The organism is Streptomyces acidiscabies (assembly GCF_020010905.1).
Taxonomy (GTDB): Bacteria; Actinomycetota; Actinomycetes; order Streptomycetales; family Streptomycetaceae; genus Streptomyces; species Streptomyces acidiscabies.
Genome location: NZ_JAGJBY010000002.1, coordinates 2,533,130 through 2,763,815 on the forward strand (window position 1 = coordinate 2,533,130; position 230,686 = coordinate 2,763,815).

The following is a 230,686-nucleotide window of genomic DNA, read 5'->3' on the forward strand; positions in this document are numbered from 1 at the left end:
CCTTCACCCTCACCGGCGAACCCCCCTTCCGGGCCGCCCTGCTGCGCCTCGGCCCCACCGAGCACGTGCTGACGCTGACCGCCCACCACATCGCGGGCGACGGCTGGTCCACCGCCCCCCTGCTCACCGACCTCGCCCACGCCTTCGACGCCCGCCGGACCGGCGCCGCCCCCGTATGGGACGCCCCCGCGCCGCAGTACGCGGACCACACCCTCGCCCAGAGCGCGCTGCTCGGCAGCGAGGACGACCCCGACAGCGTCGCCTCCCGCCAACTCGCGCACTGGCGCGAGGCCCTGGCCGGGCTGCCCGAGGAGATCCCGCTGCCCCTGGACCGGCCGCGCGGCTCCACGGTGTCCGACCGGGGCGGCAAGGTGACCTTCGCCGTACCCGAGGACTCCTACCGGCGGCTCGGCGCGCTGGCGACCGCCGCCGGCACCACCCCGTTCGTCGCCCTCCAGACGGCGGTCGCCGTCCTGCTGTCCCGGCTCGGCGGCGGCACCGACATCCCCGTGGGCGCCCCCGTCGCGGGCCGCACCGACGAGACGTACCACGGCGCGGTCGGCGCCTTCGTCAACACCGTCGTCCTGCGCACCGACCTCTCCGGCGGCCCCTCCTTCCGCGACCTGCTCGCCGCCGGCCGCGAGCGGGGCCTGCGGGCCCTCGCCCACCAGGACCTCCCCTTCGAACGGCTCGTGGAGGTGCTCAGCCCCACCCGGTCCCTCTCCCGGCACCCCCTGTTCCAGGTGATGTTCACCTTCGACGACGCGCCCACCCAGGCCGTCGTGGACGCGCTCACCGGGTTCGGGGACCTCCACGTCACCGTGCGGGACGTGGAGACCGGGCTCGCCAAGTTCGACCTCGGCTTCACCCTCGCCGAACAGGGCGGCGACACCGGCGGCCTGCACGGCGAACTCGACTACCGCGCCGACCTGTTCGACGAGGTCACCGCCCGCTCCCTCGCCGACCGCCTCGTCCGGGTCACCGCCGCGCTGGCCGCCGACCCCGACGCCCCCGTCGACCGCATCGACGTCCTCGGCGAACAGGAACGCGCCACCGTCCTGGAGCAGTGGGGCGCGGGCTGCCCCGGACCCGAACCGCTCACCCTGCCCGCGCTGTTCGAGGCCCGGGTGTCCGAGGCACCCGACGCCCCCGCCGTCGTCCAGGGCCTGCACGGCGAGACGCTCACCTACCGCGAACTCGACGAGCGCGCCAACCGGCTGGCCCGCCACCTCGTCGCCCAGGGCGCCGGACCCGACCGGTTCGTCGGCGTCTGCCTGCCCCGCTCGATCGAGTGGGTCGTGTCCTGGCTCGCCGTGGCGAAGGCCGGGGCCGCGTTCCTGCCCATCGACCCCGCCTACCCGGCCGAACGCATCCGCTTCATGCTCGCCGACTCCGCGCCCCACCCCGTCCTCACCCTGGACAAACTCGCCCCGCCGCTGCGCGAGGCCGGAGCCGACTGCCTCCTCGTCGACGGCCCCGCCCTCGCCGCCACCCTGCGCGACCTCCCCGCGCACCCCCTCACCGACGCCGACCGGACGGCGCCCCTGCGCCACGACCACGCCGCCTACGTCATCTACACCTCCGGCTCCACCGGCGTCCCCAAGGGCGTCATCACCCCGCACACCGGCATCGCGGCGCTCTCCGCGCTCCAGCGGTCGGCGCTCGGACTCGACGGCACGAGCCGCGTCCTGCAACTCGTGTCCACCAGCTTCGACACCTCGCTGTGGGACGCGTTCTGCGCCCTGCTCTCCGGCGCCACCCTGGTCCTCGCCCCCGAGGACACCCCCCTCGGCCAGGACCTCGCCGACTTCGTCCGCGACGCCTCGGTGACCCACGTCGCCGTCCAGCCCGCCGTCGTCGCGAACCTGCCCGACGACAGCCTCCCGGCCGGCGTCACCCTCACCCTCAACGGCGACGTCCTGCCGCCCGGCCTGGTCCACCGCTGGCTGCCCGGACGACGGATACTCAACGGCTACGGGCCCACCGAAGCCACCGTCGGCGCCACCCTCTGGGACTGCGACCGGCACGACGCAGCCGCCACCGCCGTCCCCATCGGCCGGCCCTTCGACGGCAAACGCCTGTACGTCCTGGACGAGGCGCTGCGCCCGGTACCGCCCGGCGTCCCCGGCGAGCTGTACATCGTCGGCGGACTCGCCCGCGGCTACCACGACCGGCCCGCGCTCACCGCCGAACGCTTCGTCGCCTGCCCCTTCCCGGCACCCGGCGACGCCCGTCCCTCGGGCGAGCGCATGTACCGGACCGGCGACCGCGTCCGCTGGAACCGGCAGGGCGCCATCGAGTTCCTCGGCCGCACCGACGACCTGGTCAAACTCCGCGGCTTCCGCATCGAACTCGGCGAGGTCGAGGCGGCCCTCGCCGCCCACCCCGACATCGCGCAGAGCGTCGCCGTCGTCCGCGAGGACGTGCCCGGCGACCGGCGCCTGGTGGCGTACGCGGTCCCCGAACCCGGCCGGAGCGCCGACCCCGCCGTACTCCAGAGCTGGCTGGCGCAGCGGCTGCCCGCCTACCTGCTGCCCTCCGCCTGCGTGCTCCTGGACGCCCTGCCGCTCAACGTCAACGACAAGGTCGACCGGCGCGCACTGCCCCGCCCGGAGACGGCCACCACCCCGGGCCGGGCCCCCCGGGGCGCCCGCGAGCAGCTGCTGTGCGACCTGTTCGCCCAGGTGCTGTCCACCGGCCCGGTCGGCGCCGACGACGGCTTCTTCGACCTCGGCGGCGACAGCATCCTCTCCATCCAGCTCGTCAACGCCGCCCGCCGCGCCGGCCTCGCCCTCAGCACCCGGGACCTGTTCGAGCACCCCACCCCGGCCGCCCTCGCCGCGCTCGTCCCGGCACCCGCCGCGACCGGCGGCGGCCCCGACACCGGCGACGTACCGCTCACCCCCGTCGTACACCGCTGGCGGGAACTCGGCGGCCCCACCGGCACCTTCCACCAGTCCGTCGCCGTCCCCGTACCGGCCGGCCTCGGCCTCGCCGAACTCACCGGCGCCGTGACGGCGCTCCTCGACCGGCACGACGCCCTGCGCCTGGCCCTGACGACCGACCCCGACTGGCGGCTGCGGGTCCTGGCACCCGGCTCCCTCGACGCGACGCGCCAGGTGCGCCGGGTCGACGCCACCGGCGCCCACGGCACCGCCCTGCGCGACCTCATCACCCGCGAGGCGGCCGAGGCCCGCACCCGGCTCGCCCCCGAACGCGCCGAGGTCTTCCAGGCCGTCTGGCTCGACCGGGGCGACGAACCCGGCCGGCTGCTGCTCGTGGCCCACCACATCGCCGTCGACGCAGTGTCGTGGCGCATCCTGCTGCCCGACCTCGCCGAGGCGTGGCAAGCCGTCAGCGACGGACGCGAACCACAGCTCGCCCCCGTACCGACGTCCCTGCGCGCCTGGGCGACCGGCCTGCACCGGCTCGCCGCCGAGCCGGGCCGGGACGCCGAACTCGGCCCCTGGCTGCGACGGGCCGACGCGGACCTCACCCCCGTCGGAGGCCGCCCCCTCGACCCCGCCCGGGACGTCCTCGGCAGCGCCGGACGGCTCGAACTGACCCTGCCGCCCGAGGTCACCGCACGCGTCCTGGACGCCACGAACCGGCTGCGCTGCGACGCCGCCGAACTGCTGCTCACCGGCCTGGTCCTCGCGGTTTCCGGCTGGGACCGCGACCGGCCCGGCGTCCTCGTCGAGATCGAGGGCCACGGCCGCGCCGAATCCCTCCTGCCCGGCGCCGACCTCTCCCGGACCGTCGGCTGGTTCACCTCCCTGCACCCGCTGCTGCTGCCCGCCGGACGCGACCTGGACGAGGTCCTGACCGCCGTCAAGGAACGCGTCCGCGACATCCCCGACCAGGGCATCGGCCACGGACTGCTGCGCCACCTCACCCCGGCCACCGGCGCCCGGCTGGCCCGGCTCGCCCGCCCCGACTTCGCGTTCAACTACCTCGGCCGGGTGAGCGCCGCCCCGGGCGGCCTGTGGACGTCCACCGCCGACGAGGGCGCCACCCTCGACACGCAGGACCCGGCCACGCCGCTGTCCCACGCCGTCGCGCTGGACGCGGTCGTCCTCGACGGCACCGACGGCCCCCGCCTGACGGCCACCTGGACCTGGGCGGCCGACCTGCTGACGCCGGAGTCCGCACGCGCCCTGGCCCAGGGCTGGTTCACCGCCCTGACCGACCTGTCCGGCCACGAAGGCGTCCTGACACCCCCGGACGTGTCCGCCCCCGGCATCACCGCCGACGACCTCGCCACCCTGCGCGACCTGCACCCCGGCCTCGTCGACGTCCTGCCGCTCTCCCCGCTCCAGCAAGGGCTGTACTTCCACCACGTGCACCACGGCACCCTCGACGAGGACTACGTCGTGCAGTGCGCGGCCGACCTCGACGGACCGCTGGACGCCGACCGGTTCGAGGCAGCCGCCCAGGCCCTCCTGGACCGGCACACCAACCTGCGGGCCGGCTTCCGGCACGAGGGCCTCGACCGGCCCGTCCAGATCCTGCCCGGACAGGTGCCCGTGCCCTGGACGTACACCGACCTGACCGCACTGACCCCGGCCGACCGGGAAGGCGTTCTGGAGAAGACCGCCCGCCGCGAACGGGAACAGGGCTTCTCCCTCACCCGGCCGCCCCTGCTGCGGTTCGCGCTGCTGCGCTGCGGACCGAACCGGCACCGGCTCCTGCTGACGCTGCACCACATCCTGCTCGACGGCTGGTCGACGCCGGTCCTCTTCCACGACCTGCTCCACCTGTACCGGGCCGACGACCCCGAACCGCTGCCCCCGGTACGCCCGTTCCGCGACCACCTGCGCTGGCTCGCCGGCCAGGACCGGGACGGCGCCGCCGAGGCGTGGCGCACCGCCCTGGACGGGCTGCCGGGCCCCACCCTCCTGGTGCCCGGACACACCTCCGCCGACCCCGCGCAGGCCGTCGCCGAACTGTCCGAGGAGGACACCGCCGCACTGACGGGGTTCGCACGCGAACGTGGCGTCACCGTCGGCGCGGTCGTGCAGGCCGCGTGGGCGGTGCTGCTCAGCAGCCTGGTGGGCCGCGGTGACGTCGTGTTCGGAGTGACGGTCTCGGGGCGGCCCGCCGAGCTGGACGGCGCCGAGTCGATGGTCGGGCTGTTCATCAACACGGTGCCCCTGCGCGTGCGGGTGGACCCGGCCGAGGCGCTGGGCGACCTGGCCGTACGGGTGCAGGCCGAGCGGTCCGCGCTGCTGGCGCACGAACACCTCGGGCTCGCCGAGATCCAGCGGATCGCCGGACACGGCGAACTCTTCGACACCACCACCGTCTTCGAGAACTACCCGGTGGACGCGGACGCGCTCGCCGGGACGGCCGCCCTGAGCGGCCTGACCCTGGGCCCGGCGGACATCACCAACGCCGGCCACTACCCCGTGACCCTGACCGTGGCCCCCGGAACCCGGCTGCGCCTCCAGCTCCGCCACCCGTCCGGCGCGTACGACACCGGCGAGGCCGAGGCCATCGCCGGGCGGCTCGCCGGACTCGTCCGGCTCACCGCGGCGGCGCCCCGGACCCCCGTAGCACAGGCGGGACTTCCCGCGACGAACGAGAGGCAGCAGAACGTGGAGTGGAACGGCACGGCGGGCGAGGCTCCGGGCGGCACCGCCACCGACCTCTTCGAGGCCGCAGCGACCCGCGCGCCCCGCTCCGTCGCCCTGGTCACCGGCCGGGGAGAGCTGACCTTCGCCGAGCTGAACGAGCGCGCCAACCGCCTCGCCCACCTCCTCATCGCGGCCGGCGCCGCCCCCGAGCGCCACGTCGCCGTGCTCCTGCCGCGCACCGAGGACTGGATCGTCACCCTCCTCGCGGTCCTCAAGTCCGGCGCCGCGTACGTCCCGGTCGACCCCGCCCAGCCCGCCGCCCGCACGGCACACGTCCTGCGCGAGACGGCCCCCGTCGCCGTCGTCACCACCCGCGCCGCAGCGGCCGACGGGCACACCGAGGGCGCCGAGCCGATCGTGCTCGACGACCCCCGCACCGCGCGCGCCCTCGCCGACGCGAGCACCGGGAACCCGGCCGGGCGCGGCCTGCGGCCCGGACACCCGGCGTACGTCATCCACACGTCCGGCTCCACCGGCACCCCCAAGGGCGTCGTCGTCCCGCACTCCGCCCTCGTCAACCTGTACACCGCACACGGCGAAGCCCTCTTCACACCGGGACGGGAACGGACCCTGAGGGTCGGTCACCTCAGCCCCGCCACGTTCGACGCCTCGTGGAACCCGCTGCTGTGGATGGCCGCCGGACACGAACTGCACGTCCTGGACGAGGCCACGAGGACCGACCCCTACGCCGTCGTCGCCCACGTCGACGCACACCGCCTCGACTACGTACAGGTCACGCCGACCTACTTCGACCGCCTCCGGGACGCCGGCTTCCTCGGCACCGGCCACCACCCCGCCGTGATCGCCCTCGGCGGCGAGGCGATCACACCCCCCGCCTGGGAGGCGCTCGCCGCGTCCCGCTCGACCGCCTGGAACCTGTACGGGCCCACCGAGTGCACCGTCGACACCACCGGCACCACCATCGAGACCGGCACCGCCCCGCACCTCGGCCGGCCCCTGCTCAACACCCGCGTCCACCTCCTCGACGCCGCCCTCAAGCCGGTCGCCCCCGGCACCGTGGGAGAGCTCTGCCTCGCCGGCCCGCAACTGGCCCGCGGCTACCTGAACCGGCCCGACCTCACCGCCGAACGCTTCGTCGCCGACCCCTTCGGCGCCCCCGGGGACCGGCTGTACCGCACCGGCGACCTGGCCAGACGGCGCCCCGACGGGCGCCTGGAGTTCGCCGGCCGGTCCGACCAGCAGGTCAAGCTCCGGGGCTTCCGCATCGAGCCCCGCGAGGTCGAGGCCGCCCTGGAGACCCACCCGGCGGTCACGGCCGCCGCGGTCGTGGTGCGCGAGGACCGGCCGGGGGACCGGCGCCTCGTCGGCTACGCCGCCTTGTCGGGACCGGACGAGCCCGACCTGCGCGCGCACCTCGCGCAGCTCCTGCCCGAACACCTCGTGCCCTCCGCGGTCGTCGTCCTGCCCGAACTCCCGCTGACCGCCAGCGGCAAGCTCGACCGCACGGCGCTGCCCGCCCCGGAGCAGTCCGCGCCGGGCGCCGCCCGCGCGCCCCGCACCGAACAGGAGACCCTGCTGCGCGCGCTGTTCGCCGAGGTGCTCGGCGTACCGGACGCCGGCGTCGAGGACGACTTCTTCGGCCTGGGCGGCGACAGCATCCTGTCCATGCAGCTCGTGGGCCGGGCACGCCGCGCCGGACTGACCCTGACCACCCGGGACGTCTTCGACCACCGCACCGTGGCCGCGCTCGCCACCCACGCCGCCTTCACCGGTGAGGCCGCCGAGCCCGATCCCGAGCCGGACGACGACGGCATCGGCGAGGTCCCGCTCACCCCGATCATGGTCAGGCTCGCCGAGTCCGGCGTCCCCCTCGACGGCCACGCCCAGACGGTCGCCGTCCACCTGCCCGCCGGCCTCGACCCGCGCCACCTGACCGAAGCGCTCCAGGACCTGATCGACCACCACGACGCGCTGCGGATGACCCTGGAGACCGACGAGGCCGGCTGGGTCCCCGAGATCCGCCCGCGCGGCACGGTCACCGCGCACTCCGTCCTGGAACACGTCGACGCCACCGCGCCGGACACCGAGGACGTGACGTCCCTGGCCGCCCGCGTCACCGCCCGCCTCGCCCCGGCGGACGGAGCCGTCGTCCGGGCCGCCCTCCTCGACCGGGGCCCCACCGATCAAGGGCTCCTCGTCCTGGCCGTGCACCACCTCGCCGTCGACGGCGTCTCCTGGCGCATCCTCCTCTCCGACCTCGCCACCGCCTGCCTGGCCCGCGCCAAGGGCGAACGGCCCCGGCTGCCCCGGGTGGCCACCTCCCTGCGGACCTGGGCACAGGGACTGACCGGACAGGCGGCGGCCCGGCGCACCGAACTCCCGCTGTGGAAGGCCGTCCTCGAAGGCCCCGACCCGCTCCTCGGCGCCCGGCCCCTGGACCCCGACACGGACCTCGCCGCCACCGTCCGCCGCACCGAGGTCACCCTCCCCGCCGACCTGTCCCGCGCGGTCCTCGCCGCCGACAGCCCCGACCACCTGATGCTCGCCGCCCTGGCGGTCGCCGTCGGACGCCGCCGTGCCGAACGCGGCCACCACCACACCTCCGGCCTCCTCGTGGACGTCGAGGGACACGGACGGGCCGAGCACCTCGTCGAGGGCGCCGACCTCTCCCGGACCGTCGGCTGGTTCACCAGCGTCCACCCGCTGCGCATCACGGCCGGCGACAGCCCGGACGCGGCGCTGCGCGGCGTCCGCGACGCCGTGTCCGCCGTCCCCGACGGGGGCGTGGGCTACGGGCTGCTGCGCCACCTCAACCCGCGCACCGCACCGGTCCTGGCCCGCGCGGCGGCCCCGCAGATCATGTTCAACTACCTCGGCCGGGTCGGCGCCCCCGCCGCAGCCGACGGCTTCGTCCCCGAGGTGCTCGGCGTCGGCGACGACGCACCCGACGCGCCGCTCAGCCACGTCCTCGTCCTCGACGCGGTGGCCACGGAGCACGGCGACGGCCCCCGCCTCACCGCCACCTGGTCGCGCGCCGGCGAACTGCTCACCGAACAGGACGTCACCGAACTCGCCCGGGTGTGGACCGAGACGCTGCGCACCCTGACCGGCGGCACCGGCGACGAGCCGGACGACGGCCACCAGGGCCCCGGCGGCGGAGGCGGCGCCGGTACCCCGCCGCGCCCCGGCCCGGTGGACCTCTCCGACGTCACGCTCACTCCGCAGGAGCTGGACCACCTGACGGCCACCGGCCCCGCCCCGGAAGCCGTCCTGCCGCTCGCGCCGCTCCAGGAAGGGCTGCTGTTCCACCACGTCCTCGACCAGGACGTACCCGACGTCTACAACGCCCAGGCCACACTCGACCTGCACGGAACCCTGGACCGCGCCCGCCTGCGCGAGGCCATGGCCGCGGTCCTGCGCCGCCACCCCAACCTGCGGGCGAGCTTCCGCTTCGACGGCGTCCGCACCCCCGTCCAGGTCATCCCGCGCGAGATCGACGTGCCGTGGACCGAGACCGACCTCCGCGACCGGCAGGACCCGCACGCGGAGGCGGCCCGCCGCGCCGACGAGGACCGGATCCGCCGCTTCGACCCCGCGCACGGCCCGCTGCTGCGCTGCCTGCTGATGCGCCTGGACGACACCACCTTCCGGTTCGTCATCACCAACCACCACGTCCTGTGGGACGGCTGGTCCCAGCCGATCCTCCTCAAGGAACTCATCGAGCTGTACCGGACGGGCGACCCCGGCGCGCTGCCCCCGGTACGGCCGTTCCGCGACCACCTGCGCTGGCTCGCCGGCCGGGACCGGGACGCCGCCGCACACGCCTGGCGCGACGCGCTCGACGGCCTCCCGGGGCCGACCCTGCTCGCCGCGCACACGGGCGCCCCGACCGAGGCGCCCCGCCGGCTGGAGCACGCGGTCGACCCGGAGACCTCGGCCTCGGTGACGGCGTTCGCGCGGAAGCGGGGGGTGACGGTCGGCGCGGTCGTGCAGGCCGCGTGGGCGGTGCTGCTGGGCGGTCTGGTGGGCCGTGGCGACGTCGTGTTCGGGGTGACGGTCTCGGGCCGGCCGGCCGAGCTGGACGGCGCCGAGTCGATGGTCGGGCTGTTCATCAACACGGTGCCGCAACGGGTCCGGGTGGACCCGGCCGAGTCGCTGGGCGACCTCGTGGTGCGGGTGCAGGCAGAGCGTTCCGCGCTGCTGGCGCACGAACACCTCGGGCTCGCCGAGATCCAGCGGATCGCCGGACACGGCGAACTCTTCGACACCGCCATGGTCGTCGAGAACTACCCGGCGGGCGACGAGGTCACCGAGGTCGTCCCCGGCCTCGACGTCGTCGGCACCGACGGCTACGACTCCACCCACTTCCCGCTCGCCCTCGCGGTACTCCCCGACGACGTCCTGCGGCTACGGCTCGACTGCGCCCCCACCCTCTTCGACGACCGGGCCCTGGCCGCCGTCGCCGAGCGGTTCACCGGCATCCTGCGCGCCATCGGCGACGCACCGACGCTGCCCGTGGCCCGCGCCGGACTGCTCACCGCCGAGGAGACGGCCCTCGCCGACGGCGTGGGCACCCGTGGCCAGGACGCCGAACCCGGCGCCCTGTGGCACAACCTGTTCGAACGCCGGGCCGCCCAGGCGCCCGCCCACCCCGCCGTGGAGTTCGGGGACGGCACCCTGACCGCGTCCGAACTGAACGAGCGCGCCAACCGGCTGGCCCGGCTGCTGATCGCGCGCGGCGCGGGACCCGAGCGGTTCGTCGCCGTGGCCCTGCCCCGCTCCCTGGAGCTGCCCGTCGTGATGCTCGCCGTCGCCAAGGCGGGCGCCGCCCTCGTGCCGCTCGACCTCGCCCACCCGGCCGAGCGCGTCCGGCTCGTCCTCGACGACACCGGCCCGCTGCTCGTCGTCACCACCCTCGACGCGGGCTTCACGGGCGACGTACCGCGCGTCGCGCTCGACGACCCGGCCACCGCCGCCGCCCTGGCGGCCCTGTCCGCCGACGACGTACGCGACGAGGAGCGCACCGCCCCGCTGCGGGCGGCCCACCCCGCCTACGCGGTGCACACCTCCGGGTCGACCGGCCGCCCCAAGGCCGTCGTCGTCACCCACGCGGGGCTGCCCGCACTCGCCGCGGGCCAGCTCGACCGGTTCGCGGTGGCCGGGGACAGCAAGGTGCTCCAGTTCGCGTCACCCACGTTCGACGCCTCGGTCTCCGAACTGATGATCGCGCTGCTCTCCGGTGGTACGGCCGTCCTCGCCCCCGCCGACCGACTGCTCCCGGGCCCCGGGCTGGCCGCCCTGCTCGCGGAGCACAGGATCACCCACGTCACCCTGCCGCCGGCCGTCCTCGCCGTCCTGCCGGACGACGCCGTCCCGGCGGGCACCATGATCACCACGGCCGGTGACGCCTGCACCGCCGAGGTCGTGCGCCGCTGGGCTCCCGGCCGCCGCCTGGTGAACGCCTACGGGCCCACCGAGTGCACCGTCTGCGCGACCATGTCCGAACCGCTCGCCCCCGACGCGGGCGTGCCCCCGATCGGCGGCCCGATCGACGGGGCCGTCGTCCACGTGCTGGACTTCGCGCTGCGCGCCGTACCGGACGGGGTCGCGGGCGACCTGTACGTGTCCGGGCCCGGCCTGGCCCGCGGCTACCTCGGCCGCCCCGACCTGACCGCCGAGCGGTTCGTCGCCGCCCCGTCGGGCGCCCGCATGTACCGCACCGGAGACCTGGTGCGCCGACGCCCCGACGGCGAACTGGAGTTCGTCGGCCGCGCCGACGACCAGGTGAAAGTACGCGGGTTCCGGATCGAACCGGCCGAGGTCGAGGCGTACCTCGGCCAGGAACCCGGCGTGGCCCGCTGCGCGGTGACCACCGACGACCAGCGGCTCGTCGCCCTGGTGGTGCCCGAGGACGGCGCCGCCCTCGACCCGGTACGGCTGCGGGACGCCCTCGCCGAGCGGGTACCGGCACACCTGCTGCCCTCCGCCGTGGTCCTCGTGGACGACCTGCCGCTGACCCGCAACGGCAAGCTGGACCGGGCCGCCCTGACGGTCCCGCGCACCGCCCGGACCGGTACCGGACGCGGTCCGCGCACCCCCCGGGAGGAGATCCTGTGCGGGCTGTTCGCCGATGTGCTCGGCGTGGACGCGGTGGGAACCGACGACGACTTCTTCGGCCTCGGCGGACACTCCCTGACCGCCACCCGGCTGGTGAGCCGCGTCCGCAGTGTCCTGGGTACGGAGTTGTCGGTCCGCGACGTGTTCCAGGCCCCGACCGTCGCCGGGCTCGCCGCGCTGCTGGAGTCCAGCGGTCCTTCGGATGTTTCCGGCGGTGCGGTGCTGGGGGGTGGGGTGCGGCCCGAGCGGGTTCCGTTGTCTTTCGCTCAGCGCCGGTTGTGGTTCCTGGACCGGTTGGACGGTTCGGGTGCCGCTTATAACGTGCCGATGGCCTTGAGGTTTTCGGGGCAGTTGGACCGTGCGGCGTTGTTCGGGGCATTGAGTGATGTGGTGGAGCGTCATGAGGCGCTGCGGACGGTGATTGCGGAGGATGGCGAGGGCCCGTATCAGGTGATATTGGATGCGGAATCTGTTTCTCCTGAGTGGGTGACGCAGGCAGTCGGTGAGGGTGAGTTGGACAGTCAATTGTCGGCTGCTGCTCAGCGGGGTTTTGATCTGTCGGGTGAGTTGCCGGTGCGGGGGTTTTTGTTCGAGGTGGGGGTGGATGAGCATGTGGTGTTGTTGGTGATGCATCACATTGCGGGTGATGGTTGGTCGGTGGGGCCTTTGGCTGCTGATTTCGCCGAGGCTTTTGTGGCGCGGTGTGGTGGTGGGGTTCCCGAGTGGGAGCCGTTGCCGGTGCAGTACGCGGATTATGCGGTGTGGCAGCGGGAATTGTTGGGGTCGGAGAATGATCCTGACAGTGCTTTGTCGCGTCAGGTGGAGTTCTGGCGTGAGGGTTTGGCGGGTTTGCCGGTGGAGTTGTTGTTGCCGGTGGATCGGGTGCGTCCGGTGGTGGGTTCGCAGCGTGGTGGGCGGGTGGAGTTCGAGGTGCCGGCTGCTTTGCATGCGGGTGTGGCGGGGGTGGCGCGGGAATGTGGCGCGACGGTGTTCATGGTGGTGCAGGCGGCGTTGGGGGTGTTGTTGTCGCGGTTGGGCGGTGGGGTGGATGTGCCGATCGGGGTTCCGGTGGCGGGGCGTGGTGATGTGAAGGTGGAGAGGCTGGTGGGCTTCTTCGTGAACACGTTGGTGTTGCGGACGGACGTGTCGGGTGATCCGTCGTTCCGTGAGCTGGTGGGTCGGGTGCGTGCGGCTGATCTGGCGGCTTTCGCTCATCAGGACGTGCCGTTCGAGCGGATCGTGGAGATCGTCAACCCCGAGCGTTCCGCCGCCCGCCACCCCCTCTTCCAGACCGCCCTCACCTGCAACACCGCCGACGAGATCTCCGCGCTCGACGTGACGACCCGGCTGCCGGGACTGACGAGCCGGCCGCTCTCGGTGGACACCGGGGCAGCCAAGTTCGACCTCGACTTCGAGTTCGGCGAGTCCCGGACGGACGACGGCGCGCCCGCCGGCATGACCGGGACCCTCGACTACAGCGCCGACCTGTTCGACCCCGGGACCGCCGAGTCCCTCGTCACCCGGCTCCTCAAGCTGCTCGAAGCGGTCACCGCCGACCAGGACCTGAAGGTCCACGACATCGACCTCCTGGACGCGGCCGAACGCGACCTGGTGCTCCGGGAGTGGGGCGGCGGCGAGGTCTACGTCCTCGCCCCCGGCCTGCGCCCCGTCCCGCCCGGCGTGTACGCGGACGTGTACGAGGCGCTGGACGTCCCCGGCGAGGGCATGGTGGCCGACCCCTTCGGACGGCCCGGCCGCTGGCTCAGGCCGACCGGTGAACGGGGCCGCTGGAGCCGCGCCGGTGACCTGGTCCGCACGCGGGCCCAGGAAAGCGACACCGCTCCGGGCCCCGGCAGGGCGGCGCGCACCCCGCAGGAGGAGATCCTGTGCGGGCTGTTCGCCGATGTGCTCGGCGTGGACGCGGTGGGGGTCGACGAGTCGTTCTTCGAGCAGGGCGGTCACTCCCTCGCCGCGATCCGCCTCATGAACCACATCCGCGCCTCCCTGGACACCCCGGTGTCGCTCAAGGACTTCTTCGAGGACCCCACACCCGGCGGCGTGGCCAAGCTGCTCGGCGCCTCCGGTTCTTCGGGGGGTGTGGTGCTGGGGAGTGGGGTGCGGCCCGAGCGGGTTCCGTTGTCTTTCGCTCAGCGCCGGTTGTGGTTCCTGGATCGCTTGGACGGTTCGGGTGCGGTTTATAACGTGCCGATCGCTCTGCGGTTTTCGGGGCGGTTGGACCGTGGGGCTTTGTTCGGGGCTTTGGGTGATGTGGTGGGGCGTCATGAGGTGTTGCGGACGGTGATTGCTGAGGACGGCGATGGTCCGTATCAGGTGGTGCTGGATGAGGGTGCGGTTTCTGTCGATTGGGTGGTTCGGTCGGTGGGGGAGGGGGAGTTGGACAGGGAATTGTCGGCTGCTGCTCAGCGGGGTTTTGATCTGTCGGGTGAGTTGCCGGTGCGGGGGTTTTTGTTTGAGTTGGGGGTGGATGAGCATGTGGTGTTGTTGGTGATGCATCACATTGCGGGTGATGGTTGGTCGGTGGGGCCTTTGGCGGCTGATTTCGCCGAGGCTTTCGTGGCGCGGTGTGGTGGTGGGGTTCCGGAGTGGGAGCCGTTGCCGGTGCAGTATGCGGATTTCGCGGTGTGGCAGCGGGAGTTGTTGGGGTCGGAGGGTGATGAGGGGAGTCTGCTGTCGCGTCAGGTGGAGTTCTGGCGTGCGGGTTTGGCGGGTCTGCCGGTGGAGTTGTCGTTGCCGGTGGACCGGGTGCGTCCGGTGGTGGGTTCGCAGCGTGGTGGCCGGGTGGAGTTTGATGTTTCGGCTGCTTTGCACGCGGGTGCGGCGGGGGTGGCGCGGGAGTGCGGTGCGACGGTGTTCATGGTGGTGCAGGCGGCGTTGGGGGTGCTGCTGTCGCGGTTGGGTGGTGGGGTGGATGTGCCGATCGGGGTTCCGGTGGCGGGGCGTGGTGATGTGAAGGTGGAGAGGCTGGTGGGCTTCTTCGTGAACACGTTGGTGTTGCGGACGGATGTGTCGGGTGATCCGTCGTTCCGTGAGTTGGTGGGGCGGGTGCGTGCGGCTGATTTGGCGGCTTTCGCTCATCAGGACGTGCCGTTCGAGCGGATCGTGGAGATCGTCAACCCCGAGCGCTCCGCCGCCCGCCACCCCCTCTTCCAGATCTCCCTGTCGATGGAGAACACCGACGCGCAGATCGCACCGCCGCTGCCCGACGTGCCGGGCCTCACCGCCGGTTCCTATCCGGTGGACACCGGGGCGGCCAAGTTCGACCTCGCCTTCGGCTTCGAGGAGCGCGCGGGGGGCGGCTTCACCGGCTCGCTCCAGTACAGCCACGACCTGTTCGACAGGGAGACGGCCGAGTCCTTCGCCGCCCGCCTGGTCCGGCTGCTGGAGTCCGCGACGGACGACCCGGGCCGCGCGGTCGGCTCGCTCGACCTTCTCCCGGACGACGAACGGGCGCGCCTGCTGGAGGAGTGGAACGACACCGCCTCCGACGCGGGCACCCCCACCTTCCCCCGGCTCTTCGAGGACCAGGTCCGCCGTACGCCCGACGCCCCCGCCCTGATCGGCGACGGGTTCGAGCTCAGCTACGCGGACCTCGACGCCCGCGCCAACGCGCTCGCCCACGAGCTGATCGCCGCCGGCGCCGGGCCCGAGGACATCGTCGCCCTGCTGCTGCCCCGGTCCGCCGACCTGATCGTCTCCCTCCTCGCCGTGGTCAAGGCCGGCGCCGCCTACACCCCGATCGACCCCGCGCACCCCGACGCCCGGATCGGCGTCGTCCTCGAAGGGAGCCGAGCCGTCCTGGTCCTCACCGACCGGGCCGGCGCCGCCCGCGTCGGGGACGTCCCGGCCGTCCTGGTCGGCGAGTTCGACCTGTCCCGCCCGCGCCAGGCGCCGACCGACGCCGACCGGATCCGCCCGCTGCGTCCCGGCAACCCCGCCTACCTCATCTACACCTCCGGCTCGACCGGGACGCCCAAGGGCGTCGTCGTCCCGCACACCGGGCTCGCCTCGCTGGCCGCCGAGGAGGGGCGGCGGTTCGCCGTGGGGCACGACAGCCGGGTCCTCCAGCTGTCCGCCCCGGGGTTCGACGCGATGGTCCTGGAGGTGACCTCCGCGTTCGGCGCGGGCGCAGCCCTCGTCGTCCCGCAGCCCGGCCCGCTCGCCGGTGAACTCCTCGCCGAGACCGTCGCCGCCCACCGGGTGACCCACGCCCTCGTCCCCCCGGCCGCCCTGGCGACCGTCCCCGAGGGCGCCCTGTCCTCCATGACGACCCTCGTCGTGGGCGGCGAGGCGTGCGGACCGGAGCTGGTGGCCCGCTGGGCTCCCGGCCGCCGCATGGTGAACGCCTACGGCCCCACCGAGTCCACGGTCGTCACCTCGACCTCCGACCCGGTCGCCGCGGCCGGTGACGTCCCGATCGGGCGCCCCGTCCAGAACACCCGGGTCCACGTCCTGGACGAGGCGCTGCGCCCGGTCCCGGTCGGCGTGCCCGGCGAGCTGTACGTCAGCGGCGCCGGGCTGGCCCGCGGCTACCTCGGCCGCCCCGACCTGACCGCCGAACGGTTCGTCGCCGCCCCGTCGGGCGCCCGCATGTACCGCACCGGAGACCTGGTCCGCTGGCGCCGGGACGGACAGCTGGTCTTCCTCGGTCGCGCCGACGGCCAGGTCAAACTGCGCGGTGTACGCATCGAGACCGGCGAGGTCGCCGCGGCCGTGTCCGCCGCGCCGGGGGTCCTCACCGCCGTCGCCGGTCTGCACACCGCCGACGGTGTCCCGCGCCTGGTCGCCCACGTGGTCGCCGAGCCGGGCACCGACCTCGACCCGGCGGCGGTGCGCGAGTACGCCGCCGCCGTCCTGCCCCGCCACCTGGTGCCCGCCGCCGTGGTGGTCGTACCGCGCATCCCCGTCACCGCGAACGGGAAGACCGACCGGTCCGCGCTGCCCGCGCCCGACTTCACCTCGGCCGGCGGGACGCGGGCGGCCTCCGGCGCGCGGGAGGAGACCCTCGTCCGGCTCTTCGCCGAGGTGCTCCGGCTGCCCGAGGTGGGGGTCGACGACGGGTTCTTCGACGTCGGCGGGGACAGCATCCTCGCGATCGAGCTGGTGAGCCGGGCCCGCCGGGCCGGTCTCGTGCTCTCCCCGCGCCAGGTGTTCGAGCACGCGACCCCCGCCCGGCTCGCCGCCGCGGCCACCCCGGCGGGCGGCGCCGGCTCCGAACTCGAGGGCGCCGGCACGGGCCCGGTCCCGCTGACGCCCGTCGTCGCCTGGCTGCGGGACACCGCGGGCCCGGTCACCCGGTTCAGCCAGTCCACCCTCGTCCGCACCCCCGTCGGCCTCGACGCCGGCCAGGTGCGCGACGCCCTCGCCGCGCTGACCGACCGGCACGACGCCCTGCGCCTGACCCTGGAGACCGACGGGGGACGGTGGGAACAGCGCGTACGGGAGCCCGGCACGGTCGACGCGTCCGCGTGCCTGCACCGGGTGGACGCCTCAGGGCTCGACGACGACGCGCTGCGGGCCGTGCTGCTGGAGGAGGGCGAGGCGGTCAGGTCGCGGATCGACCCGCGGCGCGGCGCCGTCCTGCGCGCGGCCTTCTTCGACCGCGGCCCCGGACAGGACGGCATGCTGCTGCTGGTCGTCCACCACCTCGCCGTGGACGCCGTCTCGTGGCGGGTGCTGCTGCCCGACCTCGCCGAGGCGTGCGCGTCCCTCCTGGCGGGCGAACCCGTGCGGCTCCAGCCGGTGGGCACCTCCCTGCGCTCCTGGGCCACCCGGCTCACCGAACTCGCCCACGAACCGGCGCTCGCCGCCGACGCCCCCCGCTGGGCACAGACCCTGCGGGAGCCCCGCGCCGCCCTCGCCGGCCGGCCGCTCGACCGGGCCACCGACCTCGCGGCGTCCTCGGGGCACCTGATGACCCGGCTGTCCCCGGAGACGACCGCCGCGCTGCTGGCCGACGTACCCGCCGCCTACCGGTGCGAGCTGCGCGAGATCCTGCTCGCCGCCCTGGGCTGGGCCGTCGCCGACTGGTCCGCCGACGGCGGATCCGCCGTGGTCGCCGAGATCGAGGGACACGGCCGGGACGAGGACCTCGTGCCGGGCGCCGACCTGTCCCGGACGGTCGGCTGGTTCACCCAGACCCACCCGGTCCGCCTCGACCTGGCCGCCCCCGACCGGGCCGAGGCATGGTCCGGCGGCCCCGCGACCGGGCGCCTCCTGAACAGCGTCAAGGAGCAGCTGCGCGCCCTGCCGCTGCGGCGGGCCGGGTACGGGCTGCTGCGCCACCTCGCCCCGGACACCGGCGCCGCACTCGCCGAACTGCCCGCGCCCGACCTGGCGTTCAACTACCTCGGCCGGTTCACCGGCTCTGCGGACGACGACGGCGAGCCCGGGCCGTTCACCGCCCTGGCCGGCTACGAGACCGGCGCCGACCAGGACCCGGACGCCCCCCTCAGCCACCTGCTGGACCTGTCCGCGCTGGTGGCGGACCAGGACGGCGCCCCCGTCCTGATGGCGAACTGGACCTGGGCCTCGGACGCCATGGCGCGCGAGCGCGTCGAGGCACTCGCCGGGCTGTGGAACCGGGCGCTGGAGACCTTCGTCCGCCACGCCTTTACGGACCACGGCCTCACTCCGTCCGACGTGACGGTCCCGCACCTCAGCCAGGACGAGATCGACGAGTTCGAACTCGACCTCGAATTCGACGTCGACGCGGACGAGGAGACGGCGTGGTGACCGTCGCGCCACTCACGTCTTTTCACACCGCCTGAACGAGATTGTCCGCCCGCCACCACCCGGGAGAGCCCCATGCCTACCGCCACCGACCTGCTCCGGACAGCGAAACGCCGGCTGAGACGCGCCAACGTGTGGACCATGGCCCGCCGGGGCGACCTCGTCGGCCAACTGATGCTGCACGAACGGCTCGACGACCCCTATCCGCTGTACGAGCAGATACGCGCCCGCGGCCCCCTCTACCGCAGCGGCCTCGGACTGCACGCCGTCACCTCCCACGACCTGTGCACCCGCGTGCTGCGCGACCCCGCCTTCGCCCGGCGCAACGAGGAACCCGAGCGCATGACCCCGCCCGGCGAACAAGGCCCGTCCGGGGACACCAACTTCCTCCAGGAGGAACTCTCCGATCACATGCGGTGGCGGCGGCTGGTCGCACCCGCCTTCCGGCCCCGCAAGATCGGCGAGTACCGGCGCCGCACCGAGGAGGTCGCCCACCGGCTCCTGGACGAGGCGCTCGCCAAGGACGAGTTCGACCTGGTCACCGACTTCGCCTCGCCCCTGCCCATCACCGTCATCAGCGAACTGCTGGGCCTGGCCGACGTGGACGTCGAACTCTTCGCCCACTACGGGCTGATCACCGGCAAGGCCATCGACGGCATCCGCTCCAACCGCCAGGCCAGGGAGTTCCGTACCGCCGTGCGCGAACTCGACGAACTGTTCGCCGCGCTGGTCCGCAGGCGCCGCGCCGAACCGGGCGACGACCTGGTCAGCGAACTCCTCAAGCCCGAGGGCGACCAGGCCCTCCCCGAGCGCGAGATCGTCGGCACCTGCCAGCTCCTGCTCACCGCGGGCTTCGAGACCACCACGAACCTGGTCTCCAACGCCGCCCTGCGGCTCATGGCCGACCCCGTCCAGTGGGAGAAGCTCGTCGCCGACCCCGCGCTGGCCCCGGCCGTCGCCGAGGAGTCGCTGCGCTACGACCCGCCGGTGCAGTACTCGATCCGCGTCGCCCGCGAGGAGTTCGAGGCCGCCGGCCGCACCCTGCCCCCGGACACGGTCCTGATGCTGGTCCTGGGCGGCGCCAACCGCGACCCCGACGTCTTCACCGACCCCCACCGCTTCGACATCACCCGGCCCGACGCCACCTCGCACCTGGCGTTCCTGAGCGGCGCCCACTACTGCGTGGGAGCCCCGCTCGCCCGCATGGAAGCCGACGTGGCGCTGAAGGTGCTGGCCGAACGCGCACCGGGCCTGCGCCCGGCCGGCCGGCCCGTACGCCGGCCCACCGCCGCCCTGCGCGGCCTGCTGCACCTGCCCGCCGCCGCCTGACGAAGGAACCATCACCATGCCGACCGAACTCGCCCCGAACCGGATACCCGTCCGACGGATACCGCAGAACCTGTCCCTGGAACGGTCGGCCGACTGGCTCTCCGAACACCTCGACGACCTGCGCGACCTGCGCACCGAGCACGGCTCGGTCCTCCTGCGGGGCCTGCCCTTCGCCACCGCCGCCGAGTTCGCCCTGCTGCGCGACCGGATCATCGGCAGGCCCGCCGACTACGTGGAGAAGGCGACCCCGCGCAGCGCGTACGGACGCGGGGTGTTCACCGCCACCGACGTGCCCGCCCGCCGCCGTATCCGGCTGCACAACGAGAACAGCTACGCGCTCAGCTACCCCGGCCTGCTCGTCTTCGCGTGCCTGACCGCGCCCGCCGTCGGCGGCGAGACCTTCCTCGGCGACGTACGCGCCATGGCCGGCCTGCTGCCCGAGGACCTGGTGGCACGCTTCCGCGAGCAGGGCTGGAAGCTGGTGCGCAACTACTGGGGCCACTTCGGGCTCACCTGGCAGGAGGCGTTCGGCACCGAGGACCGCGCCGAGGTGGAGCGGTACGCGCGCACGCAGCAGCTCACCACCGAGTGGCACGGCGACCGGCTCACCACCACGCAGGCCCGCTCCGCACTGATCCGGCACCCGCAGACCGGGGACACCTCCTGGTTCAACCACGTCGCGTTCTGGAGCGAGTGGAGCCTGGAGGAGTCCGTCCGCGAGTTCCTGCGCGGGGAATGCGGCGAGGACCTGCCCTTCCGCACGTTCTACGGCGACGGGGAGCCCGTCGGCCGACGGGAGATCGAGCTGATCAACGCCGCCTACGAACAGGTCAGGATGGCCGAACGCTGGCAGCGCGGCGACATCATGCTCGTCGACAACCTCCGCGTCGCGCACGGCCGCGAACCCTTCCAGGGCGACCGCGAGGTCCTGGTCGCCATGGGCGACCCGGTGGAGCGCAAGGACTGCGAGCTGTGACGGCCGGGCACCTGTCGCGCAGGACGGCCGGCCTCCCCCCGCTGGGCCTCGCCGCCCTCCTGCCCGCCGCCCGCGCGGGCGGCGCCACCGACCTCGCGCTCGGCATCCCCACCGGCGACCCGCCCCGCGCCGCCGTCGAGGCCGCCGCCGCCGCGCTCGCCTCCGGCGCCAACCAGTACACCGACCCGGCCGGACTCCTCGACCTGCGGGTGGTGGTGGCCGACCGGCTCGCCGCCGAACGCGGGGTGGACGTGGACCCCGAGCGGGAACTCGTCATCAGCGCGGGCGCCACCGAAGGGCTGCTGGTCGCGCTCCTCGCGACGACGGACCCCGGCGACGAGGTGCTGATCCCGCAGCCGTTCTTCGAGAACCACCCCGGGGTCGTCGAACTCGCCGGCGCCGTACCGCGGTTCGTCACCCTCACCGGCCCCGACTGGCGCCTCACCGAGGAGGCGCTGGCCGCCGCCGTGACGCCCCGCACCCGCGCCGTCCTGCTCAACAACCCCCACAACCCCACCGGCCGGGTCTTCGACGCGGCGGAGTTCGCGGCGCTCACCGCGGTCTGCGAACGCCACGGCCTGACCCTGATCACCGACGAGGTGTACGACCGCTTCACCTACGACGGCCGGCCCCACCACTCGCCGCTGGGTTCCGTACCCGCCCTGCGGGAACGCTCCGTCGTCGTGGGCAGCTTCTCCAAGACCCGCAGGATGAGCGGCTGGCGGCTCGGCTACTGCGTCGCACCGCCGGAGATCACCGCCGGGCTGCGCAGCGTCCACGAGCGCACCACCCTCGGCACCCCGCACCCCCTCCAGCGGGGCGCGGTCGCGCTCGGCGCGCTGGACGACCGCGATGTGGACGCGGCCCGCGCCGAGTTCCAGGAGCGCCGCGACCTGGTGTGCGCCGCACTGCGCCGGGCCGGGTTCACCGTGCACACCCCCGAGGGGGGCTGGTTCCTCCTCGCCGAAACGGCCGGCCTCGGCCGGGCGTCGTCCGACCTCGCCCGCGAACTCGTCACCCACGCGAAGGTGCTCGTCGCCCCGGGCGGGTCCTTCTTCGCCGACCCGGCCGCCGGTGACGACTGGGTCAGGATCGCGCTCGTCCGCGACCGCGCGCAGCTCGCCGCGGCACTCGACCGGGTGGCCGGGTACCTCTCGGGTGCGCCGCTCGCCGTGAGCAGCCCCGTCGTGAGCACATGAGGAGAACCGTGGACGGCAAGCCGGTGCGGCGCAGTACGTCGCTGATAGGCACCGACAACTTCCAGACGCCGACCTGGGCGACCCCCGGGGAGAGCATCGCCGAGCGGGGCGTCGCCGCCACCCTGCGGGCCGTACCGTCGGCGGTCGCGGTCATCGTCGCCCTCGCCTGGCGCGCCTCGCGCCCCCTCACCCTGGTGGTCGCGCTCACCCAGCTCCTGGCCGGCGGCGCGGCGGCGTTCGGCCTGATCGCCACCGCCAATGTGCTGACGGTCCTGCTGGCCGAAGGGCCCACACCGGACCGGGTGATGGACTCGCTGCCCGCGGTCCTCGCCGTGGTGGGCTCCTACGCCCTGCGCGGTCTGATGGAGAGCGTCGCGACGGTCCTCCAGGGGCGGCTGCGGCCCCGGATCATGGCAGCCGCGCAGGACGCCATGGACAGCGCCGTCGTCGCCGTCGAGCTGAAGGCGTTCGACGACCCCAGCTTCCGCGAGCTGGTCCGCCAGGGCGTCCAGCGCGGCATGCCCTCGATCGACCAGAGCATCCGCCTCCTCGCGGAAGTGCTGCGCTCCCTGGTGTCGATGCTCGCCGCACTCGTCGCCACCGCCCTGCTGAGCGTGTGGCTGCTGCCCGTCATGCTCCTCGCCGCGCTGGCGGAGATCTGGACCGCGACGCAGATCGGCAAGCTCGACTTCCTCAGCTTCCTCGACAACGCCACCCGCCAGCTGCGCATCGGCGTCGTCCAGGACCTGATCGTGAAACGGGAGGTGGCCGCCGAGGTCCGCGCCTACCGCCTCCAGGAGCCGCTGATGGCCGAGCACCGGCGCGTCGCGCACGTCCTGACGGGCGAGGCCGTGGCGCTGGAGACGAAGAAGGGCGCCGTCCAGCTGATCGGTCGCACCATGACCGGCTTCAGCACCGGCCTCGCCTACGTCCTGCTGGGCTACCTGCTCTACGACGGCATCATGCCGCTGGCCCTGGCCGGTACGGCGGTCGTCGCGATGCGCAACGCGAACCTGGGACTCGCGGTCACGATGAGGTCCGTCAACCGGATCTACGAGCTGTCGCACTACCTCCAGCTCTACCGCGAACTCCTCACCGACGCGGCGTCCCGCCGCCGCCCGCCCGCCGTCGCCGAGGCCCCCCACGACCCCGCCCGTATCCACCTGGACGACGTGGAGTTCAGCTACCCCGGCAGCCCCGCGCCCGCGCTGCACGGCATCGAGCTGACCATCGGCCGGGGCGAGGTGGTGGCCCTGGTCGGCGAGAACGGGTCCGGGAAGACCACCCTCAGCAAGGTCATCACCGGCCTGTACCGGCCCACCTCGGGCACCGTGCGCTGGGACGGCGTCGACATCGCGGTGGCGACCGAGGAGTCGCTCTTCGGCCAGGTCGCCCTGATCTCCCAGGAGCCGGCCCGCTGGCCCATGACCGCCGAGACGAACGTCCGCATCGGCCGCCTGGAGGACGCGGACGAGTCGGATGAGCGCTGGCGGGAGGCGGCGGCGTCCTCGGGCATCGGCGAGGTGCTGGGCTCCCTGCCCGACGGCCCGCAGACCGTCCTGTCCAAGGAGTTCGTCGGCGGACGCGACCTGTCCGGCGGACAGTGGCAGCGCGTCGGGGTCGCCCGCGGCGTCTACCGCGACGCCGCCGTCCTCGTCGCCGACGAACCCACCGCCGCCCTCGACGCCAAGGCCGAGGCCGTCGTCTTCGAGGGGCTGCGCCGGGCCAGCGCCCTGCGCGAGGGCGGCTCCCGCACCACGATCCTGGTCACCCACCGGCTGGTGAACGTCCGCCGCGCGGACCGCATCATCGTGATGCACCAGGGGCGGATCGAGGAGCAGGGCACGCACGCCGAACTCATGGACCTGGGCGGCCGGTACGCCGAGATGTACGCGCTCCAGGCCGAGGCGTACGCGGAGGTGTGAGGGCCTTCGCCCGGTGGAGGCGGCCCGCGCGCTACTTGCGCCTGACCACGCCCGCCTCGTGCGCGGCGATGGCCGCCTCCACCCGGTTGCGCACCCCGAGCTTGCTGAGGATGGCGCTCACATGCGCCTTGACCGTGCCCTCCACCAGATACAGCCGCGCGCCGATCTCGGCGTTGGACAGCCCGGCCCCCAGGAGCGCCAGCACGTCGCGCTCCCGCTCCGTGAGCCGCTCCACGGCGCGGCTCGGCGGCGCCTCGTTCGCCATCCGGCCGGCCCGCAGCCCGCTGATCACCCGGGCGGCCACGTTCGGGGAGAGGTAGGCGCCCCCCGCGGCCACCGCCAGCACGCCGTTGAGCAGCTCGCGCGGGTCGTCCGCCTTCAGCAGGAACCCGCTGGCGCCGTCGTGCAGCGCGCGGGCGATGAACTCGTCCTCCCCGAACGTCGTCAGCATGATCACCGCCGCGCCGGGGCGGTCGGCGTACATCTGCGCGGCGGCGGCCAGGCCGTCGAGCCGGGGCATCTGGATGTCCAGCAGGGCCACGTCGGGGCGGTGCTCGCGGGCCAGTTCGACGGCCGTCTGCCCGTCGGCCGCCTCGGCGACCACCTCCATCCCCGGGTGTCTCGCCAGGATCGCGCGTACTCCTGAACGGATCATCGCTTCGTCGTCGGCGAGGAGGATCCGCACCGGAGGTTTGTCTTGAGGCGTCTCGTGCACGGTTCGACCCTAGTACCGAGGACGCGCGCCAACCCCTGACGAAAGTAGGGGTGTTGGCCCTGGCGAACGATCGATGTGCGGGATCCCCCGGCTTCCTAGTGTTGAAGCAGTTCGCACCAGCCGAAGGGACAACCTGTGATCACCCTGCGAGGTCTGACCAAGCGTTATGGCGAGACCGTCGCCGTGGACGGCCTGACCCTGGACATCAAGGAAGGCCAGGTGACCGGCTTCCTGGGGCCCAACGGCGCCGGTAAGTCGACCACGATGCGCATGATCCTCGGCCTGGACCACCCGTCCGAGGGCGAGGCGCTCATCGACGGCAAGCCGTACTCCTCGATGCGCCACCCGATCCGCGAGGTCGGCGCGCTCCTCGACGCCAAGGCGCTGCACCCGGCCCGCTCCGCGCGCAGCCACCTGGTGGCCCAGGCCCGCAGCAACGGCATTCCGCTGCGCCGGGTGGACGAGGTGCTGGAGACGGTCGGCCTGACGAAGGTGGCGCGGCGCAGGGCCGGGGCGTTCTCCCTCGGCATGTACCAGCGGCTGGGTGTGGCGGGCGCGCTGCTCGGCGACCCGAAGGTGCTCATCTTCGACGAGCCGGTCAACGGCCTCGACCCCGACGGGGTGCGCTGGGTGCGCGAACTCGTGCGGTCGCTGGCCGCGGAGGGCCGGACGGTCTTCCTGTCCAGCCACCTGATGAGCGAGATGCAGCTGACCGCCGACCAACTGGTCATCATCGGACGGGGCAAGCTCCTGGCCGACACCCCGATGGCCGACCTGCTGGCCAACAGCTCGCTGGCGTCGGTGCGGGTGCGCGTGCCGGACCCGCAGGACCTGCGGACCCTGGTCGACCACCTCCTCAAGGACGGCGACACGGACGTGCAGTCGCCCGAGGCCGACGAGATCGTGGTCAAGGGCCGCAGCGTCGAGCAGGTCGGCGACCTGGCCCACGGGCTGGGGGTGCGCCTGCACGAACTGCGGGCCGTCTCCGCCTCGCTGGAGCAGGCGTACATGGAACTGACCGCGCAGAGCGTGGAGTACGGAACGGGCAACACCGTGTTCGAGGGCACGGAGCCCCGGGAGATGCAGGGAGCGGGAGCATGAGCGCCGTAACGACCAGGGCCGGCGAGGACCGCCGCGACCGTATGGACTCCGGGCACACCGGGGGCGGATTCCCCGGCGCGTTCGCCTCGGAGTGGACCAAGCTGTGGTCCATCCGCACGCCGTACGTCTGCCTGCTGATCGGCCTGATCGTGACGGGGATCTTCACCTTCTACTACGGGTCGATCGCCCGGATCAACGACAAGCCGATCCAGCCCGTCGGCAACGCCTCGGTGTCGTCGGCCATCCTCACCCAGTTCGCCCTGGTGGTGCTGGCGATGACGATGGTGACGAGCGAGTACTCGACGAGCAGCGTGCGCACCTCGCTGCTGTGGGTGCCGGTCAGGCACCGCGTGCAGCTGGCCAAGGCGCTGCTGGGCGCCCTGGTGGGCTTCGTCACCGGAGTCCTGTTCGCCCTGCTGGGCGACGCCCTGGCCTGGTGGTCCTTCCGCGGGTACGCCACCTTCGACCTGTCGAAGGTGCTGTACCAGGCCGTCGCCATGGGCATCTACTTCGCCCTGATCTGTGTGATGACGGTGGGGGCGTCGTTCGCCCTGCGGACCGCGGCCGGCGCCGTCTCCGTGATCTTCTTCGTGGTCTCCGCCCTGCCCAGCATGCTCGTCGGACTGGGCGGCCCGGTGCTGCTGGCCATCAACGACTACATGCCGCAGTCCGCGGGCGGTCACTTCATGCTGAACGACGGCGACGCTCCCTACCCGAACGCGGTGAGCCTGCTGGTCGTCCTGGCGTGGGCCGTCGCCGCCCATGTGGCCGGCGTCTACGTCCTGCGCCGCCGGGACGCCTGACCGGCGGCCCCCCTCAAGCCCCGGTGCCCGGCACGCCTGAATCCCCCGCAGGCGTGACCGGGCACCGGCCTGTGTGCGCTGTTTCGGGTGCTGACGAAGTAGTTGATGGTCTGAAGACTTCTACGTCAACCTGTGTATAGAGTGCTTAGCTGATGCGTAGGGGGCACGTCGGAGGGTGCCCCGCGGCAACGGGGGAACTGCTACCGGCGTCATCCCTCTGTTGGCCGGCACAGTGCATTGTTCGCAGCGGCTTGTGCCCGTATCGGCTGTCCAGCGGAGCGGGCTCGAACAGGGGGAGCCACATGCAAAGTGTGCATTTCACGATGGACGACTTAGTACAGCTCAAGGTCCTGCCCACGGTGGGGCCCGTCGCCGAGGCCGTGTTCGCCGTCGATCTCTTGCGGCGCGGCGGCGGCGGAGCCGCCTTCTCCCGCTGGCGGGAGGCGGTGAGCCTGCGGATGCGCCGCACGCCACCGGCTCCGGTCGTCCCGCGGCAGGCCGGACCACCGGCCGCGGGTCAGGGCAACGGCGGCACCTGGCTGTTCGACCTGCTGGCGCAGGAGACGGCACAGCGCGAGGCGGCGGAAGGCCCACCACCTGACCCAGTGGTGCGCCGGATGCTCGACCTGGGCGTCAGCCCCTACTGGGGCAAGGCGCGGGCCTACCTCCAGATGGACCGCGAAGCCCGGTGCCGCATGATGGCGAGCGGCGGCATCGAGACCATGTTCAGCAACCTGCACACGTGGGTCGGCTGGCTGCCACCGGTCCTGACGATCGCCTCAGGACGCGGCGAGGAGATCCACCTCAACGGCAGGGGCCTGAACGTCGTGCCGTCCCTGTTCATCGACCGGCCGAGGATCTTCACCGGCCGCCGCGACGAACAGCGCACGCCCGTCCTGGTCTATCCGACGTCCCTGGACACCACCGGGGCCAACGCGCTGTGGGACGCGGCCGGGGCCGACGCCCGCGCTCTCGCCGCGCTGGTCGGCCGTACGAGGGCCCGGGTGCTGGAGGCGCTGGCGGAGACCTGCAACACCAGCGAACTGGGCCGAAGACTCGGCATCTCGCCCGCTGCGGCGAGCCAGCACGCCACGGTGCTGCGCAGTGCGGGACTGGTCACCAGCCGCAGGCGCTTCAACACGATGGTGCACTCGCTCACTCCACTGGGCTCCGCCCTGGTGACCGTGGGCAGCCCCGTACCGAAGCCGTTCCAGGACCAGGCCCTGGCCCTGAGCGCAGCTCAGTGACGGCTCGGTGACAACTCAGTGACCGGGTGGCCGCCTCATCACCGAGGCGGCCACCCCGTGTACCGGCGCAGCCCGTAGACCAGCGGCCTGGGCGGCGCGGACGTCAGGGCACGCACCCGCCGTACACCACCGAACACGACCGTGTGATCGCCCACGGTCTCGCTGCTCCGGATCTCGCAGTCCGCGACCGTGTGGGCCTGGTCGACCAGATGCGGCAGACCACTGGCCGGGGCGGGCCGCCACGCGACACGGTCGAACCGGTCGGGTGCGCCGGAGCTGAACAGCTCGGACGTCGCGCGGGCGTTCTCGTGCAGCAGGTTCACGGCGAAGCCCCCGAACCGCAGGATCGCGTCCAGGGTGGGACTCGCGCTGCGGACACACGCCAGCAGCACCGGCGGATCCACCGAGACGCTGCACAGCGACGAACAGGTGAGGCCGACCGGCGTACCGTCCGGCCCGACACTGGTCAGTACGGCCACCCCGGAGGGAAAGCCCGACATCAGCGCGCGGAATTCGCCGCTCGTCGCCATGGTGTGCTGCGTAGTTCCCACGCCGCATATGCTCGCGAGCGCCGGTCCGGCTTGTCACCGGCTTTCAACGACCCGTGAATAACGCACTCGGCCGGACCGCCTTCGGACGCCGTCCTTCACCCGCTCCTTAATCACGCCCCCATATTCCCTTCGGCCGCTCCCGAGTTCGGCCGGGATTCATATACTCCGGTCCTGTGCGCCGGACAATGCCGTGCGCCGACGAAACTCAAGGAGTCCTGACGATGAGCGTGAACCCCTTCGAGGATCCCGATGGCGTCTACCTCGTCCTGATCAACGACGAGGGCCAGTACTCCCTGTGGCCCTCGTTCGCCGAGGTGCCCGAAGGCTGGACGGTCGAACTCACGGAGACCGACCGCCAGTCGGCGCTGGACCACATCAACACCCACTGGACCGACATGCGGCCCAAGAGCCTCATCGCGGCCATGGAAGGCGCATCGAGTCAGTGACGAGCGAACGGGGGTTGAAAGTGTCCGGAACACCACATCCGGCGTCGCTGTCGACGGCGCGACCGGTCATGGTGCCGACGAAGGTTCCGCGATGGGCCGCGTGGGACGCCGACGAGGACGCGGTCGGCGAGGTGGTGGTGCGGCTGTCACCCGGCCCGCTCGCAGCCCTGCGCCGGCTGTCCGGCGCCGAGTCCGTCGCATCCGTCGAGTCTGTCGAGACACAGGCGCTGCTCCTGGCACCGCTGGTGAAGGTGCTCGCGGAGATCACGGCGGAGCGCCACGTCACCGTCGGCCACCTCGCACCCGGGACCACGGACCGGGGCGCACCCCACGCGCTGCGGACGGAGATCCCCGACGGCAGCTGGCGCGACCTCGTGACCGCGGTGACGACGAGCCTCGCCCGCCGCAGCGCCGCCGCCCAGCCGTTCGACATCGTCCTGGACCTCTCCCGGACCGGCGACGCCGAGAGCCCCGCCGGACCGGTGACCCTCGCGCCGGACACCGCGCTCCACGTGGCCCTGGTGACCGGGGACCACCCCGCGCTCCACCTCCACCACCGGACCCGCGTCATCGACACCGCCTACGCGGACCGGCTCGGCGGCTACTTCCGCACCGCGCTGGACCACCTGACGGCAGCCCCCGACGCCGGCCACGGCGCACTGGACCTGCCCTCCGAGCAGGAGCGCGAACACCACCTGCACAAACTGGCGGGCCCCGCGGTGCCGCTGCCCGACACGATGTTCCCCGCACTCTTCGAAGAGCGGGCCCGCGCCCACCCGGACGCCGTCGCCGTCTCCCGAGGCGACGTCAGCTGGGACTACCGCACCCTCGACGCCGCCGCCAACCGCGTCGCCGCCGCCCTCCTGCGGCACGGACTGCGCCCCGAGGACGTCGTCGCCGTCGTCATGGACCGCACCCTCGACTGGGCGGCCACCCTCCTCGGCGTCCTCAAGGCCGGCGGCACCTACCTCCCGGTCCGCCCCGACTTCCCCGCCCAGCGCGTCGCCACCCAGCTCCGGCGCAGCGACTGCCGCCTCGTCGTCGCCGAGGAGTCGGCCCGCGACCTCGTCCGGGACACCGGCACCGCCCTCGAAGGGCAGGACACGACCACGCTCTTCGCCGAGGACCTGCTGCGCGGCGACGACGACCCCGGCAGCCCGCACACGCGGATCGAGCCCGGACAGTCCGCCTACGTCTACTTCACCTCCGGCTCCACCGGAGCCCCCAAGGGCGCCCAGTGCGAACACGCCGGGATGATCAACCACCTCTACGCGAAGATCGACTCCGTCGGCCTGTGCGCCGGAGACGTGGTCACCCAGACCGCCTCCCAGTGCTTCGACATCTCCCTGTGGCAGCTCGTCGCCCCCTGGCTGGTCGGCGCCGCCGCACGCATCGTGGACACCGACACCCAGCTCGACCCCGAGCGGTTCCTCGACGAACTCGCCGACCACCGGGTGTCCGTCGCCCAGCTCGTCCCCTCGTACTTCGAGATCCTGCTCGGCCTCCTGGAACGCACCCCGCGCGACCTCGGCGTCCTCCGCTCGATCTCGGTCACGGGCGAGGCCCTCAAACTCGACCCGGTGCGCCGCTGGTTCGGCGTGCAGCCCGGCGTCCAGCTCGTCAACGCCTACGGCGCCACCGAGGTCAGCGACGACACCATGCACGAGGTGCTCACCGCGCCGCCCGTGCGCGACTTCGTCTCCGTCGGCAGCTCCCTGCGCAACGTCCGCACGTACATACTCGACGCGCGCGGCCGGCTCGCCCCCCTGGGCTCACCCGGAGAGATCGTCTTCGCCGGAGTGTCCGTCGGACGCGGATACATCAACGACCCGGAACGCACCGCGGAGGCGTTCGTCCAGGACCCCTTCGTACCGGGCGACCGCATGTACCGCACCGGCGACTTCGGCCGCTGGCTGCCCGAAGGCACCATCGAATACCTCGGCCGGCGCGACCAGCAGGTCAAGGTCCGGGGCTTCCGTATCGAGATCGGCGAGATCGAGAACAAACTCCGCACCGCCCCCGGCGTCCTCGACTGCGCCGTCGTCGTCGACCCCGGCGCGGGCACGGGCGCCGACAAGAGCCTCGCGGCCTTCTACGTCGCCTCCGGCCCGGCCGAGGAACCCGAGCTGCGCGCCCACCTGTCCGCGCTGCTCCCCGACTACATGGTCCCCGCGCACATCCACCGCCTGGACGCCATGCCGCTCAACGAGAACGGCAAGACCGACAAGCGGACGCTCACGGAACTCGCCGAGACCCTCGGCCACGCCCTGGGATCACGCACCGCCCCCGCCACCCCCACCGAGCGATGGCTCGCCACGGAATGGGCCGAGGCCCTGGGCGTCCCCCTGGAACGCATCGGCCGCGACGACCACTTCTTCCACCTCGGCGGCACCTCCCTCACCGCCGTACGGTTCGTCGTCGAACTCGACCGGGCCATCTCCCTGAAACAGCTCATCGGGACACCCGTCCTGGCCGACCTCGCGGCCCTCCTCGACGCGGACGCGGACTCCCGGCCGGCCGACCACGCCCTGCTCCAGCCGCTGGCCGACCCCGTCCCCGAACCGCTGTCCACCCTGGTCTGCTTCCCCTACGCGGGCGGCAACGCCGTCAACTTCCGGCTGCTCGCCGAGCGGCTGGCGGAACACGGGATCGCCGTCCTCGGCGTGGAACTGCCCGCGCACGACGTCACCGTCACCCCCGAACAGCCCCAGGACGTCGAGGAGATCGCCCGCCGCGTCCGCGACGAACTGCTCCAGCGCGCGACCGGACCCCTGATGCTGTGGGGCCACTGCGCCGGCAGCTCCCACGCCCTGGCCACTGCCCGGCTGCTGGAGGCGAGCGGCGTGGGCCCGACCGAGGTCTTCCTCGGCGCGCTCCTCCTCGACCCGGTCGCCGACCTGCGCGCCGAGATCGACGAGGTCAGCGCCCTCACCCCGCGTCAGATCACCGAACGGCTCATGGTGGACAGCTCCTACGTCGAACTGGACCGGCTCAAGCCGGAACGGGCCACGCTCGTCGGCTCGGCCTACCAGCACGACGTCCGCTCCACCAACACCCACCTCATGAAGCTGCACGCCGACCCGGCGCCGCACCGGGTCGGCGTCCCGGTCCACGTGGTGCTCGCGGCGGACGACTCCACCACCAAGGGCGGCGCCGAGCGCTACCGCGACTGGTCCGCCATCGCCGACGACGTGGTCCTGCACGAACTCCCCGACGGCGGCCACTACTTCATCAGCACCCGGGCGGCGGACATCGCGGCCCTCGTCGCCGGGGTGCGACGGCCCGCGCACTGATCCGGGAACCCCCGGGAGGGCCGTCCGACACCCCTGGACGGCCCTCCTCCCTTTTCTTCCTCAGGTAATTGACCGCCGCCCTCATTCGGCCGTTCCTGAAATTCTTGACGCCTTCTTCCAGGGCCAACTAGCTTCGGCACGGCCCAGAGGCGAAAAAACATCCCAGCGGAACCGAGAATGCGGGACGACGTTTCCCTTTCCGCGCATCTGGCATTCCGTGCAGCTGGCATTCCGTGTCGAAGGAGTGAAGGGACACCCGTGGTGAACGCGCGCCCGCAGTCGATCGAGGACATCCTGCCTGTGACCCCCTTGCAGGAGGGAATGATCTTCCACCACGTCTACGACGAGAGCGCGCCCGACGTCTACGTGGCCCAGATCGTCTTCCACCTCGACGGCGACCTCGACCGCGACGCCCTGCGCACCGCCGCCCGGGAACTCCTGCACCGCCACCCCGGCCTGCGCTCCGGCCTGCGCCAGCGCCGCTCCGGCGAATGGGTCAGGATCGTCCGCCGCACGGTACGCCTCCCCTGGCGCGAGAGCGACCTCGGCCACCTCCCCGCCGACGGCCTCGACCAGGCGGTCACCGCCGAGGCGACCGCCGACCGGACCCGGCGCTTCAAGCTCGGCGACGCCCCCCTCGTCCGGTTCACCCTCCTCGACCTCGGCCAGGACCGCTACCGCTTCGTCCTCACCGCCCACCACGTCATCGTCGACGGCTGGTCGATGGCGGTCCTGCTGCGCGAACTCATCACCCTCTACCGCAACGGCGGCGACCCGCGCTCCCTCCCGCCCGTCCGCTCCCAGCGCGAACACCCCGAATGGCTGCGCAACCGCGACGAGAACGCCTCCCGGGCCGCCTGGAAGGAGGCGCTCGCCGGCCTCACCGAACCGTGCCTGCTCGTCCCCGGCGCCGACCGCACCCCCGTGGTACCCGAACGCCTCGACTTCACCCTGGACGACGAAGCAGGCACCGCGCTCACCGAACTCGCCCGCTCCCGGGGCGTCTCCATGAACACGGTCCTCCAGTGCGCCTGGGCCCTCGTTCTCGCCCACCTCACCGGCCGCCAGGACATCGTCTTCGGCGTGACGGTCTCCGGACGCCCGCCGGAGCTGGAGGGCGTAGAGAACATGGTCGGCCTGTTCATCAACACCGTGCCCATGCGGGTGCGCCTGCGGCCGGACGAGTCCCTCGCCGACCTCCTCGTCCGCGCGCAGCAAGAACAGGTCCAGCTCATGGACCACCACCACCTCGGCCTGAAGGAGATCCAGCGGGCCGCCGGCGTCGACGAACTCTTCGACGCGGCCATGGTCTTCGAGAACTTCCCCCGCACCCGGGACGACGCCGACGCCGGAGCCCTGCGCGTCGGCGACGTGGAGTCGCGCAACGCCACCCACTACCCCCTGACCCTCATCTCGGGCGTGGGGGAGAAGGTCGGCGGCCGTCTCGTGCACCGCCCCGACCTCTTCGACACCGCCCGCATGGACGCCGTCTCCGCCACCCTCCTGCGCGTCCTGCGGACCATCGCCACCACGCCGGACCTCCTCGTCGGACGCCTCGACGTGCTGGCCGAGGGCGAACGTCGCCGGGTGCTGGAGGAGTGGAACGACACGGCGGCCGAGGTGCCGGGTGTGTCGCTGCCGGTGCTGTTCGAGGAGCAGGTGCGTGCGGTTCCGGATGCGGTCGCGCTCGCCTGCGGTGATGTGTCGCTGACGTACGCGGAGCTGGACGCGCGGGTGAACCGTCTGGCCCGGCTGCTGGTGTCGCGTGGTGTGGGGGTGGAGTCGCGCGTGGCGGTGGCACTGCCGCGCTCGATCGACGTGGTGGTGGCCCTGCTCGCGGTGTTGAAGGCCGGCGGCGCGTACGTCGCGGTGGACCCGGAGTATCCGGCGGAGCGCGTGCGGTACATGGTGGCGGACTCGGCGCCGGTGCTCGTGCTGTCGGTGTCGGGCGCCCTGGAGGCGGCTTCCGGCGTGCCGGTGCTGCTCCTCGACGACGCGGATGTGCGGGCGGAGTTGGAGACGCTGTCGGGTGTTTCGCCGGGCGTGGTACCGGAGTTGTCGTCGGCGGCGTACGTGATCTACACGTCGGGTTCGACGGGGCGTCCGAAGGGCGTGGTCGTCCAACACCGTTCGTTCGGCGCGTACTTGCAGCACAGCCGGGAGACGTACGGCGGCGCCGACGGCAGCTCCCTGCTGCACACGTCGGTGTCGTTCGACCTCACGGCGACCGCACTGTTCGCGCCCCTCGTCTCGGGCGGCTGCGTACGGGTTGGTGAACTCGCCGAGGCCGAAGGCGCGTCGCTGCTGAAGATGACGCCCAGCCACCTGGCGCTGCTGGAGGGGACGGAGACGTCGGTGGCCCCTTCCCAGACGCTGTTGGTGGGGGGCGAGGCACTGTCGGGTGAACTGCTCGGGCGGTGGCGTGAGCGCCATCCGGACGTGGTGGTGTTCAACGCGTACGGCCCGTCCGAGGCGACGGTCACTTGCTGCGAGTGGCGGCTGGAACCGGGAGACGCGACGCCCGTGGGCGCGGTGCCGGTCGGGCGGCCGTTCCCCAATACGCGGGTGTTCGTGCTGGACGAGGCGTTGCGGCCGGTGCCGGTGGGTGTTCCGGGTGAGTTGTACGTGGCGGGGGCGCCGTTGGCGCGTGGGTATCTGGACCGGCCGGGGCTCACTGCTGAGCGGTTCGTGGCGTGTCCGTGGGGTGGCGGGCGGATGTATCGCACGGGTGATGTGGTGCGTTGGCGTGCGGAGGGCCTGCTGGAGTTCGTCGGGCGTGCCGACGACCAGGTGAAGGTTCGTGGCTACCGCATCGAACTCGGCGAGATCGAGACCGCGTTGGGCCAGTGCACCGGTGTGTCCAAGAGCGTCGCCATGGTCCGCGAGGACACGGCCGGAGACCGCCGGCTCGTCGGCTACGTCCGGCCGGAACCCGGCGCCCACCTGGACCCGGCCGCACTGCGCGCCGAACTCGCGGACCGGATGCCGGAGTACATGGTCCCGGCGGTGGTCGTCGTCCTCGACGAGATCCCCCTGATGCCGAACGGAAAGGCGGACCGCAGAAGCCTGCCGGCCCCCGAGTACGTGGCTGTCGGCGTTCGGGGGCCGCGTTCTCCTCGTGAGGAGATCTTGTGCGGTCTGTTCGCTGATGTGCTGGGTGTGGGGCGGGTGGGGATCGATGACGGGTTCTTCGAGTTGGGTGGGCATTCGTTGTTGGCGACTCGGTTGGTGGGTCGGGTGCGTTCGGTGTTGGGGGTGGAGTTGTCGATCCGGCAGTTGTTCGAGACGCCGACGGTTGCGGGGTTGAGTCGTGTGCTGGACGGGGCTGTTGCGGGGCGGCCTGCGGTGTGTGCGGGGGTGCGTCCGGGGCGGGTTCCGTTGTCGTTCGGGCAGGAGCGGTTGTGGTTCCTGCACGGGTTGGAGGGGCCGTCGGCGACTTATAACGTGCCGATGGCGGTGCGGTTGGGGGGCGCGCTGGACCGGGGGGCGTTGCGGGCTGCGCTGAACGATGTGGTGGAGCGGCACGAGAGTCTGCGGACGGTCTTCGCCTCGGACGCCGAGGGTGCCTACCAGGTCGTCCGCTCGGGTGTCGAGGTGCCGTGGCGTGAGGAGAAGGTTGCGGAGCACGACCTCGCGGGGCGGTTGTCGGCGGAGGCTGCGATTGCGGTTGATCTGTCTCGTGAACTGCCGTTGCGGGCAGTGCTGTTCGAGGTGTCGGCCGAGGTGCATGTGTTGTCGTTGGTGTGTCATCACATTGCGACGGACGGTTGGTCGTTGCGTCCGTTGGTGCGTGATCTGACGGTGGCGTACGAGGCGCGGTTGCGGGGTGAGGCGCCGGTGTGGCCGGTGTTGCCGGTGCAGTACGCCGACTACGCGTTGTGGCAGCGGGAGTTTCTGGGCACTGAGCATGACGCGGACAGTGTGATTTCACAGCAGTTGGGTTACTGGTCGGAGCGGTTGGCTGATCTTCCGGTGGAGTTGGTGTTGCCGGTGGACCGGGTGCGTCCGGTGACGGCTTCGTATCGTGGTGCTCGGGTGGATTTCGAGGTGCCGGCCGGGTTGGCGGCACGGGTTTCGGGGTTCGCTCGTGAGTCGCGGTCCAGTGTGTTCATGGTGTTGCAGGCCGCGTTGGCGTTGCTGCTGTCGCGCTCCGGGGCCGGTGACGACGTGCCGATCGGGACGCCGGTGGCGGGGCGTGGTGACGACGCGGTTGATGATCTGGTGGGGTTGTTCATCAATACGTTGGTGTTGCGGACGGATGTGTCGGGTGAGCCGACGTTCCGTGAGCTGGTGGACCGGGTCCGGGAGACGGATCTGGGGGCGTACGCGAACCAGGACGTGCCCTTCGAGCGGCTGGTCGAGGTGCTGAACCCCGAACGCTCCCTGTCCCGCCATCCCCTCTTCCAGGTCATGTTGTCCCTCAACAACCACATCTCCACGGACATCGGCCCGACCTCCACCGACCTTGCCGTCACCCCTGTCCACCCCGACCACGACGTCGCCCGCTTCGACCTGACCTTCGACTTCGCCGAACGTGGCGCGGACGCTCCGATGTACGGCTCGTTGACGTATGCGGTGGATCTGTTCGACGAGGTGTCCGCCGAGGCGATGGTGGAGCGTCTGCTTCGGCTGCTGGACGTGGTGTTGGGGTCGCCGGATGTGTCGACGCGGCGGGTTGACGTGTTGGTCGAGGGTGAGCGGCGTCGGGTGTTGGAGGAGTGGAACGAGACGGCGGTTGAGGTGCCGGGTGTGTCGTTGCCGGTGTTGTTCGAGGAGCGGGTGCGGGCGGTTCCGGATGCGGTGGCTGTTGTCTGTGGTGATGTGTCGTTGACGTACGCGGAACTCGATGTCCGGGTGAATCGGCTGGCTCGGTTGTTGGTGTCGCGTGGGGTGGGGGTTGAGTCGCGTGTGGTGGTGGGGTTGCCGCGTTCGGTGGATGCGGTGGTGGCGTTGCTGGCGGTGTTGAAGGCCGGTGGTGCTTATGTGCCGGTGGATCCGGGGTATCCGGCGGAGCGGATTGCGCATGTGGTGGAGGATTCGGCGCCGGTGCTCGTGCTGTCGGTGTCGGGGGCGTTGGAGGGGGTTTCCGGTGTGCCGGTGGTGCTGCTGAACGACCCTGCGGTGATGGGGGAGTTGGAGGCGCTGTCGTCTGCCTCGTTGGGTGTGGTGCCGGAGTTGTCGTCGGCTGCGTACACGATTTATACGTCGGGGTCGACGGGGCGTCCGAAGGGTGTGGTGGTTCCGCACGGTGGTGTGGTGAATGTGTTGGCTGGTCTGCGCGGTGTGGTGGGTGCTGATCGGGTGTTGGCGGTGACGACGTTCGCGTTTGATATCGCGGTGGTGGAGTTGTTCGCGCCGTTGGTGGCGGGCGGGTGTGTGGTGGTGGCTCCTTCTGAAGTTGTCGCCGATGCGGAGTTGTTGGTGGGTCTGGCGGTGGGGGCTGGGGTGTCGGTGATGCAGGCGACGCCGAGTCTGTGGCGTGAGATCGTCGCGGTCGCACAGGGTCGGTTGAGCGGTGTGCGGGCGTTGGTGGGTGGTGAGGCGCTGCCGGGTGAAGTGGCGGCGCAGATGCTGAATGAACTGGCGTCGGCGGTGAACGTGTACGGGCCCACCGAGACCACGGTGTGGTCCACAAGTGCCCCGGTGGCGGCCGGTGTCCCGGTCTCGGTCGGTGGCCCCTTGGCGAACCAGCAGGTGTATGTGCTGGACGAGCGGCTGCGGCCGGTCCCGGTCGGCGTGCGTGGCGAGTTGTACATCGCCGGTGCCGGGGTGGTGCGCGGATATCACGGCCGGGCGGATCTGACCGCTGAGCGGTTCGTCGCGTGCCCGTGGGGCGCTGGGCGGATGTACCGCACCGGCGATGTGGTGTGCTGGCGGTCGGACGGCACGCTGGAGTTCGTCGGCCGTGCCGATGCCCAGGTCAAGGTGCGTGGGTTCCGTATCGAACTCGGCGAGGTCGAGTCGGGTCTCCTGACCGTGGAGGGTGTGGCCCAGGCGGTCGCGGTGGTGAACGACGGCATCCTCGTCGGCTACGTCGTACCCGAACCGGATACCGCCGTCGACGGCAACGCGGTGCGGGAGAGCGTGCGTTCGCGGTTGCCGGAGTACATGGTCCCCACGGTGGTGATGGTCCTCGAAGCCATCCCTCTGACCCCGAACGGCAAGGTCGACCGGCGAGCCCTCCCGGCACCGGAGTATGTGGCCATCGGTGCCCGTGGCCCGCGTTCACCGAGGGAAGAGATTCTGTGCGGTCTGTTCGGGGAGGTGCTGGGCTGTCCGGTGGCCGGGATCGACGACAGCTTCTTCGAGCTGGGCGGTCATTCGCTGTTGGCGACGCGGTTGGTGTCGCGTCTGCGGTCGGTGCTGGAGGTTGAGGTCTCGATCCGGGAGCTGTTCGAGAACCCGACGGTCGCCGGTCTCGCCCGTGTGCTGGACGGTGCGGGCGGATCGCGTCCGGCGTTGCGTGCCGGGGTGCGTCCTGGCCGGGTGCCGTTGTCGTTCGGCCAGCAGCGGTTGTGGTTCCTGCACCGGTTGGACGGCCCGAACGCGGCCTACAACATCCCTCTCGCGCTGAGCCTGACCGGCAAGCTCGACGCGGAGGCGCTGCGGTTGGCGCTGGCTGATGTCGTGGACCGGCACGAAAGTCTGCGGACCGTCTTCGCGGAGGACGCCGAGGGCGCCCACCAGATCATCCGCGATGACGCCGAAGTCCCGTGGCACACCGAGCAGGTGACCGAGTCCGACCTCCCCGCCCACCTCGCCGCCGCCGCACGCCACGGCTTCGACCTGGCGACCGAGATCCCGGTCCGCGCAACCCTTTTCCAGACCGCCCCCGACCACCACACCCTCCTCCTCCTGGTCCACCACATCGCCGGCGACGGCGAATCGATCGACCCGTTGCGTCGCGACTTCGTCCAGGCTTACGCCGCTCGGGCGGCCGGCGAGGCCCCGCATTGGTCCCCGCTGCCGGTGCAGTACGCCGACTACGCCCTCTGGCAGCGCGAGTTGCTCGGTTCCGAGGACGATGCCGAGAGCCTGATCGCCCAGCAGATCGCGTACTGGAAGAGCCAACTGGCCGACCTCCCCGACGAGATCGCGCTGCCCACGGACCGCCCCCGCACGGCTACCCCGTCCCACACCGGAGGCCGACTGGAGTTCGACCTCTCCGTGGAGGCCCATGCCAAGGCGCAGGAACTCGCGCGGCAGAGCGGCGCGACGGTGTTCATGGTGCTCCAGGCCGCGTTGGCGCTGCTGCTGTCCCGCTCCGGCGCGGGTGACGACGTACCCGTCGGAACGCCGATCGCCGGGCGCAACGACGACGCGGTGGACGACCTGGTCGGTCTGTTCATCAACACCCTGGTCCTGCGGACCGACCTGTCCGGGAACCCCACCTTCCGCGAGCTGGTGAACCGGGTCCGGGAGACGAACCTGGGCGCCTACGCGAACCAGGACCTGCCCTTCGAACGCCTCGTCGACATCATCAACCCCGAACGCTCCCTGGCCCGCCACCCCCTCTTCCAAGTCATGCTCACGTTCAACAACGTGGCTCTCGCCTCCGACGCCGTACAGACCGACGAACTGACGGTGGCCGAGCGGCAGATCGACATCGGGTCCGTACGCCATGACCTGTCGTTCGTCCTGGGCGAGCGGCGCGACGAGACCGGGGCGCCCGCCGGTATTCACGCCGTGCTCGACTACCGGGCGGACCTCTTCGACGCCGTGTCGGCGCAGGCGCTGGCGGAGCGCTTGGCGCACGTGCTGGATGCGGTGCTGGCCTCGCCCGACGTGCCGACAGGCCGTGTCGACGTGCTGGCCGAGGGCGAGCGTCGCCGGGTGCTGGAGGAGTGGAACGACACGGCGGTCGAGGTGCCGGGTGTGTCGCTGCCGGTGCTGTTCGAGGAGCAGGTGCGTGCGGTTCCGGATGCGGTCGCGCTCGTCTGCGGTGATGTGTCGTTGTCGTATGGGGAGTTGGACGGGCGGGTGAACCGTCTGGCCCGGCTGCTGGTGTCGCGTGGTGTGGGGGTGGAGTCGCGTGTGGTGGTGGCGTTGCCGCGTTCGATCGATGTGGTGGTGGCGCTGCTCGCGGTGTTGAAGGCCGGTGGTGCGTACGTTCCGGTGGATCCGGAGTATCCGGCGGAGCGCGTGCGGTTCATGGTGGCGGACTCGGCGCCGGTGCTCGTGCTGTCGGTGTCGGGGGCGCTGGAGGAGGCGCCGGGTGACGTACCCGTGGTGCTGCTGAACGAACCTGCGGTAATAGGGGAGTTGGAGACGCTGTCGGGTGTTTCGCCGGGCGTGGTACCGGAGTTGTCGTCGGCGGCGTATGTGATCTACACGTCGGGTTCGACGGGACGTCCGAAGGGCGTGGTCGTCCAACACCGGTCGGTGGGTGCGTACTTGCTGCACAACCGGGAGACGTACGGGGGTGCCGGGGGGAGTTCTCTCGTCCATACGTCGGTGTCGTTCGACTTGACGGTGACGGCCTTGTTCACGCCCTTGGTGTCGGGCGGGTTCGTGCGGCTGGGTGAGTTGGCCGAGGCCGAAGGCGCGTCGCTGCTGAAGATGACGCCCAGTCACCTGGTGCTGCTGGAGGGGATGGACGCTTCGGCGGCGCCTTCGGAGACGCTGTTGGTGGGGGGCGAGGCGCTGTCGGGCGAGCTGCTCGGGCGGTGGCGCGAGCGGCATCCGGACGTGGTGGTGTTCAACGCGTACGGCCCCTCGGAAGCGACCGTCAACTGCTGCGAGTGGCGGTTGGAGCCGGGTGCGGTGACTCCGGTGGGCGCGGTGCCGATCGGGCGGCCGTTCCCCAATACGCGGGTGTTCGTGCTGGACGCCGCGTTGCGTCCGGTGCCGGTGGGTGTCCCGGGTGAGTTGTACGTGGCCGGGGCGCCGTTGGCGCGTGGGTATCTGGATCGTCCCGGGCTGACGGCGACGCGGTTCGTGGCGTGTCCGTGGGGTGGCGGGCGGATGTATCGCACGGGTGACGTGGTGCGTTGGCGTGCGGAGGGCTTGTTGGAGTTCGTCGGGCGTGCGGACGACCAGGTGAAGGTCCGCGGTTACCGCATCGAACTCGGCGAGGTCGAGGCCGCTCTCAACGCCTGCGAGGGCGTGGCTGCCGCTGCCGCCACGGTGCGGGAGGAAACCGCCGGCGACCGGCGCCTCATCGCCTGCGTCGTCCCCGAGACCGGCGCCTTGCTTACCCCGTCGGCTCTGAGGACCGAACTAGGGCGTCGTCTCCCCGACCACATGGTGCCCGCCGTCTCCGTGGTGGAGGCGCTTCCCCTCACACCGAACGGCAAGGTCGACCGGGCTGCCCTCCCCGCTCCGGATTCCGGAGACATGACGGAACTCGCTCGGGGGCCGCGTTCGCCGCGGGAGGAGATCTTGTGCGGTCTGTTCGCTGATGTGTTGGGTGTGGGGCGGGTGGGGATCGATGACGGGTTCTTCGATCTGGGGGGTCATTCGCTGCTGGCGACTCGGTTGGTGGGTCGGGTGCGTTCGGTGTTGGGGGTGGAGTTGTCGATCCGGCAACTGTTCGAGACGCCGACGGTTGCGGGGTTGAGCCGTGTGCTGGACGGGGCCGTTGCGGGTCGTCCAGCGGTGTGTGCGGTGGAGCGCCCGGGTCGGGTGCCGTTGTCGTTCGGGCAGGAGCGGTTGTGGTTCCTGCACGGTCTGGAGGGTCCGTCGGCGACGTACAACGTGCCGATGGCGGTGCGGTTGGGGGGTGTGCTGGACCGGGGGGCGTTGCGGGCGGCACTGAACGATGTGGTCGAGCGGCACGAGAGTCTGCGGACCGTTTTCGCGGAGGACGCCGAGGGTGCCTACCAGGTCGTCCGCTCGGGTGTCGAGGTGCCGTGGCGTGAGGAGCGGGTTGCGGAGCATGACCTCGCGGGGCGGTTGTCGGTGGAGGCGGGGGTTGCGGTTGATCTGTCGCGTGAACTGCCGTTGCGGGCAGTGCTGTTCGAGGTGTCGGCCGAGGAGCACGTCCTGTCGTTGGTGTGTCATCACATTGCGACGGACGGTTGGTCGTTGCGGCCGTTGGTGCGTGATCTGACGGCGGCGTACGAGGCGCGGTTGCGGGGGGAGGTTCCTCAATGGTCCGCGCTGCCGGTGCAGTACGCGGATTACGCGTTGTGGCAGCGCGAGTACTTGGGCACCGAGCGGGACGCGGAGAGCGTGGTCTCGCGGCAGTTGGGTTACTGGTCGGAGCGGTTGGCCGGTGTTCCGGTGGAGTTGGTGTTGCCGGTGGACCGGGTGCGTCCGGTGGCGGCTTCGTATCGTGGTGCGCGGGTGGACTTCGAGGTGCCGGCGGGGTTGTCGGTGCGGTTGTCGGGGTTCGCTCGTGAGTCGCGGTCCAGTGTGTTCATGGTGTTGCAGGCGGCGTTGGCGTTGCTGCTGTCGCGCTCCGGGGCCGGTGACGACGTGCCGATCGGGACGCCGATCGCCGGGCGCGGTGACGATGCGGTGGACGACCTGGTCGGTCTGTTCATCAACACCCTGGTTCTGCGCACCGACTTGTCCGGGGACCCCACCTTCCGTGACCTGGTGGACCGGGTCCGGGAGACGAACCTCGGTGCGTACGCGAACCAGGACGTGCCCTTCGAGCGGCTGGTCGAGGTCCTGAACCCCGAACGCTCCCTGGCCCGCCACCCCCTCTTCCAAGTCATGCTCACTCTGCACGGCGAGCAGGACAACCAGGAGATTCCGCCGCTCGCGGGACTGGACACCTCCGCCCTCCGGCTGGAATCGAGCGCGGCCAAGGTCGACTTGGCGTTCGCTTTCTCCGGCGACGCCAGCGACGGTCTGCACGGCGCGCTGACGTATGCGGTGGACCTCTTCGACGCGGCGTCCGCCGAGGCGATGGTGGAACGTCTGATCCACCTGCTGGACCAGGTACTTGTCTCGCCGGACGTGTCGACGCGGCGGGTTGATGTGTTGGTCGAGGGTGAGCGGCGTCGGGTGCTGGAGGAGTGGAACGACACGGCGGTTGGGGTGCCTCATGCCTCGCTGCCGGTGTTGTTCGAGGAGCAGGTGCGTGCGGTTCCCGACGCGGTTGCTCTCGTCTGTGGCGATGTGTCGTTGACGTACGCGGAACTCGATGTCCGGGTGAATCGTCTGGCTCGGTTGTTGGTGTCGCGTGGTGTGGGGGTTGAGTCGCGTGTGGTGGTGGGGTTGCCGCGTTCGGTGGATGCGGTGGTGGCGTTGTTGGCGGTGTTGAAGACCGGTGGTGCGTACGTTCCGGTGGATCCGGGGTATCCGGCGGAGCGGATCGCGCATGTGGTGGAGGATTCGGCGCCGGTGTTGGTGTTGGGGGCGTTGGAGGGGGTTTCCGGTGTGCCGGTGGTGCTGCTGGACGACCCTGCGGTGATGGGGGAGTTGGAGGCGTTGTCGTCTGCCTCGTTGGGTGTGGTGCCGGAGTTGTCGTCGGCTGCGTACACGATCTACACGTCGGGATCGACCGGCCGTCCGAAGGGGGTGGTGGTTCCGCACTGGGGTGTTGCCAATGTGCTGGCCGGTCTGCGGCATGTGGTGGGCGAGGACCGGGTGTTGGCGGTGACGACGTTCGCGTTCGATATCGCGGTGGTGGAGTTGTTCGCGCCGCTGGTGTCGGGCGGGTGTGTGGTCGTTGCTCCGTCGGAAGTCGTCGCCGATGCCGAGTTGTTGGTGGGTCTGGCGGTGCGGGCTGGAGTGTCGGTGATGCAGGCGACGCCGAGTCTGTGGCGCGAGATCGTCGCTGTCGCACAGGGGAGGCTGGCTGGTGTGCGGGCGTTGGTGGGCGGTGAGGCGCTGCCGGGTGAGGTGGCGGCTCAGATGGTGAGCGAACTGGCGTCGGTGGTGAATGTGTACGGGCCGACGGAGACCACGGTGTGGTCGACAAGTGCCCCGGTGGCGGCCGGTGTTCCGGTCTCGGTCGGTGGACCCTTGGCGAACCAGCAGGTGTATGTGCTGGACGAGTGGCTGAGGCCGGTCCCGGTCGGCGTGCGTGGAGAGTTGTACATCGCCGGTGCCGGGGTGGTGCGCGGATATCACGGCAGGGCGGATCTGACCGCTGAGCGGTTCGTCGCGTGCCCGTGGGGTGACGGGCGGATGTACCGCACCGGCGATGTGGTGTGCTGGCGGTCGGACGGCACGCTGGAGTTCGTCGGCCGTGCGGACGCGCAGGTGAAGGTGCGGGGTTTCCGTATCGAACTCGGCGAGGTCGAGTCCGGCCTCCTGACCGTGGAGGGTGTGGCCCAGGCAGTCGCGGTCGTGAACGACGGCATCCTCGTCGGCTACGTCGTATCCGAACCGGATACCGCCGTCGACGGCAACGCGGTGCGGGAGAGCGTGCGTTCGCGGTTGCCGGAGTACATGGTCCCCACGGTGGTGATGGTCCTCGAAGCCATCCCGCTGACCCCGAACGGCAAGGTCGACCGGCGAGCCCTCCCGGCGCCCGAGTATGTGGCCGTCGGTGCCCGTGGCCCGCGTTCACCGAGGGAAGAGATTCTGTGTGGTCTGTTCGGGGAGGTGCTCGGCCGTCCGGTGGCGGGGATCGACGACAGTTTCTTTGAGCTGGGTGGTCATTCGCTGTTGGCGACGCGGTTGGTGTCGCGTCTGCGGTCGGTGCTGGAGGTTGAGGTCTCGATCCGGGAGCTGTTCGAGAACCCGACGGTCGCCGGTCTCGCCCGTGCACTGGACGGGGCGGGCGGATCGCGTCCGGCGTTGCGTGCCGGGGTACGTCCCGAGCGGGTGCCGTTGTCGTTCGGTCAGCAGCGGTTGTGGTTCCTGCACCGGTTGGACGGCCCGAACGCGGCCTACAACATCCCCTTGGCGTTGAGTCTGACCGGCAAACTCGACCCCCAAGCACTGCGGTTGGCGCTGAACGATGTCGTGGACCGGCACGAGAGCCTGCGGACGGTCTTCGCGGAGGACACCGAGGGCGCTCACCAGATCGTCCGCGATGACGTCGAAGTCCCGTGGCACACCGAGCAGGTCACCGAGGCCGACCTCCCCGCCCGCCTCGCCGCCGCCGCCCGTCACGGCTTCGACCTGGCGACCGAGATCCCGATCCGTGCCGCCCTCTTCCAGACCGCCCCCGACCACCACACCCTCCTCCTCCTGGTCCACCACATCGCCGGCGACGGATCCTCCACCCGCCCCCTGGTGGGTGACCTGGCCGCCGCCTACGAGGCACGTACGGCCGGCGAGGCCCCGCAGTGGTCCCCGCTGCCGGTGCAGTACGCCGACTACGCGCTCTGGCAGCGCGAGTTGCTCGGCTCCGAGGCGGACCAGGACAGCCTGATCGCCCAGCAGATCGCCTACTGGAAGAGCCAACTCGCCGATCTCCCGGCCGAGATCGCCCTGCCCGCCGACCGCCCCCGTCCCGCCGCCCCCACCCACACCGGAGACCGGCACGAGTTCGTGGTGCCGGCCGATGTCCACGAGGCCGTCGTGGACCTGGCCCGGCAGAGTGGCGCGACGGTGTTCATGGTGCTCCAGGCCGCGCTGGCGCTGCTGCTGTCGCGCTCCGGCGCGGGGGACGACGTACCCGTCGGCACGCCGATCGCCGGGCGCAGCGACGACGCGGTGGACGACCTGGTCGGCCTGTTCATCAACACCCTGGTCCTGCGGACCGACCTGTCCGGGAACCCCACCTTCCGTCAACTCCTCGCCCGCGTAAGGGAAACCGACCTCGGTGCGTACGCGAACCAGGACCTGCCCTTCGAGCGCCTCGTCGACATCGTCAACCCCGAACGCTCCCTCGCCCGCCACCCCCTCTTCCAGGTCATGCTCACCCTTGACAACGAGCGTGAGCACAGCGCGAACGCCGTGCCCGACGAGTTGGGCGGGCTCACCGTGACACCGGAGGCCGTGGGGGTCGGCACGGCCAAGTCGGACCTGGTCCTCGGGTTCGCGGAGCTGCGGGGGGACGACGGAGGCAGCCGGGGTCTGCGGGGTCTGCTGGAGTTCAGCACCGACCTGTTCGAGCCCGGCACGGCCGCCGCCCTCGCCCGGCGTTTCGCGCACCTGCTGGAGACGGTCGCCGCAGCGCCCGACGAGAACCTGTCGTCGTACGACGCGCTGACGCCCGCCGAACGGGACCAGGTCCTCGGGGCCTGGAACGACACCGCGCGCGAGGTGCCCGGCACCACGGTGACCGGCATGTTCCGGGCCGTGGTGGACGAGGCCCCCGATGACGCGGCCGTCGTCTTCGACGGAAGGGCCCTGACGTACGCCGACCTGGACCGGCGGTCGGACCGGCTGGCCCTCCTGCTGGCCGAGCGGGGCGTCGGACCCGAGAAGATCGTCGCCGTCGCCCTGGAGCGCTCCGAGTCCTGGGTCGTGGCCATGCTCGCCACCCTCAAGGCCGGGGGAGTGTTCATGGCGCTCGACCCCGACTACCCGGCCGAGCGCATCGCCCTCATGCTGGAGGACAGCCGCCCGGAACTCATCGTCACGCAGACCGGTCTGCGCGAACTGGTCGCCCAGGACAGTACGCCGGTCCTCCTGATGGACGACCCCGGGATCACGGCGACGCTGCTCCACGGCGCCGCGACCGCACCCCAGGACGTACGGATCTCCCCGCTCAGCCCGGCGTTCATGGTCTACACCTCGGGGTCGACCGGCCGCCCCAAGGGCGTACTGCTCCTGCACGAGGGCCTGCCGAGCCTGGTGTACAGCACCGTCGCGCGCCTGCGCGTCGGCCGGGGGAGCCGGCTCCTCCAGATGGTGTCGACGAGCTTCGACGCCGCGGTCTGGGACGTCCTCGCCTCGCTGCTGACCGGCGCCACGCTCGTCCTGGCCCCCGGCGGCCAGCCCCTCGGCGGCGAGATCGCCCGGCTCGTCGGCGAGACCGGCGTGACGCACCTCTTCCTGCCGCCCGCGGTCGTCTCCAGCCTCCCTGAGGAGGAGTTCCCCCCGGGCCTCACGATCACCATGGGCGGCGACGTCTGCCCGCCGGCCACCGCACTGCGCTGGGCCGCACGGCACCGGGTCATCAACCTGTACGGGCCCTCCGAGATCACGGTCGCGGCCACCTCCTGCGACTACGAGGCCGACGAGGTGCTCACCGCCGTATCGATCGGCACCCCGTGGGACAACAAGCGGGTCTACGTCCTGGACGACCGGCTGCGCCCCGTGCCGCCGGGTGTCGTCGGTGAGCTGTGGATCGCCGGCGCCGGAGTCGCCCGGGGCTACCACCGGGCGCCCGAGCGGACCGCCGAACGGTTCGTCGCCACGCCGTACGGCGCTCCGGGCGAGCGGATGTACCGCTCCGGGGACCTCGCCCGCTGGAAGGCGGACGGCACGCTGGAGTTCGTCGGACGCGACGACGGCCAGGTCAAGTTCGGCGGCTTCCGGGTCGAGCTGGGCGAGGTGGAAGCCGCGCTGGAGCGCTGCCCGGGCGTCGCCCAGGCGGCGGCCACCGTCCGCGAGGACCGGCCGGGCCACCGCAGGCTCGTCGGGTACGCCGTACCCGCGTCCGGCACCGTGCTCGACCCGCAGGAGCTGCGGCGCTTCGTCGCGGCGACCCTGCCGGGCTACATGGTGCCCTCCGCGTACGTCGTGCTGGACGCACTGCCCCTGTCGCCGAACGGCAAGATCGACCGCCGTGCGCTGCCCGAGCCGCGCCACGAGGTGGCGTCCGCTCCCCGGGGCCCCCGCGAGGAACTGCTCTGCCGGCTGTTCGCTGAGGTGCTGGGCCTCGACGCCGTCGGACCGGACGACCGGTTCTTCGACCTCGGCGGCGACAGCATCTCGTCGATCCAGCTCGTCGGCCGCGCCCGCGCGGAAGGACTCGGCCTCAACCCGCGCGACGTGTTCACGCACCAGACCCCGGCGACCCTCGCCGCCGCCGCACAGTCCGCCGAGGCACCGGCCCCGGCGCCCGGCGCCGACGAGGCAGGGCCGCTGCCGGTCACGCCCGTGCTCAGCTGGTTCACCGAACGCGGCGGCAGCGGCGAACGGTTCGCCCAGTCACGGTTCATGGAACTGCCGGCCGGCAGCGACCTCGACACCCTGCGCGCCACCGTCGAGACGATCGTCCGACGGCACGACGCACTGCGCCTGAAGCTCGTCGGCGAGGGCGCCGGGCAGTCACTGGAGATCCAGGACCCCGACTCGGTGGACCTGACCGGCGCCGTACGCCGCGTCGACCTCGGCACGGACCCCGACGGGGGAGCCGCCCGCATGGCGCGGGAGACCGACGCGGCCCGCGACCGGCTCGACCCGCGCGAGGGACGCAACGTCGAGGTCGTCCGGTTCGACCGGGGCCCCGACACCACCGGGCTCGCCCTCGTCGCCATCCACCACTTCGCCGTCGACGAGGTGTCCTGGCGCATCCTGCTGCCCGAGCTGATCGAGTGCTGGAACGCGCTGCACGAGAACCGGGAACCGGACCTGCGCCCCATCGGCACGTCACTGAGCCAGTGGACGCGCGCGCTGCACACCGCCGCCCGCAGCCCCGAACGGACCGCCGAGGCGACGGTGTGGAAACACCTCCTCGCCGGCCCCGACCAGCCGTTGGGCAAACGGCCGTTCGACCGGGACCGTGATGTCCTCGGCGCCTCGGCCCGGCTGTCCGTGACCCTGGCGACCGACGTCACCGAACGGATCCTGACCACCGTCCCGGCCGCCTTCCACGCCGCCGTCGACGATGTCCTCCTCACCGGCCTCGCCCTCGCGGTGACCCGCTGGCGCGGCGACGGCCCGGCCCTGCTGGTCGACGTGGAGGGCCACGGGCGGGACGAGACCCTGCTGCCCGGAGCCGACCTGACGACGACCGTCGGCTGGTTCACCAGCGTCCACCCGGTACGGCTGGACCTGACCGGAGTGGACACCGGCGACGCCCTGCGCGCGGGCCCCGGCGCGGGCCAGGCCGTGAAGACGGTCAAGGAACAGCTCCGGGCCGTACCGGGGGAGGGGACGGGCTACGGACTGCTCCGCTACCTCAACCCCGACACCTCGGACGACCTCGCGGCGCTCCCCGCCCCACAGATCTCCTACAACTACCTGGGCCGCACCAAGGGCCGGACGGCTGAGCCCGCGGCCTGCGGCACCGGCGCCGCACAGGAGTCGCACGGCCCGCTGCTGCACCCGCTGGAACTGAACGTGGTGGTCCGCGAGTACGACGACGGCCCGTCGCTCACCGCCACCTGGACCTGGGCCACCGGCCTGTTCGACCAGGACCGGATCGACACACTCGCCCGCACCTGGGCCGAGGCGCTGGAGGCCCTGGCCGACCACGCCGACAACCCCGACGCGGGCGGCCACACCCCCTCGGACCTGCTGGGCGCCGGGCTCAGCCAGAACGAGATCGACGCCATCGAGGCCGAGTGGAGGACTTCATGAGCACCTCAGGTCTACAGGACATCCTGCCGCTCTCCCCGATGCAGGAGGGCATGCTCTTCCACCGGCTCTACGACGCGGACGCCCCCGACGTCTACGCCGTACAGCTCACCGTCGACCTCGAAGGCGAGCTGTCCGTACCGGCCCTGCGGGCGGCGGCACAGGCGCTGCTCGCCCGGCACCCCGGCCTGCGGGCCGCGTTCCGCCACGAGGGGCTGAGCCGCCCGGTCCAGCTCATCCCGAAGGCCGTACCCCTGCCCTGGTACGACCACGACCTGACCCACTTCCCGGAAGACGAACGCGAGACGCGCCTCACCGAACTGCTGAAGGCCGACCGGTACGCACCCTTCGACCTCATGAAGCCGCCCCTGGTGCGGTTCCTGTGCGTACGCTTCGCCGAGGACAAGTACGTCTTCGTGATGTCCAACCACCACCTCCTCTTCGACGGCTGGTCCCAGCCGATCGTCCTGAGAGACCTCGTCACCCTGTACGCCACCGGCGGCGACGCCTCCGGACTGCCGCCGGTACGCCCGCCGCGCGCCCACCTCGAATGGCTCTCCCGCCGGGACCGCGCCGCCGACCGCGCGGCCTGGGCCGAGGTCATGGACGGATTCGACGAACCCACACTGCTCGTCCCCTCGTCCGCCGGAGCGCCCCCCGCTCTGCCGGAACTGCTCGAACTCGCCCTGGACACCGGCACCACCGCCGCACTGACCCGACGCGCCCGGAGCCTCGGCGTCACCGCGAGCACCATGGTGCAGACGGCCTGGGCACTGGTCCTCGCGCAGCACACCGGCCGCGACGACGTGGTGTTCGGCGCCACGGTCTCCGGCCGCCCCGTCGAGGTCGCGGGCGCCGAGACGATGGTCGGCCTGTTCATCAACACACTCCCCGTACGGGTCCGGCTGCGCCCGGCGGAGACCCTCGCCGGCCTGGTGACCCGGGTCCAGCGGGAACAGGTCGGACTCATGCCGCACCACCACTACGACCTGCCCTCCATCAAGCAGCTCAGCGGAGTACGGGGCGACGCCCCGCTGTTCGACTCGCTGCTCATCTACGAGAACTACCCCTCCGCACCCACCGGAGCGGTCGCGGCGGCCCCGGGCGGCGGCGGACTCCGTATCGCCGGGCTCCGGGGGCGCGACGCGACGCACTACCCGCTGACCCTGGTGGTGAACCCCGGAGACGAACTGACCCTGCGCCTCTCCTACCGCCAGGACCTCCTCGACCCGGCCACGGTGAACACCCTGGGCGAACGCCTGACACGGGCCCTGCGCACGCTGGCGGGCGAGACCGCCACGCCGGTCGGCCGACTCGACGTGCTGGAGCGCGCGGAGCGCGCGCTTCCTGGCGCTCATCAGGGGCCTGTGATGCCTGTGCCGGGTGTGTCGTTGCCGGTGTTGTTCGAGGAGCGGGTGCGGGCGGTTCCGGATGCGGTGGCTGTTGTCTGTGGTGATGTGTCGTTGTCGTATGGGGAGTTGGACGGGCGGGTGAATCGGCTGGCTCGGTTGTTGGTGTCGCGTGGTGTGGGGGTGGAGTCGCGTGTGGTGGTGGGGTTGCCGCGTTCGGTGGATGCGGTGGTGGCGTTGTTGGCGGTGTTGAAGACCGGTGGTGCTTATGTGCCGGTGGATCCGGGGTATCCGGCGGAGCGGATTGCGCATGTGGTGGAGGATTCGGCGCCGGTGTTGGTGGTGGGGGTGTTGGAGGGGGTTTCCGGTGTGCCGGTGGTGTTGCTCGATGACGCAGGTGTGATGGCGGAGTTGGAGACGCTGTCGTCTGCCTCTCTCGGTGTGGTGCCGGAGTTGTCGTCGGCTGCGTACACGATCTACACCTCGGGGTCGACGGGGCGTCCGAAGGGGGTAGTCGTACCGCACCAGGGTGTTGCCAATGTGCTGGCTGGTCTGCGGCATGTCGTAAGTGCTGATCGGGTGTTGGCGGTGACGACGTTTGCGTTCGATATCGCGGTGGTGGAGTTGTTCGCGCCGTTGGTATCGGGCGGGTGTGTGGTGGTGGCTCCGTCGGAAGTCGTCGCCGATGCCGAGTTGTTGGTGGGTCTGGCGGTGGGGGCTGGGGTGTCGGTGATGCAGGCGACGCCGAGTCTGTGGCGCGAGATCGTCGCGGTCGCACAGGGTCGGTTGGCTGGTGTGCGGGCGTTGGTGGGGGGTGAGGCGTTGCCGGGTGAGGTGGCGGCACAGATGGTGAGCGAGTTGGCGTCGGTGGTGAATGTGTACGGGCCCACCGAGACGACGGTGTGGTCGACAAGTGCCCCGGTGGCGGCCGGTGTTTCGGTTTCTGTGGGTGGGCCCTTGGCGAATCAGCAGGTGTATGTGCTGGACGGGTGGCTGCGGCCGGTCCCGGTGGGTGTGCGTGGCGAGTTGTACATCGCTGGCGCGGGTGTGGTGCGCGGGTATCACGGGCGGGCGGATCTGACCGCTGAGCGGTTCGTGGCGTGCCCGTGGGGCGGTGGGCGGATGTATCGCACGGGTGATGTGGTGCGGTGGCGGTCGGGCGGCGCGTTGGAGTTCGTCGGCCGTGCCGATGCCCAGGTCAAGGTACGTGGGTTCCGTATCGAACTCGGTGAGGTCGAGTCGGGTCTCCTGGCCATCGAAGATGTGGCCCAGGCGGTCGCAGTCGTGAACGACGGGGTGTTGGTCGGTTACGTCGTATCCGAACCCGGCACAGCTGTTGAGGGCAACGCGGTGCGTGAGGGCGTGCGTTCGCGGTTGCCGGAGTACATGGTCCCGACCGTTGTGGTCGTTCTCGACGCTGTGCCTCTGACCCCGAACGGCAAGGTCGACCGGCGGGCTCTGCCTGCGCCCGAGTATGTGAGCGTGGATGTGCGTGGTCCGCGTTCTCCTCGTGAGGAGATCTTGTGCGGTCTGTTCGGGGAGGTGCTCGGCCGTCCGGTGGCGGGGATCGACGACAGTTTCTTCGAGCTGGGCGGTCATTCGTTGCTGGCGACGCGGTTGGTGTCGCGTCTGCGGTCGGTGCTGGAGGTCGAGGTCTCGATCCGGGAGCTGTTCGAGAACCCGACGGTCGCCGGTCTTGCCCGTGCACTGGACGGGGCGGGCGGATCGCGTCCCGCGTTGCGTGCCGGGGCGCGTCCTGGCCGGGTGCCGTTGTCGTTCGGTCAGCAGCGGTTGTGGTTCCTGCACCGGCTGGACGGCCCGAACGCGGCCTACAACATCCCCCTCGCTCTGCGCCTGACCGGCAAGCTCGACGCTGAGGCACTGCGGTCGGCGCTGGCTGATGTCGTGGACCGGCACGAGAGCCTGAGAACGGTCTTCGCGGAGGACGCCGAGGGCGCCCACCAGGTCATCCGCGAGGACGCCGAAGTCCCGTGGCACACGGAGCAGGTGACCGAGGCCGACCTCCCCGCCCGCCTCGCCGCCACCGCACGCCACGGCTTCGACCTGGCGGCCGAGATCCCGGTCCGCGCAGCCCTCTTCCAGACCGCCCCCGACCACCACGTCCTGCACTTCTCGTTCCACCACATAGCCGTCGACGCCTGGTCCGTGCGCCCCTTCATCGGTGACCTGGCCGCCGCCTACGGGGCGCGTACGGCGGGCGAGGTCCCGCAGTGGCCGGCGCTGCCGGTGCAGTACGCCGACTACGCCCTCTGGCAGCGCGAGTTGCTCGGTTCCGAGGACGATGCCGAGAGCCTGATCGCCCAGCAGATCGCGTACTGGAGGGACCAACTCGCCGATCTGCCGCCCGAGATCGCCCTGCCCGCCGACCGCCCCCGCCCCGCCGTCCCCACCCACCGTGGCGGCAGGGTGGAGTTCGAGGTGCCGGGCGCCGTTCACCGGGCGGTGACCGGGCTGGCCCGGCAGAGTGGCGCGACGGTGTTCATGGTGCTCCAGGCCGCGTTGGCGCTGCTGCTGTCCCGCTCCGGCGCGGGTGACGACGTACCCGTGGGAACCCCCGTTGCCGGGCGCAGTGATGATGCGGTGGACGACCTGGTCGGCCTGTTCATCAACACTCTGGTCCTCCGCACCGACCTGTCCGGGAACCCCACCTTCCGCGAACTCCTCGCCCGAGTAAGGGAAACCGACCTCGGTGCGTACGCGAACCAGGACCTGCCCTTCGAACGCCTCGTCGACATCGTCAACCCCGAACGCTCCCTCGCCCGCCACCCCCTCTTCCAGGTCATGCTCACCCTCAACAACACGGGCGGCCTGGGCGACACCGGATCGCACCCGGCCGGTGGGGACCTGGTCATCGGGGCGCAGGAGTCCGCCACCGCCACCGCCAAGTTCGACCTGCTGCTGTCGGTCGCCGAACTGCACTCCGCGCAGGGCGAGCCCGACGGGCTGACGGGAAGCCTGGAGTACGACGCCGACCGGTTCGACGAGGCGACCGTACGGCGGCTGGGGCAGCGGCTGGCCGGGCTGCTCGATCAGGTCACGCGTGATCCGGAGTCGAGGGTGGGCGCGGTCGGTGTCGTGCTGCCCGACGAGCAGGCCGTGATCAGCGCGTGGAACTCCGCCCCCGTGGACACCCCGGCCGCCGGGCTGCCCGACCTCTTCGCCGAGCAGGCCCGCAGGCGCGGGGACGCCCCCGCCGTCGTGCACGAGGGCAGGACGCTCAGCTACGCGGAACTCGACGACAGGTCGACCCGGCTGGCGAGGCTCCTGATGGGACGCGGGGCCCGCCCGGACACCGTGGTCGCCCTGGCGCTGCCGCGCGGCGTCGACTTCGTCGTCGGGCTCGTCGCCACGCTCAAGGCCGGCGCCGCGTACCTCCCCGCCGACCCTCAACTCCCGGACGAACGCCTCCAGTTCGTCCTGAAGGGCGTACGTCCCGTCGTCGTGCTGACCACCGGCGACCTGGCCGGGCGGTTCCCCGGCCCCGTGCTCGTGCCCGACGAGCCGGCGCTCGACGCCGCGTCACCGGCCCCCCTGCGCGACAGCGAGCGGGGCGGCCCCCTGCTTCCCGGTCACCCGGTCTACATCCTGCACACCTCGGGCTCGACGGGTGAGCCGAAGGCCGTCGAGATGACCGTGGGCGCCCTGCGCAACCTCCTGGACTGGCACCACCGGGTGATCCCGGCGGCCGAGGGCACGGTCACCGCCCAGTTCACCTCCACCGGGTTCGACGTCTCCGCGCAGGAAATCCTCTCCGCCCTGCTGTCCGGCAAGACCCTCGCGATCTGCCCGGAGGACGTACGCCGCGACCCGGCCCGGCTCGTCGGCTGGCTGCGCGAGGCCCGGGTGGGCGAGCTGTACGCGCCCACGCTCGTCCTGGACGCCGTGTGCTCCGCCGCGCTGGAGGCCGGGGAGGACCTTCCCGACCTGCGGCACGTCGCCCAGGCCGGGGAGGCGCTGGTGACCGGCGGGGCCGTACAGCGCTTCTTCTCCCGGGCGGGCGGCCGGATCGCCCTGCACAACCACTACGGGCCCACCGAGACGCACGTGGTGACGGCGACGTCCCTGCCCGCCGACCCGGCCGCGTGGCCGGACCGGCCCCCCATCGGCGTCCCGCTGCCCAACGTCGACGCCCATGTGCTGGACGCGTGGCTGCGGCCGGTGCCCCCCGGCATGCCGGGCGAGCTGTACGTCTCGGGCACCGCGCTGGCGCGCGGCTACCGGGGCCGCCCCGGGATGACCGCGGAGCGGTTCGTGGCCAGTCCCTTCGGGGGGCCGGGGGAGCGGATGTACCGGACCGGCGACCTCGTACGCCGTACGCCGGACGGGCAGGTGCACCACCTGGGCAGGGCCGACGACCAGGTGAAGCTGCGCGGGTTCCGGATCGAGCCCGGCGAGATCGCGGCGGCGCTGCGCACCGACCCGGCGGTGGCCTCGGCCGCCGTACTCGTCCGCGACGGCGGCTCGCTCGCCGCGTTCGTCACCCCGGCGCGGGGCCGTACGCCGGTCGCGGCCGAACTGCGCGCCCGGCTGCTGCGTACCGTGCCGGAGTACATGGTCCCGGCGGAGTACGTCGTGGTCGACGCGCTTCCCCTGACGCGCAACGGGAAACTCGACCGGCGCGCGCTGCTGGCCGTCGAGGTGGACCGGCCCGTCCCCCGCTCGGCCGCCACCGAGGCGGAGAAGCTGATCTGCGCGGTCTTCGCCGAGGTACTGGGCGTCGAGGACGTCGGCGCGGACGACGACTTCTTCGCCCTCGGCGGGCACTCCTTCCTCGCCACCCGGGCCGTCGCGCTGCTGCGCGAGCGGCTGGGGGCCGACCTGGGCGTACGCGACCTGTTCGAGGCCCCGACGCCGGCCGCGCTCGCCCGGGAGGCGGAGCGCAGCGGCACCCGGGACTCCTTCGCCCCCCTGCTGCCGCTGCGGACCACCGGCGACGACCGGCCGCTGTTCTGCGTGCACCCGGGCGGCGGGATGTCCTGGTGCTACGCGGGCCTGCTGACCCACCTGGACCCGGCCGTACCGGTCTACGGCCTCCAGGCCAGGGCGCTCAGCCGGCCGGGCGCGATGCCCGCCACTGTCGACGAGATGGCCGCGGACTACCTCCGGCAGATCCTGGACATCCAGCCGGAGGGCCCCTACCGGCTCCTCGGCTGGTCCTTCGGCGGCGTCATGAGCCACGCGCTCGCCGTGGAACTCCAGGCGCGCGGGCAGGAGGTGGAGCTGCTCGCCCTCGTGGACGCGTACCCGTCGCTCGCCGGCGAGGCGGACGAGGCCGACGAGGCGTCCGAGGCCGGGGCCCTGGAACAGGCCCTGCGGGAGCTGGAGGACCGGCTGATCGTCGACAACCTCACGGCCTCCCGGTTCGCCTTCGACACGGCCGAACTCACCACCGGCCGGGACGCCCTGATCGCGCGGTACCTGCGCTTCCTGGAGGAGAACCAGCATCCGCTCGCGGCGGTCGGCGAGCAGACCCTGCTGGCCATGAAGGACGTGTGGATCGGCAACAGCCGTCTGCTGGCGGCGCACCGGCCCGGCCGGTACGAGGGCGACATGCTGCTGTTCACCGCGACCCGGGTGCCGGAGCGGATCGCCGGCCGGGTCGGGGCGGACTCGTGGGCGCCGCATGTGACCGGCGCCGTCGAGGACCACCCCGTGGACGCCGAGCACGAGCAGATGCTGACCGTGCCGGCGCACATCGCGGCCATCGGGGGAGTGCTCGCGGCGAAGCTGAAGGGAAGCTCGCCGTCCTGAGGCGGTGACCGTCAGCGGTCCCTGGGGCCGTCCGGCAGAACGTCCTTCGCGGTCAGGCGGTCGCCCGAGAAGCAGAGCCGGTACATGTCCACCTGGTCGAGGAGGTTGCCGTTCGACCGGTAGAACTCGCACCGGGTGCCGCGCGGCCGGGGGGCCGCCAGCAGGGCGTCGGACGGGTAGCGGTAGCTCTGGAGAGGGAGCAGGCGGGCGAACTCCGCCCGTTTCTGGCCCACTTGGATGGCCGAGTAGTCCGTCGGGTGCAGCACGCACGTCGCGAGCTGGTAGGCGAGGTACCCGGCGGACGGCAGGACCGTGAGGGCGAGCGCGGCCGGTGCGACGAACGCCACCACGAAGCGCAGCCGGACCTTGCGCCGCGCGTCGCCCATCCGGCGCGTCGACTCGGCCCCGGCCTCGGGCGGGGACTGCCGCGCGAGGTCCGTCCGCGCGCTGCTCACCCGGTCGGGCATCACGGCGGTCACCCGGAACCCCCGCTCGAACGGTCCGGTGCTCAGGTCGCCGCCGAGCGCGCTCACCCGCTCCCGCAGCCCGGCGAGCCCCCGGTTCCCCGGCACCAGTCCGGGCAGCGGGCCCGCCGGCGGGGCCGAGTTGATGACCTCGACCTCGGTACGGCCGTCCTCGTGGGCGATCCGGACGTGGACGGCGCTGCCGGGGGCGTGTTTGGTCGCGTTCGTCAGCGACTCCTGCACGACCCGGTACACGGCGTGCTCGACGAGGGGCGAGAAGGAGGGGCTGCCGCCCTCCCGGACCAGGTCGACGGCGATGCCGGACGCGGTCGCCCGGGCGAGGAGTGCCTCCACGGACTCGACGGAGGAGTCCTTGACGCCGGTGTCGTCCGGGCCGTCGCGCAGCACCGTCACGGTCTCCCGGAGGTGGTCGACGGCCTCCGAGACGGCCTTGCGCAGCTCGGCCACGTCGTCGCGGTCCTGGTCGTTGAGGGTCGGCGACAGTTCGAGCGCGCCCGCCCGCAGCGCGATGAGGCTCAGGACGTGCCCGAGGGAGTCGTGCATGTCGGCGGCTATCCGGGTCCGCTCGCGGAGCCTGGCCTGCTCGGCGACGAACCGCTGCTGCTCCTCCAGGGTCTGCGCCAGCCGCCAGCCGCCCGACACGAGGGCCCGCCGCGCCTGGAGGTAGCGGCCGACGAGCCACGGCACCAGCAGGGCCACGGGCAGCACGGTGACCGCGTAGAACCACCACACCGCACCGCGCCCGAGCACCGCGCACAGCGCGAGGTCGACGGCGAGGCACGAGGTGAGCACCAGCAGGGGCGCTCGTCCCACCTGGGTCCGCACCCCCATCAGGTACGTCAGCGCGGCCAGCGCCAGCGCGTAGGCGTTGGCCGGGCTGGACTCGTCGGCGAGCCCCACCGCGCACAGCGCGTTGCCGGCGAACACCGCGGCGCTCGGCCATCTGCGGCTGCCCGGAATCGCCACCGCCAGCACCAGGAGGGGCAGCACCAGGTCCAGCACCACCGAGGGGTTCAGCGCCGACCAGAACGCCCACCCGCCCGCACCGGCGAGCGCCAGCCACAGCGCCCCGTCCCACAACAGCGCTCTTCCGGACGTCGGTAACGGCCTCGGCACGTCCAGCCGGACGCTCTCTTCCTCGGGTCCCCCATGCTTCGTCATCCGGCCGACCCTACCGAACCCCCGGGCCCGCTCCGTACCCCCGGACGGCCCCGCCGATCCGCCAGTGAGCTGGCACTTTGCGAGAGGGATACAGCTCGTTGACACCGATCGCGGTCCGTTGGCACCGTTGGGCCGGGGCAGCGCCTCCCGCACTGTTCGCCCAGCGGAATCCGTGAGCTCGGGATTGCTGCGAACGTTCCGCTTCCACGCGACTGGGGTTCAGAGTTGGCACTTTCCCTGAATGCTCCCGCAGACGGCTCCGCGCTGCGGCACGCCGGGCCGCCCGGCCCGGGCACGACCGGCGTCAGCACGGCGTTCGGCACCTTCGGCGAACTGCTCCAAGGCGTCCTGCCGGGCCCCGACGGCGACTTCCTGGTGACGCTGCCCATCGCGCGCTGGACCGTGGCCACCTTCCGCACCGACCCGCACTCCACGACGGTCCGGGTGGTGCCGGAGCACAAGCGCAAGGCGGCCCGCCTGGTGTCGATGATCATGGCGGAACTGCCGGTCCCCCTGGGGGGCCTCCTCACCCTGGACAGCACCCTGCCCGAGGGCAAGGGGCTCGCCAGCTCCTCCGCCGACCTGGTCGCCACCGCCCGCGCCGCCGGCAACGCCCTCGGCATCCCGATGCCGCCGCGCCGCATCGAGTCGTACCTCGGCCGCATCGAGCCGACCGACGGCGTCCTCTACGACAGCGTCGTCGCCTACCACCACCGCCGGGTCCGACTGCGCCAGGTGCTCGGCTCGTTGCCGCCCATGACCGTCGTCGGCGTCGACGAGGGGGGCACCGTCGACACCGTCGAGTTCAACCGGATCCCCAAACCGTTCACCACGGCGCAGCACCGCGAGTACGCGCGCCTCCTGGACCGCCTCGCGGACGCCGTACGGGACGGCGACCTGCGGACGGTGGGCGCCGTCGCCACCCGCAGCGCGGTGCTGAACCAGGCGCTGCGCCCCAAGCGGACCCTGGAGCGGATGACCGCGATCTGCGAGGAGGCCGGCGGCCTCGGCGTCGTGGCCGCGCACAGCGGGACCTCGCTCGGCATCCTGATCGACGACGCCGATCCGGACCGGCCGCGCAAGATCGTGCGGGCCGTCCAGGCGTGCTCCGCCCTGGCGGGGAACGTGACCACCTACCGGACACTGAGCTTCGGACCGGACCGATGAGGCCGCAACGGGCGGCGGGGCGCCGGCCCCACCGCCCGGCTCCGCGCGGGCTATCCGGGCAGCCTGGGCAGCGGGTCCCCCAGCGCCACCACCAGCTCGCGCGCACCGCTGTAGGGGGCGCGGCTGTGCGCGGTGCCGATGTTGTCCACCAGCAGCAGGTCGCCGTCGCGCAACGGGACGTCGACCGCGTGCCGGTCGTACGTCGCGTTGACGGCTTCGACGGTGGCGGGGTCCAGCGGTGTCCCGTCGCCGAGGAACGTCGTGAACGGCAGGCCCTCGGGGCCGAACTCGCCCACCAGGTACGCGCGGATCGCCGGGTCCATCGTCCACTCGTTGAGGAAGGCGATCTGGTTGAACCAGCAGCGCCGTCCCGTGAGCGGGTGCTTCACCACGGCCGGCAGTGTCTGACGGGTCTGGAGAGCGCCGCCCGGCAGGCGCCGGAACTCGATGCCGTGGGTGGCGCAGTACCGCTCCACGGCCTGCGGGTCGGCCGTGCCGAACGCGTCGGCCGAGGAGGGGCCCACCAACTGGTCGTAGCTGCGGACCAGTTGCCAGCCCTCCCGCTCGAAGGGCTCGACGATGCCGGCCGGCAGGGAGTCGAGCACCTTCGCTGCGTCGGCCACCGACACGACGCCACCGGAAGCGCTCGCCTTCAGGCAGGAGAACACCAGCCACTGCGGGTACCGAGGGGCGCTGCTCAGCTCGTGGTGCATGCACATGGGCTGGTCGGCGGGCCACTCCGACGACGAGTACACCCCGCCCGGCAGCGCCTTGCGGGGCGCGAACCCCTCCACCTCGGTCATCAGCTCCGAGGTGAGCGCACGGCTCGCCGCGGCGGCGTCCGCGTGACTCGACATCCGCAGCCCCCGCACCAGAACCGCGCCCTGCTCCAAAGCGGCCGACCGCAGTGCGTCCGCATTCTCGCGGAGCCATTCGGGACCTTCGGTGGCCGCCTCGACGACAGGAATCTCATTAACGCCAGACATCGTGCGCTGGTCCTTCCACTGTATTCACGAGGATACGAACGCTGACATCACACAACACCGTCCGCCGAAAGCGGAAGCCTTTCACTCAGGCACGATTGTCGCTGTAAGCAGGCCGGTCCGCAGCAATACCGGCTGCCCGCACGAGGAGTACGCATGCCCGAAATCATCCGCGACGGATTCAGGTTGACCTACCAGGAAACCGGAAACGGCGTACCCGTGGTTCTCGTCATGGGAACCGGCGGCAGCGGAAGAGCGTGGCACCTGCATCAGGTGCCCGCGCTGGCCGCGGCGGGACACCGGGTCGTCACCTTCGACAACCGGGGTGTCTCCCCGTCCGACGGCAGCCCGCCCGGTTTCACCGTGGCCGACATGGCGGCCGATGTGGCCGCGCTGATCGAGCACCTCGGCATCGGTCCGTGCGCGGTCGTCGGCACCTCGCTCGGCGCCCGCATCGCCGCCGAACTGGCGCTCGCGCGCCCGGAGCTGGTGAGCAGGCTCGTCCTCATGGCGGCCCGGGGCCGCAGCGACGCCATGAGTACGGCGCTGACGCGCGCCGAACGCGAACTGGAGGACCTCGGCATCGAACTGCCGCCCCGCTACCGGGCGGTGGTGCAGGTGCTCCAGCAGCTCTCGCGGCGGAGCCTCGCGGACGACCGGCGGACCACGGACTGGCTGGAGGTCTTCGAACTGTCCACGGCGGCCGAGTCGACGGTACGGGCCCAGCGCGGGCTCTACCCCATGCCGGACCGGCTCCCCGCGTACCGGGACATCCGGGCGCCCAGCCACGTCGTCTCCTTCTCCGACGACGTCCTGGCCCCGCCCTCGGCCGGCCGTGAGATCGCCGCGGCCATCCCCGGCGCCACGTTCGAGGTCGTCGACGGCTGCGGACACATCGGCTACCTGGAGCACCCGGACACGGTGAACCGCACCCTGCTGGCGGCGCTGCGCCCGGCACGCGAACCCGGCGTGCCCGCCCCGGTGTGACGGCGACGCCGGCAGCGGCCGGAAGCGCTCCGGCCGCTGCCCCGCGCCGCCCTAGCCGTCGGCCACGTCCCCGCGCCGCAGCTCGGAACCGGCCGGCACACCGGCGGGGTCCGAACCCAGGCCGGCCACCCTGTTCTCCCCGTCCACGAACACGACCCGGGGCTCCAGCTTCGCCGCGTCCTCGTCCGTCACCATCGCGTAGGCGATGACGATGACGAGGTCACCCGGACTGATCAGCCGGGCCGCCGCACCGTTGATTCCTATGACCCCCGAATTCCGGGGTCCTTCGATGACATAGGTGGAAAGACGCGCGCCATTGTCGATGTCGACGATGTCGACGCGCTCTCCCGGGAGCAGGTCTGCGGAATCCATCAGGTCGGCATCGATGGTGAGCGATCCGACATAGTGCAGATCCGCCTGGGTCACGGTCGCCCGATGGATCTTCGACTTCATCATGGTTCGATACATGTTTCTCATTCCCTGGTAGGTCTGTGCAGGGTAATAGTTTTCAGTGCCACTTCCTACCCCGGCCCGATACTCCGAATCCCGGAATCCCAAAATCCCCTATTCTCCGAAGGGTAAAGACATGCCAGAAACCAGCCCGCGTACGGCGGCCCCGCGCCGACTGCTGATGTGCCCGCCCAGCCACTTCGACGTCACCTACTCCATCAACCCGTGGATGGAACCGGAGAAGCCGGTCGACGGCGGCCTCGCCCTCGCCCAGTGGGAGCGGCTGCGCAGCCTCTACCGCGACCTGGGGCACACGGTGGAGGTCGTCCGGCCGGTGGCCGGGCTGCCCGACATGGTCTTCGCGGCCAACGGCGCCACGGTCGTGGACGGGCGGGTGCTCGGCGCCCGCTTCCGGCACGAGGAACGCACCGCCGAGGGCCCGCTGTACCTGTCCTGGCTGCGCGCGAACGGCTTCCCCGAGACGCACTGGCCCGAGCACATCAACGAGGGGGAGGGCGACTACCTCCTCGTCGGCCGCCGGCTCCTGGCGGGCACCGGGTTCCGCACCGACCCGCGCTCGCACGCCGAGGCCCAGGAGTACTTCGGCATACCGGTCACCGGACTGACCCTGGTCGACCCGCGCTTCTACCACCTCGACACCGCGCTCGCCGTCCTCGCCGACGACGAGGTCATGTACTACCCCGAGGCGTTCTCCCCGGGCAGCCGCGCCGTCCTGCGGGAACTGTTCCCGGGCGCGCTCCTCGCCACGGCCGAGGACGCCGGGGTCTTCGGTCTCAACGCCTTCAGCGACGGCCGCCACGTGCTGCTGCCCCAGTCCGCGACAGGGCTCATGGCCGGGCTCAGACAGCGCGGCTTCGAACCGATCGGAGTCGACCTCACCGAACTCCTCAAGGCCGGCGGCAGCGTCAAGTGCTGCACGCTCGAACTGCGGGAAGGGTGACCCACGGGGGACCGGGGCCCTGACGAAAGTCGGGGCCCGCGCCTACCTTCGACCCCTTCACCCGTTCCCCCGACCGCTCCTACGGTCCTTGTCGAGGGGCCGACGCCCCCGCCGGGCGCCCGCAACCGCCCGGCGCGACCAGGCAAGTTCCGTGCGTCCACCCAAGGGGAGAACGGCACCCATGCCCTCGACAGCCGCGACATCGGTCAAGAGCAACTACGTCACCTCCATCGCCGACACCGAGGAGCAGATCCGGGCCGCCCAGCGACTGCGCTACCGCGTCCTGGCCGACGAGTTGGGCATCCGCCTCGACACACCGCTGAGCGGCCACGACGTGGACGGCTTCGACGAGCCGGCCGACCACCTCATCGTCACCGACACCACCACGGACGACGTCGTCGGCACCTACCGGCTCCTGCCCCCGGGGCGGGCCGAAGTCTCCTACGCCGACACCGAGTTCGACCTGAGCGGCCTGCGCGAGCTGCGCCCCTCGACGGTCGAGGCGGGCCGGGCCTGCGTCCACCCGGACCACCGCCGGGGCGCCGTCGTCGGCCTGCTGTGGGCCGGCCTGGCCCGCTACGCCCTGCTCTCCGGCCGGCGCTACCTGGCGGGCTGCGCCTCCGTACCGCTGGCCGACGGCGGCCGTGCGGCCTCCAGCGCATGGCTGCTCGGCGCCGCCCGGTACGCCGCTCCCGCCGCGTACCGGGTCCACCCGCGCCGGCCGTGGACGCCACGGCGCCCCGGCGCGGGCACACCCGACTCCACCCTGCTGCCCCCGCTGCTGCGCGGCTACCTCCGCCTCGGCGCCTGGGTGTGCGGACCCCCGGCCCACGACCCGGAGTTCGACGTCGCCGACTTCTTCGTCCTGCTCGACATGGAACGGCTGGACGACCGGCACCGCCGCTACTTCCTCCGGGAGACGCGGTGAGTTCGCGGTTCCGCGGGCGTGATGCGGTGATACGGAGGGGAGAGCGCGCGGAGTTGGAGGGGGCCGTGGCCCGCGTGGCGCGTGGGGCGGTTAGCGTGGAGCGGTGAGTGAGACGAAGACCCCCACCCCCGCGACCGCGATCCCGGGTCTGCCGGCGGCCGTGCTGCCGGCCGTCGTCGGGAGCGCGCTGCCCGCCGGCGCCGTGCCCGCTGCCCCGCCGATGGCCGGGCCGGTGACGCCCACCCTCCAGTACCGCTTCGACGGGCCGGACGACGCCCCCGTGCTCATCCTGGGCCCCTCGCTCGGGACCACCTGGCACATGTGGGACCGGCAGATTCCCGAACTCACCAAGCAGTGGCGGGTGTTCAGGTTCGACCTGCCCGGCCACGGCGGCGCCCCCGCCTACCCCGCCGGATCGGTCGCCGACCTGGCCGCGCGCCTGCTGGCCACCCTGGACGCGCTCGGCGTGCAGCGCTTCGGCTTCGCGGGCTGCGCGCTCGCGGGCGCCGTCGGCGTCGAACTCGCCCTGCGCCACCCCGAACGGCTCGCCTCGCTCGCGCTGATCGCCTCCTCGCCCCGGTTCGGCACGGCCGACGAGTTCCGCCAGCGCGGCGTGATCGTGCGCACCAACGGCCTCGACCCGATCGCCCGCACCTCGCCGGACCGCTGGTTCACGGCCGGGTTCGCCGCCGCGCAGCCCGCGATCACCGACTGGGCCGTCCAGATGGTCCGCACCACCGACCCCGGCTGCTACATCGCCTCCTGCGAGGCCCTCGCCGCCTTCGACGTACGGCACGAACTGGGCATGGTCGGCGTCCCGACGCTGGTCCTCGTCGGCTCCGACGACCAGGTCACCGGCCCCGCCGAGGCGCGCACGCTGGTCGCCGGCATCCCGGACGCGCGCCTCGCCGTCGTCCCCGGCGCCTCGCACCTCGTACCGGTGGAGCAGCCGGCCGCCGTCACCGACCTGCTGGTGCGGCACTTCTCGACGGCCTGGCAGCCCGGGTACGACACGGGTCAGACCGTGGTACCGGGGATACCCGTAGTACTTCCGCAGCAGCCCGTCCCGATCGCCGAGATCGCCCCGGCCCCGCCGGTCGCGACCGACCAGGTGATGGGGCGGCCCGACCCGTACGACTCCGGGCTGAAGGTCCGCCGCGAGGTGCTCGGCGACGCGCACGTGGACCGCGCGCTGACCCAGGCCGACGACTTCTCCGGCGACTTCCAGGAGTTCATCACCCGGTACGCCTGGGGCGAGATCTGGGACCGCCCCGGCCTCGACCGGCGCGCGCGCAGCTGCGTCACCCTGACGGCCCTCGTCGCGGGCGGTCACCTCGACGAACTCGCCTTCCACACGCGCGCGGCCCTGCGCAACGGCCTCACCCCGGACGAGATCAAGGAGGTCCTGCTGCACGCCGCCGTCTACTGCGGGGTGCCCTCGGCCAACAGCGCGTTCCGGGTGGCCCAGCAGGTCATCCGGGAGGAGACCACACCGCAGGAGTGAGCGATGCAGGATGGACCCATGACGAAGTCCATCCAGCTCACCAAGAAGTCGCACGCCTGTGTCCGCCTGGAGAAGGACGGCCGCACCCTCGTCCTCGACCCGGGTGTGTTCAGCGAGGCGGACGCGGCTGTCGGCGCGGACGCGATCCTGATCACGCACGAGCACCCGGACCACTTCAGCGAGGCGCACCTGAGGGCCGCGCTGGAGGCGAACCCCGAGGCCGGGATCTGGACCCTGCGCGCGGTCGCGGAGCAGCTCACGGCGGCCTTCCCCGGGCGCGTGCACACCGTCGGGCACGGCGACACGTTCACCGCCGCCGGGTTCGACGTCCAGGTCCACGGCGAACTGCACGCCGTGATCCACCCGGACCTCCCGCGCATCACGAACGTCGGCTACCTGATCGACGACGGCCGCGTCTTCCACCCCGGGGACGCGCTCACCGTCCCCGACCACGCCGTGGAGACGCTGATGCTGCCCGTGATGGCCCCCTGGAGCAAGATCTCCGAGGTGATCGACTACGTCCGCGAGGTGAAGCCCGCGCGCGCGTACGACATCCACGACGCCCTCCTGACCGACCTCGCCCGGCCGATCTACGACAACCAGATCGGCTCGCTGGGCGGCGCCGAGCACGGGCGGCTGGCGCCCGGGGAGAGCACCTCGCTGTGACTGTCGGTGGGGCCCGGTAGGTTGTCGGGCATGCGCATCGCGACCTGGAACGTGAACTCGATCACCGCCCGCCTGCCGAGGCTCCTGGCCTGGCTGGAGAGCAGCGGCACGGACGTGCTGTGCCTCCAGGAGGCCAAGCTGGCCGAGGAGCAGTTCCCGTTCGACGCGCTGCGCGAGGCCGGGTACGAGGCGGCGGTGAACGCGACGGGCCGGTGGAACGGCGTGGCGGTGCTCTCCCGGGTCGGCCTCGACGACGTCGTCAAGGGCCTGCCGGGCGGCCCGGAGTACGACGGCGCCGAGGAGCCGCGCGCGGTGTCGGCGACCTGCGGTCCCGTGCGCGTGTGGTCGGTGTACGTGCCGAACGGGCGCGAGGTCGACCACGCGCACTACGCGTACAAGCTCCAGTGGTTCGAGGCGCTGAAGGCGGCCGTCACGGGCGACGCGCAGGGGGGCCGTCCGTTCGCCGTCCTCGGTGACTACAACGTGGCCCCCACGGACGACGACGTCTTCGACACGGCCGTCTTCGAGGGCCTCACCCACGTCACCCCCGCCGAGCGCGCGGCCCTCGCGGCCCTGCGCGAGACCGGTCTCACGGACGTCGTACCCCGCCCCCTCAAGTACGACCACCCGTACACCTACTGGGACTACCGCCAGCTCGCCTTCCCCAAGAACCGGGGCATGCGCATCGACCTGGTCTACGGCAACGAGCCCTTCGCGAAGGCGGTCAAGGACGCGTACGTCGACCGCGAGGAGCGCAAGGGGAAGGGCGCGTCGGACCACGCGCCGGTGGTCGTCGACCTGGAGGTGTAACCGGGTAGTACCCCGGAGGGAGGGCGACGGGTGCCGGCACGTCGGCGCCTCGTCGGAGGTCACAGCTCCGTCAGGTCCACCGCCGCCGCCAGCGCCGCGTACCCCGCGTCCGAAGGGTGCAGCCGGTCCCCGCTGTCGTACGCGGGCAGCAGCCGGGCCGGATCGGCGGGGTCCCGCAGCGCGGCGTCGAAGTCGAGGACGGCGTCGAAGGCGTCGCCGTCCCGGATCCACGCGTTGACCTTCTCGCGCCGCTTCTGGACCTCGGGGGTGCATCTCGGGTCCCCGGCGCACGGCAGGAGCGTCGCGCCCAGTACCCGTACCCCGCGCGCCCCGGCCCGCTCGGCGAGCTTCCGCAGCCCGTCGGTCACGTCGTCCGACGTCCCGCCCCGGAGCAGGTCGTTGATCCCCTCGAAGACGACCAGCGTCCGCACCGAAGGCTGCGCGAACACGTCCCGCTCCAGCCGCGCGAGCGCGGACACTCCCGAGGCGACGGGCGAGACGCCGTCCCCGGCATAGCCGTCGGCGGCGACGCGGTTCCCGGCGATCCCGGCGTTCAGCACGCCGTACGCGGGTACCGCCCGCTGTCCGCGCAGGCGCGCGGCGAGCCCGTCCGGCCACCGCCGGTTCGCGTCCGTCGTCGACAGGTACCCGTCGGTGATCGAGTCCCCCAGAAGGACGACGCTCCCGGGTCCCCCGGCCACGTCGACCCCGGCGAGCAGCGGCCACCCGGTGAGCTCCGAGGCGTACGCCGTCCCCGCGCGGTCCGCCGTGTGATCGCCCGGCGCGCTGAGGTACGACCGCTGCGAGGCGTACCGGTGCGTGGGCAGCGCGGTCACGGTCCCCGGCAGGTGGAAGCTGACCAGCAGATCGGCGCCCGCGGGCACGACGAGGTCCACCGGATCGCTGACGGCGCGCGTCCCGGCGGGGATCTCGACACCGGACGCCCCGCCGAAGGACACGGGCACCGGAACCCCGTCCACGGCCGCTCCGGAGCCGCTGGGGGCGGCGCCAGGGGCCGTCGGACCCGGGGTTGGGCTCAGAGGCTCGGCGGGGGCTGCCGGAGCCGTCACGGGCGGCGTGCGGCCGGAAGACCCGGTGGAGCCGCCCGAGGCGGTTCGGGACGCCGTGGCGCCCGCGCCCCCGGCAGACTCCGCCGGGACCTCTCCGGACGCGCTCGCCCGCCCACCCGGCATCGGGCCCGCCCCCGGCACGCCTGCCGCCCGCGCGCGCAGCGCCACCGTCGCCGCCCCGATCCGCACCGGCACCGAGGCGAACGTGTTGTCGAAGCGCAGCCGTACGCGGGCGCCGCCCGCCGACGTGTGGACGACCAGCCGCAGCGTGCGGTCCGTCCACGGGCCCTCGGCGGGGAGGCCCGACTGGGCCGTGGCCCACGTGCCGGTCCAGGGACCGGGGTTCGTGCGGATCGCGAGGGCGAATACGTGAAGGCCGGAGGCGACGGGGAGGCGTACGGAGGTGACGGTGCGGGCCGGCGCCAGGGGGACCGTCACGGCGTACACGCGCGCGCGTGCGGGACGGCGGCCGGCGGGGGTGTTGACGTGGGGGAGGGCGACCGCCTTCGTGGCGAGAGGGCCCCGGCGCCAGTCGGGGGCGGCGAGGGTGTACGGCGCGCGCGTGCCGTCGGCGTACGCGATCTCGCCCTCCCCGCGCGCGGTGTGCCCCGCCGTGCTCGTGACGAGGAACGTGAGCGCGTCGCCCCGGCCGAGGGCGGTCACCCGCTGCCCGTCGGCGAGGACGTTGTCCGGGGCGCCGGGGGCGGTCGCCGGCCAGGTCAGGCGGGTGCCGTGCACGGTCAGGGCGCGGCCGGGGGTCCAGCCCGCCGAGGCGAGCGCCGAGGCGGAGAGGGAGGCGCCCCTGCCGTCGAGGTCCGCGCCGGAGGGGCGGTCGTCCGCGCTGATGCCCCGGTTGTCGAAGTGGCTCTCCAGGGGTACGGGGGGAGCGCCCGGGGCGCGCGAACCGGCGCGCGCGGCGGTCTGGGGAGCCAGCAGCAGGGTCGCGATCAGCGGAAACGCCCAGGCCTTTCGGCGCACGTCTCTCCCTCTCCTGTCGTCCGATGATCGTACCGGGACGGCGGACACGGGTGCCCGCGCGCCTGTGGTGCGGACGACGGTGCGAATGCCACGCTGGGCGTATGAACATCCCTTTCCTGGGCAACAGGCGCAAGAGGGCTGCGGGCGCGCTGCTGGACGCGGACCCCGAGGGCGTGGCCGAGCTGCTGTCCGAGTGCGAACTCCTGCGCTCCCAGGCGGAGGAGGCCGGCGTCCGGCTCGACGACACGGTCGGCTCCCTGGAGGCGCTCGACCAGCTGCTGCCGCGCTGGCGCGACGACGAGGAGACGCTGATCTGGCTCGGCAACGACGCCGGGCTCTACCTCGGCACGGTCGTCGTCCGCACCGTCGAGGGCGCCGAGTGGACCTTCTGGCCGGGCGGCGAACCCGTCGTACGGCTGGGCTCCGGGCGGGAGTTCGACGTCGTGACGGCCGGCCGGGAGTGGGCGGCCAGCGGGGTGCCGGAGCTGTCGCAGTGGTACGCGGAGGTCGCCGAGGCGTGACGGGGTGCCCGGGGTCGTGCGGCCACGAGAAGAGAGGTTAAATACGGCTTATGCCCGAAAAGTGCGTGTCGCGTCTCAAGTCCCGTCCGCTCTCGATAGTTTGCGGCGACCACGACACACAGCTGAGAGCGAGTAGGGCTGAGCATGGCCGTCGATCCGTTGATCGGACTGCGTGACGTCGACAAGCGCAAGAAGGAGCCCGACCGGGCCCGCTCCGTCGGCCACTAGTGGGGGGCGTCCATGCCGTGACCGGGCTCGACTACGATGGATCGTTCATCCCCGGAGCGACGGTGACCGGGCCGGGGACTCCGCCGCAGGGCGGACCGTAGGGGGCAGCAGTTCACCAGAGCCATACCCGGCCGGACGCGCGGCCGGAGATCACTGCTCGCACAGCGCAGGCGGTCCGTACGACGGGTCGGACGCTGTACGGGGAGAAGGTCAGCCGCGCGCCGGACGGGTTGTGCTCGATGCGGAGCGGGTCGGGTGGGTGTGCGGCGCATCGCCGGACCGGCTTGCCGAGAGCGGGCGGGCCCTCGCCGTGGAGGCGCGGCGGGGGCCCGCCCGTCCTGGTTCCCGGGAGCGCGGCGTACGAGGCGTGTGGCGCACGGCATTTGACGGAGCCTCAGGTCGCCCGGTGGGACGTCGGGGTCACCGGGTCCACCAGCGGCGTACGGGCCGGCCGGGTCACGTCGGCCACCAGCTCCACCACATCGGGGCCGTACGCCTGGGAGTTGACCACCTTCAGGAGCAGCGCGAAGGAGTCCGCGCCGTACTTGCGGGCCAGCCGCTCGTGATGGCGGGCCAAGTACCGGGTCGCCGCCTGGTTGTTGATCGCGCGCTGGCCGCAGAAGAGGAACACCGGCCGCGTGCCGCGCCGTTCGCCGGTCGTGAGCCGGGCCAGCAGGACGTACTCGGTGATCCCGGTGTCCATCCGGTAGCGCTCGGTGCCGATCTGGAACGCCCCCCGGTCCGGGCCGGGTTCGGGGTCGATGTTCACCCGGAAGCCGGGCAGCATCGCCGACATGTGCGCGAGCATCCGCCGATTCGAACTGGGCCCGCCCACACAGAACTCCGTACGCTCGCCGAAGCCTTGCTGCACCCCGTCCTGGGTGACCATCTGCACGTTGGCCCCGCAGTCCTTGATGAGCGCGGCAAGTTCGAGGAGCGCGAACACGTCGTAACGGTGCACGGCGGGCTCGGAGGTCGCCGGGTCGCGGTTGACGACGAGCAGCGACTCGGAGTTCTCCGGCAGCCCGAAGAACGCCTGTTTACGGCGGAGCCGGCGCCTCCACAGGTACGTCCGCGCCAGCCAGCCGAGCCCGGCACTGATACCGGCGGCCAGCACGCCGAGGACGATATTGCGCACGTCGTCGTTCATGGGCGCGCATGGTAGCGGCCGAACCCATCTGGGGCGTACCCGTGTTCGAGGTGTGGCAGTCGTATGACAGTGCCCTGAATGCCCCTGTCGGCGACGGGGCAGGGTGGCTACAGTGCGCGGACGGTCCTTGACTGGAGGTACATACGGATGGCCCTGCGTCGCCCTGTGGCACGGAAACTGACGGTCCTGGCGGTCTCTGCCGCCGTGGTCTCGGTGGGTGCCGCCGCGCCACCGAACGCCTTGTCATCATCCGTTCGGCAAAAGGCGGTTGAGAAGGTTCCCGTCGCCGTCGGGTACGGCGGCGCCGTCTCCAGCGTCGACGCGGACGCGTCCGCCGCCGGCATCGAGGTACTGCGCAAGGGCGGTAACGCGGTCGACGCGGCCGTCGCCACCGCCGCCGCGCTCGGCGTCACCGAGCCCTACTCGGCGGGCGTCGGAGGAGGCGGCTACTTCGTCTACTACGACGCCAAGTCCCGTACGGTGCGCACGATCGACGGCCGCGAGACCGCGCCGCTGAGCGCCGACGCGAACCTGTTCGTCGAGAACGGCCAGCCCCTCGCGTTCGCCGACGCCGTCAGCAGCGGCCTCAGCGTCGGCACCCCCGGCACGCCCGCCACGTGGGCGAGCGCGCTGTCCAAGTGGGGTACGAAGAGCCTGGGTTCGGTGCTGAAGCCGGCCGAGCGGATCGCCCGCGACGGGTTCACCGTCGACGACACGTTCCGCTCGCAGACCGCCGCCAACGAGACCCGGTTCCGCTACTTCCCCGACACGACGAAGCTGTTCCTGCCGAACGGGCAGCTCCCGGTGGTCGGTTCGACCTTCAAGAACCTCGACCTCGCCCGTACGTATGCGGAGTTGGGCAGGAAGGGCGTCTCCGCGATCTACCGGGGCGACATCGGCAAGGACATCGTCAGTACGGTCAACAAGCCGCCGGTGGCCCCGGGTTCCGGGTGGAACGCCCGGCCCGGCAAGCTCTCCGCCGCCGACCTCGCCGCCTACCGCGCCAACTTCCAGGCGCCCACGAAGACTTCGTACCGAGGACTCGGCGTCTACTCGATCGCGCCGTCCTCCTCCGGCGGCACGACCGTCGGCGAGGCTCTCAACATCCTGGAGAAGACGGACCTTTCGAAGGCGAGCGAGGTCCAGTACCTGCACCGCTACATCGAGGCCAGCCGGATCGCGTTCGCCGACCGGGGCCGCTGGGTCGGCGACCCGGCCTTCGAGAACGTCCCCACGAAGGAACTCCTCTCGCAGAAGTACGCCGACTCGCGGGCCTGCCTCATCAAGGACGACGCCGTCCTCACCAGCCCTGTCGCGCCCGGCGATCCGCGCAACCCGGCGGCCTGCGACGCGAGCGGGACACCGGCGCCGACGACCTACGAGGGCGACAGCACCACGCACCTCACGGTCGCCGACAAGTGGGGCAACGTCGTCGCCTACACCCTCACCATCGAGCAGACCGGCGGCAGCGCGATCACCGTCCCGGGCCGGGGATTCATCCTCAACAACGAGCTGACGGACTTCTCGTTCGCGCCCGCGAGCCCCGCCGTGCACGACCCGAACCTGCCCGGCCCCGGCAAGCGGCCCCGGTCGTCGATCTCGCCGACCATCGTGCTCGACAAGGCCGACAAGCCGGTGGTGGCGCTGGGTTCGCCCGGTGGGGCGACCATCATCACGACCGTCCTCCAGGTGCTGACCGAATTCGTGGACCGGAAGCTGCCGTTGGTCGACGCGATCGCCGCTCCGCGAGCCAGTCAGCGCAATCAGACGACCACCGAACTCGAACCGGCCCTCTACAACGGTGACTTGAGGGGCAAGCTGGAGGCGATCGGGCACGGGTTCCGGCTGAACGCCGAGATCGGCGCCGCAACTGCCGTGCAGCGGCTGCCCGGTGGGAAGTGGCTGGCAGCCGCCGAGACCGTGCGGCGTGGTGGCGGGTCGGCGCAGGTGGTGTACCCGGCGCGCTAGCCGAGGGAGTTGACGGGCGGCTCACCCGATTCCGGGTGGGCCGCCCGTCGTTCAGTGGTCCCTGGCCGTCAGGATGCGCGGGCCGTCGTCCGTGATCGCGACCGTGTGCTCCACGTGTGCCGCGCGCGAGCCGTCGTTCGTGCGCAGGGTCCAGCCGTCGGGCGCCTCGTGGTAGCCGTCCCGGCCGCTCGCGATGAGCATCGGCTCGATCGCCAGGGCCATGCCCCGGCGCAGGAGCATGCCCCGGTGGGGGCGGCCCTCGTTGGGGACCGGCGGGTCCTCGTGCATCCGGCGGCCGATGCCGTGGCCGCCGAAGCCCTGCGGGATGCCGTAGCCGCCGTCCCGGCAGACCTTGCCGATCGCGTGCGCGATGTCGCCGATGCGGTTGCCCACCGTCGCGGCGGCGATCCCGGCGGCCAGGGCGCGTTCGGCCGTCTCGATCAGGTGGACGTCGTCCGGGCGCGGGGTGCCGACGGTGAAGCTGATCGCCGAGTCGCCCGCCCAGCCGCCGAGTTGGGCTCCGCAGTCGATGGAGACGAGGTCGCCGTCGCGCAGCTTCTGGCGGGTCGGGATGCCGTGCACGATCGAGTCGTTCACCGAGGCGCAGATGACGGCCGGGAACGGCGTCGTCGCGAAGGACGGGCGGTAGCCGAGGAACGGCGAGTCCGCGTCCGCGCCGCGCAGCACCCCGCGCGCCACCTCGTCCAGCTCCAGCAGGGAAACGCCCACGTCAGCGGCTTCCCGTACGGCCGTGAGGGCGCGGGCCACCACCTGGCCGGCCCGGTACATCTCGTCGATCGACGTGTCTGTCTTCAGCTCCACCATGCCAATTACTATACCGGTATTAGAATGGGGTCATGGTGCGCACCCCCTTGACCCCAGAAGAGCGTGAACGCGGCGAGCGGCTCGGCCGGCTGCTGCGCGAGGCCCGCGGCGGGCGGAGCATGGCCGAGGTCGCGGCGCAGGCCGGGATCTCGGCGGAGACGCTGCGCAAGATCGAGACGGGGAGAGCGCCGACGCCCGCGTTCTTCACGGTCGCCGCGCTGGCCGTCGTACTCGGGCTGTCCATGGACGAGTTGGCGGTGCGGTGTGCTCCGGCGGGGGTGGTCTGAGGCGCCCCCGCGCGGGCGTTTTTCTGTGAACTCCCTTTGCGTGCAAGGACTTTGTGGGAACTTCTTTGGTGGGGTCGTCGGGATCCGGCCATGTCGTCTTCGCGGCCCCTTCGCAAACTGGTCGTAGCCGCGTCGTAACACGGCTGGTGTTTTCTGACCAGTCCGAGGGAGCGGTCTGGCGGGAGTTCGGAGATGACTGTGGAACAACTCCCGGGGCAGGTGCGGGAGTTCGTGAGCTGCCTGGACGGCCTGCTGGGGCGCCTGGACCAGGGCGGCGGCTGGTGCGCCGTGTTCTGGCAGCGCGACCCCGACGGCATGCGGGCCTGCCTCGACGGGACCGAGATACCGCCCTGGGACGTCATGGAGGCGCTCCTCCAGGACCTGGCGTCCGCATACGGCCCCGCCGTCGCCGAGCGGGAGGCGCGGCGGGTCCGTGTCCTGCACGCCGCCGCCCTGCACGCCCACGACTCCAGGCCCGGCGCCCGCGACGACCTCGGGGACCGGCTCGACGTCATGCTCCGCGAGCAGCGGTACGCGGTCGAGCGGCAGGCGGAGTTGGGGCGGCAGCTGTCCGCCGCCGTGACGCGGGAGCAGGCCGAGGGGATCCGGCTGGACCTGGCCTGGGCCCATGACGACCATGAGCGGGCGACCGCACGGTGCGCCGAACTGCGCGCCAGGATGGCGGAGTTGGATCGGCTGGGCGGGGGGTTCCCCGAAGGGGGTGCCCGGCAGGTGGGGGCGTTCGGGCGGGATGTGAAGGGGCGGCTCCGGGGGTTCAGGGGCGGCGAAGGGGAGTTCGAGGGGGCGGGGGTGGAGTCCGGTGGGCGTGAGGGGAGTTCGGCGGGGGCCGGAGCAGGTTCGGGGGGTGCCGGGCGGGGCTCGGGTGGCGGGGAGAGCGGGGCGGGTGGTGGCGTCGGGTCGGCCGGGAGCGGTGAGGGCGGTCGTGTCGATGCCGGGGAAGCGTCGGCGGTGACTCCGGCCGCCGTACCCAAGCAGCGCAAGCGGCGGCGGGGGAGTGCGCGGTTCGCCGGGGTCGTGGAGGAGGAGGGGGCCGCCGTCGTCGTACCGGAGGCGGCGGCGGGTGTCGTACCTGAGGGGGACGGGGGGAAGGGGCCGCGCGGGGCGCGGTTCGCGGGGGCCGGGGGGCGTAAGACCGTGGCCCAGGTGCAGGCGGAGCCTGTCGTCGCGCCGGACGTCGCCGCCCGGCAGGAGACCGCCGAGGTCGTACGGCGGCTGGTCGCGCTGCGGGGCGAGCGGCGCAGCGGGGAGGCGCACGCGCTGCTGGTCGAGCTGGCGTCCTGGCCCGCCGCGCGGATTCCGCTGGTCGCCGGGGAGCTTCAGCGGGCCGGGCTGGGCGCCGACTGGTCGACGCTGCTGTGGGAGGCGGCCTCGCTGCCCGCCGAGCGGCTCGTCGAGGCGGCGGACGCGCTGACCGGGGCGGGGCGGGCGGGCGACGGGGAGCAGATCCTGCGGCAGGGGGTGGCGCGGCCCGCCGAGGAGATCGGGGAGGCCGTCCTGGGGCTCGTCGGGGACGGGCGGCGGCGTGAGGTGCGGGCGCTGTTGGACGCGTACGTGCGGGTGCGGGCGCCGGAGGAGGCGGCGCGCAGTGTCGCGCCGGACCCGCGGACGCTGGTGCCGCTGCTGGTGGAGGCCGCGCGAGGGGTGTCGGAGGAGCGGTACTGGGATGTGGTGCACGCGCTGCGGGTGGCGGGGTTCACGGCGTGAGGGGGGCGCCGGTCGTACCCGTGTAGTACCTCGGAGTGAGCGAGACGGTGCCGGTCGCGCACCGGGCGTACCCGGGTAGTACCTCCGCCCGAGCCGCCGCCCCACCCCACCCACCCCGCATTGCTCCGATCGGCCCCGCCCCACCCCCCACCGGAGTGTGAAACGCGATCGACTCCCCGGGTTAACGGCGGTGGTCTTGGCAAGGGCGTCGCGGAGGCTTACGTTCATGCCTCTATGGCCCGCTTTCTACGGGCGTAGAGGCTCTGACGTCCCGTCGAAGGAGCAGCTCATGGCCGATGTCGTACGTGCCGCACTGGTCCAGGCCACCTGGACCGGCGACACGGAGTCCATGGTGGCGAAACACGAGGAGTACGCCCGCGAGGCGGCCCGGCAGGGTGCGCGCGTGATCGGCTTCCAGGAGGTGTTCAACGCGCCGTACTTCTGCCAGGTGCAGGAGCCGGAGCACTACCGCTGGGCGGAGCCGGTGCCGGACGGGCCGACGGTGAGCCGGATGCGGGAGCTGGCGCGCGAGACGGGCATGGTCATCGTCGTACCGGTGTTCGAGATCGAAGGAACCGGTTTCTACTACAACACCGCCGCCGTGATCGACGCCGACGGGACCTATCTCGGCAAGTACCGCAAGCACCACATCCCCCAGGTCAAGGGGTTCTGGGAGAAGTACTACTTCCGGCCGGGCAACGCGGGCTGGCCCGTCTTCGACACGGCCGTCGGAAAGGTCGGCGTATACATCTGCTACGACCGCCACTTCCCGGAGGGCTGGCGGCAACTGGGCCTCAACGGCGCCCAGTTGGTCTACAACCCGTCGGCGACCTCGCGCGGACTCTCCGCGCACCTCTGGCAGTTGGAGCAGCCGGCGGCGGCCGTCGCCAACGAGTACTTCGTCGCGGCGATCAACCGGGTGGGCCGCGAGGAGTACGGCGAGAACGACTTCTACGGGACGTCTTACTTCGTCGATCCGCGGGGACAGTTCGTGGGAGGGACCGCGAGCGACCGGGACGAGGAACTCGTCGTCCGCGACCTCGACTTCGACCTGATCGAGGACGTACGGCAGCAGTGGGCCTTCTACCGCGACCGCCGTCCCGACGCCTACGAAGGACTGGTGAAGCCGTGAGCGACCTGTACGCCCGCCACCGAGCCGTCATGCCGGACTGGCTCGCGCTGTACTACGAGGAGCCGCTGGAGATCACGCACGGCGAGGGCCGGTACGTGTGGAGCGCCGACGGCACCCGCTACCTGGACTTCTTCGGCGGCATCCTCACCACGATGACCGCGCACGCCCTGCCCGAGGTGACGAAGGCGGTGAGCGAGCAGGCCGGGCGGATCATCCACTCGTCCACCCTGTACCTGAACCGCCCGATGGTCGAACTCGCCGAGCGCATCGCCCAGTTGTCGGGCATCCCGGACGCCCGCGTCTTCTTCACGACCTCCGGCACCGAGGCCAACGACACCGCGCTGCTGCTCGCCACGGCGTACCGGCGCAGCAACACCGTGCTCGCGATGCGCAACAGTTACCACGGCCGCTCGTTCAGCACGGTCGGCATCACCGGCAACAAGGGCTGGTCCCCGACCTCCCTGTCCCCGCTCCAGACGCTGTACGTGCACGGCGGCGTCCGCACCCGGGGACCCTACGCGCACCTGGACGACGAGGCGTTCATCGCGGCCTGCGTCGACGACCTCAAGGACCTCCTCGGCCACACCCGCCCGCCCGCCGCGCTGATCGCCGAACCGGTCCAGGGCGTCGGCGGGTTCACCTCCCCGCCGGACGGCCTGTACGCGGCGTTCCGCGAAGTCCTGCGCGAGCGCGGCATCCTGTGGATCGCCGACGAGGTGCAGACCGGGTGGGGCCGCACCGGCGACCACTTCTGGGGCTGGCAGGCACACGCCCGCAGCGGGCCGCCGGACATCGTCACCTTCGCCAAGGGCATCGGCAACGGCACCTCGATCGGCGGGGTGATCGCCCGCTCCGAGATCATGAACTGCCTCGACTCCAACAGCATTTCGACGTTCGGCGGCACCCAGCTCACCATGGCCGCCGGGCTCGCCAACCTCACCTACCTGCTGGAGCACGACCTCCAGGGCAACGCCCGCCGCGTCGGCGGCCTCCTCCTCGAACGGCTGCGGGCCGCCGCCGCACAGGACCCCGGCGTCCGCGAAGTACGCGGGCGCGGCCTGATGATCGGCCTCGAACTGGTCAAACCCGGTACGGACGAGGCCGATCCGGACCGCGCCGCCGCCGTCCTGGAAGCGGCCCGCGCGGGCGGACTGCTCATCGGCAAGGGCGGCGGGCACGCCACCAGCGCGCTGCGCGTCGCCCCGCCGCTCACCCTGACCGTCGCGGAGGCCGAAGAAGGCGCCGCGATCCTCGACAGCGCTCTCAGGAGTACGCGGTAACGAAGGAACGACACCATGACCACCACCTTGGAACCAGCTCTGTCGGTCCGTCAGGTCCTCTCCCTGGAAAGGGTGTTGGCCGGTGAGCCCGAGGTGGTGGCCGGTGCGGGCCAGCTCGACCGGCCGGTGCGCTGGGTGCACGTCGCCGAGGCGCCCGACGTCGGCGTCATGCTCAGCGGCGGTGAAATGGTCCTCACCACCGGGGTGCTGCTCGCCGGTGACGACAGCGCGCAGGCCGAGTACATCCACTCCCTGTACCGCGCGGAGGCCGCGGCCGTCGTCCTCGGGCTCGGCCGCGCCTTCCCCACCCCGCCGGACGTGATGCGCAGGGCCGCCGAACGCTGCGGACTGCCCCTCGTCGTCCTGCACCGGCCCTTCCCCTTCGCGGAGTTGACGGAGGAGGTCCAATCCCGGCTGGTACGGCGGAAGTTCGCCGCCGTCAGCCTCTCGGAGGCCGTACGCACCGCGCTGACCGGCCTCATCACGGCGGGCGCCCCGCTGCAACGGCTCCTCGACGAGGTCGCCCAGCACAGCGGCTGCCCCGTCGTCGTCACCAACCTCGCCCACCGCGTCCTCGCCACCGCCGGTGAACGCCCCGCCGTGGACGACGTGCTGCGCGACTGGGAACGCATCGCCCGGCAGGCCGGCGGCCGGGAGGGCGACGGCTGGATCCGCGCCGAACTCGGCGGCCGGGGCGAACGCTGGGGACAGATCGTGCTGTGCGGCTACCGGGGCGACACCGCCGGCGGACGGCTCCTCGCCGACCGGGCCGCCGAGGCCCTCGTCCTGCACCGCATGCTGGGCGCCGCCCCCACCTGGGAGGAGCAGTCCGCGCAGAGCCTGCTCACCGACCTGGTCTCCGGCGTCGTACCGGCCCGCCAACTCCTGCCCAGGGCACGGGCCGCCGGGCTGCCGGTCAACCGGCGCACCTTCGTCCCGCTCGTCGTGCGCGACCGCGACCCCGGTGAACTGGAGCGCACGCTCCGGCTGCTAGGGCTGCCCGGACTCGTCGCCGAACTCGCCGACGGGCTCACCGCCGTCCTGCTCAGCCTCGCCCGCGACCAGGACGCCGACGCACTCGCCGCGCACTTCGCCGCCCGCCTCGGGACGGCCGTCGTCGCCTCCGCCGGGCCACGCGGCAGCTGGGAGGACGTCCCGGCGGGGCTGCGCGAGGCACGGCACGTCGCCGACGCCGTCGACGGCGCGGGCGACGCCCTCGACCTCCCCGGGGTCGTACGCCTGAGGGACGTCCATCTGAGGGGGCTGATCCGGCTGTTGCGTGACGACCCCCACGTACAGGCCTTCGCGGAGCGGGAGTTGGACGGGCTGCTGGGCGCGGTCGACGAGGATCTCGTCGCCGTGCTGCGCACGTATCTCGCGACCGGCCGCAACAAGTCGCGCACCGCCCAGCTCCACCACGTCTCCCGGCCCGCGCTCTACCGCCGCCTGGAGGCGATACAGACCCGCCTCGGCGTCGACCTGGACGACTTCGAACAGGCGGCGTCCATGCACATCGCACTCCTCGCGCACGACGCGCAACAGCGCTGAAACACAGAACGACCTGCGAAAACGGCGGTGAAACATGGGCCGAAGTCAGCGTGACACCGTGGCACGCGAAACGCCCTCAGACGTGACACGCTGCACCTCAAAGCCCCCTCCCGGACTTCCTAGGCTCCTCGCACACCGAGTGACCGGAGGTCCCGATGAGCAGAGTGATCCGTGCCGCGATCTTCCAGACCGCCTGGACCGGCGACAAGGAGTCGATGATCCAGGTGCACGAGCAGGCGGTGCGCGACGCCGCCGCCCAGGGAGCCCAAGTCCTGTGCTTCCAGGAGCTGTTCTACGGGCCGTACTTCTGCCAGGTGCAGGACCCCGCGTTCTACGAGTACGCCGAGCAGATCCCCGACGGGCCGATCGTCAAGCGGTTCCAGGCCCTCGCCAAGGAGCACGGCATCGTCCTCGTGCTGCCGATGTACGAGGAGGAACAGCCCGGCGTCCTCTACAACACCGCCGCCGTCATCGACGCGGACGGCTCCTACCTCGGCAAGTACCGCAAGCACCACATCCCCCAGGTCAAGGGATTCTGGGAGAAGTTCTACTTCCGCCCCGGCAACGCGGGCTGGCCGATCTTCGACACGAAGGCCGGGAAGATCGGCGTCTACATCTGCTACGACCGCCACTTCCCGGAAGGCTGGCGGGCGTTGGGGCTCGCGGGCGCCGAGATCGTCTTCAACCCGTCGGCGACCTCGCGCGGACTCTCCGCGTACCTCTGGCAGTTGGAGCAGCCGGCGGCGGCCGTCGCCAACGAGTACTTCATCGGCGCGATCAACCGCGTCGGTGTCGAGGAACTGGGCGACAACGACTTCTACGGCACCTCCTACTTCGTGGACCCGGAAGCCCAGTTCGTCGGCGAGGTCGCCAGCGACAAGGAGAGCGAACTCGTCGTCCGCGACCTGGACCTGGCCAAGCTGCGCGAGGTCCGCGACCGCTGGCAGTTCTACCGCGACCGCCGCACCGACGCCTACGGCCCGCTGACCGCTCCCTGACCGGTACCGCGCGCGGGCCCGGTGCCACGGGGGCCGGGCCCGCGCGCGACACATCCAGAAACCTTTCCTGAGACTGGAGTTGGGAGCACATGAGCAGTCGTACCGTCATCCGCGGCGGTCTCGTCGTCACCGCGTCCGACGAGATCCACGCCGATGTCCTGATCGAGGACGGCCGGATCGCCGCCCTCGCCGCCACCGGCACCCCGTCGGCCGAGGCGTGGACGGCCGAGCGGGTCCTGGACGCGACCGGAAAGTACGTGATTCCGGGCGGAGTCGACGCCCACACCCACATGGAGCTGCCGTTCGGCGGCACCTTCGCCGCCGACACCTTCGAGACCGGCACCCGCGCCGCCGCCTGGGGCGGTACGACGACGATCGTCGACTTCGCCGTGCAGAGCGTCGGCCACACCCTGCGCGAGGGCCTCGACGCCTGGCACGCCAAGGCCGAGGGCAACTGCGCGGTCGACTACGCCTTCCACATGATCGTCTCCGACGTCCACGACGAGACGCTCAAGGAGATGGACCTCCTCGTCGAGGAAGGCGTCACCTCCTTCAAGCAGTTCATGGCCTACCCCGGCGTCTTCTACAGCGACGACGGCCAGATCCTGCGCGCCATGCAGCGCTCCGCCGAGAACGGCGGGCTGATCATGATGCACGCCGAGAACGGCATCGCCATCGACGTCCTCGTCCAACAGGCCCTGGAACGCGGCGAGACGGACCCGCGCTACCACGGCGAGGTCCGCAAGGCGCTCCTCGAAGCCGAGGCGACGCACCGCGCGATCAAGCTCGCGCAGGTCGCCGGAGCCCCGCTGTACGTCGTGCACGTCTCGGCCATGGAGGCAGTGGCCGAGCTGGCACGGGCGCGCGACGAAGGGCTCAACGTCTTCGGCGAGACCTGCCCGCAGTACCTGTTCCTGTCGACCGACAACCTCGCCGAACCGGACTTCGAAGGCGCCAAGTACGTCTGCAGTACGCCACTTCGGCCCCGCGAGCACCAGGCGAAGCTCTGGCAGGGGCTGCGCACCAACGACCTCCAGGTCGTCTCCACCGACCACTGCCCCTTCTGCTTCGTCGGACAAAAAGAGCTGGGGCGCGGGGACTTCTCGAAGATCCCCAACGGGCTGCCCGGCGTCGAGAACCGAATGGACCTGCTGCACCAGGCAGTTGTGGACGGACACATCTCGCGCCGCCGCTGGATCGAGATCGCCTGCGCCACCCCGGCCCGCATGTTCGGCCTCTACCCGAAGAAGGGCACCATCGCCCCCGGCGCCGACGCCGACGTCGTCATCTACGACCCGCACGCCGAGCAGATCGTCTCCGCCGAGACCCACCACATGAACGTCGACTACTCGGCGTACGAGGGCAAGCGGCTCACCGGACGCGTCGAGACGGTGCTCTCGCGCGGCGAACTCGTCATCACCGAGCGGGAGTTCACCGGACGCGCCGGACACGGCGCCTACACCCCGCGCTCCACCTGTCAGTACCTCATCTAGGAGTGGCGCCCATGGACTTCGGACTTGTCCTCCAGACCGACCCGCCCGCCTCGCGTGTCATCGAGCTGATGAAGCGGGCCGAGGAGAACGGCTTCACGTACGGCTGGACCTTCGACTCCGCCGTGCTGTGGCAGGAACCGTTCGTGATCTACAGTCAGATCCTGACCCAGACCTCGACGTTGACGGTCGGGCCGATGGTCACCAACCCCGGCACCCGCACCTGGGAGGTCACCGCCTCCACCTTCGCCACCCTCAACGACATGTTCGGCAACCGCACGGTCTGCGGCATCGGACGCGGCGACTCCGCGATGCGCGTCGCGGGCCGCGCGCCCAACACCCTCGCGCGGATCAGCGACGCGATGAAGGTCATCCGCGCGCTCGGCTCCGGCCAGGAGGCCGACCTCGGCGGCGGTAACGTCGTCAAGTTCCCGTGGATCAAGGAAGATGCCCAACTCCCGGTCTGGATGGCCGCGTACGGGCCCAAGGCGCTCAAGATGACCGGCGAGGAGGCCGACGGGTTCATCCTCCAGCTCGCCGACCTCTACCTCACCGAGTACATGGTGAAGGCCGTCAAGGACGCCGCCGTCGCCGCCGGACGCGACCCCGACGACGTCAAGATCTGCGTCGCCGCACCCGCGTACGTCACCGCCGACGACTCGCCCGAAGCCCTCGCCCACGCGCGCGAGCAGTGCCGGTGGTTCGGCGGGATGGTCGGCAACCACGTCGCCGACCTCGTCTCCAAGTACGGCGAGCACTCCTCCCAGGTCCCCGAGGAGCTCACCGAGTACATCAAGTCCCGCCAGGGGTACGACTATTCGCACCACGGCCGCAGCGGCAACCCCGACACCCAGTTCGTACCGGACGAGATCGTCGACCGCTTCTGCGTCATCGGCACGCCCGAGCAGCACGTCGAGAAGCTGAACGCCCTACGCGCCCTCGGCGTCGACCAGTTCGCGCTCTACGACATGCACGACGCGCAGGAAGCCGTCATCGACGCGTACGGCACCACGGTGATCCCGGCCGTCAACGGCTGAGCGAAACCAGGTCAGTTGGTCTCCCCTCTCCCGGCCGCACGCCGGGGGAGGGGCAGGGCGCACCCCCACGCGCACCCCGAGGATTCGCCCGCACGGCCTCTCTCCCCTCCCCTCTCCCCGATTGGCCAAGCCCATGACCGACACCGCGCCCACCGCGCTGCCCCCGCCCTCCCAAGTCACCCTCGCCGACGGCCGGGTGGAGATCGCCCCCGGCGCTCCGCAGCCCACCGGCCCCTACGCCAACGAGGACCTGCTCCCCGTACCGGTCGAGAAGCGCACCTGGACGACGTACAACTTCTCCGCGCTGTGGATCGGCATGGCCCACAACACCGCTTCCTGGACGCTCGCTTCGGGCCTCATCAAGTTCGGCATGGACTGGAAGCAGGCGGTGTTCACCATCGCGCTGGCCAACGTCATCGTGCTGGTGCCGATGCTGCTGACCGGACACGCGGGGCCCAAGTACGGCATCCCGTTCCCGGTGTTCGCGCGTGCCTCGTTCGGCATCCGGGGCGCCAACCTCCCCGCTGTCGTACGGGCGTTGGTGGCGTGCGGCTGGTTCGGGATCCAGACCTGGATCGGCGGTGAGGCGATCTACTTCCTCGCCGGGAAGCTGATCGGCTCCGGGTGGAGCGACGCCGGGGAGATCGGCGGGTACGCGTGGACGATGTGGCTGTCGTTCGCGATCTTCTGGGCGATCCAAGTCGCCATCATCTACCGGGGGATGGAGACGATCCGCCGGTTCGAGAACTGGGCGGCGCCGTTCGTCCTCGTCGGCGCGGTCGTCATGCTGATCTGGATGAGCAACAAGGCAGGAGGATTCGGCCCGTTGCTCGACCAGCCGTCCAAACTCGGCTGGGGCCACGACTTCTGGAAGCTGTTCTGGCCGTCCCTGATGGGCATGATCGGCTTCTGGTCGACGCTGTCGCTGAACATCCCCGACTTCACCCGCTACGGCAAGTCCCAGAAGGCGCAGACCTGGGGACAGGCGCTCGGCCTGCCGACCACGATGACGCTGTTCGCGCTGCTGTCCGTCATGGTCACCTCCGGCTCGCAGGCCGTGTACGGCGAGACGATCTGGGACCCGGTCCAGCTCGCCGCGAAGACCGACAACGTCTTCGGGCTGCTGTTCGCGCTGGTGACGGTTCTGGTGGCAACGCTTTCCGTCAACATCGCCGCGAACCTGGTCTCCCCGGCCTTCGACTTCTCCAACATCGCGCCCCGCAAGATCAGTTTCCGCACCGGCGCGCTCGCGACCTGCGTCCTCGGCGTACTGATCTTCCCCTGGAAGCTGTACTCCGACCCGCAGGGCTACATCTTCACCTGGCTCGGCCTGGTCGGCGGGCTCCTCGGCACCGTCGCCGGCATCCTCATCGCCGACTACTGGATCCTGCGGCGCGGCAAGCTCGACCTCGTCGACCTGTACCGCGCCGGCGGCCGGTACTGGTACGAGAACGGCTGGAACTGGCGTGCCGTCGCCGCGTTCCTCGTCGGCGGGGTCCTCGCGGTGGGCGGCGCGAGCTTCAAGCCGATCATCGACGGCCGCCCGATCCCGGCGCTCAGGTCCCTCGCGGACTACGGCTGGGCGGTGGGGCTGGGCACGTCGATGGTGGTGTACCTGGGGTTGATGGTGCTACGCGGGAAGGACAAGGCGGACGCCTGAGGCTGCGAGCGGGGTGAGACCACTCGGACCACTCACCCCGCCGTACCCCCCCTTGTCACCCTGAAGTACCCCCCTGCAACGCCCCCATCGCCTCCTTCGCCGCCTTGATCGCCCCCGTGTTGATCGTGCTCGTGTCCGGCGCTTTCTTCGTCTCGAAGTCGCTGCCGTTGTACGTCACGATGACGATCGCGTTGGCCACCCGGGCGAACACCACACCCTCCCGGGTCTGCTGCTTGTCCTCGGTCGTGAGGTTGACGACGGAGTACGCCTCCTGGCCGAGCCCCGGCACCGGCCCGCCGCCGCTCTTCTCGCCGACCCGCGCCTTGTACGACTTGAGCGCCGCGTCCTCGGTGTCCATGATCTCGAAGGACACGTCCAGCCAGCGGTAGTCGAACCCCTTGAGCGCGTTCCAGGAACAGGTCCGGCGGACCTTCGTGTCCGTGGACGGGATCTCCTTGCCCGCCGTCTTCGCGCCCGGCACCAGCGAGGTGACCGTCTTCGCGGAGACGCTGCCGCACGGCGCGGGCGCGGCGGCGTACGCCTTCGTCGCGGCCGGGGAGGACGGCGCGCCGTCCGGCTCCGACCGGGTCTGCCGGGTGCTGTCGCCCTGGGAGGCCGCGTCCTCGGGGGAGGCGGGGGAGGACGACAGGGCCCAGCCCGCGCAGGCGAGCACGACCACCGGGGACAGGCGGGCCGCGAGGGCGAGCGGCAGAGGAAGAGAACGCACAGGCGCACTTCTTTTGTGGGGGAGGGCACGGAGACCAGTCCGCACCGCGGACGACGGGACGCCAGTGTCACACGACTGACAGTGGTGCGGAAGCGCGAACTCGCTGCGTACCTGAGTGGTGACAGCGGCCCCGTGTTGACGAGGCGAACGTCCCTAAATGTGCCGCGCGGGGTGCGGTGAAAAATGCAGCGCGGCCTCGATCCGCTCCACCGCGAGGAACGCCCCGTACACCACGAGACGCACCAGATCCCCGTCCGTACGGTCCTGTCGCCGCCAGGCCGCGACGTCCTCGCCGGTGATCCGGTACGGCGCCAGCGCGGCCAGCAGCGCGAGGCGCGCGCCGGGCAGTTCGCGCCGGTGCGGGTAGCCCCGGAGGATGACGGGGGGATGCGCGCCGTCCCAGGCCGCGACCCCCTCCCGGACGAGACGCCGCTCGTCCTCCCCGAGGAGTACGCCGCCCTCCAGCGCGGCCGTGCGCAGCGCGTCGTACGCGGGACCCACCGCCGTACCCGCGGCCCACGCGGGACCCTCGCCGGGTGCCTCGCCGGGTGCCTCCAGGAGCGGCAGGGAGGCGCCCGGGACGGCCGTACGGCGGACCGTGCGCGACAGTGAGCGGCCCGTGAGGGAACGCACCGGGCGCAGGCGCTGGGCGCCCGCCGGGAGGAGGTCCTCGGTGAGCAGCGCCGAGGCGAAACGATTCACGAGGTGGAAGGTCAGCGCGGTGCCGAGGTAGCCGGGCAGCTCCTCGCGCGCGAAGGGCAGCGGTTCGGGGTCGGCGCCCGGCACGCGCGTGCGGGCCGCCCAGTCGAGCACGCGCGCGTGGAGCTCGTTCTCCGGGCGCTCGCCCCGCGCGAGGCGTTCGGCCAGGGCGTGTTCACCCGTCGCGTGCAGCAGGACCGTGTGCGCGGACACGCAGAACGGACACCTGTTGGCGAGCGACACACCGTAGGCGGCGACCTCCTTGCCGGTGCGGTCGCCCGGACCGGCGATCAGGGACTCCCGCAGCAACGCCCAGGCGGGAACCATGAGTTCGGGTGCGGACGACAGGACCACGAACGTGGGCGGAGCGGCGATCCCGAAGTCGCGCGCCAGTTGCGTGTACACCTCGGCGACGCGGCCCTCGGCCTCTTTCGGCGACGGGGGAGCGGTGTGGCGGAAAGGAGTGGACATGGACGCCAGCCTGGCGGCGGGGGCGCGCGAAAGCGTCGTCCCGGTGTAGCGGTTGCGGCGCACACCCACGGCAGGGGCCGCGCGGCCCGACTACTGCGACGGGAGTAGTGCGCGGGCCGTCCACAGGCTGACGCCGCTGTCGGTGGCGGGGTCTAGGGTGCGGACATGGACGGGCGAACGGACGTACGGACGCGGCTCGCCGACGCGGCACTCGCGGCCGTGATCGGCGCGATCGTGGTGACCGCGGCCGTCCTCGACGCGGACACGCGGGCCGTCGACTATCCGCTGATCCTCGCCGGTTCGCTCGCCCTCGCCGTCCACCGGTGCGCACCGCGCGCGGTGCTCGCCGTCGCGACCGTGACCGGCACGGCGTACGTCCTGCGCGCCGACCCCGGGCCCTGGGCCGCCCTGCCCGTCGTGGGCGCCGTGCACACCGCCGCGCGCGTGGGGCACCGCTGGCTCGCGCTCGGGGCGGGCGCGGTGTTCCTCGCCGGGTACGCGCTGCACCGGCCCGCCGCCGCCGTCCTGCTCGCCGGGTGGGTGCTGTGCGCGGCCGTCAGCGGGCTCGCCGACCGCAACTGGCGGGCGTACCTGCGCCAGACCGAGCAGCGCGCGCTGGACGCCGAACGCACCCGGGAGGAAGCCGCGTTGCGCCGGGCCGGGGAGGAACGGCTGCGCATCGCGCGCGAGTTGCACGACTCGCTGACCCACAGCATCTCCGTCGTCAAGCTCCAGGCGGGCGTCGCCGCGCACCTCGCGCGCAAGCGCGGCGAAGAGGTGCCGCCCGTCCTCGTCGCCATCCAGGAGGCCAGCGGCGAGGCCATGCGCGAACTGCGCGCCACGCTCGCCGTCCTGCGCACCGACGAGCCCACCGGCACGCCGGCCCTCCTCGTCGAACGCGCCCGCGCGGCGGGGCTCTCCGCGCGCCTCACGGTCACCGGCGAGGAACGCGCCCTCGCCGTCCCCGTCGAACGCGCCGCCTACCGCATCGTCCAGGAAGCCCTCACCAACGCCGCCCGCCACGCGGGCCGGGCCACCGTCCAGGTCCGCCTCGACTACGGCCGGCGCGCGCTGGTGATACGCGTGGACGACGACGGCCTGGCCCACCCGTCCCGCCCCCTGCGGCCGGGCACGGGCCTCACGGGGATGCGGGAACGGGTGACGGCCCTGTGCGGAACGCTGGATGCCGCGCCGCGCGCGGAGGGCGGGTTCTCGGTACGGGCGGAGTTGCCGTTGGGGGAAGGGTGCTGAGGGGCGGGGAACGGCCCGTTGACACGGCCGGAGGCGAGCGCGGGACGGCCCCGGTGACCCGTGTCGTCCTCGTCGACGACCAGGCCCTCATCCGCGCCGGGTTCCGGGCGCTGCTGGACGCCGAGGGCGGGGTCGAGGTCGTGGGGGAAGCGGCGGACGGGCAGCGGGCGGTGGAGGTGATCCGGGCCGTGCGGCCGGACGTCGCGCTGGTGGACGTGCAGATGCCCGGGATGTCCGGCATCGAGGTGACCCGTACGGTCACCGGCGACCCCGCGCTCGCGGGCGTACGGGTCGTCATCCTCACGAACCACAGCGTCGACGAGTACGTCTTCGAGGCCCTGCGCGCGGGCGCGAGTGGCTTCCTCCTCAAGGACGGCGAACCCGCGGACTTCCTCCGGGCGATCGACGTCATCGCGCGCGGGGACGCGCTCCTGGCCCCCTCCGCGACGCGCACCCTCATCGGCGAGTTCCTCTCCCGTCCCCCCGACCGCACCACCACCCCCGGCCTCGGCCACCTGACCCGCCGCGAACGCGAGGTCACCGCCCTCGCCGCCCACGGCCTCACGAACGACGAGATAGCCGCCCACATGGTCATCAGCCCTCTCACGGCGAAGACCCACGTCAGCCGGGCGATGACGAAGCTGGGCGCGCGGGACCGGGCCCAACTGGTCGTGTTCGCCTACGAGTCGGGGCTGGTGCGGGCGCGCCGGGAGGCTGGGTGGCCCGGCCCCGGCGATTGAGTATCCGTACTCAGGCCCCCGCGCGCCGCCTCCGGGAAGCTGGAGGCAGGCAGAGGGACGGTCCCGGAAGCCCCGTGGAGGCGTGTCATGGTTCGCTCGCAGTTCGTCGGCAAGGCCCGGCAGTGGTTCGTGAACCCGGCCGCGCTGGGGTATCTCGCGCTGGTGGTCGCCGTGTTGGGATGGATCACGGTGGACGCGCTGTTCGTCACGCACGAGGACGCGAGCATGGCGGGGGTGTGGGCGTTCGTGGTCACCGGGCCGGTGTCGTGGATCTTCTTGACGCTGCCGGAGCCGCTGGTGCCGGCAGGGGTCGCGGTCGGGGCGGTCGTGCAGGCCGGGGTCATCGGGGCGCTCTACCGGGCCGCTACGCGCGGGCGCGGGATGGGGACGGCCCTCACCGGACGGTGACGGCTGGTGTGCGCCCGCGCGTGCCGGGCAGTCTGATGGTCGTAGCAACGATCTACGGCCGCCGGACGCCCGTGCGGCGCGTGAACCCAGCGAGGTGCGAGATGCAGTTCACCACCCGGCCGACGCTCCAGGGCACCTTCGGCATGGTGTCGTCGACGCACTGGCTCGCCTCGCAGTCGGCGATGGCGGTCCTGGAGGACGGCGGCAACGCGTACGACGCGGCGGTGGCGGGCGCGTTCGTGCTGCACGTCGTCGAACCGCACCTCAACGGGCCCGCCGGAGAGGTGCCGATCCTGCTGGCGCCCGCGCGCGGGGAGGTGCGCGTTCTGTGCGGCCAGGGCGTCGCCCCCGAGGGCGCGACGATCGCGCACTACCGGGCGCTCGGCCTGGACCTCGTCCCCGGCACAGGGCCCCTCGCGGCGGCCGTGCCGGGCGCGTTCGACGCCTGGCTGCTCCTGCTGCGCGACCACGGCACCAAGCGCCTCACGGACGTCCTGAAGTACGCCATCGGCTACGCGGAGCACGGGCACGCGCCCGTGGAGAACGTCGCGACGACCGTGGAGACCGTACGGAGCCTCTTCGAGACCGAGTGGACGTCCTCCGCGCGGGTCTACCTCCCGGACGGCCGCCCGCCCCGCCCCGGCGCCCTCCTGCGCAACCCCGCCCTCGCCGCGACCTGGCGCCGCCTCCTGGACGAGGTGTCCGGCACGGCCGACCGCGCGGCGCAGATCGACGCCGCGCGGGACGTGTGGCGTACCGGGTTCATCGCCGAGGCGCTGGTACGGCAGTCCGCGCGCCCCACCCTCGACGCCACCGGCGAACGCCACACCGGCACCCTCACGGCCGCCGACCTCGCCGGCTGGTCCGCGGCCTACGAGGCGCCCGCGACGTACGACTGGAACGGCTGGACCGTCTGCAAGCCGGGCCCCTGGAGCCAGGGCCCCGCCTTCCTCCAGCAGCTCGCCCTGCTCCCGCCGCAGCTGCCGCCCTACGGGAGCGCCGACTACGTCCACCTGCTGATCGAGGGCTGCAAGCTCGCGATGGCCGACCGGGAGGCGTGGTACGGCGACGCGCGCGAGGTGCCGCTCGCCGAACTGCTGTCGGAGCCGTACAACGCCGGACGGCGCGAACTGATCGACGACAAGGCGTCGTACGAGCTGCGGCCCGGCGCGCCCGGGGGACGCGCGCCCCGGATCGGCGCGCACGCGCGCGTGGACGTCGATTCCATGGCGCTCGGCGTGGGCGAGCCCACCGTCGCCACCGACGGCACGACCCGGGGCGACACCTGCCACCTGGACATCGTCGACCGCTGGGGCAACATGGTCGCGGCCACGCCCAGCGGCGGCTGGCTCCAGTCCAACCCGGTCGTCCCGGAACTCGGCTTCCCACTGGGCACGCGGTTGCAGATGACGCGCCTGGAGGAGGGGCTGGCGGACTCCCTGACGCCGGGGCGGCGGCCCCGTACGACGCTGTCGCCGTCCCTCGCGCTGCGCGACGGCGTGCCCGTGCTGGCGTTCGGCACGCCCGGCGGCGACCAGCAGGACCAGTGGCAGGTGCACTTCTTCCTCGCCGTCGCCCTGCGCGCGCACGCGCGGGGCGGACTCGACCTCCAAGGGGCGATCGACGCGCCGAACTGGCACAACGACTCCTTCCCCAGCTCGTTCTACCCGCGCGGGACACGCCCCGGCAGCGTCACCGTGGAGGAGCGGACGCCCGCCGGGGTCGTCGAGGAACTGCGGCGGCGCGGGCACGACGTGACCGTGGGCGGACCCTGGTCCGAGGGGCGGCTGTGCGCGGTCGCGCGCGACCCGGAGACCGGCGTACTGTCCGCCGCCGCGAACCCGCGCGGGATGCAGGGATACGCGGTCGGCCGCTGACCGGCCGGAACCGGCTTTTCATCCCGATTCCACCCGGAGGGCACCGGGCGGGCGGGGATTGTCAGTGGGGCGTGCTCTCATGGAGACATGATCGAAGACATGGAAACCATCGAGGAGTTTCTCGCCCGGCGCGCGGCTGACGTGGAGGAAGCGGTCCGGACGGCCGCCGCGACCGAGATCATGCCCCGCTTCCGGCGGCTCGGCGCGGGCGACGTGGACGAGAAGGCGGGCCCGCACGACCTGGTGACCGACGCGGACCGGCTCGCCGAGAAGTACCTCACCGACGTCCTCGGCAAGCTCCTGCCGGGCTCGGTCGTCGTCGGCGAGGAGGCGGTCCACGCGGACCCGTCGGTGTACGAGGCGATACGGGGCGACGCCCCCGTGTGGATCGTCGACCCGGTCGACGGCACCCGCCCGTTCGTGCGCGGCGAGGACGGCTTCTGCACGCTGGTCGCGCTCGCCCGGCGCGGTGTCGTCCTCGCCTCCTGGACGTACGCGCCCGCCCGCGACCAGCTCGCGACGGCCGTGCGCGGCGGCGGCGCCCACCTGAACGGCGAGCGCCTGCACGCGGGCCACCCGGCCCCCGGCGCCGACCTCCGCGTCGCCTGCTCCCACCCCGACTACACCGACGACGACCAGAAGGCCGTCCTGCGCAACCTCTGGACCGACGGCATCGCCCCGCGCGCGTGCGGCGCCGCCGGCCTGGAGTACCTCGCGATCGCGCGCGGCGAGTCCGACGCGACCGCCTTCTCCTGGGAGGCCGCCTGGGACCACGCGGCGGGCCTGCTGCTGGTCGAGGAGGCGGGGGGCACGCACCTGACGCTCACCGGAGAGCCGTTCCGGATCACCGGGGGCAACGCGCTGCCGTTCACGACGGCGCGGGACGCCGAGACCGCGCGGAAGGTCATCGGGACGCTCGCCGGCGGGGAGTGAGCCGACGCCCCGGACCCGTTGTCGGACCCCCGGCATATCCTGGCCCCAGGTGGCCGGACGGCTGACGAAGGGGTCCGAAGTGACGGCGGTGTTCGATGCGGTGGTGGTGGGGGCGGGACCGAACGGACTGACCGCCGCCGTGGAGTTGGCGCGCCGGGGGTTCTCCGTGGCGCTGTTCGAGGCGAAGGAGACCGTCGGCGGGGGCGCGCGCACCGAGGAGCTGACGCTGCCGGGGTTCCTGCACGACCCGTGCTCGGCGGCGCACCCCCTCGGGATCAGCTCACCGGCCTTCCGTGCGCTGCCCCTTGAGCGGTACGGCCTTCAGTGGCTGCACTCGGAGCTGCCGATGGCACACCCCTTCCCGGACGGCACGGCGGCCGTACTGGCGCGTTCCGTCGCCGAGACGGCCGCGTCGTTCGGCCCGCGCGACGCGGGCGCGTACCGCCGCCTGGTCGAGCCCTTCCTGCCGCACTGGGACACCCTCGTACGGGACTTCATGTCGCTGCCCCTGACCGCGCTGCCCCGCGACCCGGTCACCCTGGCCCGCTTCGGCCTCGCGGGCCTGCCCCCGTCGACGTGGCTGACCCGCCGCTTCCGGGACGAGCCCGCGAAGACGGTGTTCGCGGGCCTCGTCGCCCACGTTATGGCCCCCCTCACCGGCTTCGCGACCGGCGCGATCGGCCTCATCTTCGCCCTCGCAGCGCACGCGCGCGGCTGGCCGGTGGCCCGGGGCGGCTCCCAGGCGATCTCCGACGCGCTGGCCGGCTACCTCAAGGACCTCGGCGGCGAGATCCACACGGACTACGAGGTCAAGCGCCTCGACGACCTCCCGCCCGCGCGCGCGTACGTGTTCGACACCTCGCCGACCGCCCTCGCGCGCATCGCGGGCCTCGGCGGCTACTACGACAACTACCGGTACGGCGCGGGCGTGTTCAAGGTCGACTACGCGCTCGACGGCCCGGTCCCGTGGACCGCCGAGGCACCCCGCTCGGCGACGACCGTGCAGATCGGCGCGGACAGCGCGGAGATCGGCGCCGCGCTGAAGGCCGCGTCCCGGGAGAACCGCGCCCCCGACCGCCCGTTCATGATCACCGTCCAGCCGAGCATTGTCGACCCCACGCGCGCGCCCGAGGGCAAGCAGGTCTTCTGGGCGTACGGCCACGTACCGAGCGGCTGGACCGGCGACCTCACGGAGCCGATCGAGCGTCAACTGGAGCGCTTCGCGCCGGGGTTCAGGGACCGGGTCCTCGCGCGCGCCACCTTCGGGCCGCCCCAGCTCGCCGTCCGCAACGCCAACTACGTGGGCGGCGACATCGGCACCGGCGCGTTCGCCGGGCTCCAGGTGATGCTCCGTCCCAAGCTGTCGCTGTCGCCGTACACCACCCGGCACCCGGCGATCTTCATCTGCTCCTCGGCGACCCCGCCGGGGCCCGGGGTGCACGGCATGTCGGGACATAATGCCGCGAAGGCTGTGTGGCGAAGGCTGCGTACGCAAAGGTGAGTTGACGTGTCCATACCTTTAACTCCCCTGACTCCGCAAAGGCTTTCCGGTGTTGCCTTCACCACTGCTCCATGCGCACCCGAATGCTTTTGAAAGTGAAACTAGTGTGAGTAAGGTGCGTGCATGGGTGATCGGAAAGTGGCATTCCGCTCCAAACTCCCCTCTAGTCAACACACTTCCGACTACATACGGCTCGTCAGGGCGCCCGCCGCTCTGAGCGTGCCGGGCGATGTACTCGCCGGAGCCGCGGCGGCCCGTACCCCCTGGCACCCGCGCGTCTTGGGTGCCACCGCCTCCTCCGTCTGCATGTACTGGGCGGGCATGGCTCTCAACGACTACGCGGACGCCGCGGTCGACGCCGTCGAGCGCCCCGACCGGCCCGTCCCCTCGGGGCGCGTGCCCCGTCGCACGGCCCTCGCCGTCGCGACCGGCCTGACCGCCGCGAGCCTCGGCCTCGCCGCGGCGACCGGAGGCCGCCGGGGCCTCCTGGGCGCGCTCCCCCTGACCGCCCTGGTCTGGTCCTACGACCTGGGCCTCAAGTCCACCCCGGCGGGCCCCGCCGTGATGGCCGGCGCCCGCGCCGCCGACGTCCTCACCGGCGCCCTCGCGGTCGCCCCGCCCGGTACCGGCGCGACAGCCCTGCGCCGGGGCACGCTCCCCGCCGCCCTCATCGCCGCCCACACGTACACACTCACCGCGCTGAGCCGCCACGAGATCGCGGGCGCCCCGGCGGGCGTACCGGCCCGGACGTTCGCGGCGTCCACGGCAGCGGCGGTGGCGACGGCGGCGGGGCCGGTGGCGCGGGGGCTGGGCGGGTTCGCCAAGGCGGACGGTCCGGTGAGCGTGGGCGGGGCGAGCGCCCTGGCTTCCGGTACCGCAGCCGCCGCCCGCGTCACCGCCCGCGCCGGTGCGCTCCTCGGCAGACGCCCCCAGGACCCCCGTACCGCCGCCACCGCCCTCATCGCCGGTGCCGCCGCGCTCTCCTACCTCGGCTCCTACGGGCTCGCGCAGATCAAGGCCGTCCGGGCGCCCTCCGGGGAGAACGTACGGGGTGCGGTCGGGGCCGGGATCACCGCGCTCGTGCCGTTGCAGGCCGCGCTCACCGCGCGCGCCGGTGCCCCGGTCGCGGCGGCGCTGCTCGGCGCCGCACACCCCTTGGCCCGCCGACTGGCCCGACGCGTCTCCCCCACGTAACTCTCGTCAACTCCCGTGTGAGGAACCAGGCATGGCCTCCCCCCTCAGATTCGGCTACGGAACCAACGGATTCACCCACCACCGGCTCGACCATGTCCTCGGCGTCCTCGCCGACCTCGGCTACGACGGCGTGGCACTCACCCTCGACCACGTCCACCTCGACCCGTACGCCGACGACCTGCCCCGCCAAGTCGCCGACGTACGACGGAAACTGGACCGGTACGGGCTGAGCGTGACCGTCGAGACGGGCGCGCCCTACCTCCTCGACCCCTACGGCAAACACCAGCCCACACTCATGGGCGACGGCGTCGACCAGCGCATCGAGGTGCTGCGCCGGGCCGTGCGGATCGCGGACGAACTCGGCTCGCCCACCGTCCACTTGTGCAGCGGCCCCGCCCCGGACGGCATCCCCGAGGCCGACGCCTTCAAGCGGCTCGCCGACGGGGTCGGACGGGTGCTGGAGACCGCCGAGTTCTACGGCGTCTCGCTCGCCTTCGAACCCGAGCCGTACATGTTCGTCGACACCGTCGAACGCTGTCTGCGCGTCGCCGAACTCACCGGCGGACACGACCTGTTCGGCATCACGCTCGACATCGGACACGCGCACTGCGTCGAGGAGACTCCCCTGCTGGACTGTGTACGGCTGGCAGCTCCCCGGCTGCTGAACGTACAGATCGAGGACATGCGGCGCGGCGTCCACCAGCACCTCGAACTCGGCACCGGCGAGATCGACTTCCCGCCCGTGCTGGGCGCGCTGCGCGACCTCGGGCACGCCGGTCTCGTGTCCGTCGAGATCCAGGGCGGCGCGCTCGACGCCCCCGAACTCGCCCGCCGCTCGCTGGAGTTCCTGCGCGCGGCACAGTAACCGCTCACCCCTGTTTCCCCGCTCTCCGCCACCCCACCAGGAGACTCCGCAGGCATGGCTACCGCCCACCCCACCCCGCAGGCGCCGCCGGACCCCCGGCCCGCCCTCGCCGGTGCACCGCTCCCCGACCGGGCGCGGACCTGGCTGGACACCGCGACCGCCCGCGTCAGCGCCGACCCCGCCGCGATCCGCGCCCTCTTCCCGGCCGCCCGCCGCCAGTGCGGCCAGGCCCGGCTCACCGACCACTGGCACACCGACGACGCGGTCCGAGCGGCCCTCCTCACGGCCCTGCCCCTGCGCGGCGAGGCCCTCGCGGACGCGGTCGCCGACCTCTACCGCCACGGCGACCCGGCCGAACAGCGCGCCGTACTCAGGGCGTTGCCGCTGCTGGAGGAGGTCAACGCGGAGGGGGGTGAGGGGCGGGAGGACGCGGGCGAGGCGCCGGCCGGGAACACCGACGGCCCCGACAGTGCCGCCGCGCCCCCCGGCCCCGGCATCTCCGACGGCGTCAACTCACCCCACGGCACCGCCGATTCGGGCGACCCGGCCCCGCCCGACGGTCCAGGAGCCCCCGCCCCCACCCGGCGCCCCCACCCCGTCGAACTCCTCGCCGCCGCCCCCGACGACCGGCTCGGCGAACTCGCGCTCTCCCTCGTCCGCGAGGCCCTCCGGGGCAACGACAACAGCGTGATCGAGGCGGCGCTCGGGGCGTACGCGGCGGCGCGGCTGCCGGACGCGGAGTACCGGCAGGCCGTGCTGAAGTGCGTCTTCTACGACATACCGCTCGACCGCCTGTACGGCCTGGACGCCCGCGCGGACCGCGAACTCGCCCGCATGCTCGCCGACTTCGCGCACGAGCGCATCGCGGCGGGCCGCACTGTCCCGGCCGACGTCTGGCCGCTGGTCCGCGCGCACACGGCCCTGGCGAAGTCCCTCGCGGCCCGCGCCCGCGACCTCGCCGAGACCCGCCCGGAGGCGGCGGCCCGCGCGCTGGCCGCACTGGCGGAGACGGACGGGGACGCGGCGCCGGTTGTGGAAACGGTTGCTGCAACACGTGTCACCGGAACTCCCACCCCACCCCCCGGTCCGGCCGCCACCGGCACCCCGTCCAGGAGGCCCTGACCATGCGTATCTTCGACCCGCACATCCACATGACCTCCCGCACGACGGACGACTACGAGGCCATGTACGCCGCCGGTGTCCGCGCCCTCGTGGAGCCCGCGTTCTGGCTGGGCCAGCCCCGCACCTCCCCGCAGAGCTTCTACGACTACTTCGACGCCCTCCTCGGCTGGGAGCCGTACCGCGCCGCCCAGTTCGGCATCCAGCACTTCTGCACGATCGCCCTGAACCCGAAGGAGGCCAACGACCCGCGCTGCCTCCCGGTGCTGGACGAACTCGACCGCTACCTCGCGAAGGACAGGGTCGTCGCGGTCGGCGAGATCGGCTACGACTCGATGACCCCGCAGGAGGACGAGGTGCTCGCCCGCCAGCTCCAACTCGCCCTGGACCACGGCCTCCCGGCGCTCGTGCACACCCCGCACCGGGACAAGGCGGCCGGCACCCGCCGTACGCTCGACGTGGTCAAGGAGTCCGGCATCGACCCCGGACTCGTCGTCCTGGACCACCTGAACGAGCTCACCGTCGGCATGGTCCTGGAGAGCGGCTGCTGGGCCGGCTTCTCGATCTACCCGAAGACGAAGATGAGCGAGGGCCGCATGGTCGAGATCCTCAAGGGCCACGGCAACGACCACGTCCTCGTCAACTCGGCGGCGGACTGGGGCAGTTCGGACCCGCTGAAGACCCGCAAGACCGCCGACGCGATGCTGGCCGCCGGGTTCGACGACGACACCGTGGACAAGGTGATGTGGCGCAACCCCGTCGCCTTCTACGGCCAGAGCGGTCGGCTGGAACTCGACGAGGTGAAGCCGGACGACACGACCCTGTTCGAGGGCAACTCCATCAAACGCGGGGGTGAGTGAACTCCCGTGCGCCTCCAGCATGCTGACGGTACGACAGTCCATGTGGGCTATTGCAGCAACGTCCACCAGGCGGAGGACCTGGACGGCGTGGTCGCCCAGCTCGCCACGTACGCCGAACCGGTGCGCGAACGCCTGGGCGTGGACCGCCTCGGCATCGGCCTGTGGCTGGCGCGGGACGTGGTCGCCGAACTCACCGGTGACGAAGGCCAGTTGAAGCGGTTGAAGAACGAACTCGCCGACAGGGGGCTGGAGACGGTCACCCTCAACGCCTTCCCCTACGCCGGTTTCCACAACGAGGTCGTCAAGAAGGACGTCTACCTCCCCGACTGGGCCGACGAGGCGCGCCTCACCCACACCCTGGACTGCGCACGGGTGTTGGCGGCCCTGCTGCCGGACGACGCGAGGCGGGGCAGCGTCTCGACGGTCCCTCTCGCCTGGCGCGAACCCTGGCCCGCCGACCGCGCCGACACCGCCCGCCGCGCCCTCGACCGGCTGGCCGAGGGGCTCGCCGGCATCGAGGCGGACACGGGTCGCGCGATCCGCGTCGGCTTCGAACCCGAGCCGGGCTGTGTCGTCGAGACGACCGCGCAGGCCGCCGAACGCCTCGGCGGACTCGACTCCGAGCGCCTCGGGATCTGCCTGGACGCCTGCCACCTCGCCGTGCAGTTCGAGAACCCCGCCGAGGCCGTCGCCCGCCTCGCCGCCGCCGGACTGCCGGTCGTCAAACTCCAGGCGTCCAGCGCGATCGAGGCCGCCGACCCCGCCGACCCGGCGGCCCACGCCGCCCTGCACCGGCTCGCGGAACCCCGGTTCCTGCACCAGACCCGTACCGTCCGCGCGGGCGAGGTCCTCGCCACCGACGACCTGCCCGAGGCCCTCGACGGCGCCCTCCCGACGGACACCGGCGCCTGGCGCGTGCACTTCCACGCACCCCTGCACGCCGACCCCGAGCCGCCGTTGCGCACCACGTCCGGTCAACTGGCCGCCGTGTTCGCCGAGTTGTTCGCGGGACCGGCCGCGCTGTGCGACCACGTCGAGGTCGAGACGTACACCTGGTCCGTCCTGCCCACCCCGCCCACCGACCTCCCCGGCGGGATCGCCGCCGAACTCGCCTGGGCCCACGAGCAGTTGACCGGCCTCGGCCTCAAGGACCCCGACCACCCGCAGGAGCGCCCATGAAGAAGCGCCTCGTCGTCCTCGACATCGTCGGCCTCACCCCCAACCTGCTGCGCCACATGCCCTCGGTCGCCGCCCTCGGCGAGCGCGGCTCCCGGGCCCGCCTCGACACCGTGCTGCCCGCCGTCACCTGCACGGTCCAGTCGACGTTCCTGACGGGCGAACTCCCCTCCGTGCACGGGGCGGTGGCGAACGGCTGGTACTTCCGGGACGTCGGCGACGTCCTGCTGTGGCGCCAGCACAACGCCCTCGTCGCCGGCGAGAAGATCTGGGAGGCGGCCCGCAGGGAGAACCCGGACTACACGGTCGCCAACGTCTGCTGGTGGTACGCGATGGGCGCGGACGTCGACTGGACGGTCACCCCGCGTCCGATCTACTACTCCGACGGCCGCAAGGAACCCGACTTCTACACCCGGCCGCCCGAGCTCCACGACGAACTCACCGAACGCCTGGGCCCCTTCCCCCTGTTCACCTACTGGGGCCCCAACGCGGGCCTGCCCTCCACCCAGTGGATCCTGGCCGCCGCCCGGCAGATCTTCGACGACAAACAGCCCGACCTCACCCTCGTCTACGTCCCCCACCTCGACTACGAACCCCAGCGCACCGGCCCGAACTCCCCCCAGACGGCCGCCGCCGCCCGCCGACTCGACGCCGCGCTGGGCCCGTTGATCGCCCACTTCGAGAAGGAGGGCGCGACGGTCGTCGCCCTCAGCGAGTACGGCATCGCCCCCGCCTCCCGCCCCGTCGACGTCAACCGCGCCCTGCGCGCCGCCGGACTCCTCGACGTCCACACCCAGGACGGCATGGAGTACCTCGACCCCTGGACCTCCCGCGCCTTCGCCGTCTCCGACCACCAGCTCGCCCACGTCTACGTCCGCGACCCCGCCGACACTGACCGCGTCGCCGCGATCCTCGCCGAACTCGACGGCGTGGACGAGGTGTTGGACGCGGCAGGCAAGAAGGAGCACGGCCTCGACCACGAGCGCTCCGGCGAACTCGTCGCCGTCGCCGAGCCCGACGCCTGGTTCACGTACTACTACTGGCTCGACGACGACCGGGCCCCCGACTTCGCCCGCCAGGTCGAGATCCACCGCAAACCCGGTTACGACCCCGCCGAGTTGCTGTACGACGAGACGGTCCCAGCCCTCAAGGCGCGGGTCATCGGCTCGGTGATCCGCAAGAAACTCGGCTTCCGCTACCGCATCCGTACGGTCCCCCTCGACCCCTCCGGCGTCCGGGGCAGCCACGGCCGCCTCACCGACAACCCCGACCACGGCCCCGTACTCCTGTGCTCCGAACCGGAGTTGACGCGCGAGGCGTACGCGGCGACCGAGATCAAGGACCTGCTGCTCGCCCTGTCGGGAAAGAGCGGGGCGCGTAAAGACGGGTGAGAACGGCGCCGAGTTGGTAGAAACGCCCCCATGACCACGCTCACCTTCGTCCAGGGCGACATCACCGACCAGTCCGTCGACGCCATCGTCAATGCGGCGAACTCCTCGCTGCTCGGCGGCGGTGGCGTCGACGGCGCCATCCACCGCCGGGGCGGCCCGGAGATTCTTGAGGCCTGCCGGAAACTCCGCGCATCGCACTACGGCAAGGGCCTCGCGACAGGCCAAGCTGTCGCCACAACTGCCGGGAATCTGAACGCCCGTTGGGTCATCCACACCGTCGGCCCGGTCCACAGCGCCATCGAGGACCGCTCCGCCCTCCTCACCTCCTGCTACCGCGAATCCCTCGGTGTCGCCGACCAACTCGGTGCCCGCACCGTCGCGTTCCCCGCGATCTCCGCCGGGATCTACGGCTGGCCGATGGACGACGCCGCCCGCATCGCGGTGCGGACCGTGCGGGAGACCCCCACACAGGTCGAGGAGGTGCGGTTCGTGCTGTTCGACGAGGACGCGTACGACGAGTTCACGGCGTACGCGGCGATCTGATCGTCGTATCCGGACCGCCCCGGTTCATCCTGTCGGGTGACTTGTGCCGCCGAATCGTTTCTTCTGGATTGCGCAGAAACGTTCTACTGCTAGCTTCGGCGCGTTCTTGCTCAAGATCGTCCGACGGAGAGTGCCGGTGCAATCACCCATCTGGACCGAGGAGTTGGGCGTCGAGGAACGGGCGGGAGAGTCGGGTGCCCGCATCGCCGGGGTCGCCTTCACCGCCAGGACCGCCGAGGACATCGCCGTCCGCATCGGTCGCTTCGTCCACCCGGCCACCCGTCTGCTGCTGAGCGCCGATGGCCTCACCACGACCCTGCTGCGGGCCTGGACGGGGGGCGAGGTGGGGGTGCTGCGGGCTACGCAGTGCCGGGTTCCGGCCACCGAAACCCCCTGGGGCGCCGGGGAGTTGCTCGGGGCCGGGGGTGGCGAGAGGGTCGTACGGCACTCCGTGCTCGGCGGGGCCGACGGGAGCGATCTCTCGCGGAACGTGGTGGTGGCCCGGCCCGAGCTGTGCCCGTCCGCCGAACGCTGCCTCGCCGACACCTCGGCGCCGCTCGGGCCCATGCTGCAAGCGGCGGGAACCGGTTATCGGCGTTCTCTGCTGGATGCGGGGCTGCGGTCCTGGGGGCCGTGCGGGGAGCCGGCCGCGTACAAGGCGTACCTCCTGTGGCACGGGGACCTGCCGTTCGCCGTGATCTCCGAGCTGTTCAATCCGGCGGTCGTCCCGGCGGGCCTGCGGTGAGCGCGGGCCGCGTCGCGGTCGTCGGTGCGGGGCCCGCCGGGCTGGTGCTCGCCGCGCTGCTGCACCGGGCCGGGATCGACGTCGAGGTGTGGGAGCGCGGGAGCCGACGGCACGTCGAACAGCGGGCCCGGGCGGGGATGTTGGAGCATCGGGTCGTCGACCTCCTCGCTGCGCACGGTCTCGCCGACCGGCTGCTCAAGGAGGGGGAGCGGCACGGGTGGTGCGACTTCCTGTGCCTCGGTGAACGGACCCGCGTCGACTACGGGGAGCTGTCCGGGGGGTATCAACACTGGGTGTATCCCCAGCAGTTGCTGGTCCGCGACCTCGTCGCGACGCTGGAGGGGATGGGCTGTCCGGTCCATTTCGACGCGCCCGTACGGGAGTTGGACGGTACGGCGCTGCGGCTCGAACGAGGCACCGTGCGCGCCGAGTTCGTGATCGGCTGCGACGGCGTGCACGGCGTCGTCGCCGGGAGTCTGCCCGACTCCTTTGCCCTGCAACGGCGTTACCCCTACGACTGGCTCACCGTCCTCGCCGACATGACCCACCCCGTCGAGGGCGTGCTCTACGCCGTCCACGAGGCCGGGTTCGCGGGGAGGATGCCGCGCGCCGGGAACGTCGCCCGGCTCTATCTCCAGGTCCCCGCCGACGACGACCCTGCCGACTGGCCCGAGGGCCGCGTACGGGAACAGCTCGCGCTCCGGCTCGCCCCCGGCCCCGGGGACTCCGCCCCCGTACGGCTGCGCGAGACCGGCATGCTCCGGATGCGCGGCCGGGTCCGGCGCCGGCTGCGCTCGGGCCCCGTCCTCCTCGCGGGGGACGCCGCGCACCTCCTGACGCCGTCCGGCGCCAAGGGCCTCAACCTCGCGGTCGCCGACGCGGCCGACCTCGCGGACGGGCTGATCCGCCGTATCCACCACGGCGACGACACCGCCCTCGCCGGCTACGAGGCCCGCCGGCTGGCCGCGGCCTGGTGGGCCCAGGACTTCTCCGACCGCCTCCTCGACCTGCTGCACCTCCCGACGGGTTCCCCGTCCGACCGCCGGTTCGCACTGGAACTGCGCCGCGAACGCATCCGCGCGCTGACCAGGCCGGGGCCGTATGCGACGGCGTTCGGCCGGGATTATGCGGGGGCGGCGAGTGTTTCGGAGCGGTGAGCGGTTGTTGGGGGAGGGGGCGGTGGGGGGACTGGTCGGGGGTGGTTCGGTGCGGGTGACGGGGTGACGGGGTGACGGGGTGACGGGGTGACGGGGTGACGGGGTGACGGGGTGGTCGGAGGCGGGCGGGTGGTTCCGTGCGGGTGGTGAGGTGGTGAGGTGGTGAGGTGGTGAGGTGGCGAGGTGGCGAGGTGCCTGCCTCGGCGTACCTGCCCCGGCAGCGTCTCGGCGGCCCCTCTCGCCTGGCGCGAGCCCTGGCCCGCCGACTGCGCCGACACTGCCCGCCTCGGCGTACCTGCCCAGGCGGCGGGGTGGTCGGCGACGTGCCCGCCCTGGCATCGGGGTACCCATCTCGGTGCATCTGCCCAGGCAGCGGCGCCCCCGCCCCGGTGCCGACGGACCTGCCCTGAGCCGGCATACTCGCTCCGGCCTCGGCACACTCGCCGGCACGGCTCTGGCGTACCCGCACCTGCTTCGGCGCACCTGCCGCAGAGCCGGAGCCGCCGCCTCCACACCGCCCCCGCCTCCCCTCCCGCCCCACCACACCCGCGCCACCCCTCCGCCGTACCTGACGGACTCCCGCACTGTGTTCGGAGTCACATTCGCGCCCTTTGTGGTGGTCGTCCCAAGCCCCCGCACCCGGCCCCGTGCCGCCGCAGGAGCCGTCTGCCGCTGCGGTGATGGGTGTTTTCGGGCGGGGGTCTGGGCTTACGGCCGTCGGGGCGGGGGGCTCCGGGGCGCCCCGGGCACTCCCGGGCGGCCAGCGGAAAGCGGTGATACTCGATTTCGGTGTCGCGCTCACATTCCGTCCGGCGCCCCTGTGCGGCGGGGTTAACCCCCGGTGACCGGCGCGGGAGACACCGGCGTAATCAGCACTTCGTACCGTCACTGAGGCTCTCACCAGGCCGATCGTCAGACAGAAGGGGGCGCCCGTGGCAGCCGTGCCGGACCCGCGGACCGACAGCGCGACGAAGGTGCGCACGGTCTGCTCGTACTGCGGTGTCGGCTGCGGCATGGTCCTCGACATCGGGATGGGACCCGACGGACGCCGTACGGTCCTGAAGGCGACCGGCGACAAGGAGCACCCCGCGAACCACGGCCGGCTCTGTACGAAGGGTGCGACGACGGCCGACATGCTCTCCGCGCCGGGCCGCCTCACGACCGCCCTCGTCCGCTCGGACCGGGGCGAGGAACCGCGCCCCACGCCTGTTGTGGAAGCGGTTACTGAAACGGCGCGCCGCCTGCGGGCGATCCTCGACGAGCACGGCCCCGACTCCATCGCCCTGTACGTCTCCGGACAGATGAGCCTGGAGGCCCAGTACCTCGCGAACAAGCTGGTCAAGGGCTACCTGCGGTCCAACCAGATCGAGTCGAACTCCCGCCTGTGCATGGCGAGCGCGGGCACCGGCTACAAGCTGTCGCTCGGCGCCGACGGCCCGCCCGGCTCGTACGACGACTTCGACAGGGCGGACGTCTTCCTGGTCATCGGCTCCAACATGGCCGACTGCCACCCCATCCTGTTCCTGCGGATGCTGGACCGGATCAAGTCCTCCGGCGCGAAACTGATCGTCGTCGACCCGCGCCGCACGGCCACCGCCGAGAAGGCCGACCTGTTCCTCCAGGTCGCCCCGGGCACGGACCTCGCGCTCCTCAACGGCCTGCTACACCTTCTGGTAGAAGGCGGTTACACAGACCCCGACTTCATCGCCGCCAACACCGAGGGCTGGGAGGCGATGCCGGAATTCCTCGCCGACTACCCGCCGCAAACGGTTGCTGAAATCACCGGCATCCCCGAGGCAGACCTCCGCGAGGCCGCCCGCCTGATCGGCGAGGCGGGGGAGTGGACGAGCTGCTGGACGATGGGCCTCAACCAGTCCACGCACGGCACCTGGAACACCAACGCGCTCGTCAACCTGCACCTCGCGACCGGCGCCATCTGCCGCCCCGGCAGCGGCCCGTTCTCCCTCACCGGCCAGCCCAACGCGATGGGCGGACGCGAAATGGGCTACATGGGACCGGGGTTGCCCGGCCAGCGGTCCGTACTCGCCGACGCCGACCGGGAGTTCACCGAGCGCCTGTGGGGCCTGGAACCCGGCACGATCCGCGCCGACGGCGTCGGCAAGGGCACCGTCGAGATGTTCCGCAAGATGGCCGACGGCGAGATCAAGGCGTGCTGGATCATCTGCACCAACCCCGTCGCCTCCGTCGGCAACCGCAGGACCGTCATCGAGGGCCTGGAGGCCGCCGAACTCGTCGTCGTCCAGGACGTGTTCGCGGAGACCGAGACCGCCGCGTACGCCGACGTGATCCTGCCCGGCGCGCTGTGGACCGAGACCGAGGGCGTCCTCATCAACAGCGAGCGCACCCTCACGCTGGCCCGCCCCGCCGTGGACGCGCCCGGCGAGGCCGTCGCCGACTGGCGGCTCATCGCGGACATCGCCTGCGCGATGGGGTACGAGAACGGGTTCACCTACGCGAGTGCGGAGGAGATCTTCGAGGAGATCAAGGGCGCGTACAACCCGGCCACCGGCTACGACCTGCGCGGAGTGACGTACGAGCGGCTGCGCGAGACGCCGGTCCAGTGGCCGGCCGCCCCCGCCGGGCCCGACCGCAACCCGGTCCGGTACGTCCGTCCCGACGGCTCCCTGTCCTTCGCAACTCCCTCCGGGCGCGCGGTCTTTCACGCCCGCCCGCACATGCCGCCCGCCGAGATGCCCGACGACGACTACCCGTTCGTCCTCAACACCGGGCGCTTGCAGCACCAGTGGCACACGCTCACCAAGACGGGGCGCGTCGCGAAGCTCAACAAGCTGAACCCCGGGCCGTTCGTGGAGATCCACCCCAAGGACGCGGAGCAACTCGGGCTGGCCGAGGGGGACTCGGTGGAGGTCGCGTCCCGGCGCGGGCGTGCGGTGCTCCCCGCCGTCGTCACCGACCGGGTGCGGAAGGGGAGTTGCTTCGCGCCGTTCCACTGGAACGACCTCTTCGGGGAGTACCTGAGCGTCAACGCGGTCAGCAGCGACGCCGTGGACCCGCTGTCGTTCCAGCCCGAACTCAAGGTGTGCGCGGTGTCGTTGACGAAGACGGCCACGGCGGTGAGCGTGCGGACGCCGGTCGGAGCGGGGAAGGGGACATCGGCGTCGGGCGGGACGTCAGGGGCACCCGCCCTCACCCCGTCCGCCGTCCTCACCTTGCCCACCGCCCCGCCCGCCCTCTCCGCCTCCCTCTTCGGCCTGGAGCCCACCCCGCCCCCCGTCCTCAGTGAGCGCGAACGGCAGTACCTGCTCGGCTTCCTGGCCGCGATCCCGGCGGGCGGCCCCGGCGTCCCGGTCCTCCCGCCGGACGCGCCCTTCAGCCCCGACCACGCCCTGTGGGTCAACGGCACGCTCGCGGGCCTGTATTCACGCACGTCGGCCCCGACTCCCGTACCCGTACGGCAGGTTGTCATCCTGTGGGCCTCGCAGACCGGCAACGCCGAGGAGTTCGCCGTCGCCACCGCCGACCGCCTCACGCAGGGCGGACACGCCGCCTCCCTCGTCGAGATGGACCAGGCAGACCCGGCGATGCTGCCCTCCGACGCCGATCTCCTCCTGATCACCAGCACGTTCGGCGACGGCGACGCCCCCGACAACGGCGCCGGCTTCTGGGCGGGCCTCACCGCCCCCGACGCCGGACGGCTGGAGGGACGCCGGTACGCGGTCCTCGCCTTCGGCGACTCGTCGTACGACGACTTCTGCGGCCACGGACGCCGACTCGACGACCGTATGGACGAGTTGGGCGCCGTACGCCTCGCGCCGCGCATCGACTGCGAGCCGGACTACGAGACACAGGCGTCGGAGTGGCTGGACCAGGTGCTGGGGGCGCTCACCGGGGCACCCGCAACTCCCGAGCTGCCCAAGGCTGTTGCCCGTCCCCGCCCGAGCCGTCCTGCCTCCGCGACCGGCCGCCTCGTCGGCAACGTCCTGCTGAGCGGGGCCGGTTCGGGCAAGGAGGTCCGCCGCTTCACGTTCGACACGCGCGACAGCGAGGTCCCGCTCGTGTACGAGGCCGGCGACGCACTCGGTGTCCGGCCCCTCAACTCCCCGGCCCTGGTGAAGGAGTGGCTGACCGTCATCGGCGCGGACCCGGACACCCCGGTCGGCGTCGAGGGGGACCAGGTCCCGTTCGACGAGGCCCTGTCCCGGTACCTCGACATCACCCGCGTCACCCCCTCCCTGCTCCGCTTCGCCGCCGAACGCACCCGCGACCCACGGGAGTTGCGCAAGCTGCTGCGCCCCGACAACAAGGACGAACTTGCGAAGTGGTCCTGGGGGCGCCAAGCCGTCGACGTGGCCGCCGAGTTCGAGATCGAGGCGGACGCGCAGGAGTGGGCCGACGTCATGGGACGGCTCCGCCCCCGCCTGTACTCCATATCGTCCAGCCCCCTCACCGACCCTCACCTCGTCTCCCTCACCGTCTCCGTCGTCCGCTACGAGAACCGCGAGGGCCGGACCCGGCAGGGCGTCTGCTCCCCGTTCCTCGCCGACGCCGAACCCGGCACCGAGGTCCCGCTCCACGTCCAGCGCTCCCCCCACTTCCGGCCGCCCGCCGAGTCCGGCGTCCCCGCGATCATGATCGGCCCCGGCACCGGCGTGGCTCCCTTCCTCGGCTTCCTCCACGAACGCCGCGCACGCGGCCACCGCGCCCCCAACTGGCTCTTCTTCGGCGAACAGCGCCGCTCCACCGACTTCTACTACGAGGACGAACTCTCCACCCTCCTCTCGGACGGCACCCTCACCCGCCTCGACACCGCCTTCTCCCGCGACCAGCGCGCCAAGGTCTACGTCCAGGACCGCATGCGCGAACACGGCTCCCAACTCTGGTCCTGGCTCCGCGAAGGCGCCCGCTTCTACGTCTGCGGCGACGCCTCCCGCATGGCCAAGGACGTCGACCGGGCGCTGCGCGACATCGCGATGCTCCACGGCGGCATGACGGACGCGGAATCCGCGACGTACGTGAAGCAACTCGCGGCGGAGAAGCGGTACATGAGGGACGTGTACTGAGTCAGGGCGGGGGCGGTAGCGCGCTCGCCGCTGCTCTGGCTGCCGCTGCGGCTTGTTTCACGTCGTCCGCGTCGCTCTTGCCCAGGGCGAGGATCTTGACCAGGGACAGCAGGGTCGGACCGAAGAACGTGACGGCCAGCCAAGGCTGTTGGTGGGTTCCGAAGTACACGGACGCGCCGAGGGTGGCGAGTGCCACGAGTACGGCGGCGTACGTCCCGATCAGCCGCCGTCGATGGGCTCGCTTCAACTCGGCCTCGTGTGACCGGAGTTGCTCCAACTCGGCGTACTGCCTGGTCCGTTCGGCCTGCATCCGCGCCTCGTGCTCCCGCGCGAGCTGAGGTTCGAGCGCGCTGAGCGCCACCGCCAGGTGTTCCGCGGGGAGTTGGGCCCACTGCGCGGCGATGTCGAGCGCACTCGGCTGCCGGGCGGGCTGGGTCGTCCCGAGTTCCTCAGCCATCGCCGGCTCCTCCGTCTCCCTTGGGGGCGGGGCCGGTTCCGGCGAGGCGCTGGGCTTCGGGCGGGGGTCCCAGAGTGGTGAACAGGTTTTCGAGGCCGGTGGCGAGGGTCTGGGCTGCGGCGGGGGTGTAGGGGGAGGAGGCCAAGTCCAGGAGGTCCGGGGGGACTTCACTCGGGGCGGAGGGTGGTTCCGGGGGGTGGTGGCGTGGTGGTGGTTCGTGGCGGCTGCGCTCGAAGTGGGCGTTCAGGATGCGGGTGTCGCCACGGAGGTAGCGGGAGAGGGCGATGAGGGCGGCGGGGGTCCGGGTGGCGAGATCGAGGGCCGACTTCACGGGCAGGAACGGGAGCCACACCACTCTCCACCAGCGGTACCGCTCGTTCTGCCGGCGCAGCCAGAACACGGAGCCGAAGTCCGGCGTGACGAGCAGGCCGACGAGGAGGGAAGCCCACGCGAGCTGGACGGCGAGCGGCATGGCCGTGGTGGGGCTCAGCAGTCCCGCCAGCAGCACCGCCGTGGACCCGACCAGATCCCGCACCAGGGGGAGGATCAGTGCCAGGCGGGCGGACCAGCGGTTGAGACGACCAGGGACGCGACGCCACTCGCCGGTCCGGTAGATCTGCAACAGCCCGACGTGCCGACGGACACGCCGACGGAACAGGAAGCGCACCTGCACAGCGGCCGTCCCGCTGGTGTCGATCGAGAGACGAGTCTCCTCCCCGTACAGCACCGCACCCGTGGCCCCGTAGCTGAACAGCCGGAGCATCAGCTCCAGTTCCTCGGTGGCACAGTCGTCGTCCCAGCCGCCGAGCAGCCGCAGCAGGTCGGTGCGGACGAAGTAGGCGGCGCTGTGACCCCGCCAGAAGTGCTCGGTGACCCGAACGGGGGACCTGCCCCGGACCTGCACCAGACCGTCGGCCCGGTGGACGATGTCGCAGGTCGCCAAGGCGGGAGGCACGTCCACCGCGAGCCGGACCACATCCGCTCCGGACGCGCGGAAGGCTCCGTCGACACGGTCGATCAGAAAAGGACTCAGGGGATCGTCGACCTCCAGGACCCCGACGACTTCTCCCTTGCAGTGGGGTAGTCCCTCGTTGAGGTCGGCGGCCAGTCTGGGCGGTGAGGAACTCACCGGGATCACCCGGAAACAGTGCGGGGCGATGCTCTCCAAGGTCCGCGCCTGGACGAGCATCGAGTCGTCGTCCGGATGCACGAGCAGCAGGACCTCGAAGTCCCGTGGGCTCCAGTCCGAGAAGGTGGAGAACATCGCGACGAGGATCGGCTCGTTGAACGCGGGCACCAGCAGTGAGTACCGCACTCGCGGCCCCGGCTCCCGCACCTCCGGCAACTCATACACCTCCCGCGCCCGCACCCACTTCGGACGCGGCGCAAACACCAGCACAAGAGGCACCGCAACCAAGAAATACAACCAGGCCGACATCTCCATAAGCCCCCCAAGTCGCCCCATTGTGAACCGCCCCACCCCCTCCGGGCACCCCTTTGCCCAAACCCCCGACACCCCCCGCGTACAGAAACCGCTTCCACAAGATCAAGGACCCGTCAGGACCCCCGTAACCCCCCCATTACCGCACGTAGCGTCACTCTCGCAGGGCCCCACCCGGGCCCCTTCGAGAAAGCCCCCACCATGACCATCCCCACGCTGGACGACGCCCGCACGAAGGACATCATGCGTTTCCGCCTCGCGTCCGGCCCCGACCTCACCACCCGCAACGACCCCTACCTCACCTGGCAGCGGGAACGCGAACAGGCCGACCTGTGGCCGTACTTCCGCCGCTACGACACCGCACTCACCCCGCGCGCGACGGCGGTCTCGGACACCGGCATCACGACCACCGGCCCCAACTTCGGCGGCCAGGACTACCTTTCCCTGACCGGCCACCCGGAGATCCTGGAAGCCGCACACGGCGCACTGCGCAACTACGGCCCCCTGACGGCGGGTTCACCGGCGCTGGGCGGCGCCAACCCGCTGAGCAAGGAACTGGAGTCCGGCCTCGCGGCAGCGCTCCGCACGGACCACGTCATGCTCTTCCCCACCGGCTGGGCGTCGGGCTTCGGCACGATCCGGGCCCTGATGCACAAGAACGACCACATCCTCCTGGACAAGCTCTCCCACGACTCCCTCAGGCAGGGCGCGGCGGCGAGCGGCGCGACGGTCGAGTTCTTCCGGCACCTCGACAACACGGCGGTCCGGCGCCACCTGAGCAAGATCCGCGCCACGGACACCGCGAACGCGGTCCTGGTGGTCACCGAGGGAGTCTTCTCGATGGACTCGGACACCCCGGACCTCAAGGAACTCCTCGACATCTGCCGCGAGTTCGGCGCACAACTCCTCGTGGACGTCGCCCACGACTTCGGCGCGATGGGACCGACAGGGGGCGGCCAGCCGGAGGTTCACGGCATCCTCGGCGAAGTCGACTTCGTGGTGGGCGCGTTCTCCAAGACGTTCGCGACGACGGGCGGCTTCCTGGCGACCAGGTCCGCCTCGGCCCGCGAGTACGTCCGCATGTTCGGCGGCCCCCAGACCTTCTCCAGCGCCATCACCCCCGTGCAGACGGCGGTGGCCCTCGCGGCGCTGAGCGTCGTGACGTCCCCGGAGGGCGCGCGGCGCAGGGCGGCGGTACGGGCCAACTCCGTACGTCTGCGGGAGGGGTTGACGGCGAAGGGGCTGGAGGTGATGGGCGACGTGGTCTGTCCCGTCGTACCCGTCCTGATCGGCGACACCCCCACCGGCCGTACCGCGTCCGGGCTGATCGCGCGGGCGGGGCTGATCGCGCATCTCGTGGAACAGCCCGCCGTGGCGTCGGACGCCGCGAGGTTCCGGCTCCAGGTGATGGCGGAGCACACGGAGCGGGACGTCGACGAGGCGATCGGCATCCTCGACACGTGCATAGGCGAGGCCCGAACCACCGTGGACACGCTGCGAAAGTGATGTTCCGGTCAATCAGAATTGCACAAAGCCTTACAGGGTGATTGCTTCACCTGTACGTGGGACCTAGGGTGTGGCTGGCTCAGGAGTAACCGTTTCACCAGCAGTGCTCCCACATCCGGGCGGCGATCCGCGCGGATACGGGGTGAGTTGACGGATCGTCAGTGAAACGTGCCGCTGTTCGGTTCGGCAACAGCATCCGACAGGAACTGACGTGCCCGGGACGGGGCACGGAGAACCGAGGAAGGTCACGGCCATGCCGCACCCGCACCCGCAACCGCCGCTCCCGACGGACGCCCGGCGGCCGGTCGTCAGTCGCCGCCGGCTCCTGGAGGGCTCCGCCGCCGTCCTGGGAGCGTTCGCGCTCTCCGCCTCCTCGAACGCACAGGCGGTCGGTGCGAAAGCCGGTGAGAACGGGGCGCAAGCGGTTGCACAACCCGAGTGGAACGGCCGTTTCGACGTCTTCCGCATCGGCACCCAGCCCCCGCACACCACCTTGATGCCGTACGACGGCCTCGCCCCGGCGCTGAAAGCCGACCGCACCCGCTCCCCGTACCGCCAAAGCCTCGACGGCAACTGGAAGTTCGCCTACGCGGACCGCCCCGAGGACCGCGACGAGGACTTCCACCGCACCGACCTCGACGACCGGGGCTGGGACACGATCCCGGTCCCCTCGGTCTGGCAGCGGCACGGCTACGACTTCCCGATCTACGTCAACATCACCTACCCCTGGTGGGGCCCCAACGGCCTCGGCGAGAACGCCCAGCCGCCCGCCGCCCCGACCCGCTACAACCCGGTCGGCCAGTACCGCCGCACCTTCACCGTCCCCCGCGACTGGTCGGGACGGCGCACCTTCCTGCACTTCGAGGGCGTCAAGTCCGCGCACTACGTGTGGATCAACGGCCAACTCGTCGGCTACAGCGAGGACTCGTACACCCCCGCCGAGTACGACATCACCCCGCACCTGAGACCGGGCAGCAACCAGATCGCCGTGGAGGTCTACCGCTACTCCGACGGCGACTGGCTGGAGGACCAGGACATGATCCGGCTGAGCGGCATCTTCCGCTCGGTCTACCTGTACTCCACCCCGTCGGTGCACCTGCGCGACTTCAAGCTGGACACGCCGCTGGCAACCGGTTACACAACAGCCGACCTCGCCGTCACCGCGAGCGTCCGCGCCTACGACGACACCAAGGGCACCTACACCGTCGACACGATGCTGTACGACGCCCAGGGCCACCCGGTCTGGCCGCGCCCCCTCAGCCAGCGCGCCGACGTCACGGCCACCGGCGAGGACGTCACCGTGACCGCCTCCCGAGCCGTACCCAAACCGCGCCTGTGGTCGGCGGAGGACCCCTACCTCTACACGGCCGTCCTCCAGCTCCGGAACCCGGCCGGAAAAGTGGTAGAAACCGTTTCCCACCGGGTCGGCCTGCGCGAATTCGCCCTCAAGGACGGGCTGATGCGCATCAACGGCAAGCCGGTCTCCTTCCGGGGCACCAACCGCCACGAGATGCACCCCGAGCGGGGCACCGCGCTCACCCGCGCGGACCTGGTCAAGGACATGCAGATCATCAAGCGGATGAACATCAACTCCGTCCGCACCTCGCACTACCCGAACAACCCGCAGTGGTACGAACTCGCCGACGAGTACGGCCTGTACCTCGTCGACGAGACCAACCTGGAGACCCACGGCATCCGCGACCAGTACCCCGGCGACCACGCCGACTGGTCCGCCGCCTGCGTCGCCCGCGCCCAGAACATGGTCCACCGCGACAAGAACCACGCCTCCGTCGTCATCTGGTCCCTCGGCAACGAGGCAGGCGGCGGGCGGACGTTCGTGAACATGCACGACTGGATCAAGTCCTACGACACGACCCGCGTCGTCCAGTACGAGGGCGACGACCGCCCCGGCATCAGCGACATCCGCTCCGAGATGTACGATTCGCCCGCGCGCGTCGAGGCCCGCGCCAAGGACACCGCCGACACCCGGCCGTACGTGATGATCGAGTACTCCCACTCGATGGGCAACTCCACCGGGAACTTCACCAAGTACTGGGACCTCGTACGCCGCCACGACGTCCTCCAGGGCGGCTGGATCTGGGACTTCGTCGACCAGTCCCTCACCGAGCGCACCCCGGTCCGCCAACTCCTCACGGAGACCGGCCCGTTGAAGCTGCGAGGCGAACTCATGGCGTCCGCCGGGACGTTCGACCGCGAGAAGGGGATCTCCGGCGCCACGGTCTTCCCCCGCGACCCCGGCCTCGACCTCACCGGCTCCCTCACCCTCGAAGCCTGGATCACCCCCCGCGTCACCGGCTACCACCAGCCGATCCTCGCCAAGGGCGACACCCAGTACGCGCTCAAACAGAGCGATGGATCAGTGGAGTTCTTCATCTACGGCGACGGCCAGTGGGTCAGCGCGAGCTGGCCCCTGCCCGCCGACTGGACCGGCCGCGAACACCACGTCGCCGGAGTCTTCGACGCCGACGCGGGCACCGTCACCCTCTACGTCGACGGCGTCTCCCGCGCCACCCGGACGACGACCCGCCGCCCCAGCGTCAACACCGCCCCGCTCGCCCTCGCCAACGACACCGACAACCACACCCGCGAGTTCAGCGGCACCATCCGCCGCGCCCACGTCTACGCCCGCGCCCTCACCGCCACCGAACTCGCCTCCACCACACGGCAGTCGAGCGACGAAGGCGTCCGCTTCTGGTTCGACGCGGCCACGGTCGGCCACACCGGGAAGAAGCCGAAGGAGAAGACGTACTTCGCGTACGGCGGCGACTGGGGCGACTTCCCCAACGACGGCGCCTTCGTCGCGGACGGCATCATCACCGCCGACCGGGGCCACACCGGCAAGGCCGCCGAGGTCAAGCGCGTCTACCAGGAGATCCAGGCGACCTCGGGGGCGAAACCCGGTGAGGTCACCCTTGTCAACGAGTTCCTCTTCACCAACCTCCGTGAGTTCGACGCGAGTTGGACCCTCGTCCGGGACGGCGAGACCGTGCAGAAGGGCAAGCTCGGCCGCGCCCAGCTCGACGTCGCGCCCCTGACCAGCAAGAGCATCACGGTCCCGGTGAAACTCCCCGCGAAACCGGCCCCCGGCGCCGAGTACTTCCTCCAACTCGCCTTCACCCTCAAGGAGTCCACTCCCTGGGCGAAGTCCGGCCACGAGGTCGCCCGCGTCCAGCTCCCGCTCGACGCGGGCAGCCCGGCGGTAACTCCCGTACCGCTCACGGCCGTTGCGGCACTCACCCACACCGAGGACGCCGCGAAGGTCACCGTCACCGGCGAGGACTTCACGGTCGTCGTCGACAAGGCGAGCGGCCTCATCACCTCGTACACCGTCGACGGCAGCCCCCTCCTCGTCTCCGCCGGCACCCCCAACTTCTGGCGGGCGCCCACCGACAACGACAAGGGCAACGGGCAGCACACCCGCAACCAGACCTGGCGCGACGCCGGCGCCCGGCGCGAGGTGAAGAGCGTCACCGTGCGCCGGCTCGCCGACAAGGCCGTCGAGATCAACGTCAGCGGCACCCTGCCGACGACCACGCCGTCGACGTACACAACCGCTTACACCGTCTTCGGCAACGCCGAGATCAAGGTCGACCACACCCTGCACCCGGGCGCGGCGAACCTGCCGTACATCCCGGAGGTGGGCAGCCTGCTGTTCCTGCCCGCGCGGCTCAGCGAGCTGCACTGGTACGGGCGCGGGCCCGAGGAGAACCACTGGGACCGCAACGACGGTACGGACGTGGGGCGTTGGAGCGGGAGCGTCGCCGAGCAGTGGACCTCGTACATCCGGCCGCAGGAGAACGGCAACAAGACCGACGTGCGCTGGGCGGCGCTCACCGACCGGCGCGGGCGCGGGCTGCTGGTGTCCGGTGAACCCCTGCTGGAGATCAACGCCTCGCACCACACGCCCGAGGACCTGTCGGCCGGAGTGCGGCACGACTATCAGCTCACCCCGCGCGCCGAGGTGGTGCTCCGCGTCAACCACCGGCAGATGGGCATCGGCGGCGACAACAGCTGGGGCGCGCACACGCACGACGAGTTCAAGCTCCTCGCCGGCCGCGACTACGCGTACACCTACCGGCTGCGGCCGATCAAGGACGTGACCGACGCGACAGCCGCGTCCCGGCGTCCGACCTCGGCGAAGTAGGAGAATTCCTCACGGAAACGGCCGCCGGAAACTGTTTCCGGCGGCCTTCGTGCACCCTGAGGGAAGAGGAAGTCATGGACGAGCGATTCGACGTCGTCGTGCTCGGAGCGGGCCCCGGCGGGTACGTCGCGGCCGTCCGCGCCGCCCAGCTGGGCAAGAGCGTCGCGGTCGTCGAAGAGAAGTACTGGGGCGGCGTCTGTCTCAACGTCGGCTGCATCCCCACCAAGGCGCTGCTGCGCAACGCCGAACTCGCCCACATCTTCACCCGCGAGGCGAAGACCTTCGGCATCAAGGTCGAGGGCCAGGTCACCTTCGACTACGGCGAGGCGTACGCGCGCAGCCGCCGCGTCGCCGACGGCCGGGTCAAGGGCGTCCACTACCTGATGAAGAAGAACAAGATCACCGAGCTCGACGGCCGGGGCACCTTCCTCGACGCGAACACCCTCCAGGTCACCGGCCGCGACGGAGAAACGAAAGTAATCGGTTTCAGCGACTGCATCATCGCGACCGGCGCCACTCCCCGCCTGCTGCCGGGTACGAAGAAGAGCGAGCGCGTCGTCACCTACGAGGAGCAGATCCTCGCCGACGACCTTCCCCGCTCGATCGTCATCGCGGGAGCCGGCGCCATCGGCATCGAGTTCGCGTACGTCCTGCACAACTACGGCGTGAAGGTCACCGTCGTCGAGTTCCTCGACCGCGTCGCCCCGCTGGAGGACGCCGAGGTCTCCGCCGAACTCGCCAAGCAGTACCGCAAGTTGGGCATCGACGTGCTCACCTCCACCCGCGTCGAGTCCATCGACGAGTCCGGCGAGCAGGTCCGCGTCACCGTCACCGGCAAGGACGGCGCCCAGCAGGTCCTGGAAGCCGACAAGGTTCTCCAGGCCATCGGCTTCGCCCCGAACGTCACCGGCTACGGCCTGGAGGCGACCGGCGTACGGCTCACCGAGCGCGGCGCGATCGACATCGACGGCCACTGCCGTACCTCCGTTCCGCACATCTACGCCATCGGCGACGTCACCGCGAAGCTCATGCTCGCGCACACCGCCGAGGCCATGGGCGTCATCGCCGCCGAGACCCTCGCGGGCGCCGAGACCATGGAGCTCGACTACGCGATGATCCCCCGCGCGACCTACTGCCAGCCCCAGATCGCGAGCTTCGGCTACACCGAGCAGCAAGCCCGTGAAAACGGTTACGACGTGAAGGTCGCCAAGTTCCCCTTCACCGCCAACGGCAAGTCCCACGGCCTCGGCGACACCACCGGATTCGTCAAGCTCATCAGCGACGCCAAGTACGGCGAGCTGCTCGGCGGCCACCTCATCGGACCCGATGTCACCGAACTGCTCCCGGAGCTGACTCTGGCGCAGCAGTGGGACCTCACCGTCCACGAGGTCGCCCGCAACGTGCACGCGCACCCGACGCTGGGCGAGGCGGTGAAGGAAGCGGTGCACGGACTCGCCGGGCACATGATCAACATGTGACGTGCGGAAGTAGGCGCTACTCGGGCTCGGCGGTGTCGCTGAGCCCGAGCCGCAGGTGCTCCACGTGGTACACCGCCTGGTCCAGCAGTTCGGCGACGTGGTGGTCGTGCAGGGCGTAGACCACGGACCGGCCGCGCCGCTCGCCGACCACCAGGCCGAGGTTGCGCAGCAGCCGCAGCTGGTGCGAGCACGCCGACTGCTCCATGCCGACCTCCGCCGCCAACTCCGTGGCGGGCAGCGGGCCTTCGCGCAGCCGGGCCAGGATCAGCAGGCGGGACGGGGTGGAGAGGGCCTGGAGCGTGGTGGCCACCTTCGTGACGTTGTCCGCGTCGAGGCGCACCCGTTCTGCGGTTTCGGTGGTGACGACTCCATGACCCATGAGAGGCATTCTACCTACCACACATGAACGAATGAATGGGTCTTCATGTGTTCCTGTATGGTGGTGCGGGTGTCAGCGACCCTTGCTCCCGCCCGCCCTGCCGCCGCCCCGCGCCGCCGCACCCGGCTGCTCGCCCTGCCCGAGGTGCGGTGGGCTCTTGCAGCAACCGTTTTCTTCGCGTTTGCTCTCGCCGTCGACCTCGGCGGCGGACCGGGCTGGCTGTACGGGTTTCTGTATGCGGTTTCCTACGTCTCTGGCGGATGGGAACCCGCGCTGGAAGGCCTGCGCGCACTGCGGGAGAAGACCCTCGACGTCGACCTGCTGATGATCGTCGCGGCCATCGGCGCCGCCTCCATCGGACAGGTCCTCGACGGCGCGCTCCTCATCGTCATCTTCGCGACCTCCGGGGCGCTCGAAGCGCTCGCCACCGCGCGGACCGCCGACTCCGTCCGAGGGCTCCTCGACCTCGCGCCGGAGACCGCGACACGAGTCACCGACGCGGGCGAGTCCGTCGTCCCCGCCGCCGAACTCGCCGTCGGCGACGTCCTGTTGGTCCGGCCCGGCGAGCGGATCGCCGGGGACGGCAGGGTCGTGGACGGGGTCAGCGAGGTCGACCAGGCGACTGTCACGGGGGAGTCCCTGCCGGTCGTGAAGCGGGCCGACGACGAGGTGTACGCCGGGACCCTCAACGGCACCGGCGCGCTGCGCGTCCGCGTCGAACGCGATCCCGCCGACTCCGTCATCGCCCGCATCGTCGGGCTCGTCGAGGAGGCGTCACGCACCAAGGCGCCCACCCAGGTGCTGATCGAGAAGGTCGAGCAGCGGTACGCCGTCGGGGTCGTCGTCGCGACGCTCGCGGTGTTCGGGGTGCCGCTCGCGTTCGGGGCGGACCTCACGAGCGCACTGCTGCGGGCCATGACGTTCATGATCGTGGCCTCGCCCTGCGCGGTCGTGCTCGCGACCATGCCGCCGTTGCTGTCGGCCGTCGCCAACGCCGGGCGGCACGGCGTCCTCGTCAAGTCCGCTGTGGCGATGGAGCAGTTGGGCGCCGTGGAGGTCGTCGCGCTCGACAAGACGGGGACGCTGACCGAGGGGGTGCCGGAGGTGAGCGGGGTGCGGGCGCTCGCCGGGTCGGGGCTGGACGAGGACGGCGTGCTCGCGTTGGCGGCTGCGGCCGAGTACGCGAGTGAGCATCCGCTGGGGCGGGCGATCGTGGTGGAGGCCAGGGCGCGGGGCGTCGAGGCGGCTCGGGCGGAGGGGTTCGTGGCCCGGCCCGGGTGGGGGGTCGAGGCTGTGGTGGAGGGGAGGGCGGTGGCTGTGGGGAGGGTACCTGCGGGGTACGGGGGTGGCGTGGCTGTCGGGCGGGAGGCCGAGGGGGAGGCCGGTTCAGCGGTGGTCCGGCGGGGATCGGGAGGCGGTGCGGACGGGAGCCGTACGGCCGTTGCCGAGCCCGTCGTCCGGCCCGCACGGCAACACGGGTCCGCACCGCAACACGGTGAAAACGGTTGCACAACCGCCCTCGTCACCCGCGACGGCATCCCCGTCGGCGCCCTCGACCTCACCGACCGGCTCCGCCCCGAGGCCCCCGCCGCCGTCGCAGCGCTGACCGCGCTCACCGGATCCGCGCCCGTCCTGCTCACGGGGGACCAGCCGGAGGCCGCCGCCCGCGTGGCAGAGGTGGCCGGCATCACGGACGTACGGGCCGGACTCCTCCCCGAGGAGAAGGTTTCCGCAGTACAGGGGCTGGGCAGGCGCGTCCTCTTCGTCGGCGACGGCGTCAACGACGCGCCCGCCCTCGCCGTCGCCCACGCGGGTATCGCCATGGGCCACGCCGGCTCGGACCTCGCGCTGGAGACCGCCGACGCCGTCCTGGTCCACGACGACCTCACCGCCGTACCGGCAGCCGTACGCCTCTCCCGCACGGCCCGCCGCCTGGTCCGGCAGAACCTCGTGATCGCGGGGGTGTTCATCACGGGGCTGGTGCTGTGGGACCTGGTCGGACACCTGCCGCTGCCGCTGGGCGTGGCCGGGCACGAGGGGTCGACCGTGCTGGTGGGCCTGAACGGATTGAGGCTGCTGCGGGAGTCGGCCTGGCGGGGGTGAAAGAGGGGGAGCGGCGCTGATCGGGCGGGGCCGGGCGAGGCGAGTGGCTTGCCCGGCATGTGCCGGACGGCAGGGGGCTGTGCGTACCGGCCGACACCTCTCCAGCACGCGGCCCCGGCCCGCGCCTTCCACACCGACCACCTCCCCGACCCTCCCCTGAGCCGCCGCCCTCGATCCGCACACCGGCCCGCCCGCACTGGCCCGTCCCGTCCCGTCCCGACCCGTCCCGTCCCGGCCTGGCCCGTCCCGGCCTGGCCCGTCCCGGCCTGGCCCGTCCCGCTCCGTTCCGACCTGGCCCGTCCCGGCCTGGCCCGTCCCGCCCCGTCCCGGCCTGGCCCGCCTGCCCCGTACGGTGGGAGACTCGCAAACGGCGCCTCACCCCCCTCTCCCCGTTGGCACGGCGGGAGACCCGTGAACGGCGAGCCCGCCCCCGCCTGACCCGGACGGTGGGAGAGCCGCAATCGGAGGGCCCGTCCCTGCCTGCCCCGTACGGCGGGAGACCCGCAACCGGCGAGCTTGCCCCTGCCTCCCCCTCCGGACGGCGGGTGAGCCGCAACCGGCGAGCTCGCCCCGCCTGACCGGCATGGCGGGCGGGCCGTGAATGGCGGGTCCGTCCCGGCCTGTTCCGTATGGCGGGTGGGTCGCGTACGGCGGAGAGTGGGGTGCCGGGGGTGCGGCGCAGCCCGTCGCTTACGAAGACAGCAGCGCACGGCTCGGTCTACCCCACCGGCCAACACCGTCCGCGACGGGCTCGCCGCACCCCCGGCACCCCCGACCCACCCACACACCCCCGCGCCCCACGCCACGCCACAGCCACCCCGCACGCACACCCCTCACCCCACGTCCATGTCGCATTCCCGCCAGCCGAACCCCCCGCCTGCCCGCATGCTGGACTCATGCAGAACGGGATGCACACCGACCGGGACCGCTGCGTGCGGGCCGTGCAGTCGAAGGACGCGCGGTTCGACGGGTGGTTCTTCACGGCGGTCCACACGACCGGGATCTACTGTCGGCCGAGCTGCCCGGCCGTGCCGCCGAAGCCGCGGAACATGACCTTCTACCCGAGCGCGGCGGCGTGCCAGCAGGCCGGGTTCCGGGCGTGCAAGCGGTGCCGCCCGGACACGAGCCCCGGCTCGCCGGAGTGGAACCACCGAGCCGACGCCGTGGCCCGCGCGATGCGGCTGATCGCAGACGGCGTCGTCGACCGCGACGGCGTCACCGGCCTGGCCACCCGCCTCGGCTACAGCACCCGCCAGGTCGAACGCCAACTCCTCGCCGAACTCGGCGCGGGCCCCCTCGCGTTGGCGAGGGCACAGCGCGCGCAGACCGCACGGATCCTCATCGAGACCAGTGAACTCCCCATGGCGGACGTGGCGTTCGCGGCCGGCTTCTCCTCGATCCGGACGTTCAACGACACCGTCCGCGAGGTCTTCGCGCTCGCGCCCACCGAACTCCGGTCCCGCGCACCGAAGTCGGCGAAGGGAACCCCCGGCGCGCTCCAGCTCCGGCTGCCGTTCCGCGCCCCCCTCAACCCCGACAACCTCTTCGGCCACCTCGCGGCAACGGCCGTACCAGGCGTGGAGGAATGGCGGGACGGCGCCTTCCGCCGCACCTTGCGGCTGCCGTACGGCCACGGCATCGTCGCCCTCACCCCGCGGCCCGACCACATCGCGTGCCGCCTCACCCTCAGCGACCTGCGGGACCTGACCGTCGCGACGAGCCGCTGCCGCCGCATGCTCGACCTCGACGCCGATCCGGTCGCCGTGGACGACCAGTTGCGCACCGACCCGGTCCTCGCGCCGCTCGTCGACAAGGCCCCGGGCCGCCGTGTACCCCGCACCGTCGACGAGGCCGAGTTCGCGGTCCGCGCGGTCCTGGGACAGCAGGTCTCGACGGCGGCGGCCCGCACCCACGCCGCGCGCCTGGTCACCGCGTACGGCGATCCCGTGGACGACCCCGAGGGCGGCCTCACGCACCTCTTCCCGACGCCCGAGGCGCTGGCCGGCCTCGACCCCGAGACCCTCGCGATGCCCCGTACGCGGCGTACGACGTTCACCACCCTGGTCGCCCAACTCGCTGACGGAACGCTCCACTTGGGCCCCGAGAGCGACTGGTCCGAGACCCGCGCCCGCCTGCTCGAACTTCCCGGCTTCGGGCCCTGGACCGTCGACGTCATCGCCATGCGCGCCCTGGGCGACCCCGACGCGTTCCTCCCCACCGACCTCGGAGTCCGCCGCGCCGCCCAGGAGTTGGGGCTGCCCGCGACCCCGGCCGCCCTCACGGCCCGCGCCGCCGCCTGGCGCCCCTGGCGCGCGTACGCCGTCCAGTACCTGTGGGCGACCGACGATCACCCCATCAACTTCCTGCCCGCGTAAGGATGTTCACGTGAAGCACCACAAGGTCATCGACAGCCCCTACGGCCCCCTCACGCTCGTCGCCGACGACGGCGTCCTGTGCGGCCTCTACATGACCGACCAGCGCCACCGTCCGCCGGAGGAGAGCTTCGGCCCGCGCGACGACACGTTGTTCGCCGAACCGGAAGCGCAACTGGAGGCCTATTTCCAGGGCGAGTTGAAGGAATTCACCCTGGAACTGGCCCTGAACGGAACGGAGTTCCAGAAGTCGGTCTGGTCCCAGCTCCAGGCCATCCCCTACGGCGAGACCCGCACCTACGGCCAACTCGCCGACGCCCTCGGCAACTCGGGCGCCTCCCGGGCCGTCGGCCTCGCGAACGGCAAGAACCCCCTCGGCATCATCGTCCCCTGCCACCGCGTCATCGGCTCCACCGGCAGCCTCACCGGCTACGGCGGCGGCCTGGACCGCAAGCGCCGCCTCCTGGACTTCGAACGGGGGACGGCTCTTTTCTGATCACCCCAACTCTCGCAGCAGGCGCGGCAATGCCGTTCCGATCGGCTCGCGAACCACCTCGGCCGCGACCTCGTCGTACGGGGTCTCCTCCGCGTTGACGACGATCAGGCGGGCGCCGTTCTCGGTGGCGATGCCGGCCAGGGCGGCGGCGGGGTGGACCTTGAGGGAGGTGCCGACGGCGTAGAAGACCTGGCAGGCCTTGGTGATGGCCAGGGCATCCGCGAGGACTTCGGGGTTCAGGTGTTCGCCGAACATGACCGTCGCCGACTTGAGGATGCCGCCGCAGTTCAGGCACGGTGGGTCGTCCTCGCCCGCGTCCAGGCGGGCCAGGGCGTCCTCCATCGGGCCTCGCGCGCCGCACTGCGTGCACACGAACTGCCGTGCCGTGCCGTGGAGTTCGAGGACCTTGCGGGCAGGGAGGCCGGCGAGCTGGTGGAGGCCGTCCACGTTCTGCGTGAGCACCCGGACCGGTGCGCCCGACCGCTCCAGCTCCACGATCGCCCGGTGCGCGGCGTTCGGCTCGGCCCGCAGCGCCTCGCTCTGCCGCCGCATCCGCCAGGAACGCCGGCGGATCTCCGGATCGCCCATGTAGTACTCGTAGGTCACGAGCTTCTCGGCGTCCGGGTCCTTGCGCCACAGTCCGTTCGGCCCGCGGTAGTCGGGGATTCCGGAGTCCGTGCTGATACCGGCGCCGGTGAGGATGGCGACGAGGGGCTTGGTCATGGGCCGAGCGTAAGTGCCGCGAACGGGACGGGCGAACGGATATCCGACTCCCCGGCCCCGGTGATAGCGTCACGCCATGGCAAAGGTCTCCGTCTCCCTCGACGCGGAACTCGTCGTCGAGGCCATGGTGTTGGCCGGGGTCGGCAACCCACAGGACGCCGTCGAACTGGTCCTGCGCGACTACATCCAACGCGGCCACCGCACAGAGGCCCGCGTCGTGGAACGGGACGAGGTCCTACGGGAGATCGACGCGAAACCGCGTACGGAACAGGGCTGAGCCGGGGCGCGTACGACACACCATCGAGACGCGGGACGGCCACCAACTTCGCACTGTGTTGGGCGGGTTGAGGTGCGGGGCCGCCGCTCAGCACAGGCCGTGCGAGCTGGGCCGGGGTGCGACTGCGCCCCCAACTCCCCACCACCCAGCCCGAATCCCACCCCGTTCAGGACACCGCAACCCCGTTCTCCAACTCCACCGTCCCCGCCCCCTCCGCCAGCACGTCCAGCGCCGCCAGCACCCGCAACCCCAGCGTCCCGGGCAGCCGCGCAGCGAGATCCTCGCGTGGGACCAGTTGCCAGGACAGCAACTCCTCCTCCTGGAGCCGGATCGACTTGAGGTCGTCCGCGTCGAGGACGCCGCCGTCGTACACGTACGCCACGATCGGCGGCCGAGCCGGACCGTGCACCCAGTCGACCGCGAGGAGCCGCCCCAGCGGACGGTCGAGGCCGATCTCCTCCAGGGTCTCGCGACGGGCACCCTGGCGAGGCGTCTCGCCGGTGTCCGACTCGATGGTGCCGCCCGGAAGCGCCCACCCCTCACGGTAGTTGGGCTCGACGAGCAGCACCCGCCCCTCGGCGTCACGGAAGAGCGCGGCGGCGCCGGCGAGGATACGGGGCAGGGAGGCGATGTACGCGGCATAGTCGGAGGTGCTCATCCCCGCAGGGTATCCAGGCGCGACCGCCACCGCCGAACTGCTGTGAGGGCACGCCGAGTTCACGCCCTCCGGAGTCATACAACCACCCTTGGCGCGCCCCGCGCCCCCTGTCACGCCCTGCCCCCTTGTCCAGCCCACCCGTTCCCCCTCCACAGCCACCCCCATCCAGGCCCCGGACAAGGCATGACGCCACCCCCCTTCGCCGGTTAAGGTCACTCCGGCGTGACCGGCCCCCACGCGCGGGGACCCCGGAATGCACCGGCGATGGGAGACAAGTGGCGGAGGCACGGCGCGTCCTCGTGGCGGCGGACAAGTTCAAGGGCTCGCTGACGGCCGTAGAGGTCGCCGAACGAGTCACGGCGGGCCTGCGCAAGGCCGTCCCCGGCGTCGAGGTCGAGGCGCTGCCGGTGGCGGACGGCGGCGACGGCACGGTAGCGGCAGCGCTCGCGGCCGGCTTCGACCGCCACGACGTACGCGTAGCGGGCCCCCTCGGTCACGAGATCACCGCCGCGTTCGCCCTGCGCGGCGACACCGCCGTCGTCGAGATGGCCGAGGCCAGCGGCCTGCACCGGCTTCCGCGCGGCACCTTCGCCCCCCTCGCCGCGTCCACGTACGGCTCCGGCGAACTCCTGCGCGCAGCGCTCGACGCGGGCGCCCGCACGATCGTCTTCGGCGTCGGCGGCAGCGCCTCCACGGACGGCGGCGCGGGCATGCTCTCCGCGCTCGGCGCCCGCTTCCTCGACGCGGACGGCGAGCCCGTGGCCCCCGGCGGAGGCGGCCTCGCGGACCTCGCCCGCGCCGACCTGACCGACATGGACGCCCGCCTGAAAACCGTCGACCTGATCCTCGCCAGCGACGTCGACAACCCGCTCACCGGCCCGACCGGCGCCCCCGCCGTCTACGGCCCGCAGAAGGGCGCCTCCCCGGACGACGTCACCGCCCTCGACGCCGCCCTCGCCCACTACGCGAAGGTCCTGGAGACCGCCGTGGGCCCGAAGGCCGCCGAACACGCGCTCGCACCCGGCGCCGGAGCGGCCGGCGGCATCGGCTACGGCGCGCTGCTGCTCGGCGCCCGCTTCCGCCCCGGCATCGAGATCATGCTCGACGTCCTCGGCTTCGCCCCCGCCCTGGCCCGCGCCGACCTCGTCATCACCGGCGAGGGCTCCCTCGACACCCAGACCCTGCACGGCAAGGCCCCGGCGGGCGTCGCCGCAGCGGCCCGTGCTGCCGGCAAGGACGTCATCGCCGTCTGCGGACGCCTCGCCCTGACCCCGGAGGCCCTCGCGGGAGCCGGCATCCGCCGCGCGTACCCCCTCACCGAGATCGAGCCGGACGTCGCGCGGTGCATCGCGGAGGCGGGCCCGATCCTGGAGAAGGTGGCGGAACGGATCGGCCGGGACCTGCTGGCCTGAGAACGAGACACGGGCCGACGAGAAGACCGTACGACCGTCGGCTTGTACGACAACACAACCAGCAAACCCCACGCCCACCCCACCCCATCCCTCACTCTCACCTCCTACGCCCGCCCACCCCCGATCCCATCCAGCTCCACCACCGCCTCCTTCGGCAACTCCACCTCCACCGCCGCGAGATTCTCCCGCAGATGCCCGAGCGACGACGTCCCCGGAATCACCGCAATAGCCGGAGACCGCCCCAACAGCCAAGCCAGAGCCACCTGTTGGGGAGACGCCTGCAACCGCCCCGCCACATCCGTCAGCACCTGGGACTGAATCGGCGAGAACCCGCCCAGCGGAAAGTACGGCACATACGCGATCCCCTCGGCCGCACACCGCTCGACCAGCGCGTCGTCCTCCTGATGCGCCAGGTTGTAGTGATTCTGCACGGTCACCACAGGCGCGATCGCCTGAGCCTCACTGAGCTGCGCGGACGTGACCGTGCTCAACCCGAGATGCCGGATCAGCCCCTGCTCGCGCAGCTCGGCGAGGGCGGAGAACGCCTCCCCGATCGACGCGTCGTCCGGCCCGTCCACGGTCCCCGCCCGCAGATTGACGGCGTCCAGCGCCTCCACCCCGAGGTGCTCCAGGTTCTCGTGGACCTGCGCGCGCAGGTCGTCCGGGTCGAGGCCCGGGTGCCAGGACCCGTCGGGCCCGCGCCGGCACCCCACCTTCGTGACGATGCGCAGCTCCCGAGGGTAGGGGTGCAGGGCTTTGCGGATCAGCTCGTTGACGACGGTAGGGCCGTAGAAGTCGGCGGTGTCGATGTGTGTGACCCCCGCGTCGACGACGGCCCGCAGGACGGCGATCACCGTGCGGGGGTCCTTCGGTGGACCGAAGACACCGGGCCCGGCGAGCTGCATCGCGCCGTATCCCATACGGGTCAGGGTCAGTCCGTCGGCGGGGGTGAGCGTGCCTGCGAGCATGTCGGGCCACCTTTTGCTGAGAACGGTTACTACGGCAGAGCGTGCGCCGGTCGCCGGGCCGGTGGTTACGCCCCGCTGTTCCTGGGGGTCGCAGGACCAGGCACCGGCCCGCCGCCCCGCCGTACGGTGAACGCATGGACGACGCAAACGCTCTCGGTGAGTTTCTGAAGGCCCGGCGAGCGCTGGTGCGGCCGGAGGACGTGGGGTTGCCGCGCGGCGGCCTCAGGCGGGTGCCGGGGCTGCGCCGCGAGGAGGTCGCGCTCCTCGCGGGGATCAGCGCGGACTACTACCTGCGCCTGGAGCAGGGCCGCGACCGCAACCCGTCGGCGCAGGTGCTGGAAGCGGTTGCTCGCACGCTCCGGCTCGACGTCGCCGCCACCGCGTACCTGCTGGGCCTGACCCGGCCGCGTACGAGGGCCGGGAGGTGGCCGGCGAGCGAGCGGGTCCCGGACGGCCTGCGGGAGCTGATCGACGGCTGGGACCGCAACCCGGCGTACGTCCAGAACGGGCTGACCGACGTCCTCGCCGCGAACGCGTTGGCCGCCGCGCTGTCCCCGAAGTACCGTCCCGGCGGCAACCTGCTGCGCACGCTCTTCCTCGACCCGGCGGAGCGCGAGCGCTGCCCGGACTGGGAGCGGCTCACCGAGCAGGCCGTGGCCATGGTGCGGCCCAGGACGGACGCCGGCGATCCCCGGCTCGCCGCTCTGGCCGACGAGCTGTCGCGGCGCAGCGAGCGGTTCCGCGCACTGTGGGCACGGCACGACATCAGCCGCCGGATGGACCGTACGGTCCGCATCCTCCACCCCGAGGTCGGCCACCTGGAACTCGTCAAGCACAAGATGGCGCTCGACGGCGACGAGGGACTCATGGTGGTCGTCATGCACGCTCCGCCCGGCAGCCGCGCCGCCGAGCTGCTCGACATCCTCGGCAGCCTCAGCGCGCCCGCGCCCCAGGAACGCTGAAGGGCCCGGAACCGATCGGTTCCGGGCCCTTCAGCGTCGTACGGAAAACGACTGCAAGCGGTTACGGCAACTGCGCCGTACGCGCCTCGCGGCGGTTGTCGCGGAAGTTGTTCACCCGGCGGGCCGTGGCGAACAGCGGGATGACCGCGCCCATGACGAGCTGGAGCGCGCAGCCCGTCTGGAGGAGGAGCTGGCCGCCGGGGGCGCCGAACGCCCACGCCGCGAGCATGCCCATCGACAGGACGATCCACGAGAGCATGGCGCCCGCGAGCGGTCCGCGCGGCTTCGGGTACTCGACGCGGCTCACCATCAGCCAGGCCGTACCGACGATCGCCAGCAGCGTCGCCACGAACGGCAGTTCAAGCAGCACGATCGCTACGACCGTCAGCGCGCCGAACGGCGACGGCATCCCCTGGAACATGCCGTTGGCAGGTGTCACGCACGAGAAGCGCGCGAGTCTCAGCACCACCGCGAGCAGCACCACGACCGCGCCGACCGCCGCCACCCGCTGGTGCGCGTCGTTGGCGACCATGCCGTAGACGAGGACGAAGTACGCCGGGGCCAGGCCGAAGCTGACCAGGTCGGAGAGGTTGTCCAGTTCCGCGCCCATGGGGGAGGAGCGCAGCTTGCGGGCGACGAGGCCGTCGAACAGGTCGAAGACCGCCGCGCACAGCATCAGGATGACGGCGGTGGCCGCGCTGCTGCGCGCCATCCCGCTCTCCTGGCTGCCCGTGAGGTGCGGGATGAGGATGCCGGTGGTGGTGAAGTACACCGCCATGAAGCCGCAGGTGGCGTTGCCGAGCGTGAGGGCGTCCGCTATCGACAGCCGCAGGGAGAGGGGCATCTCCTCGGCGTCGTCCTCTTCGTCGGCCTCCGGCACCCAGCCGGTCTGCGTCTCAGGGTCAATCACGGTCAAGACGAGTCACCCCCGCCACGGTCTTCTGCCCGACCTCGACGGCGACCTCGATGCCCTCGGGGAGATACACGTCCACGCGCGAACCGAACCGGATGAGACCGATGCGCTCGCCCTGCTCGACCTTCGTGCCCTCGGGGAGGTAGGGGACGATGCGGCGGGCGACCGTACCGGCGATCTGGATCATCTCGATGTCACCGAGTTCGGTGTCGAAGTGCCAGACCACCCGCTCGTTGTTCTCGCTCTCCTTGTTGAACGCCGGGACGAAACCGCCCGGCACGTGCTCCACGGACGCCACCGTGCCCGCGAGGGGCGCGCGGTTGACGTGCACGTTGAGCGGGCTCATGAAGATCGCGACCCGGGTGCGCCCGTCCTTCCACGGCATGATGCTCTGCACCACGCCGTCGGCGGGGGAGATGACCCGGCCCGAGGCGATCTCGCGCTCGGGGTCGCGGAAGAACCACAGCATGCCCGCCGCGAGCGCGGTGGCGGGTACGGCGACTGCCTTCGCGGCGCCCGAGCGGCGGGCGCGGACCAGGCTGACGGCTGCGGTGGCGACGGTCGGGAGAAGCCACGGCGATGCTCCGCGCGCAAGGCGTACGCCGGCGAGGCTGTCGCGAGGTGCAGAGGTTTGGCTGTGGGGCATGGATGACCTTCGTAGCGGATGATGCCGCGCTCTGAGAAGGGGACGGCGGCTTTCCGGCGATCGTAGCGGTTCACGACCACAACTGGGTAAGCCAGGAAGACGAGTCGGCGGCTGAGAGCGATTGACGGGGTGTGACCTTCTTCTCGAGGAAAACACCCCCAACCGGTACATCTAGCCCTGGAATCGATACTCTTCGAGCAACCTTCGGCCGATGATCATTTTCTGGATCTCGGCGGTGCCTTCACCGATCAGGAGCATCGGCGCCTCGCGGTACAGGCGCTCGATCTCGTACTCCTTGGAGAAGCCGTAGCCACCGTGGATCCGGAACGCGTCCTCGACCACCTCCTTGCAGTACTCGGAGGCGAGGTACTTCGCCATCCCGGCCTCCAGGTCGTTTCGCTCACCCGAGTCCTTTTTGCGTGCCGCATTGACCATCATCGCATGGGCGGCCTCGACCTTGGTAGCCATCTCCGCGAGCTTGAACTGGATCGCCTGGTGCTGGGCGATCGGCTTCCCGAAGGTATGGCGTTGCTGGGCATACTGGACGCCGAGTTCGAAGGCACGCTGAGCGACGCCGCAGCCACGCGCCGCGACGTTCACGCGGCCAACCTCGACTCCGTCCATCATTTGGTAAAAACCTCGGCCGGTCTCCCCGCCGAGCACCCGGTTCGCCGGAACCCGCAGGTCGGACATGATCAGTTCGGTCGTGTCGACGCCCTTGTAGCCCATCTTCTCGATCTTCCCGGGGATCGTCAGGCCCGGACGCACCTCCCCGAAGCCGGGCTCCTTCTCCACCAGGAACGTCGTCATCGCCTTGTGCGGCTTGGCCGCCGCCTGGGCCGGGTCGTGTCCTTCGTCACTTCGTACGAGAACCGCCACCAGCGACGACGTACCGCCGTTCGTCAGCCACATCTTCTGGCCGTTCAGGACGAAATCGTCACCGTCCCTGACCGCTTTCGACGTGATCGCCGACACGTCCGAACCGAGCCCCGGCTCCGACATCGAGAACGCGCCCCGGACGTCCCCCGCCGCCATCCGCGGCAGGAAGTACTCCTTCTGCTCCTCGGTGCCGTGCTGCTTGAGCATGTACGCCACGATGAAGTGCGTGTTGATGATCCCGGACACCGACATCCAGCCCCGGGCGATCTCCTCCACGCACAGCGCGTACGTCAGGAGCGACTCGCCCAGACCGCCGTACTCCTCCGGGATCATCAGCCCGAACAGGCCCAACTCCTTGAGGCCGTCCACGATCTGCTGCGGATACTCGTCCCGGTGCTCCAGCTCGGTGGCGACCGGGAGGATCTCCTTGTCGACGAAGTCCCTTACCGTGGACAGGATTTCGGTCTGTACGTCCGTGAGGCCGGCGGTCTGCGCGAGGCGTGCCATGGTGGGTCAGCCCTCCTGAAGTTCCGGGCGGCCGGGCTGTTCGCCGCCGCGCTCCTTGATGTACGTCTCCGTCGGCACCATGACCTTGCGGCGGAACACGCACACCAGCGTGCCGTCCTGCTTGTAGCCCTTGGTCTCGACGTGGACGATCCCGCGGTCGTTCTTCGACTTCGACGGCCACTTGTCGAGCACCGTCGTCTGGCCGTAGATCGTGTCGCCGTGGAAGGTCGGCGCCACGTGCTTCAGCGACTCGATCTCCAGGTTGGCGATCGCCTTGCCCGAGACGTCCGGGACGGACATGCCGAGCAGCAGCGAGTAGATGTAGTTCCCGACCACCACGTTCTTGCCGAAGTCCGTCGTGTTCCCGGCGTAGTTGGCGTCGAGGTGGAGCGGGTGGTGGTTCATCGTGAGGAGGCAGAAGAGGTGGTCGTCGTACTCGGTGACCGTCTTGCCGGGCCAGTGCTTGTACACCGCGCCGACCTCGAACTCCTCGTAGGTGCGCCCGAATTGCATCTGTCTCACACCTCCGGGATCTCGAACGCCGACGTCCGGGTCAGGCCCGCCGCCCTGCCCTTGCCGGAGACGACCAGCGCCATCTTGCGGCTCGCCTCGTCGATCATCTCGTCGCCGAGCATCGCCGAACCCTTCCTGCCGCCCGCCTCGGACGTGTAGTACTCGTACGCGTCCAGGATCAGCTCCGCGTGGTCGTAGTCCTCCTGCGACGGCGAGAAGATCTCGTTGGACGCCTCGACCTGGCCCGGGTGCAGCACCCACTTGCCGTCGAAGCCGAGCGCGGCGGCGCGCTGCGCGACCTCGCGGTAACCGTCGACATTGCGGATCTGGAGGTAGGGGCCGTCGATCGCCTGGAGGTCGTTCGCGCGGGCGGCCATCAGGATCTTCATGAGGATGTAGTGATAGGCGTCCGCGGGATAGCCGGGGGGCTGTTCGCCGACGACGAGGGACTTCATGTTGATCGACGCCATGAAATCGGCCGGACCGAAGATGATCGTCTCAATACGTTGACTGGCCTGGGCGATTTCATTGACGTTGTTGAGTCCCTGTGCATTCTCGATCTGCGCCTCAATGCCGATGCGGCCGACCTCGAATCCCATGGTCTTCTCGATCTGCGTCAACAGAAGGTCGAGCGCCACGATCTGCTGCGCGTTCTGCACCTTCGGCAGCATGATGCAGTCGAGATTCGGGCCGGCTCCCTCGACCACCGTGACGACATCCCGGTACGTCCACTCGGTCGTCCAGTCGTTGACGCGCACGACCCTCGTCTTGCCCGTCCAGTCGCCCTCGTTGAGGAACTTGACGATCGTGTGCCGCGCCTCCGGCTTCGCGAGCGGCGCGCACGCGTCCTCCAGGTCCAGGAAGACCTGGTCCGCCGGGAGGCCCTGTGCCTTCTCCAGGAAGCGCGGGTTGCTGCCCGGCACGGCGAGACAGGAGCGGCGGGGACGGAGACGGTTGACGGTCATGCGGGGACCTCCAGGGGGTCGAGCCGGTTCGCTGTGCGGATCTCGTCGACGATGCGGCCGATGATTCCGGTGATGTCGAAGTCCTTCGGGGTGAAGACCGCGGCCACACCGGCGGCCCGCAGCTCTTCGGCGTCACCGTTGGGGATGATGCCACCGGCGATCACCGGAATGTCTGTGGCACCGGCCACACGCAGCCGGTCCAGCACATCCGGCACCAGACGGGCGTGCGAGCCGGACAGGATCGACAGGCCGACCGCGTGCACGTCCTCCGCGAGCGCCGCGTCCACGATCTGCTCCGGCGTCAGCCGGATGCCCTGGTACACCACCTCGAACCCGGCGTCCCGCGCGCGCACGGCGATCTGCTCGGCGCCGTTGGAGTGGCCGTCCAGACCCGGCTTGCCGACCAGGAAACGCAGCTTGCCGGTGCCGAGGTCCCGCGCGGTGACGTCCACCCTGCGGCGCACCTCGGCCAGCGCCGAGCCCTCCGCCACGGGGACCGCGACCGGCGCCGACGACACGCCCGTCGGAGCCCGGAACTCGCCGAACACCTCGCGCAGGGCCTGAGTCCACTCGCCGGTCGTGATCCCCGCGCGGGCGCACTCCAGGGTGGCCTCCATGAGGTTCTCCGTGCCCTGCGCGGCCTCCTTGAGACGGTCGAGGGCCTGATGGGTCGTCGGGTAGTGGAAGGGGTCGCCCATGCCCTGCCGGTCGGACGACTCCTGGCGCGTCGTACGCCACTGCTCGACGGCCGTCACGACGCGTTCCTCGACAGCTGGATCAACTGTATGGATAGCTTGATCGAGATCGGCGGTGAGTGGATTGGGCTCGGTCGTGTTGAACGCATTGACGCCCACGATCAACTCTTGACCGGACTCAATACGTGCCCGGCGCTCCGCGTGCGACGCCACCAGCTGCGACTTCAGGTACCCCGACTCCACGGCGGCCATCGCACCGCCCATCTCCTGGATGCGCGCCATCTCCGCGAGGGAGTCCGCGACCAGCGTGTCCACCTTCTTCTCGACCACGTGCGACCCGGCGAAGATGTCCTCGTACTCCAGCAGATCGCTCTCGTGCGCCAGCACCTGCTGGATCCGCAGCGACCACTGCTGGTCCCAGGGGCGCGGCAGCCCCAGCGCCTCGTTCCACGCCGGCAGCTGCACCGCCCGCGCGCGGGCGTCCTTCGACAGCGTCACCGCGAGCATCTCCAGGACGATCCGCTGCACGTTGTTCTCCGGCTGCGCCTCCGTCAGCCCCAGCGAGTTGACCTGCACGCCGTAGCGGAACCGGCGCTGCTTGGGGTCCTCGATGCCGTACCGCTCCCGCGTCACCTGGTCCCAGATGCGGCCGAACGCGCGCATCTTGCACATCTCCTCGATGAAGCGGACACCGGCGTTGACGAAGAAGGAGATGCGGCCGACGACGTCACCGAATCGCTCGGCGGGGATCTGCCCCGAATCGCGGACCGCGTCCAGCACCGCGACCGCCGTCGACATCGCGAACGCGATCTCCTGGACGGGCGTCGCCCCCGCCTCCTGGAGGTGATAGCTGCATATGTTGATCGGGTTCCACTTCGGCATGTGGTTGACCGTGTAACAGATCATGTCCGTCGTCAGCCGCAGCGAAGGACCCGGCGGGAAGACGTGCGTCCCCCGCGAGAGGTACTCCTTGACGATGTCGTTCTGCGTCGTCCCCTGGAGCAGCTCGGGGTCCGCGCCCTGCTCCTCCGCGACGACCTGATAGAGCGCCAGCAGCCACATCGCGGTCGCGTTGATCGTCATCGAGGTGTTCATGCGCTCCAGGGGGATGTCCTGGAACAGCCGCCGCATGTCCCCGAGATGGGACACCGGCACGCCCACCCGGCCGACCTCGCCGCGCGCGAGGACGTGGTCGGGGTCGTAGCCGGTCTGGGTCGGCAGGTCGAAGGCGACCGACAGTCCCGTCTGGCCCTTGGCGAGGTTGCGGCGGTACAGCTCGTTGGACGCTTCGGCGGTGGAGTGACCGGCGTACGTCCGCATGAGCCACGGCCGGTCCTTCTGGCGCTCTGTCATCGGATGCCCTCAGATGTTCCGGAAGCGGTTGATGGCGTCGATGTGCTGCTCGCGCTTGGCGTGGTCACGCACGCCGAGGCCTTCCTCGGGCGCCAGGCACAGGACGCCGACCTTGCCCTGGTGCAGGTTGCGGTGGACGTCGTACGCGGCCTGGCCGGTCTCCTCAAGGGAGTACACCTTGGAGAGCGTCGGGTGGATCTTCCCCTTGGCGACCAGGCGGTTGGCCTCCCACGCCTCGCGGTAGTTCGCGAAGTGCGAGCCGATGATCCGCTTGAGGGACATCCACAGGTAGCGGTTGTCGTACTCGTGGTTGTAGCCGGAGGTCGAGGCGCATGTGACGATCGTGCCCCCCTTGCGGGTGACGTAGACCGACGCGCCGAAGGTCTCGCGGCCCGGGTGCTCGAAGACGATGTCGACGTCCTCGCCGCCGGTCAGCTCGCGGATGCGCTTGCCGAAGCGCTTCCACTCGCGCGGGTCCTGGTTGTGGTCGTCCTGCCAGAACTTGTAGTCCTCGGCGGTCCGGTCGATGATCGCCTCCGCGCCCATCCGGCGGCAGATCTCCGCCTTCTGCGGGCTGCTCACCACACAGATCGGGGTGGCGCCGCCGGCCAGCGCGAACTGCGTGGCGTACGAGCCGAGTCCGCCGCTCGCGCCCCAGATCAGGACGTTGTCGCCCTGCTTCATCCCGGCGCCGTTGCGCGAGACGAGCTGCCGGTACGCCGTCGAGTTGACGAGGCCCGGCGAGGCGGCCTCCTCCCAGCTCAGGTGGTCCGGCTTCGGCATCAGCTGGTTCGACTTGACCAGCGCGACCTCCGCGAGGCCGCCGAAGTTCGTCTCGAAGCCCCAGATGCGCTGCTCGGGGTCGAGCATCGTGTCGTTGTGGCCGTCGGACGACTCCAGCTCGACGGACAGGCAGTGCGCGACGACTTCGTCACCGGGCTTCCAGGCGTTGACGCCGGGCCCGGTGCGCAGGACGACGCCGGCGAGGTCGGAGCCGATGACGTGGTACGGCAGGTCGTGGCGCTTCGTCAGCTCGCTGACCCTGCCGTAGCGCTCAAGGAACCCGAACGTGGACAGCGGCTCGAAGATCGACGTCCACACGGAGTTGTAGTTCACGGACGACGCCATGACGGCCACCAGGGCCTCGCCCGGGCCGAGTTCGGGCACGGGCACCTCGTCCAGGTGCAGCGACTTGCGCGGGTCCTTGTCGCGGGTCCGCATCCCCGCGAACATCTCCGTCTCGTCCTTGCGCACGGTGATCGCGCGGTACGACTCGGGCAGCGGGAGGGCGGCGAAGTCGGCGGATGTGCTCTCCGGCGACTGGATCGCCTCCAGGATGTCCTTCACGGTCACGGTGTTGCCTCCGGCGGTGTGCGCCCCTGAGGGGAGGGCGCGGTGAGGGTGCTGGCTTCGGGGTGCGGCGGCGCTTTGTGGCGCGGGAGGTTGCCTGTGACGCAGGCGTCCGGGTGCGCGGCGACGTGGTGCGCGGGGACAACCGGCGGACGGCTGTTCGCCGTCCTCCGGCCACCCGGACAACTTCACGGTATGGCACCCCGTGTCACTCGGCAAGGCACTGGGTGCCATGAAATGCGCTCAGATGAAATCTTTACTTGACAAGTGAGCGATGATCGATCAAGTGGGGGTCCGGAAGTGTGGGAAAACGTGCCCTGACATGCCAAAACGGCCACCCGTGGGGGTGGCCGTCGTCACAGAGCGCTGAGGGTCAGCGTTCCTTGAGCGCCTGCTCGATCGCCCGCATGACCTTGTCCAGCGGCGCGTCCGTCCGGGCCACCGTCACCAGGACCTCGCCCTGCGCGGCGAGCGCCGCCGAGGGCGCCGGTACGGCGGGGGAGGGGGGTGTCGTCGCGCGCCCGAGGCCGATCCCGGTGCCGAACGTACGGCGCACGATCGCGAACGCGTGGTCCAGCTGCGCCTCCACGTCGCCCTGCCCGCCCGCGCGCAGCCAGCGCCGCAGCACGTGGTTGTGCGCGGTGACCACTGCCGACGCGGCGACCTCGGCGAGCAGCGGGTCGTCGTTCGCGTCGTCGTCGTGCGCGTGCTCGTCGAAGTGGCCCAGGAGATAGCGCGTGAACAGCCGCTCGTAGCGGGCCACCGAGGCGATCTCCGCCTCGCGCAGGGTGGGCACCTCGCGCGTCAGCTTGTAGCGGGCGACCGAGATCTCCGGCCGCCCCGCGTACATCTTCATGACCTCCTTGATGCCGCGGCACACGGTGTCGAGGGGGTGCTCGTGCGCCGGGGCGGCGTTCAGCACCGCCTCCGCGCGGACCAGCGTGTCGTCGTGGTCCGGGAAGATCGCCTCCTCCTTCGAGCGGAAGTGGCGGAAGAACGTACGGCGCGCGACCCCGGCCGTCGCCGCGATCTCGTCGACGGTGGTCGCCTCGTAGCCCTTCGTCGCGAACAGCTCCATCGCGGCTGCCGCCAGTTCTCGGCGCATCTTGAGCCGCTGAGCGGCGGCACGGCTGCCTGCGGCACTCTCCGGCGCGTCGGACGGGGTACGGGAGGACTTGGCGGACTGGGGCATGCCCCGAACGTACTGCATCTGTACGGCCCGATGCGCAGGTCCGGGGTCCGCCCGGCCTGCGGAATCGAGCAGTCCGCCCCAGTCCGCCCGCCCTCGGAGGGGGTCAGCGCCGGGCATGTTCGCGGAAGCCGCGGCCCGTCTTGCGGCCGAGGCAGCCCGCGGCGACCAGGTGCTCCAGGAGCGGCGCCGGCGCGAGGCCGGGATCGCGGAACTCGCGGTGCAGGACCTTCTCGATGGCGAGGGAGACGTCCAGGCCGACGACGTCGAGGAGTTCGAAGGGGCCCATCGGGTAGCCGCCGCCGAGCCGCATCGCCGCGTCAATGTCGTCAAGGGATGCGTAGTGTTCCTGCACCATCTTGATCGCGTTGTTGAGATACGGGAACAGCAGGGCATTCACGATGAACCCCGCACGGTCTCCACAGTTGACGGGATGCTTCTTGATCGATGCACAGACCTCGTCAACAGTTGATCGAGTATCGTCCGCCGTCAACACTGTACGGACGACCTCGACCAGCTTCATCGCCGGTGCAGGGTTGAAGAAGTGCATCCCGACGACGTCTTGGGGCCGCGACGTCGCCCGCGCGCACGCGATCACCGGCAACGACGACGTCGTGGTCGCCAGCACCGCCCCCGGCCGGCACACCTTGTCCAGCGTCGCGAACAGCTGCTGCTTGACCGCGAGATCCTCCGCGACCGCCTCGACGGCGAGATCGACGTCCGCGAATGCCTCGTACGACCCGGCCGGCGTGATCCGCCCCAGGGTCAGCGCGGCGGATTCCGCGGTGAGCCGCCCCTTGTCGACGGACCGCGCGAGGGACGTCCCGATCCGGGCCTTCGCGGCGAGGGCCTTCTCCTCGCTGCGGGCGGCCAGGACGACGTCGTACCCGGCCTTCGCGAAGACCTCCGCGATGCCGGACGCCATGGTCCCGGACCCGGCGACGCCCACGGACCGGACGGGGCGGCCGGGGACGCCGGAGGCGCCGGGGACCGGGGTGAGGGCGTCGGGGACGACGGTCGCGCTGCCGGGAGCCTCGTACGTGTAGAAGCCGCGCCCCGCCTTGCGGCCCGTGAGCCCGGCCGCGCTGAGCTGGCGCAGGATCGGCGCGGGGGCGTGCAGGCGGTCGTGGGAGGCGGCGTACAGGGCGTCCAGGACGGTGCGCGCGGTGTCGACGCCGATCAGGTCGAGGAGCGCGAGGGGGCCCATCGGGAGGCCGCAGCCCAGGCGCATCGCCGCGTCGATGTCCTCGCGGGAGGCGTAGCGCGCCTCGTACATCGCCGCCGCCTGGTTGAGGTAGCCGAACAGCAGGCCGTCCGCGACGAAGCCGGGGCGGTCGCCGACGGCCACCGGCTCCTTGCCGAGTTCGACGGCCAGTTCGGTGACCGTCGCGACGGCCTGCGGGGCGGTCAGCACCGACGAGACGACCTCGACGAGCTTCATCGCGGGCGCCGGGTTGAAGAAGTGCAGGCCCAGCACGCGCTCCGGACGCGCCGACTCGGCCGCGAGCCGGGTCACGGACAGGGCGTTCGTGCCGGTCGCGAGGATCGTGTCGGGGCGCACGACGCCGTCCAGCTCGCGGAAGATCTGCTGCTTGATCTCGTACGACTCCGGCGCGACCTCGATCACCAGGTCCGCGTCGGCCGCCTCGCGCAGGTCGGTGCCCGTACGGACCAGGGCGAGCGCGTCCGCGCGCTGTTGCTCGGTGAGCCGGCCGCGGGCCACCGCGCGGGCGGTGGAGGTCTCCAGGGCGGCGACGCAGCGGGCCGCCTGCGCGGCGCTGATGTCGATGCCGATCACCCGGCGGCCGGCCTTGGCGAGGACTTCGGCGATGCCGGTGCCCATCGTGCCGAGGCCGACGACGGCGACAGTCCGCAGGGTCTGCTGGGAGGAGAGGGACAGGGGAGTGGCCATTGAGGGACTCCAGGAAGAGGTGACGACTGGGAGAGCGCCGGGTACGCCGAGGGGCGCGCGGGGCGCGGAGAAGTGCGGGTGATGCCGGGCTGCGAGCGCACACGCCCGCCATACAGATACGTACGGCCGGATGCGTACGGCTTGTCCGGCTCGTACGGCGGAGAGATGCGACCGGCCCTGTCCCGGAGCCGGGTCGTGCTTCCCACGGTGGCTGCGTCACCAGGCCGCCATGGGGAGGTACGCGGGAGGGTGTCCCGCTCGTCTGAGCTTAACCCGCGAGTAACGAGCGCGCCAGCCCCTGGAAGCAGCGGACTTCGCGAACCCGTTCCCCTCCTGGTCGCACCCCGCCTACGCTCTGAATCATGGACGAGGAGTCGCGGTCGCTCATGGAGCGCTTACGGCGGGAGTCGGGCGGGGGCGAGCCCTTCGAGCGGCTCGCGACGGCCGGTGTGGACGAGCTGGCCGCGGTGCTCACCGAGCCCGGACGGCCGCTGTGGGCACGGGAGTTGGCCGCGTACCGGCTCGGCCTCGCGGGGGACCGGCGGGCCTTCGAGGCCCTCGTTCTCCTCCTCAACCACCGCGACCCCCCGCGCTGCGCCTCCGCCGCGCACGCGCTGACCCGCCTCGGCGACCCCCGCACGGCCCGCGCGGCGGCGGCCCTCGCGACCAACGAACTGCGCGTCGCGTACGCGCTCCAGCCGGTCCGCCTGCTGGCCGCGCTCGCCGCTCCCGAGTCGGTCCCGGCCCTGATCACGACCCTCCGCCGCCGCCTCACCCCCCACGACCCGTACCGCCGGGTGGCGCTGGCCTGCATCGAGGGCCTCGGCGCGCTCCGCGATCCCCGCGCGCGGCCGGTGCTGGAGGAGACCCTGGCCCATCCGGCGCTGGCGGAGGCCGGGGCGCGGGCGCTGCGGAGGATTCCGGTTCGGCGCCGGTGAGACGGGTACGGCGCGTGTGACGTCCTGGCAGGTGATCAGCCGCCCACCTCCCCCACGTACCGCACCTCCGGCACCGCCACCCCGTCCACCTCGAACGGTTCCTCCGTGCCGTCAGGAGCGAGCCCCGCGCGCTCGTAGAACCGGCGTGCGCGGGGGTTGCCCTTGAGGACCCACAGGTACAGCCGCTCGCACCCCCGCGCGGCGAGCTGCCGGCGCGTCTCCTGGAGGAGCACGTGTCCGACACCGGTACCGAAGGAGGCCGCGTCCACGTACAGGGCGTACAACTCCGCATCGCCCGTAAGAAGTTCACCGTCCCGGTACGGCCCGTGACACACCCACCCGACGACCGCACCGGCACGCTCGGCGACGAGGTTGACCACGTCCTCACCGGCGTTCGCGAAGTGGGCGCGGCGGCGGTCGGCGTCCTCGGGGACGGAGAGGGAGTCGAGGTAGGGCTGGGGGACCAGACCCCGGTAGGCGCTCTGCCAGCCGCGCACGCGGATCTCGGCGACGCGGGGGCAGTCGGCGAGGACCATGGGGCGGACCGGGAGCGGGGTCGGCGTGATCGGCGGTGGTGTCATGGCGCGGTCACCGCCAACGCCTCGATCTCCATGAGGAATTCGGGCCGGACCAGTGCGGAGACCTGGACGGCGGAGGCGGCGGGGAGCCGGTCGTCGGGGATGTGGGCTGCGCGGGCTTCGCGGATCGCGGGCATGTATGCCATGTCCGTGACGAAGTAGGTGAGTTTGACGACGTCGCCGAAGGTCGCGCCCGCCGAGGCGAGGCAGCGGCGGAGGTTCTCGAAGACCTGGCAGGCCTGGGCACCGGGGTCGCCTGCACCGACCAACTCGCCCCCCTCGTCAAGGGCGACCTGGCCGGAGACGGCGACCAGGCGGCCGGTGCCGGCGACCACGTGGCTGTACTGCGTGGCGGGGGCGACGCCGTCGGGGGCCGGGATGCGGGTCAGATCGCTCATGCACCCATCATGGATCACGGGTCTGACAACGCCCCCGGCCCTTCAGTTCGACGGACCCTGTCTCAGCCCCTGAACCCCAGCAGCCCGTGCAGCGCGGTGCCGTGCGCCGACGGTGCCGCGACCTTGCTCGTCAGCGGCTTGGGGTCCGGCAGGGTCTTGCACACCGCGTCGACCGGGCCGTCGGCGCGCGGGACCGTGCCGTCGGTCAGGTACGCGGCGAGGTGCTTGTCGAGGCACGCGTTGCCGCTGAGCGTGATCCCGTGGTTCCCGCCGCCCTCCTCGACGACGAGGCTGGAGCCGCGCAGCAGCGCGTGCGTGAGGGCGCCGCCCTCGTACGGGGTCGCCGCGTCGTTGGTCGCCTGGAACAGCAGGACCGGCGGCAGCTTGTGGTTGGCGACGTTCACCGGCCGCAGCGACTTCGTCGGCCAGAACGCGCACGACGCGTTGTACCAGGCGTTGTTCCAGGTCATGAAGGGCGCCTTCTCGTACGTCGCCCAGTTGTCGGCCCGCCACTGCTCCCAGTCACGCGGCCAGGCGGCGTCCCGGCACTGCACCGAGCTGTAGACGCTGAACCCGTTGTCCCCGGACGCGTCGACCGCGCCGAAGTTCTCGTACGTCTCGACCAGCGGATCGGCGTTCTTGGTGTTCACGTACGCGGCGAACGCCTCGGCGAGGTAGGGCCAGTAGCCGTTGAAGTACCCGCCCGGCAGAAACGTGTCCTCCAGCTCGGAGGCGCCCACCTTGCCGCCGGCCGGCTTCTTCGCGAGGGACGCGCGCATGGCGTACCACTTCGCCTCGACCTTCTCGGGGTCGGTGCCGAGGTGGTAGGTGGCGTCGTACTTCGCGATCCACGCCATCAGCGCGCGGTGGCGGTCGTTGAAGGCGACGTCCTGGGTGAGGTTGTCGTCGTACCAGACGCCCGAGGGGTCGACGATCGAGTCGAGCACCAGGCGGCGCACGTGCCGCGGGTAGAGCTTCGCGTAGACGGCGCCCAGGTACGTGCCGTACGAGTAGCCGAAGTAGTTGATCTGGCGCGCGCCGACGGCCGTACGGATCGCGTCCATGTCGCGCACCGCGCTGACGGTGTCGATGTACGGCAGGAGCTTCGCGTACTTCGTGCCGCAGGCTTTCGCGAACGACTGCACGCGCGCGAGGTTGGCCCGCTCGATCGCCTCGGTGACGGGCACCGAGTCGGGGCGCACGGGGTCGAAGTGCCCCGGCTTGCAGTCCAGCGTGGGCGTGGACTTGCCGACCCCGCGCGGGTCGAAGCCGATGACGTCGTACTGCGCGGCGACCTTCTTCGGGAGCGTCGAGGCGACGAACCCGGCGAGGGACAGGCCGCTGCCACCGGGACCGCCGGGGTTGACCAGCAGGGGCCCCTGGTAGGTCTTCGCGGTGTGCGGTACGCGGGTCAGCGCGAGGGTGATCCGCTGCCCGCCCGGGTTGTCGTGGTCGAGCGGCACCTTCAGGGAGGCGCACTGGAGCGTCGGGTGGTCGGTCGTACCGCAGCTCTTCCAGGCGAGCTTCGCGGCGTACGAGGCGTCAGCGGCCTCGACGGGCGCGGCGGCGAGCGTCGCGGCCACGACGGCGGCGGCACCGCACAGTACGGCTACGCGTTTTCTCATGGAGCCTCCCAGGAACGGCCGGGACCGTGTGGGTCGACGGCCCCGGCGGCATCGTCCCGAGAAGCGGCGGCGAAGGAACCTGTTCCGCCGATAGTTGACCCGAACGGATCTCTCCCCGCAGGCTCCGGGCCCGTTCAGAGCAGGCTCAGCTGGACCGGCCCCGGAGGTTCCGGCTCCTCCTCCCGCGCGGGCGCGGGTGCCCTGCGCGGCATCCCCCCGCGCGTGGGGCCGATGCCGTACTCCCGCGCCAGTTCGTGGACCTGACGGGTGATCCGGCGCTGGTACCAGGTCGGGGCGTAGGCACCGTCCGCGTACAGCCGGTCGTAACGGGACGTCAGATGCGGGTGGTGGTGCGCCAGCCAGGCCATGAACCACTCGCGCGCGCCGGGCCGCAGATGCAGCGTCAGCGGCGTCACGGACGTTGCCCCGGCGGCGGCTATCGCGCGCACAGTGGCACGCAGGTGATCGGGGTGATCGCTCAGGAACGGGATCACGGGAGCCATCAGGACGCCGCACCCGAGCCCGGCGTCGGCCAGTGCGCGTACGACGTCCAGGCGCCGCTGGGGAGCCGGGGTGCCCGGCTCCACCGTGCGCCACAGTTCCTCGTCGAGGAAGCCGACCGACACGGAGACGCCGACGTCGGTCACCTCGGCGGCCCGCCGCAGGAGGTCGAGATCACGCAGGATCAGCGTCCCCTTGGTGAGGATCGAGAACGGGTTCGCGCGCTCCCGCAGAGCGGTCAGGATGCCCGGCATCAGTTGATAGCGGCCCTCCGCACGTTGATAGCAGTCGACGTTGGTGCCCATCGCGATGTGCTCCCCCTGCCAGTGCGGGGAGGCGAGTTCGCGGCGCAGCACCTCGGGGGCGTTCACCTTGACGACGATCTGCGTGTCGAAGCCGATGCCCGTGTCGAGGTCCAGATAGCTGTGCGTGCGGCGCGCGAAGCAGTACACGCACGCGTGCGTGCACCCCCGGTAGGGGTTCACCGTCCATTCGAACGGCATGCGCGAGGCGCCCGGCACCCGGTTCAGGACCGAGCGGGCCCGGACCTCGTGGAACGTCATTCCGCGGAACTCGGGCGTGTCGAAGGTACGGGTGGTCACCGCGTCCGCGCCGAACAGGGCGGGGTCGGCCGCCCGGCCGTGCTCGCCGGGCTCCTGGGTGAGGTTCTGCCAGCGCATGACGCCTCCTCGGTAGCACTGGCCACAGAATAGAACACTTGTTCCCATGATCGTGCGCGTGCCGTTTCCGCTCGCTTTGGGACCCCCGATTTGGGTGGCTGCCCGGCGGGGTGGTTGGCTTGCCCCGATCCCGAGAAACAGGCCCTGGAGGAACTCATGGCGCAGGTCGAGGCCACCACCGAGCGCGTCGTCGCGGCGGACCCGGAGACGGTGTTCGACACGCTCGCCGACTACGGCGGCCCTCGCGCGAAGCTGATGCCCGAACAGTTCAGCGAGTTCGAGGTGCGCGAAGGCGGCGACGGCGAGGGCACGCTCGTCCACTGGAAGCTCCAGGCGACCAAGAAGCGCGTGCGCGACTGCCTTCTGGAGGTCGCCGAGCCCACCGACGGCGAGCTGGTCGAGAAGGACCGCAACTCCTCCATGGTCACCGTCTGGCGCGTCACGCCCGCCGGTGAGGGAAAGGCGCGCGTCGTCGTCACCACGACCTGGCAGGGTGCCGGGGGCATCGGCGGCTTCTTCGAGAAGACCTTCGCCCCCAAGGGCCTCGCCCGGATCTACGACGCGCTGCTCGCCAACCTCGCCGCCGAGGTGGAGAAGTAGAACGCCCGGACCGGCGGACAGGTTCCGCCGGAGCCCCGGCCGTTGATCGAGTTCACCGGTTCGAGTGGTTGTTCCCTCGAACCCGGTCGGCGCCGTAACTCGTCGCGCTTGCCAGGAGTTGTCGCTTTACGCGGGAATTGTGTGGCAAGTGCGACGAGGGGAGCGGTACGTGGGCGGGATCACCCTGGTGCAGGAGGAGCCGGCGGCAGCGACGGCCCCGCCGGCCGCCGCGCCCCCACCCCCGCGGCAGGGCGAGGAGCTGAGCCCCCGCCGGGTGCGGCTCGTCTTCGTCGGCCTCATGCTCGCGCTGCTCCTCGCGGCGCTGGAGCAGATGATCGTCGCCACCGCCCTGCCGAAGATCGTCGGCGAGCTGCACGGCCTCGACAAGATGTCCTGGGCGATCACCGCCTACCTGCTGACCGCCACCGTCGGCCTGCCCGTCTACGGCAAGCTCGGCGACCTCATCGGCCGCAAAGGCGTCTTCCAATTCGCGATCGTCGTCTTCGTCATCGGCTCCGCCCTCGCCGGGCGCGCGCAGACGATGGACCAGCTGATCGCCTTCCGCGCGGTGCAGGGCGTCGGCGCGGGCGGGCTGATGATCGGCGTCCAGGCGATCATCGCGGACATCGTGCCGCCCCGGCAGCGCGGCCGGTACATGGGCCTCATCGGCGCCGCCTTCGGACTGGCCTCCGTCGCGGGCCCCCTGCTCGGCGGCTACTTCACCGACCACCTCTCCTGGCGCTGGTGCTTCTACTTCAACGTCCCCTTCGGACTGGTCACCCTCGCCGTCGTCACCGCCGTCCTCAAACTGCCCAGGCCCAAGGCCCGCCCCCGCTTCGACTTCCTCGGCACGCTGCTGCTCGCCGCCGCCTCCACCTGCCTGGTCCTGCTGACCAGCTGGGGCGGCACCGAGTACGCGTGGGGCTCGCGCACGATCCTCGGCCTCGGCGCGGGCGCCGTCGCCGCGAGCCTGCTCTTCCTGCTCGCCGAGCACCGCGCGGCCGAACCCCTCATCCCGCTGCGGCTGTTCAGGGACTCCGTCTTCAACGTCACCGGGCTCATCGGCCTCGTGATCGGCGTCGCCCTGTTCGGCGCGGCCAGCTATCTGCCGACGTTCCTGCAGATGGTCGACGGCGCCTCCGCCACCGAGTCCGGGCTGCTGATGCTGCCCATGATGGCGGGCATCGTCGTCGCCTCCGTCGTCTCCGGGCAGCTCATCAGCCGCACCGGCCGCTATAAGCTCTACCCCCTCCTCGGCGGCGCCCTGTCCGCCGCCGGCATGTGGCTGCTGTCCCGCCTGGAGACCGACACGCCCCGGCTGCACTACAGCCTCTGGATGGCCGTCCTCGGCGCCGGCATCGGCCTGGCCATGCCCGTGCTGGTGCTCGCCGTGCAGAACTCCGTGCGCCCCGCCGACCTCGGCACCGCCACCAGTGCCAACAACTACTTCCGGCAGATCGGCGGCAGCGTCGGCGCCGCGATCTTCGGCACCCTCTTCGCGAACCGCCTCGCCGACGCCCTGCGCGAGCGCGTCCCCGCGCACGCGGGCCAGACGCCGCCCGACGCCGAGTCGATCACCCCGCAGCTCGTCCACGCGCTGCCCCCGGCCCTGCGCGACGCCTATATCAGCGCCTACGCCGACGCCATGCCGAGGATCTTCCTGTACCTCGTGCCGGTCCTTCTCGTCGGCCTGTTCCTCGCCTTCTTCCTCAAGGAGAAACCCCTCGTGTCCCACAACGAGACGGAGACCGAACCCCTCGCCCTCCCGTCGGCGCGCGCGACGTACGCGGCCGGGATCGCCGTCTGCGGAACCGTCCAGCACCCCGACGGAACCGTCGTCCCGCGCGCGGCACTCACCCTCATCGACATCACCGGACAGCAGATCGGGCGCGGCGCCAGCGGCGACGACGGACGCTACGCGCTGGCCACCCCGGGCTCCGGCGCGTATGTGCTGATCGCCGCCGCGGGCGGGCACCAGCCGCAGGCCGTCTCCGTCACCGTCGGTGAGCGGCCCGTCGACCTCGACATCGTTCTCGGCGGCGCCGGACGCCTCGCCGGGGCCGTCGTCACCGCCGACGGCGCCCCCGTGCGGGACGCCACGGTCACCCTCACCAACGTCCACGGCGAGGTCGTCGCCGCCGCCCGCAGCGGGCGCGAGGGCGGCTACACCATGACCGAGCTGGTGGCCGGCGAGTACACCCTCGCCGCGAGCGCCCCCGCCTTCCGGCCCGCCGCCCTGCCGGTCACCGTCCAGCAGGCCCGCGAGACCCGCCAGGACATCGAGCTCGCGGGCGGCGCCGTCCTGCGCGGCACCGTGCGCGCGGGCGGCGGACGGCCCGTCGAGGACGCGCGCGTGACGCTCCTCGACGCCGCCGGGAACGTCGTCGACACCCTCACCACGGGCCCCGACGGCGCCTTCCGCTTCGTCGACCTGTCCTCCGGCGAGTACACCGTCATCGCCGCCGGATACCCGCCGGTCGCCACCGTCCTCCAGGTCGCCGGCGGCGGCCGTACGGAACGGGACCTCCAGCTCGGGTACGAGGACTGAAGAGGCTCAGGGGGCGCGCATGGATCACCGTGACCGGGAACGGGCCGCCGCACGGCGCGCGAATGCTCCGTCGAGCGCCCCGTGCGCCCGGCGGCGCCCCGGTCGCACCAATTCCAGCATTGCCGCACATCCCGGCCTACCGCCCCCGTACCGTGGTGGCAGCGGGACAGATCTTGTGAAGCTCTGGGGAGAGAGGGCCTGGGCCATGGACCGTGGCACCGAGCGGGACACACATCCCGGCCCGGGACGCGTCCCGCTGGCCGTCGTCGTGGTCGACGACGCCGGCCTCGTCTCCCACTGGAGCACCGGCGCGCGCAAGCTCTTCGGCGTCGTCAAGGAGGAGGCGGTCGGACAGCCCGCGCTCGACCTGCTGCCCGTCGCCGGCGCCCTCCCCGACCCCGATGACACCCCCGAGCCCGCCCCGTACGACCTCCTCGCCGAGTACGACGGCCACGGCACGCCCCTCGACACGGGACTCGGTTACCCGTCCTCCGGGCGGGCCTGGATCAGCCGCCCCGACGACGCCCGCGCGGACGTGCTGTGGTGGGCGTACCCGCTGTACGGCTCCGGCGCCGAACGGCTCCTGGTGCTCGCCGCCGACGCGGCCGGACTGCGCGAAGAGGCCCCCGACGACGCTGACGGCGACGCCGTCAGCGTCGAGCGGATCTCCCCGGCGTTCGCCCGCCACACCGAGTTCCCCGGCGCCGACGACCTCGCGCGCCGGCTCCCCGAGATCCTGCCCAGCATGAGCGTCGGCGAGGGCGCCCGCATCGTCGCCCAGATCCTCGAACTCGGCTACCCCATCCTGGAGTTCAGCCAGAACGAGAAGGTCCCCGTCACCCCCGACTGGGGCGTCTCCCGGCGCGCCGAGCGCATGGTCCGCCGTGAACGCGCCGCCCGCGTGCTCGCGCAGGGCCTGCCGGTGCCGGCCGAACTCGCCGACGACGACGGCGAGGACCTGGAGTACGTCGCCGTACGCGAGCGCCTGGAGTTCCTCAACGAGGTCAGCGGGAAGATCGGTACGTCGCTGGACCTCGCGCGCACGATCGTCGAGGTCAGCCGGGCCGTCGTACCGCGCTTCACCGACGTCGCCGGGACCTATCTGCGCGAACAGGTCGTCGCCGGCGAGGAGTTCGACGACGGGGTGCCCGACACGCGCACGATGTGGCACCGCGTCGCCCTCGAACACACCGACGAGCCCGGGCGCTGGGACGACGTCGTCCCCGTCGGCGAGGCGATGCCGTTCCCCGCGCACACGCCGTTCTTCCAGTGCATGACCACCGGCGAACCCGTGCTCGTGCCGCGCATCGACGAGCGGATGGGGCACGCGATCGCCTCGCAGTTCGACAAGCGCGACATCCGGCCCCTCATCACCGGCCGGTCCATGCTCGTCGTGCCGCTCAAGGCGCGCAACGTCGTCCTCGGGTTCATGATCCTGCTGCGGCACCCCGAGCGCACCGAGTTCAACGACATGGACCGCGTCACCGGCGCCGAACTCGCCGCCCGCGCGGGGCTCGTGCTCGACAACGCGCGCATGTACACGTTCCAGGAGGCCGTCGCCGAGACCCTCCAGGACAGCATGCTGCCGCACATCCCCGCGCGCATGGCCGGCTGCGACATCGCCACCCGCTACCTGCCGGGCACCCAGATGGGACGCATCGGCGGCGACTGGTTCGACGCGGTCAAGCTGCCCGGCGCGCGGACCGCGTTCGTCGTCGGCGACGTCATGGGGCACGGGCTCAACTCCGCCGCGAAGATGGGCCAGTTGCGGACCGCGATCCAGACCATGGCCGGGCTCGACCTGCCGCCCGCGCAACTGCTGCGCAACTTCGACGACCTCGCGCAGCGGCTCGGCGGCGACTACCTCGCGACCTGCCTGTACGCGGTGTACGACCCCATCGCCGGCGAGCTGAACATCGCCAACGCCGGCCACATCCCGCCCGTGCTGGTGCGCGCCGACGGCACCAGCGAACTCCTCGACCTGCCCACCGGCGCGCCCGTCGGCGTCGGCGGGGTGCCCTTCGAGGCCGTCCGGCTGCGCGTGGAGCCCGGCGACCGGCTCGTCATGTGCACCGACGGGCTCGTCGAGATCCGGGGCGAGGACATCGGTGTCGGGCTGGAGACGCTGTGCGAGTCCGCCGCGCACCCCGCCGCGTCCATGGACGACGCCTGCGACACGATCATCCGGGCGCTCAACCCGCGCGGGGGGCGCAAGGACGACGTCGCGCTCCTCATGGCCCGCCTCAACGGCATCGAGCCCGACGACGTCGCCGAGTGGCGCTTCGCCCCCGCGCCCGCCGAGGTCCGGCGCGCCCGCGCGGCGATCGGGGAGCAGCTGCACGAGTGGGGGCTCGCGCGGCTCGTCGACAACGCCGTCCTGATGGTCGGCGAGCTGGTCACCAACGCGGTGCTGCACGCGCCGGGGCGGGGTGTCGTCGTACGGCTCGTGCGCGGGGAGACGCTGCTGTGCGAAGTGGACGACGAGGGGCATGAGCTGCCGACCCTGCTGGGCGCCGGTCCGCTGGACGTGGCGGGGCGGGGGCTGCGGGTGGTGAGCACGCTGGCGCGCGAGTGGGGGGCCAGCCGGTCGGGGGCCGGGAAGAGCGTGTGGTTCGAGCTGACGCTGCCCCGGAGGTAGCGAGGCTCTGGCCGCGTTCTTGTGGGCGCGCGCGGGGAGCGGTAGACCGTACCCGGCTGTCGGTTCACGGCGGGTCGGCGTCGCACCCTGGGGAGAGGTCATGAGCGTGACACAGCGGTACCGGGAGTCGTGGGAAGGGTTCTGGAGGGAAGCGCCGGAAGGCGCCGGGGAGGTGTTCTGGGACGCGGAACCCGAGGTCGCCGTCGCCTCCCACCTCCCGCTGTTCACCCCCCACCTCCTCGATCCCGGCCTGCCCCTGATCGACCTGGGGTGCGGGAACGGCACCCAGACGCGGTTCCTCGCGACCCGCTTCGCGCGGGTGCTCGGCGTCGACCTCGCCGAGGCCGCCCTCGACCAGGCGCGCCGCGCCGACCCCGGAGGGCTGGCGGCGTACCGGTTCCTCGACGCGGTGGAGGAAGGGGCCGCCGAGAGCCTCCACGCCGAGCTGGGGGACGCGAACGTCTACGTCCGGGGCGTGCTGCACCAGTGCGGTCCCGACGACCGGCAGCCGCTCATGGACGCCGTGGCGGCCCTCGTGGGCGCCCGGGGCCGCGCCTTCCTGGTCGAGCCCTCCGAGGGCGCCGGCGCGATCCTGGGGGGCCTCGCACGCCGCCCCGAGGGGCCTCCCGCCAAGCTCGCGCCGATCTTCCGGCACGGCATCGCACCGGGGGCGGTCCCCGACGCGGCCGTACCGGACCACCTGGCGTCGGCCGGACTCGCCGTGCTGGACCTGGGGACGGCACCGCTCACCACCACCGAGCGCACACCCGACGGCGCGCTGATCGTGCTGCCGTCGCAGTGGGTCGTGGCGGGACGCCCGGCCTGACCCGTGTGGTGTGGATCACACCCGGGGAAGTGAGCGCCTCACGGGGGTGATTTTCGTACCTCCGGCCGACAGGCGGCCCCTGGATGCGAGGATGTGGCCCCATGACTGCCGGGTGGTGCGCGCGTACGGGGAGGGCCGCGATGTTCGCGGCCGTCTGCGTCGTGCTCGCCGCACTGGGTCACGTGCTGATGGCCGGGGCCGAACTGCCGGCGTGGACGCTCGCCGTCGCCTTCGCGGCCGTCTGGGCTGCCGGGTGGGCACTCGCCGGACGCGAGCGCGCGGTGCCGGCGGTCGTCGGGGGTGTCGTCGCCGTCCAGGCCCTGCTCCACCAGGGGTTCTCCGCCGTGCAGCGGACGGGGTCCGGCGCGGCGGACATGGCCGGGATGCCTGGCATGAACGGCATGACCGGCATGCATACGGACATGGGGATGCCGCACGGGGGCATGTCCCACGCGGACGGCCATGACGGCATGGGGACACCCCTCACGGACGCCTCGACGGCGTCGTACGGCATGCTCCTCGCGCACCTGGTCGCCGCGCTGCTGTGCGGCCTGTGGCTGGCCTATGGGGAGCGCGCCGCGTTCCGCGTCCTGCGGGCCGTCGGTACGCGGCTGGCGGCGCCGCTGAGGCTCGTGCTGGCCGTGGCCGGCGCCGTACCGCCGGAGTTCCCGCGCCCCCTGTGGCGGCGCGGGCGGTCCGCGCGGGCGCCTGTCCAGCGGCTTCTCGTCCACTCGCTCACGTCCAGGGGACCGCCCCGGGGGCGCGCTGCCGTCTGACGGCAGCCGGTGCCCCGAGCCGCCCGGCGCGCCTCGGGCCGCGGCCGTATCCGGCCGCACCCCCCTTCACCGGACCGCACGCGTGCGCGTGCGGTCTCGGACGTGACCAGAGAAGGACACACCCGAGTGACTCTCTCCACGCTGCCCTCGCCGTCCACGCTGCCCTCGCCGCGCGCCGACGCGGACGCCTCGATCACCGCGTGGGCGCTCCGCGCGCGCGACGGCGATCCCGTCGCCGTCGACCGATGGGTGCGCGCGCTGTACCGGGACGTGCTGCGGTACGTCATCCACCTGAGCGCCGACCCGCAGGGCGCCGACGACCTCGTCCAGGACACCTTCGTCCGGGCCCTCGGCAGCCTGCACCGCTTCGAGGGGCGCTCCTCCGCGCGCGCGTGGCTGCTGACGATCGCCCGCCGCGCGGTCGTCGACAGTCACCGCCGGGCCGCCGCACGCCCGCGCGTGTGCGACTCCGACGCCTGGGAGGCCGTCGTCGTCCCCGGCTTCGAGGACGGCGTCCTGCTGCTCGACCTGCTCGCCGCGCTGCCGAGGGAGCGCCGGGAGGCGTTCGTGCTGACGCAGATCGCGGGCTGGTCCTACGAAGAGGCCGCCGCCCGCAGCGGATGCCCCGTCGGAACCGTCCGCTCGCGCGTCGCGCGGGCACGCGCCACGCTGGCCGGAATGCTGGCGGAGCGGCCCACTGGGGCGGGAGCGGCCGTGGCGTAACGTGACGCCCCATGAAGATCCTGATCAGTGCTGACATGGAGGGTGCCACCGGGGTCACCTGGCCGGAGGACGTCCGGCCGGGCGCCCCGGAGTGGCAGCGGTGCCGGGAGATGTTCACCTCGGACGTCGACGCGGCCGTCCGCGGCTTCTTCGACGGCGGCGCCGATCAAGTGTTGATCAATGAAGCCCATGCCACGATGCGCAACCTTCTGCTTGAACGTCTTGACGAACGTGCGGACATGTTGACCGGTCGTCACAAAGACCTGTCCATGGTTGAGGGAGTCCAGTACGGCGACGTGGACGGCATCGCGTTCATCGGGTACCACGGCGGCGCCGGCATGGAGGGCGTCCTCGCCCACACCTTCCTCGCCAACACGATCACCGGCGTCTGGCTGAACGACGTCCGCGCCAGCGAGGGCCTCCTCAACGCCCATGTCGCCGCCGAGTACGGGGTACCCGTGATCCTCGTGACGGGCGACGACATCACCTGCGAGGACGCCCTCGGGTACGCGCCGGAGGCACACAAGGTCGCCGTCAAGGACCACGTCTCGCGGTACGCGGCGATCTGCCGCACACCCGCGCGCACGGCCGCCGACATCCGCGCGGCGGCCCGCGAGGCGACGAAGCTCGCGGTACGGCACGACCCGGCCGACACCGGCCCGTACACGGTCGCCGTCGAGTTCGACGCGGAGCACCTGGCGGGAGCCGTGACGGTGATCCCCGGCGTGAAGCGGATCGCGGAGCGCAAGGTCGCGTACACCACGGACCGCATGTACGACGCGATCCGTGTGTTCAAGGCGGTCACCACGGTCGCCGCGTCCGCGATGGAGGAGAAGTATGGCTGACCGGCAGGCGTACGACGAGGTCGTGCGGTTCACGTCCGACCTGATCCGCTGCGACACCACCAACCGGGGCGGCGGCGACTGCCGCGAGCGCCCCGCCGCCGAGTACGCGGCCGAACAGCTCGCCGAAATCGGCCTGGAACCCACGCTGTTGGAGCGCACGCCGGGCCGCACGAACGTCGTCGCCCGCATCGAGGGCACCGACCCGTCCGCCGACGCGCTCCTCGTCCACGGCCACCTCGACGTCGTCCCCGCCGAGGCCGCCGACTGGAGCGTGCACCCCTTCTCCGGCGAGGTCCGCGACGGGGTCGTGTGGGGGCGCGGCGCCGTCGACATGAAGAACATGGACGCGATGGTCCTCGCCGTCGCCCGCTCCTGGGCCCGCGAAGGCGTACGCCCGCGCCGGGACGTCGTCATCGCGTTCACCGCCGACGAGGAGGCGAGCGCCGAGGACGGCGCAGGGTTCCTCGCCGACAAGCACCCCGGCCTCTTCGAGGGCTGCACCGAAGGCATCAGCGAATCCGGCGCGTTCACCTTCCACGACGGCACCGGACGCGAGATCTACCCCATCGCCGCCGGTGAACGCGGCACCGCCTGGCTGAAGTTGACCGCGCGGGGCCGCGCCGGGCACGGCTCGAAGGTGAACCGCGAGAACGCCGTCACCCGCCTCGCCGCCGCGATCACCCGCATCGGCGCGTACGAGTGGCCCGCCCGCCTCACCCCCACGGTCAGCGCCGCCCTCACCGAACTCGCCGCGCTCTACGGCATCGAGGCCGACCTCGACGACGTCGACGCCCTGCTCGGCAAGCTCGGCCCCGCCGCGAGCCTCGTCGAGTCGACCGTCCGCAACAGCGCCAACCCGACGATGCTGGACGCCGGTTACAAGGTCAACGTCATCCCCGGCGAGGCCGTCGCCTATGTCGACGGGCGCTATCTCGCGGGCGCGGAGGACGAGTTCAGGGCGACGCTCGACAAGTTGACCGGACCTGACGTCAGTTGGGAGTTCCAGCACCACTCCGTCGCCCTCCAGGCGCCCCTGGACACCCCGACGTACGCCGGACTCCGGGCCGCCGTACGGGAGTTCGCGCCCCAGGGCCACACCGTCCCGTACTGCATGTCGGGCGGCACCGACGCCAAGCAGTTCTCCCGGATCGGCGTCGTCACCTACGGCTTCACCCCGCTCAGGATGCCCGAAGGGCTCGACTACCAGGCCCTGTTCCACGGCGTCGACGAACGCGTCCCCGTCGACGCGCTGCACTTCGGCGTCGACGTCCTCGACCGCTTCCTGCGCACCGCGTGACCCGCGCCCTGCCGTACGGCGACTGGCCCTCGCCGGTCACCGCCGGCCTCGCCGCCGCGCACGACGGCCGCCCCGAGTACGTCGGGTTCGTCGGCGACGAGGTCTGGTGGACGGCGCCCCGGCCCGCCGAGGGAGGCCGCCGCGCCCTCGTCCGCCGCCGCGCCGACGGCACCGAGGAAGCGGTCCTGCCCGCGCCCTGGAACGTCCGCAGCCGCGTCCACGAGTACGGCGGCTGCCCCTGGGCGGGAACCGTGCACGAGGGCCAACTCCTCGTGGTGTTCGTCCACTTCACGGACCAGCGCCTCTATCGGTACGACGGCGACGGCGAACCCCGGCCCCTCACCCCCGTCTCCGAGATCGGCGGCGGGCTGCGCTGGGCCGACCCGGTGCTGCTGCCCGAGCGGGGCGAAGTCTGGTGCGTGAAGGAGGAGTTCACCGGCGAGGCGCCGACCGACGTGCGGCGCGTCCTGGCCGCCGTACCGCTGGACGGGTCCGGTGCCGTGCGTGAACTCACCGACGACCGGCGGAGGTTCGTCACCGGGCCGAAGCTGTCGCCCGACCGGCGCAGGATGGCGTGGATCGCCTGGGACCATCCCCGGATGCCGTGGGACGGGACGGAGCTGCTGGTCGCCGAAGTCGACGACGTCGCCGGGGTCCCTCAAGTCGTCGCCGGTGGGCCTCAGGAGTCGGTCGTCCAGGTCGAATGGGCGTCGGACGGCGGGCTGTTGTACGTGTCCGACCGGAGCGGCTGGTGGAACCTCTACCGCGACGGGCGTCAACTCTGCCCGCGCGAGGAGGAGTTCGGCGGGGCACTGTGGAAGCTGGGGCAGCGCTGGTTCGCGCCGCTGGCGGACGGGCGGATCGCCGTCGTCCACGGGCGGGGCGCCGCCGTACTCGGCGTGCTCGACCCCCGAACCGGGGAGACCACCGAACCGGGCGGGCCCTGGACCGAGTTCGGGTCCACGCTCGCCGTGCGCGGGGAGCGGGTCGTCGGGATCGGGGCCGGGCCGTACAGCGGGTACGAGGTCGTCGAACTGGACGTCGGGATCGGGGACGTTCGGGTGATCGGGGCCGCGCACGCCGACGCCGTGGACCCGGCGTACTACCCGAGGCCGGTCGCGCGGACCTTCGCCGGTCCGGGTGGGCGGGAGATCCACGCGCAGGTGTATCCGCCGCGCAACCCCGAACACGCGGGCCCCGAAGGGGAGTTGCCGCCGTACGTCGTGTGGGCGCACGGCGGGCCCACCGACCGGGCGCCGCTCGTGCTCGACCTGGAGATCGCGTACTTCACCTCGCGGGGCATCGGGGTCGTCGAGGTCGACTACGGCGGGTCCACCGGGTACGGGAGGGCGTACCGCGAGCGGCTGCGCGGGAGTTGGGGAGTCGTGGACGTCGAGGACTGCGCCGCCGTCGCGCTGGCGCTCGTCGAGGAAGGGGCCGCCGACCGGAGGCGGCTCGCCATCCGGGGCGGCAGCGCGGGGGGTTGGACCGCCGCCGTGTCGCTGACCCGTACGGACGTCTACGCCTGCGCGGTGATCCGCTACCCCGTTCTCGATCCCGTGAGCTGGGCGGACGGCGGGACGCACGACCTGGAATCCCGGTACCTCGACGGGCTGATCGGGCCGGCCGAGCGGTTCGCGCAGCGGTCGCCGGTGGAACACGCGGACCGCGTTTCCGTACCGTTCCTGCTGCTCCAGGGCTTGGACGACGTGATCTGTCCGCCCGCACAGTGCGAGCGGTTCCTGGAGCGGGTCGGCGTGCCGTACACGTACCTCACCTTCGAGGGCGAGGGGCACGGGTTCCGCAAGGCGTCCACGACCGTGCGGGCGCTGGAGGCCGAACTCGCCCTGTACGCCGAGGTGTTCGGACTGAATCCTGCGAAAGAGCTGATCCCGTGAACGAGTTGACCCGTCCCCGGCGTCTCGCGCCCGGCGCCCGCGTCGCGATCGTCGCCCCCAGCGGGCCCGTTCCCGAGGAACGGCTCCAGGGCGGCCTCGACATCCTGCGCGGCTGGGGACTCGAACCCGTCGTCGCGCCCCATGTCCTCGACAGACACGGGGAGTTCCCCTACCTCGCGGGCACCGACGCCGACCGGGCCGCCGACCTCCAGCACGCCTGGTGCGACCCGTCCGTCGACGCCGTGCTGTGCGCGCGGGGCGGGTACGGCGTCCAGCGCATGGTCGACCTGCTCGACTGGGACGCGCTGCGGGCGGCCGGGCCGAAGGTGCTCGTCGGCTTCAGTGACGTCACCGCGCTGCACGAGGCGTTCGCGAACCGGCTCGGGCTCGTCACCCTGCACGGGCCGATGACGGCCGGCGTGGACTTCCTCAAGAACGCGGTTGCGCAACAACACCTCCGGGCGACCCTCATGGAACCCGAGTCCGTCCAGGTCGTCACCGCGACCGGAGGGGGTGCGCTGGTCGGCGGGCGGGCCCGGGGCGTCCTGCTCGGCGGGTGCCTGTGCCTGCTCGCCGCGGAACTGGGTACGCCGTACGCGCGGGCCTCCGCGCGCGGGGGGCTGCTGTGCCTGGAGGACGTGGGGGAGGAGACGTACCGGCTCGACCGCTACCTCACCCAGCTGCTGCGCGCCGGGTGGCTCGACGGGGTGCGGGGCGTGGTCCTCGGGTCCTGGGCGGAGTGCGACGACTATCCCCTCGTACGGGCCATGCTCGTCGACCGGCTCGGCGGGCTCGGAGTGCCTGTCGTCGAGGAGTTCGGGTTCGGGCACGGGGCGGGGGCGCTGACGGTGCCCTTCGGGGTGGCGGCGGTGCTCGACGCTGACGCGGGGACGCTGGTGCTGGACGAACCGGCTCTGCGCTGAGCGTTCGCCGTGCGGAACCGTTTGCTCGGGCGCACGCTGGTCGCATGAGTCCGAAGACGACGTCCGAGAGCGGGGCGAAGAAGAAGGGGGCGAGTCCGTTCACGCCGGGGCGGATCGCCGTTGCGGTGCTGGGGGTGCTTGCCCTGGTGTTCATCTTCGAGAACACCCGTCAGACCAGGATCCGGCTGTTGATTCCCGAGGTCACGATGCCGTTGTGGACGGCGTTGCTGGCGACGGGGGTGGTGGGGGCGTTGTGCGGGGCGTATTTCGTTCGTAGGAGGAAGTAGCGGTGCGCCTAAGGGGGTGCCGGGGCCTGTAGTGGGGCGGGTGCGGCTCCGTTGTGGCTTGTCGCGCAGTTCCCCGCGCCCCTAAGGGGGCGATGCCCAGCCGTTCATAGCCCAAGGACCCGTCGTACGCTGGGCCGATGCCTCATGACCAGCGTTATCTCGCCGAAGGTCCCCGCGTGGGGATACGTCACTTCACCTACGCCGACGGGGCCGAGTTCGCTGCTCGGGTTCGGGAGAGTAGAGAGTTGCATCGACCATGGCTGTATCCGCCGGACAATGTTGATGCGTACACCTCGTACGCATCAAGGTTGATCGAGGATCCCTCCAAGGCCGGGTTTCTCGTGTGTACCAAGGACGATGCGGCTATTGCTGGATACATCAATGTCAACAACATCGTCGAGGGGGCTTTCCAGTGCGGGGCGCTGGGGTACGGGGCCTTCGCGCACTCCGCCGGGCGAGGGCTGATGCGGGAGGGGCTCGATCTCGTCGTCGGGTACGCCTTCGGGCCCATGCGGCTGCACCGGCTGGAGATCAACGTCCAGCCGGGCAACACGGCGTCGATCGCGCTCGCGCGGGGTGCCGGGTTCCGGCTGGAAGGGCTGTCGCCGAAGATGATCTACGTCGACGGCGACTGGCGCGACCACGAGCGGTGGGCGATCACCGTCGAGATGCGCGCTTGACGTTGATCTTCATGGTGTCGAGGTCGGTGACCTTCGACTTCAGGCCGGTGAAACCGTGTGAGAGCGCTTTCAGCGCTGTTTCCGCCCGGTCCTCCGCGATCGCCGCGGCCATCTCCTCGCCGTCCGTCGCGTCCGACACCACCACGTACCGCATCGAGAAGTGCTTCAGGGGGCTCGCCTCGTAGGTCAGCGAGCCCTCCTCGGTGAACCGCATGCTGGACAGACCGTGGTCGGCGGCCTTGGCGAGCAGCCTCTCCCGGGACTCGTCGGTCAGGGCGTCCCACGTGCCTCGGACGATGACCCGGTAGGTGTGCTGCTCGCTCATCGGCTTCTTTCCGTCTCTGGGTGCGGGGCGCGTCGACTCTACGGTGGTGTCGACGGCCCGCACACGGAATTTCCCGCCGCTGCGGCCACCGCCGCCCCGGTCACTTTCGGCAGAGGATCTCCCCGTGCAGGACGGCGAACCAGCCGTCCTCCTGCCGCCCCCACTCCCGCCACGCCTCGGACACGGCCGTCAGCTCGTCCCGGGTCGCGTGCCCGCCCTCGGTCGCGCGGTCGGCGTACGCGGAGGCCAGCGTGCGGTCCGCCCACAGGCCGCTCCACCACGCCCGCTCCTCCGGCGTCGAGAACGTCCAGTTCGCGGACGTCGCCGTGATGTCCGTGAACCCGGCCGCCAGCGCCCACGACTTCAGCCGCCGCCCGGCGTCCGGCTCGCCCCCGTTCGCGCGCGCGACCCGCTGGTACAGGTCGGACCAGGCGTCCATGCCGGCCGAGGCCGGGTACCAGATCATCCCCGCGTAGTCCGAATCGCGGACAGCGACGAGACCGTTCGGCTTGGTCACCCGGCGCATCTCGCGCAGCGCCTGTACGGGGTCGCCGACGTGCTGGAGGACCTGGTGGGCGTGGACGACGCAGAACGTGTCGTCCGGATAGTCCAAGGCGTGGACATCGGCGACCGCGAAGTCCACGTTCGTCAGACCGCGCCCGGCGGCCGTGGCGGCGGCCTGCTCCAGGATGTCCGGCGCGTGGTCGGCGCCGGTGACGTGGCCGTCCGGGACCAGGGCCGCCAGGTCGGCGGTGATCGTGCCCGGACCGCAGCCCAGGTCCAGGACCTTCATGTGCGGCTTGAGCGAACTCAGCAGATAGGCCGCCGAGTTGGCTGCGGTCCGCCAGGTGTGCGAGCGCAGGACGGACTCGTGGTGGCCGTGCGTGTAGACGGCCGTCTCCCGTGCTTCCGGCATGGCTGTGCCCCTTCGCTTCGTCGGGTCGGTGCGGATTTCACGGTAACGCGGTTGGCCGCATAGTGAGACTAGTTGTTTCGTTATGTGGACTGACTGGCCGTCAGTCTCTGTCCTCGATAACGGTTTGCCGTGCAGGTCGCCGGGCCGGAGAATGCGTTTCCATGGGACATCTGGAAGCCGCGCACCTCGAGTACTACCTCCCCGACGGGAGGGCGTTGCTCGGCGACGTGTCCTTCCGCGTCGGAGAGGGGGCGGTCGTCGCCCTCGTCGGCCCCAACGGGGCGGGCAAGACGACCCTGCTGCGGCTGATCTCCGGCGAGCTGAAGCCGCACGGCGGCACCGTCACCGTCAGCGGCGGGCTCGGCGTGATGCGCCAGTTCGTGGGCTCCGTACGGGACGAGACGACCGTCCGCGACCTGCTCGTCTCCGTCGCCCCGCCCGAGATCCGTACGGCCGCCGGGGCCGTCGACCGCGCCGAGCACGCGCTGATGACCGTCGACGACGAGGCCGCGCAGCTCCAGTACGCGCAGGCGCTCTCCGACTGGGCCGAGGTGCGCGGGTACGAGGCCGAGACGCTGTGGGACATGTGCACGACCGCCGCGCTCGGCGTGCCGTACGAGCAGGCCCAGTGGCGGCAGGTGAGCACGCTGTCCGGGGGTGAGCAGAAGCGGCTCGTGCTGGAGGCGCTGCTGCGCGGGAGTGACGAGGTGCTGCTCCTCGACGAGCCCGACAACTATCTCGACGTACCCGGCAAGCGGTGGCTGGAGGAGCGGCTCAAGGAGACGCGCAAGACCGTCCTGTTCGTCTCCCACGACCGTGAACTCCTCGCGCGGGCCGCGGAGAAGATCGTGTCCGTGGAACCCGGGCCGGCCGGCGCCGACGCGTGGGTGCACGGTGCGGGGTTCGGGACGTATCACGAGGCCCGGCGTGAACGGTTCGCCCGGTTCGAGGAGTTGCGCAGGCGGTGGGACGAGAAGCACGCGCAGCTGAAGAAGTTGGTGCTCTCGCTTCGTCAAGCCGCCTCCATCAGCCATGAGTTGGCGTCCCGGTACCAGGCCGCGCAGACCCGGCTGCGGAAGTTCGAGGAGGCCGGGCCGCCGCCGGAGCCGCCGCGCGAGCAGGACATCAAGATGCGGCTCAAGGGCGGGCGTACGGGAGTAAGGGCCGTCACCTGCAAGGGACTTGAGCTGAGCGGGCTGATGAAGCCCTTCGACCTCGAAGTGTTCTACGGCGAGCGCGTCGCCGTCCTCGGGTCCAACGGGTCAGGGAAATCGCACTTCTTGAGGCTCCTCGCGGGGGACGAGGTCGCGCACACCGGGGAGTGGAAGCTCGGTGCGCGGGTCGTCGCCGGGCACTTCGCGCAGACCCACGCCCACCCCGAACTCCTGGGCCGTACCCTCCTCGACATCCTCTGGACCGAGCACTCCCAGGACCGCGGCGCCGCCATGTCCCGCCTGCGGCGGTACGAGTTGACCAACCAGGCGGAGCAGAGCTTCGACCGCCTCTCCGGCGGCCAGCAGGCCCGCTTCCAGATCCTCCTCCTCGAACTCCGGGGCTGCACGGCGCTGTTGCTCGACGAACCGACCGACAACCTCGACCTGGAGTCGGCGGAAGCCCTCCAGGAAGGGCTGGAGGCCTTCGACGGAACCGTCCTCACGGTCACTCACGACCGGTGGTTCGCCAAGTCCTTCGACCGGTACCTGGTGTTCGGGAGCGACGGGAAGGTGCGGGAGACCGCGGAGCCGGTGTGGGACGAGCGGAGGGTGGAGCGGGCGCGGTAGGGGCGGGCGGGCGCCGGGTGGTGAGGGAGTGGGTGGGCCTGTGGGGCGGGCGCGCGCCGGGTAGTGGGTGGTGTGCGCGGGGCTGAGCGGGCCGGGTGGAGCGGGCGGGCCTATGAGGCTGGCGGGCGCGCCGAGTGGTGGGTGGTGTATGCGGGCTGAGCGGGCGAGCCTGTGGGGCGGGCGGTCTCGCTGCGGCTGCGGCTGTGCCGGCCCGGGGGGACGGGAGGCGGTACGCGTCGTCGGCCGGCGGGGCGCGGGTCGCGGCGGGCAGGCTGCGGCCGAGTGCCGAGTGCCGAGTGCCGGGCGGCGGGAGCGGTTGTGGCGCGCTCGCGCGCAGCGGTACGGCCCTGGGCCGGTCGGACCGGTGTCGTGGAGGTCGGCCCGTGCCGTGCCGCCGGGTGCCGTCCTGGCCGGCGCGGCGGAGCGGGTTCGGGTTCCCGGGCGGCGTGCCGGTTGCCGCGCCCACTTGTTCGGGTGGGGTCGGGGCGCCGCGCTCGCCCGGGCGGTGTGCCGGATGCGGTGGCTGTTCGCCGGGCGCTGTGCCGGGTGCCGTGCTCGTCCGGCCGGGGCGTCGGCCGGGTTTCGCGGGCGTCCGTCTCCGGTGTCCGCCGGCTCGTACCCGGCCGCGTTCGCCCAGTTCAGACCCCTTCTGTGTTTGCGTGCCGGGCCCCGGGGCAGGCGGATTGGCGTGCTTCGGACCGGAGGCACTCGGTGGGATGGCTCCGGCGGCCTGCGGTCGATCGTTCGCCGCGCGGGGCGTGCTCATCGGTGAACCGTCCAACCCAGAGCACCCGCAAGGGAGTTGCGACGCACCATGCGAAATTCAGTGAGCGTGACGCGCCATCCGCACGACGATGCCCCCGACACCGCCGAGGCCTTCCGCAAGCTCGCCGACCTGCCCGAGGGGCCCGACCACGACACGCTGCGCGGCGAGATCGTCGAGGCGTGGCTGCCGATGGCCGACCGCCTCGCGGGCCGCTTCCGCAGCAGGGGCGAGAGCCTGGAGGACCTGCGCCAGGTCGCGGCCCTCGGCCTCGTGAAGGCCGTCGACCGGTACGACCCGGACCGCGGCAACGCCTTCGAGAGCTACGCCGTACCGACCGTCACCGGCGAGATCAAACGCCACTTCCGTGACCACCTGTGGACCCTGCACGTGCCGAGGCGGATCCAGGACCTGCGCAACCGGGTCCGCTTCGCCCGCCAGGACCTCGCCCAGGAACTCGCCCAGAGCGGCGGCCGGCAGCCGACCGTCGCCGAGATCGCCGAGCGCGCGCAGCTCAGCGAGGACGACGTACGTGCCGGCCTGGAGGCGCTGGACAGCTTCACCGCCCTCTCGCTGGACGCCGAGTTGCCCGGCGGCGAGGACGGCTACTCCCTCGGCGACGTCCTCGGCGCGCCCGACCCCGCGCTGGACGTCGTCGTCGACCGCGAAGCCGTACGCGGGCGCCTGGCGGCGCTGCCGGAGCGGGAGCGGGCGATCCTGTACATGCGGTTCTTCGGCGACATGACGCAGAGCCGGATCGCCGAGCGGCTCGGGATCTCCCAGATGCACGTCTCCCGGCTGATCAGCCGCTGCTGCGAACGCGTCCGCGAACAGGTCCTCCAGGACGCCGCCTGAGGCGTGGTTCACCCGGTCGGGTGGAGCCGCTGCCGCCGAACGAGGGCGCACGCGCGCGTGTCGGCGTGCGGCGGGCTGTGATGGGTGTACGTCCACCGCAGCCGTCGCACGCCGCACCGAGGAGTCCCATGCGTCGCAGCGCCCGTGTCCTGTCCGCCACGCTCCTTGTCTGCGGGGTGCTCGCCGTGACACCGGCCGCCGCGGCCGACCCCGCCGCCGAGGTCACCCCGGCGTCCGTCTCGCCCGGTGCCACGGTCACCGTCTCGGTTTCCTGCGACCCGGTCACGGGTACGGCGCCGGCGACGCTGGAGGCGACGTCCCTCGCGTTCGCCGAGGACACGGTGAGCCTCCAGCAGGTGCCCGGCGGCGGCCCCGGCCCCGTCTACCGGGGCACCGCGCGGATCGCGGGCCCGGGCGAGTTCACGGGCCTGGAGGGCACCGGCCCCGACTCCGCGTGGACGGTCGACGGGACCTGCCCGGCGGCCCGGGGCACCCAAGGACGCGCCTGGAGCGCCACGTTCGACGTCTCGCGCGCGGGCGGCGGCGGCCCGGCCCCGTGCACCCGGCCCCCGCAGCAGCCCTGGCCCGACTCGTGCCCCGGCCCCACGGTCCAGCACGGCGTCAAGGCGGGCAGCGGCGGCACCTTCACGGACTCCGTACCCGCACTGGCGGCGGGCGGCCTGTTCATCGCGGGCGCGTTCGCCGCCGCGGGCCACCGGCTGTGGCGGCGGGGTTCGGCGGCGGGGGGCTGAGGTCGCTGTGGGGAGGGCGGGTGACGAGGGCGCGGCGACCGATGGAGCCGACGGCCGGGGCGGCGAGGGCTCAGGGGTGAGAGGAGGCCGGGAGGGCGGCTCCGAGTCGGGCTCCCGCGCGGGTGCCCGCCCCGAGGACCACGGCCCCGTCCGCTACGGTCCGCCCCTCCCCGGTGACGGAGTTCCCGTTCTGCCGTTTCTCGTCGATGCCCTGGCCTCCGTGGCCTCGCGCGCGGGTGTTGAGCCCGTCGGCGGCGGTGTCGCGATACGGGAAGCGGCATGCGGGTACTGGGCGCGGCGGGGCATCGATGCCGACCCCGCGCGTGTGGCCGTCGCTCCCGGTGCGCCCGCCCTGCTGCTGGCGCTGACCGCCGCCCTCGGCGGGGACGTGCTGGTGCCGAGGCCCTGCGCGGCCTGGTGGGCGCCGTACGCGCGGCTGCTGGGGCGGCCGGTGTTCCATGTCGCGACGCCCGCCGAGTGCGGGGGAGTGCCGGACCCGTACGCGCTCCTGGAGACCGTCCGCAGGGTCCGCGAGGAGGGCGGGGAGCCGCGTCTGCTCGTGCTGTCGACCGCCGACGACCCCACGGCCACCGTCGCGCCCCCGGAGGCCGTGCACGAGGCCGTGGAGGCCGCCGAGGGGGCCGGCCTGCACCTCGTCAGCGACGAGACCTGGCGCGACACCGTCCACGCCCCGCACGACACGGTGTTCGTCAGCCCCGCCGAGATGCTCCCGGACAAGGTCACCGTCGTCAGCGACCTCGCGGGCGCGCTGCTGCCGGCCGGCTGGCCCGTGGCGACCGCCCGCTTCCCCGCCGGAACCGACCTCCCCGCGCGCGTGCTGGACGTCCTCACCGCACTCGGCGCCCGCGTCGCGACCCCGGTCGCGGCAGCCGCCGCCCGCGCGCTGGAGGAGCCCGACGAGGTCACCGCGCGCGTACAGGCCGTCGCCAGCCTCCACGCGCGCGTGGCCGACGCCGTGCACGGCATCGCCGTCACGGCGGGCGCACTGTCCCGGCCCCCGCGCGCGGGGCGTCATGTGTACGTCGATCTGGGCCCCCTGCGTTCCGCGCTCGCCGCGCGCGGGGTCGGCGACGCCCAGGAGCTGGAGGACCACCTCACCGGACGGCTCGGCATGCCCGCGCCCGGCGGCCACCGGTTCGGCGACGACCTGGGCGCCCTGCGCGTACGCCTGTCCACGGACGCCCTGCTGGGCGCGACGGACGCCGAACGGGCGGAATGCCTCACGTCACCCTCGCCGTTGGAACTGCCACACGTGCACCGCACGTTGACCCTCGTGAGGTCGGTCTTCGACGGCCTCCGGAGCGACGCTCAGCGATGGGAGCCTCGATGACGCAGCAGTCCGAGTCGGCAGCGGCCACGACCACGCGGGACAGCACGGTCCCGGCGGACCCCTCCTCCCTCGCGCCCCCGTACCCGCCGCTCGCCGAACCCCGGCCGCTGGGCGAGCGCAGGGTGTGGCCGCGGGCGTTCCACGACCGGCTGACCGCGCCGCTGCCCGGCCTGAAGGCGATGGCCCGCTTCGCCCGCGAGGGCTCCGTGCGCCCCGGCAGACAGGGCCTCGCGGACGTCACCCGGCTGCCCGTCACCCCCGGCGCACCGCCCCGCGTGGACGCCGGCACGATCGCCGTCACCTGGGCGGGACACGCCAGTTGGGTGGTGGGCGTCGGCGGGCTCACCGTCCTCACCGACCCGGTCTGGTCGCGCCGCATCCTCGGCACGCCCGCGCGCATCACCCCCGTCGGCGTCCCCTGGGAGACCCTCCCGAAGGTCGACGCCGTCGTCATCAGCCACAATCACTACGACCACCTCGATGCCCCCACCCTGCGCCGCCTCCCGCGCGACACGCCCGTGTTCGTGCCCGCGGGGCTCGGCGTCTGGTTCCGGCGGCGCCGCTTCACGCGCGTGACGGAGCTCGACTGGTGGGAGGCCGCCGAACTCTCCGGTGTGCGCTTCGACTTCGTGCCCGCCCACCACTGGTCCAAGCGCACCCTCACGGACACCTGCCAGTCCCTGTGGGGCGGCTGGGTCCTCACCGCGCCCGACGGGCGGCGCGTCTACTTCGCCGGGGACACCGGCTACGGCCACTGGTTCTCCCGCATCGGCCAGCGCTACCCCGGCATCGACCTCGCCCTGCTGCCGATCGGCGCCTACGACCCGCGCTGGTGGCTCAGCGACGTGCACTGCGACCCCGAGGAGGCCGTACGCGCCGCGCGGGACGTCGGCGCGCGCAGGATGGCGCCGATGCACTGGGGGACGTTCGTGCTGTCGGCGGAACCCGTCCTGGAACCCCTCACGCGCGTGCGGGCCGCCTGGGAGGCGGCGGGGCTGGACCGCGCGGACCTGTGGGATCTGCCGATCGGGGGGTCCGGGCTGCTGGCCTAGTGCGCCCGCGACGGCCCCCGCAGCCGCCGCCACAGCACCGGCGCCGCGCTGATCGACACGGTCAGCGCGACCGCCGCGACGACACCCTCCCAGGGCTCCGGGAACAGCGAACCGCCCAGGATGCCGATCAGCTGGTAGGTCACCGCCCACGCGAGACAGGCCGGCAGGTTGCCCCGCACGAAACGCCGCAGCGGCCAGTCCGCGAGGAGACACGCCAGCATCACCGGGAGCCGCCCGGCGGGGACGAGCCGGGACAGGACGAGGACGGCGATGTTGTGCTCGGCGAGCCGCGCCTGTGCCTGCGCCAGCTTCTCCTCCGGCGCCCGCGCGCGGATCGCCGCCAGCCACCGCGAGCCGTTCTTCGACCTCATCCCGCGCCGCCCCAGCCAGTACAGCGCCGCGTCCCCGCAGAACGCAGCGAAGGACGCCGTCACGAACACCAGCGCCAGCGCGAACGGCGCCGTCTGATGGAACGCCACCACGGCCGCCGAACTCACCAGCGCCCCCGTCGGCACCACCGGCACCAGCGCCCCGAGCAGCACCAGCAGGAACAGCGTCGGATACCCGATCGCCTGCTGTGTCGACTCGGTGGCCCCGGTCGACGCGTCCGCCGCCAGCCACCACCAGCTCACCGGGCGACCTCCGGGCGCACGCTCTGCCCGTGCGCCAGCTTGTGCACCGTGACATGGGGTGCGCGCTCGGCGGCCAGGCGCACGAACTCGTCACCCGGCGCATGGAACTCATGGGGGCGCACGGCGTCCATCCCGATCGGCCAGTACGTGCCGTAGTGCACCGGAACGGCGCTGCGCGGCCCCAGGAGCGCGAGCGCCTCGGCCGCGCGCCCCGCGTCCAGATGACCCTCCCCGAGGTACGGGCCCCAGCCGCCCACCGGCAGCAGCGCCACGTCGACCGGCCCGACCTCCTTGGCCATCCCCTCGAACAGCCCCGTGTCCCCGGCGAAGTAGGTCCGCGCCGCGCCCTCCACGACGTACCCCAGCGCGGGCGCGCGCTGGGGGCCCACCGGCAGTCGCCGGCCGTCGTGCCGCGCCGGGACCGCGCGCACGCGCACCTGCCCGACAGCCGTCTCGTCACCCGGCGCGACCTCGGTGACGTCCAGGTGGGACAGGCGCCGCAGACCCGGGACGGCGCGCGGAGCACCCCGGGGCACCAGCAGGCGCGTGCCCGGCGCGAGCCGCGCCAGCGAGGGAATGTGCAGATGATCGGAGTGCAGGTGGGAGACGAGCACCGCGTCCGCGCGCAAGGCATCCTCGGGGGGCGTCGCGCCCCGCCGCCGCCTCAGGTGCGCCAGCCTGCGCGCGAACAGGGGGTCGGTCAGCAGGCGCACGTTCGAATCCGTGACCGTGCAGGTGGCGTGACCCCACCAGGTGATCTCCACCGGCACCCCTTTGCCTCCTTCGCGCGACTCCCCCGAAGCCTACGGGCAGGAGTAGGGTCGGCGGCGAAACCCAGAGGTGAGGGGGCGCCATGGGACCGGTGCGCGTCACGGCGATCGCGAGTCTGACGCCGCTTCAGGAGCTCGACGACGACCCCTTCCTCGTGGACTCCCGCACCCAGCACGCCATCTGCGCCCGCTGGGCCGAGGAGCACGGCTACACCGTCGTCCGCGAACTCGTCGTCAGCGGACTCCGCGCCGACCACTGCGTCCTGTGGGACGGCGTCCACCCCGGCGCCGATCTGTTCGTCGCCCCCAGCGCGCGCGTGCTGGAGAGCGCTCTGTCCTCCGTCGAGGAGTTCACCGCCGAGTGCGCCCGCCGAGGTGTGCGGGTGGAGACCGTGGGCGGCGCGGAACCCGCGTACGACGCCCAGATGAAGGCCCGCGTCCACCGCAGGCTGTCCATGCCGACGGCCGGGTACGACGGCCGGTAGGCGGCTTGCGGACGGCGTTGTCAGTGGCGTGTGACAGGGTGGAACCGTGAAGAGCGGAGGGCACTGGCGGCGGATCGCCAGTCAGATCGGGCGCAGCGTCACGGTGTGGGCGGCGTCCACGCTCACGATGCTCATCCTCGCCGGGATCCTCCCCGACTTCCGGCTCACCTCGAACGACGGCGACAGCGCCACCCGCATCGCCGTCACCGCCGGCGCCGGAGCCGGTGTGTTCGGTGTGCTGTCGGCGCTGGCCTGGCCCGTCCTCGTCCGGCTGCTGCTGCTCGTCCCCGCGCTCGTCCTCGGCCTGCTGGTGTTCGCGCTCAACGGCTCGCTGCTGCTGGTCGCGCTGCGCGTCAACCCGTCCGCGCAGGGCGCCGCCGCCCCCGAGACCGCCGTGATCGTCGCCGCCGTCATGTCCGCCGTCGCCTCCGCGACCGGCGGCGCGCTCGCGGTCCGCGACGACGACGCCTACCGTCGCCGCCTCTACCGCCTCGCCGACCGCCGCCGGCGCAGCGGCCCCGCGAGCCCGCAGACGCCCGGGACGGTCTTCCTCCAGTTCGACGGCGTCGGCCACGACCTCCTGCACACGGCCGCGTACACGGGTCTCATGCCGACCGTCGCCCGCTGGCTCGACACGGACGGCGGCAGCCACCGCCTCACCCCCTGGCGCACCGACTGGTCCAGCCAGACCGGCGCCAGCCAGCTCGGCATCCTGCACGGCTCCAACCACGACATCCCCGCCTTCCGCTGGTACGAGAAGGACACTCGGGAGGTCATGGTCTGCAACCGCCCCACCAGCGCCGCCGAACTCCAGCGCCGCGCGGTCGAGCGCACCCGCGACACCGGCCTGCTGTCCGCCGACGGCGCGAGCCGCGGCAACCTGTTCGGCGGCGGCGCCGACGAACAGGCCCTCGTGCTGTCCGTCGCCGCCCGCCGCAGGCGCGAGAACCGCTCCCGCGCCGGGTACTTCGCCTACTTCTCCGACCCCGCCAACGCCGTACGCACGGTCCTGTCGTTCGTCGCCGAGGTCGGCCGCGAGATCGGGCAGTCCACCCGCGCGCGGGTACGCCGCAAGCGCCCGCGCGTGAAGCGCGGCGGCCTCTACCCGCTGGTGCGCGCGTTCGCGACGGTCGTCGAACGGGACGTCGTGGTCGCCGCCGTCATGGGCGACATGCTCGCCGGGCGCACGTCCGTGTACGCCGACCTCGTCGCCTACGACGAGGTCGCCCACCACTCCGGGCCGCTCAGCCGGGACGCCGAGAAGGTCCTCGCCCGCCTCGACCGCTCCCTCGCGCTGATCGAGAAGGTCGCCGAGCACGCGCCGCGCCCGTACCGGATCGTCGTCCTGTCCGACCACGGCCAGAGCCCCGGCGAGACCTTCCAGGCGCGCTACGGCCTCACCCTGGGCGACCTGGTCCGGGCCGGCTGCGGACTGCCCGTCTCGCGCCGCGCGGAGCGCACGCACAGCGGCGCCGAGGCGCGGGCCGCCGTCCGCGCGGCGCTGCGCCGGCCCGTCGAGGAGCGCGGCGAGCGCCACCGGCCCGCGCGCCGCTCCGAACCGATCGTGCTGGCCTCCGGGAACCTCGGCCTGATCTCCTTCCCCGACGTCCCGCACCGGATGACCAAGGAGGAGATCGACGCCCGCCACCCCGCGCTGCTGACGACCCTCGCGAACCACCCCGGCGTCGGCTTCCTGCTGGTGGCCAGCGCCGAGCACGGCGGGGTCGTCCTCGGCGCGTACGGCGCGGAGATCCCGGTCGCCGAACTCACCGACTGCCGGGGGCCGTTGGCCGCCTTCGGACGCGGCGCCGCCGACGCCGTACGCCGGACGCACGGCTTCCCGCACACCGCCGACGTGATGGTCAACTCCTTCCACGAACCGGCCGACGGGGAGGTGCTCGCCTTCGAGGAGCAGATCGGGTCGCACGGAGGGCTCGGAGGTGCGCAGGGGAAGCCGTTCCTGATGTCCCCGCGCGCGTTGTCGGAGCCCGTCGGGGAGGGGGAGGAACTGGTGGGCGCGGAGCAGGTGCACCGGGTGCTGCGGCGCTGGCTCGGGGAGGCGAACGGGCCGCAGGTGCCGGTGCAGGACACGGACGAGGACCGGCAGGCGGCGTAGGCGCGGGGGCGCGGTACGCCGAGCGAGCCATAGTCGTACAAGCCGAAAATAAGCTGCGAACCCTCGCGGCACCCACCCACACTGTCCTCGTGCAAGCAGCCGTCACCATCACCCCCGCCCGTCTCCCCGAACTCCTCCTCGGCCTCGCCACCGTCCGGCCGGTGTTCGTGTGGGGTGCGCCCGGCATCGGAAAGTCCTCCCTGGTACGGGAGTTCGCCGCCTCGCTGGGACTGGAGTGCGTGAGCCTGCTCGGTACGCAGCTCGCCCCGGAGGACCTGATCGGGGTGCCGCAGATCCGGGACGGCCGCTCGGTGTTCTGCCCGCCGGAGACGATCGCCCGCGACGAGCCGTACTGCCTGTTCCTGGACGAGCTGAACGCGGCCACCCCTGACGTGCAGAAGGCGTTCTACTCGCTGATCCTCGACCGCCGCATCGGCAACTACGAACTCCCCGAGGGCTCGATCGTCGTCGGCGCCGGGAACCGCGCCACCGACAACGCGCTCGCCCGCCCCATCTCGTCCGCGCTGGTCAACCGCCTCGCGCACGTCCACCTTGAGGTGTCCGCGAAGGACTGGCTGGCCTGGGCGGCGGGCGCCGGCATCCACCCGTGGATCCTCGACCACCTCACCGACCGCCCCGACCACCTCTGGTCCAAGCCCCCGAAGACCGAGGAGCCGTTCTCCACGCCCCGCTCCTGGCACATGCTCTCCGACGCCCTGCACTCCTTCGGCCAAGGGCTCGACGAGGAGACCCTCAAGGTCCTCGCGCACGGCACGCTGACGCCCGCGCACGCGACCGCGTTCAGCGGGTACGTCAAGATCGTGCGCAGCCGCTTCGGCATCGAGGCCGTCCTGCGCGGCGACGCCCGCTGGCCGCACCGGGTCGAGGACCGCGACCTGCTGTACTTCCTCGCCGAGTCGTTCCGCGAGCGGCTCGTGAAGGAACTCCCCGCGAACAAGGAGCACATGTCGGCGAACGGCCGCCAGACCGCGTACCGCGCGAAGGCGCTGCTCGTCCAACTCGCCGAGATCTCCGTGGAGATCGCCCAGGGCGTCATCGCCTCCGACGCCGACGGCAACCCTCTCCTGCCGTCCTGGTTCCTCGTCGAGGCGGCCCGCGACATGCCCCGGCTCGTCGAGGCGCGGGGGTGAGCCGGGGCGGGCGGCAGAAGAAGAAGCGGGACGTCGCCGGGGAGGCGTTCACCGAGGGGATGCGGCTCATGCGGGCCAACCCGGCGCTCAACTCCGTGCCGCTCAGCACCTGTCGGCATCAGGACTGCCGACTTGCGCCCCGCGACGGCCTGTTGCGCGTGCGGTCCGACGGCGTCGCCCACGCCGACCCCGCCCGGTTCGCCGAACCCGCCGACTGGGCCTGGGCGTTGGCCCACACCGCCCTCCACCTCGGCTTCGGCCACGTACCCGCCGCACGCGGCGAACGCGTCCAGCCCGACCGCTTCGACCTCGCCGCGCGCTGCGCCGTCGTCAACCGGTTCCTGCTCACGTTCCCCGTCGGCCGCACCCCCGAGGATCTGCCGCCCACCTATCCCGACGGCGACGAGGAGCAACTCGCCGCGCGCTGGCGGCGCGACGGGATTCCGCCCGCCTACGACCGCTGCGGCACGGCCGGTTCCGAGGCCGACCAGGTGCTCGTCACCTGGGGCGACAAGTACACCCAACCCCCGGACTGGCAGCCGGAGTTCGCGCAGGCCCTCACCCGTACGATGAGCGCCGCCCTGGACGTCGCGGGCGGGCGGCGCGACAGCGTCACCGGCGAGCGGGAACCCCTGCGGCCCTGGCACCGGGCGCTGAGCTGGTTCATCTCCTCCTACCCCCTGCTCGGCGGCATCGCCGCTGGCATCACCCTCGTCGCCGACGCCGAACTCGCCCGCGCCCACGGCATATCCGTCGCCGCCGTCGACGCCGAGGCCGGGGAGATCTACATCAACCCCCTGTGCCAACTCGACGACGAGGAATGGCGGTTCGTCCTCGCACACGAGATGCTGCACGCCGCCCTGCGCCACGGCGACCGGTGCGGACCCCGCGACCCGTACCTCTTCAACGTCGCCTGCGACTACGTCGTCAACGCCTGGCTGCACGAGATGCAGGTCGGCGTCATGCCCCAAGGGCTGCTGTACGACGCCGAGTTGGCGGGGCTGTCCGCCGAGGAGGTGTACGACCGGATCGCCGGCGACCTGCGGCGGATGCGGCGCCTGGGGACCCTGCGCGGGAAAGGGCTCGGCGACATGCTCGGCGGGCCTCTCGGGGCGCCCCGCGAGTATGTCGACCTCGACGAGTTCTACCGGCGCGGGCTGTGCCAGGGGTTCGAACTCCACGACCGGCAGCAACGCGGGTACCTGCCCGCCGGGTTGGTCGAGGAGATCCGGGCGCTCAGCCAGCCGCCGCTGCCGTGGGACGCTCGACTCGCCCGCTGGTTCGACGAGTTCGTGCCCCGGCCCGAACCCCTGCGGACGTACTCCCGGCCCTCCCGGCGGCAGGCCGCCACCCCCGATGTCCCGCGCGCCGGACGGTACTTCCCGCCCGAGGAGGTCGCCCTCCCCCAAGCTCTCAACTCCGTTCGAGCAGGGGGGACCCCCATCACCTTCGGCGTCGTCCTCGACACCTCCGGGTCCATGGAACGGACGCTGCTCGGGAAGGCGCTCGGCGCGATCGCTTCGTACGCCGAGGCCCGGGACGTACCCGCCGCGCGCGTCGTGTTCTGCGACGCCGCGCCCTACGACGCCGGGTACGTGCCGGTCGCCGAGATCGCCGGGCGGGTCCGGGTGCGCGGGCGTGGCGGGACCGAACTCCAGCCCGGCATCGACCTGTTGACGCGCGCCGGGGACTTCCCCAAAGGGGCGCCCGTGCTCGTCATCACCGACGGGTGGTGCGATGTGCTGCGCGTGCGGCAGGAGCACGCCTACCTTCTTCCCCAAGGGCGTCGGCTGCCGTTCACCCCACGAGGGCCGGTCTTCCACGTGCGGTGAAGTGGAGTGTGATCGGATAGGGGTACGACGTCCCGGTACCGGGACCGATGTGACAGCGAAAGGGACTCAACGTGGCCACCACGCGCACCGCACACACCGTCTGGGAAGGCAACCTGGTCGAGGGGAACGGGACCGTCGCCTTCGACTCCTCCGGCATCGGCTCGCAGGCCGTGTCGTGGCCGTCGCGCGCGGAGGCCGCGAACGGGAAGACCAGCCCCGAGGAACTGATCGCCGCCGCGCACTCCAGCTGCTTCTCCATGGCGCTCTCGCACGGCCTGACCGGCGCCGGGACCCCTCCCACCCGGCTGGAGACCAAGGCCGACGTCACGTTCCAGCCCGGCACCGGGATCACCGGCATCCACCTCACCGTCCGCGGTGAGGTCCCCGGCCTCGACGCGGAGGGCTTCGCCGCTGCCGCCGAGGACGCGAAGAAGAACTGCCCGGTGAGCCAGGCGCTCGCGGGCACGACGATCACGCTGACGGTCGAGTCGGCCTGAAACAGGGGGCAAGCGGTTACTGCCGTTTGCGGGCGCGCGGGATTCCTTCGGGACCCGCGCGCTTTGTCGTGTGGTGGGGGGCCAGGTCCGCCGCGTGCGGAGGCAAGGCCCCCTTGACAACCCTCCGCTCAAGTTTTGTGCTGGAGAGTCCGAGGCACCCGGACGGAAGGGGACGGCGATGGGACGGCCGGTCGGGATCGATCTGGGGACCACCAACTCTGTGGTGGCCGTGCTGGAGGGCGGGGAGCCGACCGTCGTGACCAACGCGGAGGGGGCGCGGACCACACCTTCCGTCGTCGCCTTCGCCAAGAACGGGGAGGTATTGGTCGGGGAGGTCGCCAAACGGCAGGCCGTCACCAACGTCGATCGGACCGCCCGGTCCGTCAAACGGCATATGGGGGACGGGAGTTGGCGGTTCCCCGAGCAAGGGGAGATCGACGGGTCGCGGTTGCGGGCCCAGGAGCTTTCCGCGCGGGTGTTGCAGAAACTCAAGCGGGACGCGGAGGCCTACCTCGGTGAGGAGGTGACCGACGCCGTCATCACCGTCCCCGCCTACTTCGACGACTCCCAGCGGCAGGCGACCAAAGAGGCCGGGGAGATCGCCGGGCTGAAGGTGCTGCGGATCATCAACGAACCGACGGCCGCAGCCCTCGCGTACGGACTCGACCGGGGCGACGAACAGACCGTGCTCGTCTTCGACCTCGGCGGCGGCACGTTCGACGTGTCCCTCCTGGAGATCGGCGACGGCGTCATCGAGGTCAAGGCCACCAACGGCGACACCCTGCTCGGCGGGGACGACTGGGACCAGCGGATCGTGGAGCACCTGGTCAAGAGGTTCAAGAGCCAGTACGGCGTGGACCTCGGCAAGGACAGGATGGCCGTCCAACGCCTGCGCGAGGCCGCCGAGAAGGCGAAGATCGAGCTGTCGTCGTCGACCGAGACCACCGTCAACCTGCCGTACCTCACCGCGTCAGCGGAAGGCCCGCTCCACCTCGACGAGAAACTGACGAGGGCTCAGTTCCAGGAGCTCACCGCCGACTTGCTCGACCGCTGCCGCACACCGTTCCACCAGGCCGTCAAGGACGCGAAGGTGAAGCTCTCGGCGGTCGACCACGTCATCCTGGTCGGCGGCTCGACGCGGATGCCCGCAGTGTCGGACCTGGTACGGGAGTTGACCGGCAAGGACCCGCACAAGGGCGTCAACCCGGACGAGGTCGTGGCGCTCGGCGCCTCGCTCCAGGCCGGGGTGATCCGGGGCGACGTGAAGGACGTCCTCCTTCTCGACGTCACCCCGCTGTCCCTCGGCATCGAGACCAAGGGCGGCATCATGACGAAGCTCATCGAGCGCAACACCACGATCCCCACCCGGCGTTCGGAGATCTTCACGACCGCCGTCGACAACCAGCCGTCCGTCGGCATCCAGGTCTACCAGGGCGAACGGGAGATCGCCGCGTACAACAAGAAGCTCGGCGTCTTCGACCTCACCGGACTGCCGCCCGCCCCGCGCGGAGTCCCGCAGATCGAGGTCGCCTTCGACATCGACGCCAACGGGATCATGCACGTCTTCGCCAAGGACCTGGCGACGGGCCGCGAGCAGAAGATGACCGTCACCGGCGGCTCGGCGCTGCCCAAGGACGCCATCGACCGGATGATGCGCGACGCCGAGCAGTACGCCGACGACGACCGCAAGCGGCGCGAGTCCGTCGAGACCCGCAACCAGGCCGAGCAACTCGTGTACCAGACCGAGAAGTTCGTCCGGGAGAACGAACAGAGCGTCCCGGCGGAGACCCGCGCGGAGGTGACCGGCGCGGTCGACGAGGTGAAGACGCTGCTCCAAGGGGAGTCGGACACCGCCGAGTTGAGGGCCGCAGTCGAGAAACTGTCCACCGTGAGCCAGCGGATGGGGGAGGCGATGTACGCGCGCGCCCAGGAGCCGGCCGAGCCGCAGTCCCGGCCGGAGGAGGACGGCGTGGTGGACGCCGAGATCATCGACGACGAACAGGAGAAAAAAGGCGGAGCAGCGTAGAAACCGCCTACGGAAACGCGGCTGGGGAAATCCCCCCGCGCATGCGTACAGTGGCCGAAAGAGGTACGAACAGGGGGAGTGGTCATGGCCACCAGAGAGCAGGTCGGCGCCGAGCAGATGATCGCGGAGGCGCGCAAGGCGTTCTTCGTGATGTTCGCCTTCGTGGCCGTCGTCTGGGCGATCCAGCTCGCCAACTTCGCCGACGACTACGCCCTCTCCCGCGACTACGGCATCGTCTCCGGCGACGCGGGCTCCCTCACGCACATCCTCACCGCGCCGTTCCTGCACTGGAACTGGGACCACCTGGAGAGCAACTCGGGCCCGCTGTTCGTCTTCGGGTTCCTCGCCGCGTACCGGGGCGTCGCCAAGTTCCTCGTGCTGTCCGGGCTGGTCGCCGTGGTCAGCGGCGCGACCGTCTGGCTCTTCGAGGCCGACCGCGTCTCCACCGTCGGCGCGAGCGGGCTGATCTTCGGTTACTTCGGGTACGTCGTCGTACGCGGCCTCTTCGACCGGCACCTGATCGACAGCCTCGTCGGCCTCGTCATGGGCGCGTCGTTCGCGTACCTCCTCACGGTCGCCGTCCCCGGCACGCCCGGCGTGAGCTGGCTCGGCCACCTCGGGGGGCTCGTCGGCGGGCTGCTCGGGGCGTGGCTGCTGCGGGACCGCAGGGCGAAGGCGCCGAAGAGCGGGCCGAGCGCTCCCACGACGCCCTCGGTGACCGGCGGGGGCGGCACGAAGGGCGAGCTGCCCGCGTCGCCGGCCGACGGCTCACGGGCCGACCTGCACAAGGAACTCAAGGACCTGGGGTTGTTGTAGCAACCGGTTTCAGTAACTGTCGCGGATCTCGCGCAGGATGTCCTGCGTACGCTGCGCCGACGCCGCGTGCGTCGTCATGTGGTCCAGGACTTCGAGGTGCGCCGAGACCTCCTTGCGGGAGTCGAGGTACAGCGCGCCCGTCAGGTACTCGGTGACGACCATGTCGGGGAGTTCGGGTTCGGCGAAGCGGAACAGCGAGAACGGCGCGTACGTCCCCGGGTGGGGGCCCGCAGCGAACTCGGCGACCTGGAGCGTGACCCGGTCGCGCCGGCTGAACTCCAGGAGCCTGTCGAGCTGTTCGCGCATCACCGAGCCGTCGATGCTGACCGGGCGGCGCAGTACCGTTTCGTCCATGACGGTCCACAGGTGCGGCGGGGTGTCGCGCTCCAGGAGGGACTGGCGGGCGATGCGCAGCGTGACGTGCCGCTCGATGGTCTCCGGGGTGGTGTGCCCGACCGTCCCCGCCTCCAGGACAGCGCGCGCGTAGCGCTCGGTCTGGAGGAGGCCCGGCACGAAGTGCGGCTCGTAGGAGCGGATCATCCGCGCCGCGCCCTCCAGGCTGACGTAGAGGCTGAACCACTCGGGCAGCACGTCGTGGAACCGCTGCCACCAGCCGGGCCGGTTGGCGTCCTCGGCGAGCATGACGAACGCCGCCGCCTCGTCGTTCGGCACGCCGTACGTCTCCAGCAGGACCTGGACGTACGGGATCTTGAGGGCTACCTCGGCGGTCTCCATCCGGCGGACCGTGGCGGGCGCCACCCGCAGGGCGCGGGCCGCCTCCTCCCGGCCGAGGCCGGCCGTCTCCCTCAGCTCCTGGAGCCGTCTGCCGAGTACCACCTGGCCCACGGTGGGCGCGGGTCGCCGCTCACTCACGCCACGTCTCCCCTGCGCGTCGAGAACTGTGTGCAGTGTGTCATGTTCCGGTGTGCGTCTCACGGGGGTGAAGAGAGAAACGGGAGCGAGACTGTGGGTGCATGATGTGTGACATATGGTACGCCACTTGGCTGGTCTGTGACATGTCACGGACCGTGGTTTTACCTTTCCGGTGCCGGCCCTTGTCTTGACGGACCGTCAGGAACCTGGCTCCTGAAGGTACTTCGCGGTCGCCGGGTCGGCCGGGAGGAACGTCTCCACGGCCAGTTCGGCGACCGTCACGTCCATCGGGGTGTTGAACGTGGAGATCGACGACACGAACGACAGGGTCCGCCCCTCGTGCGTGATCCGCAAGGGCAGCGCGAACGCCGGGGCGGCGGGGGCGGGTTCGGCCTCCGGCGTTCGCCGCGGCACCGGGTACGCGGCGACCTCGTCGTACAACTCCCGCAGCTTCGGTGAGCGTTGCAGGGCCAGCTGGCGTTCCATCTGGTGCAGGAGGTGGCCGCGCCACTCGGGGAGGTTGAGGATGCGCGGCGCGAGGCCCTCCGGGTGCAGGGTCAGGCGCATCGCGTTGAGCGGGGGAGTCAGGAGGGTGTCCGGGACGCCGTCCAGGAGCATCGCGATGCCCCGGTTCGCGGCGACGACCGTGTAGACGCCGTCCACCACCAGGGCCGGGTACGGCTCGTAGCCCTGGAGCAGCTGGTCCAGGCCCGCGCGGACTCCCGCGAGCGCCGGGTCGTCGAGCGGGGTCTGCGCGTAGCGCGGGGCGTAACCCGCCGCCAGCAGAAGGGCGTTGCGCTCGCGGACCGGAACCTCCAGGTGCTCGGCGAGCTTCAGCACCATGTCCTCGCTCGGTTTTGAGCGTCCCGTCTCGACGAAGCTGATGTGCCGGGCCGAGGAGTCCGCGCGGAGCGCCAGCTCCAGCTGGCTGACCTTGCGGTGCTCCCGCCAGGCGCGCAGCAGAGGTCCGACGCCCTGTCCGGGGGCGGCGGAAGGGGGCTCGGTGCCACTCACGACCATGGTCATGCGGATGACCGTATCCGAACGGCCGTACGGGGGAACCGGTTGCGGGAAAAGGGGAGTGCGTCGGTTGGTAACCGGTTGCTGGTGGCAGGCTGGGAGAACGCCCGCAGCCAGGAAAGGGAAGCCGCCATGCCCGCCGAACCGTTGTCCCGGGAAGAGGTCGAGGAGCAGCTCGCCGGACTGCCCGGCTGGGCCGTCGAGGGCGGTGCCCTCGGCTGTCGGTACCGGTTCTCCTCCCACTTCGCCGCCACCGCCTTTGTCGTCCATGTCGCCAGGGTCCAGGACGAGTTGAACCACCACTCCGACCTCACCCTCGGGTACGACACGGTGACTCTGGCCGTCCGTACCCACGACGCCGGGGGCGCTCTCACCGCCCTCGATTTCCAACTCGCCCGGCGGGTGCGGGAGTCGGCGGTCGCTCACGAGGCGCGTTGAGTTGCTCGACTACGACAAGGAGGCCGAGCGGTACGACGCGCTGCGGGGTGGGGAGCCTCGGGCGGAGGCCGCTGCCGGGGCCGTGCTCGGGCTGATTCCCCAAGACGCCCGTACCCTCCTCGACTTGGGGTGCGGGACCGGCATCGTGACCCGCCGGATTGCCGCTGCCCGGCCGGGGTTGAGGGTGGCCGGTGCGGATCTGACGTACGGGATGGCGCGGTATGCGGCGGCTCGGCTCCCCGGTGCGATCGTCCTTGCGGACAGTCGGCAACTGCCCTTCGGGGAAGGGCGGTTCGATGCCGTGACCAGTGTCTGGCTGCTTCATCTTCTGCCCGAGCCGGACGACGTCCGCCGTACCGTCGCCGAGTGCGCGCGGCTGCTGCGGCCCGGCGGGGTGTATGTCACGACGGTCGACAAGGGGCCCTCGCACAACGTGGGGAGTGACATCGATGCCATCCTCGCCGGGCGTCCCAGGTCGCCGGTGCCGGACAGGTCCGAGGTGGTCGAGGGGTACGCCGCCGAGGCGGGGCTCAGTCCAGCGGGCGAGGCGAGGTTCACCGGGCGGGGGCAGGGGCGCAGCCCACGCCGGACCATCAGCGATCTCAGGCGGGGCTGGTTCATGACCCTGCCGCCGGGGCACCCCCTCGCGCCCGGCTTCGAGGAACGGCTCGCCGCGCTGCCGGACCAGGAACGACCGCGCCCGGAACCGGAGTTCAGGCTGAGGGCGTTCAGGAAAACGCCGTAGAACCCGGCAACTTCCGTACCCCCGGCGGCGACTGACCCACCAGAAGCCATCCGCCCCTCCGGGAGGTACCCCCACCATGCAGCACCCGCACCGAAGGAAGCCCACCCCCCGCCACAGACACCCCCTCGCCCTCCTCGCCGCAACAGCCCTCGCCGCGACCGGACTTGTCACCCTCACCCCCCACCCAGCCACCGCCGCCACCGCCCGCCAGGTCGAGGCCCTCGACCGAGGCGTGGTCAGTGTCCACACCGACGCCGGGAACCTGGTCAGCTGGCGGTGGCTCGGCACCGACTCCAACGACGTTTCCTTCAACGTCTATCGAGCCGGTACGAAGGTCAACTCCACCCCGGTCACCGGCTCGACGAACTACTTCCACTCCGGCGCCCCCAACCAGGCCGACTACACGGTCCGCGCGATCGTCGGCGGCGTCGAGCAGGCCGACTCCGTGCACGCGGTCCAACTCCGCACCGGATACAAGGACGTTCCGATCTCCCCGCCCGCAGGCGGCACGACCCCCGACGGCGTCGCCTACACCTACGAGGCGAACGACGCGTCCGTGGGCGACCTCGACGGAGACGGCGCGCTGGACTTCGTCCTCAAGTGGCAGCCGACCAACGCGAAGGACAACTCCCAGTCGGGGTACACCGGGAACACGATCCTCGACGGGATCAAGCTCGACGGCACCCGGCTGTGGCGTATCGACCTGGGCCGCAACATCCGTTCCGGCGCGCACTACACGCAGTTCCAGGTGTACGACTACGACGGCGACCGCAAGGCCGAGGTCGCCGTGAAGACGGCCGACGGGACGGTCGACGGCGGTGGCACGGCGATCGGCAACTCCGGTGCCGACCACCGCAATTCGAGCGGGTACGTGCTGTCGGGGCCGGAGTACCTGACGATGTTCAACGGCCAGTCGGGACGCGCGATGCAGACCGTCGACTACGTCCCGGCGCGCGGCACGGTCTCGTCCTGGGGCGACTCGTACGGCAACCGGGTGGACCGATTCCTCGCGGGTACCGCCTACTTGGACGGCGCCCGGCCCTCGCTGGTCATGGCGCGCGGGTACTACACGCGAACCGTGATCGCGGCCTGGGACTGGCGAGGCGGCGCCTTCACGCGCCGGTGGACCTTCGACACCGCCTCGTCCACCAACTCCGGCAAGGGGTACGACGGTCAGGGCTCGCACAGTCTCTCCGTCGGGGACGTCGACAACGACGGCCGGGACGAGATCGTGTATGGCGCGATGGCCGTCGACGACAACGGCAACGGGCTGTGGACCACGAAGACCGGTCACGGCGACGCGCAGCACCTCGGCGACCTCGACCCCTCGCACGCGGGCCTGGAGTACTTCAAGGTCTCCGAGTCGACGTCCCAGCCAGCCGAGCTGTACATCAACCCCGCGAACGGCACGGTCAATTGGCGGCTCGCCGCCTGCTGCGACAACGGGCGCGGCGTCGCCGGTGACATCTGGGCCGGCAACGACGGCGCCGAGGTCTGGTCGGCCTCGGACACCTCGATCCGCGACGAGGCGGGCGCGGCCAAGGGGCGCGAGCCGTCCAGCACCAACTTCCTGTCCTGGTGGGACGGCGACACCGTCCGTGAACTCCTCGACGGCACGCACATCGACAAGTACGGCCCCTCGGCGGACACGCGGCTGCTGACCGGCTCGGGCGTCCACTCCAACAACGGCACGAAGGCGACCCCCGCGCTGTCCGGCGACATCCTCGGCGACTGGCGTGAGGAAGTGGTCTGGGCGACGTCCGACAACACGGCCCTGCGGATCTACTCGACGCCGTACGAGACGTCCACGAAGATCACGACCCTGCTGCACGACCCCATGTACCGCACGGGCCTGGCCTGGCAGAACACCGCCTACAACCAGCCCCCGCACCCCAGCTTCTTCATCGGCGACAAGATGCCGACCGCGCCGAGGCCGACGGTGTACACGCCGTGACGCCGCGCTAGTCGGGCACCGATGCCGAGGCGGCCACCCCCACGAGAGGTGGCCGCCTCTTAGCTGTCTCCGACTGTCTCCGGCTGTCTCCGGCCATCTCCGGCCGACTCCGGCGCGCCTAGCCCCCGCCCGGCGCCCCCGGCCCCCGCTCACTGCACCGACGGCGCCGGAATCACCTTCCCGTTCTCGTCCAGCGTCCGCGTCTGCCAGTACTCGTCCCACTTGTCCCCGACCTTCTTGGGAACCTTCCCCTCCGGGTACCGGGCCCAGCCCTTGTCCGGCTCCTGGCCGTTCGCGACGCAGGCGCTGCCCGCGTCGCCCACCGCCAGCGTCGGGTACTCGCCGTCGGAGCAGATCGACTCCTCGATGGAGCAGCCGGTCAGCAGGGTGCCGGCCAGCCCGGCGAGGGCGAGCAGCGGCAGAAGGCGGTGGCGCAACATGGTGGGCTCCCTGGTCGGTGGATGTGACCAGCTTGCCGGAGACGCCACCGCCTCCTCATGAGTAGCCGTACTCATCCGTACTGGGTGATCAGACCACCGTGCAGCTCTGATCCCCCACCTTGAACGCGGCCGGTTTCCCGTTCGTCCCCGACCAGCTCCCCGTGAACCCGAAGCTCACGGACGCCCCGGCCGCGACGCCCCCGTTCCAGCCGACGTTCTTCGCGGAGACGGCCGCACCGGACTGCGTGTACTCGGCGTTCCACATGGACGAGATCGCCTGGGAGTTGGGGAACGACCACCCCAGCGCCCACGAAGTCCACGCCGATGTACCGGTGTTGGTGAGTTTCACGTCCGCCTGGAACCCGCCGGACCACTGCCCGGTGATCGTGTAGGCGACCGAACAGGCGCCCGTGGGCTGAGGATCGCCCCCACCGCCTCCACCCCCACCGCCGCCGCTCGTGTCGGACGTGTCCCCGTAGATCACGCCCCGCCCGTTCGTGGAGACGTACACCCGCCCGTACACCCGAGGGTCACCGGTGATCGCCCCACCCGTCCAACCCCACTGATGCGCATCGTCGTTGACCCGGACCCAGCTCACTCCCTTGTCCGTCGACCGGAAGATGCCCCGCACCCCGCCGATCTTCGCGCTGGTGAAGAGCGTCTGGTACGAGGCCCCGCTCGCCGCCTTCCCGAACCCGACCGTGTCGGCCTGTTCGACGTTCGACAGCTTCGTGAAGGTCGCCCCGGAGTCGGTGGAGTGCCACAGCCCGTACGCCGAGTCGCTCGCGCCGCCCGCCAGCCAGACGTCACCCTTCACGCCGGGCAGCGCCTTGAAGCGGACGCTGTCGCCCGAGGGCAGGCCGGTCGCGGCGGACGCGGTGAAGGTCGCGCCGCCGTCCGAACTGACGTAGAACTTGCCGGACTTGAAGCCGTAGAACGTCCGGGCGTCGACCCGGTCCGATTCGACGATCGCGCCCGTCGGGATCCCGGTGGACGCCTGCCAGGACGTACCGAACCCGGTCGTGTACTGCACGCCGGTCCCCGCCGGGGACCACACGAAGCGGCTGCCGTCGGAGGACGCCGCGACCGTGCCGCCGCCGCTCACGCCCGAAGGGTCGCTCCCTGCAAACCAGTTGGCGCCGTTGTCGGTCGAAAACGCCACGTGTGGACCGGAGTCGAGGTCCCCGACGCGCACGACCGTGTTCGGGCTGGTCTCGGCGTAGTCGAGGCTCGTGGTCGTCGTGAAGTTCGGCTGCGTGAACATCATCGGCGGTACGGCCGTCAGGCTCGTGTGCCTGAACCCGCCGATGTCACCGAGCGCGCTGAGCAGGGGAGCGCCGGTCGGCGGCGAGGCGAGGTCGTTGACGGCCGTCTCCTCCAGGCCCTGCACCATCGGCTTGACGGTGAACTGGCCGCCGCTGTCCCAGTTCCCGAGGTTCTCGGTGCCGTAGACCGTCGCGCCCGTCCCGTACATCATCCGCGCCGAGTTGAACGGGTCGATCTCCAACGCCTCGGTCATCCAGCCGAGTTTGGGCGTCTGCTCGGGCGGCGACGGGTTCGCGCCCCAGGACAGCCACGGCGTCGAGGAGACGTCCATGGTGAAGCGGTTCGCGCGGTTCGGGTACGACGTGTAGTCCCACGCCTTCGTCCAGGTCGCCCCGGAGTCCGTCGAGCGGAAGATCTGCGTGTCCGGCCACCAGGAGCTGTACGCGGTCGCCATGACCGTACCCGGCTTCTGGCGGTCGACCGTCAGGCCGCTGAAGCCGAAGTAGGTGTCGGCCTCGGCGACGGGGCTGATGTTCGTCCAGGTGCCCGTGGCCGTCGCGTACCGCCACAGCTGGCCCTTGCCGCCGTCGTACGGGCCGCCCTTGTCGCTGTACGCGAGGTACAGGTTGCCGCCCGCCAACACCCCTTTGTGCGGGAGGTATCCGGTCGGCTGCCCGGCGAGGCGGGACCAGGTGGCGCCCGCGTCCGTGGAGCGGTAGACGGAGTTGTCCTTGTCGGCGACGCCCACGTAGATCGTGCGGGTCGCGTTGCCCGAGGTGCCCGTCGACTCGTCGAACGTGACCCAGACGACGCCCTGGTTGTCGTTGGCGTACCCGCTCGTGTCGGTCGGATCCTGCGCGTAGTTACCGGCGTTGGGGAACGCCGTCACCTGCGACCAGGTCACCCCCGAGTCCGTCGAACGCCACAGCCCCTTGCCGCTCGGCGCCGCCAGGTACAGCACGCTGTTGCGGTTCGGGTCGACGGCGAGGCGCTCGCCCATGCCCCGGCCCGGCATGTTGCCGCCGAGCTTGAACGGCAGGTCGGTCTTCTGCCAGGTCGCGCCCCGGTCGCCGGAGCGCAGGACCGCGCCGTTGCCGGGGTCCCAGCTGTTCGTGTACGTCCCTACGGCCGCGTACACCTTGTTCGCGTCGACCGGGTCCGCCGCGAGGCTCGCGACGCCGGTGTGGCCCCAGTCGGTCCAGCCGACCGAGTCCAGCAGCGGCGTCCAGGTCTTCGACGACTCCTGCCAGCGGTAGGCGCCGCCGATGTCGGTGCGCGCGTAGAGGAGGTTCTTCTCCTTGCGGCTGAACACGATGCCGGGGACGAAACCGCCCCCGTCGATGCGCGCGTTCTTCCAGGTGTACGACTCCGCCGCGAGCGTCGGCGCGGGGGCGGCGTCGGGGGAGGCGAGGGCGGACGGTGCTCCCGCGAGCAGACCGGCGGCGAGCGCCAGTACGGTCGTGAGGATGCGGGTTCTTCGCACGGTGGGGGTTCCTTCCTCGTGCGGCCATGTGCAGAAGGGCAACGACCGGGCGACCCCCTGTGCGGGTGGGGGTCGCCCGGCGCAGATACGCGAAGCCTCAGCGGGGACTTATTCGAGCAGCTCCGCGTACGAACCCAGGGCCAGTGCGATGTCGGCCTGGGCCCAGAACCGGTGGTAGGTGAACGTCGGCGCGGCTCCACCCGCGAGATACGCCTCGATCTTCGACCAGTTGGGGTCGTTCTTGTAGAACGAGCGCAACGAGGCGAACGTCGAGGAGGAGTTGATGGTGTCGCCGTTCGGCATCTTGCCGGTCCAGCCGCTCGGGACGTACACGCCGTCGTCGAAGCGGTTGTAGTCGGCCCGGGTCTCCGGGATCGCGACGCCGAGGCTGTCCTGGTAGTGCGACCACATGCCGTCGAGCAGCGCCTTGGCGACCGTCTTGGCCTGTGCGTTACCGGACTTGGCGGCGTAGTACGTCAACGTCCGTGCGTACGCGCCCGCCACGCCGACGTCGCTGGTGTAGTCGACGACGTTGACGTGAAGTCCCGCGTTGGCGCCCGGACTCGACGCGCTCCAGGTGTCCGGCTGACCGGACCAGGCGAGCGTGGACGGGAACCGGTAGGTGCCGTCGGGGTTGACGGTGGTCTGCGACAGCGCCCACTCCACCCACTTGTCGAGGACGGCCTTGGCCTGCGCGTTGCCCGTCTGCTGGTAGTACTCGGCGACCCGCTCCATCGACCACGCCTGGAAGCCGAACCACTGGTTGGACGGCGGGTCGTGGTAGACGGGCGCCTCGTCGTAGTACATGCCGTAGAAGGTCGACTTGCCGGCCGGGGGAGTGGCGTACCGCCCCGCCCAACTGTTCGTCGCGCCACCGGCGATGGCGCCCTCGTTCGACTGGAGCCAGCGGTAGAACTCCAGTTGACGGGTGAGCGAGGTCGCCCAGTCCGCCGATCCCGTCGTCGACTTGGGCTTCAGCGGCGCGTAGGAGCTCAACGCGTAGGCGGCCAGCGGGTTCTGGTAGCCGCTGTGGCTGTGGCTGGAGCCGATCCGCCAGGCCCAGCCCGCTGAGGTGTCGGTCGCGCCGCCCCAGGCGTAGTACCAGGACAGCAGATAGGCCGAGGAGTTCTTGCCGGACCCGGCCGGGCAGGCGGACGGACCGACACAGTTGCCGATCTTCTTGAAGTACTTGTCGTACATCGAGTACCGCAGATAGTCGCCCATCTTCGCGGCCTTGCCGACGGCCGCCGAGACGTCGGCGCCCTTGCCCTGCTGCTTGGCCCAGACGTCCGCCCAGTACGCGGCCTGCACGGCGCGCGCGTCGGCGTCGGGGGCGTTGGTGAACTTCCACTGCTTCGAGTAGGAGCTGTCACCGGTGAACAGGTCCAAGTACCCGTTCGTGCCACCGTACTTGAACTGGTCGCAGGTCGGCTGCGGCACGGTCTCCCACACGGATTCCTGCGCACCGCGCTGGAAGGTGTTGATGTACGAGGGCCCGGTGGCCGTCGGCCCCGCCTCGCACTTGCCGGGCTCGTTGCCGTAGCCGTAGACGTTGTCCACGTCCTGGAGCCAGTGCATGCCGTAGATGTCGTCCGTGCCGTACGCGGACTTCAGCTCGGCCGCGATCGGGTCCTGGCCCACCGGGACGGACGTGTCCAGGCGCGCCGGGTACTCGTTCGGGGTGTCCATCTCGGGCGCGTAGGTCGCCGGCTTGGACGCGTTGTAGAAGGAGTTGGTCGGCTGGTCGGCGTGGGTGGGGATCATGTACTTCTCCATGAGGTCCCACGCACCGTTGAACTTCGACCAGTCGCCGGTGATCCTGCCGTACGTCGCCTGGAGCCACAGCAGATAGCTGTACGCCTCGGACGTCGTCTCGTGGCCCTGGTCCGGCGCCTCGACGATCAGCGTCTCCACCGAGTGGTACGGGATGCCCTCCGGCGAGAAGTAGCCGCTCGACGGGTTGGTGATCTTCCCGTACAGCTCCAGGAACCGGGCGTCGTACGTCTTCTGCCCGGCGATCTGGGTCGCCGTGACCGTCGCCTTCGCGAGGCCCGTCGCCGTCGAATCGAACGCCGCCGCGCCGGTGCCGGTCGCGTTGCCGGTGATCGTCACCGTCTGCGGGGTGTTCCAGTTCGACGAGGTGAAGGTGAGCGAGGCGCCGCCGGTCACCGTCAGTCCGGTGTTGCCGGAGACGCGCGCGGTCGACACCGTCACGTTCGACGTGGGCTGCGTCGACAGCCGCAGCGTGTACGTGCCCGTCTTGCCCTGCTGGACGGCGAGTTGGGTCACCGACGCGACGACCGCCGGGCCCGAGGCCACGGTGATGCCGACCGGCGTCGAGGTCCCGGCCGCGCCGAGGCTGTCGTACGCCTTCGCGACCAGGGAGTGCGCGCCGACGGCGAGGCCGGTCGCGGAGAACGTGTACGGCGCGGTGGTGTCCGTGCCGAGCAGCGTCGTGTCGTCGTAGAACTCGACCTTGCTGATCGTCGCGTTGTCCGCGGCGGCGGCGGTCGCCGCGAGCGGTACGGCCGTGCCCTGCGAGTAGATCGCGCCGGCGGTCGGGCTGGTCAGCACGGTGATCGGCGGCTGGTGCGCGCCGACGCAGGAGGTGCCGTTGATCGTGAAGCTCGTCGGCGCCGCGTTCGTGCCGCTGTACGTGAACTGGGCGCCGGTGCTCACGGCCGCGCCCGCCGCGATGTTCGCGTTGTACGTGGCGCTCTGGACGGAGACCGTGCTGCCGGACTGTGTCCAGGTGCCGTTCCAGCCGTTCGACAGCTTCTGGTTGCCGCTGTACGCGTAGCCGAGCGTCCAGCCGTTGATGGGGTCGGTGCCCCGGTTGGTGATCGTGAGGTCGGCGGTGAAACCGCTTCCCCAGTCGTTCGTCTTGTAGTCGACGCTGCACTGAAGTGCCGCCGCCTGGGCGGTCGTCGACAGTGTGCTCAGGGTGGCCAGCGGGAGCGCGAGGGCCGCCAGTGCGGCGGTCCACAGGCGCCGTGTCCTTCGGCGTCTGCGTCGTGGGTCCATGTGCTGGTTCCTCCTTGCGGCTCGGGGAGTGCTCGGCGGAAGAAGTGGGGGAGGAGCAACAAGCCTTGAACCAGTGGGAGCGCTCCCATAGTGGGGATGGGGCTGTCAGGGGTCAAGGCTCTTGAAGAGTCGAAAAGATTCGACGCCGGTTGTTGAGGGAAAGTCAGCGGCTCCCCTGTTCTTTACCGGGCCTTGCCGCTAGCTTCGTTGACACCAGTGGGAGCGATTCCATCAGTCGGTGCGTCCGCCTTGACGTGCCTGAGCTGCGAGGAGTCGCTCATGCGACACCTTTTGCGTTCAGTACTCCCAGCCGCCGCACGAGCCGCTGCGGCCTGCCTCCTGAACCGTGCGTCGCTCTTTCCTGGGCCCGTCTCGTGAAGTGGTTCGACGATCACGCGCGCGCCGTCGATGGATGACCCCGTGAGCAACCCCGCAAGGAACCCCTCAAGGAAACGGAAATCCGCAGTCATGAGCCGTAGCAGAACAGCGATGCTCGCCGCCCTGGCGCTCGTCGCCGGCGCCTCCGGGACCGCGCTGGCGATGGTCCCGGACGCCGGGTCGATCGCCGCGATCCCGTGCACCGTCGACTACAAGGTCCAGAACGAGTGGAGCACCGGCTTCACCGCCAACGTCACCGTCACCAACAACTCGGCCGCCAAGTCGAGTTGGGCCGTGAAGTGGTCGTACGGGGGCAACCAGCAGGTCACCAGCGGCTGGAACGCGAAGGTCACCCAGTCCGGGACGGCCGTCACCGCCGCCAACGAGACGTACAACGGGTCGCTGCCGACCGGCGGTTCCGTGAGCTTCGGGTTCCAGGCGTCGTACAGCGGCGGCAACGCGCTGCCCGCGACGTTCACGCTCGACGGCGTCACCTGCAACGTCGACAGCGGCACCGGCGGACCCACCGGACCCACCGACCCCGGCACCCCCGGACCCGGCACCGGTTCCCGCGTCGACAACCCGTACGCGGGCGCCAAGGTGTACGTCAACCCGGACTGGTCGGCCAAGGCGGCGGCCGAGCCCGGCGGTTCGCGGATCTCCAACCAGCCGACCGGCGTCTGGCTCGACCGGATCGCCGCGATCACCGGCACGAGCACCGGCCGCGGCCTGCGCGCCCACCTCGACGCGGCGCTCGCCCAGAAGGGCAGCGGCGAGATGGTCGTCCAACTCGTCATCTACGACCTCCCCGGCCGCGACTGCTCGGCGCTCGCCTCCAACGGCGAACTCGGCCCGACGGAGATCGACAAGTACAAGACGCAGTTCATCGACCCGATCGCGGCGATCCTCGCCGACCCCAAGTACGCCTCGCTGCGGATCGTCAACGCGGTCGAGATCGACTCGCTGCCCAACCTCGTCACGAACACGGGCAGCCGGCCCACCGCCGTCCCGGCCTGTGACGTCATGAAGGCCAACGGCAACTACGTCAAGGGCGTCGGGTACGCGCTCAACAAGCTCGGCGCGATCCCCAACGTCTACAACTACGTCGATGCCGGTCACCACGGCTGGCTCGGCTGGGACGACAACTTCGCCCCCACCGCCCAGATCCTCCACGACGCCGCGACCGCCGAGGGCGCGACCGTCGACGACGTCCAGGGCTTCATCACCAACACGGCCAACTACAGCGCCCTGAAGGAGAACAACTTCGCCATCGGCGACAACGTGGCCGGGAAGTCGGTGCGCGAGTCGAAGTGGGTCGACTGGAACCGCTACACGGACGAGCAGTCGTACGCGCTGGCACTGCGCAACCAGCTGGTCACCGCCGGGTTCCGGTCCAACATCGGCATGCTGATCGACACCTCCCGCAACGGCTGGGGCGGCAGCGCGCGGCCGGCCGGTCCCGGCCCGCAGACCAGCGTGGACACGTACGTCGACGGCGGGCGCTACGACCGCCGTATCCACGTCGGGAACTGGTGCAACCAGGCCGGTGCCGGGATCGGCGAACGCCCGAAGGCCGCTCCCGCCGCCGGGCTCGACGCGTACGTGTGGATGAAGCCGCCGGGTGAGTCCGACGGTGCCTCCTCGGTGGTCCCGAACGACGAGGGCAAGGGCTTCGACCGCATGTGCGACCCGACGTACACCGGCAACCCGCGCAACAACAACAACCTCTCGGGTGCCATGCCCAACTCGCCGCTGGCCGGGCACTGGTTCTCGGCGCAGTTCCAGCAGTTGATGCAGAACGCGTACCCGCCGCTCAGCTGACCTTCCCCGTTCCCGCGTCCGCCGGAGTCCGGCGGACGCGGGAACCACAGCCGAGCCGGTTTTGCCGGTACCGCAATTTTTTGCGGTACCGGCAAGAGAACTGGCCCCCTCCCGGTGCGGCGGCGCACGCTGTCGCCACCACCGACGAGAGGGTGACCGTCATGGCACACCAGCACCACGACCACACGCACGACCACGGCACAGGTACCGGCACCGACACCGGCATCGACACCGGCATCGACTGGGCCGGGATGGCCCACCACCTGGAGTCCCAGGCCGAGTTGTACGCCCCCTGGTACGAGCGGGCGCTCGCCTGGCTCGGCAAGGAGATCACCGAACCCGGCCTGATCGTGGACCTCGGCAGCGGACCCGGCGTCGTCACCGGCCTGTTCGCCGAGACGTTCCCCGGCGCCCGCGTCATCGCCGCCGACGGCTCGCAGCCGTTGCTGGACCGGGCCCGCGAGCGCGCCCAGCGCCTCGGGTACGGCGACAGGTTCTCCTCCCTCGTCGGCGAACTCCCCGGCAGCCTCGCCGAGTTGGACTACCCCGCCGACCTGATCTGGGCCGGCCGCAGCCTCCACCACCTCGGCGACCAGCGCGCCGCACTCGCCGCCTGCGCGCAGCGCCTCGCCCCCGGCGGCACCCTCGCGCTCATGGAGGGCGGCCTCCCCGCCCGCTACCTCCCCCGCGACCCCGGCATCGGCCGCCCCGGCCTGGAGTCCCGCATCGAGGCGCTCACGGCGGACTGGTTCGCCCGGATGCGCGCGGACCTGCCGGGCGCGGTGGAGGAACGCGAGGACTGGGCGGCCCTGTTGACCTCGGCGGGCCTCAAGCACACGCGTACCCGCAGCTTCCTCCTCGACCTCCCGTCCCCCGCCTCGGACCGCGCCCGCACGTACGTCGTCGAGCAGTTCACGCGGGTCCGCGACGGCATCGGCGAACACCTCGACGCGGAGGACCGGGAGACGATCGACCGTCTGCTGGACCCGCAGGACCCGGCGAGCATCCAGCGCCGCCCCGACCTGTACGTGCTCGCGGCCCACACGGTGCACACGGCGGTCCGGCCGGCCTGACCCCCTGAACGCGCTTGACTTCGAGAGCGCTCCACATGGTGAACTCCCTGTCATTCACGCACGACACAGGGGGTACACCATGAATCGCGTAGCTCTCATCACCGGCGGCGGCAGCGGAATCGGCGCCGCGGTCGCCCGCCAACTCCTCGCCAAGGGCTGGAAAGTAGCCGTCACCGGCCGGGGCGAGGAGCGTCTCGCCGCCTTCGCGAAGGAACTCGGCCATCCCGACAGCCTGTTGACCTTCCCCGGCAACGCGGCCGAGTACGCCGACGTCCAGCACGCCGTCGACAACACCCTTCAGACGTACGGCCGTCTGGACACCGTCGTCGCCAACGCCGGTACGGCCACGCACGATTCCGTCGCCGAGGGCGATCCGTCCGGCTGGCCGGCGATGATCCTCACCAACGTGCTGGGCCCGGCGCTGCTGATCCGCGCCTCGATCGACGCCCTGAAGGAGACCAAGGGCCGGATCGTGCTGGTCGGCAGCGTCGCCGGGTTCGTCAACGCCCCCGGCAACCTGTACGGGGCGACGAAGTGGGCGATCACCGGACTCGCCGAGAACACCCGCCGCCAGGTCACGGAGTGGGGCGTGGGCGTCACCCACATCGCCCCGGGCCGCACCGAGACGCCGTTCTGGGACAGCTACGGAAGCCTGCCGCCGGGCCACCTCCTGACGGCGGATCAGATCGCCGACTCGGTGGTCTGGTCGATGGACCAGCCCGACGGCGTGGACGTCAACACCGTCGTCGTACGGCCGATCGGCCAGCCCAACTAACGCGAAAGGGGCGGGACATGGCGTCCCGCCCCTCTCGAAGCACTTCACCTCACGCGAGGTTGAACTCCGCCGGGTCCGGACCGATGCGCCGGTCCTCGTTCAGCGCGCTGATCGCCGCCAGGTCCTCCGTGTCGAGGGAGAAGTCGAACACCTCGATGTTCTCCTTGATCCGCGACGGGGTCACCGACTTGGGGATCACGACGTTGCCGAGCTGGAGGTGCCAGCGGAGCACGACCTGCGCCGGGGTGCGGCCGTGCTTCTGGGCGATCGCGACGATCGCCGGGACCTCCAGGAGGCCCTTGCCCTGGCCGAGCGGGGACCACGCCTCGGTGGCGATGCCCTGCTCCGCGTGCGCCTCTCGCAGCGCGTGCTGCTGGAGGTGGGGGTGCAGCTCGATCTGGTTGACCGCCGGGATCACCGAGGTCTCGGCGATGAGCCGCTCCAGGTGGCCGACGGGGAAGTTGGAGACGCCGATCGCCTTGACGCGGCCGTCGGCGTACAGCTTCTCGAACGCGTTGTACGTGTCGACGTAGAGGTCGCGCGCCGGGGTCGGCCAGTGGATCAGGTACAGGTCGACGTAGTCGAGGCCCAGCTTGCCGAGGGAGTCGTCGAACGCGCGCAGCGTCGAGTTGTAGCCCTGCTCGGTGTTCCACAGCTTCGTCGTGACGAAGAGGTCCTCGCGGGCCACGCCGGAGGCGGCGACCGCCTTGCCGGTGCCCTCCTCGTTGCCGTAGATCGCGGCCGTGTCGATGGAGCGGTAGCCGGCCTCCAGGGCGGTGGCGACCGCGCGCTCCGCCTCGTCGTCCGGCACCTGCCACACGCCGAAGCCCAGCTGGGGCATCTCGACGCCGTTGTTCAGGATGATCGGGGGGACCTTGCTGCTCACGCGCTCTCGATCCTTCGGTTGTCCGTCATGGATGCTTCCATAGTCAACGATCACGGTACGCGGCGCATTCCTCCCGGGGGAATCCGGCTCAGGAGCTGTACAGCGCCTCGACCTCTTTTGCGTACGCGTTCTCTATCGCTTTGCGCTTCAGTTTCAGCGACGGCGTCAGCAGGCCGTGCTCCTCGGTGAACGGCTGCGCGAGGATGCGGAACGTACGGATCTGCTCGGCCTGCGAGACCAGGGTGTTCGCGGCGACGACGGCCCGGCGCACCTCGGCCTCCAGGTCGGCGTCGCGCACGAGTTCGGTGGGGGACAGGCCGGGTTTCTCGCGCATCCTGAGCCAGTGCTCGACGCCCTCCAGGTCCAGGGTGACCAGCGCGGCGACGAAGGGCCGGTCGTTGCCGACGAGGATGCACTGGCCGATCAGCGGATGGTCGCGCACCCGCTCCTCCAGCAGCCCCGGCGAGACGCTCTTGCCGCCGGAGGTGACCAGGATCTCCTTCTTGCGGCCGGTGATGGTCAGATAGCCGTCGCCGTCGAGGGAGCCGAGGTCGCCGGTGGCGAGCCAGCCGTCGTGCAGGGCCTGGTCGGTGGCCTTCGGGTTGTTGAGGTAGGCGGGGAAAACGTTCTCGCCGCGCAGCCAGATCTCGCCGTCGTCCGCGATGTGCACGGTCATGCCGGGGATCGGCTGGCCGACCGTGCCGTAGCGGGTGCGGCCGGGCGGGTTCGCGGTGGCGGCGGCCGTCGTCTCCGTCAGCCCGTACCCCTCGTAGATCTGCACGCCCGCGCCCGCGAAGAACAGCCCGAGCCGCCGGTCCATCGCCGAGCCCCCGGACACCGCCTGCCGGACCCGGCCGCCCATCGCGGCGCGGACCTTCGCGTACACCAGCTTGTCGTAGATCTGATGCTGCAACCGCAGCCCGGCGGACGGCCCGGGGCCCGTCCCCCACTCCTTCGCCTCCACGGCCTCCGCGTACGCGACGGCGATCTCGACGGCCTTCTCGAACGGACCCGACCGGCCCTCCCGCTCCGCCTTGCGGCGGGCGGCGGAGAACACCTTCTCGAAGATGTACGGCACGGCCAGGAAGAACGTGGGTTTGAACGCGGCGAGGTCGGGCAGCAGGACGGCCGCCTGCATCTGCGGCTGGTGCCCGAAGCGGACCTTGCCGCGCAACGCCGCGACCTGCACCATCCGCCCGAAGACGTGCGCCAGCGGCAGGAACAGCAGCGTCGCCGGCTCGTCGCCGCGCCGGGAGCGGAAGATCGGCTCCCAGTAGCGGATCACCGTGTCGGCCTCGAACACCAGGTTGCCGTGCGTGATCACGCAGCCCTTGGGGCGGCCGGTCGTCCCCGAGGTGTAGATGACGCTCGCCACGGACTCCGGGGTGACCGCCTCGCGGTGGCGGTGGACCACCTCGTCGTCGAGGTGCGCGCCGGCGTCGTACAGCTCCCGTACGACGCCCGTGTCGAGCTGCCACAGCTCGCGCAGTCGCGGGAGGCGGTCGATGACGGTGGCGATCGTCATCGCGTGGTCCTCGTGCTCGACGACGGCCGCGACGCAGTCGCTGTCGTACAGCATCCAGAAGCACTGCTCGGCGGACGACGTCGGGTACACCGGCACCACGTGCGCGCCGATCGTCCACAGGGCGTAGTCGAAGAGCGTCCACTCGTAGCGGGTGCGGGACATGATCGCGACGCGGTCGCCGAAGCGGATGCCGCGCGCGAGCAGGCCCTTGGCCAGCGCGAGGACCTCGTCGCGGAACTCGGCGGCGGTGACGTCCCGCCACTCACCGCCCTCGTCGCGGCGGCCCAGCGCGATGTACCCGGGGTCGTCCTCGGCGTACCGGAACACGGAATCGGCGAGACCGCCGACGGGCGGGGGCAGCGCCAACGCAGGGTTGGTGAACTCGCGCAACCTCACACCCCGCTTCTTTCCGGCCGTTTTGCGCGGTGAAAGCTACCCCACGGGGGCGAGGGGCGGGAGGGGGCGGAAAGCGGAGCGATGCTCCGATACGGGGTGGTCGGGACGGGAGAAAGGCGCATGCAAGGGAAGAGAACGGACAGAAAACTGACGGTTCGGTAATTTTCGGTGCAGCAATCTCCACGGAATCTGCGCGCGGACGGTCACTGTCGGTGCAGGCGTACGCCGCCCGCGAGGATCGCCGCGGCCAGCGCGTCCGCCGCCTCCGTCGCCGGGGGCCTGCCGCGGCCGTGCACCAGGACGAAGTCCACCGGGCCCAGCTCCGGCAGCCCGAACCGGTCCGGTACGCGGACCAGACCCGGCGGCATCACCGTCCGCGAGTGCGCCATCACCCCGAGCCCCGCGCGCGCTGCCGCGACCAGCCCGTTCAGACTCCCGCTCGTGCACACGATCCGCCACGGCCGGCCCTGCCGCTCCAGCGCCTCCAGCGCGAGCGCGCGTGTGATGCCGGGCGGCGGGTAGACGATCAGCGGTACGGGGCGCTCCGCGTCCAGCCGCAGCCGCTCGGCGCCGATCCACACCAGCTCGTCGTGCCAGACCAGCTCGCCCCGGGGGTCCTCGGGACGCCGCTTGGCGAGGACCAGGTCCAGCTTCCCGGCGGCGAGCTGCTCGTGCAGGGTGCCGGACAGCTCGACCGTCAACTCCAGGTCCACCTCGGGATGTTCGTACCGGAAACCCTCCAGGATCTCCGGCAGCCGGGTCAGCACGAAGTCCTCCGACGCGCCGAACCTGAGGCGGCCCCGCAGGCGCGTGCCGGTGAAGAACGCGGTGGCCTGCTCGTGCACCGCGAGGATCCGCCGCGCGAAGCCGAGCATGGCCTCACCGTCCTCCGTCAGCTCGACGGAGTGCGTGTCCCGGGTGAACAGGGTGCGGCCGACCGCGTCCTCCAGGCGGCGTACGTGCTGGCTGACCGTCGACTGACGCAGGCCCAGACGGCGGGCGGCCTGCGTGAAACTGAGCGTCTGGGAGACGGTGAGGAAGGTGCGCAGGTGGGCGGGGTCGTACATGGGGTCAGGCTAGCTGGCTATCGCGAGACGCGATAACAGTGAGTGCCGTATGCCGGATTCCCGATCACGGCGGGGAGGAGCAGCATGGAGAGGGGTGGTTCCGCCCTCAAGAACGTCTGTACGCGCACGTGGAGAACAGTGAAACGCCTGCCGATCGACCCCTACATCCTTCTCCTCCTCGGGACCGTCGGCCTCGCGGCGCTGCTCCCGGCGCGGGGAGTGGCCGCCGACACCGTCTCCGGGTTCTCCACCGGCGCCATCGCCTTCCTCTTCTTCCTGTACGGCGCCCGCCTCTCGACCCGCGAGGCGCTGGACGGTCTGCGGCACTGGCGGCTGCACATCACCGTCCTGGCCTGTACGTTCGTGATCTTCCCGCTGCTGGGCCTCGCGACCGGCGCGCTCGTCCCGACGATCCTGACGCACCCCCTCTACCAGGGCGTCCTCTTCCTCACGCTGGTCCCCTCGACGATCCAGTCCTCGATCGCCTTCACCTCGATGGCCCGGGGCAACGTCCCGGCGGCCATCTGCGCGGGCTCCTTCTCCTCGCTGATCGGCATCGTCCTGACGCCCCTGCTGGCGGCGGCCCTGCTGGGCAGCGCGGGCGGCGGCTTCTCGGCGGACTCGCTGCTGGAGATCGTCCTCCAGCTCCTCGTGCCGTTCCTGGCGGGCCAGTTGACCCAGCGGTGGATCGGGGGGTTCATCGCACGGCACAAGAAGGTGCTCGGGCTGGTCGACCGGGGCTCGATCCTCCTCGTCGTCTACTCCGCGTTCAGCGAGGGCATGGTCCGGGGCATCTGGCACCAGGTGAGCCCCGCGCGGCTCGGGGCGCTGCTCGTCGTCGAGGCCGTGATCCTCGCGGTGATGCTGGCGCTCACCTGGTACGGCGGCAAGGCGCTCGGGTTCGACCGCGAGGACCGGATCGCGATCCAGTTCGCGGGGTCGAAGAAATCCCTGGCGTCGGGGCTGCCGATGGCCAGCGTGCTGTTCGGGGCGCAGGCTTCGCTGGCGGTGCTGCCGTTGATGCTGTTCCACCAGATGCAGCTGATGGTGTGCGCGGTGATCGCGAAGAGGCGGGCGCGGGACGAGATTGTTGTCGAGCAGCCGGTGGCGGATTCGCTCACACGGAGCTGACCGTCGTCTCGATCCTCTCCGCCCCTGCGTAAATGTTCATCGAATTACCCCGCAGGAAACCCACCAGCGTCAATCCGGTCTCATCGGCCAGATCCACCGCCAACGACGACGGCGCCGAAACCGCCGCGAGCACCGGAATTCCCGCCATCACCGCTTTCTGCGCCAATTCGAACGAAGCGCGTCCCGAGACCAGGAGAATGCTGCGGGACAACGGCAGGTCGCCGTTCTGGAGGGCGCGGCCCACCAGTTTGTCCACCGCGTTGTGGCGGCCCACGTCCTCGCGGATGTCCACGAGTTCGCCCTGGTCGGTGAAGAGAGCGGCGGCGTGCAGACCGCCGGTGCGGTCGAAGACGCGCTGGGCTTCACGCAGCCGGTCGGGCAATGCGGCGAGCAGATCGATTCCGACACGGACCGGCGGATCGTCGGAAATGGCCCAGCGCGCGGTGGTCCGTACGGCGTCGAGGCTGGCCTTTCCGCACAGGCCGCAGGACGACGTCGTATAGACATTCCGTTCCAGCGTGATATTCGGTACGACGACCTGCGGTGTGGTCCGCACATCGACGACGTTGTAGGAATTGCCGCCATCGACGGTCGCGCCCGCGCAGTACACGATGTTCTGGAGATCCCCGGCGTGCGCCAGGACTCCTTCACTCACCAGGAAGCCGGCCGCCAGCGCGAAATCGTCGCCCGGGGTGCGCATCGTGATCGCGAGGGGCTTGCCGTTGAGGCGGATCTCCAGCGGCTCCTCGGCCACGAGGGTGTCGGCGCGCGTGGACACGGCCCCGTCGCGGATTCGGACAACCTTGCGGCGTTCGGTGACTCGTCCCATGCCGTCCATTGTCCCGTAGGGGCCGGGCTGGAGAAACGATCGGTCCGACCGTTCGGCGCTCGGTGCGTACCGCTCGGCGCACACGCCCTGTACCGGGGTTCTCAAGGGCGGGGAAGATTCCTACGGTTCCGGATTCATGAGTCCCCCCATCGCCCCGCCCGGCTGGAGCCGCTGGCTCGTTCCCCCGGCCGCCCTCTCCGTCCATCTGTCGATCGGCCAGGCGTACGCCTGGAGCGTGTTCAAGCCGGCGCTGGAGTCCTCGCTGGACCTCAGCGGGACGCAGAGCGCGCTGCCGTTCCAGCTCGCCATCGTGATGCTGGGGCTGTCCGCCGCGTTCGGCGGGACCCTCGTCGAGCGCAACGGGCCGCGCTGGGCGATGACCGTCGCGCTGGTGTGCTTCTCCACCGGGTTCCTGGTCTCCGCGCTGGGCGCCGCGACCGAGCAGTACTGGCTGATCGTGTTCGGGTACGGGTTCATCGGCGGCATCGGGCTCGGCATCGGCTACATCTCGCCGGTGTCGACACTGATCAAGTGGTTCCCGGACCGGCCCGGCATGGCGACCGGCATCGCCATCATGGGCTTCGGCGGCGGCGCGCTGATCGCCTCGCCGTGGTCGGCGCAGATGCTGGAGTCGTTCGGCCGGGACAGCGAGGGGATCGCGCTCGCGTTCCTCGTGCACGGGCTGACGTACGCGGTGTTCATGACGCTCGGCGTGCTGCTGGTACGGGTGCCGAGGCCGGCGGAGACGGTGTCCACGGTCGCCGTTTCCGTCTCGGGGCCGCAGGTCTCCGCCAACAGTGCCGTCCGGACACCGCAGTTCTGGTGCCTGTGGGTCGTCCTGTGCATGAACGTGACCGCTGGGATCGGCATCCTGGAGAAGGCCGCGCCCATGATCCAGGACTTCTTCGCGAACACGTCGCAAACGGTTACCGCAACAGCCGCCGCCGGGTTCGTGGCGTTGCTGTCGGCCGCGAACATGGCGGGGCGGATCGGCTGGTCGTCGACGTCCGACCTGATCGGGCGCAAGAACATCTACCGCGTGTACTTGGGCGTGGGTGCGGTGATGTACGCGCTGATCGCCAGCTTCGGCGACTCCTCCAAGCCGCTGTTCGTGGTCTGCGCGCTGGTCATCCTGTCGTTCTACGGCGGCGGGTTCGCGACCATCCCCGCTTACCTGAAGGACCTGTTCGGGACCCACCAGGTCGGCGCGATCCACGGGCGGCTGCTCACCGCCTGGTCGACGGCCGGCGTACTCGGTCCGCTGATCGTCAACTGGATCGCCGACCGGCAGAAGGAGGCCGGCAAGGACGGCGCCTCCCTCTACACGCTCTCCCTGTTCATCATGATCGGCCTGCTCGCCGTCGGCTTCGTCGCGAACGAGCTGGTCCGCCCCGTCCACCCCCGTCACCATGTGACGGCCACCCCGAAGGAGGCAGTCGATGTCCCAGCAGAGTCCGCCTGACCGGCGCCCGCTGATCGTCTTCGCCTGGGTGTGGGTGGGGGCGCCGCTGGCCTATGGTCTCTACGAACTCGTACAGAAGGCCACGAAACTGTTTACCGGCTAGTAGCGGTGATACGGGTGTTCGGGCGTTCTCTGTTGTGAGGGAAGCTGACAACAGGTGCGCCCGATTCCTGTTGCTTCACCTGTCCTCCTACCCGTGAGTCACTGACCAGACTGGGGAATCCCGCTACCCAAGGCCACTAGGGGATCCCAGATGAACGGCTCTCGCATCGCCGCCGTCGGCCACTACCAGCCCGCCAAGCTGCTCACGAACGCGGAACTGGCGGGCATCGTCGACACCAATGACGAGTGGATCACGTCGCGGGTGGGTATCCGCACCCGCCATATCGCCGGCCCCGACGAACCCGTCGACGAGCTTGCCGCGCACGCCGCGGCCAAGGCGCTCGCCGCCGCCGGGCTCGGTCCGGACGACATCGACCTCGTGCTCGTCGCGACGTCCACGGCCGTCGACCGCTCGCCCAACATGGCCGCCCGGGTCGCCGCCCGCCTCGGCATTCCCGGTCCCGCCACGATGGACCTCAACGTCGTGTGCGCCGGGTTCACCCACACGCTGGCCACCGCCGACCACATCGTGCGCGGCGGCGGGGCGAACCGGGCGCTGGTCATCGGCGCCGACAAGATGTCCGAGGTCGTCGACTGGACCGACCGCACGACCTGCGTCCTCGTCGGGGACGGGGCGGGCGCGGCCGTCGTCGAGCGGTCCGAGGAGGCCGGGATCTCGCCGGTGCTGTGGGGGTCGGTGCCGGAGATGGGGAACGCCGTGCGTATCGAGGGGCAGCCCGCGCGGTTCGCGCAGGAGGGGCAGAGCGTGTACCGGTGGGCCACGACCCAGTTGCCGCCGCTCGCCCGGCAGGCGTGCGAGCGCGCCGGGCTCGTGCCGGCCGATCTCGCGGCGGTCGTGCTGCACCAGGCCAACCTGCGCATCATCGAGCCGCTCGCGGAGAAGATCGGGGCGGTGAACGCGGTGGTGGCGCGGGATGTGGTCGAGTCGGGGAACACGTCTGCGGCGAGTATTCCGCTGGCGTTCTCGAAGCTGGTGGAGCGGGGGGAGATCTCCAAGGGGGATCCGGTGCTCTTGTTCGGGTTCGGGGGGAACCTGTCGTATGCGGGGCAGGTGGTGCGGTGCCCGTAGGGGGTTCGGTGGCGGGTTCGCGGCTCCGGGGCGGGCCTTCTCGTGCCGTGGGGTGGGTTTTTTCGCGCCGTAGACTGTAGACGAAAGACAATCGATACTGGCTCTCCGGCGCGGGTGCGTGATGCCGCGTGATGCTGGGTGCTTGGGGCGCCGCCCTGGAGGGGGACGCAATGTTGACGTCTGGACTGCCGCACGGCTCGGTGCCCCGGCTGGAGCGGCCCGGGCCCCTGCGGGACCGCGTCTACGAGGCGCTGCTCGAACTGATCATCACGCGCGCGCTGCGGCCCGGCCAGCACCTCGTCGAGAGCGAGCTCGCCGGGCACCTCGGGGTCTCGCGCCAGCCCGTGCGGGAGGCGTTGCAGCGGCTGAACACCGAGGGGTGGGTGGATCTGCGGCCCGCGCAGGGGGCGTTCGTGCACGAGCCCACGGAGGAGGAGGCCGACCAACTCCTCACGGTACGCACGCTGTTGGAGGCCGAGGCGGCGCGCCTCGCCGCCGGGCAGCCGACCGAGGCGGGGCTCGCGGAGCTGCGGGAGATCCACGGACAGGGCCTCGACGCGGTCGCCCGGGACGACGTGGACGCGGCCGTCGCCCTCAACGCCCGGTTCCACGCGGTCATCATGGACCTGGCCGGCAACACGGTCCTCGGGGAACTCGCGGCGCAGGTGGACCGGCGGGTGCGGTGGTACTACATGCCGATAGCGCGGCAGCGGGGGCGCAAGTCCTGGGACGAACACCGGGAGTTGATCGCGGCGATCGAGGCGGGGGACGGGGAGCGGGCGACGCGGCTGATGCGGGAGCACACGGAGCACACGCGGCGCTCGTACCACGAGCGGGAGAAGTAGGCGCCGGTTCGTCTTTTTGGTACTGGTTTTTGGTACTGGCGGACGGTCTCGCCCCGATCTTTGTCCTGAGAGTGGAGAAAGTCGGCGGTAATTCGTGCACAACTTCTTCCCAGGTTCGGCGCCCGCTGCTACGTTCCCTTCGAAAGCACGGAACGGACGGCCGACGCGAGGCGGGGAGGGGCACGTGAGACGGATGACGGCACGGCCCGCGAACGCCCACCAGGCCAGGCTGCTGCACCTGTTGCGGGACGGCGGCCAGAGTTCCCGGGCCCAGCTCGGCGACCGGGTCGACCTCTCGCGGTCGAAGCTGGCCGTGGAGGTGGACCGGCTGCTGGAGACGGGACTGGTCGTCGCCGACGGCCTCGCCGCCTCCCGGGGCGGACGGCGCTCGCACAACGTGCGCCTCAACCCCGAACTGCGCTTCCTGGGCGTCGACATCGGCGCGACCTCGGTCGATGTCGCCGTCACCAACGCCGAGCTGGAGATACTCGGCCACCTCAACCAACCGCTCGACGTCCGCGAGGGACCCGTCGCGGTCTTCGAGCAAGTCCTCGCCATGACCGCCAAGTTGAGGGCCACCGGCCTCGCCGACGGCATCGACGGCGCGGGCATCGGCGTCCCCGGCCCGGTCCGCTTCCCCGAGGGCGTCCCCGTGGCGCCGCCGATCATGCCGGGCTGGGACGGCTTCCCCGTACGGGAGGCGCTCAGCCAGGAACTCGGCTGCCCGGTGATGGTCGACAACGACGTGAACCTGATGGCGATGGGGGAGCAGCACGCCGGGGTCGCCCGGTCCGTCGCCGACTTCCTCTGCGTCAAGATCGGCACCGGCATCGGCTGCGGCATCGTCGTCGGCGGCCAGGTCTACCGGGGTACGACCGGCAGCGCCGGCGACATCGGCCACATCCGGGCCGTACCGGACGGCAGGCCCTGCGCCTGCGGCAACCGGGGCTGCCTGGAGGCCCACTTCAGCGGCGCGGCGCTGGCCAGGGACGCGATGGAGGCGGCGCGGCAAGGGCTGTCCGCCGAACTCGCCGATCGGCTCGCGGTCAATGGCACGCTGACCGGCGCGGACGTCGCCGCGGCGGCGGTCGCCGGTGACACCACCGCGCTCGACCTGATCCGTGAAGGGGGGAGCCAGGTCGGGCAGGTCATCGCCGGGCTCGTCTCCTTCTTCAACCCCGGCCTGGTGGTGATCGGCGGCGGGGTGACCGGCCTCGGCCACAACCTGCTCGCCGCGATCCGTACCCAGGTCTACCGTCAGTCGCTGCCCCTGGCGACCGGCAACCTGCCCATCGTCCTGGGGGAGTTGGGTCCCACCGCCGGAGTCATCGGCGCGGCCCGGCTGATCAGCGACCACCTGTTCTCACCCGCGTAGGCGACACCCGCCGCCCTTCTGTACAGAGCCGCTTTCCCGTCCGTACGTAGTCGCTCAACAGGCTTGCCCCGCACCGGAGTTCACCCGTCCGGCAGTCCATCGCGCCCTGACACCGGCCCGCACCCGCCCGCCGAGGGGATCCACCATGGCACCACAAGCACCGCTGCTCAGCATGTCCGGCATCACCAAGTCGTTCCCCGGCGTCCGCGCCCTGGACGGCGTCGACCTCGACGTCCAGGCCGGTGAAGTGCACTGTCTGCTCGGCCAGAACGGCGCGGGAAAGTCCACGCTGATCAAGATCCTGGCCGGCGCCCACCAGCCCGACGACGGCACGATCCGCTGGCGCGGCGAGGAGGTCACGCTGCGCTCCCCGATCGCCGCGATGCGCCTCGGCATCGCCACCATCTACCAGGAACTCGACCTCGTCGAGCACCTGTCGGTGGCCGAGAACGTCTACCTGGGCCACGAGCCCACGGCCGCCGGGTTCGTCGTCCGGTCCAGGTCGGCGAAAGCCGCAACTGCCGCACTGCTCAAGCGACTTGGCCACCCGGAGGTCCAACCGGGGAAGCTGGTCGGGGAGTTGTCGGCGGCGCAGCGGCAGATCGTGTCGATGGCCCGCGCGCTCTCGCACGACGTACGGCTCATCGTGATGGACGAGCCGTCCGCCGCGCTCGACCCGGACGAGGTCGACAACCTGTTCCGGATCGTCGCCGACCTCACCGCCGACGGGGTCGCCGTCGTCTACATCTCGCACCGGCTGGAGGAGATCCGCCGGATCGGGGACCGGGTGACCGTCCTCAAGGACGGCCGCGCGGTCGCGGGGGGACTGCCCGCCGAGTCGACGCCGACGAGTGAAGTGGTCGCGCTGATGACCGGCCGCAATGTCGAATACGTCTTCCCGGCAAGGCCGGTTGACGCCGCGTCAGGCACTCCGGTGCTTGAGGTGCGCGGGCTCGCCCGGGACGGCGAGTTCGAGCCCGTCGACTTCGAGGTGCGGGCCGGGGAGATCGTCGGACTCGCGGGTCTGGTCGGCTCCGGACGCTCCGAGATCCTGGAGACCGTGTACGGCGCCCGCAAGCCGACGGCCGGTCAAGTCCTCGTGGAGGGCAAGCAGTTGAGGCCGGGCAGCGTACCCGCCGCCGTCCGCGCCGGACTCGGGCTCGCCCCCGAGGAACGCAAGGCGCAAGCCCTGCTGATGCTCCAGTCCGTCACTCGCAACGTCTCCGTGTCCACCCTCTCCCGCTTCGCGCGGGCCGGCTGGATCGACCGCGCCGCCGAACAGGGCGCCGCCCGCGCCGCGACCCGCGAACTCTCCCTGCGGCCGGACAACCCGTCCGCCGCCGTGCGCACCCTCTCCGGCGGCAACCAGCAGAAAGCGGTCCTCGCCCGCTGGCTGCTGCGCGGCTGCAAGGTGCTCCTCCTCGACGAGCCGACGCGCGGCGTCGACGTCGGAGCGCGCGCCGAACTCTACGCCGTCGTACGGCGATTGGCCGACGAAGGGCTCGCCGTGCTGCTCGTCTCCAGCGAGGTGCCCGAAGTTCTCGGCCTCGCCGACCGCGTCCTGGTCCTGCGCGAGGGTCGCGTCGTCCACACCGCCCCCGCCCGCGAACTCGACGAACACCGTGTCCTCGACCTCGTCATGGAAGGAAGCCCCGCGTCATGACGCAGCCCGTCTCCCCGCCGCGGGACAGCGCCGACAAGGTGCCCGCACTCGATCAACGCCCCGGCTGGCGCGCCGTGTTGGTCCGCGCAGACGTCCGTACGCTCTCGCTGGTCGGCGTCCTCGCTGTCCTGATCGCCATCGGCGGGATCACCAAGCCCGACGAGTTCCTCGACACCCGCAACCTCCAACTCGTCCTCACCCAGGCGTCGGTGATCGGTGTCGTCACCGTCGGCATGACCTTCGTCATCATCTCCGGCGGCATCGACCTGTCGGTCGGCGCGATCGTCGCCCTCTCCTCGGTGTGGGCGACCACCGTCGCCACCCAGGAGTACGGCTTCGCCGGCGTCCTGTTCACCGCCGTCCTCGTCGGCCTCGGCTGCGGACTCGTCAACGGGGTGCTCATCGCGTACGGCGGGATGGTGCCCTTCATCGCGACGCTCGCCATGCTCGCCTCGGCGCGCGGACTCGCCCTCCAGATCACCGACGGGCAGACCCAGATCGTCACCATCAGCAGCATCCTCGACCTCGGCGAACGCGACGCCTACGTGCTCGGCGTCCCGCCGCTCGTCCTGGTGTTCGCGTTCGTGACCGTCGTCGGGTGGCTGCTGCTGAACCGGACCACGTTCGGGCGCCGGGCCGTCGCGGTCGGCGGCAACCCCGAGGCCGCGCGGCTCGCCGGCATCGACGTACGGCGCCAGCGGCTCTACCTCTACCTGCTGTCCGGGCTGTGCTGCGGGATCGCCGCGTTCCTGCTGATCATCCTGTCCGGCTCCGGCCAGAACACCAACGGCAACCTGTACGAACTCGACGCCATCGCCGCCGCCATCATCGGCGGAACCCTGCTCAGCGGGGGTCGCGGCACCATCGTCGGCTCCGTCCTCGGCGTCCTGATCTTCACCACGATCACCAACATCTTCGCCCTGAACAACCTCCAGACCGACGTCCAGCAGATCGCCAAGGGCGCGATCATCGTCGCCGCCGTCCTGGTCCAGCGCCGCACCGCGAACGCGACCTGAGGAAAGGTTTTCACCGCCATGGCACACATCCCCAGCCGCAGAGGGCTGCTCTTCGGGACCGCCGCCGTCTCGGCCGCCGCCGTCCTCACCGCTTGCACCAGCAACGAGTCGAGCGACGACAAGGACCAGGCCGCCACCAGCGGGCAGCCCGCCGCCGACGACCAGCCCGGCAAACAGGTCACCGTCGGGTTCGCCGGGCCCCAGGCCGACCACGGCTGGCTCAACGCGATCAACGACCAGGCCAAGAAGCGCGCCCAGAAGTACTCCGACGTCACGCTGGAGATCACCGAGGGGTCCAACGACACCGCCCAGCAGATCGGGCAGATCGAGACCCTCATCAACAAGAAGGTCGACGTCCTCGTCATCCTGCCCGCCGACGGCAAGGCCCTCACTCAGGTCGGCCTCAAGGCGATGCGCGCCGGGATCCCCGTCGTCAACCTCGACCGGATCTTCAACACCCCCCAGGCGTACCGGTGTTGGATCGGCGGCGACAACTACGGCATGGGCTTCAACGCCGGGCGGTACATCGGCGAGAAGCTCAAGGGCAAGGCGAACGCGAAGGTCGTCGAACTCGCCGGCATCGACAACCTGGAGCTGACCCGCCAGCGCACCCAGGGCTTCGACGACGCGCTGAAGAACTACCCCAACATCCGCAAGGTGGCCCGCCAGGCGGCCGACTTCACCGTCGAGTCCGGACAGGCCAAGATGGCCCAACTCCTCCAGGCCCAGTCCCAGTTCGACGCCCTGTGGAACCACGACGACGACCAGGGCGTGGGCGCCCTGCGCGCCGTCTCGCAGGCCGGACGCGACGACTTCCTCATGGTCGGCGGCGCGGGCGCGCTCTCCGCGATGCAGGCCATCAAGCAGGACAACGGCGTCCTGAAGGCGACCGTCCTGTACCCGCCGACGATGGCCGCCTCCGCGATCGACCTCGCCCGCGCCCTCGGCCAGGGCAAGGGCGTCGGCGGACTCTCCGAGTTCGAGATCCCCGCCTCGATCACCCTGTACTCGGCCGTCGTCGACAAGACCAACGTCGACCAGTACCTGCCCACCGGCTTCAGGTGACAGACCCGGCCGGGCCCCGGGAGCGGCCCGGCCCGCATCCCCCCACCGCGCGCACCACGACGAGGAGGACCACCGCATGGAACAGCCGCAGGAGCCGAAGGAGTCGGCCGGGAAACCGCCGCTGCGCGTCGGCATGGTCGGCTACGCCTTCATGGGCGCCGCCCACTCCCAGGGCTGGCGCACCGTCGGCCGGGCCTTCGACCTCCCCCTCACCCCGGTCCTCGCCGCGATCTGCGGACGCGACCCGGACGCGGTACGCCAGGCCGCTGACCGGTACGGCTGGGAGTCCGCCGAGACCGACTGGCGGGAGCTGATCGCCCGCGACGACATCGACCTCGTCGACATCTGCACCCCCGGCGACAGCCACGCCGAGATCGCGCTCGCGGCCCTCGCGGCCGGCAAGCACGTGCTGTGCGAGAAACCCCTCGCGAACACGGTCGAAGAGGCCGAGGGGATGGTCCGGGCCGCCGAAGAGGCGTACGGGCGTGGGCAGTTGGCGATGGTCGGGTTCAACTATCGCCGGGTTCCCGCGACCGCTTTCGCCCGGCAGTTGGTGGACGCGGGGCGGCTCGGCAGGCTGCGGCACGTACGGGTGACGTACCTTCAGGACTGGCTCGTCGACCCGGAGTTCCCGCTCACCTGGCGGTTGCGGAAGGAGCTTGCCGGGTCCGGGGCGCTGGGTGACCTCGGCGCTCATATCGTCGACCTCGCCCAGTACTTGGCGGGGGAGCGGCTTGCCGGGGTGTCGGCGCTGATCGAGACGTTCGTACGGGAACGCCCGCTGCCTGTCGGGTCTTCTGGGGGTCTGTCCGGCGGTGCTGTCGGTGCTGAGACCGGTACCGTCACCGTCGACGACGCCGCCCTGTTCACCGGGCGGTTCGCCTCCGGTGCCCTCGCCTCCTTCGAGGCCACCCGCTACGCCACCGGCCGCAAGAACGCCCTGCGCATCGAACTCAACGGCGAGAAGGGCTCGTTGTGGTTCGACCTGGAGCGGCTCAACGAACTCTGGTTCCACGACGGCACGTTGCCCGACACCGAGGGCGGCTTCCGCCGCATCCTCGTCACCGAGCCCGACCACCCCTACCTCGGCGCCTGGTGGCCCCCGGGGCACGGCCTCGGCTACGAGCACACCTTCACCCACCAGGCCCACGACCTCGTCCACGCCATCGCCGAACTCCGTTCCCCCGAACCGTCGTTCGCCGACGGGCTCCAGGTGCAGCGGGTGCTCGCGGCGGTCGAGGAGAGCGCCGAGAAGAACTCCGTCTACACCCCGGTCAACTGAGGAGGCCCGAACATGCCGCGCCCGTTCACCCTGTTCACCGGCCAGTGGGCCGACCTTCCGCTGGAGGAGGTCTGCCGGCTCGCCCGCGACTTCGGCTACGACGGTCTCGAACTCGCCTGCTGGGGCGACCACTTCGAGGTCGACAAGGCCCTTGCCGATCCGTCCTATGTCGAGTCCCGGCACCAACTCCTCGACAAGTACGGCCTGAAGTGCTGGGCCGTCTCCAACCACCTGGTCGGGCAGGCCGTCTGCGACGCCATCATCGACGAACGGCACCAGGCGATCCTGCCCGCCGAGGTGTGGGGGGACGGTGACCCCGAAGGCGTACGGCGCCGGGCCGCCGAGCGGATGCGGGACACGGCGCGGGCCGCCGCCGCGTTCGGGGTCGACACCGTCGTGGGGTTCACCGGGTCCGCGATCTGGCACCTCGTCGCCATGTTCCCGCCCGCGCCCGAGTCGATGATCGAGCGGGGGTACGAGGACTTCGCCGCGCGGTGGAACCCGATCCTGGACGTCTTCGACGCCGAGGGGGTGCGGTTCGCGCACGAGGTTCATCCCAGTGAGATCGCCTACGACTACTGGACCACCCATCGCGCGCTGGAGGCCGTCGGGCACCGGGCCGCGTTCGGGCTCAACTTCGACCCCTCCCATTTCGTGTGGCAGGACCTCGATCCCGTCGGGTTCCTCTGGGACTTCCGGGACCGGATCTACCACGTCGACTGCAAGGAGGCGCGCAAGCGGCTGGACGGCCGTAACGGGCGGCTCGGTTCCCACCTGCCGTGGGGCGACCCCCGGCGTGGCTGGGACTTCGTGTCGGCCGGGCACGGGGACGTTCCCTGGGAGGACGTGTTCCGGATGCTGCGGTCCATCGACTATCAGGGGCCGATCTCCGTCGAGTGGGAGGACGCCGGGATGGACCGGCTCCAGGGGGCGCCGGAGGCGCTGACCCGCTTGAAGGGGTTCGACTTCGAGCCGCCGTCGACTTCGTTCGATGCGGCGTTCTCCAGCTGAGGTGGGGGCGGGGGGTTGAGTGGCTGAGCCATTGAGCCATTGAGCCATTGAGCCACTGAGCCTCCGAGCCATCGAGCCACTGCACCGGCAGAAGTGGCTCAGCCACTCAGCCACCGACCCACCGACCCACTCGTTCTGTCCGGGCTGACCGCAGCACCGCGCCGTCAGCCCCGCACTCCCCGCTCCGGGATGACGGCGCATCCCGGCGTACGCACCCGCACGTACCACCCTGGAGGCACCCGTGCACGGGAACGACCCCACCAACCGCACCCCGAGAAGACGTCCAGCGCTGCGCAGGGCCGTCGCGCTGACGACCGGCGCCCTGCTCGCGGGGGCGTCGCTCACTCTCACCTCGCCCGTCGCCGGCGCGGCCGACGCCCGTTCCTCGACCGCCGCCGAGGACTTCCAGCAGGTCACCCTCGCGAAGGGCGAGGCGGAGGTCGGCGAGCCGATGTCGCTCGCCGTCCTGCCCGACCGTTCCGTCCTGCACACCTCCCGCGACGGCGAACTCCGCCTCACGGACGCGGCAGGGAACACCCGGCTGATCGGCAAGCTCGACGTCTACTCCCACGACGAGGAGGGCCTCCAAGGCATCGGCGTCGACCCGCAGTTCAGCTTCAACCGCTTCATCTACCTCTACTACGCGCCCAAGTTGAACACCCCGGCCGGCGACGCCCCCGAGAACGGCACCGCCGCCGACTTCGCGCCCTTCGACGGTGTCAACCGCCTCTCCCGGTTCACGCTGAACGCGGACGGCACCCTGAACACGGCCAGCGAGAAGCAGATCCTGGACGTCCCGGCCTCGCGCGGCCTGTGCTGTCACGTCGGCGGGGACATCGACTTCGACGCGGCGGGCAACCTGTACCTGTCGACGGGCGACGACACGAACCCGTTCCAGTCCGACGGGTTCACCCCCATCGACCAGCGCGACGGCCGCAACCCCGCCTTCGACGCCCGGCGTTCGGCCGGCAACACCAACGACCTGCGCGGCAAGATCCTGCGCATCAAGGTGAACGCCGACGGCTCGTACACGGTCCCCGACGGCAACCTGTTCGCGCCCGGCACCGACAGGACGCGGCCCGAGATCTACGCGATGGGCTTCCGCAACCCGTTCCGCTTCAGCGTCGACAAGGCCACCGGCTACCTCTACATCGGCGACTACGGCCCCGACGCGGGCGCCGCCGACCCGAACCGGGGCCCGGCAGGGCAGGTCGAGTTCGACCGCGTCACCGGCCCCGGCAACTTCGGCTGGCCGTACTGCACCGGTGCCAACGATGCCTACAAGCAGTACGACTTCGGCACGAAGACCTCCGGCGCGGCCTTCGACTGCAACGCCCCGAAGAACACCTCCCCGCACAACACGGGCCTCGTCGACCTGCCCCCGGCACAGCCCGCGTGGATCCCCTACGACGGCCCCTCCAAGCCGGAGTTCGGCGACGGCTCCGAGTCCCCGATGGGCGGCCCGGTCTACCACTACGACGCGAACCTCGACTCGCCGGTCAAGTTCCCCCAGGCGTACGACGGGGACTTCTTCGCCGGGGAGTTCGGCCGCCGCTGGATCAAGCGCATCTCCAGCGACGCGAACGGCACCGTTCAGTCCATCAGTGACATCCCCTGGTCCGGCACCCAGGTGATGGACATGGCGTTCGGCCCCGACGGCGCGCTGTACGTCCTCGACTACGGCCTCTCCTGGTTCGGCGGCGACGAGCACTCGGCGCTGTACCGCATCGAGAACGCGACCGACGGCCACTCGCCCGTGGCGCAGGCAGCCGCCAACAGGACGTCCGGACAAGCCTCGTTGAAGGTGAAGTTCTCCTCGGCCGGGACGTCCGACCAGGACGGCGACGCGCTCACGTACAGCTGGGACTTCGGTGACGGCGCGACCTCGACGTCCGCGAACCCGTCGCACACGTACCGTCAAAACGGCACCTACACCGCGACGTTGACCGCGAAGGACCCCTCCGGCCGTACCGGCAGCGCGAGCGTCCAGGTCGTCGTCGGCAACACCGCGCCGACCGTCGTCGTCCAAACCCCCCTGGACGGGCAGCTGTTCAGCTTCGGTGACGCGATCCCGTTCACGGTGAAGGTCACCGACCCCGAGGACGGCAAGGCGATCGACTGCTCCAAGATCACCGTCCGCTTCATCCTCGGCCACGACAGCCACGGCCACCCGATCACCTCCGGGACCGGCTGCACCGGCACCCTCCAGACCAGCGCCGACGGCGGCCACGACCCCAACGCCAACATCTTCGGGGTGCTCGACGCCGAGTACACGGACAACGGGGGCGGCGGTCAGGCCGCGCTGACCTCGCACGACCAGAATGTCCTCCAGCCCCGGCACCGGCAGGCCGAGCACTTCAACAACTCCAGTGGTGTGACGGTGACTTCGCGGACGTCCGCGAACGGTGCGAAGACCGTGGGCGCCATCGAGAACGGCGACTGGATCTCGTTCACGCCGTACGCGCTGCGGGGCGTCGGCTCGGTGACGGCCCGGGTCGCTTCCGCCGGAGTCGGCGGCACGCTGGAGATCCGCGCGGGATCGGCCAAGGGCACCCTCCTCGGCAAGGCCCATGTGCCGGTGACCGGCGGCTGGGAGACCTACCAGGACGTCACCGCGAAGCTGTCCCGGGCACCGCGCGGGAGCACCGTCCTCTATCTCGTCTTCAAGGGCCGCAGCGGTCAACCCCTGTACGAGATCGACGACTTCACCTTCACCACGAACTGAGAGGCACGCCCCCATGATGCGCGCACTGAGCGCGGTCGCGGGCGCCACCCTGCTCCTCGGCGCCCTCGCCGAACCAACTGCCCTGGCCCGCCCGGACGATACGACGCCCCGCGTCCTCGTCTTCTCCAAGACGGCCGCCTTCCGGCACGACTCCATCCCCGACGGCATCAACGCGATCCGTGAACTCGGCGTGTCCAGCGGCGAGTTCGAGGTCGACTCGACGGAGGACGCGAGCGCGTTCAACACCGCGAACCTCCATCGCTACGCCGCCGTCGTCTTCCTCTCCACCACCGGGAACGTCCTCGACGAGACCCAACAGACCGCGTTCGAGGGGTACATATACAAAGGAGGTGCCTACGTCGGCGTCCACGCAGCCGCCGACACCGAGTACGACTGGGCGTTCTACGGCGGCCTCGTCGGCGCCTACTTCCGCGGCCACCCGGCGATCCAGCCGGCCGACATGGTCGTCGAGGACCGCGCCCACCCGGCGACGTCCGCTCTCCCGCCGACCTGGCACCGCACCGACGAATGGTACGACTACCGCTCCAACCCCCGTTCTTCCGTACGGGTGTTGGCGTCCCTGGACGAGTCGTCCTACACCGGCGGCGGCATGAACGGCGATCACCCGATCGCCTGGTGCCAGACCTACCAGGGTGGCCGCTCCTTCTACACCGGCGCGGGACACACCAAGGAGTCGTACACGGACCCGAGTTACCGGGCGCACCTGCTCGGCGGGATCCGGTACGCGATCGGCGCGGCCCAGGCCGACTGCCGGCCGGAGAGCGGCTATACGCAACTCGCCGACGGTGACTGGCGGCAGGCCGGCCCCGGCTCCTTCACCCGCTCCACGGACGGGACCTGGACCTCGTCCGGCGGGATGGGGCTTCTCTGGTACGCCGGACGCGCCTTCTCCTCGTACTCGCTGAAGCTCGACTGGAAGGTGACCGGCGACTCCAACTCCGGTGTGTTCGTGGGGTTCCCGGCCTCCGACGACCCCTGGTCGGCCGTCGATCGCGGGTACGAGGTGCAGATCGACGCCACCGACGTACCCTCACGGACCACCGGCGCTGTGTACGGGTTCAAGTCCGCCGACCTGAGGAAGCGCGACCGTGCGCTGAATCCGCCGGGGGAGTGGAACACGTACGAGATCCGGGTGGAGGGCGAGCGGCTGCGCGTCTGGCTCAACGGCGTGCGGATCAACGACTACACCAACCGTGACCCGGTGCGCAGTCTGCGCGACGGACACATCGGGCTCCAGAACCACGGGCCCGCCGACGAGGTGTCGTTCCGCGACATCCGCGTCAAGGAACTGCCCAGCAAGGGCCGTTGACCGGCGGTGGGCGGGAGTCGCCGGACTCCCGCCCGCCGTCCCTCTCTCAACTCACGTACATCGCAAGGAGGTTGCCATGCCCGACGTAGGCGTCTGGCTGATCGGCGCACGAGGCTCCGTCGCCACCACCGCCGTCGCGGGCTGCGCGGCCGTGACGGCTGGACTCCGCCCCTCGACCGGACTCGTCACGGAGAAACCAGAGTTCGCCAACTCCGGTCTACCGCCGCTGACTTCGCTGGTCTTCGGGGGCCATGACATCTCGGACACACCGCTGGTGAAGCGGGCGGAGGAACTGGCGGCGGAGGGGGTACTGCCGGTGGGGCTCGCGGCTGCGGTGGAGAGGGAACTGGCCGCTGCTGACCGGGAGATCAGGGTGGGGTGGGGGAGGGGTGGAGCTGGGGGTGTTCGTGTTGTCGCCGACGGTGGACCTGGTGATGTGGGTGCCGGGCGCGAGGGCGGTGGCGGGGCGGATGCCGTAAGTGTCGGTGTCGGGGCTCGTGTTGACGCCGGTGGTTCGGGTGAGGTGTGGCGGTCGGCGGGTCTCGGTGACGCCGTTGTTGGAAGCGAGGGTCCGTTCGGGCTGCTGGAGCGTGACGAGCAGTACGTCGCTGCTCTTGCCGCGGATATTCAGGACTTCATGCGGCGCCGGGGGCTTGCCCGTGCGGTCGTCGTGAACGTCGCGTCCACCGAGGCGGCGGTCAACGGGGCTGCTCTGCCGCCGAGTTCGCTGTATGCGGCGGCTGCTCTGCGGGCCGGCTGTCCCTACGTCAACTTCACGCCCTCCACGGGGCTGCACCACCCCGCGCTCGCGGGGTTCGCGGAGGCGCGCGGGCTGCCGTACGCCGGGCGGGACGGGAAGACCGGGCAGACCCTCCTGCGCTCGGTCCTCGGTCCGATGTTCAACCGGCGTGCGCTGGACGTTCGTTCCTGGTCCGGCGTCAACCTCCTCGGCGGTGGGGACGGTGCCGCGCTGGCCGATCCCGGTGCCGCCGCCGCGAAGAACGCGGGCAAGGAGCGGGTCCTCGCCGACACGCTGGGCACGACCCCCGAGGGCCGCGTCCACATCGACGACGTACCCGCCCTCGGTGACTGGAAGACCGCGTGGGACCACATCGCCTTCGATGGTTTCCTCGGCACACGGATGACGCTCCAGACGACCTGGCAGGGCTGCGACTCGGCTCTCGCTGCACCCCTGGTCCTCGACCTCGCCCGCCTGACGCTGCGCGCACACGAACTCGGGCTGTCCGGGGCGCTGCCCGCCTTGGCGTTCTTCTTCAAGGACCCGGTGGGGGAGGCGGCTTCGGGGTTGGAGGAGCAGTGGGGGGAACTGGTGCGGTTTGCGAGGGAGTTGGGGGTCGGTGAGGTCGGTAGGAGGGTGGCTGGGCGGGGGTTCATGGCGGGGGGTGAGGGGGCGTGAGTGGAGGCGAGTGGGCAGGCCGGGTTGGCGCGGTTGGAGGTGAGGCCGGTGTGGGCGGAGAGGGGAGGGGTGATGTGCGCGGAGGCGAGGGGGCGGGTCGGGTCGGTGTGGTTGGGGGCGATGCCGGTGCGTGTGGGGCGGGGAGAAGCGGCGTGCGCGGAGGCGAAGGGGCGGGTCGGGTCGATGCGGTTGGGGGTGAGGCCGGTGCGGGCGAAGAGGAGAAGGGGGACGTGAGCGGAGGCGAAGGGGCGGGCCGAGCCGGTGTGGTTGGGGGCGATGCTGGTGCGCGCGGAGAGGGGAGAAGCGGCGTGCGCGAGGTCGACAGGGCGAGTGGAGGTGATGTGCGTACAGGTGGGGTGAGCGGGGACGGCGTGCGTGGGACGGACGGGGTGGGCAAGGGAGCCGTGCGCGAGGTGGGCTGGGTGGGGGAGAGCGGCGTGCGCGAGGCAGGCGGGGTAGGGGAGGGCGGTGTGCGTGGGACAGGCGAGATGGGAGAGGGAGGCGTGCGTGAGGCGGACGGGGTGAGGAAAGGCAGCGTGCGCGAGGCGGACGGAGTGGGGGAGGGTGGTGCGCGTGGGACAGGCGGGGTGGGGGAGGGCGGTGCGCGTGAGGCGGACGGAGTGGGAGAGGGCGGTGTGCGTGAAGTCGGTGGGGTGCGGTTCGGGTACGGCACCAATGGCCTCACCGACCTCCGGCTCGGCGACGCCCTCGCGCTCCTCGCCGACCTCGGTTACGACGGGGTCGGGCTGACCCTCGACCACATGCACCTCGACCCCCTGGCCCCGGACCTGATGTCCCGCACCCGGCGTCTGGCTCGCCAACTCGACGCGCTCGGGCTGGCCGTGACCGTAGAGACGGGGGCGCGCTACGTCCTGGACCCACGCCGCAAGCACGGACCCTCGCTCGTCGACCCCGATCCGCAGGACCGCGCCCGCCGGACCGACCTGCTGATCCGTGCACTGGACGTCGCCGAGGAACTGGGCGCGGAGGCCGTGCACTGTTTCAGCGGCGTACCCCCCGAGGCCACCCCTGACGACACGGCGTGGAAGCGGCTCGCGGAGAGCCTCACTCCCGTCCTGGAGCGGAGCGCCACCGCCGGCATTCCCCTCGCGATCGAACCGGAACCAGGTCACCTCCTCGCCACCCTCGCCGACTTCCACCACCTGCGCGGCCTCCTGGGCGACCCCGCCGACCTGGGCCTGACCCTGGACATCGGCCACTGCCAGTGCCTGGAACCCCTCTCGCCCGCCGACTGCGTCCGCGCCGCCGCGCCCTGGCTGCGGCACGTCCAGATCGAGGACATGCGGCGCGGCGTCCACGAACACCTCCCCTTCGGCGAGGGCGAGATCGACTTCCCGCCCGTCCTCGCGGCCCTCACCGCGACCGGCTACCGGGGCCTGACCGTCGTCGAACTCCCCCGCCACTCCCACGCGGGCCCTGAACAGGCCACCCGCTCCCTCCCCTACCTCAAGTCCGCGGCCACTCCCTGAAGGAGGCCCCCCGATGCCAGACCCGCACCGCCCCCCGTCCCCACGGGCCTCCGAAAACACCCCCGCCCCGCCCCTGGCGACCACCGAAAGCCCCGCAGCTGCCCCATGCCGGGGCGCGGAACTCCCCACCGCAGGACTGCTCGCTGCCGAAGGGACATCACCCGCTCCCCGCGCCGAAGCGGAAACCCCAGCCTCGCTTCCCGCTGCCGCTGAGGGCCTCGCGGCTGACCCCCGCCCGCTCGCGGAATTCGTCGGCGCAGGACTGCCCGCTGTTGAAGGGACGTCCCCCGTCCCCCGTGCTGAAGGGGAAACCTCGGCCTCACTCCCTGCCGCTGAAGGCCTCACGGCTGACCCCTGCCAGGGCGCGGAACTTGCTGGCGCAGGGCTGTCCGCTGCTGAAGGGATGCCATCCGCTCCCCGTGCTGAAGGGGAAACCCCGGTTTCACTCCCCGCTTCGGCTGAAGGCCCTGCGGCTGCCCCAAGCCCGCTTACGGAACTCCCCGGCACAGGACTGTCCGCCGTCGAAGGAACGCTCCCCGCCCCCCGCGCCGAAGCGGAAACCCCCGCCCCTGAAACCCCCGAAGCCGCCCCGCGCCCAAGCGCCGAACTACCCACCGCAGACGAACCCCACGATCCCGCAAGGCTCCCTGCCGCCGCTGAACCACCCACTCCCGGCAGGCCCTCCACTCCCGGCGACCCTGGCCACCCCGGCGACCCGAAACCAGCCGCCCCCACACACCCCCTCACCCCCGACCCCCTACCCCCCGCCCACACCCCTCCCCTCACCCTCCACGACCACCTCCGCACCCACCTACCCCCCACCCCCCTCGCCTGGCTGAACAACGCCCTGTCCCAACTCCCCTCCTGGGAACGCCACTTCACCGAAGCCGCCCGCCGCTGCGGCCCCCGGTACGCCGACGCCGCCCGAGTCCTCCTCCTGTACGCGGCCCACCCCGACACCCCCACCCTGACCCGCCTGTACGCCCACGCCACCCCACCCGAACGCCGGGCGATCCTGCACGCGCTCCCACACCTCACCGACACCCCGGACGCCCTCCCCCTCATCGAGGACGCCCTGCGGACCAACGACACGACCCTCGTCGCCGCCGCGCTGGGCCCGTACGCCGCCCGCCACCTCGACGCGCACGCCTGGCGCCACGCCGTACTGAAGTGCCTGTTCACCGGCGTCCCCGTGAACGAGGTGACCGGCCTGGCGGACCGAGCCCGGGGCGACAAGGAACTCGCACGGATGCTCCGAGACCAGGCGGCGGAACGCACCGCAGCGAACCACCCGATCCAACAGGACCTGCACCGCGTCCTGACCCTGACCGAGGTGCCGAAGCCCGAGCGGACACCGAAGCCGAAGCCGAAGGCGGCCCCGAGACGCGAAGTCGAAGCGCCGCAGCCCGAGTCCGAACAGCGACGGCACCCGGCTGGGGCCCCACTCCCGGAGGTTGCACCCGAGCCGGCGCCGAGGCGCGAAGTCGAAGCGCCGCGGCCCGAGCCTGAACAGCCACGGCACCCGGCCGAGACCCCACTCCCCGAGGTGACACCGAAGCTCAAGCCCGAGCCGAAGGCGGCTCCGAGGCCCGAGGCCGGAGCGCCGAAGCGCGAGCCCGGGCCTGAACAGCCACGGCGCCCGGCCAGGGCCCCACTCCCCGAGGTGACACCGAAGCCCGAGCCCGAGCCGAAGGCGGCCCCGAGGCCCGAGGCCGGAGCGCCGAAGCGCGAGCCCGGGCCTGAACAGCCACGGCACCCGGCCAGGGCCCCACTCCCCGGGGCGGCACCCGAGCTTGAGCCCGAGCCGGAGGCGGCACCGAAACCCAAGGCCAAAGCACCCAAGCTCGACCCCAACCCCCCGAACCTTCCGGCAGAAGCGCCAAAGCCCCCGCCCCAATCCCCCCAACGGACGGAGCCGTGATGCGCCTCTTCGACCCTCACATCCACATGACCTCCCGCACGACGGACGACTACGAGGCCATGCACGCCGCAGGCATCCGCGCCCTCGTGGAACCCGCGTTCTGGCTCGGCCAACCCCGCACCTCCCCCCAGACCTTCTACGACTACTTCGACGCCCTCCTCGGCTGGGAACCCTTCCGCGCGGCCCAGTACGGCATAGCCCACCACTGCACGATCGCCCTGAACCCGAAGGAGGCCAACGACCCGCGCTGCACCCCCGTCCTGGACGAACTGCCCCGCTACCTCCTGAAGGACCACGTCGTCGCCGTGGGGGAGATCGGCTACGACAGCATGACCCCCGCCGAGGACACCGCCCTCGCGACGCAGCTCCAACTCGCCGCCGACCACGGCCTGCCCGCCCTCGTCCACACCCCGCACCGAGACAAACTCGCGGGCCTGCACCGAACCCTCGACGTACTCAGGGAATCCGAACTCCCCCCAGAACGCGTCCTGTTGGACCACCTCAACGAGACGACGGTCACCGCGGCCCTGGACAGCGGCTGCTGGCTCGGCTTCTCCGTCTACCCGGACACGAAGATGGACGAGAAGCGCACGGTCACCCTCCTGCGCCGCCACGGCCTCGACCGGATGCTCGTCAACTCGGCCGCGGACTGGGGAAGAAGCGACCCCCTCAAGACGCGCGCGGTCGCCGACCTGATGCTCGCGGAGGGGTTCACCGAGGACGACGTGGACCGCGTCCTGTGGCGCAACCCCGTCGCGTTCTACGGCGCGAGCGGCCGGCTCGACCTGGACGTCGTTGCCCCCGAACCCACCCACGAGGGCAACTCCGTGCTGCGCGGAGGGGAGTGACCGATGCGCTTCCGCCACCCCGACGGCTCCACCGTCCACCTCGCGTACTGCACGAACGTCCACCCCGCCGAGACCATCGACGGCGTCCTCGCCCAACTCCGCGACCACTGCGAACCCGTACGGCGCCGGCTCGGCCGCGACCGCCTCGGCATCGGCCTGTGGCTCGCGCGGGACGCCGCGCACACCCTGGACACCGATCCGTCCGCCCTGCGCGCCCTGCGCACCGCCCTCGACCAGCGGGGCCTGGAGGTCGTCACCCTCAACGGCTTCCCGTACGACGGATTCGGCACCGGCGAGGTCAAGTACCGCGTGTACAAGCCGGACTGGGCCGACCCCGAACGCCTCGACCACACCACCGCCCTCGCCCGGGTCCTCGCCGGCCTCCTCCCCGACGACGTCACCGAGGGCAGCGTCTCCACCCTGCCGCTCGCCTGGCGCACCCGCCTGGACGAGGAACGCGGCGACACGGCGCGCACCGCGCTGCACACGCTCGCCGAACGCCTCGACGCACTGGAGGAGCTGACGGGCCGGTCCGTACGCGTCGGACTCGAACCCGAGCCCGGCTGCGCCGTCGAGACCACCGCCGACGCCCTCGCCCCGCTCGCCGCCATCGCGCACCCCCGCATCGGGATCTGCGTCGACACCTGCCACCTCGCCACCTCCTTCGAAGATCCGCACACCGCCCTGGACGCCCTGGCCGAAGCCCGCGTCCCCGTCGTCAAGTCCCAGCTCTCCGCCGCCCTGCACGCCGAGCGGCCCGACCTCCCCGCCGTCCGCGAGGCCCTCGCCGCCTTCGCCGAACCCCGCTACCTGCACCAGACCCGCACCGTCACCGAGACCGGCCTGCTCACCGGCACCGACGACCTCGCGGAAGCGCTCACCACCGACGCCCTGTCCCGTACGGCGCCCTGGCGCGCCCACTTCCACGTCCCGCTGCACGCGACGCCCGCCGCGCCCCTCACCTCCACGCTCCCCGTCCTGCGCGCCGCGCTGACCCGCCTCGTCGGCGGCCCGCACCCGCTCACCCGGCATCTCGAAGTCGAGACCTACACCTGGCAGACCCTCCCTCCCGCTCTGCGGCCCCGCACCCGGTCCCAGCTCGCCGACGGCATCGCCGCCGAACTGTCCCTGGCCCGCGACCTCCTGACCGACCTGGGCCTCAAGGAACTCCCCTGAAACCCCGGACGAGCCCCGCCGGCCAACCTGTCCGACCTGTCCGGACTGCTCGGCCTGTTCGACCTCCGTGACTCAACGTAACCACACGCCACTGACAACGGGGTCCGCAGACCGTCGAGCAGCCCCCGCCCTCCGCCGGCCGAACCCCAGGCCACCGGCCGGAGAACCGATACGTCACCCCCCCCGGAAATCCCGCTCCACCGACCCGAAAGCGAGACACCGTGACCGCGTTCAACGACGAATCCGGCACCGCCGAGACCCTGCGCCGCACCCTCGGCATCGGCCGCCGCCGCTTCCTCAGCACCTGCACCGCCGTCGCGGGCGCCGCGATCGCCGCCCCCGTCCTCGGCGCCGGGCCGGCCGCCGCCCAGAACCTCAACAGAGGCCACAGCCACGGCGGCGCCGCCCTCGTGCCCGCCAACCGGCGCGGCATCATCCTGTACACCGTCCGCGACGCCACCGGCCGCGACCCGCTCGCCTCCGACCTCCCCTCCGGCTTCCGCGAGGTCTTCAAGCAGCTCTCCCGGTTCGGCTACCGCCAGGTCGAGTTCGCCGGGTACGGGCAGCACGCGAACGCCCCCGGCGGGGCGAACCTGGAGTCCGTGCAGGGGGCGCGGCTGCTGCGGTCCTGGCTCGACGAGTACGGGCTGCGCGCCCGCGGCAACCACGGCTACATCCCGCCGTCCTGGCCGTTCGTCCCGGCCGAGCTGGACACGTTCAAGAAGCACCTGGAGATCGCGGGCATCCTCGGCCTGCCCCACATGGGCACCGGCGCCGACCCCACGAACAGCTCCTACAAGGCCGACTGGGACGTCGCCGCCGACAAGTGGAACGCCCTCGGCGCGATCGCCCAGCGCGCGGGCGTCAAGCTGTACACCCACAACCACGACGCCGCCTACGGCTTCCTCCTCGACTCCGGCCCCCTCGACGCGCAGGGCAGGCCGACCCGCAGCTCCGGCGTCCGCAAGCTGGAGTACTTCCTCAAGGTCACCGACCCCCGGCTCGTCTGGCTGGAGCTGGACGTCTTCTGGGCCCACGTCGCCCAGTACAAGTTCCACACGTACACCGCCCCCGACGGCTCGACCCGCGAGAAGGTCTTCGACCCGGCGGCCCTGGTCGTCCGCAACAGCCGCCGCTACCCCCTCTTCCACGCCAAGGACGGCACCGTCAACACCACCAACGGCATGGGCTACGACATGGTTCCCTTCGGCACCGGAGTCATCGACTACACGTCGTTCTTCTCCCGGATAGGCGACCCGAACTACCGCAACCCCATGGTCGAACAGGACAACGCCCCCAGCACGACCGACCCCGCCCAGTCCCTGACGTACGCCCGCATCGGCTACGACAACCTGGCCTCCCTCAGAGGCTGCCGCTGACACACACGCACGCGCGCGGGGACGTCGGAAACGGCCTCCCCGCGCGCGTGCTGTCCACCGGCCCGCTCTCAGCCGACTCCGCTCGACGCCACGGCCTTCCCCGGCTGCCGCAGCAGCAGGGCGATCACCGCCGCCACCATCGACACGCCTCCCGCGAGCGCGTACGCGCCGTCGTACCCCCAGGAGGCGACGACGAGGGAGCCGAGCCCGCCCCCGAACAGCCCGCTGACCAGCTTGCCGCTGTACACCAGGCCGTAGTTGGTCGCGTTGTAGTTCTCACCGAAGTAGTCGGGGGTGAGGGCGGCGAACAACGGGTAGAACGCGCCGCCGCCGAAGCCGGAGAGGAACGCGAAGAACAGGAACAGGGCCTCGCTGCGGACGTCGCCCGCCCAGATTACGCCGAACTGGGCGAGGCCGAGGACGACGATGACGAAGACGAGGGTGGGCTTGCGGCCCCAGCGGTCGGAGAGCCAGCCGACGACACCCCGGCCGACGCCGTTGACGACGGCCATGACACCCATGGAGGAGGCGGCGACGAGAGGGCCGAAGCCGATCTCCTTGGCGTAGTCGACCTGGAAGGAGATGCCGAAGATCGAGACACCGGCGGTCATGACGATGGACAGCCACATCAGGGGCAGCATCCCGGTGCGGACGGCCTCCTTGGGGGTGAACTGCCGTACGGCCGGCGGGTTCTTGGAGAGACCCCCCAGACCCCCCGGCCCCCCCGAGGCGGACCCGGCGCCCGCGTGCGCGAGCGGGTCGACGTCGGCGGGCCACCAGTTCTTCGGCGGGTCCTTGAAGAAGAACGCGCACCCGAACACGACGATCATGATGTAGCAGCCGATGAGGTCGAGCACCCGGTGGTAGTTGGCCGTGTCGAAGCCGTAGTTGAAGACGAAGATGAACGGCAGCGACCCGTACGCGAACCCGCCGTTGACGAACCCGGTCCGCGCCCCGCGCCGCTCGGGGAACCACTTGCCGACCATGTTGATGCAGGTCGCGTAGACGAGCCCGGCCCCGATGCCGCCGACGACGCCGAAGCCCAGAACGGCCATCAGGACGTCGTCGAGGTGCGAGAGGGCCAGGAACCCCACGAGACACAGTCCTGAGCCCGCGTACATGGCCTGACGGGCCGTGAGGAGGCCCTTCTCGCGTAACCAGCCGGCCGGGAAGGCGACGCCGGCCTGGAAGAACACCCAGACGCTGAGGATCCAGAACGTGTTCGACTGCGTCCAGCCGTGCGCGTGGGACAGCGTGTCCTCCGCCGAGCCGTACGCGTACTCGAAGACGCTGATCGCCATCATCGCGAGCCACGGAAGCCAGATCATCAGCTTGCGGGAGTGACCGAGGACGTCCCGGTCGGTCTCGCCCACGCGGTACACACGCCCGCGCGCGTCGGTCACTTCACGGTAGGGGACGTGCCGAGAGGACTGTGCTGCGTACGGATCTGCCGTCATGTCAGGCCATTTCCTCACCGAGCGGATGCGGATTGGGAACGATGCGACGCCGGGCCCGCGGCCTGCCCGGAGCCCTCAGGAACAGCGCCAGGACGGCCGACGCCAGCCCGATCGACCCCGCCAGGACGAACGCGCCCTCGTAGTCCCAGACCTTGACGACGATCGAGCCGACACCGGAGCCCACGAGGCCGGAGACGAGCTTGGAGCTGTAGACCATCCCGTAGTTGCCGGCGTTGTTGTTCTCGCCGAAGTAGTCGGCCGTCATCGCGGCGAACAGCGGGAAGATCGCGCCCCCGCCGAACCCGGAGACCATGGAGCAGACCAGGAAGAACGGCATGCTGCCCGTCTGTCCGGACACCAGCACCCCGAACTGGGCGGTGCCCAGGACGACACACACGACGACGAGCGTGTGGCGCCGCCCGTGGCGGTCGGAGATCCAGCCGATCACCCCGCGCCCGGTGCCGTTGACGATAGCCTTCAGGGACATCGCGGTGGCGACGATCCCGCCCGCGAACCCCATGTCCTTGCCGAACGGCACCTGGAAGGCGATCCCGAAGATGTTGATCCCGGCCGTGCACAGCAGGCAGAACCACATCATCCACAGCACGGGCGTGCGCGCGGCCTCCCGGGGCGTGTACTGCCGCACCGCGGGCGGGTTCTTCAGCAGCGCCCGGCGGATCTTCGGGTCGTCGGCCATCCGCAGCGGGTCGACGTCCGCGGGCCACCAGTTCTTCGGCGGGTCCTGGAAGAACCACCCCGCGACCGCGACGACCGCGCAGCAGATCAGCCCCACGGCGACCAGGACGCCCTGGTAGTTGCCGAGGTCCATGTACGACGTGAACAGGAACACGAACGGCACCGAGCCGTAGGCGAACCCGCCGTTGACCATGCCGGTCTTGCCGCCCCTGCGCTCCGGATACCACTTGCCGACCATGTTCACGCAGGTCGCGTAGACCAGGCCCGCGCCGATGCCGCTGCACATCCCGAAACCCAGGTAGGCGACGGCGACGTGCGGCGCGTACGCCAGCGACACGTAGCCCAGCACCGTGCCCAGCGCGCCGAGCAGCATCGCGTACCGCGCGGGCAGCCGTCCGCTCTCCCGCAGCCGGCCCGCGGGGAAGGCCACGGCCGCCTGGAAGAACACCCAGACGCCCATCAGCCAGAAGATGTGCCCGCTGCTCCACAGATGCGCCTCGTGGAGCGTGTCCTCGGCGGACGTGAACGCGTACTCCGAGGAGCTGATCCCCAGCATCCCCAGCCACGGGAGGAGCACCATGGTCCAGCGGGGCCGCCCCATGACATCCCGGTCGCTCTCCCCGATCCGGTACACGCGCCCGTGCCGGTCCGTCACCTCCCGGTAGGGCACGGACGCAGCGTCGTACCCGGTGGTCTTCATCAACCACCCCCGAGGAGCCCGGCGGCCCGCGCCCACCGGTACTTCGCGCCCAGCACGGCGACCGGCCGCTCGGTCGTGTACGGGTACGCCACGACCCCCCGCTCGAAGAGGTACTGGCACGCCTCCTCCACCTCGACGTCGCCCGCCAGCGACGCCACCACAGGCTTGTCGACGCCCCGCGCGCGGAACTCGGCCACCACGCGCGCGGTGAGCTCCGCGAAGACCATCGGCGGCGTGACGATCGTGTGCCAGTAACCGAGCACCAGCGCGTGCACGCGCGGGTCCTCGAGACCGAGCCGGATCGTCGCCTCGTACGTCGCCGGAGGCTCGCCGCCGGTGATGTCCACCGGGTTGCCGGCCGCCCCGAACGGCGGGATGAACCGGCGGAACGCCGCGTCGAGATCGGGCGGGATCTCCATCAGCGACAGCCCGTTGTCCGTCACCGCGTCCGACAGCAGGACGCCGCTGCCGCCCGCGCCGGTGATGATGACGACGTTGTCGCCGCGCGGCGTCGGAAGCACCGGCAACGCGCGCGCGTACTCCAGCATGTCGTGCAGCCCCGGCGCACGGATCACCCCGGCCTGGCGCAGGATGTCGTCGTAGACGGCGTCGTCGCCCGCCAGAGCGCCCGTGTGCGAGCCGGCGGCCCGCGCGCCCGCCGCCGTCCGCCCGGCCTTCAGGACGACGACAGGCTTCACCGGCACGGTCGCCCGCGCGGCCTCCACGAACGCCCGCCCGTCCTTCAGGTCCTCCAGGTGCATCGCCACGCACTCGGTGTGAGGGTCCTGCGCGAACCACGTCAGCAGGTCGTCCTCGTCCAGGTCCGACTTGTTGCCGAGCCCCACGATCGCCGACACACCCGTGCGCGTACTGCGCGCGAACCCCAGGATCGCCATCCCGATCCCGCCCGACTGCGAGGTCAGCGCGACCCCGCCCTTCACGTCGTAGGGCGTGCAGAACGTCGCGCACAGGTCCTGCCAGGTCGAGTAGTAGCCGTAGATGTTCGGCCCGAGCAGCCGTACGCCGTACCGCTCGGCGATCTCCACGATCTCGTCCTGGAGGGCGTGCTCCCCGGTCTCCGCGAACCCCGACGGGATCAGTACGGCGTTCGGGACACCCTTGCGGCCGGTCTCCTCCAGGGCGGCGGCGACGAACCGCGCGGGGATCGCGAACACCGCGACGTCCACCTCGCCCGGCACGTCCATGACACTCCGGTACGCCTTGCGCCCCAGGATGTCGTCCGCCTTCGGGTTGACGGGATGGATGTCCCCCGCGAACCCGCCGTCGACCAGGTTGCGCATCACCGAATGGCCGATCTTCCCCGCCTCGTTGGACGCCCCGATGACGGCCACCGACCGGGGCCGCATCAGCCGCCCCATCGACGCGAGGATCTCCTCGCGCGAGTAGCGCCGCCGCTCCCGCGCGGGCGCGTCGGACAGGATGATCCGTACGTCCGCCGCGCGCGCCCCCTCAGGGGTCGCGATCACCGGGTTGAGGTCCACCTCGGCGATCTCCGGGAACTCCGCGACCAGCAGCGACACCCGCCGGATCTGCTCCGCGAGCGCCCACCGGTCCACCCCGGGCCGCCCCCGCACCCCGCTCAGCACAGGAGCCGCGCGGATCGAGTCCAGCATCGACAGCGCCTCGTCCGCGCTGACCGGCGCCAGCCGGAACGTCACGTCCTTCAGCACCTCGACGAGCACCCCGCCGAGCCCGAACGCCACCACCTTCCCGAACGTCGGATCGGTCACCGCCCCGACGATCACCTCCTGCCCCTCGGGCAGCAGCTCCTGGATCTGTACGCCGGTGACGCGCGCGTCCGCGTCGTACGCGCGCGCGTTGTCGACGATCCGGCGGAACGCGGCCCGCACCTCGGCCGCCCCCTCGACGCCGACGACCACCCCGCCGGCCTCCGTCTTGTGCAGGATGTCCGGCGACACGATCTTCATCACCACCGGCCCGCCGAACCTGGCCGCGTGCGCCACGGCCTCCTCGACGTCGCGGGCCAGCTCCTCGCCCGGTACGGCGATCCCGTACGCGTCGGCGACCTCCTTGCCCTCCGGCGCCGTCAGCGTCGTCCGTCCCTCGGCGCGCACGGTGTCCAGCACCGCGCGCACGCGTGTCTCCCGGTCCTCGGCGAGCACCTCAGATCACCCCGTCCGACTTCAGCAGCCGCAGTTCGTCGACGCCGAGGCCCAGCTCGGCGGCGTAGATCTCCTCGTTGTGCTCGCCCAGCAGCGGCGAACTCTTCACCTCCACAGGGGAGTCGGACAGTTTCAGCGGGCTGCCGACGGTCACGAACTCGCCCCGCTCCGGGTGCTCGACGCGCACGATCATCTCGTTCGCGATCAGCGACTCGTCCTCGACGATCTCCTTCGTCGACAGGATCGGCCCGCACGGCACGCCCCGGGCGTTCAGCCGGTCCAGGACCTCCCACTTCGGGAGCGTCGCCGACCACTCCTCGATCAGCTGGAACATCTTGTTGAGCTTCGGGAGCCGGGCCTGCGGGGTCGCCCACTCGGGGTCGTCGGCCAGCTCCGGACGCCCGATCAGCTCGGCGATCGGCCGCCAGCCGACGGGCTGCACGATGACGTACACGTAGTCGTTCGGACCCCCCGGAGCACACCGCACCGCCCAGCCCGGCTGGCCGCCGCCGGACGCGTTTCCGGAACGGGGAACTTCCGCGCCGAAGTCGTCGTTCGGATATTCAGAGAGCGGCCCTCGTGCCAGGCGCTGCTGGTCCCGGAGCTTCACCCGGCACAGGTTGAGTACGGCGTGCTGCATGGCCACGCCGACCCGCTGACCGCGCCCGGTCTTCTCGCGCTGGAGCAGAGCCGCGAGAATCCCCGCCACGGCGTGCACCCCCGTCCCCGAGTCCCCGATCTGGGCCCCCGTCGCCAGCGGCGGCCCGTCCTCGAACCCCGTGGTCGACATCGACCCGCCCATCGCCTGAGCGACCACCTCGTACGCCTTGAAATCGGTGTACGGGCCGTCCCCGAACCCCTTGATGGAGGCATAGACGATCCGTGGATTGATCTCCTGGACCCGCTCCCAGGTGAACCCCATCCGGTCCACCGCGCCGGGGCCGAAGTTCTCGACGAGGACGTCCGAGCGCCGGATCAGCTCGGTGAGGATCTCCTTGCCGCGCTCGGTCTTGGTGTTGAGGGTGATGCTGCGCTTGTTGCAGTTCAGCATCGTGAAGTAGAGCGAGTCGACGTCCGGGACGTCGCGCAACTGGCCGCGCGTGATGTCCCCGGTCGGCGCCTCCAGCTTCACGACGTCCGCGCCGAGCCAGGCGAGCAGTTGGGTGGCGGAGGGTCCGGACTGGACGTGGGTCATGTCGAGGACCCGGATGCCGTCGAGGGCCTTGCCGGTCATGGGCGTCAACCTCACTTGTACATCGTCTGGTTCATGGTTCCGGGGGCGTACGCGTCCGGGTCGACCCAGACGTTGATCAGCGAGGGCTTGCCCGACTCGCGGGCGCGCCTGAGGGCGGGGCCGATGTCGGCGGGGTCGCGGACCTCCTCGCCGTAGCCGCCGAGCATTCGCGCGAACTGGTCGTAGTGGACGTCGCCGAGGGTGTTGCCGACCCGCTGGCGGGCCTCGCCGTACTTGCGGGCCTGGCCGTAACGGATCTGGTTCATCGAGGAGTTGTTGCCGACGACGCCGACGAAGGGGAGGTCGTAGCGCACGAGGGTCTCGAAGTCCCAGCCGGTCAGGGAGAACGCGCCGTCCCCGAACAGCGCGACGACCTCCTTGTCCGGGCGCGCCTGCTTCGCGGCGAGCACGAAGGGGACGCCGACGCCGAGGGTGCCCAGCGGGCCCGGGTCCATCCAGTGGCCGGGGGACTTGGGCTGTACGACCTGCCCGGAGAAGGTGACGATGTCGCCGCCGTCGCCGATGTAGATCGAGTCCTCGGTGAGGAAGTCGTTGATCTCGCTCACCAGCCGGTACGGGTGGATCGGCGAGGCGTCCGACCTGAGCTGCGGCAACCGCTTCTCGATCGCGGCCTGTTCGACGGCGCGCAGCTCGTCCAGCCACTCCTTGCGGCCCGCCGCACCCCCGTTGAGGCGCCCGGACGCGGCCTCGGTGACCTGCTTCAGGACCAGTCCCGCGTCCCCGACGATGCCGAGGTCGATGTCGCGGTTCTTGCCGACGGTGCGGTAGTCGAGGTCGATCTGGACGACCGTCGCGTCCGGGGAGAGGCGCTTGCCGTACCCCATGCGGAAGTCGAACGGCGTCCCGACGATCACGATGACGTCGGCGCCGGAGAAGGCGTACCGGCGCGAGAGCTGGAAGTGGTGGGGGTCGCCGGGCGGGAGGGTGCCGCGGCCGGCGCCGTTCATGTACGCCGGGATGTTGAGGGTGCGGACCAGGTCGACCGCCGCCTCGGTGCCGCGCGTCGTCCAGATCTGGCTGCCCAGCAGGATCGCCGGTTTCGCGGCGTGCACGAGGAGGTCGGCGAGCCGCTCGACCGCCTCGGGGTCGCCGGCCGAGCGGGTCGAGGCGCGGTAGGCGCCGGGCCGCGGGACACGGGCCTTGTCGACGGGGACCTTCGCGTCCAGGACGTCGCGCGGGATCTCCAGGAAGGCGGGGCCGGGGGCGCCGTGGTAGCACTCGCGGAACGCCATCGACACCATGTCGGCGGCGCGGGCCGTGTCCGGGACGGTCGCCGCGAACTTCGTGATCGGCGCCATCATGTCGACGTGCGGCAGGTCCTGGAGGGAGCCCATCTTGTGCTGGGCGAGCGCCCCTTGACCGCCGATCAGCAGCATCGGTGACTCGGCGCGGAAGGCGTTCGCGACGCCGGTCACCGCGTCGGTCGTCCCCGGTCCGGCGGTGACGACCGCGCAGCCGGGCCTGCCGGTGATCCGTGCGTAGCCGTCGGCGGCGTGCGCGGCGACCTGCTCGTGGCGGACGTCGACGACTTCTATTCCCTCGTCCACGCAGCCGTCGTAGATGTCGATGATGTGGCCGCCGCAGAGCGTGTAGATGCGGTCGACCCCTTCGGCCTTCAGTGCCTTGGCGACGAGATGGCCGCCGGAGATGGTGTCCTGGGTGTCCTCGGGCATGGCGGAACCTGTCCCTTCGTAGGGGTGGTCGCAGGAGGAGAGGGTGCCGGGATGCGGCACATTGCATACAGTCGACGAATACTGTATGGACCTTGTTATCCCGCATCCCGGGGGTGCTGTCCAGGGGGTGCGCGGCACTTTCGGACATCCGGATTCCGGCCTCGCGGGGGTGCCGGGACAGGGGGTGCCGAGATCGCCGGGCGTGCGGCCCGTGCCGGCCTGCGTCTTCGTGCACTCCGAGGTGGGCCGGAACCCGGTACCCCGTCGCCGGGGCGGTCTTGACGGGGTCGTGTGACCGTGCGATCACTCAAGGTCGCCTGGTCGCGGGGCCTCCCCGCGCTGCCCCCGGCCTGCGGATACGCAGGTGAAACGCACCCCGAAACCTTGGTATTGTTGTCCATGTCGCCGCGGGGAACGCCCCACGGAGACAGACACCTTGTCCGGGTGGCGGAATGGCAGACGCGCTAGCTTGAGGTGCTAGTGCCCTTTATCGGGCGTGGGGGTTCAAGTCCCCCCTCGGACACCAGCGAAGACCCCTGTAGATCAGGGGTCTTTTTGCTGTCCGGTCACAGCGCTGGCCCTCGGCGCGACGCAACCCTTCCGAAACTGATGCGGAACAAGGGCTTGTGGCTCAATTTGATCGAGGGTTAATTTAACCGCCACGCAAAGCCGCGGCTGGCTGTCGTCACCACCTTTCCTGTGTGCTCCCGCACCTCAACCAGGGGATGAGTCATGCCAGTTGACAGAATTCAGATGTCTCGCCGGGGGTTCCTCGGCGTGAGTGCGGCGGCCGGGGTCGTCACGCTCACCGCTTGTGGGGGGTCCGCATCGGGCTCCAGCAGCGGTCCGCTCCTGATGACGGTGTGGGGCGGCGACACCGACCGGAAGACGTACCAGGCCCGCATCGACCTGCTGGTCAAGAAGTACCCGGACCTCAAGATCAAGCTCCAGCTGATCCCGAACGACTCGTACCCGCAGAAGGTCCAGACGATGATCGCCGGCGGCAGCGGGCCGGACATCATGCAGGTCGCCGAGAGCGTCAACACGTACTCCAGCAAGAACCAGTTGCTGCCCCTCGACGACCTCGCCAAGGCGGCGAAGCTCGACACCGAGCAGCGCTTCGGCCCGGTCGGCTCGCTGTACTCGTACCAGGACAAGCTCTACGCGATCCCGGACCGCTCCGGCGCGGTCACCGTGTTCTACAACAAGGACATGTTCGACAAGAAGGGCATCAAGGCGCCCACCGCGGACTGGACCTGGGACGACGCCCTCGCCGCGTTCAAGGAGCTGACGGTCCCCGGCAAGGTGTGGGGCTACAGCGGGGCCGAGTGGTGGCCGCAGTGGTGGAGCCTCGCCTACCAGAACGGCGGCACCATCATCGACGCGAACGGCCGGCCCGCCGTCGACAGCGACGCCGTGGTCGAGGCGCTCCAGTGGGCGGGCGACCTGGTCTTCAAGCACAAGGTCGTACCGAGCAAGGCGGACTACGCCGACATGGGCCCCGACATCGGCGGCGACCAGGCCTTCCCCAATCAGAAGGTCGCCACCCACGCCAACGGCTTCTGGGTCATGGGGGGCCTGACGGCCGCGAAGTTCGCCTGGGACATCGCCCCGATGTGGCGCGGCAAGAAGCAGGCCGTGTCCGCGTTCGGCAGCGGCCTCGCGATCTCCCGTACGTCCAAGCAGCGCGACAACGCGTTCAAGGCGATCGACTTCCTCACCTCCTTGGAGGCGCAGACGGAGATCATCTCCTCCGGCCAGGACGTGCCGGCCAACCTGGAGGTGCAGAAGAGCCCGGCGTTCCTCAAGCCGGCGTGGATGAAGACCCAGGTGGACATGGGTGCGTTCGCCGAGTCGAGCGCGTTCGTCTTCCGGGCGCCGTTCATCCCCGAGTGGCAGGAGATGATCGACACCATCTCCAACGGCCTCGCAGACTTCTGGCTCGGCAAGGAGCGCAGCGCCAAGAAGGCGCTGACCGCCGTGCAGAAGGACCTTGAGGCCCTCATCAAGTCCGGGTCATGACCGTCGATGGCGACCACGACCACACCGACCCCGCCGTCTGAAGCCCTGGCGGCCACCAAGACCCCCACCGCGCCGAGGAAGCAGAAGCTCTCCAAGCGGCGCCGCCGGGAGGCCCTCTCCTTCTATCTGTTCGTCTCGCCGTGGGCGATCGGCTTCCTGGTCTTCCTGCTGGGACCGATGATCGCGTCGATCTACTACTCCATGACCGACTGGGACTCCTTCACCTCGCCCCACTGGGTCGGCTTCCAGAACTACACCAAACTCCTCACGGACGACCCGGTGTTCTGGAAGGCCCTGTGGAACACCCTCTACTACGCGGCGATCTCGGTCCCGCTCGGCCTGGTGCTCGGCCTGTGGCTGGCGAACCTCCTCAACAAGCAGATCCGCGCCCGCAAGTTGTTCCGCACCCTGATCTACCTGCCGACGCTGATCCCGCTGGTCGCCACCGCGATGATCTTCCGGATGGTGCTCGCACCGAACGGCCCGATCAACGACTTCCTCGGCCTGTTCGGCGTCTCCGGACCCAACTGGCTGTTCGACGGCCCCTGGGTCAAGCCCGCCCTGATCCTGATGTCGGCGTGGGGCGCGGGCGCCGCGACCGTGCTGCTGCTCGCCGCGATGAAGGGCATCCCGCGCGAGCTGTACGAGGCGGCCGAGGTGGACGGCGCGAGCGCGACCCGGCAGTTCTGGAGCATCACGCTGCCGCACCTGACGCCCATCATCTTCTTCAACCTGATCATGGGCCTGATCGGCGCCTTCCAGGTGTTCTCGCAGGTCTACATCCTGGTCGCGAAGGGCAAGAACCCCGCCGGCTACGACGCGGCCCAGACGATGGTGCCGTTCCTGTTCGACCAGGCGTTCAACTACTACCACATGGGCTACGCCTCGGCGATCTCCTGGCTGCTGTTCCTGGTGATCCTGGTCTTCACGGTGATCGCCTTCCGCACCACCCGGCGCTGGGTGTTCTACGAGACCGAGGTGAAGTGATGGCGACCGTGGCCACCCCGCTGCGCAAGAAACGCCAAGAGGCCCCCGCCGTACGGGCGTTCCGCGCGACCCCGCTCACCTACGGCACCCTGCTGATCGTCGCGGCGGTCCTGACCACCCCGCTGGTCTTCGTCGGCTCGATCGCGCTGTCGAGCGACGCCACCGTGAACTCCGGCTCGTTCACGGTCATCCCGAAGGAGTTCCACTGGGACAACTTCTCCCGGGTCTTCAGCAGCGACCTGCCGGTGGGCACCTTCCTGCTCAACTCCGTGCTCATCTCGCTGTTCTCGGTGGCGGGACAGATCCTCTCCAGCGGCCTGGTCGGCTACGCCTTCGCCCGCCTCAGGGCGCCGGGCAAGAACGCGATGTTCCTGATCGTCATCGCGACGATGATGATCCCGACGCAGATCACGATGATCCCCCAGTTCATCCTCTTCAGGGACCTGGGCTGGGTGAACACCTTCCTGCCGCTGATCGTGCCGAACTTCTTCGCCAACGCCTTCAACGTGTTCCTGGTACGGCAGTTCGTCTCCCGGCTGCCCAGCGAGCTCGACGAGGCCGCGATGATGGACGGTCTGGGCTTCTTCGGCGTCTACCGGCGGATCATGTTCCCGATGCTCAGGCCGGTCCTGATCGCCATCGGCATCTTCACCCTCACCCATACGTGGGGCGACTTCATGGGCCCCCTGATCTACCTCAACGACGAGTCGAAGATGCCGCTCGCGCTGGGCGTGCAGTACCTCACCGCCACCTCGCAGGCCGGCCAGGCGCCGCCCTGGAACCTGGTGATGGTCGGCTCGATCCTGCTCGCGGTACCGATGATCATCGTCTACTACCTGGGCCAGAAATACCTCTACGAGATGGACATCAGCGGCGGAAGCGCAGGAGTCAAGTGAGCATCCGTATCGACGGCCGAGGCATCTGGCTCGACGGCCGCCCCCGCACCCTCCTGTGCGCCTCCCTCTTCTACTTCCGCCTCCCCCGCGAACAGTGGCGCGCCCGCCTCGCCCAGGTGAAGGCCTCCGGATACACCTGCATCGA

At 71.5% G+C, this 230,686-nt stretch carries 156 protein-coding genes and 1 tRNA gene (2 of these 157 cut by a window edge); 110 read left to right on the plus strand and 47 right to left on the minus strand.

Annotated elements, in window-relative coordinates; all coding sequences use genetic code 11:
* The 5 genes from J8M50_RS38060 to J8M50_RS38080 all read left to right on the plus strand — a co-directional run.
* Positions 1 to 18,467 carry the 3' portion of a non-ribosomal peptide synthase/polyketide synthase gene (locus tag J8M50_RS38060; protein WP_010355008.1) on the plus strand. The gene continues 6,655 nt to the left of window position 1, outside the view, so 18,467 of the gene's 25,122 nt are visible here — the last part of the coding sequence; its start codon lies beyond the left edge, outside the window; the stop codon is at positions 18,465 to 18,467.
* Positions 18,468 to 18,539: 72 nt separating this feature from the next.
* Positions 18,540 to 19,793 (plus strand): cytochrome P450, encoded by a 1,254-nt coding sequence (locus J8M50_RS38065; RefSeq protein WP_010355009.1) that lies wholly within the window; start codon positions 18,540 to 18,542, stop codon positions 19,791 to 19,793.
* A gap of 16 nt (positions 19,794 to 19,809) precedes the next feature.
* Complete coding sequence (locus J8M50_RS38070) at positions 19,810 to 20,769, plus strand: TauD/TfdA family dioxygenase (protein WP_010355010.1); 960 nt, start codon at positions 19,810 to 19,812, stop codon at positions 20,767 to 20,769.
* Positions 20,766 to 21,968, plus strand: a complete 1,203-nt coding sequence (locus J8M50_RS38075; protein WP_010355011.1) for a pyridoxal phosphate-dependent aminotransferase — start codon at positions 20,766 to 20,768, stop codon at positions 21,966 to 21,968. Before J8M50_RS38070 ends, J8M50_RS38075 begins: the two co-directional genes overlap by 4 nt.
* Entirely contained in the window at positions 21,965 to 23,893 is a 1,929-nt protein-coding gene (locus J8M50_RS38080) for an ABC transporter ATP-binding protein (RefSeq protein WP_050987263.1), read from the plus strand. Before J8M50_RS38075 ends, J8M50_RS38080 begins: the two co-directional genes overlap by 4 nt.
* 31 nt (positions 23,894 to 23,924) lie before the next feature.
* Here the strand turns inward: J8M50_RS38080 and J8M50_RS38085 are convergent, their stop codons facing one another.
* A complete protein-coding gene (locus J8M50_RS38085) occupies positions 23,925 to 24,608 on the minus strand; it encodes a response regulator (RefSeq protein WP_040836899.1) in 684 nt (227 codons plus the stop codon).
* 135 nt (positions 24,609 to 24,743) lie between these two features.
* Here J8M50_RS38085 and J8M50_RS38090 point away from each other — a divergent pair, with 135 nt between their 5' ends.
* The 3 genes from J8M50_RS38090 (at position 24,744) to J8M50_RS38100 (ending at position 27,759) form a co-directional block, all read left to right on the plus strand.
* Entirely contained in the window at positions 24,744 to 25,709 is a 966-nt protein-coding gene (locus J8M50_RS38090; protein WP_010355014.1) for an ABC transporter ATP-binding protein, read from the plus strand.
* On the plus strand, positions 25,706 to 26,512 hold the full coding sequence (locus J8M50_RS38095) for an ABC-2 transporter permease family protein (protein ID WP_010355015.1): 807 nt from the start codon (positions 25,706 to 25,708) through the stop codon (positions 26,510 to 26,512). The genes J8M50_RS38090 and J8M50_RS38095 overlap by 4 nt, the downstream gene beginning before the upstream one ends.
* 323 nt (positions 26,513 to 26,835) lie before the next feature.
* Positions 26,836 to 27,759 (plus strand): ArsR/SmtB family transcription factor, encoded by a 924-nt coding sequence (locus J8M50_RS38100; RefSeq protein ID WP_050987264.1) that lies wholly within the window; start codon positions 26,836 to 26,838, stop codon positions 27,757 to 27,759.
* Positions 27,760 to 27,797: 38 nt separating this feature from the next.
* Here the strand turns inward: J8M50_RS38100 and J8M50_RS38105 are convergent, their stop codons facing one another.
* Positions 27,798 to 28,310 carry a flavin reductase family protein gene (locus J8M50_RS38105; RefSeq protein WP_223786388.1) on the minus strand — a complete coding sequence of 171 codons (513 nt, stop codon included), beginning with the start codon at positions 28,308 to 28,310 and terminating at the stop codon, positions 27,798 to 27,800.
* 221 nt (positions 28,311 to 28,531) lie between these two features.
* Here J8M50_RS38105 and J8M50_RS38110 point away from each other — a divergent pair, with 221 nt between their 5' ends.
* The 4 genes from J8M50_RS38110 (at position 28,532) to J8M50_RS38125 (ending at position 56,492) form a co-directional block, all read left to right on the plus strand.
* Entirely contained in the window at positions 28,532 to 28,756 is a 225-nt protein-coding gene (locus J8M50_RS38110) for an MbtH family protein (RefSeq protein ID WP_010355018.1), read from the plus strand.
* Positions 28,757 to 28,824: 68 nt separating this feature from the next.
* The gene (locus J8M50_RS38115) at positions 28,825 to 32,049 is read left to right on the plus strand and encodes a non-ribosomal peptide synthetase (RefSeq protein WP_010355019.1); all 3,225 of its coding nucleotides are present in this window, start codon (positions 28,825 to 28,827) and stop codon (positions 32,047 to 32,049) included.
* 258 nt (positions 32,050 to 32,307) lie between these two features.
* Positions 32,308 to 49,374 (plus strand): non-ribosomal peptide synthetase, encoded by a 17,067-nt coding sequence (locus tag J8M50_RS38120; protein WP_010355020.1) that lies wholly within the window; start codon positions 32,308 to 32,310, stop codon positions 49,372 to 49,374.
* Positions 49,371 to 56,492, plus strand: coding sequence for a non-ribosomal peptide synthetase (locus J8M50_RS38125; RefSeq protein WP_029184036.1), 7,122 nt, complete (start codon positions 49,371 to 49,373; stop codon positions 56,490 to 56,492). Before J8M50_RS38120 ends, J8M50_RS38125 begins: the two co-directional genes overlap by 4 nt.
* 11 nt (positions 56,493 to 56,503) lie before the next feature.
* On the opposite strand, the gene J8M50_RS38130 is transcribed toward J8M50_RS38125, so the two are convergent.
* Entirely contained in the window at positions 56,504 to 58,138 is a 1,635-nt protein-coding gene (locus tag J8M50_RS38130) for a sensor histidine kinase (protein WP_100216788.1), read from the minus strand.
* A 225-nt stretch (positions 58,139 to 58,363) separates the two neighbouring features.
* On the opposite strand from J8M50_RS38130, the gene J8M50_RS38135 reads away from it, so the two are divergent.
* Positions 58,364 to 59,305, plus strand: coding sequence for a GHMP family kinase ATP-binding protein (locus J8M50_RS38135; protein WP_010355023.1), 942 nt, complete (start codon positions 58,364 to 58,366; stop codon positions 59,303 to 59,305).
* Between the two features lie 50 nt (positions 59,306 to 59,355).
* Here the strand turns inward: J8M50_RS38135 and J8M50_RS38140 are convergent, their stop codons facing one another.
* Complete coding sequence (locus tag J8M50_RS38140) at positions 59,356 to 60,291, minus strand: TauD/TfdA family dioxygenase (protein ID WP_050987265.1); 936 nt, start codon at positions 60,289 to 60,291, stop codon at positions 59,356 to 59,358.
* Between the two features lie 153 nt (positions 60,292 to 60,444).
* Between J8M50_RS38140 and J8M50_RS38145 the strand changes: the two genes are divergently transcribed.
* On the plus strand, positions 60,445 to 61,275 hold the full coding sequence (locus J8M50_RS38145; protein WP_010355025.1) for an alpha/beta fold hydrolase: 831 nt from the start codon (positions 60,445 to 60,447) through the stop codon (positions 61,273 to 61,275).
* A gap of 51 nt (positions 61,276 to 61,326) precedes the next feature.
* Here J8M50_RS38145 and panD read toward each other — a convergent pair whose 3' ends face one another.
* Positions 61,327 to 61,743: an aspartate 1-decarboxylase gene (gene panD / locus J8M50_RS38150; RefSeq protein WP_029184037.1), complete on the minus strand. Its 417-nt coding sequence runs from the start codon at positions 61,741 to 61,743 to the stop codon at positions 61,327 to 61,329.
* A gap of 118 nt (positions 61,744 to 61,861) precedes the next feature.
* Between panD and ddaH the strand changes: the two genes are divergently transcribed.
* The 5 genes from ddaH to J8M50_RS38175 all read left to right on the plus strand — a co-directional run bounded on the left by ddaH (position 61,862) and on the right by J8M50_RS38175 (position 66,594).
* Complete coding sequence (ddaH, locus tag J8M50_RS38155) at positions 61,862 to 62,686, plus strand: dimethylargininase (protein ID WP_010355027.1); 825 nt, start codon at positions 61,862 to 61,864, stop codon at positions 62,684 to 62,686.
* A 181-nt stretch (positions 62,687 to 62,867) separates the two neighbouring features.
* Positions 62,868 to 63,614, plus strand: coding sequence for a GNAT family N-acetyltransferase (locus J8M50_RS38160; RefSeq protein WP_010355028.1), 747 nt, complete (start codon positions 62,868 to 62,870; stop codon positions 63,612 to 63,614).
* A gap of 220 nt (positions 63,615 to 63,834) precedes the next feature.
* The gene (gene pcaDC / locus J8M50_RS38165) at positions 63,835 to 65,118 is read left to right on the plus strand and encodes a bifunctional 3-oxoadipate enol-lactonase/4-carboxymuconolactone decarboxylase PcaDC (protein WP_029184039.1); all 1,284 of its coding nucleotides are present in this window, start codon (positions 63,835 to 63,837) and stop codon (positions 65,116 to 65,118) included.
* A gap of 30 nt (positions 65,119 to 65,148) precedes the next feature.
* Positions 65,149 to 65,784, plus strand: coding sequence for an MBL fold metallo-hydrolase (locus tag J8M50_RS38170; protein ID WP_029184040.1), 636 nt, complete (start codon positions 65,149 to 65,151; stop codon positions 65,782 to 65,784).
* Between the two features lie 30 nt (positions 65,785 to 65,814).
* A complete protein-coding gene (locus J8M50_RS38175) occupies positions 65,815 to 66,594 on the plus strand; it encodes an exodeoxyribonuclease III (RefSeq protein ID WP_010355031.1) in 780 nt (259 codons plus the stop codon).
* Positions 66,595 to 66,653: 59 nt separating this feature from the next.
* On the opposite strand, the gene J8M50_RS38180 is transcribed toward J8M50_RS38175, so the two are convergent.
* Positions 66,654 to 68,642, minus strand: coding sequence for an SGNH/GDSL hydrolase family protein (locus J8M50_RS38180; protein WP_010355032.1), 1,989 nt, complete (start codon positions 68,640 to 68,642; stop codon positions 66,654 to 66,656).
* A gap of 101 nt (positions 68,643 to 68,743) precedes the next feature.
* Between J8M50_RS38180 and J8M50_RS38185 the strand changes: the two genes are divergently transcribed.
* Positions 68,744 to 69,163 carry a DUF6278 family protein gene (locus J8M50_RS38185; RefSeq protein WP_010355033.1) on the plus strand — a complete coding sequence of 140 codons (420 nt, stop codon included), beginning with the start codon at positions 68,744 to 68,746 and terminating at the stop codon, positions 69,161 to 69,163.
* 622 nt (positions 69,164 to 69,785) lie between these two features.
* Here the strand turns inward: J8M50_RS38185 and J8M50_RS38190 are convergent.
* Positions 69,786 to 70,541: a hypothetical protein gene (locus tag J8M50_RS38190; protein ID WP_010355034.1), complete on the minus strand. Its 756-nt coding sequence runs from the start codon at positions 70,539 to 70,541 to the stop codon at positions 69,786 to 69,788.
* A gap of 147 nt (positions 70,542 to 70,688) precedes the next feature.
* Here J8M50_RS38190 and ggt point away from each other — a divergent pair, with 147 nt between their 5' ends.
* On the plus strand, positions 70,689 to 72,509 hold the full coding sequence (gene ggt / locus J8M50_RS38195; RefSeq protein WP_010355035.1) for a gamma-glutamyltransferase: 1,821 nt from the start codon (positions 70,689 to 70,691) through the stop codon (positions 72,507 to 72,509).
* 51 nt (positions 72,510 to 72,560) lie between these two features.
* On the opposite strand, the gene map is transcribed toward ggt, so the two are convergent.
* Positions 72,561 to 73,334, minus strand: a complete 774-nt coding sequence (gene map, locus J8M50_RS38200) for a type I methionyl aminopeptidase (protein WP_010355036.1) — start codon at positions 73,332 to 73,334, stop codon at positions 72,561 to 72,563.
* Between the two features lie 32 nt (positions 73,335 to 73,366).
* Here map and J8M50_RS38205 point away from each other — a divergent pair, with 32 nt between their 5' ends.
* The 9 genes from J8M50_RS38205 (at position 73,367) to J8M50_RS38245 (ending at position 84,491) form a co-directional block, all read left to right on the plus strand.
* Positions 73,367 to 73,621, plus strand: coding sequence for a helix-turn-helix domain-containing protein (locus J8M50_RS38205; protein WP_010355037.1), 255 nt, complete (start codon positions 73,367 to 73,369; stop codon positions 73,619 to 73,621).
* A 192-nt stretch (positions 73,622 to 73,813) separates the two neighbouring features.
* Positions 73,814 to 75,346: a hypothetical protein gene (locus J8M50_RS38210; protein WP_010355038.1), complete on the plus strand. Its 1,533-nt coding sequence runs from the start codon at positions 73,814 to 73,816 to the stop codon at positions 75,344 to 75,346.
* 289 nt (positions 75,347 to 75,635) lie between these two features.
* Entirely contained in the window at positions 75,636 to 76,478 is an 843-nt protein-coding gene (locus J8M50_RS38215) for a nitrilase-related carbon-nitrogen hydrolase (RefSeq protein ID WP_010355039.1), read from the plus strand.
* Between the two features lie 29 nt (positions 76,479 to 76,507).
* Complete coding sequence (locus J8M50_RS38220) at positions 76,508 to 77,758, plus strand: aspartate aminotransferase family protein (protein ID WP_178854909.1); 1,251 nt, start codon at positions 76,508 to 76,510, stop codon at positions 77,756 to 77,758.
* Positions 77,759 to 77,773: 15 nt separating this feature from the next.
* The gene (locus J8M50_RS38225; protein ID WP_010355042.1) at positions 77,774 to 79,306 is read left to right on the plus strand and encodes a PucR family transcriptional regulator; all 1,533 of its coding nucleotides are present in this window, start codon (positions 77,774 to 77,776) and stop codon (positions 79,304 to 79,306) included.
* 155 nt (positions 79,307 to 79,461) lie between these two features.
* Positions 79,462 to 80,304: a nitrilase-related carbon-nitrogen hydrolase gene (locus tag J8M50_RS38230; protein ID WP_010355043.1), complete on the plus strand. Its 843-nt coding sequence runs from the start codon at positions 79,462 to 79,464 to the stop codon at positions 80,302 to 80,304.
* A gap of 89 nt (positions 80,305 to 80,393) precedes the next feature.
* Positions 80,394 to 81,797: a dihydropyrimidinase gene (gene hydA / locus J8M50_RS38235; protein ID WP_010355044.1), complete on the plus strand. Its 1,404-nt coding sequence runs from the start codon at positions 80,394 to 80,396 to the stop codon at positions 81,795 to 81,797.
* A gap of 11 nt (positions 81,798 to 81,808) precedes the next feature.
* Positions 81,809 to 82,831 carry a TIGR03842 family LLM class F420-dependent oxidoreductase gene (locus J8M50_RS38240; protein ID WP_010355045.1) on the plus strand — a complete coding sequence of 341 codons (1,023 nt, stop codon included), beginning with the start codon at positions 81,809 to 81,811 and terminating at the stop codon, positions 82,829 to 82,831.
* Between the two features lie 133 nt (positions 82,832 to 82,964).
* On the plus strand, positions 82,965 to 84,491 hold the full coding sequence (locus J8M50_RS38245; RefSeq protein WP_010355046.1) for an NCS1 family nucleobase:cation symporter-1: 1,527 nt from the start codon (positions 82,965 to 82,967) through the stop codon (positions 84,489 to 84,491).
* A 55-nt stretch (positions 84,492 to 84,546) separates the two neighbouring features.
* Here the strand turns inward: J8M50_RS38245 and J8M50_RS38250 are convergent, their stop codons facing one another.
* Complete coding sequence (locus J8M50_RS38250; RefSeq protein WP_010355047.1) at positions 84,547 to 85,218, minus strand: hypothetical protein; 672 nt, start codon at positions 85,216 to 85,218, stop codon at positions 84,547 to 84,549.
* A gap of 153 nt (positions 85,219 to 85,371) precedes the next feature.
* Positions 85,372 to 86,388, minus strand: a complete 1,017-nt coding sequence (locus J8M50_RS38255) for a carboxymuconolactone decarboxylase family protein (RefSeq protein ID WP_029184042.1) — start codon at positions 86,386 to 86,388, stop codon at positions 85,372 to 85,374.
* A gap of 165 nt (positions 86,389 to 86,553) precedes the next feature.
* Here J8M50_RS38255 and J8M50_RS38260 point away from each other — a divergent pair, with 165 nt between their 5' ends.
* The 16 genes from J8M50_RS38260 to J8M50_RS38335 all read left to right on the plus strand — a co-directional run bounded on the left by J8M50_RS38260 (position 86,554) and on the right by J8M50_RS38335 (position 107,190).
* A complete protein-coding gene (locus J8M50_RS38260) occupies positions 86,554 to 87,639 on the plus strand; it encodes a sensor histidine kinase (RefSeq protein WP_010355049.1) in 1,086 nt (361 codons plus the stop codon).
* Between the two features lie 53 nt (positions 87,640 to 87,692).
* Positions 87,693 to 88,379: a response regulator gene (locus J8M50_RS38265; RefSeq protein WP_040836918.1), complete on the plus strand. Its 687-nt coding sequence runs from the start codon at positions 87,693 to 87,695 to the stop codon at positions 88,377 to 88,379.
* Between the two features lie 87 nt (positions 88,380 to 88,466).
* On the plus strand, positions 88,467 to 88,787 hold the full coding sequence (locus J8M50_RS38270) for an SCO4225 family membrane protein (protein ID WP_010355051.1): 321 nt from the start codon (positions 88,467 to 88,469) through the stop codon (positions 88,785 to 88,787).
* Positions 88,788 to 88,888: 101 nt separating this feature from the next.
* The gene (locus J8M50_RS38275; RefSeq protein ID WP_010355052.1) at positions 88,889 to 90,664 is read left to right on the plus strand and encodes a gamma-glutamyltransferase family protein; all 1,776 of its coding nucleotides are present in this window, start codon (positions 88,889 to 88,891) and stop codon (positions 90,662 to 90,664) included.
* Positions 90,665 to 90,751: 87 nt separating this feature from the next.
* Positions 90,752 to 91,597, plus strand: a complete 846-nt coding sequence (locus tag J8M50_RS38280) for an inositol monophosphatase family protein (protein ID WP_010355054.1) — start codon at positions 90,752 to 90,754, stop codon at positions 91,595 to 91,597.
* 88 nt (positions 91,598 to 91,685) lie between these two features.
* Positions 91,686 to 93,098, plus strand: a complete 1,413-nt coding sequence (locus J8M50_RS38285) for a phytoene desaturase family protein (protein ID WP_029184043.1) — start codon at positions 91,686 to 91,688, stop codon at positions 93,096 to 93,098.
* A 219-nt stretch (positions 93,099 to 93,317) separates the two neighbouring features.
* On the plus strand, positions 93,318 to 94,292 hold the full coding sequence (locus J8M50_RS38290) for an SCO3242 family prenyltransferase (protein WP_010355056.1): 975 nt from the start codon (positions 93,318 to 93,320) through the stop codon (positions 94,290 to 94,292).
* A 31-nt stretch (positions 94,293 to 94,323) separates the two neighbouring features.
* The gene (locus J8M50_RS38295; protein ID WP_010355057.1) at positions 94,324 to 95,157 is read left to right on the plus strand and encodes a sugar phosphate isomerase/epimerase family protein; all 834 of its coding nucleotides are present in this window, start codon (positions 94,324 to 94,326) and stop codon (positions 95,155 to 95,157) included.
* Positions 95,158 to 95,211: 54 nt separating this feature from the next.
* Entirely contained in the window at positions 95,212 to 96,279 is a 1,068-nt protein-coding gene (locus J8M50_RS50285) for an EboA domain-containing protein (protein ID WP_010355058.1), read from the plus strand.
* A 2-nt stretch (positions 96,280 to 96,281) separates the two neighbouring features.
* Complete coding sequence (locus J8M50_RS38305) at positions 96,282 to 97,136, plus strand: TatD family hydrolase (protein WP_010355059.1); 855 nt, start codon at positions 96,282 to 96,284, stop codon at positions 97,134 to 97,136.
* 6 nt (positions 97,137 to 97,142) lie between these two features.
* Positions 97,143 to 98,315 (plus strand): metabolite traffic protein EboE, encoded by a 1,173-nt coding sequence (gene eboE, locus J8M50_RS38310; RefSeq protein WP_029184045.1) that lies wholly within the window; start codon positions 97,143 to 97,145, stop codon positions 98,313 to 98,315.
* Complete coding sequence (locus tag J8M50_RS38315; RefSeq protein ID WP_010355061.1) at positions 98,312 to 99,703, plus strand: alkaline phosphatase family protein; 1,392 nt, start codon at positions 98,312 to 98,314, stop codon at positions 99,701 to 99,703. Before eboE (J8M50_RS38310) ends, J8M50_RS38315 begins: the two co-directional genes overlap by 4 nt.
* Positions 99,704 to 99,733: 30 nt before the next feature.
* On the plus strand, positions 99,734 to 100,246 hold the full coding sequence (locus J8M50_RS38320; RefSeq protein WP_010355062.1) for an O-acetyl-ADP-ribose deacetylase: 513 nt from the start codon (positions 99,734 to 99,736) through the stop codon (positions 100,244 to 100,246).
* 136 nt (positions 100,247 to 100,382) lie between these two features.
* The gene (locus J8M50_RS49855; RefSeq protein WP_010355063.1) at positions 100,383 to 100,991 is read left to right on the plus strand and encodes a hypothetical protein; all 609 of its coding nucleotides are present in this window, start codon (positions 100,383 to 100,385) and stop codon (positions 100,989 to 100,991) included.
* Entirely contained in the window at positions 100,988 to 102,148 is a 1,161-nt protein-coding gene (locus J8M50_RS38330) for an FAD-dependent monooxygenase (RefSeq protein WP_010355064.1), read from the plus strand. The genes J8M50_RS49855 and J8M50_RS38330 overlap by 4 nt, the downstream gene beginning before the upstream one ends.
* Before the next feature lie 1,013 nt (positions 102,149 to 103,161).
* A complete protein-coding gene (locus J8M50_RS38335) occupies positions 103,162 to 107,190 on the plus strand; it encodes a bifunctional nitrate reductase/sulfite reductase flavoprotein subunit alpha (protein ID WP_233450261.1) in 4,029 nt (1,342 codons plus the stop codon).
* A 1-nt stretch (position 107,191) separates the two neighbouring features.
* Here J8M50_RS38335 and J8M50_RS38340 read toward each other — a convergent pair whose 3' ends face one another.
* Positions 107,192 to 107,647, minus strand: a complete 456-nt coding sequence (locus tag J8M50_RS38340) for a hypothetical protein (RefSeq protein ID WP_010355066.1) — start codon at positions 107,645 to 107,647, stop codon at positions 107,192 to 107,194.
* Entirely contained in the window at positions 107,640 to 108,944 is a 1,305-nt protein-coding gene (locus J8M50_RS38345; protein ID WP_158002805.1) for a glycosyltransferase family 2 protein, read from the minus strand. Before J8M50_RS38345 ends, J8M50_RS38340 begins: the two co-directional genes overlap by 8 nt.
* A gap of 345 nt (positions 108,945 to 109,289) precedes the next feature.
* Between J8M50_RS38345 and J8M50_RS38350 the strand changes: the two genes are divergently transcribed.
* The 3 genes from J8M50_RS38350 (at position 109,290) to lpdA (ending at position 116,237) form a co-directional block, all read left to right on the plus strand.
* Entirely contained in the window at positions 109,290 to 110,594 is a 1,305-nt protein-coding gene (locus tag J8M50_RS38350) for an aminotransferase class I/II-fold pyridoxal phosphate-dependent enzyme (RefSeq protein WP_010355068.1), read from the plus strand.
* Positions 110,595 to 110,847: 253 nt separating this feature from the next.
* Entirely contained in the window at positions 110,848 to 114,759 is a 3,912-nt protein-coding gene (locus J8M50_RS38355) for a glycoside hydrolase family 2 TIM barrel-domain containing protein (protein ID WP_010355069.1), read from the plus strand.
* Positions 114,760 to 114,833: 74 nt separating this feature from the next.
* Positions 114,834 to 116,237 (plus strand): dihydrolipoyl dehydrogenase, encoded by a 1,404-nt coding sequence (gene lpdA / locus J8M50_RS38360; protein ID WP_010355070.1) that lies wholly within the window; start codon positions 114,834 to 114,836, stop codon positions 116,235 to 116,237.
* Between the two features lie 16 nt (positions 116,238 to 116,253).
* Here lpdA and J8M50_RS38365 read toward each other — a convergent pair whose 3' ends face one another.
* On the minus strand, positions 116,254 to 116,616 hold the full coding sequence (locus J8M50_RS38365) for an ArsR/SmtB family transcription factor (RefSeq protein WP_010355071.1): 363 nt from the start codon (positions 116,614 to 116,616) through the stop codon (positions 116,254 to 116,256).
* Positions 116,617 to 116,673: 57 nt separating this feature from the next.
* Between J8M50_RS38365 and J8M50_RS38370 the strand changes: the two genes are divergently transcribed.
* From J8M50_RS38370 to J8M50_RS38380, 3 genes are all read left to right on the plus strand, one after another.
* Positions 116,674 to 118,719: a heavy metal translocating P-type ATPase gene (locus J8M50_RS38370; protein WP_010355072.1), complete on the plus strand. Its 2,046-nt coding sequence runs from the start codon at positions 116,674 to 116,676 to the stop codon at positions 118,717 to 118,719.
* Between the two features lie 908 nt (positions 118,720 to 119,627).
* Entirely contained in the window at positions 119,628 to 121,094 is a 1,467-nt protein-coding gene (locus J8M50_RS38375) for an AlkA N-terminal domain-containing protein (RefSeq protein ID WP_010355073.1), read from the plus strand.
* 10 nt (positions 121,095 to 121,104) lie between these two features.
* A complete protein-coding gene (locus tag J8M50_RS38380) occupies positions 121,105 to 121,587 on the plus strand; it encodes a methylated-DNA--[protein]-cysteine S-methyltransferase (RefSeq protein ID WP_010355074.1) in 483 nt (160 codons plus the stop codon).
* On the opposite strand, the gene J8M50_RS38385 is transcribed toward J8M50_RS38380, so the two are convergent.
* On the minus strand, positions 121,588 to 122,310 hold the full coding sequence (locus J8M50_RS38385; protein WP_010355075.1) for an SIR2 family NAD-dependent protein deacylase: 723 nt from the start codon (positions 122,308 to 122,310) through the stop codon (positions 121,588 to 121,590).
* A gap of 76 nt (positions 122,311 to 122,386) precedes the next feature.
* Here J8M50_RS38385 and J8M50_RS38390 point away from each other — a divergent pair, with 76 nt between their 5' ends.
* Positions 122,387 to 122,587: a type II toxin-antitoxin system VapB family antitoxin gene (locus J8M50_RS38390; protein ID WP_010355076.1), complete on the plus strand. Its 201-nt coding sequence runs from the start codon at positions 122,387 to 122,389 to the stop codon at positions 122,585 to 122,587.
* Between the two features lie 166 nt (positions 122,588 to 122,753).
* Here the strand turns inward: J8M50_RS38390 and J8M50_RS38395 are convergent, their stop codons facing one another.
* Positions 122,754 to 123,245: an NUDIX domain-containing protein gene (locus J8M50_RS38395; RefSeq protein ID WP_010355077.1), complete on the minus strand. Its 492-nt coding sequence runs from the start codon at positions 123,243 to 123,245 to the stop codon at positions 122,754 to 122,756.
* Between the two features lie 275 nt (positions 123,246 to 123,520).
* Between J8M50_RS38395 and J8M50_RS38400 the strand changes: the two genes are divergently transcribed.
* Positions 123,521 to 124,657 (plus strand): glycerate kinase, encoded by a 1,137-nt coding sequence (locus J8M50_RS38400; protein ID WP_010355078.1) that lies wholly within the window; start codon positions 123,521 to 123,523, stop codon positions 124,655 to 124,657.
* 104 nt (positions 124,658 to 124,761) lie between these two features.
* On the opposite strand, the gene J8M50_RS38405 is transcribed toward J8M50_RS38400, so the two are convergent.
* Positions 124,762 to 125,625 (minus strand): oxidoreductase, encoded by an 864-nt coding sequence (locus tag J8M50_RS38405; RefSeq protein WP_010355079.1) that lies wholly within the window; start codon positions 125,623 to 125,625, stop codon positions 124,762 to 124,764.
* 134 nt (positions 125,626 to 125,759) lie between these two features.
* Here J8M50_RS38405 and J8M50_RS38410 point away from each other — a divergent pair, with 134 nt between their 5' ends.
* The gene (locus tag J8M50_RS38410) at positions 125,760 to 126,587 is read left to right on the plus strand and encodes a helix-turn-helix domain-containing protein (RefSeq protein WP_010355081.1); all 828 of its coding nucleotides are present in this window, start codon (positions 125,760 to 125,762) and stop codon (positions 126,585 to 126,587) included.
* Between the two features lie 61 nt (positions 126,588 to 126,648).
* Here J8M50_RS38410 and pssA read toward each other — a convergent pair whose 3' ends face one another.
* From pssA to J8M50_RS38455, 9 genes are all read right to left on the minus strand, one after another.
* A complete protein-coding gene (pssA, locus tag J8M50_RS38415; protein WP_223786390.1) occupies positions 126,649 to 127,503 on the minus strand; it encodes a CDP-diacylglycerol--serine O-phosphatidyltransferase in 855 nt (284 codons plus the stop codon).
* Positions 127,490 to 128,146, minus strand: coding sequence for a phosphatidylserine decarboxylase (locus J8M50_RS38420; protein ID WP_010355083.1), 657 nt, complete (start codon positions 128,144 to 128,146; stop codon positions 127,490 to 127,492). Before J8M50_RS38420 ends, pssA begins: the two co-directional genes overlap by 14 nt.
* A 171-nt stretch (positions 128,147 to 128,317) precedes the next feature.
* Positions 128,318 to 129,532: an acyl-CoA dehydrogenase family protein gene (locus tag J8M50_RS38425; RefSeq protein WP_010355085.1), complete on the minus strand. Its 1,215-nt coding sequence runs from the start codon at positions 129,530 to 129,532 to the stop codon at positions 128,318 to 128,320.
* 6 nt (positions 129,533 to 129,538) lie between these two features.
* Positions 129,539 to 130,045: a MaoC family dehydratase gene (locus J8M50_RS38430; protein WP_010355086.1), complete on the minus strand. Its 507-nt coding sequence runs from the start codon at positions 130,043 to 130,045 to the stop codon at positions 129,539 to 129,541.
* 5 nt (positions 130,046 to 130,050) lie between these two features.
* Positions 130,051 to 131,010, minus strand: coding sequence for an HpcH/HpaI aldolase/citrate lyase family protein (locus tag J8M50_RS38435; protein ID WP_010355088.1), 960 nt, complete (start codon positions 131,008 to 131,010; stop codon positions 130,051 to 130,053).
* Entirely contained in the window at positions 131,007 to 133,058 is a 2,052-nt protein-coding gene (locus J8M50_RS38440; RefSeq protein WP_010355089.1) for an ethylmalonyl-CoA mutase, read from the minus strand. The genes J8M50_RS38435 and J8M50_RS38440 overlap by 4 nt, the downstream gene beginning before the upstream one ends.
* A 9-nt stretch (positions 133,059 to 133,067) precedes the next feature.
* On the minus strand, positions 133,068 to 134,405 hold the full coding sequence (gene ccrA / locus J8M50_RS38445) for a crotonyl-CoA carboxylase/reductase (RefSeq protein WP_010355090.1): 1,338 nt from the start codon (positions 134,403 to 134,405) through the stop codon (positions 133,068 to 133,070).
* A gap of 376 nt (positions 134,406 to 134,781) precedes the next feature.
* Positions 134,782 to 135,600 carry a TetR family transcriptional regulator gene (locus J8M50_RS38450; RefSeq protein ID WP_040836930.1) on the minus strand — a complete coding sequence of 273 codons (819 nt, stop codon included), beginning with the start codon at positions 135,598 to 135,600 and terminating at the stop codon, positions 134,782 to 134,784.
* Positions 135,601 to 135,703: 103 nt separating this feature from the next.
* On the minus strand, positions 135,704 to 137,509 hold the full coding sequence (locus tag J8M50_RS38455; protein WP_010355092.1) for a 3-hydroxyacyl-CoA dehydrogenase family protein: 1,806 nt from the start codon (positions 137,507 to 137,509) through the stop codon (positions 135,704 to 135,706).
* A gap of 362 nt (positions 137,510 to 137,871) precedes the next feature.
* Between J8M50_RS38455 and J8M50_RS38460 the strand changes: the two genes are divergently transcribed.
* Complete coding sequence (locus tag J8M50_RS38460) at positions 137,872 to 138,447, plus strand: adenylosuccinate lyase (protein ID WP_029184048.1); 576 nt, start codon at positions 137,872 to 137,874, stop codon at positions 138,445 to 138,447.
* Between the two features lie 35 nt (positions 138,448 to 138,482).
* On the opposite strand, the gene J8M50_RS38465 is transcribed toward J8M50_RS38460, so the two are convergent.
* From J8M50_RS38465 to J8M50_RS38480, 4 genes are all read right to left on the minus strand, one after another.
* On the minus strand, positions 138,483 to 139,028 hold the full coding sequence (locus J8M50_RS38465) for a GNAT family N-acetyltransferase (protein WP_010355094.1): 546 nt from the start codon (positions 139,026 to 139,028) through the stop codon (positions 138,483 to 138,485).
* Positions 139,025 to 139,423, minus strand: coding sequence for a RidA family protein (locus tag J8M50_RS38470; protein WP_010355095.1), 399 nt, complete (start codon positions 139,421 to 139,423; stop codon positions 139,025 to 139,027). Before J8M50_RS38470 ends, J8M50_RS38465 begins: the two co-directional genes overlap by 4 nt.
* 62 nt (positions 139,424 to 139,485) lie before the next feature.
* The gene (locus J8M50_RS38475) at positions 139,486 to 141,048 is read right to left on the minus strand and encodes an alpha/beta hydrolase (protein ID WP_010355096.1); all 1,563 of its coding nucleotides are present in this window, start codon (positions 141,046 to 141,048) and stop codon (positions 139,486 to 139,488) included.
* Positions 141,049 to 141,182: 134 nt separating this feature from the next.
* Positions 141,183 to 142,229: an Rv2578c family radical SAM protein gene (locus J8M50_RS38480; protein WP_010355097.1), complete on the minus strand. Its 1,047-nt coding sequence runs from the start codon at positions 142,227 to 142,229 to the stop codon at positions 141,183 to 141,185.
* 156 nt (positions 142,230 to 142,385) lie between these two features.
* Here J8M50_RS38480 and J8M50_RS38485 point away from each other — a divergent pair, with 156 nt between their 5' ends.
* The 12 genes from J8M50_RS38485 (at position 142,386) to J8M50_RS38540 (ending at position 156,270) form a co-directional block, all read left to right on the plus strand.
* Complete coding sequence (locus J8M50_RS38485) at positions 142,386 to 142,829, plus strand: SRPBCC family protein (RefSeq protein WP_010355098.1); 444 nt, start codon at positions 142,386 to 142,388, stop codon at positions 142,827 to 142,829.
* 169 nt (positions 142,830 to 142,998) lie between these two features.
* Complete coding sequence (locus J8M50_RS38490) at positions 142,999 to 145,377, plus strand: MFS transporter (RefSeq protein ID WP_010355099.1); 2,379 nt, start codon at positions 142,999 to 143,001, stop codon at positions 145,375 to 145,377.
* Positions 145,378 to 145,582: 205 nt separating this feature from the next.
* The gene (locus J8M50_RS38495; RefSeq protein ID WP_010355100.1) at positions 145,583 to 148,015 is read left to right on the plus strand and encodes an ATP-binding SpoIIE family protein phosphatase; all 2,433 of its coding nucleotides are present in this window, start codon (positions 145,583 to 145,585) and stop codon (positions 148,013 to 148,015) included.
* A 100-nt stretch (positions 148,016 to 148,115) separates the two neighbouring features.
* Complete coding sequence (locus tag J8M50_RS38500; protein ID WP_010355102.1) at positions 148,116 to 148,841, plus strand: class I SAM-dependent methyltransferase; 726 nt, start codon at positions 148,116 to 148,118, stop codon at positions 148,839 to 148,841.
* A 101-nt stretch (positions 148,842 to 148,942) separates the two neighbouring features.
* Positions 148,943 to 149,617 (plus strand): hypothetical protein, encoded by a 675-nt coding sequence (locus tag J8M50_RS38505; protein WP_029184049.1) that lies wholly within the window; start codon positions 148,943 to 148,945, stop codon positions 149,615 to 149,617.
* 126 nt (positions 149,618 to 149,743) lie between these two features.
* Positions 149,744 to 150,340, plus strand: a complete 597-nt coding sequence (locus J8M50_RS38510; RefSeq protein ID WP_010355104.1) for a sigma factor — start codon at positions 149,744 to 149,746, stop codon at positions 150,338 to 150,340.
* An 11-nt stretch (positions 150,341 to 150,351) separates the two neighbouring features.
* Positions 150,352 to 151,185: a M55 family metallopeptidase gene (locus J8M50_RS38515; protein ID WP_010355105.1), complete on the plus strand. Its 834-nt coding sequence runs from the start codon at positions 150,352 to 150,354 to the stop codon at positions 151,183 to 151,185.
* The gene (locus J8M50_RS38520) at positions 151,178 to 152,482 is read left to right on the plus strand and encodes a M20/M25/M40 family metallo-hydrolase (RefSeq protein ID WP_010355106.1); all 1,305 of its coding nucleotides are present in this window, start codon (positions 151,178 to 151,180) and stop codon (positions 152,480 to 152,482) included. The genes J8M50_RS38515 and J8M50_RS38520 overlap by 8 nt, the downstream gene beginning before the upstream one ends.
* A complete protein-coding gene (locus J8M50_RS38525) occupies positions 152,479 to 154,380 on the plus strand; it encodes a prolyl oligopeptidase family serine peptidase (RefSeq protein ID WP_010355107.1) in 1,902 nt (633 codons plus the stop codon). Before J8M50_RS38520 ends, J8M50_RS38525 begins: the two co-directional genes overlap by 4 nt.
* Positions 154,377 to 155,303, plus strand: a complete 927-nt coding sequence (locus tag J8M50_RS38530; RefSeq protein ID WP_010355108.1) for a S66 peptidase family protein — start codon at positions 154,377 to 154,379, stop codon at positions 155,301 to 155,303. Before J8M50_RS38525 ends, J8M50_RS38530 begins: the two co-directional genes overlap by 4 nt.
* Before the next feature lie 44 nt (positions 155,304 to 155,347).
* Positions 155,348 to 155,590 carry a LapA family protein gene (locus tag J8M50_RS38535; protein ID WP_010355109.1) on the plus strand — a complete coding sequence of 81 codons (243 nt, stop codon included), beginning with the start codon at positions 155,348 to 155,350 and terminating at the stop codon, positions 155,588 to 155,590.
* Positions 155,591 to 155,727: 137 nt separating this feature from the next.
* On the plus strand, positions 155,728 to 156,270 hold the full coding sequence (locus J8M50_RS38540; protein ID WP_029184051.1) for a GNAT family N-acetyltransferase: 543 nt from the start codon (positions 155,728 to 155,730) through the stop codon (positions 156,268 to 156,270).
* On the opposite strand, the gene J8M50_RS38545 is transcribed toward J8M50_RS38540, so the two are convergent.
* Positions 156,248 to 156,595: a DUF6204 family protein gene (locus tag J8M50_RS38545; protein WP_029184052.1), complete on the minus strand. Its 348-nt coding sequence runs from the start codon at positions 156,593 to 156,595 to the stop codon at positions 156,248 to 156,250. The two genes, J8M50_RS38540 and J8M50_RS38545, sit on opposite strands and share 23 nt — an antisense overlap.
* Positions 156,596 to 156,695: 100 nt before the next feature.
* On the minus strand, positions 156,696 to 157,511 hold the full coding sequence (locus J8M50_RS38550) for a class I SAM-dependent methyltransferase (protein WP_010355112.1): 816 nt from the start codon (positions 157,509 to 157,511) through the stop codon (positions 156,696 to 156,698).
* A 161-nt stretch (positions 157,512 to 157,672) separates the two neighbouring features.
* On the opposite strand from J8M50_RS38550, the gene J8M50_RS38555 reads away from it, so the two are divergent.
* From J8M50_RS38555 to J8M50_RS38575, 5 genes are all read left to right on the plus strand, one after another.
* Entirely contained in the window at positions 157,673 to 159,292 is a 1,620-nt protein-coding gene (locus J8M50_RS38555; RefSeq protein WP_010355113.1) for an ABC-F family ATP-binding cassette domain-containing protein, read from the plus strand.
* 814 nt (positions 159,293 to 160,106) lie between these two features.
* Positions 160,107 to 160,910 carry an RNA polymerase sigma factor SigF gene (locus J8M50_RS38560; RefSeq protein WP_029184053.1) on the plus strand — a complete coding sequence of 268 codons (804 nt, stop codon included), beginning with the start codon at positions 160,107 to 160,109 and terminating at the stop codon, positions 160,908 to 160,910.
* A gap of 128 nt (positions 160,911 to 161,038) precedes the next feature.
* Entirely contained in the window at positions 161,039 to 161,662 is a 624-nt protein-coding gene (locus J8M50_RS38565) for a hypothetical protein (protein ID WP_010355115.1), read from the plus strand.
* Between the two features lie 76 nt (positions 161,663 to 161,738).
* Positions 161,739 to 163,013: an aminotransferase class I/II-fold pyridoxal phosphate-dependent enzyme gene (locus tag J8M50_RS38570; RefSeq protein WP_010355116.1), complete on the plus strand. Its 1,275-nt coding sequence runs from the start codon at positions 161,739 to 161,741 to the stop codon at positions 163,011 to 163,013.
* A complete protein-coding gene (locus J8M50_RS38575) occupies positions 163,010 to 164,065 on the plus strand; it encodes an MBL fold metallo-hydrolase (RefSeq protein WP_010355117.1) in 1,056 nt (351 codons plus the stop codon). Before J8M50_RS38570 ends, J8M50_RS38575 begins: the two co-directional genes overlap by 4 nt.
* On the opposite strand, the gene J8M50_RS38580 is transcribed toward J8M50_RS38575, so the two are convergent.
* Both J8M50_RS38580 and J8M50_RS38585 read right to left on the minus strand, forming a co-directional pair.
* Positions 164,062 to 164,697: a DedA family protein gene (locus tag J8M50_RS38580; RefSeq protein ID WP_010355118.1), complete on the minus strand. Its 636-nt coding sequence runs from the start codon at positions 164,695 to 164,697 to the stop codon at positions 164,062 to 164,064. The genes J8M50_RS38575 and J8M50_RS38580 overlap by 4 nt on opposite strands.
* Positions 164,694 to 165,467 carry an MBL fold metallo-hydrolase gene (locus J8M50_RS38585; protein WP_010355119.1) on the minus strand — a complete coding sequence of 258 codons (774 nt, stop codon included), beginning with the start codon at positions 165,465 to 165,467 and terminating at the stop codon, positions 164,694 to 164,696. The genes J8M50_RS38580 and J8M50_RS38585 overlap by 4 nt, the downstream gene beginning before the upstream one ends.
* An 83-nt stretch (positions 165,468 to 165,550) precedes the next feature.
* Between J8M50_RS38585 and J8M50_RS38590 the strand changes: the two genes are divergently transcribed.
* From J8M50_RS38590 to J8M50_RS38620, 7 genes are all read left to right on the plus strand, one after another.
* Positions 165,551 to 165,952 (plus strand): hypothetical protein, encoded by a 402-nt coding sequence (locus tag J8M50_RS38590; protein WP_010355120.1) that lies wholly within the window; start codon positions 165,551 to 165,553, stop codon positions 165,950 to 165,952.
* A 103-nt stretch (positions 165,953 to 166,055) separates the two neighbouring features.
* The gene (locus J8M50_RS38595; RefSeq protein WP_223786475.1) at positions 166,056 to 168,068 is read left to right on the plus strand and encodes an alkaline phosphatase family protein; all 2,013 of its coding nucleotides are present in this window, start codon (positions 166,056 to 166,058) and stop codon (positions 168,066 to 168,068) included.
* Between the two features lie 89 nt (positions 168,069 to 168,157).
* Positions 168,158 to 169,219: an ATP-binding protein gene (locus tag J8M50_RS38600; protein WP_010358014.1), complete on the plus strand. Its 1,062-nt coding sequence runs from the start codon at positions 168,158 to 168,160 to the stop codon at positions 169,217 to 169,219.
* A complete protein-coding gene (locus J8M50_RS38605) occupies positions 169,216 to 171,051 on the plus strand; it encodes a vWA domain-containing protein (RefSeq protein WP_010358015.1) in 1,836 nt (611 codons plus the stop codon). The genes J8M50_RS38600 and J8M50_RS38605 overlap by 4 nt, the downstream gene beginning before the upstream one ends.
* A 71-nt stretch (positions 171,052 to 171,122) precedes the next feature.
* Positions 171,123 to 171,548: an OsmC family protein gene (locus tag J8M50_RS38610; protein ID WP_010358016.1), complete on the plus strand. Its 426-nt coding sequence runs from the start codon at positions 171,123 to 171,125 to the stop codon at positions 171,546 to 171,548.
* Between the two features lie 178 nt (positions 171,549 to 171,726).
* Positions 171,727 to 173,574, plus strand: coding sequence for a molecular chaperone DnaK (gene dnaK / locus J8M50_RS38615; RefSeq protein ID WP_010358017.1), 1,848 nt, complete (start codon positions 171,727 to 171,729; stop codon positions 173,572 to 173,574).
* 84 nt (positions 173,575 to 173,658) lie between these two features.
* A complete protein-coding gene (locus J8M50_RS38620) occupies positions 173,659 to 174,390 on the plus strand; it encodes a rhomboid family intramembrane serine protease (RefSeq protein WP_040837851.1) in 732 nt (243 codons plus the stop codon).
* 9 nt (positions 174,391 to 174,399) lie between these two features.
* Here J8M50_RS38620 and J8M50_RS38625 read toward each other — a convergent pair whose 3' ends face one another.
* Both J8M50_RS38625 and J8M50_RS38630 read right to left on the minus strand, forming a co-directional pair.
* Positions 174,400 to 175,263 (minus strand): Sco1979 family transcriptional regulator, encoded by an 864-nt coding sequence (locus J8M50_RS38625; RefSeq protein WP_010358019.1) that lies wholly within the window; start codon positions 175,261 to 175,263, stop codon positions 174,400 to 174,402.
* A 198-nt stretch (positions 175,264 to 175,461) separates the two neighbouring features.
* Complete coding sequence (locus J8M50_RS38630; RefSeq protein WP_010358021.1) at positions 175,462 to 176,289, minus strand: helix-turn-helix domain-containing protein; 828 nt, start codon at positions 176,287 to 176,289, stop codon at positions 175,462 to 175,464.
* Between the two features lie 126 nt (positions 176,290 to 176,415).
* Here J8M50_RS38630 and J8M50_RS38635 point away from each other — a divergent pair, with 126 nt between their 5' ends.
* The 3 genes from J8M50_RS38635 (at position 176,416) to J8M50_RS38645 (ending at position 179,420) form a co-directional block, all read left to right on the plus strand.
* Positions 176,416 to 176,721, plus strand: a complete 306-nt coding sequence (locus J8M50_RS38635; RefSeq protein ID WP_010358023.1) for a 4a-hydroxytetrahydrobiopterin dehydratase — start codon at positions 176,416 to 176,418, stop codon at positions 176,719 to 176,721.
* Between the two features lies 1 nt (position 176,722).
* Positions 176,723 to 177,466 (plus strand): class I SAM-dependent methyltransferase, encoded by a 744-nt coding sequence (locus tag J8M50_RS38640; RefSeq protein WP_010358024.1) that lies wholly within the window; start codon positions 176,723 to 176,725, stop codon positions 177,464 to 177,466.
* 76 nt (positions 177,467 to 177,542) lie between these two features.
* Positions 177,543 to 179,420: a rhamnogalacturonan lyase gene (locus J8M50_RS38645; RefSeq protein WP_010358026.1), complete on the plus strand. Its 1,878-nt coding sequence runs from the start codon at positions 177,543 to 177,545 to the stop codon at positions 179,418 to 179,420.
* 149 nt (positions 179,421 to 179,569) lie between these two features.
* Here the strand turns inward: J8M50_RS38645 and J8M50_RS38650 are convergent, their stop codons facing one another.
* The 3 genes from J8M50_RS38650 to J8M50_RS38660 all read right to left on the minus strand — a co-directional run bounded on the left by J8M50_RS38650 (position 179,570) and on the right by J8M50_RS38660 (position 185,633).
* A complete protein-coding gene (locus J8M50_RS38650; protein WP_010358028.1) occupies positions 179,570 to 179,860 on the minus strand; it encodes an SCO0607 family lipoprotein in 291 nt (96 codons plus the stop codon).
* An 88-nt stretch (positions 179,861 to 179,948) separates the two neighbouring features.
* Positions 179,949 to 182,609: a cellulose binding domain-containing protein gene (locus tag J8M50_RS38655; protein ID WP_010358030.1), complete on the minus strand. Its 2,661-nt coding sequence runs from the start codon at positions 182,607 to 182,609 to the stop codon at positions 179,949 to 179,951.
* Positions 182,610 to 182,717: 108 nt separating this feature from the next.
* Positions 182,718 to 185,633, minus strand: coding sequence for a glycoside hydrolase family 48 protein (locus J8M50_RS38660; RefSeq protein WP_010358032.1), 2,916 nt, complete (start codon positions 185,631 to 185,633; stop codon positions 182,718 to 182,720).
* A gap of 468 nt (positions 185,634 to 186,101) precedes the next feature.
* Between J8M50_RS38660 and J8M50_RS38665 the strand changes: the two genes are divergently transcribed.
* From J8M50_RS38665 to J8M50_RS38675, 3 genes are all read left to right on the plus strand, one after another.
* The gene (locus J8M50_RS38665; RefSeq protein WP_029184399.1) at positions 186,102 to 187,832 is read left to right on the plus strand and encodes a glycoside hydrolase family 6 protein; all 1,731 of its coding nucleotides are present in this window, start codon (positions 186,102 to 186,104) and stop codon (positions 187,830 to 187,832) included.
* A gap of 161 nt (positions 187,833 to 187,993) precedes the next feature.
* The gene (locus J8M50_RS38670; RefSeq protein ID WP_010358034.1) at positions 187,994 to 188,905 is read left to right on the plus strand and encodes a class I SAM-dependent methyltransferase; all 912 of its coding nucleotides are present in this window, start codon (positions 187,994 to 187,996) and stop codon (positions 188,903 to 188,905) included.
* Positions 188,906 to 188,984: 79 nt separating this feature from the next.
* Positions 188,985 to 189,680, plus strand: a complete 696-nt coding sequence (locus J8M50_RS38675; RefSeq protein ID WP_010358036.1) for an SDR family oxidoreductase — start codon at positions 188,985 to 188,987, stop codon at positions 189,678 to 189,680.
* Between the two features lie 49 nt (positions 189,681 to 189,729).
* Here the strand turns inward: J8M50_RS38675 and J8M50_RS38680 are convergent, their stop codons facing one another.
* From J8M50_RS38680 to J8M50_RS38690, 3 genes are all read right to left on the minus strand, one after another.
* Positions 189,730 to 190,566, minus strand: coding sequence for an aldo/keto reductase (locus J8M50_RS38680; protein WP_010358037.1), 837 nt, complete (start codon positions 190,564 to 190,566; stop codon positions 189,730 to 189,732).
* An 88-nt stretch (positions 190,567 to 190,654) separates the two neighbouring features.
* Positions 190,655 to 192,481 (minus strand): AMP-dependent synthetase/ligase, encoded by a 1,827-nt coding sequence (locus J8M50_RS38685; protein ID WP_010358039.1) that lies wholly within the window; start codon positions 192,479 to 192,481, stop codon positions 190,655 to 190,657.
* A 209-nt stretch (positions 192,482 to 192,690) separates the two neighbouring features.
* Complete coding sequence (locus J8M50_RS38690) at positions 192,691 to 193,554, minus strand: LysR substrate-binding domain-containing protein (protein ID WP_010358042.1); 864 nt, start codon at positions 193,552 to 193,554, stop codon at positions 192,691 to 192,693.
* Positions 193,555 to 193,701: 147 nt separating this feature from the next.
* Between J8M50_RS38690 and J8M50_RS38695 the strand changes: the two genes are divergently transcribed.
* Positions 193,702 to 194,685: a bile acid:sodium symporter family protein gene (locus J8M50_RS38695; RefSeq protein ID WP_040837860.1), complete on the plus strand. Its 984-nt coding sequence runs from the start codon at positions 193,702 to 193,704 to the stop codon at positions 194,683 to 194,685.
* On the opposite strand, the gene fdhD is transcribed toward J8M50_RS38695, so the two are convergent.
* Positions 194,672 to 195,514 (minus strand): formate dehydrogenase accessory sulfurtransferase FdhD, encoded by an 843-nt coding sequence (fdhD, locus tag J8M50_RS38700; protein ID WP_010358045.1) that lies wholly within the window; start codon positions 195,512 to 195,514, stop codon positions 194,672 to 194,674. The genes J8M50_RS38695 and fdhD overlap by 14 nt on opposite strands.
* A 136-nt stretch (positions 195,515 to 195,650) precedes the next feature.
* Between fdhD and J8M50_RS38705 the strand changes: the two genes are divergently transcribed.
* The 18 genes from J8M50_RS38705 (at position 195,651) to J8M50_RS38785 (ending at position 218,711) form a co-directional block, all read left to right on the plus strand.
* Positions 195,651 to 196,976, plus strand: coding sequence for an OFA family MFS transporter (locus J8M50_RS38705; RefSeq protein ID WP_010358046.1), 1,326 nt, complete (start codon positions 195,651 to 195,653; stop codon positions 196,974 to 196,976).
* Positions 196,954 to 197,079: an MFS transporter small subunit gene (locus tag J8M50_RS50465; RefSeq protein ID WP_010358047.1), complete on the plus strand. Its 126-nt coding sequence runs from the start codon at positions 196,954 to 196,956 to the stop codon at positions 197,077 to 197,079. Before J8M50_RS38705 ends, J8M50_RS50465 begins: the two co-directional genes overlap by 23 nt.
* A gap of 150 nt (positions 197,080 to 197,229) precedes the next feature.
* The gene (locus J8M50_RS38710) at positions 197,230 to 198,168 is read left to right on the plus strand and encodes a beta-ketoacyl-ACP synthase III (protein WP_010358048.1); all 939 of its coding nucleotides are present in this window, start codon (positions 197,230 to 197,232) and stop codon (positions 198,166 to 198,168) included.
* Positions 198,169 to 198,338: 170 nt separating this feature from the next.
* Positions 198,339 to 199,013: a GntR family transcriptional regulator gene (locus J8M50_RS38715; RefSeq protein ID WP_010358049.1), complete on the plus strand. Its 675-nt coding sequence runs from the start codon at positions 198,339 to 198,341 to the stop codon at positions 199,011 to 199,013.
* Positions 199,014 to 199,206: 193 nt separating this feature from the next.
* Positions 199,207 to 200,388 (plus strand): ROK family transcriptional regulator, encoded by a 1,182-nt coding sequence (locus J8M50_RS38720; RefSeq protein WP_029184400.1) that lies wholly within the window; start codon positions 199,207 to 199,209, stop codon positions 200,386 to 200,388.
* Between the two features lie 145 nt (positions 200,389 to 200,533).
* Positions 200,534 to 202,051, plus strand: coding sequence for a sugar ABC transporter ATP-binding protein (locus J8M50_RS38725; protein WP_029184401.1), 1,518 nt, complete (start codon positions 200,534 to 200,536; stop codon positions 202,049 to 202,051).
* Complete coding sequence (locus J8M50_RS38730; RefSeq protein ID WP_010358052.1) at positions 202,048 to 203,067, plus strand: ABC transporter permease; 1,020 nt, start codon at positions 202,048 to 202,050, stop codon at positions 203,065 to 203,067. Before J8M50_RS38725 ends, J8M50_RS38730 begins: the two co-directional genes overlap by 4 nt.
* An 18-nt stretch (positions 203,068 to 203,085) precedes the next feature.
* Positions 203,086 to 204,132, plus strand: a complete 1,047-nt coding sequence (locus J8M50_RS38735; protein WP_010358053.1) for a substrate-binding domain-containing protein — start codon at positions 203,086 to 203,088, stop codon at positions 204,130 to 204,132.
* Between the two features lie 76 nt (positions 204,133 to 204,208).
* Positions 204,209 to 205,414 carry a Gfo/Idh/MocA family protein gene (locus J8M50_RS38740; protein WP_010358055.1) on the plus strand — a complete coding sequence of 402 codons (1,206 nt, stop codon included), beginning with the start codon at positions 204,209 to 204,211 and terminating at the stop codon, positions 205,412 to 205,414.
* Between the two features lie 12 nt (positions 205,415 to 205,426).
* On the plus strand, positions 205,427 to 206,425 hold the full coding sequence (locus tag J8M50_RS38745; protein ID WP_010358057.1) for a sugar phosphate isomerase/epimerase family protein: 999 nt from the start codon (positions 205,427 to 205,429) through the stop codon (positions 206,423 to 206,425).
* Between the two features lie 241 nt (positions 206,426 to 206,666).
* The gene (locus J8M50_RS38750) at positions 206,667 to 209,150 is read left to right on the plus strand and encodes a PQQ-dependent sugar dehydrogenase (protein ID WP_010358059.1); all 2,484 of its coding nucleotides are present in this window, start codon (positions 206,667 to 206,669) and stop codon (positions 209,148 to 209,150) included.
* A 16-nt stretch (positions 209,151 to 209,166) separates the two neighbouring features.
* A complete protein-coding gene (locus tag J8M50_RS38755) occupies positions 209,167 to 210,480 on the plus strand; it encodes a ThuA domain-containing protein (RefSeq protein WP_029184402.1) in 1,314 nt (437 codons plus the stop codon).
* Positions 210,481 to 210,556: 76 nt separating this feature from the next.
* On the plus strand, positions 210,557 to 211,897 hold the full coding sequence (locus J8M50_RS38760) for an inositol-3-phosphate synthase (protein WP_050987362.1): 1,341 nt from the start codon (positions 210,557 to 210,559) through the stop codon (positions 211,895 to 211,897).
* Between the two features lie 635 nt (positions 211,898 to 212,532).
* Positions 212,533 to 213,387 carry a sugar phosphate isomerase/epimerase family protein gene (locus J8M50_RS38765; protein ID WP_010358065.1) on the plus strand — a complete coding sequence of 285 codons (855 nt, stop codon included), beginning with the start codon at positions 212,533 to 212,535 and terminating at the stop codon, positions 213,385 to 213,387.
* Between the two features lie 403 nt (positions 213,388 to 213,790).
* Positions 213,791 to 215,308: an EboA domain-containing protein gene (locus J8M50_RS50290; protein WP_040837854.1), complete on the plus strand. Its 1,518-nt coding sequence runs from the start codon at positions 213,791 to 213,793 to the stop codon at positions 215,306 to 215,308.
* Complete coding sequence (locus tag J8M50_RS38775) at positions 215,308 to 216,156, plus strand: TatD family hydrolase (protein ID WP_010358069.1); 849 nt, start codon at positions 215,308 to 215,310, stop codon at positions 216,154 to 216,156. Before J8M50_RS50290 ends, J8M50_RS38775 begins: the two co-directional genes overlap by 1 nt.
* A gap of 3 nt (positions 216,157 to 216,159) precedes the next feature.
* Positions 216,160 to 217,332: a metabolite traffic protein EboE gene (eboE, locus tag J8M50_RS38780; protein WP_010358071.1), complete on the plus strand. Its 1,173-nt coding sequence runs from the start codon at positions 216,160 to 216,162 to the stop codon at positions 217,330 to 217,332.
* Positions 217,333 to 217,553: 221 nt separating this feature from the next.
* Positions 217,554 to 218,711, plus strand: a complete 1,158-nt coding sequence (locus tag J8M50_RS38785) for a sugar phosphate isomerase/epimerase family protein (RefSeq protein ID WP_010358073.1) — start codon at positions 217,554 to 217,556, stop codon at positions 218,709 to 218,711.
* Positions 218,712 to 218,779: 68 nt separating this feature from the next.
* Here the strand turns inward: J8M50_RS38785 and J8M50_RS38790 are convergent, their stop codons facing one another.
* The 5 genes from J8M50_RS38790 to J8M50_RS38810 are packed head-to-tail and all read right to left on the minus strand — an operon-like array spanning position 218,780 to position 226,636.
* On the minus strand, positions 218,780 to 220,168 hold the full coding sequence (locus J8M50_RS38790; protein ID WP_178854900.1) for an OFA family MFS transporter: 1,389 nt from the start codon (positions 220,166 to 220,168) through the stop codon (positions 218,780 to 218,782).
* Between the two features lies 1 nt (position 220,169).
* Complete coding sequence (locus J8M50_RS38795) at positions 220,170 to 221,564, minus strand: OFA family MFS transporter (protein WP_075692637.1); 1,395 nt, start codon at positions 221,562 to 221,564, stop codon at positions 220,170 to 220,172.
* On the minus strand, positions 221,564 to 223,708 hold the full coding sequence (locus J8M50_RS38800; protein WP_010358075.1) for an acetate--CoA ligase family protein: 2,145 nt from the start codon (positions 223,706 to 223,708) through the stop codon (positions 221,564 to 221,566). The genes J8M50_RS38795 and J8M50_RS38800 overlap by 1 nt, the downstream gene beginning before the upstream one ends.
* Position 223,709: 1 nt before the next feature.
* Positions 223,710 to 224,942 carry a formyl-CoA transferase gene (gene frc, locus J8M50_RS38805; protein ID WP_010358076.1) on the minus strand — a complete coding sequence of 411 codons (1,233 nt, stop codon included), beginning with the start codon at positions 224,940 to 224,942 and terminating at the stop codon, positions 223,710 to 223,712.
* 11 nt (positions 224,943 to 224,953) lie between these two features.
* Positions 224,954 to 226,636: a thiamine pyrophosphate-binding protein gene (locus tag J8M50_RS38810; protein ID WP_010358077.1), complete on the minus strand. Its 1,683-nt coding sequence runs from the start codon at positions 226,634 to 226,636 to the stop codon at positions 224,954 to 224,956.
* A 438-nt stretch (positions 226,637 to 227,074) separates the two neighbouring features.
* Between J8M50_RS38810 and J8M50_RS38815 the strand changes: the two genes are divergently transcribed.
* The 5 genes from J8M50_RS38815 to J8M50_RS38835 form a co-directional block, all read left to right on the plus strand.
* Positions 227,075 to 227,162 (plus strand) — tRNA-Leu (locus tag J8M50_RS38815).
* Between the two features lie 227 nt (positions 227,163 to 227,389).
* Positions 227,390 to 228,658, plus strand: a complete 1,269-nt coding sequence (locus tag J8M50_RS38820) for an ABC transporter substrate-binding protein (protein ID WP_223786391.1) — start codon at positions 227,390 to 227,392, stop codon at positions 228,656 to 228,658.
* 6 nt (positions 228,659 to 228,664) lie between these two features.
* Entirely contained in the window at positions 228,665 to 229,645 is a 981-nt protein-coding gene (locus J8M50_RS38825) for a carbohydrate ABC transporter permease (RefSeq protein ID WP_010358080.1), read from the plus strand.
* The gene (locus tag J8M50_RS49860) at positions 229,645 to 230,541 is read left to right on the plus strand and encodes a carbohydrate ABC transporter permease (RefSeq protein WP_010358081.1); all 897 of its coding nucleotides are present in this window, start codon (positions 229,645 to 229,647) and stop codon (positions 230,539 to 230,541) included. Before J8M50_RS38825 ends, J8M50_RS49860 begins: the two co-directional genes overlap by 1 nt.
* A protein-coding gene (locus tag J8M50_RS38835) for a beta-galactosidase (protein WP_010358082.1) crosses the window boundary here: on the plus strand, positions 230,538 to 230,686 show its start. 2,395 nt of this gene lie beyond the right edge of the window; only the first 149 of its 2,544 coding nucleotides appear in the window; the start codon lies at positions 230,538 to 230,540; its stop codon lies beyond the right edge, outside the window. The genes J8M50_RS49860 and J8M50_RS38835 overlap by 4 nt, the downstream gene beginning before the upstream one ends.

Coding starts and splice junctions, on each gene's coding strand:
- J8M50_RS38065 (WP_010355009.1), top strand. CDS start 18,540: ATGCCTACCGCCACCGACCTGCTCCGGACAGCGAAACGCCGGCTGAGA.
- J8M50_RS38070 (WP_010355010.1), top strand. CDS start 19,810: ATGCCGACCGAACTCGCCCCGAACCGGATACCCGTCCGACGGATACCG.
- J8M50_RS38080 (WP_050987263.1), top strand. CDS start 21,965: ATGAGGAGAACCGTGGACGGCAAGCCGGTGCGGCGCAGTACGTCGCTG.
- J8M50_RS38095 (WP_010355015.1), top strand. CDS start 25,706: ATGAGCGCCGTAACGACCAGGGCCGGCGAGGACCGCCGCGACCGTATG.
- J8M50_RS38100 (WP_050987264.1), top strand. CDS start 26,836: ATGGACGACTTAGTACAGCTCAAGGTCCTGCCCACGGTGGGGCCCGTC.
- J8M50_RS38110 (WP_010355018.1), top strand. CDS start 28,532: ATGAGCGTGAACCCCTTCGAGGATCCCGATGGCGTCTACCTCGTCCTG.
- J8M50_RS38115 (WP_010355019.1), top strand. CDS start 28,825: ATGGTGCCGACGAAGGTTCCGCGATGGGCCGCGTGGGACGCCGACGAG.
- J8M50_RS38125 (WP_029184036.1), top strand. CDS start 49,371: ATGAGCACCTCAGGTCTACAGGACATCCTGCCGCTCTCCCCGATGCAG.
- J8M50_RS38130 (WP_100216788.1), bottom strand. CDS start 58,138: ATGACGAAGCATGGGGGACCCGAGGAAGAGAGCGTCCGGCTGGACGTG.
- J8M50_RS38140 (WP_050987265.1), bottom strand. CDS start 60,291: ATGTCTGGCGTTAATGAGATTCCTGTCGTCGAGGCGGCCACCGAAGGT.
- J8M50_RS38145 (WP_010355025.1), top strand. CDS start 60,445: ATGCCCGAAATCATCCGCGACGGATTCAGGTTGACCTACCAGGAAACC.
- panD (WP_029184037.1), bottom strand. CDS start 61,743: ATGTATCGAACCATGATGAAGTCGAAGATCCATCGGGCGACCGTGACC.
- ddaH (WP_010355027.1), top strand. CDS start 61,862: ATGCCAGAAACCAGCCCGCGTACGGCGGCCCCGCGCCGACTGCTGATG.
- J8M50_RS38160 (WP_010355028.1), top strand. CDS start 62,868: ATGCCCTCGACAGCCGCGACATCGGTCAAGAGCAACTACGTCACCTCC.
- pcaDC (WP_029184039.1), top strand. CDS start 63,835: ATGGCCGGGCCGGTGACGCCCACCCTCCAGTACCGCTTCGACGGGCCG.
- J8M50_RS38175 (WP_010355031.1), top strand. CDS start 65,815: ATGCGCATCGCGACCTGGAACGTGAACTCGATCACCGCCCGCCTGCCG.
- J8M50_RS38185 (WP_010355033.1), top strand. CDS start 68,744: ATGAACATCCCTTTCCTGGGCAACAGGCGCAAGAGGGCTGCGGGCGCG.
- J8M50_RS38190 (WP_010355034.1), bottom strand. CDS start 70,541: ATGAACGACGACGTGCGCAATATCGTCCTCGGCGTGCTGGCCGCCGGT.
- ggt (WP_010355035.1), top strand. CDS start 70,689: ATGGCCCTGCGTCGCCCTGTGGCACGGAAACTGACGGTCCTGGCGGTC.
- map (WP_010355036.1), bottom strand. CDS start 73,334: ATGGTGGAGCTGAAGACAGACACGTCGATCGACGAGATGTACCGGGCC.
- J8M50_RS38205 (WP_010355037.1), top strand. CDS start 73,367: ATGGTGCGCACCCCCTTGACCCCAGAAGAGCGTGAACGCGGCGAGCGG.
- J8M50_RS38210 (WP_010355038.1), top strand. CDS start 73,814: ATGACTGTGGAACAACTCCCGGGGCAGGTGCGGGAGTTCGTGAGCTGC.
- J8M50_RS38215 (WP_010355039.1), top strand. CDS start 75,636: ATGGCCGATGTCGTACGTGCCGCACTGGTCCAGGCCACCTGGACCGGC.
- J8M50_RS38220 (WP_178854909.1), top strand. CDS start 76,508: ATGCCGGACTGGCTCGCGCTGTACTACGAGGAGCCGCTGGAGATCACG.
- J8M50_RS38225 (WP_010355042.1), top strand. CDS start 77,774: ATGACCACCACCTTGGAACCAGCTCTGTCGGTCCGTCAGGTCCTCTCC.
- J8M50_RS38230 (WP_010355043.1), top strand. CDS start 79,462: ATGAGCAGAGTGATCCGTGCCGCGATCTTCCAGACCGCCTGGACCGGC.
- hydA (WP_010355044.1), top strand. CDS start 80,394: ATGAGCAGTCGTACCGTCATCCGCGGCGGTCTCGTCGTCACCGCGTCC.
- J8M50_RS38240 (WP_010355045.1), top strand. CDS start 81,809: ATGGACTTCGGACTTGTCCTCCAGACCGACCCGCCCGCCTCGCGTGTC.
- J8M50_RS38245 (WP_010355046.1), top strand. CDS start 82,965: ATGACCGACACCGCGCCCACCGCGCTGCCCCCGCCCTCCCAAGTCACC.
- J8M50_RS38255 (WP_029184042.1), bottom strand. CDS start 86,388: ATGTCCACTCCTTTCCGCCACACCGCTCCCCCGTCGCCGAAAGAGGCC.
- J8M50_RS38260 (WP_010355049.1), top strand. CDS start 86,554: ATGGACGGGCGAACGGACGTACGGACGCGGCTCGCCGACGCGGCACTC.
- J8M50_RS38270 (WP_010355051.1), top strand. CDS start 88,467: ATGGTTCGCTCGCAGTTCGTCGGCAAGGCCCGGCAGTGGTTCGTGAAC.
- J8M50_RS38275 (WP_010355052.1), top strand. CDS start 88,889: ATGCAGTTCACCACCCGGCCGACGCTCCAGGGCACCTTCGGCATGGTG.
- J8M50_RS38280 (WP_010355054.1), top strand. CDS start 90,752: ATGATCGAAGACATGGAAACCATCGAGGAGTTTCTCGCCCGGCGCGCG.
- J8M50_RS38295 (WP_010355057.1), top strand. CDS start 94,324: ATGGCCTCCCCCCTCAGATTCGGCTACGGAACCAACGGATTCACCCAC.
- J8M50_RS50285 (WP_010355058.1), top strand. CDS start 95,212: ATGGCTACCGCCCACCCCACCCCGCAGGCGCCGCCGGACCCCCGGCCC.
- J8M50_RS38305 (WP_010355059.1), top strand. CDS start 96,282: ATGCGTATCTTCGACCCGCACATCCACATGACCTCCCGCACGACGGAC.
- J8M50_RS38315 (WP_010355061.1), top strand. CDS start 98,312: ATGAAGAAGCGCCTCGTCGTCCTCGACATCGTCGGCCTCACCCCCAAC.
- J8M50_RS38320 (WP_010355062.1), top strand. CDS start 99,734: ATGACCACGCTCACCTTCGTCCAGGGCGACATCACCGACCAGTCCGTC.
- J8M50_RS38335 (WP_233450261.1), top strand. CDS start 103,162: ATGGTCCTCGACATCGGGATGGGACCCGACGGACGCCGTACGGTCCTG.
- J8M50_RS38340 (WP_010355066.1), bottom strand. CDS start 107,647: ATGGCTGAGGAACTCGGGACGACCCAGCCCGCCCGGCAGCCGAGTGCG.
- J8M50_RS38350 (WP_010355068.1), top strand. CDS start 109,290: ATGACCATCCCCACGCTGGACGACGCCCGCACGAAGGACATCATGCGT.
- J8M50_RS38355 (WP_010355069.1), top strand. CDS start 110,848: ATGCCGCACCCGCACCCGCAACCGCCGCTCCCGACGGACGCCCGGCGG.
- lpdA (WP_010355070.1), top strand. CDS start 114,834: ATGGACGAGCGATTCGACGTCGTCGTGCTCGGAGCGGGCCCCGGCGGG.
- J8M50_RS38365 (WP_010355071.1), bottom strand. CDS start 116,616: ATGGGTCATGGAGTCGTCACCACCGAAACCGCAGAACGGGTGCGCCTC.
- J8M50_RS38370 (WP_010355072.1), top strand. CDS start 116,674: ATGGTGGTGCGGGTGTCAGCGACCCTTGCTCCCGCCCGCCCTGCCGCC.
- J8M50_RS38375 (WP_010355073.1), top strand. CDS start 119,628: ATGCACACCGACCGGGACCGCTGCGTGCGGGCCGTGCAGTCGAAGGAC.
- J8M50_RS38385 (WP_010355075.1), bottom strand. CDS start 122,310: ATGACCAAGCCCCTCGTCGCCATCCTCACCGGCGCCGGTATCAGCACG.
- J8M50_RS38390 (WP_010355076.1), top strand. CDS start 122,387: ATGGCAAAGGTCTCCGTCTCCCTCGACGCGGAACTCGTCGTCGAGGCC.
- J8M50_RS38395 (WP_010355077.1), bottom strand. CDS start 123,245: ATGAGCACCTCCGACTATGCCGCGTACATCGCCTCCCTGCCCCGTATC.
- J8M50_RS38405 (WP_010355079.1), bottom strand. CDS start 125,625: ATGCTCGCAGGCACGCTCACCCCCGCCGACGGACTGACCCTGACCCGT.
- J8M50_RS38410 (WP_010355081.1), top strand. CDS start 125,760: ATGGACGACGCAAACGCTCTCGGTGAGTTTCTGAAGGCCCGGCGAGCG.
- J8M50_RS38420 (WP_010355083.1), bottom strand. CDS start 128,146: ATGCCCCACAGCCAAACCTCTGCACCTCGCGACAGCCTCGCCGGCGTA.
- J8M50_RS38425 (WP_010355085.1), bottom strand. CDS start 129,532: ATGGCACGCCTCGCGCAGACCGCCGGCCTCACGGACGTACAGACCGAA.
- J8M50_RS38430 (WP_010355086.1), bottom strand. CDS start 130,045: ATGCAATTCGGGCGCACCTACGAGGAGTTCGAGGTCGGCGCGGTGTAC.
- J8M50_RS38435 (WP_010355088.1), bottom strand. CDS start 131,010: ATGACCGTCAACCGTCTCCGTCCCCGCCGCTCCTGTCTCGCCGTGCCG.
- J8M50_RS38440 (WP_010355089.1), bottom strand. CDS start 133,058: ATGACAGAGCGCCAGAAGGACCGGCCGTGGCTCATGCGGACGTACGCC.
- J8M50_RS38450 (WP_040836930.1), bottom strand. CDS start 135,600: ATGCCCCAGTCCGCCAAGTCCTCCCGTACCCCGTCCGACGCGCCGGAG.
- J8M50_RS38455 (WP_010355092.1), bottom strand. CDS start 137,509: ATGGCCACTCCCCTGTCCCTCTCCTCCCAGCAGACCCTGCGGACTGTC.
- J8M50_RS38460 (WP_029184048.1), top strand. CDS start 137,872: ATGGACGAGGAGTCGCGGTCGCTCATGGAGCGCTTACGGCGGGAGTCG.
- J8M50_RS38465 (WP_010355094.1), bottom strand. CDS start 139,028: ATGACACCACCGCCGATCACGCCGACCCCGCTCCCGGTCCGCCCCATG.
- J8M50_RS38470 (WP_010355095.1), bottom strand. CDS start 139,423: ATGAGCGATCTGACCCGCATCCCGGCCCCCGACGGCGTCGCCCCCGCC.
- J8M50_RS38475 (WP_010355096.1), bottom strand. CDS start 141,048: ATGAGAAAACGCGTAGCCGTACTGTGCGGTGCCGCCGCCGTCGTGGCC.
- J8M50_RS38480 (WP_010355097.1), bottom strand. CDS start 142,229: ATGCGCTGGCAGAACCTCACCCAGGAGCCCGGCGAGCACGGCCGGGCG.
- J8M50_RS38485 (WP_010355098.1), top strand. CDS start 142,386: ATGGCGCAGGTCGAGGCCACCACCGAGCGCGTCGTCGCGGCGGACCCG.
- J8M50_RS38495 (WP_010355100.1), top strand. CDS start 145,583: ATGGACCGTGGCACCGAGCGGGACACACATCCCGGCCCGGGACGCGTC.
- J8M50_RS38500 (WP_010355102.1), top strand. CDS start 148,116: ATGAGCGTGACACAGCGGTACCGGGAGTCGTGGGAAGGGTTCTGGAGG.
- J8M50_RS38505 (WP_029184049.1), top strand. CDS start 148,943: ATGACTGCCGGGTGGTGCGCGCGTACGGGGAGGGCCGCGATGTTCGCG.
- J8M50_RS38515 (WP_010355105.1), top strand. CDS start 150,352: ATGAAGATCCTGATCAGTGCTGACATGGAGGGTGCCACCGGGGTCACC.
- J8M50_RS38520 (WP_010355106.1), top strand. CDS start 151,178: ATGGCTGACCGGCAGGCGTACGACGAGGTCGTGCGGTTCACGTCCGAC.
- J8M50_RS38535 (WP_010355109.1), top strand. CDS start 155,348: ATGAGTCCGAAGACGACGTCCGAGAGCGGGGCGAAGAAGAAGGGGGCG.
- J8M50_RS38540 (WP_029184051.1), top strand. CDS start 155,728: ATGCCTCATGACCAGCGTTATCTCGCCGAAGGTCCCCGCGTGGGGATA.
- J8M50_RS38545 (WP_029184052.1), bottom strand. CDS start 156,595: ATGAGCGAGCAGCACACCTACCGGGTCATCGTCCGAGGCACGTGGGAC.
- J8M50_RS38550 (WP_010355112.1), bottom strand. CDS start 157,511: ATGCCGGAAGCACGGGAGACGGCCGTCTACACGCACGGCCACCACGAG.
- J8M50_RS38555 (WP_010355113.1), top strand. CDS start 157,673: ATGGGACATCTGGAAGCCGCGCACCTCGAGTACTACCTCCCCGACGGG.
- J8M50_RS38560 (WP_029184053.1), top strand. CDS start 160,107: ATGCGAAATTCAGTGAGCGTGACGCGCCATCCGCACGACGATGCCCCC.
- J8M50_RS38565 (WP_010355115.1), top strand. CDS start 161,039: ATGCGTCGCAGCGCCCGTGTCCTGTCCGCCACGCTCCTTGTCTGCGGG.
- J8M50_RS38575 (WP_010355117.1), top strand. CDS start 163,010: ATGACGCAGCAGTCCGAGTCGGCAGCGGCCACGACCACGCGGGACAGC.
- J8M50_RS38590 (WP_010355120.1), top strand. CDS start 165,551: ATGGGACCGGTGCGCGTCACGGCGATCGCGAGTCTGACGCCGCTTCAG.
- dnaK (WP_010358017.1), top strand. CDS start 171,727: ATGGGACGGCCGGTCGGGATCGATCTGGGGACCACCAACTCTGTGGTG.
- J8M50_RS38620 (WP_040837851.1), top strand. CDS start 173,659: ATGGCCACCAGAGAGCAGGTCGGCGCCGAGCAGATGATCGCGGAGGCG.
- J8M50_RS38630 (WP_010358021.1), bottom strand. CDS start 176,289: ATGACCATGGTCGTGAGTGGCACCGAGCCCCCTTCCGCCGCCCCCGGA.
- J8M50_RS38635 (WP_010358023.1), top strand. CDS start 176,416: ATGCCCGCCGAACCGTTGTCCCGGGAAGAGGTCGAGGAGCAGCTCGCC.
- J8M50_RS38645 (WP_010358026.1), top strand. CDS start 177,543: ATGCAGCACCCGCACCGAAGGAAGCCCACCCCCCGCCACAGACACCCC.
- J8M50_RS38650 (WP_010358028.1), bottom strand. CDS start 179,860: ATGTTGCGCCACCGCCTTCTGCCGCTGCTCGCCCTCGCCGGGCTGGCC.
- J8M50_RS38660 (WP_010358032.1), bottom strand. CDS start 185,633: ATGGACCCACGACGCAGACGCCGAAGGACACGGCGCCTGTGGACCGCC.
- J8M50_RS38665 (WP_029184399.1), top strand. CDS start 186,102: ATGAGCCGTAGCAGAACAGCGATGCTCGCCGCCCTGGCGCTCGTCGCC.
- J8M50_RS38670 (WP_010358034.1), top strand. CDS start 187,994: ATGGCACACCAGCACCACGACCACACGCACGACCACGGCACAGGTACC.
- J8M50_RS38675 (WP_010358036.1), top strand. CDS start 188,985: ATGAATCGCGTAGCTCTCATCACCGGCGGCGGCAGCGGAATCGGCGCC.
- J8M50_RS38690 (WP_010358042.1), bottom strand. CDS start 193,554: ATGTACGACCCCGCCCACCTGCGCACCTTCCTCACCGTCTCCCAGACG.
- fdhD (WP_010358045.1), bottom strand. CDS start 195,514: ATGGGACGAGTCACCGAACGCCGCAAGGTTGTCCGAATCCGCGACGGG.
- J8M50_RS38705 (WP_010358046.1), top strand. CDS start 195,651: ATGAGTCCCCCCATCGCCCCGCCCGGCTGGAGCCGCTGGCTCGTTCCC.
- J8M50_RS50465 (WP_010358047.1), top strand. CDS start 196,954: ATGTCCCAGCAGAGTCCGCCTGACCGGCGCCCGCTGATCGTCTTCGCC.
- J8M50_RS38710 (WP_010358048.1), top strand. CDS start 197,230: ATGAACGGCTCTCGCATCGCCGCCGTCGGCCACTACCAGCCCGCCAAG.
- J8M50_RS38715 (WP_010358049.1), top strand. CDS start 198,339: ATGTTGACGTCTGGACTGCCGCACGGCTCGGTGCCCCGGCTGGAGCGG.
- J8M50_RS38720 (WP_029184400.1), top strand. CDS start 199,207: ATGACGGCACGGCCCGCGAACGCCCACCAGGCCAGGCTGCTGCACCTG.
- J8M50_RS38725 (WP_029184401.1), top strand. CDS start 200,534: ATGGCACCACAAGCACCGCTGCTCAGCATGTCCGGCATCACCAAGTCG.
- J8M50_RS38730 (WP_010358052.1), top strand. CDS start 202,048: ATGACGCAGCCCGTCTCCCCGCCGCGGGACAGCGCCGACAAGGTGCCC.
- J8M50_RS38735 (WP_010358053.1), top strand. CDS start 203,086: ATGGCACACATCCCCAGCCGCAGAGGGCTGCTCTTCGGGACCGCCGCC.
- J8M50_RS38740 (WP_010358055.1), top strand. CDS start 204,209: ATGGAACAGCCGCAGGAGCCGAAGGAGTCGGCCGGGAAACCGCCGCTG.
- J8M50_RS38745 (WP_010358057.1), top strand. CDS start 205,427: ATGCCGCGCCCGTTCACCCTGTTCACCGGCCAGTGGGCCGACCTTCCG.
- J8M50_RS38755 (WP_029184402.1), top strand. CDS start 209,167: ATGCGCGCACTGAGCGCGGTCGCGGGCGCCACCCTGCTCCTCGGCGCC.
- J8M50_RS38760 (WP_050987362.1), top strand. CDS start 210,557: ATGCCCGACGTAGGCGTCTGGCTGATCGGCGCACGAGGCTCCGTCGCC.
- J8M50_RS50290 (WP_040837854.1), top strand. CDS start 213,791: ATGCCATCCGCTCCCCGTGCTGAAGGGGAAACCCCGGTTTCACTCCCC.
- J8M50_RS38775 (WP_010358069.1), top strand. CDS start 215,308: ATGCGCCTCTTCGACCCTCACATCCACATGACCTCCCGCACGACGGAC.
- eboE (WP_010358071.1), top strand. CDS start 216,160: ATGCGCTTCCGCCACCCCGACGGCTCCACCGTCCACCTCGCGTACTGC.
- J8M50_RS38790 (WP_178854900.1), bottom strand. CDS start 220,168: ATGACGGCAGATCCGTACGCAGCACAGTCCTCTCGGCACGTCCCCTAC.
- J8M50_RS38795 (WP_075692637.1), bottom strand. CDS start 221,564: ATGAAGACCACCGGGTACGACGCTGCGTCCGTGCCCTACCGGGAGGTG.
- frc (WP_010358076.1), bottom strand. CDS start 224,942: ATGACCGGCAAGGCCCTCGACGGCATCCGGGTCCTCGACATGACCCAC.
- J8M50_RS38810 (WP_010358077.1), bottom strand. CDS start 226,636: ATGCCCGAGGACACCCAGGACACCATCTCCGGCGGCCATCTCGTCGCC.
- J8M50_RS38820 (WP_223786391.1), top strand. CDS start 227,390: ATGTCTCGCCGGGGGTTCCTCGGCGTGAGTGCGGCGGCCGGGGTCGTC.
- J8M50_RS38825 (WP_010358080.1), top strand. CDS start 228,665: ATGGCGACCACGACCACACCGACCCCGCCGTCTGAAGCCCTGGCGGCC.
- J8M50_RS49860 (WP_010358081.1), top strand. CDS start 229,645: ATGGCGACCGTGGCCACCCCGCTGCGCAAGAAACGCCAAGAGGCCCCC.